This window comes from Streptomyces sp. CA-210063 (assembly GCF_024612015.1).
Classification (GTDB): Bacteria; Actinomycetota; Actinomycetes; order Streptomycetales; family Streptomycetaceae; genus Streptomyces.
The window spans coordinates 7,871,799-8,102,484 of the sequence record NZ_CP102512.1 but is presented as its reverse complement, the minus strand read 5'-3'; the positions used below and the strand labels follow the sequence as shown (position 1 = coordinate 8,102,484).

Below are 230,686 nucleotides of genomic sequence, written 5' to 3'. Positions count from 1 at the left end.
CGTACCTGGGCGCGCACGGCCTCCAGTTCGCCGCGCGCGGCCGGTGTGTGGAACCACATCGTGATCTGCGCGGGGGCGTCGATCCGCCCGTCGCAGGTCGCGTCGGAGCTGCGCCGGGTGTCCTCGCCGCCGTTGCCGCCCGCTTCGCAGCCCGCCAGGAGCAGGGCCATGCACAGCAGAAACGCCGACAGGGCACGGCCCGGTGTCCTCGAAGCGCCGGGCCGGCCGGTCGGAGTGCTTGGCCGGGGGCCGGCGGCGTGGGTCATGGTCCGCTCTTCGGGTAGCCGTCGTGGGCGGCGAGGTCCTGGTCGATGGCCTCGACCGCCTCGTCGAGCGTCTTCTCGGCGGGCGCTCCCGCGAAGACGATGTCGGCGACCGCACGCGAGAAGGCGACGGTGACCGCCGGGTACGCCGGTGTCTGCGGCCTGGGCCGGGCGACCCCGCTGCGCAGCTGCTCGATGAACAGCCGCTCCGCGCCGTCCTCGTCGTACAGCGGGGAGAGCTTCACCGCTCGCTCCGTGGCCGGAATCGCGCCGTTGGCCTCGCTCATCCTGACCACCTGCTCCGGCTGCAACAGATACTCCAGGAAACGCCACACCGCGTCGCCGTCGGCGCCCCCGGAGGGGATGCCCCACTGCCAGGAACCCATGCCGGTGACGGTACCCGTGCCGAAGTCGGGCAGCGGCACGATCGCCACGTCACCCGGGTGCGCCTCGCTGAACTCGCCGTACTTCCAGTGCCCCATCCAGGAGATGGGGCTGCGGCCCTTCACGAACGCGCTCTTGTCCTTGTCCCTGTCCTTGTCGACGTATCCCTCCTCGACCCACTTCTGCAGGGTGGTGAGCGCCCCGACGGACTCCGGACCGTTGAGGAACCCGTCGGCCGTGCGGAACTCCTCGGGGTCGATGAGATCGCCCCCGGCCGACCACACGGCCGGCGCGAAGGCGTAGGTGTTCCACTCGTCGGCGAGCTTGGAGTCGGTGATGTTCAGGTCCAGCGGCGCCTCGTAGCCCGCCGCGCGCAGCTCGCGCAGGATCTCCGTCAGCTCGTCGGCGGTCCAGGCGTCGTCGACGCCCTTCGGGATGCGCACCCCCGCCTCCTTGAGCACCGACGGCCGTACGTACAGACCGAGTCCGGAATCGAACGTGCCCACGCCCCACAGCCTCCCGTCGTACGTGCCCTGCCGGCGGATGGAGGGCAGCAGATCGCCGCGGGTCTTCGCGGGCACGCAGGAGTCGATCGGCTTGAGGGTGCCGGACCAGGCGTAGCTGTAGAGGTTCGGGCCGTCGAAGTCGAGCAGGTCGGGCAGGTCGCCGCTGGCCGCCGCGGACAGGACGAGTTCGGTGTACGGGCGCTGCTCGGGCAGGGTGACCAGTTCGACCCGCACCTGCCGCTGGGACTTGTTGAACTCCTTGACCTGGCTGCGCAGCGTGGTCAGCTCACCGCTCTGCCCGGCGTGGAACCACATCGTGATGTGGGCGGTGCCGTCGATCTTCCCGTCGCAGGTCGTGTCGCCCGCCGTCCTGTCCCCCTCGCCCGCCCGGCTGTCTCCGCCGCCACTGCATCCGGACAGCAGCAGCGCGGCCACCGCCACGCCCGACAGCAGGGCACGGCGGACACGGCTTCTTCCGAGGTCCCGGCGCGGCATCTTCATCGCACACCCCCACTCGACCGGACGACACGGCCCCCAGGGCAGCGACATGCTACTCGTCGTGTTGCGTTCGATTCCCTGGGTGAGAGAGAACCCGTTGATTCGGCAAAGGACTTCAGCACATTCCCGCTAACCGGAATCCGGCGGCGCCGACACTTACCCGCTAGCCGGAATGTGTGCCCATGACCACCTTGGGAGGCTGTGACCATGTCCATGCGCTGTCTCATCGTCGATGACAGTGCCCGGTTCCTGGAGACTGCCCGCACGCTGCTGGAGCGCGACGGGATCCGCGTCGTCGGCGTGGCGTCCACGGGCGCGGAGGCGCTGGCACGGGCCGCGGAACTGTCCCCTGATCTCGTCCTGTTGGACATCGACCTCAACGGCGAGAGCGGACTGGAGCTCGCGGCGAGGCTCGCGCGCACCGCCTCGTCCGTCATCATCCTCACCTCCACGCATCCCCTGGACGACATCCAGGAACTCGTCGCCGCCAGTCCCGCCCGGGGTTTTCTTCACAAGTCGAAGCTCTCGGGACAGGCGCTGCGGGACCTGCTGGGGCCGAATCCCGGGTGCCCGGCGCATTGAGGATCTTGGCGGTGGTGTCCGGCCATGTCACGCACCAGGTGTTGTCGGGACTTGGTCAACACGCTTCAATGCGGGGGAACTCAGGACGAGGAACGCCGTCGTACGGATGTGAAGACGGACGGCCGTCTCCGAGCGTCCTCCGGGCGCCCCATCGGCCCGCGCGGTCCGACCAGCCGTCGCGTACTCCTCTACAGAAAGGCCCCCTGCATGCGGCACGCCACAGAGCACGCGGACGTCGCGACGGTCACGGGCGACGCCACGGACGTCGTCGCGGACGTCGCCACGGACGTCGTCGCGGCGGAGCTGGAGTCGGTCCTGCGGGGCGGCCCCTTCCATGTCGCGCTGCGCGCCGCGATCGCCGCCCGCGGACTGCCGCTGCAGCGCGTGCAGCACCATCTGTCGCGGTACGGGGTCAAGGTCGGTGTCACCAGCCTCAGTTACTGGCAGCAGGGCGCCCGGCGTCCGCAGCGCCCCGAGTCGCTGCGGGCCGTGCGGGCCCTGGAGGAGATCCTCCAGCTCCCGGACGAGTCGCTGATCCGGCTGCTCGCGCAGGCCGACGAGCACTCCGTCCCGGAGCGCCCCTCCGGCCGCTCCTACCGCTCCGTCGTGGAGGCCTCCGGCGTCCTGGAACGGCTCCTCACCGACCTGGAGGTGCCGCTCGACGGCGGCGTGCACACCGTCGGCCATCACGAGCGGGTCCGCGTCGGCGCCTGCCGGGAGCTGCTGGGCCGCGAGTCCCAGCACATCGTGCGCGCCCACAAGGACGGCGTGGACCGCTATGTGGCCGTCCACCACGGCGACCCGGGCTGTGCCCCGGAGCGGATGGGCGTCCGTGCGCTGGAGAACTGCCGCAGCGGGCGGGTGCGTTGGGACCGCGACACCGGTGTCCTCGTCGCCGAACTCCTCTTCGACACCCGGCTGCGCAGTGGCGACACGTTCCTCTTCCGCTACGGCTTCGACGACGGCACGGCCGGTGTCTGCACCGAGTACGTCCGCGGTTTCCGCGCCGCGGGCGGTCAGTACGCCCTCCAGGTGCGCTTCGACGAACGCGCCCTGCCCGTGCGCTGCCACCGCTTCAGCCAGCACTCGGCGGCCGCCCCCCGCAGCGGCAGGCAGTCCCTCCCGCTGAGCGGCCTGCACCGCTCGGTCCACCTCGTGGAACCACGGGTGCGGACGGGGATCGTCGGGATCGGGTGGGACTGGGAGTGAGCGGCCGGGGGCACGGCAGCGGTTGAGGGGCTGCCTTCGGCCGCGACAGCGCCGTCGCAGCGAGTCGGCGGAAGGTGAGCGGGCGGGCAGGGCGCGGTCGCCATCGAGGTGGCCGCCCGTCGCGGTACGCGAGCCTTTGACACTCGGCCGCCTCGGCTCCCCACCGCCTGTCGAACGCGGGGCCAGGGCGGCCGATGAGGGAACGTACGGCGGCCCGCGGGGAATTCCCGCGGGCCGCCGTATTTTGCTGGACTTGCCACGACCTGTCGCGCTGGTGACTCAGGCCTTGCGTGCCCGCGTGGTCTTCGTCGCGGGTGTCGCCTTCTTCGTGGCCACGGCCGCCTTCTTGGCGGCTGTGGTCTTGGCGGCCGTGGTCTTGGCGGCCGTGGTCGTCCGGGCCGTCGCCGTCTTCTTCGTCGGCGACTTGGCGGCGACCGTCTTCCTGACCGCGGTCTTGCGCGGGGCCTTCACCGAGGTGGCGTCGCTGATCCGGTCGGCGCCGAGGATCTCGCGCAGGAACTTGCCCGTGTGGCTGGCCGGAACCCCGGCGACCTCCTCGGGTGTGCCCTCCGCGATGACGAGGCCACCGCCGGCGCCGCCCTCGGGGCCCATGTCGACGACCCAGTCGGCGGTCTTGACGACGTCGAGGTTGTGCTCGATGACGATGACCGTGTTGCCCTTGTCGACCAGGCCGGACAGCACGGTGAGCAGCTTGCTGATGTCCTCGAAGTGCAGACCGGTGGTCGGCTCGTCGAGGACGTACACCGTGCGCCCTGTGGAGCGCTTCTGGAGCTCGCTGGCAAGCTTCACCCGCTGGGCCTCACCACCGGACAGGGTGGTCGCCGACTGGCCGAGGCGGACGTAGCCGAGACCCACGTCGTTCAGCGTCTTGAGGTGGCGGGAGATCGCCGGGACGGCCTCGAAGAAGTGCATGCCTTCCTCGATCGGCATGTTCAGGACGTCGGCGATGGACTTGCCCTTGTAGTGGACGTCCAGCGTTTCCCGGTTGTACCGGGCACCGTGGCAGACCTCGCACGGGACGTAGACGTCCGGGAGGAAGTTCATCTCGATCTTGATGGTGCCGTCGCCCGCGCAGTTCTCGCAGCGGCCGCCCTTGACGTTGAAGGAGAAGCGGCCGGGCAGATAGCCGCGGACCTTCGCCTCGGTGGTCTCGGCGAACAGCTTGCGGACGTGGTCGAAGACGCCGGTGTACGTCGCCGGGTTGGACCGGGGGGTGCGGCCGATGGGCGACTGGTCGACGTGCACGACCTTGTCGACGAGGTCGTCGCCGTCCACGCGCGTGTGTCGCCCCGGTACGCTCCTCGCGCCGTTCAGCTCGCGGGCCAGGTGCGTGTAGAGGATGTCGTTGACCAGCGTGGACTTGCCGGAGCCGGAGACGCCGGTGACGGCCGTGAAGACGCCCAGCGGGAAGGACACGTCGATGTCCTGGAGGTTGTTCTCCCGGGCACCGTGCACGGTGAGCTGCCGGGTCGGGTCGAGGGGGCGGCGGATGTCGGGGAGGGGGATGGCCTTCTTGCCCGACAGGTACTGCCCGGTCTGCGACTCCGCGTTGTCGAGCAGCTCCTTCAGGGAGCCGCTGTGCACGACCTTGCCACCGTGCTCGCCGGCGCCGGGGCCGATGTCGACGATCCAGTCGGCCATCTTGATGGTGTCCTCGTCGTGCTCGACGACGATGAGCGTGTTGCCCATGTCGCGCAGCCGGACCAGGGTCTCGATGAGCCGGTGGTTGTCCCGCTGGTGCAGACCGATGGAGGGCTCGTCGAGGACGTAGAGCACGCCGACGAGGCCGGAGCCGATCTGGGTGGCCAGGCGGATGCGCTGGGCCTCGCCGCCGGAGAGCGTGCCGGCCGCGCGGTTCAGCGAGAGGTAGTCGAGGCCGACGTCGACCAGGAACCGCAGCCGTTCGTTGACCTCCTTCAGCACCCGCTCGGCGATCTTCTTGTCGCGGGCGTTGAGCTTCAGCTCGCCCAGGAAGTCCGCGCAGTCACTGATGGACATGGCGGAGACCTCGGCGATCGACTTCTCCATGATCGTGACCGCGAGGACGATCGGCTTCAGGCGGGTGCCCTCACAGGTGGGGCAGGGCACCTCGCGCATATAGCCCTCGAAGCGCTCACGGCTGGCGTCGCTCTCGGCCTCGCTGTGCCGCCGCTTCACGAAGGGGACGGCGCCTTCGAAGGCCGTGGTGTACACACGCTCACGCCCGTACCGATTGCGGTAGCGGACCTCGATCTGTGTCTTGTGGCCGTACAGCAGGGCCTTCTTCGCGCGCTGCGGGAGACCGGCGAAGGGGATGTCGGTCCGGAATCCCAACGCGTCCGCCAGGGCTCCGATGAGGCGGCCGAAGTAGTCCTTGGTGTGTCCGTGCGACCACGGGTGGATGGCGCCCTCGTCGAGCGACTTGTCCTCGTCCGGGACGATCAGCTCGGGGTCGACCTCCATGCGCGTACCGATGCCGGTGCATTCGGGGCAGGCGCCGAAGGGCGAGTTGAAGGAGAAGGAGCGGGGCTCCAGCTCCTCGAAGGACAGGTCGTCGTACGGGCAGTACAGGTGCTCCGAGAACATGCGCTCGCGCTCGGGGTCGTCCTCGGGGAGGTCGACGAAGTCGAGCACGACCATGCCGCCGGAGAGGCCGAGGGCGGTCTCCACGGAGTCGGTGAGGCGGCGCTTGGCGGAGTCCTTCACCGTGAGGCGGTCGACGACCACCTCGATGGTGTGCTTCTCCTGCTTCTTCAGGGTGGGCGGGTTGGAAAGCTGGACGGTCTCGCCGTCCACCCGGGCGCGGCTGTAACCCTTGGTCTGGAGGTCCGCGAAGAGGTCGACGAACTCGCCCTTGCGCTCACGCACCAGCGGCGAGAGAACCTGGAAGCGGCTCCCCTCCGGCAGCTCCAGGACCCGGTCGACGATGGCCTGCGGCGACTGGCGGGAGATCGGGCGGCTGCACTCAGGGCAGTGCGGCTTGCCGATGCGCGCGAAGAGCAGCCGCAGGTAGTCGTAGACCTCGGTGATGGTGCCGACCGTGGAGCGCGGGTTGCGCGAGGTCGACTTCTGGTCGATGGAGACCGCCGGGGACAGACCCTCGATGAAGTCGACGTCCGGCTTGTCCATCTGCCCGAGGAACTGGCGGGCGTAGGAGGAGAGCGACTCGACGTACCGGCGCTGCCCTTCGGCGAAGATCGTGTCGAAGGCCAGCGAGGACTTGCCCGACCCCGACAGGCCCGTGAAGACGATGAGCGAGTCGCGTGGCAGATCGAGCGAGACGTTCTTCAGGTTGTGCTCGCGCGCGCCACGGACGATGAGACGGTCGGCCACGCCGGTCCGCACCTTTCTTGAGTGGAGTGACAGGGGCCGGAGCCCCCGTCTTCCACAGACTAGGGGGAGCCACTGACAGCGCCGGTCCTGTTTCCCCGTTCCACAACAATCCCGGGCCCTCCAGCATGCCCGACGCCGCACCCGACCATATAGCACGTGCATTCGATTTGCGGGCGCAGCCGGACTCCTTCACCCGAAGGGGTGGCGGGGCTAGGGTCGGCGTCATGATGGATCACGCGCGTGACCTGGCATCTGTACGTGAAGCGACGGACCGGCTCCTCACCGCAGCGGCCGCGCTGGACAACGCCGGTGTGACCCAGCCGTCACGGCTGCCCGGCTGGACCCGCGGCCATGTCCTCGCCCACCTCGCCCGCAACGCGGACGCGCTCGTGAACGTCCTCGAAGGGCGCCCCATGTACGTCTCGGGGGAGGCCCGGGACGCCGACATCGAGCGGGACGCTCCCCGGCCTCTGGAGGTGCAGCTCGCCGACGTACGGGAGAGCGCGAACCGTTTCCAGGACGCCGCCTCGGTCTCCGCGGACTGGTCCCGCACGGTGGAGCTCCGCAACGGGGTCACGGACTCCGCGTCCCGGGTGCCGTTCCGGCGCTGGATCGAGGTGGAGATCCATCACGTGGACCTGGGGGTCGGGTACGAGCTGGAGGATCTGCCGAAGGAGTTCACGCAGCGGGAGATCAACTTCCTGACCGAGCGGTTCCGTAACCATCCGGGCGTCCCCGCACTGATGATCGAGCAGGACGACGGACGCATGATCCCCACCGGGGTCGTCGAGAGGGTCACCGGAGTGCAGCTCGACAGCGGCTACCGGCCGCCTCACCCCGATCTCACGGTCAGTGGCAGCCAGGCCGACCTCCTCGGCTGGCTCGCGGGCCGGCGCGACGGCAGCGCCCTGCACGTCGAGGGTGGCTCCCTTCCGGCACTTCCCCCGCTGTAGCGGCCGTGCGGCCGTGTGTTCCCCCGCGTCCTAGACTGACGGCCATGACGTACAGCGGAGCGGTGAAGGTCGGCGGTCCTGCGGATGTGCACGAGCTGCGGGATCTGATGATCTCCAAGGTCGCGGTCGGACCGATGGACAACAACGCGTATCTGCTGCGCTGCCGGGCCACCGACGAGCAGCTGCTGATCGACGCCGCGAACGACGCCGGCACGCTGCTCACCCTGATCGGCGACGACGGGATCGCGTCCGTCGTCACCACGCATCAGCACGGCGACCACTGGCAGGCGCTCGCCGAGGTCGTGGCGGCCACCGGCGCCCGTACGTACGCGGGCCGGGACGACGCCGAGGGCATCCCCGTGGCGACCGACGTACCCGTCGACGACGGAGACACGATCCGGGTGGGGCGCGTGGAGCTGACCGCGCGCCATCTGGTGGGCCACACGCCGGGTTCGATCGCCCTGGTCTACGACGACCCGCACGGGCATCCGCATGTGTTCACCGGCGACTGCCTCTTCCCCGGCGGTGTGGGCAACACCCGCAAGGACCCGAAGGCGTTCGCCAGTCTGATCCACGATGTGGAGACGAAGATCTTCGACGTGCTGCCCGACGAGACCTGGGTCTACCCGGGCCACGGCAACGACACGACGCTCGGCGCGGAGCGCCCGCACCTGCCGGAGTGGCGCGCCCGGGGCTGGTGAACCCCCCCAGCGCCGTACGGCAGTTGGTGAGGCGTCCGGCAGGGCTCGCGGCCGCACCCGCACGCGCCCCGTGTGAATCGAACGCACGCGCCGGTGCCACGCGCGCGCTCCCGGCGTACGCCGTGGCGTAGTCCACTGGTGGCAGGTCCGCACAGGATGACGGCTCCTGTACGGATGGGCCGCCGGCCTTCCCAATCCCCGCCCTCGGCCGGCGGCCCCGCCCGGCGTTCACAGCAATGCAACGTTCGTTCCCAGTATGCGGACAATTGCCCAGGTGACCTCGACAAACAGGATGCCGCGCTGTCAATCTCACGCCATGCGTCCTGTCCTGCGAGCCCCGCGCTCCCCGCGCCGTGCCGCTTTTGCCGCCATAGCCGCCCTGCTCGCCGCCGTCGCGGTGGGCTGTGCCCCGCAGCCGGAGGAGGACGCCTCCGGCTCGGCGTCCGCCTCGGCGTCCGGAGCGTCCTGCGCCAAGGGCGAGTTGAGCACGGAGGCCGCCGGCAAGCTGACCATCGCCACGGACTCCCCCGCGTACGAGCCCTGGTTCAAGGACGACGCCCCGAAGAACGGTGAGGGCTTCGAGTCGGCGGTCGCGTACGCCGTGGCGAAGGAACTGGGCTACGACAAGGCGGACGTCGTCTGGCAGAGCGTGCCCTTCAACAAGGCCTTCGCACCGGGTGAGAAGACCTTCGACTTCGACATCAACCAGGTGTCGATCAGCGACGAGCGCAAGAAGGCCGTGGACTTCTCGTCCGGCTACTACGACGTGCGCCAGGCCGTCATCGCCCTGAAGGACTCCGAGGCCGCGAAGGCCACCGGCATCGCGGACCTCAAGAAGCTGCACCTCGGCGCCCAGGTCGGCACCACCAGCCTGAACTACGTCAATGACGTGGTGAAGCCGGCCCAGGAACCCGCCGCCTACTCGAAGAACGACCAGGCCAAGTCCGCGCTGAAGAACGGCCAGATCGACGCGATCGTGGTCGACCTGCCGACCGCGTTCTACATCACGTCGGCCGAGGTGACGGACGCGACGATCGTCGGCCAGTTCGAGAACCAGGGCGGCACGCCCGAGCAGTTCGGACTCGTCCTCGACAAGGGCAGCGCCCTCACGTCGTGTGTGACGACCGCCGTGGACGCCCTGCGCGAGGACGGCACGCTGGCGAAGATCGAGCAGGAGTGGCTCTCCGACGCCGTCGACGCCCCGGTGCTCAAGTGACGGTCGTGAAGGAGGAGTCCGGCCAGGAAGACGCGGACGACAACGGCGACGTGCCCGGCGAGGACGACGGCTACGTCCCCTCGCAGCGGCGGCTCGACCGGGAGCAGTACAAGCGCACCCGGGCCCGCCGCGCCACGGGCATCGCCGCGCTGTCGACGCTGGTCACAGGTGTCGTCCTCTATCTCGTCGTCGTCAACGCGCCCGGCTGGCCGCGCACCAAGGAGACGTTCTTCAGCGCGGAGTACGCGCGCGAGGCGTTCCCCAAGGTCCTCGAGGGACTCTGGCTCAACGTGCGGCTGCTGCTGGTCTGCGGTGTCGCCGTGCTCGTCCTCGGCATGCTCATCGCCGTCGCGCGGACCCTGCGCGGCCCGGTGTTCTTCCCGCTGCGGGCGCTGGCCGCCGCGTACACCGACTTCTTCCGCGGTCTGCCGCTGATCATCAACCTGATGATCGTGGTCCTGGGCGTCCCGGCGCTCAGGCTTCAGGGCGTGACCGTCGACCCGGTACTGCTCGGCGGCACCGCGCTGACGCTGACGTACTCGGCGTACGTCGCCGAGGTGTTCCGCGCCGGCATCGAGTCCGTGCACCCCTCGCAGCGCGCGGCGGCGCGCTCGCTGGGCCTCACCAACCGGCAGGCGCTGCGGCACGTGGTGCTCCCCCAGGCGGTACGCCGTCAGGTGCCGCCCCTCCTCAACGACCTGGTGTCGCTGCAGAAGGACACCGGCCTGGTCTCGATCGGCGGTGCGATCGACGCGGTGCGCGCCGCGGACATCATCGCGGGCCGCAGCCTCAACTACACGCCGTACATCGTCGCGGGACTGGTCTTCGTGGCCCTGACCATCCCGATGACCCGCTTCACCGACTGGGTCACGGCCCGGATGGACCGGCAGCGGGCGCAGGGAGGCACGACATGAGCGACACCCAGGACACGGCGGAGGCCCCCGACGGCTCCCCCGTGCTGCGGATGGAGTCCGTCCGCAAGACCTTCGGCGGCTCGGTCGTGCTGCGGGACGTCGACCTGGAGGTCGCCCCGCACACCGTGACCGCCCTGATCGGCGCCTCCGGGTCCGGCAAGTCGACGCTGCTGCGCTGCGCCAACCTCCTGGAGGACATCGACGACGGGGCGATCTGGCTGGACGGCGAGGAGATCACCGATCCGCGCGCCGACCAGGACGCGGTGCGCCGCCGTATCGGCGTGGTCTTCCAGGCGTACAACCTGTTCCCGCACATGACGGTCCTGGACAACATCACTCTCGCCCCGCGCCGTGTGCACGGCGTCGCCCGCGCGGAGGCCGAGGAACGGGCCCATGAACTCCTGGACCGCCTCGGACTGAACGGGAAGGCGGGCGCGTACCCCGACCGGCTCAGCGGCGGTCAGCAGCAGCGCGTGGCGATCGTGCGCGCCCTGGCCGTACGGCCCCGGCTGCTGCTGCTCGACGAGATCACCGCGGCCCTCGACCCGGAGTTGGTCGGCGAAGTCCTCAACGTCGTCCGTGACCTGAAGGCGGACGGCATGACGATGGTGCTGGCCACGCACGAGATGGGCTTCGCCCGCGACGTCGCCGACCAGGTTTGTTTTCTGGACGGAGGGGTGGTGCTGGAGCGCGGCACCGCGGAGCAGGTCTTCGGCGATCCGCGGCAGGAACGCACGCGGCAGTTCCTGCGACGGATCGTGGAGGCGGGCCGCCTGTAAGGGGCGCGGTCCTGGAGACCGGGCATTACGCCTCGGCCTTCCCCGTCCCCGCCAGCGCGGCGACCCGTTCGACGCCGAACACATAGCCCTGCACCCCGCAACCGGCGATGACCCCGTCGGCGCGCAGGGAGACGTAGGAGTGGTGCCGGAAGGTCTCGCGCTTGTGGATGTTGGAGATGTGGACCTCCAGCACCGGCAACCCGTCGCAGGTGTTGAGGGCGTCCAGGATGGCGACGGAGGTGTGCGAGTAGGCGCCGGGGTTGATGACGATCCCGCTGTGGTCGAGCCGTGCCTCATGGATCCAGTCGACCAGTTCGCCCTCGTGGTTGGACTGCCGGAAGTCCACCGTGCCGCCATGCGCGGCCGCCGCCTTGGCGCACATCGCCTCGACGTCGGCGAGCGTGTCGGAGCCGTAGATCTCGGGCTGACGCTGCCCCAGGAGGTTCAGGTTGGGGCCGTTGAGGATCATGATCGGGGCGTTGGCCAGGGTGCGGGGCACGGTTCCTCCGGTCCGTTCGGTGGGCGGCCCGTCGGGACCGCTGCTCGACCCCGGTTTATCACGGTGCGACCGCGGGACAGGAGCCCGTACCCTCCCCGCATGACGACGCCCTCGTACCCGCCCAAGCCCTCCCCCGGCGACCGCGTCGCCGTCATCTCGCCCGCCGCCGGCCTGCCCGAACTCTTCCCGCGCCCCTACGAACTGGGCCTGGAACGGCTGCGCGAGGAGTACGGCCTCGTACCGGTCGAGTACCCGACGACCCGGAGGATGGGCACGACGCCACGGGAGCGGGCGGACGACATCCATGCGGCCTTCGCCGACCCGGACATCAAGGCGGTCTTCACGTCGATCGGCGGCGACGACCAGATCACCGTGCTGCCGCTGCTCGACCGGGAGTTGCTGAGGGCCAGTCCCAAGCCGTTCTTCGGCGTGAGCGACAACACCAACCTGTTGGTGTTCCTGTACAACGCCGGCGTCGTCGGCTACCACGGCGGCACCGTGATGACGTCGTTGGGCAGGTCCGGCGCCATGGACCCGCTGACCGCCGACTCCCTGCGCGCGGCTCTGTTCACCTCGGGGCCGTACGAACTGCGGCCCGCGGAGCGCTTCAACGACATCGACCGCGACTGGGCCGACCCGGCGACCTTCGACGCGGAGCCGGAGAGCGTGCCCGGCACCGGATGGACCTGGGTGAATCCCGACCGCGTGGTGGAGGGCCGCGGTTGGGGCGGCTGTCTGGAGATCCTGGGCTGGCTGCTGATGGCCGACCGCGAGGTGCCGCGCGACCTGTCCGTCTTCGACGGCGGTGTGCTCTTCCTGGAGACCTCGGAGGAACTGCCGAGCGGCGAGGAGGTCTTCCGCACCCTGCGGAACATGGGCGAGCGCGGTCTGCTCCGGCGCTTCTCCGCGCTCCTGATGGGCCGCCCCAAGGCCTGGTCCTTCGAGCGGCCCAACACCCCGGAGGAAGCGGCTCGTTACACGACCGGCCAGCGCGAGGCCGTACTGCGCGCCATGGGGGCGTACGCCCCCGACACCACGATCGTCTTCGACGTGGACCTCGGACACACCGATCCGCAACTCGTCATCCCCTACGGGGGCGTGATCCGGGTGGATGGGCCCGCCCGGCGCATCACAGTGACCTACTGATGCACTTGGACGCCTCCTGAGACACATTGACGTCGAACGGGCCTCCGCACGCCCCCCGTAACCGCCGATCACCGTGGGTAGTTGACGCGGCATGCAACCTGCACGCACCGTGAAACCGCCCTCCATGCTGCGCCTCGCGACCGCCTCGCTCGCCGGAACGGCCATCGAGTTCTACGACTTCTTCGTCTACGGGACGGCGGCGGCCCTCGTCCTGGGGCCGCTGTTCTTCCCGACGTTCTCGCCGCTGGCCGGGACCCTCGCCGCCTTCGCGACCTTCGGCGTCGGGTTCGTGGCACGGCCGCTCGGCTCGGTGCTGTTCGGGCACATCGGGGACCGGCACGGGCGGCGGCCGGTCCTCGTCGCCTCGCTGCTGCTGACCGGGGGCGCGACCGTGGCCGTCGGCTGCGTCCCCACGTTCGACTCGATCGGCGTGGCCGCCCCCTTCCTCCTCCTCGTGCTGCGCTTCCTGCAAGGGCTCGGGCTCGGCGGAGAGTGGGGCGGGGCGGTGCTGCTGACGGCGGAGCACGCGCCGGCCGATCGGCGCGGGCTGTGGTCGAGTTTCCCCCAGGTCGGGCCCGCGGTGGGGTTCCTGCTGGCCAACGGGGTGATGCTGGCGCTGTCGGCGAGCCTGACGGAGGCCCAGTTCGCCGCCTGGGGGTGGCGGGTGCCGTTCTGGGCGGCGGGTGTACTGGCCGTCGCGGGGCTGTGGCTGCGGTCGTCGCTCACGGAGAGCCCGCAGTTCCTGCAGATCGACGAGCCCGCGCGCGTGCCGCTCGCCGAGGTGGTGCGCGACCACTGGCGGCTCGTCCTGCTGACGGCCGGGGCGCTCGCGATCGGGTACGCGGTGTTCTACTCGGTGACGACCTGGTCCCTCGCGTACGGGACCGAACGGCTCGGGGTGAGCCGTACCGTCATGCTGACCTGCATCATGGGCGCCGTGGTGGTGAAGGGCGCCCTGACACCGCTGGCAGCGGTGCTCGGGGACCGGTACGGGCGGCGCCCGATGTGTCTCGTGGGCTGTTCCGCGACCGTGCTGTGGATGTTCCCCATGATCGCTCTGCTGTCGACCGGTGAACCCCTGCTGATCTTCTTCGGCTTCCTGGTGGCGATGCTCGCGTTCGTCACGATGTTCGCCGTCATCGCCGCGTATCTGCCGGAGCTGTACGAGCCCCGGGTGCGCTGCACGGGGGCCGCGGTGGGCTACAACCTGGGCGGGGTGGTCGGCGGCGCCCTGACACCGATCGTGGCCACCGCCGTGGCCCAGGGCGGACGGGTGCCCTGGGGCGTGGGCGCGTACCTGACCGGGATCGCCCTGCTGAGCCTGGGCTGCTTCGCGCTGCTGCCCGAGACGAGGCCGGTACCCCTGGCGACGGCGGCGGAGGCGGAGGCCACCGCGGGGTGAGCACCGGTGCCTGGGCCGTCCTCGTTCCCCCCGCCGCTAGGGGTTCACCGCCAGCTCCAGGTACGCGGCGAACAGCACCAGATGGACGCCGCCCTGGAGCGGTGTCGCGCGCCCGGGGACCACGGTCAGCGAGGCCACCACGACGGTCAGGGCGAGCAGCACCATATGGGTGGCGCCCAGGCCGAGGACGAGCGGTCCGGAGAGCCAGACGGAGGCCAGGGCGACAGCCGGAATGGTCAGGCCGATGCTGGCCATCGCGGAGCCCAGGGCGAGGTTGAGGCTGGTCTGGACGCGGTCGCGGCGGGCCGCGCGCAGTGCGGCGATGGTCTCGGGCAGCAGCACGAGCAGCGCGATGATCACACCGACGACGGCGTGCGGGAGTCCGGCCGCCTCGACGCCGGACTCGATGGTGGGTGAGACGCCCTTGGCGAGGCCGACCACACCGACGAGCGCCATGCCGAGCAGTCCGAGGCTGATCCGGGCGGTGCGGGCCGTCGGCGCCTCGGCGTGGTCGGCCGCGGTGATCACCTCGCCGTGGCGGGTGATCGGCAGGAAGTAGTCCCGGTGGCGCACGGTCTGGGTCGCCACGAACAGGCCGTACAGCATCAGTGAGGCGAGTGCCGCGAAGGTGAGCTGGGCCGTGGAGAACTCCGGGCCCGGCTTGCTGGTGGTGAAGGTGGGGAGCACCAGGCTGAGCGTGGCCAGCGTCGCGACCGTGGCGAGGGCGGCGCCGGTGCCCTCCGGATTGAAGACCGCGAGCCCGTGACGCAGTGAGGCGACGAGCAGACACACGCCGACTATGCCGTTGCAGGTGATCATCACCGCGGCGAAGACCGTGTCGCGGGCGAGGGTCGAGCTCTTGTCGCCTCCGTCGGCCATCAGCGTGACGATCAGCGCGACCTCGATGATCGTCACAGCGACGGCGAGGACCAGGGAGCCGAACGGTTCGCCGACCCGGTGTGCGACGATCTCGGCGTGATGGACGGCGGCCAGTACGGCTCCCGCGAGCACCAGCGTCACCAGGGCCACGCCCGCCGCGGGCAGATCACGTCCCCAGGTGAGAGCGAGCAGGACGATCGCGGCCACCGGGACGACAGCGGTCCAACGCGTCGTGAGCGACCGGAGCCGAGCGAGCATGCGGTGTTCCTTCCAGACGTGAAAGGGCCCCGCACTCGGATGGACGCCGTGTATCTGCGTCCTTCGTCGTGCGGGGCCCCATCAGTGATCGCTGTGCGGTGTTCGGGCTCCGTCAGGCCTCGATGCTGTCCTTCTCGGCGCCTTCGGCCTTCTTCTGCTCGGCCTCGGCCTGCGCCTGCTTCTTGGAGGCGATCAGGCTGGTGATCGTGGTGACGACCAGGACCGCGCAGATCACACCGAGCGAGACCGGGATGGAGATCTCGGGTACGTGGACGCCGGACTCGTGCAGGGCGTGCAGCACCAGCTTCACACCGATGAAGCCGAGGATGACCGACAGACCGTAGGACAGGTGGACCAGCTTCCTCAGCAGGCCGCCGATGAGGAAGTACAGCTGTCGCAGGCCCATGAGCGCGAACGCGTTGGCCGTGAACACGATGTACGGGTCCTGGGTCAGGCCGAAGATCGCCGGGATCGAGTCCAGCGCGAAGAGGACGTCCGTGGTGCCGATCGCGAGCATCACGACCAGCATCGGCGTCATGACGCGCTTGCCGTTCTGCTCGATCCACAGCTTGGTGCCGTGGTACCGGTCGGCGACACCGAAGCGCTTCTCTGCGGCCTTGAGGAGCTTGTTCTCCTCCCACTCCTCGTCCGACTCATCGGCCCTGGCCTCCTGGATCAGCTTCCAGGCGGTGTAGATCAGGAACGCGCCGAAGATGTAGAACACCCAGGCGAAGCTGGCGAGGATGGCCGCGCCCGCGGCGATGAATATCGCGCGGAGCACCAGGGCTATCAGCACACCGACCAGCAGCACCCGCTGCTGGTACTGCGAGGGCACGGAGAACTTCGCCATGATCAGGACGAAGACGAAGAGGTTGTCGACGCTCAGGGACTTCTCGGTGATGAAGCCCGCGAAGAACTCTCCGGCCGGCTGGCCGCCGGCGAAGACGAGCAGCCCGAGCCCGAAGAGGGCGGCCAGGACGATCCAGACGACCGTCCAGATTCCGGCTTCCTTGATGGACACGTCATGGGGCTTGCGGCCGATGAAGAAGTCGACCGCGATGAGGGCGGCAAGGCCCAGGACAGTCAGGACCCATAGGGTCGTGGAAACATCCACTGCGCCTCCGGCAGTACGTAACGGCAAATTTTCAGCGTCGTCGCTACCGGAGGTCTCTTCCACCCGGTCCTCCAGGGCGTTCCACAACGCCTGGTGCCGCCGGGCCGACGCCCCGGGATCTGGATTGATCCGTATTGACGGGGACGCCGCAGCATGTAGGGAGTACTCCCCTCCGCACCAAGAGAGTACCCAATCACCAAGAGTAGGTAAAGGGTCAGGCAAAGGAAGCATCAAAAGAGCTGGTCAGGCGGCTTTGCCAGGGCTTGGTACGGGGTGGTCCTCACCGGTTCCAGGAGCGGCGGGCGTCCGCGACCCGGGCGAGCACCTCGTGCATGACCCGGCTGCCGGGCGGAAGGCTCAACGGCTCGTACGTCCACGCGTGCCCGACCCAGGGATCGGCCAGGTGGTCGTCGGGGGTGGGCGTGAGTCGCATCAGCGAACGCCACAGCGGGTCGAGCAACGGCCCGTAGGCGGTGGCGTCCTGCCGGTCGGCGACCATCATCAGGTGGACGCCGACGGCCGGGCCCTCGTCCGCGAGATAGCGGAGCTGGGTCACCGCTCGGTCGTCGAAGCCGTGCGGGAAGTCGTTGACGATGAGCAGTTGCTCCGCCGTGTCGAAGCCGGGGGGCAGTGCGTCGGGCGCGCCACCGCGCACCGCCATCTGTACGAGGTCGACCCGCTGGGTGAGCCGCCCCAGGACGTCCGAGACGCCGGCTGCTCCGGCGGCTGGCGGTCCGGCGAGCACACCGGCCCCCACCAGCGGCGCGAGCGCGGACGAGCCGGCTCCGGCCGGGTCGACGACGTGCACCGCGAACTCGCCCGGCGGGTAGACCGCGAGCAGGCGGGCGGCGAGCGCCACCGCCGTGTCCAGCGCGAGGCGGCGCAGCTCGTCGGAGTCGACGAGCGCGTCACGGGAGCCGGAGCGGCCGCTGTCGATCCACAGGCCGCGTTCCAGCGGCAGCCGGACCAGCATCGGTATGCGCACGTCCTCGCTCTCCGGCAGATGCAGGTCCCCCAGGCGCAGGGCCATCGGGATCTCCATCGGCACCCGGTAGCCGTGCCAGACCGGGTTGTCCCAGCTCGCGTACGCCGGGGGCAGCGCGGGCTCGACGACGTCGGCCTCGGCCCGGAGCTGGGCGAGGTCGCGGTCGAGGGCGGCCCTGGCCTGGTCGACGAGCTGGGCGTGCTTGGCGCGGGCGGCGTCGCGCGCGGCGTCGCCCTGGCCGCTGACGCGGCTGCGCGGGTCGGACAGGACCTTGTCCAGCTCCTGCTCCATGCGCGACTCGGCGAAGTCGACGGCGCTGCGGTACGCGGCGGTGGTGCGGGCGAGGTCCTCGAACATGCCCCACACCTGGTTGTAGAGCCGCTCCTCCATGGACCAGCCGGTCGCGTCACCGGCGACGGGCTGTGCGGGCTGCCCCGGCTGGGCGGGAGGCGCGGTCGGCGGGGGTGGGGGCGGCGCGGTGGTCTGCCGGCCGGGATGGGTGTAGTCGACCGGGCCGCCGGCCGCGGGTGCGGCGGGCTGGGTGCCGGTGGACGGGTCGGCCGGGGTAGGACCGCCGTGCTGCGCCGACGCGTGATCGGGCGGTGTGGCGTCGTGGGGAGAGCCGTACGGGGGTGTGGTGCCGTACGGGGAGGTGGGCTGGTGTCCTTGCTGCGGCGATGTGTTCCCGGAGAGGCCCTGGGGTGTCGTGCCGCCGTGGGTCTGGTCGGGGCCCTGCGCGGGTGCGGCCGTCTGGCGGGGGCGGTCCGCGTCCGGCAGGCGGGGCGGGGGTGCGGCCACCGAGCGGGCGAGGCCCTGGGCCACGGCCTCGTGGATACCGCCGGCGAGCTGCTGCGCCTGGGGCAGGCCCTGGTCGGTGAACAGCTCCGCGAGGCCGCCCGCGTATCCCTGGCCGACCGCGCGGACCTTCCAGACGCCCTGCCGGCGGTACAGCTCCAGGGCGATGACGGCGGACTCCGCCTCCAGATCGGTGAGGGTGTAGCTGGCGACCTCGGTGCCGTCGAGGCCGGTGACCGCGACGAAGGGGGCGGCGACAGCGCCGAACCGTGCCGGGCCGCCGGACCCGGACGGCAGGGCCAGCAGCACGGTCACCCGGTGCACGGACGGTGCCAGGGCGTCGAGGTCCACGGCGAGGCGGTGGTCCGCCGCCGCCTGTTGGGAGACCTCGATGCCCGGCAGGGTGGGCGCGCCCGGGTGGGCGACCCACTCCACGCCGTGCACCCGGCCGTGCTCGTCACCGAGGGTGGCCCCGGCCACGATCGGCGTGCCGGCCGAGACGCGGATCTCCAGTCGGACCTCGGGCAGCGGATGGTTCTGCCCCCGGGCCAGCTCGGCCGTCATCGACTTCTTCCCCCTGTGTCGCGTACTGCGTGGTGCCTCTGCTGCCTACAGGACCGGCAGGATCGCCGGCATCAGGTCCTGGAAGGTACGGCCGTTGGCGGGCGTACCGATGGCGGTCATCTGCCAGCCCGTGCCCGCGCGGTGCACCTTGGCCATGATCTGGGCCGTGTACTGGCCGCCGCCCGCGAGGGTGTAGCGCGCGAGCTCCTGGCCGTTGGTCTCGTCGACCAGACGGCAGAACGCGTTCTGCACTTCCTGGAACGTCTGGCCCGTGAAGGAGTTCACCGTGAAGATGATCTGGTCGATGTGGACCGGCACCCGGGCCAGGTCGACGAGGATCGCCTCGTCGTCCCCGCCCTGGCCGACACCGCCGACGAGGTTGTCGCCGGTGTGGCGGACGGAGCCGTCGTCGCTCACCAGGTGGCGGAAGAAGACGACGTCGACGGGCTGCTTGTCGGCGAACAGCACGGCGGAGGCGTCGAGGTCGATCTCACGGGTGCGGGATCCGAACAGGCCGCGGCGGGGGGCAGCCTGCCATCCGAGGCCCATGCGCACCGAGGTCAGACTGCCTCCGTCGTTCTTCTGCAGACTGATGGCCTGACCCTTGGTCATGTTGACGGTCACGCGCTGATTCCCCTCTCGAACCTGTCCCCTGTTGCCGCGGAGTCCGCGGATGTGCAGCACCTTACGCAGCGGCACTGACATTGCCGCAGCCTGTGTCGCACTTTGTGTCGGTCTTGCAACACAGCGCGCGCATACCCGGGGGCACGGCCCTCCCCCGGCGCCTGCCAGGGCCGTCAGGCCAGGCCGGCCTCCTTCATCTGCCGCAGTTCCTTCTTCATCTCGGAGACCTCGTCGCGCAGCCGGGCCGCGATCTCGAACTGCAGATCGGCGGCGGCCGCGCGCATGCGCTCCGTCATCTCCTCGATCTGCTGGGCGAGGTCGGCCGCGGGGCGGTCGGTCGGGACGGTCTCCTTGGCCTTGCCCTTGGCGGTCTTGGCCGCCTTGCCGCCGAGGGAGGGCACGGGGGCCTTGGCGCCCTTGCCGTCCTTCCCCTTGCGGTAGCCCGTGCCGAGCAATTGCTCGGTGTCGACGTCCTCGCGGGCGATCTGCGCGACGATGTCGTTGATCTTCTTGCGGAGCGGCTGGGGGTCGACGCCGTGCGCCTTGTTGTACGCGACCTGCTTCTCCCGGCGCCGGTTGGTCTCGTCGATGGCCTTCGCCATCGCCGGGGTGATCTTGTCGGCGTACATATGGACCTGACCCGAGACGTTGCGCGCCGCGCGGCCGATGGTCTGGATCAGCGAGGTCCCGGAGCGCAGGAAGCCTTCCTTGTCGGCGTCCAGGATCGCCACCAGGGAGACCTCGGGGAGGTCGAGACCCTCTCTGAGGAGGTTGATGCCGACCAGGACGTCGTACTCACCGGCGCGCAGCTCGCGCAGCAGTTCGACACGGCGCAGGGTGTCGACGTCGCTGTGGAGGTAGCGGACCTGGATGCCGAGTTCGAGGAAGTAGTCGGTGAGGTCCTCGGCCATCTTCTTGGTGAGGGTGGTGACGAGGACGCGCTCGTCCTTCTCGGTGCGCTGCCGGATCTCGTGCACCAGGTCGTCGATCTGGCCCTCGGTCGGCTTGACGACGACCTCGGGGTCGACCAGGCCGGTGGGGCGGATGATCTGCTCGACATGGCCGTCCCCCCGGGACAGCTCGTACTGTCCGGGGGTCGCCGAGAGGTAGACCGTCTGCCCGACGCGCTCCTGGAACTCCTCCCACTTCAGGGGGCGGTTGTCCAGGGCGGACGGCAGCCGGAAGCCGTGGTCGACGAGGGTGCGCTTGCGGGAGGCGTCGCCCTCGTACATCGCGCCGATCTGGGGCACGGTGACGTGGGACTCGTCGATGACGAGGAGGAAGTCGTCCGGGAAGTAGTCCAGCAGCGTGTTCGGCGGGGAGCCGGGCTCGCGGCCGTCGAAGTGCATCGAGTAGTTCTCCACGCCGGAGCAGGAGCCGATCTGGCGGAGCATCTCCAAGTCGTACGTCGTGCGCATGCGCAGCCGCTGGGCCTCCAGGAGCTTGCCCTGCTTCTCCAGCTCGGCGAGGCGCTCCCCCAGCTCCTTCTCGATGTCGTTGGCGGCGCGCTCCAGGCGCTCGGGGCCGGCGACGTAGTGGGAGGCGGGGAAGACGTACAGCTGCTCGTCGTCGCTGATGATCTCGCCGGTGAGCGGGTGGAGGGTGGAGAGGGCCTCGATCTCGTCGCCGAACATCTCGATACGGACGGCGAGCTCCTCGTAGACCGGGAAGATCTCGATGGTGTCGCCGCGGACGCGGAAGGTGCCGCGCGCGAACGCCAGGTCGTTGCGCGTGTACTGGATGTCCACGAAGCGGCGCAGCAGTTCGTCCCGGTCGAACTCGTCGCCGACCCTCAGGGGGACCATGCGGTCCACGTACTCCTGTGGCGTGCCGAGGCCGTAGATGCAGGAGACCGAGGCGACCACGACGACGTCGCGGCGGGTGAGCAGCGAGTTCGTCGCGGAGTGGCGCAGGCGTTCGACCTCCTCGTTGACCGAGGAGTCCTTCTCGATGTAGGTGTCCGACTGCGGGACGTAGGCCTCCGGCTGGTAGTAGTCGTAGTACGAGACGAAGTACTCGACCGCGTTGTTCGGCAACAGCTCGCGGAACTCGTTGGCCAGTTGGGCGGCCAACGTCTTGTTCGGCGCCATCACCAGGGTGGGGCGCTGGAGCTTCTCGATCATCCACGCGGTGGTGGCGGACTTGCCGGTGCCGGTCGCGCCGAGCAGGACGACGTCCTTCTCACCTGCTCCGACGCGCTGGGCGAGCTCGGCGATGGCCGTGGGCTGGTCGCCGCTCGGCTGGTAGGGGCTGACGACCTCGAAGGGCGCCACCGTGCGTTCGATCTGGGAAACGGGCCGCATGGAATCAACCGTACGACCCCGCACTGACAACGGGCTCCGATCAGCGGTTCTGCGGGGTGCGGGAACTCCGCTCGTGGTGCTCCGGGCCGGTATGTGACTCCTGGCGCCGGCAGATGTGCGCGGTGGCCTGGGCCGGGATGCCGGGCCGCCGCTCGACCGGGTTCCCGTGGAACCTGCCCATGATCATGAACGGGTCGAACATCACGACGACGCCCGCGAGGAGCAGGAAGACCAGCGGGCCGATCATCAGCGGGGCGAGCAGTGCGGCGGACGAGGAGCCGCCGTCCGTGGCGGGGGCGGCGGCGCTGTGCAGATGGACTCTGAGGGCGGCCATGCCGGTGTAGTGCATGCCGCTGACCGCGATCCCCATGACGAGGCTGGCGCCCACGCTCCACAGGAAACCGCGGACCTGTCCGGCGGCCCACAGGGCGGCGATCGCGGCCACGACGGCGATGACGACCGAGGCGGCCACGGTGAAGGTGTTGTATCCGAGCGTGCCGTTGAGGCGCATTCCGGCCATGCCGAGGTAGTGCATGGAGGCGATGCCGAGGCCGGTGATGGTGCCGCCGGTGAAGAGCGCGGCGCCGGTGGCCCCCTTGGAGGCCACCATGAAGATCCCGATGCCGACCATGACGACGGCGACGGCGAGGCTCGCGAACGTGGTCAGCGGGTCGTACTGGATGGGGGTCTGCAGGACCTTGAAGCCCATCATCGCGACGAAGTGCATCGTCCAGATGCCGGAGCCGATCGCCGCCGATCCCAGCACGAGCCAGCCGATCCGCCAGCGGCCGTCGACGAGCATCGATCTGGTGGTGCAACGCAGGCCGAGCGCACCACCGAGGCAGGCCATGAGATAGGCCACCACCGGTGTGACGAGTCCGTAGCTGAAGCCGTCGACCGTGCCCTGCATTCGCGGCTGCCTTTCCCGCCCTGTCGCGTCCCTGGATTCCCTGCGACACCCCCGCCCCCGGGACCGCCTCAACGGTCAGGGTTGTCGCAGAGAGTATGACCCCCACCGGAATGGTCGAACGATTTTCCGGCAAAGAAACACGCCCTTGCCCCACTTGTGCGGTGCCCGTGAGCGGACTTGGGCAACTCCATTCAATTCGTGGCCATCCTGCACCCTCCTGCCGTTGACCCCCTGCTGTCACCCTTGAGCTGACCGTGATCGATCGACGCGAGGAGTACGCATGCACGTGCGCGCAGTCGCCGCCGCGACCACCGCGTTCATGGGGGCCACCGTCCTCCTGCTCCCCACTTCCGCCGCCCACGCGGCCGCCGACGCCGAGAATCCGCTGGTCGTCGCGCATCGTGGAGCTTCCGCCTACGCGCCCGAGAACACCCTGGCCGCCGTCGACAAGGCCGACGAGATGGGCTTCGCCTGGGTCGAGAACGACGTCCAGCGCACCAAGGACGGCCGGCTCGTCGTCCTGCACGACGCGACACTCGCGCGGACGACCGACGTCGAAGAGCTCTATCCGGACCGCGCGCCCTGGAATGTGGGGGACTTCACCGCCGCGGAGATCGCGCGCCTGGACGCGGGCAGCTGGTTCAGCACCAGCTACGCGGGCGCGCGCGTGCCGACGTTGGAGCAGTACATGAGGCGTGTGTCACGCAACCATCAGAAGCTCGTCCTGGAGATCAAGAACCCCCAGCTCTACCCGGGCATCGAACAGCAGACCCTGAAGGTGCTCAGCAACGAGGGCTGGCTCGGCCCGGCGCACCTGCGGAAGCTGGTGATCCAGAGCTTCAGCGCCGACACCGTACGGCGTGTCCACGAGCTGCGCCCGGCCGTGAAGACCGGCTTCCTCGGCACCCCGGACATCGCCGACCTGCCCGAGTACGCGACCTTCGCCGACCAGATCAACTCCTCGTACACGACCATCTCCAGGTCCTACGTCTCCGCGATCCACGCGCTGGAGGGTCCGCACGGGAAGCCGTTGGAGATCCTCACCTGGACCGTGAACGACGCGGACAACGCCCGCCTGGTGGCCGGCTACGGCGTGGACGGCATCATCACCAACAAGCCGGACGTGGTCAGAGAGGCCACGCTGAGCTGACGACGACTCCTTGAGTCCGTGGCGTGCGTTCCGGTGCTGAGCGCACGCCACCGGCGTTGTCAGTGGCGGGCCGTACGGTGGTCGCATGAACAGCCATGCGCAGGACGAGCAGCAGGTCGCGTGGGCCGTCGTCGGCACGGACATCGGCCCGCTGCTGCTGGCCGCGACGGACGACGGCCTGGTGAACGTCGTGTTCCACGCGACGGACGCGGTGCGCGACAAGGCGCTCGACCGGCTCGCCTCCCGCCTCGGCACCACACCCGTCGAAGCGTCCAACGCCCCTCAGCTGGCCGAGGCGATACGCCAGGTCGAGGCGTACTTCGCGGGCGAGCGGCACACCTTCGAGCTGCCGCTGGACTGGTCGCTGATCTCCGGGTTCAACCGCCAGGTGCTGCGCGAGCTGGCCTCCGGCGTCCCGTACGGCTCGGTCGTGGGGTACGGCGACCTGGCCCGGCGGGTGGGGCAGCCCGGCGCGGCCCAGGCGGTCGGTGTGGCGATGGGGTCGAATCCGCTGCCGGTGGTGGTGCCGTGCCATCGGGTGGTCGAGAGCGACGGCGGCATCGGCGGGTTCGGCGGCGGGCTGGAGACCAAGCGGAGGCTGCTGGCGCTGGAAGGGGTCCTTCCGGAGCCCTTGTTCTGAGGTGCCCCTGTTCCGGTCTGCCGAGGCCCCCCTCCTCTGAGGCACCCATGGACGGTCTTTGTGTGCCCATGCGTGACCTTTGCGGATGAGGTGCGGGAGGCGAGCGCCGCGCCGCGAATCGGTCATCGGTCGTCGTTCCGGTACGCGGAGGCTGTCCGGAAACCGCTCGCGGTAGCAGACTCAGCCGTACGGACAGGCGGTGCGCACGCGCTCGTGGGCACCACCGGTCCACAGGTCACCGCGCTACTCGTAGTGCCGAGCCTCGAACACGTTGCCGTCCGGGTCCCGGAAGTAGAAGCTGCGCCGGGCCATCCCGCGTGCCCCGAAGGAGTCGTACGAGAAGTCCGAGACGGGGACCGCCCGTTCCTCCAGACGGGCGCGCAGTTCGTCGAAGGCATGGCCCGGCATGGCGAGGCAGACGTGGTTGACGGGGTGCCCGGCGCTGTCGGCGGCGCCGGGCACCATCTTCATGTTCTCGGCCACGGTGAGCGGCATGAGGTCGAGGATGGTCTCGTCGTTGAGGCGTACCGAGGGGAAGGGTGCCTGTCCCGCGGCGTATTCGGTGACCCTCACGGGTTCCAGGCCGACGGCCTTCTCGTAGAAGTCGGCCGCGGCGATCGGCTCCCGCACCCAGAGGACGACGTGGTCGAGACGTGTGGTGTTGTCCGTCATGCACCTCAGGCTGGTGTCCTGCACCACAACGCGCAAGGGTTTGGCCGGGCACGCCGTCCGCCAGGGATGAGGGAAGAACGACAGACAGGAGGCAAGCGCGTGCTGGTGGTGTCCGAAGAGGTGCGGGAAGCGGTCGACGCGCGTCGACCCGTGGTGGCGCTGGAATCCACGATCATCGCGCACGGGCTGCCCCGCCCGCGCAATCTGCGGGTCGCGCTGGAGCTGGAGGACGTCGTACGGCAGGAGGGCGCCGTACCGGCGACGATCGCCGTGCTCGACGGGCGGCCCCACATCGGCCTCGACAAGGAGCAGGTGGAGCGGGTCGCGAACGAGGACGGCATCCGCAAGCTCGGGCACCGGGACCTGCCGCTCGCGGTGGCCTCGGGGGTGAGCGGCGCGACCACCGTGTCGGCCACCGCCCAGCTGGCCGCCCTGGCAGGCGTACGGGTGTTCGCGACAGGCGGGCTGGGAGGCGTGCACCGGGAGTGGACGGTGACCCAGGACGAGTCCGCCGACCTGGGGCTGTTGGCACGCACCCGGATCACCGTGGTGTGCGCGGGCGTGAAGTCGATCCTGGACGTGCCGGCGACCTTGCAGCGGCTGGAGACGCTGGGGGTCGCGGTCGCCGGGTACGGCACGGAGCGCTTCCCCGGCTTCTATCTGTCCGACTCGGGCCACCCGGTGGAGTGGACGCTCCGGTCGCCGGGTGAGGTCGCGGACGTGATGCGGGCGCAGGACGCGCTCGACGGCCCGGAGTCGGCGCTGATCGTCGCCAACCCGGTGCCCGAGGAGGAGCAGCTCGATCCCGACCTGCACGCGCGCGTGCTCGCCGAGGCGCTGCAGGCGTGCGAGGCGGAAGGCATCACGGGGCAGGCGGTCACACCGTTCCTGCTGAGCTATCTGGTACGGCACACCGACGGCGCTTCCCTGAGCGCCAACCTGGCGGCGGTACGGGGCAACGTACGGCTCGCATCGCGGATCGCGGCGGCCTGGGCCGGGGCGTGAGGTGGCGCGACGGAACGTGAACCGGCCAGGCGGTGAAGTGGGCGGATCCGGCGGTGAAGTGGGCGGATCCGGCGGTGAAGTGGGCGGATCCGGCGGTGAAGTGGGCGGATCCGGCCGTGAGGTGGGCGGATCCGGCCGTGAGGTGGGCGGGGCGCTGCTCGTCGTGGGTGACGTCGTCACTGATGTCGTCGCCCGGCACCGGGGGCCGCTCGCGCCGGGCACCGACACGGCCTCCGCGATCCGGACGCTGCCGGGCGGGGCGGGTGCCAACGTGGCCTGCTGGGCTGCCCATCGGGGCTGCGCGGACGTGCGGCTGCTCGGGCGGGTGGGCACGGACGGGGCCGTGTGGCACGAGCGGGAGCTGCGGGCTTCGGGGGTACGGCCCCACCTGGTCGTCGATCCGGAAGCGGCGACGGGGACGGTGATCTGCCTCGTGGACACGGGCGACGCGGCCGAACGCACGTTCCTCACGGACAGCGGTGCCTCGCTGCGGCTGGACCCGGACGACTGGTCGCCGTCCCTGCTCGACGGGGTCGCGCGACTGCATCTGTCGGGCTATCTGTTCTTCTCGGAGCCGAGTCGCGCGCTGGTCTCTGTGGCCCTTGAGTCGGCACGCGCGCGTGGAGTGCCGGTGAGTGTGGATCCCGCGTCGGCCGGGTTCCTCACGCAGTTGGGGGTGGACCGCTTCCTCGCGCTGGCCGAGGGGATCGACGTGCTGCTGCCCAGCCGCGACGAGGCGTATCTGCTGACGGGACTGCCCGATCCGGCCGACGCGGCAGCCAAGTTGAGCCGCCTCGTTCCCCTGGTCGTGGCCAAACAGGGGGCCGACGGTGCGCTGATCGCTCGCGGGGGCAGCGTCGAGTCCCGGATTCCGGCGGCACCCGCCGCGCCCCGCGACACCACCGGCGCGGGTGACGCCTTCACCGGGGCGTTCCTGGCCGCGCTGCTCGCGGGCGCGGAGGCCGAGGAGGCGGCGGCCGAGGGGTGCGGGGCGGGGGCGCTGGCGGTGGAGAAGGTGGGCGGAAGGCCGCCGACGGTCGACTGAGACCCGCGGCGCCAAGCGGCTGACCGAGGCCCGCGGCGTCAGGCGGCCGACCGAGGCCCGCGGCGTCAATGGTGCGGCGGCCCGGTGGTGTCAACCCTGTGGCGGGGCGCCCCACCATGGGGCATGGCATGCCGCTACGCCTTCCGTCCCCACGCCGAGATCAGCGGAGGGGCGGCGATGTCCATCGTGCCGACGGCCACGTTGGCCAGATGCCGGTCGATCTCCTCACTCGTGGCGAGGTTCGCCGCGACGAGCGCTTCGCCGACCCGAAGGATGGTCGCCGACTCCAGGGCGGCGCAGTTGGGGGAGGCGACGGGGAAGTACACGTCGGCCTCGACACCGCGCAGGCCCGCCGCGCGCAGCAGACGCGGGAGTCGGCGGCCGTACGCCGGGTCGACTCCGCGTTCGGCGAGCAGGGCGCGGACGGCCTGGCGGAGCCGGTTGGCCAGCTGGTGCTCGGGGCCGGATTCCTCGAGGCAGGCCAGGGGTTGGAGGTCGGGGTCGGCGTCCTGGATCAGGAGTCGTCCGCCGGGGCGCAGTGCGTTGATCATCGAAAGCAACGCCCGCTCGCGGTCCGGGGCATGGACAAGGGCGAGCCGGGCGTGGACGAGGTCGAAGCCCTCCCCCGGCGGCTGGTCGACGCCCACCTGGTGGACCAGGGCCTCGACCGGAGGTCGGGTGACCGAGGGGACAGCCCATGAGATGTCGGTGTCGGTCGCGATGACCTTGCCGGTCGGTCCGACCTTCTTGGCCAGCCAGGAGACCACGGAGGTGCCGCCCGCGCCGACCTCCCAGCAGCGCCAGCCGGACCCGAGGCCGAAGCCCTCCATGTGCCGGAACGTCGCGCGGTCGAAAAGCGTGGCAAAGGCGTCGGAGCGCTGCCCCTTCTCGGTCTGCTGGTGGTCGAGGAGATATCCGTCGGTTCGCATCATGCCGTGATCATCCCATTTAACCGACTTATCACTAATAGCGACGCTCCCGCAGTCCGTCATGTCCGCCCCGACAGCGGCCGACTGGGCCCGACCGGAACGGCTGGTGCAGTTGGAACGTCTGGAAGTGGAGCGGAAGGCTCCATTCCCACAGCCTTACCCGGCACTCATTCGGTCCTGGCAAACTGGCGCGACAAGGCACGAAGTGCGGTGCGAGGAGATCCACGCAAGGAGAGCCAGATGTCCATGGCAGGGAATCTGCGGAAGGTCACCGGCCTCGACAAGGTCGGCGGCCTCCGCAAGATGGCACGGCTGGCCCGGCGTCGCCCACGCGTCGACCTCAGTCACCCGGCCCGCTCCCCGCTGGGCACCTCGGTGGTGAACTGCGTGACGTACCACAAGGGCGTCCGCTCCCCCGGCGGCCGCGATGTCATCGAGGCCGTCAAGCAGGTCCGCAGGCACGACCACGGCTTCGTCTGGCTCGGGCTGCACGAGCCGACACAGAGGGAGTTCGCCGGCATCGCCGAGCTCTTCGACCTGCACCCACTGGCGGTCGAGGACGCGGTCGAGGCCCATCAGCGCCCGAAGCTGGAGCGATACGGCGACACCCTGTTCGCAGTGTTCAAGACCGTCTGCTATGTCGAGCACACCGAACTGACCGCGACCAGCGAGGTGGTGCACACCGGCGAGATCATGGTCTTCGTCGGCGCCGACTTCGTGATCACGGTACGGCACGGGCGGCACGGCTCACTCGGCCCGCTGCGCGAGGAACTGGAGACGAATCCGGAACAACTGGCCAAGGGTCCGGCCGCGGTGCTGCACGCGATCGCGGACCACGTGGTGGACGACTATCTGAACGTCACGGACTCCGTGCAGACAGACATCGACCAGGTCGAGACCGATGTGTTCGCCGCGAACGGCTCGCGCGTCGACCCCGGCCGCATCTACCAGCTCAAGCGCGAACTGCTCGAACTGAAGCGGGCGGTGGCCCCACTCGCCCGCCCTCTCCAGGAGCTCACCTCACGGCCGATCCGGGTGGTCGACCCGGAGACACAGGCCTACTTCCGGGACGTCTCCGACCACTTGCTGCGGGCCACCGAGCAGATAGCCGCGTTCGACGAACTGCTGAACTCGATCCTGCAGGCACATCTCGCGCAGGTCAGCGTGGCGCAGAACGAGGATATGCGGAAGATCACGGCGTGGGCGGCGCTCATCGCCGTGCCGACCATGGTGTGCGGGGTGTACGGCATGAACTTCGAGCACATGCCCGAGCTGCACTGGAAGTTCGGCTACCCGCTGGTCCTCGGAGTCATAGCCACCGCTTGTGTCACCCTCTACCGAGGCTTCAAGCGCAACGGCTGGCTGTGACTCCAGGACCGGCGGCAGCGGGAGCGGGGGATCGGCCGGTCAGTGCGTCGCGCTCTTCGCGTAGACGCTTTCGGCCCAGGAGGCGATCTGGTCGTCCGACAGATGGTGGGCCAGGTCGGCTTCGCTGATCATGCCGACGAGACGCTTGTTCTCGATCACCGGGAGCCGGCGGATCTGGTGCCCCTTCATCTCCTCGAGCACCTCGCTGATGTCGGCGTTCGCGTCGATCCAGCGCGGTGTGCCCTTGGCCAGCTCGCCCGCCGTGATCGTGGACGGGTCATGGCCCAGAGCGACACAGCCGACGACGATGTCCCGGTCCGTGACGATGCCGCAGAGCCGTTCGTTCTCGTCGCTGATGGGGAGCGCTCCGACGTTCAGCTGGCGCATCAGCTGGGCGGCCCGGTCCAGGGTCTCGTGGGCGGGGATCCACTGGGCGCCGCGGTGCATGATGTCTCCGGCGGTGGTCATGTAGTACCTCCCGATGCCGGACGGCCGGCGCGGCGCAGGACGCACCGCTAAGTCCCGGCGCCCTACATTCTTGCCGCGACCGGGGTGAAGCGCACTCGGAGGGGATCGCCCACTCCGCCGCCCAGCCCGTGACTCTCGCCCGTCAGCCGTTCCAGGCCGGGTGTCGTGGGTCGTCGGCGCGTACCAGGACGTCGGCGGTGGTGGCCGGGTCGGTTTCGGTCTCGTAGCGCTCGAAGGCGGGGAGGGTCCAGTAGTCGCGCTCGGGGGTACGGCGGCGCAGTGCGCCCGGGGAGAGGAGGACGTGGACGGTCAGATCGAAAGGGAACCAGTGCTTCAGGAGGAGGGGGCCGTGCGTCAACAGGATGGCACCGGGCGGGAGTTGAACGTAGGGGCTGCGGGTCGCGCGGTCCGTGGTGGGGTCCCAGAGGTCGGGCAGGACCCGGCCCGTGCCGCCCGCATCGAGCGGACCGAAGACCTCGCGCCACAGGGCAGCGGTGTCGAACCAGCCGTCGTAGTACGCCTCCACGTCCTCGTGGCCGTACTCGAACCGGAGCGACGCCGGCCGAAGGAAGCCCTCGGTGCCCACCACGAGCGAAGGACGGCCGCGTATGCGCAGCGCCTCCGACACAAGGGCGGCGAGATCGCCCGGGCCGGCGGCCGGGGCGCCGTCGAACGCGATACGGGGCCAGGGGGAGCCGTCGTCCGGTTTCAGGTCGAGGAGGCGGTCGGCGAGAAGGTCGCCAAGCCTTTCCCAGGTGATCGCTTCGAATCGCACACGGCCCATGATGCCGCGCACGGCGAACCGTGCCCGAGCTGGTCGGGAGGCGGGCCCGACCGCCGCGTGACCATGCGGCCACCAGGGGGAATGAACCGCGTATGGCAGCGCTCACTACTCCCCCGCCCCGCACCGGACTTGTCGTCGTACAGGCACTCAGGAAGAAGCACTGCGCCGAGTGCCGGAGCGGCCCGGTCGCGCTGCTCGTACTGGAGGAGGGAGCGCCGCGGTGCCTCGACTGCGCGGACCTCGGGCACCTGGTGTTCCTGCCCCGGGGCGACACCGCGCTCACGCGGAGAGCCAGGGAGGAGAGTTCGCTGTCGGCCGTGGTCGTACGGTTCAACCGGCGCCGGAGCCGGTACGAGCGACAGGGCGTCCTGGTCGAGGAGGCCGCGCTCGCCCGGGCCGAGGAGCGATGCCTGGCGGACGCGGAGGCACGGCGCCGGCGCCGGGTGCGGGACGCCCGACGGCGGGCGGCGGAGGACGTGCGCTTCACGGACGCGTTCGCCACGGAGATACGGCGGCTGTTCCCCGCCTGCCCTGCCGAGCGAGCCCGGGAGATCGCCGCCCACGCCTCGGTGCGCGGCAGCGGCCGGGTCGGCCGGAGCGCGGCCGGCCGCGCCCTGTCGGAAGTGGCGGTGACCTCGGCGGTCATCGCGTCCATACGGCACGTGGACACGTCGTACGACCAGCTGCTCATGGCCGACGTGTCACGGTACGAGGCACGGCGACGGATCGCGGGGGTGGTGGAGGGGAGGCTGCGGGAGTGGCGGGGGGCTGGGTGAAGGGGGCGGGGCGGGAGGGGGAGGGGAGGGGAGGGGGAGGCCCCCCGGGAGAGGAAGGGAAAGGTCACTGGGCAGCAGCTGACCGATTCCCTCGACGCTCACGCATGGAGTCGCGCATCTCGGCCACGGTGACTGTGGTCGTGCGGATGTTCACTTGTGGTCACGGTGGGTGGCGGGCAGGATCTTTGGGTTCGGGGGATCGAGGTGGGAGCGGACATGATCGATGGGCCGTACTTCGTACTGACGGTGCTGGGGTTGCTCGGGACGGGGATCGTGGCGGGCGTGTTCTGCGGGTTCTCGACGTTCGTGATGAAGGGGCTGGCGTCGTTGCCGCCGGCGCAGGGCGTGGCGGCGATGCAGGCGATCAATGTCAGTGCTCTGACCCCGGCGTTCATGCTCGTGTTCGCAGGTACGGCGGTGCTGTGCGCCGTGCTGGCCGTCGTGACGTTCGTGCTGTGGCCGGACGAGGGCAGGGTGGAGTTGCTGCTGGGCAGTGCGCTGTACCTGTTCGGCTGCTTCGGGGTCACGATGATGGCGAACGTGCCGCGCAACGAGACGCTCGCCAAGCTGGACGCGGGGACGCCGGAGGCCGCCGCGTACTGGCGCGCGTACATGAGTGAGTGGACGACGTGGAACCACGTCCGGATGGCCGCCTCGGCTGCCGCGGCCCTGTCGTATCTGCTGGCGCTGGCCTGAGGCAGGCGCGGCGGGCGCGTCGTATCGTGGCGGGGAGAGAATGCCGCCCGAAGGCGTACAGCCCTGCGCCATGTGCTCGTGCTTGTGCCTTGTGCTTGTGCCCTGCGCTTGTGCCCTGTGCTGTGCGCCGCACGTCGATCCGAAGTCCGCCGGTGTACGGCCGTGCCCGTACGCGTACGCAATACGTGAGGGAGACGGCCATGGCCGATCCCAAGGGTTTTCTGACCACCCCACGCGAGGAGTGGCCCCGTCGGCCCGTGGAGGAGCGGGTGCGGGACTGGGACGAGGTGTATGTTCCCGGGGCGCTCCTGCCGATCATCAGTAGGCAGGCCGACCGCTGCATGGACTGCGGGATCCCGTTCTGCCACGACGCCTGTCCGCTGGGGAACCTGATCCCCGAGTGGAACGACCTCGTGTCGCGGGAGGACTGGCGGGCGGCGAGCGACCGGCTGCACGCCACGAACAACTTCCCGGAGTTCACCGGGCGGTTGTGTCCCGCGCCGTGCGAGGCGGGGTGTGTGCTGGCGATCAATCAGCCCGCGGTGACCATCAAGAACGTCGAGGTGGCCATCGCCGACCGGGCTTGGGAGGACGGTCTCACGCCGCCGCGCCCGCCCGACCGACTGTCCGGGATGACGGTCGCCGTCATCGGCTCCGGGCCCACCGGGCTGGCGGCGGCGCAGCAGTTGACGCGGGCCGGGCATACGGTCGCGGTGTATGAACGGGCCGACCGGATCGGGGGGTTGCTGCGGTACGGGATCCCCGCGTTCAAGATGGAGAAGCGGCATCTGGACCGGCGGTTGGAGCAGATGCGGGCGGAGGGTACGAAGTTCCGTACGTCGACGGCCATAGGGAAGGACATCGGAGCGGCCGAGCTGCGGGCCCGGTACGACGCCGTGGTCATCGCGACCGGTGCCACGGCCTGGCGGGAACTGGACGTACCTGGGCGGGAGTTGGGCGGTATTCATCAGGCGATGGAGTATCTGCCGCTGGCGGACCGGGTGTGCGAGGGGGATCTGGAGGTGTCGCCGCTGTCGGCGGCCGGGAAACATGTCGTGATCGTCGGGGGTGGTGACACGGGGGCTGACTGTCTGGGGACGGCGGTGCGGGAAGGGGCCGCGTCCGTGACCCAGTTGGACATCTATCCGCTGCCGGTGGCGGAGCGGGACGAGGATGTCGATCCCTGGCCGACGTATCCGAAGGTCTACCGGCTCTCGGCGGCGCACGAGGAGGCGCGCGACCTTCGGACGGCGCCGGCGGCCAGCGCTGACGCGCGGCTCTTCGCGGCGTCCACGCTCCGCTTCAGCGGGGACGAGGCGGGGCACGTACGGGCGTTGCATCTGGTCGAGGTGGACGAGCGGCGACAGCCCCGGCCCGGCACCGGGCGGACGCTTCCCGCCGATCTTGTCCTGCTCGCCCTCGGGTTCTCCGGGCCGGACCGCCATGACGGGCTCGTCGACCAGCTCGGGCTGGCCCTCGATCCGCGCGGAACGATCACGCGGGGGCCGGATTTCGCGACCAATGTGCCTGGCGTGTACGCCGCCGGGGACGCCGCCCGGGGGCAGTCCCTCATCGTCTGGGCGATCGCCGAGGGGCGGGCGGTGGCCGCCGCGGTCGACCACCGGCTGACCGGGGCGGAGCGGCTGCCGGCGCCGATCGGACCGTACGACCGGCCGATGACGGCGTAGCCGCTGCCCGGCAGTGCCGAACCGGCTTGCCGCGTTCGGCCACGGCCGGTTCGGCCCGGCCCCGGCCACACCCGTGGAGGTCACCGGGATGGCGGCGGGGCGGCATGCCGTGCTGCGGCTGCCGCCGGGACCGAGGTGTCCGCGGTGAAGGCGGCTGCGTGGCGGGGCATCGCGCTCGACGGGCTGGTCGCGTTTCGGCATCCCGAGGCGACGGGGGCGCCCCGGACGGGCTCGTCGTGGGGAACGCGACGTGTCCGGCACGCGTACGGGGCGGCGGTGGAGGCGCTGTGCGGGGTGCTGCCGGCCGGGTGAGCGGCTGTACGACGACACGGGTCTGCCGGTGACCGGCGACCAGGTGGCCGACCGTACGGCGACGGGCGACTCAGGTGGCAGGCCAGGAGATGTCCAGGAGATTGCTGGCAGATGTCTCCAGGTCGACAGGAAATCGACGGCGGTGGGATCATTGATGCCAGGAGGTGAGTCATCGCTGCTGCCCTGGGTCCAGACGATCCGGCGGTGATCCGCCCCCATCCTTCGTTCCGTCGTCAGGCGTAGGGTCTTCCTTCGCGTCCCCCCTGTTGACGGCCGGTCCTGGAGGGCGCTCGATGACGACGCTCGACGAACGTCACGGAGAACACGGGGAGGGTGCTCACGACGGGGCGCCGTCCCTGTGCGGCGACACACTCCGTTCTCACGTCGTCCCCCTGAGTCAGCCGACGGCCTCACTCCCCCTTCTCGCCGGTTCCAAGGCGGCCCATCTCGCGCGGGCGGCTCGCGCGGGGCTGCCTGTGCTGCCCGGCTTCGTGATCCCGTACCGCTCACTCGACGCGCACAGGGAGGAGCGCGCGGGCGGTACCTCCACCCTGTCGCATGCCTGGGACGAGCTGTCCGAGCACGGTGCGCGCCCCCTCGTCGTACGGTCCTCCTCGCCGCAGGAGGACACGCGGGAGTCCTCTCTGGCGGGACGGTTCGACTCGGTGCTCGATGTGCGGGGGTGGGAGGAGTTCCGGGCGGCGGTGCGCACGGTGCTCGGCTCGGCGCGGCAGCCCGACGGCGACAGCGCGCCCATGGCGGTGCTCGTCCAGCCGATGCTCCGGGCCCGGGTCGGAGGTGTGCTGTTCGGGGCGGACCCCGTGTCCGGGCGGACCGATCGGATGCTGGTCAGCGCGGTGCGGGGCGGGCCCGACACGCTGGTCAGCGGTGAACAGCCGGGGACGAGTTACTGGTTGAGCCGGTGGGGGCGGCTGCTGCGGACGGAGTCGACGGAGCGGACGGAGCCGGGGGAATCGGCGGAGCCGAAGGAGTCACCACAGTCACCACAGTCGGCGGCGCCGGCGGAGCCGTGGGAGCCGACGAAAACGGGCGAGTCGGCGGCGCCGAGGAGGGCGGCAGGTCCGAGCGAGTCGGCGGCCCGGACGGAGGCGGCCGGGGTGCGGCAGTCGGCCGGGGTGCGGCAGTCGGCCGGCAACGGCCGGCCGCTGCTCACCGCCTCCGAACTGCGTCGTCTCGCCCGTCTCGCTCGCCGGGCCGCCCGGGTGTTCGGTGAGCCGCAGGACATCGAGTTCGGCTTCGACGAGGAGGGGCGGCTGTGGCTGTTCCAGAGCCGGCCGATCACGGCGATGGGGGCGCGGCCGCCGCGTGGTGCCCGGCTGCTCGGTCCCGGGCCGGTGGCGGAGACCCTGCCGGGTCAGTTGGAGCCGTTGGAGGAGGACCTGTGGGTGGCGCCGATGGCCCGTGGGCTCGCTTTCGCGCTCGACATCGGCGGCAGTGCGCCACGCCGGCATCTGCGGACGGCACCGGCCGTCAGGACGGTCGGCGGGCGGGCCGCGGCTGATCTGCGGCTGCTGGGCGCCGTCCCGCCGAGGCATCCCCGGCTCGCGTGGCTCAACCCGGCGCCGGGTGCCCGGCTGCTGGGGGCCGCCTGGCGGGTGGGGCGGCTGAAGAGGACGTTGCCGGGGCTGGCGCTGGACCTGGTGGCCGACGTGGACCGGCGGCTCGCCGAGACCCCGCCGCCCGGGGAACTGCCGACCGCCGAGCTGATCTCGGCCCTCCGCTGGACGCGCGCCACCCTGGTCTCGCTCCACGCCCAGGAAGCTCTCGCGGGCGCCCTGCTCCCGGAGCCTCATGTCACGGCCGCGGGCATGGCCCTCGCCACCCTCGCGGAGACGCGGCACCGGGACCTGCCGGACCGCCAGGTGGTGGCCGCCGAGCCCGTGGTTCTGGCGCTGACCGCCCCCAGCCTGTGGGGCGACCTGCGGCTGCCCCGCCCCGAGGGCACGATCCGAGACGGCTCGCCGACGGTCACCACCGACGCCCCCACCACCCCGGGCGCGGCTTCGGAATACGCCACGCCCGCAACGGCTTCCGCCTCCACCACCCCCGCGGCAGTTTCCCCATCCGCCCCCTCCATTCCCCCCACGCACACAGTCACCCTCCCCGCCCGCCACCGCACTGCCTCCGCCGCCGCCTCCGCCCGCCGCCGCGCGGCTTCCCCTTCCGCCTCCCACCGCACGGCCTCCGTCTCCGTAGGCGCTCTCCCACCCCGTGAGGCCCTGCGGCTGCGTGTCCGTTGGGTGCAGGAGTTGCAGGTCAGGATGGTGCGGGAGGCGGTTCGCAGACTGCTCGTGCGGGGTGTGGTGGGCGATGCCCGGCGGGCGGGGCTGTTGCGGTGGAAGGAGTTCGTCACCGTGCTGGAGGCGGGGGGACTGCCGCGTGACTTCGAGGAGCGGCTGCCCCGGGCCGCGTCCGCGCCGCTCCCCGACATGTTCCGGCTCGCGGAGGGTGGTGTGGTCGTCGCGGAGCGCACCGCCCTGCGGTCCGGGGACGGAGTACGGGGTGTGTCGGGCGGGCGGGCGATCGGCACCGCGTGGGACGGCGAGGGGACCGGGCCGTCGGATGCCGTGCTGGTGGTCCGCACCCTCGATCCGGCGCTCGCCCCGCTGCTGCCCCGGCTCTCGGGGCTGGTCGCGCAGACGGGCAGCCCGTTGTCCCATCTCGCGGTCCTTGCCCGGGAGTTCGGGGTGCCCGCGGTGGTCGGTGTCGATGACGCGGTGCGCCGTTTCCCGCCGGGGACCCGGCTGACGGTCGACGGCACGTCCGGCGACGTACGGGCGGAGGTGCCGTGATGAGGCGCCTCGCCTACCTCTTCGGGGGCGCGGCGGCGGTCGGTGCGGGCGTCTACTTCGTCGTCTACCTCTACCGATGGCAGTGGCAGCGGGCCATTCTCAGTGGGGTGCTGCTGTTGATCGTCGGGGTGCTGTTGCTGGGGATCGTGCTGCTGGGGCGTCTGGCGCGGATCGAGGAACGGATCCGGGAGAGCGACCGGCGGCAGCAGGACGCGCTCGCCCGGCTGCGGCAGGCGCACACGCGCGAGCAGGACGGCCGGTTCCGTTGGCTGGAGGACCCGGCGAGCCGTACGTATGTGTTCGTGCCGGTGCTGATGGTGACCGGTGTGGTGCTGTCCGGGATCGCCTGGCTGGTGCAGCGGATCGCGTCGGTCACGGCCCGGCCCACGGCCGAGCGGCGTCTCGCGGGGCAGCTGTCCGTGCTGACCGCGCCCGATCCGGCCCCGGACACCGATCTGGAGGACACGCGTCCGCTCGGCGGCGGGAGACGGGGCCGGGCGGCCCGGCTGATCACCGTGGGTGTCGGCGCCGCGCTGCTGGTCCCGCTGGTCGTCGGGCTCGCCGACCTCACCCAGACGCGGAAGGAGGAGCGGAACGGGGCCGAGGCTACCTCCGTGCTGGTCAGGGTGGACATGCGTGGTGTGCCCGTGACCGCCGAGCGGCAGTCCATGGCCGCGTCCCAGGCCTGGGAGCGCTGCCGGAACTCCACGTCGGTGCCTCTGCGGCGGACGACGCTGGGCGAACTCGGCGACGGCCTGTTCGCCGGGGTCGTGCGCCCCGCCCTCACCGACCACGACCGCCTGCGGCTGCGCGGCTGCCTGGAGGACGCGGACGTGGACCGCGCCTTCCTGACGGTGGTGGGCATCGGCGACGCGGACAAGGAGTGAAACCCCGGAACCTTATAGTCCGCCTCATCGCCCCACAGCCCAGAGCTCACAGCCCCCGGGAATCGCCGGAGCACCGCGCGCCGGACTTCCCGGACCCCAAAGATCGACAAAGCATGCAAGGTCATCACATACCGAAGCTAATGCCGTGAGGTCGGACACAAACAGACAGAACCCTTACCGCGTGCGGGCTACGATGCGGAGCAGACCCCCCGTCCCCAACCCTCGGGTCATCCATGTCTGTAACCCTCCCGCCCGCCCCTCTACGCCCCGGTCCGCTCCCCACCGCTCCCGCCCGCCCTCGCTCACTCCGCCAGAAGGTGGTGCGTGTGTTCGTCGGAGTACTGCTCGGCTATCTCGCGCTGTGGGCCACGGGTTCGCTCGGCATCCTGGCGGCGTCGTACGTGGCGCATGAGACGACCTCGGCGCCCGAGGGGACCCGCTCGGTGCGGGGCATCCACAACTTCCAGCCCGTCGGCACGGACGGCAAGCTGTGGCGCGGCGCGGTGCCCTCCCCCGCCGGCTACCAGGCGCTCGCCGACCTCGGTTTCACCACGGTCGTCGACCTGCGCGCCGAGAAGCTGAGCGCCGCGCAGCTCGCCCTGCCGCGCGAGGCGGGCCTCGATGTCGTACGGGTGCAGATGCGCGACGGGCAGACCCCGACGCCCGAGCAGGTGCAGCGTCTGCTGGACACCGTCTCCGAAAACTCCGGGCCGGTGTTCGTGCACTGCGGTGCCGGCGTCGGCCGTACGGGGACGATGGCCGCGGCCTACCTCGTACGGACCGGGCAGGAGGAGTCGTCCGGAGCGGTCTGGCGCAATCTGTCGGTCGGGCCGCCGTCGGTCGAGCAGATCTACTACGGGCTGATGCTGGAGCAGGAGCGGGAGACCGCGCGGCCGCCGTTCCCGGTGGTCGCGGTGAGCCGCCTCGTCGACGCGCCGCGCCGCATCTGGTCGTACGTGTAGGCACCGGCGCGCACGGCGCCCGCGTCTGGTCGTACACGTAAGCGCCAGGCGCGCACCACGGCGCACGAGCCCCGGCGACACCACGGCGCACCAGCGCCGACGAACACTACGACGCATGAGCGCGGGCAAACACCACGCGCACGAACACGCGGCGCGGGCAACACCGCGCGCACGAAGACGCGGCGCGGGCCTCCTGGCCCGCGCCGCGTCTTCGTGTGGCCGTCGTCGGCGAAGCCCTTACGGCTTGCGCGCCACCGCCCCGTACCCCGGGATGACCCCGTCGTCCTGGCCGGCGACGGGCTCGCCGAGTTCGGGGTGCCAGTGGTGGGGCACCTCGACGCCGGGGTCGACCAGTTCGAGGCCGTCGAAGAAGCGGCTGAACTCCTCGCGGGAGCGCAGGGCCAGGGTGACGCCCGCGGCCTTGAGCTTCTCCGTCGCCGCCTTCGACTCCTCCGGGGTGAAATCGGCGGTGGCATGGGTGATGACGAGGTGGCTGCCGGAGGGCAGCTCGGACATCAGCCGCTCGACCAGGGCGTGCGCGCCGTCCTCGTCGGAGACGAAGTGCAGCAGCGCGATCAGGGAGAGCGCCACGGGTCGGCCGAGGTCCAGCACCTGCTTGGCGCCCTCGATGACGGCGTCCGGGTCGCGCACGTCGGCCTGCAGATACTCGGTCCGCCCCTCGGGCGTACCGCGCAGCAGGGCCCCCGCGTGGGCCAGCACGATGGGATCGTTGTCGCAGTAGACGACGCTCGCGTCGGGGGCGACCCGCTGGGCGATCCGGTGCAGGTTCGGCTCGGTCGGGATGCCGGTGCCGATGTCGAGGAACTGCCGTACGCCGTGCTCCGCCAGCCAGCGCGTGGAGCGGTGCATGAAGGCACGGTTGACCCGTGCCATCACCGGCACCCGGGGGTCGAGGGCGAGCATCTGCTTGCCCATCGCCTCGTCGACGGGGTAGTTGTCCTTGCCGCCGAGGTACCAGTCGTACATCCGCGCGGGATGGGGTCTGCTCGTGTCGATCTCGACGGGGGAAAGCCCGCTCATGACGAACTCCATAAGGTTCTGCCGCAGTAGGTGATCAACTCAGTGCCAAGATTAGGGAGATGACTGAACAACAGGGAGGGCGCAACAAGCCTCAGGACAGCAGGAAGTCGGCCACCCCCGCCTTCGCGCCCTGGATGAACGCGTTCATCTCGTCGGGTGTGTAGATCAGCGCGGGTCCGTCGGGGTCGGTGGACTGCCGTACGGCGATCCGGCCGTCGGCGAGCTTCATGGCCTCCAGGCAGTTGCCGCCGTTGCCGCCGCTCCAGGGCTTGTGCCAGCCTTCGCTGCCCAGCTCCCGCGCGGGCATGCCGTTGTATACGCGTATGTGCGCCTGGGTGTTGGTGCGCGTGCGCGACTGCGACTTGATGCGATCCATTCGGTGTCTTCAGAGCTCCTTGCGGAGATCCCGGAGGATCTCCTTCGTGCGTTGTGCCGTGGCGGCCTGCGCCGCCATGCGGTCCATGACCTCGAGGTGGGTCGCCACCTGGGAGCGGTCGTCCAGGTAGACGGCGCCGGTCAGGTACTCGCTGTAGACCATGTCCGGAAGTTCGGGCATGGCGAAACGGAACAGGACGAACGGCCCGTACGTGCCGGGATGCGGTCCTGTGTCGAACGTGGCGACCTGCAGCGTCACATGGGACAGCTCCATGGCCTCCAGCAGTCGGTCGAGCTGGGCGCGCATGACCGCCGGTCCGCCGACGGGGCGGCGCAGGGCGGTCTCGTCCATCACGAACCACAGCCGGGGCGCGTCCTTACGGGTGAGCAGTTCCTGTCGTTGCATGCGCAGGGCTACATGGCGCTCGATGTCCTCGGGTTTGGTCTGGCCGATGGCGCCCGAGGTCATGACGGCGCGCGCGTAGTCCTCGGTCTGCAGCAGTCCGGGGACGAAGTGGGGGTCGTAGCCGCGGATCAGGGCGGCCGCACCCTCCAGGCTGACGTACATGGAGAACCAGCCCGGGAGGATGTCGTGGTAGCGCTGCCACCAGCCGGGTTTGTTGGCCTCCTCGGCGAGCCGGACGAAGGTCTCGGCCTCCTCGTCGCCGACCCCGTACGCCTTCAGCAGGAGCTGGAGATAGGGGATCTTGAGGGCGACCTCGGCGGTCTCCATACGGCGGACCGTGGCGGCGGTGACATGCAGGACGCGCCCGGCGTCCTCACGTCTGATGCCGGCGCGCTCGCGCAGTTCCAGCAGACGTCGGCCCAGCACGACCTGGCCGACCGTCGGCGCGGACCGCGGCTCGCTCATCTCGCCCCTCTCTCATCTGCCCCTGAACCGTCCCGACAGGCCTGCGGCGCCGTTCGGAAGCCCTGCCTGCCGCACAGGTCCGTGTACACAAACGGACACTGTGCGTACATACGAACGTTCTGCGAGGGATTTCCAACTGGCGCCGCTACACGTGCTGTTGCGTGCAGTGTGCCACGGCCGTTCAGAGAGTCACACGGCACTCTGCAATTTTCAGAGTGACACTTGCCAAGTGTTCACGGCGAGGCGATAGTGGCAAGCGTGATTCCGCCCCCTGCGCCGTTAGGAACAGACGCCGCCGGAGACCGTGTCGGTCCCGGTCCGGCCGCCGGGGCGCGCCCCGAGACAATCGCCGAGCGCCGGTTTCGATTCGAGCTGGCCGCGCACCCGGGTGCCGTGGCCCAGGCCCGGCGCGTGACCCGTACCCAGCTCACCGGCTGGGCCCTCTGCGAGGACACCTGCGACACGGCCGCCCTGGTCGTGTCCGAGCTGGTGACCAACGCGATCGTGCACACCGCGAGCGCCCAGATCGTCTGCGAGCTGCACGACGGCGACGATCTCGTGCGCATAGCGGTACGGGACGAGGGATGCGCTCCGGGTGAGCCGCATCCCTCGCCGCAGCGGCCCGAGGAGGAACACGGGAGAGGGCTGCTCCTCATAGAGTCCCTCTGCCGCTCCTGGGGGGCGCAGCCGGTCGGCTTGGGGCTCCTGGTGTGGGCGGACGTACCTCGCGCGCTGGTCGCGGGCGCCGTCCACGCCGACGCGGGCACGGGCACGGGAATGACCACGAGCGCGGACACCGCGGTCCGGTCCGACTTGGGCTGGGGCGCGAAGAAGCCGCCGGCCGAGGACCGGGGCGACGAGGCGGAGGCGTTCCGCCGGGCGGGTGCCGATGGCCGTAAGGCTGTCGACGGCCGTACGGGTGCGGACGGCTATAAGGCTGTCGACGGCCGTACGGGTGCGGACGGCTATAAGGGTGTCGATGGCCGTAACAGTGCTGATGGCCGTACGGCGGCCGAGCGCCGCTTCGGTGCCGAGTGTCGTAGGGAAGTCGACGTCCGGCCGGAAGTCGGACGTCGGACGGGGGCCGAATGGGTGTGAGCGCGTCGATCGGTCCCGCTCGGCCCCCTGGTGGGGGCAGAGTGGCCCGCGTGGTGAGCCTTGACACCCTGACGCGCCTGCGCCGCGCCCAGCGTCCCGCAGCGGCGCCCCGCCCGCTTCCCCTGCCCGAGGGCATGACCGCGCCCATGGGGTGCGACGCGGTTGCCGTCCCGGCCCGCTTCGGACCGCAGGTCCTGCCCCGGCTGCCCCGTGTGGGCTGTGTCTACGCCGACCGGGCGCACTGGTGGTGGCTCGTGCCGGCCGACTCCGACTACGCGCTGGAGTGGCCGGCGCCGGTGCGCTACACCACCGGGGCTCTGGTCTCCGACGGTTCGGCGGCTCCCGGGCTGATCCTCAGGCCGGAGGGCACGATTCCCTATACGCCGCCGATACCGCTGTACCTGGCGTTGTGCCGGGTTACGGGGACTACGCCGACCTGGTCTCAGCTGACTGCGTAGGGCTCCGCGCAGGGCTCCGCCGGTCGGGCCGACTTCGAGTGCGGGTGGGTGGGGGCTGGTCGCGCCCACGCGGCGGAGCCGCAAATCGATACAGCCCCGCGCCCCTGAAGGCGCCTGCGGCCCTTCACAACAGGACTGCGGCGCACTCCTCCCTGCCTCCGAGCGCCCCGCGTGCTCCGGGTGAGAGGCGGTGTCGCCGGTGTGCGCCCTGGTCGGGAGCGGAGTGTGCCGGGATAGTGGCCGTCGGTGACGACTCGGGGGAGGCCACGGGTGGCGAAGGCGCGTGACAGGGGCAAACCGGAGACGTCGGAGTCGGAGCTGCTGCTGTTCGGGGGCCCGCTGCGGTACGACATGGGCTGGTCGCAGCATGCCAACGCGTTTCTGGAGCTGAACTTCCGCGCGATGGTGCGGCGGCTGCCCTCGCTGCTGGCGTCGAGTTTCCGGCTGGCCTGGCAGGCGGACCGGCGGGCGGCCCGGACGGTGCTGGCCGCCGAGACGGGCCGCGGCCTCGCCCAGGCGGTGAACCTGCTCGCGGTGAACACCATCCTGGCCCGGCTGATGTCGGACGGCACGGTCGAGGAACGGTTACGGGGAGCCGTCCCCGCGCTCGTCACCATCGCCGCCGTGATGTTCGTGGCCACGCTGCTGCGGGCCGCGTCGACGTATGCCACGGGCCGGCTCGAACCCAAGGTGGAGCGGGTCGCGACCGAGCTGTATCTGGAGCGTGCGGCGGCCGTGGAGCTGTCCGCGATCGAGGACGACGGCTTCCACAAGCTGCTGGACACCGCGAAGTACGGCGCCCAGTCGGCCCGCCGCATGATCAGCTACTCCGCGCGCGTGGTGAACGCGCTGATCTCGCTGATCGCGGCGGCCGGCGTGCTGACCGTCCTGCACCCGGCTCTGCTGCCGCTGCTCGTCACGATGACGTTGCCGAGCGCCTGGAGCGCCCTGACGATCGCCCGCCGCCGCTACGAGTCCTTCCACGCCTGGGTGCAGCACGCGCGCGCGGGATATCTGCTCAGCTCCCTGCTGATCGAGCCGGAGGCGGCCCCGGAGATCCGGGTGCACGGCGTCGGCCCGTTCCTGCTGCGCCACTTCCGCTCCATGTCGGAGACGGCGGAGGCCGAGCAGGCGCGCCTGGCCCGGCTGGCGGCCCGTACGGGCCTGTACGCGGCCGTGTGGACCGGCCTGGCCACCGTGGCGACGTACGCGACGCTGGGCGGTCTGCTGCTCGCCGGCGCCATGGCACTGTCCGTGGCGGGTACGGCGGTCATCGCGATCCGCACCGGCTCCGCCAGCCTGGACACGCTGGTCCTGGAGGTGAACTCCCTCCACGAGGAGGCCCTCTTCGTGGGCGACATGGAGCGCCTGTACGTGGAGGCCGCCAAGCGCGCGATCCCGGAGGGCGGCGACCCGCTGCCCGAGGATCCGCGCGAGATCCGGGTGGAGAACGTGACGTTCACCTATCCGGGCAAGGCCACCCGGCCCGCACTGAGCGATGTCACGCTGACCGTGCCGCTGGGCAAGATCGTGGCGCTCGTCGGCGAGAACGGCTCGGGCAAGACGACCCTGGTCAAGCTGCTCGCCGGGCTGTACACGCCCGACCAGGGCAAGATCATGTGGGACGGCGTGGACGCGGCGACCGCCGACCGGCACCGGCTCGCCGAGCGCATCGCGATGGTCGCGCAGGACTTCAAGCGGTGGCCCTTCACGGCCCGCGTCAACATGGCGATCGGCCGCCCCTCGGCGCCGCTGACCGACGAGCGCCTCGCCGCGTCCGTCGCCGAGGCCGGGGCCCAGGATGTGGTGGAGGATCTGCCGCGCGGCCTCGACACGCTCCTGGCCAGGGGTTTCAGCGGCGGGCACGAGCTGTCGGGCGGGCAGTGGCAGCGGCTGGGGATCGCGCGGGCCGCGTACCGGCGCGGGCGCATCCTGATCGTGGACGAGCCGACGGCGGCCCTCGACGCCCGTGCCGAGCTGGAGGTCTTCGAGAAGATCCGCGCCCTGGCGGGCACCGGTCAGACGGTCGTCCTGATCACCCACCGGCTGGCGTCGGTCCGCCACGCCGACCTCGTGCACGTCCTCGACCAGGGCCGCCTCGTGGAGTCCGGCACCCCGGACGAGCTGCTGGCCACGGGCGGGGTGTACGCGGAGCTGTACTCACTCCAGGCGGAGCAGTTCGCGGCCAAGGTGCCCGCGCCGAAGGCGGGCTGACCGGCCGACCTCAGGCCGCGGCGCCCGCCGCGGCGTCGGCGCCGCGCACGATGACCAGGAACATGTCCGTGGCGATGTCCATCACGACCTCGGCCTGCTGGCCCTCCAGACGTGCCGCGTGCGCGAACTCCTCCGCCGGCCACGAGCCGCGCGGCCCACCGGCGGGAAAGCGCCCCAGCACCATTCGCCCGTTCACCCTGCACCTCCATGTCGCGCCGTACCCGTAACCCGTAACCCGTAGCTGCGTAGCTTGTAGATTTAAACGCCAATCATGGGGTGAACGGCTCGCCGAATGACGTTACTGAGACGTAGTTGACACTTGGTCAACGACGGACCGTGAGGTACCTCTCAGAAATCACACATTCCGGTGACTCTATGTGCCAAACCTCGCACTCTTCGTCACTTGGTGTACTCGTCGTGGTAGGCGGGTCCGCTCACTCGGGCGGCTTGTCGTAGTCCTGGATGCGGCCGCCGTGGCTGCGGTCGGTGAGTGCGGCCAGGCGGTGCTCCAGCTCCCGTACGGTCGCCGGCACGTCGACGGTGAGCAGCGCGCGGTCGCGCATGAGGACGCGGCCGTCGACGATCGTGGTGCGGACGTCGGCGGAGCGGGCGCTGTGCACGAGGGTGGCGGCGAGGTCGTGCACCGGCTGGGTGTGCGGGCCGCTGAGGTCGACGAGGACGATGTCGGCGCGCAGGCCGGGGGCGAGGCAGCCGACCCGCTCCTCCAGTCCGACGGCCCGGGCGCTCTGCAGCGTGGCGTGGTGCAGGGCCTGACGGGAGGTCAGCCAGCGCGGGTCGCCCTCGGTGGACTTCTGGACGAGCGCGGTGAGGGCCATGGCCTCCCACACGTCGAGGGAGTTGTTGGAGGCGGCCCCGTCCGTGGCCAGCCCGACGGGGACACCGATACGGCGCAGGGCCCGGACCGGGGTCGTGGGCCAGGCGAACTTCAGATAGCCGCGGGGCGCGGTCGCGACGGCCACCGGCCCGGTCGCCCGCTCCAGCACCGGCAGGTCGCGCTCGACGATCCCGGTGCCGTGCGCGATGAGCAGGCCCGCGTCGACGCCGAGCAGCCCGGTGCGCTCCAGGACCTCGATGGGGGTGACACCGTGCCGGGCGAGGCTGTTGTCGGTCTGGTCGCGGCTCTCCGAGGCGTGCAGATGCACGGGGAGGCCGTGCTCGCGGGCGAGTTCGGCGGTCGCGGCGAGATCGGCGTCCTCGACGGTGTAGGGGGCGTGCGGGGCGAGCGCGGTGGTGATACGACCGCCGGCCGCGCCCCGGTGCCGTAGCGCGAACTCCAGGGACCTCTCCCGGCCTTCGGGCCCCTGCGAGGAGAAGAAGGCCTCCCCCAGATGCGCCCGCATCCCGGTCTCCTCGACCACGGCGGCGACCGTGTCCATGGAGAAGTAGTGGTCGGCGAAGCACGTCACCCCGCCCCGGATCATCTCCGCGCAGGCCAGCCGGGCCCCCAATTCCACGTCCTTCGCCGTCAGGTTGGACTCGACGGGCCAGATGACGTCGTTGAACCACTCCTCCGCCGGCATGTCCTCCGCGATGCCGCGCAGCGCCACCATCGGCGCGTGCGTATGGCAGTTGATCAGCCCCGGCATCGCGACCTGGCCGCGCGCGTCGATACGTTCCGCCGTGGCCACCGGAGCGGTCTCCTCCGCCGGGCCGATGCTTGCGATCACCCCGTCCCGTACGACGATCGCCGCGTCCTCGACGAAGGCGATCCCCTCGTGCTCGTCGTGGACGAGGGCGGTGCAGCCGGTGATGACGAGATCGGCGGGAGACGAGGAGGGAGACGGAGTCGTGGGCCTCATGCCGTCACGGTACGACGCTGACGTGCTCGGGAGGGGTGCGAACCGGGCATCCGGCGGCTGGGGAGGCGGTGGAATCCGGCCGCGCCCGCCGCCGCGACGGACCGGGTCGTGCTCAGGCCGTGCGGCCCGGCCTCGGCAGTACGTCGGACGCGTGCGGTGCGTCGGGGAGGCTGATGCGCGCGTGCTTCTGGTGACGCGCGAGTTCGTCGAGGAGTGCGGTGAGCCGTTCGGTGTGGTGGCGGGTGAGGCGTCCGGTGTCGTCGAGGTGCACGGCGCAGGCGGTGGTGGTGTCGACGAGCCGTTCGAGGACGGCGGCGACCTCGTCGGTGCCCTCGGTGTGCCGGGCCAGGGCGGGCAGTTCGGCCCCGGAGAGGGCGATCGCGCTGCGGGCCTGCGCGAGTGTGCGGTACGCCTCGCGGCGCAGGGTCCAGCGGGCGGCGCGGTCGTCGGACTCACCGGGCAGTGCGGCCCCGACGGACACGGACACGCCGTTGGGCGTGGATACGCCCTTGGGCGTGGAGGCGCCGCTCGGCGTGGACACACCGTTGGGCGTGGAGGCGCCGCCCGGCGTGGACACACCGTTGGGCGTGGACGCGCCGCCCGGCGTGGACGGCCGGCGCGACCGGGAGGTCCCGCTCGGCCCGGAGGTCCGGCTCGGCCCGGCGGCTCCGCTCGCCCCGGAGGTGTCCCTCGGCCCGGAAATCCCGCTGGGCTCGGCGGCCCCGCTGGCCCCGGAGACCCCCCTCGACCCGGAAATCCCGCCGGGCTCGGCGGCCCCGCTGGCCCCGGAGACCCCCCTGGGCCCGGAGGTCTGGCTCGGCCCGGCATCCCCGCAGGTCTCTGCTGGCTCGGTCCTGCTTGCCCCGGAGGCCTTCCTCGGCCCGGAAAACCCGCTGGGCTCCCCGGCCCCGCTTGCCTCAGAAGTCCCTCTCGACCCGAAAATCCCATTGAGCGCCGCAGCTCCGCTAGCCCCGGAAGTCGCCCCAGGCCCAGAAAACCCGCCGGGCTCGGTGACCCCGCCTGCCCCAAAAGTCCCCCTCACCCCCGTCGTCCCACTCGCCCACGAAGTCCCCCTCGGCCCGCGCGACTCGTTCAGGACGTACGCGAGGTACGCGTGCGCGGCCGTCCCCGCTTCGGTGAGCCGGGCGCGTACGCCCCCGCCGCGCTGTCCCTTCGGCATCGGCAGGTGGCCGACGATGAGGACGATGGCGCAGGCCAGCAGCGTTTCGGCGATGCGGCTCCAGGAGGCGAGGGGATCGCCGCCGACCATGACGAGGGCGAGGACGAGGACGGTGACGACGGCGGTCTGGGCGGCGAAGTGCCGGGTGGCGACGGGGATGAGCGCCCCACTGACCGCGACCAGCGCGATGAGCCCTTCCGGGTGGGGCAGCACGGCCGCGAACCCGGCGAAGAGCACGGCACCGAGCACGGTCCCCGCGGCCCGGCACAGCACCCGGGACACGAGCGGCCCGAGGTCGGGCTTGACCAGGAAGACGGCGGTCGCGGGCAGCCAGTACCAGTGCTCGTGGTGCAGCACCTGCGCCACGGCCGCGCTGGCCCCGAAGGACAGGGCGACCCGCAGCCCGTACTCGCGTCCACCGGACCCGAGTGCGAGCCGCACGAGCGACCCGACGGTACGGCGCCGTGTGTGCAGGTCGTGGGTGTCGCCACCCCGGTCGAAGGCCTCGGCGGCGCGCAGGAGCGCGTCGTCGAGGGCGCGCAGCGCGGGCGCGGAGCGGGAGGGCGCGGGCAGTGGCCCGGTGGCGGTGTTGCCGCGTACGGCGGCGGCCAGCCGCCGGGGCCCTTCGGAGGCACGGCCGACGACGGCGTCCCCGACCCAGGCCAGCGCGGTCGCCGCCTCGGCGAGCGGCAGCGCGGCGCTGTACTGCGCGTGCAGCCGCCGCTCGGCCGACGAACTGGCGTACCGCCGTAGCCGGGGCCCGGCGAGCGCGTCCTGGGCGTGGTCGAGGGCGGCGGTCAGCGCGGCCCGCCGGGCGGTCGCGTCCGGGGTGCCGACGGCGTCCAGCAGCCCGGCGATCGCGTCGTACACCGCGGCGACGGCGTCCCGCTCCCCGTCGAACCGGTAGTCACCGGCGGTGAGGACAGCGGGCGTGGGCAGGGCGAGGCGCAGGAGGAGCAGCCATCCGGCCCCGGCGAGATAGCCGAGCGCCCGCTGCCACCCCGACTCCGGCAGGGGCATCCCGGCCCCGATGGCGGCGGCGACCAGCAGTTGTGTCCCCGCTCCGGACGCCACGGGCCCGACCGCGCTCATTCCGCCGGCGAGCAGCCCGAGCGCGGTGAGGAGCAGGGTGAGGACGACGGCCCCGACATACTGTCCGGCGTACGTCCCGACGAGCAGCCCCACGGCCCCCGCGAGCGCGGGCACCCCGAGCCGCTGCACCGCGACGCGCCGGCTGCCGGGCCGGTCGTTGATCCCGGCGAGCATGGCCCCGAGCGCGGCGACGACCCCTAGGGAGGGCCGCCCCACCAGCACGGCCACGAGCAGCAGCGGCCCACCGGCCAGGGCCCCCCGCACCACCGCGTTCCAGGGCACCGGCCCCCTTTGCGCACGCAGAGCATGGGCGAGCCAGGGCGGCAGAGCTGGGACAGCGGGGCGGGACACGGGGCTCCTGTCGTCAAGTGAGGGCGGGGTGTGCCTTCGGGCGACGGCGGCCGGGGCTTTGGCGGTGCCGGTGACGCCAGTTCATGGCATCTCCTGCTTGTGGTCTCCACCGTAGAACCCGGACCTGGAGGAAGGGGAACGCTCGTATTACCGCGATGTGACGATACTTGGAAAGGCCATGTTCTTTATGAACGCAACCCGGAAACGGACGGGTCCGGGGGCGTGGCCGAGAAACGGGTGGATCAGAGGGAGCGTCCGAGAAAAAGGTGGGCCCGAGGGCGTAGCCGGCCCCCGGGCCCTGAGATGCCGCCCATATGGGCACGCCGCCACGGTTGAGAACCCAGGTCAGTCGTCATGTCGCCGCGTCCTGCCTTTGGACCACCGCGCATCGAGCTGCGCGGGCCGGACTTGAACCGGCACTTCGACGTCCCGGGGCCTGGGCCCGGTCGTTGCGACGATCGGCGGCGAATACTGAGTCTGGAGCAATAGTCTGAGATTGATCACGGCCCGTCCCTGAATTCTTCGGCGGGTACGGGCCGCTCCGTCACGACAAGCCTCAGCTTCAGCTTGCGCTCCTCGCGCACCCCGCCCGGCACAGAGGCCGGCCGGGGAGTCTGTGAGACTACCCGAGCTATCCGAACAGGTAGCCGAACACGGCGTCACCGACCCGCTGGTCGACGACCTCCACGCCGTTCGCCTCCTCCCGCGCGAACTTCACGGCCTGCTGCAACTTCTCGACGCGGCCGAGGATCTCGTTCACGCGCCGGGCGGGCAGGGCGCCCGAGAACTTCACGGTGGTCCAGTAACCCACCGGAATGTCCTCGTAGTACACCTCCACCTGAGCGGGGTGCTTGTCGGTCGCCTCGGCCTTCACATGGTTGCGCGGCACCTTCTTCGTCCGCACCGTCCGCACGGCCTCGGTCTTCCAGGCATCGGAGGACGGATCCTGTGCCCACGCCTCGGAGGCGTCGAGCACGGGCAGCTTCCGCACCAGCGTGTTGATCTCCCCGAGTTGCTTCTCGAGGAAGAGCAGATAGGCGACAGGCACGTCGGCGACCAGCACCCGTCCCTCCACCTTCACATCCGCCCGCGCCGTGCAGTTGGCCCAGTCCTTGGTGGCGGTCACATCGAACAGCCGCGTGAGAATCCCCGCCGTCTCCCGCAACACGTCCTCCGCCCGCACCTGCACCCGAGTCGACTCGGGCGGCAACTGCTCACCCTCCTCGTCCTTCGGCTGATACGTACGCGCGATACCGGCCAGCAACGCCGGCTTCTGCAGCCCGTGATGAGCAGCCGTCAGGTCCTGATGGGACTTGGCCTTGACGCCTTTCTCGACTGCGATGATCTGATTGAGTTTCGCCACGTGGGAGACGGTAACAGCGGAAGTGCGATCTTCTCGAAGGATTATTCGTAAGGAACGTATGCCCGGCTCGCCGTGGGGAATTGCTCCACAACCGAATCGGGGAGCCCCGCGTCGCCGGTCGTGCTCATCGCCGGGATTCGCCGTTCGACAGCCGCCCGATCGAGCCTGCCTGGATGACCGTGCCTTGGTGTACGCTGCCGTTGATGGTGTTGTAGACCGATCCCCTGCCCTGCTCGTCCTTCTCGGGCACCAACTCGTCGAGCAGTGCCCGGAGTTCCGCGGCGGCGTTCGGGTCCGCCCGGAGCGTGCGCCGCAGACGGTTGCGCCACTCCGCCTGCACGTCGGCGACAGCCTCCTCGTCACCGGCGTCCTGCGCGGCGACCAGTTCGGCCCGCGACTCCTCCAGGTCGTCCTGGACGTCCTGCTCGCTCCTCCCTCGCGAGAAGAAGGAGGCCACCCGATCGCGCAGCCCCGCCCACCCGTCACCCACCATCGACTGAACCAGCGTCGTGGCTCCCGCCGCCGCCAGTGCGGCCAACTCCGCGTCCACCGGGCCCCCTTGCTCTACGTCGCCGTATCGGACCCCCAACCGTACCGTCAGACCGCGCACCGACCGGGTGACCAGCGCGAAGGATTCGGACCCGGCTCGATGGAGGAACAGTCCCTCGCATCGTTCCGCAGGGTCCTCGACGTCAATCTCCAGGGCCCTTGGCCGGGTATGCGCGCGGTGGCTCCCTCGCTGCGCCGGGCCGGCGGCGGGGTGATCGTGAACATCTCCTCCCTCGCGGGACCGACCTCCTACGTCTCGGGCCTCGCAGGCCAGCCCACCGTCGTGACCTCGGACGACTGACGACCGACTCACGGTTCGGTCGATTGTCAGTGGCCTGCGCTTCAATGAATGCACGGTCACACAGAGTGACGACGCATGAGCGGGGGAGGTAGCGCGATGGGTGGCCATGAGGAGGACGGGCAGCGGTATGTGTCGTTGGCCGGGCTGCGGGTGCGCGGGTGGACCGAAGGGATGGTGCGTCGACTGCTCGGGGCGGCGGACCGGCTCCGTGTGAACCCTCGGTTCAGGGACGCGCCGAGAGCGCGGCTGCACCGGCTGGATCGGGTCGAGACGGCCGAGCGGAGTGACGAGTTCCGGGCGGTGGCGGAGTCCTCGGGGCAGCGGTCGGAAGCGGTACGGGCCGCGATGCGGCGGCGGAGGGAGGAGGTCCTGGAGCGGATCAGGAACGAGCCGATCGACGTGCCCCGCCCGGATCCGGGCAAGTTGGCGCTACGGGCGATGGAGCACCGGGCCCGGCGAGAAGCGGAGTGGAGGCGGGCGGGAGGCGGCGGGAGGATCGTGAAGGGCCCCGTCGGCCGTGCCTCGCTCGACCCATGGAAGGTCGACTCCTTGCGCCATCGTCTCCGCCACTACGACCGGCTCCTGGACACGCTGCCCGGCCACGGGCGGAGTTCCGGACGGCCGGAGGCCGCGACGCTGCTGCGGGAGCGGATCTGCGCGACCATCGCGGAGGCGTACCCGCCCCTTGCACAGGAGTGCGTGCCCGTGGCGGCGCGGCGACAGCGTCGGCCCGGAATTCGGATGCGTTCACTGCGCAGGTTGCGCATGATCGACAGGTTGTCCTCTACCGGGAGCCGTCATGATCGAGCGCGTCACCGTACCCAGCCTCTTTCCGCCGCCCGTCTACTCGCACGCGTCCGTCGTCGAGGCGGGGACGAAGCTGGCGTTCCTCGCCGGTTCCGTTCCGCTGGACACCGAGGGGAAGCTGGTCGGAGAGAGGGATCCGGTACGGCAGGCCGAACAGGTGCTGGCGAACCTCGGGGAGCAACTGCGGGCGGTGGGCAGCGACTTCGCACACGTCGTGTCGACCGACGTGTACGTCGTGAGCGGCGAGCCCGCGGTCCTCTCCGCGGTCTGGGACGTCGTCGAGGCGTCCGGCCTCAGTACCGGCCCCCACTCGTCGACCCTGCTCGGCGTGGCCTGCCTCGGCTACCCGGGCCAACTGGTGGAGATCACGGCGACGGCGGTGGTCCCGGAGTCGTAGTGCGACAAGGGACGCGGAGAAGCCCACGCCCCCCTACCGCGCCCCGGTCTCCCCGTTCCCCCAGCTCCTCCTCTTGGGCAACGGCTTCGCATAGCCCCCCACCCGGCTGGTCGTCAGCCCCAGCGACACCAGTGACTCGGCGAGTTTCACGGCCGCGCCCACCCCGTCGACGACCGGCACCCCGAGCTTCTCCCCCACCGTCCGCTGCAGCCCGGTCATCCCGGCGCACCCCAGGACCAGGACCTCGGCCCCGGCGTCCCGGGCCCGCTGCCCGGCGGTGAGGAAGGCGCGGGTGGTGCGGTCGGAGTCGGCGAGGTCGAGGACGCCGAGCCCGGTGCCGACGATCGCGGCGCAGTTGCGGCCCACCCCGGCGGCCTCCAGGCTGTCCTCGATCTGCCCGCAGGAGCGTTCGAGCGTGGTGACGACGCCGTAGCGCCGCCCGAGCAGACAGGCGAGGTGGGCGGCGGCCTCGGTGATGTCGACGACGGGGACGTCCACCAGTTCGCGCGCGCCCTCGCGCCCGTGCTCGCCGAACCCGGCCATGACGACGGCGTCGTACGGCTCCTCGTAGGTCCGCAGGGTGTCGAGGACGGCGGCGGCCGAGAGGTAGCTGTCGAGCCAGCCCTCCGCGGACTCGGGACCCCAGGCGGGGGTCAGTCCGGTCACGGTGGTGCCCGGGCCTGCGGCGGCCCGGGCACCTCGCACGATCTCCTCGGTCATCTCCTGCGTGGTGTTGCAGTTGGTGACGACGATGCGCACGCTCAGCCCTCTACCGCGGTGGGCTCGACGACCGTGCTCTCCGTGCTCTCCGTGCTCCCCGCCGCGGCCCGCTCGTCCCGGCACAGCACCGCGTACAGCCCGGCGGCCAGCGCCGTTCCGATGAACCAGGAGTAAGGGGCGACCGCGCTGAAGGCCGTCACCAGGGCGAGGACCGCCGAGACCGCCGCGGCCGGCAGGAACGCCCACAGGGCCTTGGGGTTGACGCCCTTGCGGTAGTAGTAGCGGGAGCCGGGCTCGGCGTTGAAGAGTTCGTCGACGTCGATACGGCCACGCTTGACCCAGAAGTAGTCGAGCATGATCACGCCGAACAGTGGGCCGAGGAAGGCGCCCAGGCCGCCGAGGAAGTACTGGACGACGGTGGGGTTGGAGAAGAGGTTCCACGGGGTCACGACCAGCGCCGCGACCGTGCTGATCAGGCCGCCGACCTTGAAGGTGATCTTCTGCGGCCAGACGTTGGCGAGGTCGTACGCCGGTGAGACGAAGTTGGCGACGATGTTGACGCCCATGGTGGCGATGGCGAAGGTCAGGGCGCCCAGGACGAGGATCCAGGTGTTGCCGATCTCGGCGACGAGGTGGGCCGGGTCGGTGATCGCCTTGCCGAAGACCTCGATCGAGCCCGCCGTGACGATGACCGAGACGACGACGAAGGCGGTCGAGTTGATCGGCAGGCCCCAGAAGTTGCCCCGCTTGACCGTCCGGTAGTCCGGTGCGAAGCGGGAGAAGTCGCAGAAGTTGAGCATCAGCGTGCCGTAGGTGGCGAGGACCAGCCCGATCGCGCCGAACCACTGCCGCCACTGCTCTCCGACGGAGACCGGGTTGGGGGTCGAGGTGAGGGAGATGGTCCAGTCGGCCTCGGCGAGGATCCACACGGCCAGCGCGATCATGACCAGCCAGATCGCCGGGCCGCAGAAGTCCTGGAACTTGCGGACCGACTCCATGCCCTGGCTGATGATCAGCGCCTGGATGAGCCAGAGGGCGACGAAGGTGACCCAGCCGAGGTGGTGCAGGCCGAGGAAGGAGTTGTGGGTCCAGGACTCCAGACCCGGCCAGGCGGCCAGCAGCATGATGTTGACCGCGACGGACGCGAGGTAGGTCTGGATGCCGTACCACATGATGGCGATCACGGCCCGGATGAGGGCCGGGATGTTGGCGCCCCAGACGCCGAAGCTGATGCGGCTGACGACGGGGAAGGGCACGCCGTGGCGCTGCCCGATCTTCCCCATCCAGTTCATCCCGATGTAGATGATCACGAAGCCGACGAGCAGCGACGTGAAGACCTGCCAGACGTTCATGCCGAGGACGAGCAGGCCCGCGGCGAACGTGTAGTTGCCGAGGTTGTGGACGTCGGACATCCACAGGGCGAAGAGGTCGAAGACCTTCCAGTTCCGCTTGTCGGCGGGTGCGAGGTCTTCGTTGGTGAGGCGAGGGTCGGGGACGAACGCGGTGGTGCCGGTGGCTTCGGCACTGTCGGCGAGGGACATGGGGCCTCCAGGAGCGAGAGGAGACAGGGGTAGGTGGTGGGGACTGGTGCGGCGACGACGGGCGTGGGGACCGGTGTGGGGGACCAGGGGACCACTCCGAGTTGTTTGGTATACCAAACTGCCGACATGCTCCTCCGGTCAACCGTTCCGACCGATGTCGCTGTGGTTAACGCCGCGTAAAACACCCTCCGAGTCGGCGAAGATTGCCCCATGAGCTCCCTGGCTCCGGAAGGAGCGAAGATCGAACCCCTGGGCGCGGTGCGCGAGCGCGTGCTGGGCACCCTGCGGCAGGACATCATCGCGGGGCGCCTCCGCCCGGGCGACCGGCTCGTGGAGCGCGAGCTGGCCGACCGTTTCGGGGTCTCCCGGGTCCCGGTCCGCGAGGCGATCCGCGCCCTGGTCGCCGAGGGCTTCGTCCTCTTCGAGACCCCGCGCCGCACGGTCGTCCGCCGCCTCACCCCGGCCGACGTGACGGAACTCTTCGAACTGCGCGAGGCACTGGAGGTGTACGCCGCCGGGCTCGCCGCCTCCCGCGCCACCCCGAAGGCCCTGGCGGAGCTGTCCGCCCTGCTCGACCGGGCGGCGGAGGCGACCCTCGCCGGAGACGCCGAGACGATCACCGACATCAACACCCGTTTCCACGACCGCGTCCTCGCCATGGCGGGCAACAGCCTGCTCATCTCCGTCATGGAGCCGGTCGACGGCCGCCTGCGCTGGCTCACCCGACGCAACACCGAGTGGTCCCAACTCCTCACCGAGCACCGCGAGTTGTACGAGGCCATCGCCTCCGGCGACCCGGACCGCGCCCGCGCCCACGCGCTCACCCACGTCCGGACCAACTACCGGTCGACGGTGCGGCACCTGTTCGGCGAGGACGGCGACGACATCGCCTGAGCGGCTGAGCACCTGAACGCCTGAGACGACATCGCCTAAACCCCGGTGAACCATGAGCACCGCTCTGCCTAGACTCGGCCGACCGTCAACTCAGGCAGAAATCCAGGCAGTTCAGGGAGCGAGCATGGTCAGCAGACGTGGGCTGTTGAGCGGAGCGGCGATCGTGGGCGTGGGGGCGTTCACAGGAGTGGCGGGGAGCGCGGGCACCGCCGTGGCCGACGCACCGCTCAACACTCCGTTCACCCCCGTCACGGCACCGCATCTGGCGGAGGCCGAGCGGATGGTGCACTACCAGCGTCTCCTGGCGTCCGGCTATCTGCCGGGCGGCCTCATCGGGCACTGGCCCCTGGACGGCACGGGCACCGACCGCTCCGGCCGCGACCGGCCCGTCACCCTCGGCTCCGGCGCGTCCTGGTCGGCCCTGCGCGCCGGCGGCGACCTGAGCTTCGACGGCACGTCGAACGCCTACGCCGCGACGACCTCCGTCCTCGACACGACGGCCCCGTTCACGGTCTCCGCGTGGGTGCGCCTGTCGAACGACGCCGACTCCCCGGCCAAGCCGGACACCATGTACACCGCGGTCAGCCAGGACGGCACGTCCGCCAGCCGCTTCCTGCTCCAGTACGACCCGGCGTTCGGCACCTGGGCGTTCAAGGTGCGCAGCGAGGACCAGAGCGCCAAGGTCTCGGCTGTCGCCACGACCGCCGCCACGACCGGGGTGTGGACACATCTGACCGGAGTGTGGGACGGCACTCAGGTCCACCTGTACGTCAACGGCCGACTGGAGGGCAGCGCCGCCACCACCCTGTCCTGGGCTGCCACGCAGGGCTTCAACATAGGCCGCGCCAAGTGGGACGGCGCCCCGGTGAACCGCTTCAAGGGCGCCGTCGACGACGTACGGGCCTACGACCGCGCGCTCTCCCCCGACGAGATCTCGATCGTCAGCGGTCTCACGGCCCGGGAGAACAACGTCTACCTCGTGGGCGCCTCGTCGACCGTCACCTGGGGCACCCCCGACGACCTGACCAGCTGGATCGCCCGCGCCCGCTGCTCCTCCTTCATCACCTGGGTGCTCCGGCACACCTACGGCTGGGCCACCACCGACTACTTCAGGCAGTACTTCCAGGACGGCATCCCCGAGGCCGCCGACTACCGCAAGGCCTTCACCGACGGCACCGGCGGCCCGCACTTCCAGCGCATCCGCAAGGTCGCCGACCTGCAGCCGGGCGACCTCGTCGCGGTCGACTACAACGACAGCGACCCCGACAACACCGGGCACATCGTGCTGGTCCGGCAGGTCAAGGGCGTGTACACCGGGACGGGCGTGCGGAGCGGGGAGACGCAGTACGCCGTCGAGGTCGTCGACATGACCTCCGCCCCGCACGGCGTGTACGGGCAGCCCAGCGCCACCACGCACCCGGACACCCGCATGGTCGGCAACGTCGACGGGGAGGACTTCGCCGGCGTGGGCATCGGCCACATGATGTTCTACGCCTCGAACGCCACGGGCGAGTTCTCCCGCTACCGCTGGAGCTCCTACGGCGCGTCGACGGACCACGACGTCACCGCGCGCCCCATCTCGGCGGCCCGCGTCGTCTGACGCCCGGCCCCGGGCACGCATCCGGCACCCCTCACGCCGCTCATCTCTTGGCGTACTTGTCCGTCGCCTCCACCAGCGCCTGCGCCATGTCCGGCGCGCCCGCGTTGTGTCCCACGTCGTCGACGAGGACCACCTCGCTGCCGGGCCAGGCGTGGTGGAGGCGCCAGACGATGCCGAGGAGGTTGCCGGGGTCGAGGCTGCCCTGGACGAGGGTGCCCGGGATGCCCTTGAGCCGGGGCGCGTCGCGCAGGACGACGCCGTCGCCGTCGTGTCCCCCCGCCCATGCCCATGCCCTCGCCCTCGCCCTCGCCCTCGCCGAGGAAGTGGCCGTTGCCCCAGTAGTGGGTGACGGTGCGGGCGAAGGCGTAGCGGAAGACCGGGTCCTCGTAGCGCGGCACGGAGCGGGGCGGCTGCGCCGCGATGGCCGTCTCCCAGTCGGTCCAGGCCCGCGCGGCCCGCACCCGCACCGCCTCGTCGGGCGACTCGAGCAGCCGGTTGTACGCGGCCGCCGGGTTCCCGTCCCGCTCCTCCTCGGGCAGCTCGGCGAGGAACCGCTCGAAGGCCTCGGGCCAGAACTGTCCAAGCCCCCTGGTCAGCAGGGCGACTTCGGCCTCGGACCCGGTGGCGACCCCGGTGAGGACCAGCTCGGTCACGGCCTCCGGATGCGTCTGCGCGTACCGCAGGCCGAGCGCCGACCCCCACGACACGCCCCACACCAGCCACCGCCCGATCCCGAGGTGCCGCCGCAGCAGCTCCAGATCGGCGATCAGATGATCCGTCGTATTGACGCTCATGTCGGTCCCGTACGCGCTCGCCGGAGGCGTCGAACGCCCGCAGCCACGCTGGTCGAACAGCACGATCCGGTACGCCCCGGGGTCGAAGAGCCGCCGGAACCACGCGTTGGCCCTGGACCCCGGCCCCCCGTGCAGCACGACCGCGGGCTTGCCCCGCGGGTTCCCGCAGACCTCCCAGTACACGTGGTTGCCGTCCCCGACGTCGAGCATGCCGTGGTCGTACGGTTCGATCTCCGGGTAGATGGGCATTGCGCGACCCTAACCGGCGTGCGACGGCATCGGCAGCCGCTTTTCCGTCGGACCCCGAGCCCCGCCTACGAGGTGACGCTCAGCCCCGCGGACTTCGCCGCCGTACGCAGGACCTCGCGCAGCATGACGGGGGTCAGCCGGCCGGTGAAGGTGTTGCGCTGGCTCACATGGAAGCAACCGAAGAGGTCGAGCCCGTCGAGCGATACGCGGGTGCCGTGGCCGAAGGCGGGCCGCGGCCGGGGCACGTCCCAGCCGGCCTCGGCGAGCGCGGGCAGCGCGGCCTGCCAGCCGAAGGCGCCGAGTACGACGACCGCCCGCAGCGTCGGCCGCAGCAGCTCCAGCTCCCGGACCAGCCACGGCCGGCAGGTGTTCCGTTCCTCGGGGGTCGGCTTGTTGGCGGGCGGCGCGCAGTGCACGGGCGAGGTGATCCGTACGCCGTGCAGCTCCAGTCCGTCGTCGATGGCGACGGCCGTGCCGCGCGAGGCGAGGCCCACGTCGTGCAGCGCCGCGTAGAGCACGTCGCCCGATCGGTCGCCGGTGAACATCCGCCCGGTCCGGTTCCCGCCGTGCGCGGCGGGGGCGAGCCCGACGATCAGCAGCGCCGCGTCGGGAGGCCCGAACCCGGGCACCGGCCGCCCCCAGTACTCCTGGTCGGCGAACGCGGCCCGCCTGGTGCGCGCCACCTCTTCCCGCCACTCGACCAGCCGCGGACAGGCCCGGCACCCGGTGATCCGCGCGTCGAGCGCGGCCAGCCCCGTGTCCCCGCCTCTGCCATTCCCGCTGTCACCGCCTCTGCCGCTGCCCATGCCTCCACGGTACGTCCGGTGATCGCCTCCCCGGGACGGCCTGCTGGAGAGCTAAGGTCGAGACATGGCTTCTGAAGGTACGGAAGGTAGGGAAGGTATGGAGGAGCGGGCGAGCGGTCCGGGCACCACGGACCGGGCTTCCGACCCGGCGGCGGCAGCCGCCGAGGCCGCCCGCCCCACGAGCGGCGAGACCGTCCGCATCGACAGCTGGATCTGGTCCGTCCGTCTGGTCAAGACCCGCTCGATGGGCGCCACCGCCTGCCGGGGCGGCCACGTCCGCGTCAACGGCGAACGCGTCAAGCCCGCGTACGCGGTGCGCGTCGGCGACGAGGTACGGCTCCGCCAGGCCGGGGGCCACGAGCGGATCGTCGTCGTCAGGCGTCTGATCCGCAAGCGGGTCGGCGCGCCCGTCGCCGCCGAGTGCTACGTCGACAACTCCCCGCCGCCCCCGCCCCGCGAGGCCACCGCCCCTGCCGGCATCCGCGACCGAGGCGCCGGCCGCCCCACCAAACGCGACCGCCGAGACCTGGAACGCCTCCGGGGCCTGGCCGAAGCCGCGAACGCCGAGCGCCACCGCCACGCCACGTAGTCCCGCGACGGGCCCCATGTCAGCAGTGGGCATCGCCGAGGCGCTTCCCGACGACCACCGGGAAGCGCCTCGGCGATGCCCGCCGCACAGGCACAGCCGCAGCGGTCACGCCTCCCGTCGCACCAGCCGCACCAGTCCGGCCACGTCCTGGCGTCGCACCCAGGCGATCAGGGCGAGCGGAACGATCAGGATGAGCGGTGTGGCCGCGTACTCCCCGTCGAAGGCGGTGATCTGTGTGATGAACGCCCCCACCATCAGCGCGCTCAGCGACACCGCCGCGACCGAGGCCAGCGCGGGGATCAACAGCCCGATGGCACCCGCGAGTTCGAGCGCTCCGATGGTGTACATCCCCGCGCTGCCCCAGCCGAGCGTCTCGAAGGACTCGGCGGCCGACGGGTGCGCGATCAGCTTGGGCAGGGCGCTCGCGAACGCGTAGAACAGCGCGAGCACGATCTGCAGCGCGCGCAGCGAGATCCGTGCGCCCTTGCTGCGAGCGGTGCCTGTCATGACGACGCCGGAAGTGGTGGTCTCGGACATGGGGTCTCCTGTGTGAAGCAGTTCCGTATTGCTGTCACAGAGGTAGACCGGGCCACTTCCCCGAACTCATCGCTGCCGACCGGAAATCGGCGCCGACATTCCTGACTCCCCCTCACCTCACCGGCAGCACCTTGACCCAGATCCGGTCGTCCGTCAGATACCGGTCCACCCTGAGCCCCGCCTCCCCCAGCGCCTCCTCGAACTGCTCCTCGGTCAGCGGCCGTGCCCGGAACGTCTGGGTCCACTCGCCGTCCGGGAAGACGTACTCCGCGCGCACCGAGTCGACACCATCGCCTACCGGCTCGGCCGAGACGATGCGGATGGTGAAGCCTCGGGGGGGCGACCCGCTCCCGGGGCACGTTCGTGTGGTAGTCCTCCCCCTCGCGCTGGATCAGCACGAAGCCGTCGTCCGCGACATGCCGCAGACAGGTCGCGAGCATGCCGCGCCGCACCTCGGGATCCCCGGTATGGACGAGGAACGACGCGAGCAGCACCACGTCGAACTTCTCGCCCAGGTCGAGTCCCTCGATCGGGCCGCATATCGTGCGGGCCCCACGCACCCGCTCCAGCATCTCCGCCGACTCGTCGACGGCCGTCACGGTGAAGCCCCGCTCGATCAGGGGGTGGGTCATGCGGCCCACCCCACTGCCCAGTTCGAGAATGCGCGCACCCGCGGGCGCGACGCCCGCGATCACCTCCGGCTCGTCCCCCACCGGCAGCCTCGAGTACAGCTCGACCGCGCAGCCGTCCGGGGTGATCGCGCCGGGTCCGGTCCCCTCGTATCCCTCACGCATCTGAATGCTCATATCCGTCCAACGGCCGGGCGGACGTGGGCCGTTCCTCTCAAGGCTCACCCGATGGAGTGAACCTGCGTGTCCTCGAGTCAGTCGCGTCGGTCGTGTCGGTCGCACCTCACCACGCGAACCACCCGTGCCCGCTGTACCAGTGCCCACCGGCCCGCAGATGGTCGACCACGGTCCGCTCGAGACTCGTCCGGCGCGGCAGCGTCTCCACCGGCAGGTCCGGGTCCCCGAAGACGAAGCGAATCGGCAGCTCGTCCGCGGGTTCGCCGGTGCCGCAGGCAATCCGGAACCGCTCCTGGAACCGGACGATGTTGGAGTCCGCCGGCAGATACCGCTTCAGCTGCGGGTCGAGGAGCCAGGAGTGGCAGCAGCCCGCCATGTAGTGCTCCTCCGGGAAGTGACGCGCGAAGAAGTCGCGGGCCAGCCCCAGCGACCGGTCGCACGCCTTCGGGGTCAGGGGCCCCGCGTAGTCGGGTATGTGCAGGTCGAGGCAGGGATCTCCGGGCCGTAGCTCCAGACCCGCCGCCGCCAGCGCGACTCCCTCCCGTCCGCCCACCCGTGACCGCTGGTACTGCAGCCGGCCGAGTTGGAACAACTCCCCGTGGAAGTGCAGTGAGAACCAGGTCGGCGCCACCAGCCCGCCCACGCCGTACCGCCGACGGTGCAGCACCAGCCCGCGGCCGAGGTCCGCGAGGGCGCGCCGGGAGATGTCGTCGGGGATACCGCGCTCGCGGTGGTACGCGCGCACGGACGGCAGGGCCGCGACGAAGACGTACACATGGAAGTAGCGGCCGAGCGGGCCCGCCTCCAGAGGGAGCGGCAGGAGTCTCAGCCCTTTGCCGATCTTCCCCATGTCCCGGACGAGGCCGTCGACGCACCGCCCGAGCAGCCAGGTCGCGCTCTCGTCGTCCGCCAGTGTGCGGCGCAGGGCGATCAGGTCGTTGATGTCCTCGTACGGCACGGCGAGGTCCACCAGCACGTCGGGCAGGTCGTCGGCGTCCGGCAGCCGCGCCTCCGCCCCCGGGGCGTCCTCGCCCTCTTCCAGGCCCTTCAGCCAGTCGGTGAGTTTCTCGTCCGCTCGCACCGCGTCCAGCAGCACCGTCGCCTCCCCCGCACACCACATCGGTCTTCTGGAGAACGTACGGGCCGGAGAGTACGTTTCCGAGTAGGACGAGTAGGACGAGTACGACGAACAGGACAGGCAGGACGAACAGGAGCGGCGATCCCCATGCGTACCGGCAGCGAACCGAGGACAGCGCGCAGTGCCCTGCGGATGCGATTCTGGCTGAGCGTCTGGGGTCTGATCTGGGCGATCGCCGGGACAGCGGCCTTCGCTCTCGCCGGCCGCTCCGGCTGGGCCATCGCCTGCGGTGTGCTGTGCCTGATCGTCATGGTCGACCTGGCGGTGATCCTGCGCCACATCCGCCAGGGCCCGCACTACCAGCCGGGCCGCGACATCCCGCCGTACCAGCCGCCGTACCCGCCGCAGAGGCACCGCCACCCATAGGGGCGGCGAAGGCACCCGGGGCCGTCAGGAGTCGAAGCGTGCGGCTTCCAGGTACTGCGGGTTCGGGTCGAGGGCCGCAGCGAGCCGGAAGTGGCGTTTGGCCTGGTCGTCGCGGGCCTGGCGCTGATAGGTGCGGGCCAGGGCGAAGTGCGCGAACGCGTTGTCCGGCTCGCGCTCCAGGACGATCGTGAACTCCAGCTCGGCAGGCCGCAGTTGGGCCGCCGCGAAGAAGGCGCGGGCACGCAGCAGCCGGGCCGCCGTGTTCTCGGGGTGCTCGGCTATGACTCGGTCGAGCAACTTGACCGCGCCCCGCGGATCGCGCGCGGCGAGCAGCTGCTCGGCGGCGCGGAAGTCGATGACATGCGTCTCCGGGGTACGTCCGGTGGAACCGCTGGTCTCGGGCACGGCTGAGTCCTTCCCTTGCTGCGACGGTTCAACGCGCCCTGAGAGCCCGCTATTCCTGCGAGTGTTCGGATCGCTCCCGTGACGCGTGTGCCCGGTGCGTGAGGTCCGCCCAGACGTCCCGCACCCGTCGCCGCAGGTCTTCCAGGGGTACGTCGTTGTCGATGACGATGTCCGCGATCTCCAGGCGCTTTTCGCGGGTCGCCTGGGCGGCCATGCGCGCGCGAGCGTCCTCCTCCGTCATGCCGCGCAGGCGGACGAGACGGTCGAGCTGGGTCTCGGGGGCCGCGTCCACGACGACCACCAGGTCGTACAGCGGGGCGAGGCCGTTCTCGGTGAGCAGGGGGACGTCATGGATGACGACGGCGTCCTCGGCGGCGGAGTTCTCCAGCTCTCTGGAGCGGGCCCCCACCAGGGGGTGCACGATCGCGTTCAACGCGGCGAGCTTGGCCGGGTCCGCGAACACTATGGAGCCCAGCTTGGGGCGGTCCAGGCCGCCGTCCGGCGCGAGCACGTCCTCGCCGAAGGTCTCGACGACCGCCGCGAGGCCGGGGGTGCCGGGGGCGACGACCTCGCGGGCGATCCGGTCCGCGTCGATCAGCACGGCGCCGTGCTCCACGAGCAGCCGCGACACCTCACTCTTGCCGGCGCCGATACCGCCGGTGAGACCCACTTTCAGCATGCCCGGCAGCTTAGGCCCTGCCACTGACACAGCTGTGGGAGGCCCCGATGCCCGGGGCCTCCCACAGCTCTGAGATCAGGGCCTCCCCCAGCTGCGGAGGCGGGCTCGGCGGAGGTTCAGCCCTCGCCCTCCCGCTCCGCCAGGAACTTCTCGAACTCACGCCCGATCTCGTCCGCGGACGGGATCTCGACGGGCTCGGCGAGCATGTTGCCCCGCGTCTCGGCGCCCGCCGCGGCGTCGTACTGGTGCTCGAGGCCCTGTACGAGGGCGACCAGTTCCTCGTCGCCCTCCCGGATCTGCCGGTCGATCTCGGTCTGCGTGCGGTGCGCCTCCGTGCGCAGGGCGTGCGCGACGGACGGCAGCACCAGACCGGTGGCGGCCGTGACAGCCTCCAGGACGGTCAGGGCGGCGTCCGGGTAGGGGGAGCGGGCGATGTAGTGCGGCACGTGCGCGGCGACGCCCAGCACGTCGTGCCCCGCCTCCATGAGGCGGTACTCCAGGAGCGACTCGGCGCTTCCGGGCACCTGGGCCTCCTCGAAGGGGCTGCGGTGTCCGGGCACCAGCTCGGCCCGGTTGCCGTGCGGGGTGAGGCCGACCGGGCGGGTGTGCGGGACGCCCATGGGGATGCCGTGGAAGTTCACCGAGAGGCGCACGCCGAGCCGCTCCACGATCTGCTGGACGGCGACCGCGAAGCGCTCCCACTCCACGTCCGGCTCGGGGCCCGACAGCAGCAGGAAGGGTGCTCCGGTGGCGTCCTGGACGAGCCGGACGTCCAGCGTCGGCTCCTCGTAGTCGGTCCAGCGGTCGCGCTTGAACGTCAGTAGCGGGCGCCGCGCCCGGTAGTCCACGAGCCGGTCGTGGTCGAAGCGGGCCACGACCTGGTGGGGCAGTGAGCCGAGGAGCCGGTCGACGATCTGGTCGCCCGTCTCACCCGCGTCGATGTATCCGTCGAAGTGGTAGAGCATGACAAGTCCCGCCGACTCCTGGGCGAGCGCCATGTCGACGACGGCCAGGCCCTTCGGCTCCCATGCGTACAAACCCTGCGGATCAAGCACTGTGACCGCTCCTCCTCGTGTTCGTACTCCCCAACGCGGGACGGGGGCCCGGCATTCCCGGAAACCCTTCCACGACTGCGGTTCGCGGACTCGAACGCGCCGTGCTGCCAGGCGACGGTGCAGCTGAGCCAGTCGCCGGCGAAGTGGACGCGCCCGGTGGGCTCGTTGAATGAACGCACTGTGGGCCCGCACCCCGGAAGGGGTGCGGGCCCACAACAGCTATCGGCTAACCCTCAGCCGTGAGCGTTCAGCTCTGGCCACCCGCCAGCTTCTCGCGAAGCGCGGCGAGCGCCTCGTCCGAGGCCAGGGCACCAGAGGTGTCCGCGCCCTCGGAGGAGTACGAGCCACCGCCGCCCGCGGCCGGAGCCGCACCCGCGGTGTCGCCGCCCTCGGCCGCGGCAGCGGCGTCGGCCTCGCGGGACTTGATGACCTGCTGCTGGTGCTGCTCGAAGCGGGTCTGCGCCTCGGCGTACTGGCGCTCCCACTCCTCGCGCTGCTTCTCGTAGCCCTCGAGCCAGTCGTTGGTCTCGGGGTCGAAGCCCTCGGGGTAGATGTAGTTGCCCTGGTCGTCGTACGACGCGGCCATGCCGTACAGCGTCGGGTCGAACTCCACCGAGGCCGGGTCGGCACCGAAGGACTCGTTGGCCTGCTTCAGCGAGAGGCTGATGCGACGACGCTCGAGGTCGATGTCGATGACCTTGACGAAGATCTCGTCGTTGACCTGGACGACCTGCTCCGGGATCTCCACGTGGCGCTCGGCCAGCTCGGAGATGTGGACCAGACCCTCGATGCCCTCGTCCACGCGGACGAACGCACCGAACGGAACCAGCTTGGTGACCTTACCCGGGACGACCTGACCGATCTGGTGGGTCCGGGCGAACTGCTGCCACGGGTCTTCCTGGGTCGCCTTCAGCGACAGGGAGACACGCTCGCGGTCCATGTCGACGTCGAGGACCTCGACGGTGACTTCCTGGCCGACCTCGACGACCTCGGAGGGGTGGTCGATGTGCTTCCAGGACAGCTCGGAGACGTGGACCAGACCGTCGACGCCACCCAGGTCCACGAAGGCACCGAAGTTGACGATCGAGGAGACGACGCCGGAACGGACCTGACCCTTCTGGAGGGTCGTGAGGAACGTCTGGCGGACCTCGGACTGGGTCTGCTCCAGCCAGGCACGGCGGGACAGGACCACGTTGTTGCGGTTCTTGTCCAGCTCGATGATCTTGGCCTCGAGCTCCTTGCCCACGTAGGGCTGGAGGTCGCGGACACGGCGCATCTCGACGAGGGAGGCCGGCAGGAAGCCACGGAGGCCGATGTCGAGGATGAGACCACCCTTGACGACCTCGATGACGGTACCGGTGACGATGCCGTCCTCTTCCTTGATCTTCTCGATGGTGCCCCAGGCGCGCTCGTACTGGGCGCGCTTCTTCGAGAGGATCAGGCGGCCTTCCTTGTCCTCCTTCTGGAGAACAAGGGCTTCGATCTCGTCACCGACGGCGACGACCTCGTTGGGGTCGACGTCGTGCTTGATCGAGAGCTCGCGGCTCGGGATGACACCTTCGGTCTTGTAACCGATGTCGAGGAGAACCTCGTCCCGGTCAACCTTGACGATGACGCCGTCGACGATGTCGCCATCGTTGAAGTACTTGATCGTCTCGTCGATAGCGGCGAGGAATGCTTCCTCGTTACCGATGTCGTTGACCGCAACCTGCGGGGTGGTGGCGGTGGTCTCGGTGCTGCTCGTCATGTGGGAAAGGGCTCCGGTACGGACATTGAAGTCGTAGGTACTGCTACGCCGGGAGCCCGTATCGCTCTGAAGAAGCCGGACAGCCAAGGAAGCGCCACACCAGCGAAAAGCCGGTGGCGCCTCGAAAACCGAGGGGACATACGACAGATGCGAGCGCAGCCTGCTACGTCTGAGGTGCGCAGGCCCGCAGCGCAACTTGTAGCATACGGGGGCAGCCAGGCAGGGTCAATGCGCGAAGGCGCACACCCGGGGCGGATCGCCTCATACCCGGCACAAAACCTGTCCCAGGAGGCCACGCGGGCCTGAGACACCCCATGCGTGTCACCGCCGGAGCGGGTCTCGCCACGCAGGTTACGGAAGAGTACGACGAGGGAGCCGATCATCCAAGAGCCCGATGTCCACGAAGCCGCCGAGGCCCGAGGGGCCACCGGTTCCGTCGAGGCCGCCGAAGCGGAGGCCACCCGGCGCGAGGCCGGGATGACGGAGAGTTCCCGGGCCAACCGGGGCTGGTGGGACCGCAACGCGGACGAGTACCAGATCGAGCACGGCACGTTTCTCGGCGACGACCGTTTCGTGTGGGGCCCCGAGGGGCTCGACGAGGTCGAGGCGGAGCTGCTGGGGCCGCCGGAGGAGCTGAAGGGCAAGGATGTCCTGGAGATCGGCGCCGGCGCCGCGCAGTGCGCGCGCTGGCTGGCCGCCCAGGGGGCCCGCCCGGTCGCCCTGGACCTCTCCCACCGCCAGCTCCAGCACGCCCTGCGGATCGGCGGATCGTTCCCTCTGGTGTGCGCCGACGCCGGCGACCTGCCCTTCGCGGACGCCTCCTTCGACCTGGCGTGCTCGGCGTACGGGGCGCTGCCCTTCGTCGCCGATCCCGTGCGGGTGCTGCGGGAGGTCCGCCGGGTCCTGCGCCCCGGCGGCCGTTTCGTCTTCTCGGTGACCCATCCGATCCGCTGGGCCTTCCCCGACGAGCCCGGCCCGGAGGGCCTGTCCGTCTCCGGTTCCTACTTCGACCGCACGCCGTACGTCGAGCAGGACGAGAAAGGGCGAGCCGTGTACGTCGAGCACCACCGGACGGTCGGCGACCGCGTCCGGGACATCGTCGCGGCGGACCTGAGGCTGGTCGACCTGGTCGAGCCGGAGTGGCCCGCCTGGAACACCTCCGAGTGGGGCGGCTGGTCGCCGCTGCGCGGGAACCTGATCCCGGGGACGGCGATCTTCGTGTGCGAGCGGGGCTGAGGCGGGAACGGGACCGAGCCGGGCGACAAGAGGGCGACGAGAAAGAGGCACGCGCGCGTAGAGGGCGTTTTCGGGGGCGTACGACACTAGGGGCGTGATCCGTTACGACGCCCTGGACGCGCTGCCCGTACGCGCCGCCCTGCCCGGTCTGGACGATGCCCTGGAGGGGCATGGCACCGCCGTCCTCGTCGCGCCGCCCGGGACCGGGAAGACGACGCTGGTGCCGTTGGCCCTGGCGGGGCTGCTGGGCGGCGGGCCCGCACGGCGGGTGGTCGTCGCCGAGCCGCGGCGGATCGCGGCGCGGGCGGCGGCGCGGCGGATGGCGTGGCTGCTGGGCGAGAAGGTCGGCGGGAGCGTCGGCTACACCGTGCGCGGCGAGCGGGTCGTCGGACGGCACGCGCGCGTGGAGGTCGTCACGACCGGTGTACTGCTGCAACGGTTGCAGCGGGACCAGGAGCTGCCCGGCATCGATGTCGTCGTGCTCGACGAGTGCCATGAGCGGCATCTGGACGCGGACACGGTGGCGGCGTTCCTGCTCGATGTGCGTGAGGCGCTGCGGCCCGAGCTGCGGCTGCTGGCGGCGTCGGCGACGACGGACGCGGAGGGCTGGGCGCGGCTGCTGGGCGGGGCGCCCGTGGTCGCGGCGGAGGGGGTGTCGTACCCCGTCGAGGTGGTGTGGGCGCCGCCGGTCCGTCCGGTACGGCCGCCGCACGGGATGCGGGTGGACCCGGCGCTGCTGACGCATGTGGCGTCGGTGGTGCGGCGGGCGCTGGCCGAGCGGCAGGGGGACGTTCTCTGTTTCCTGCCGGGCGTGGGCGAGATCGCGCGCGTGGCCGGGCAGCTGGGCGGTCTCGGTGACGTGGAGGTGCTCCAGGTGCACGGGCGGGCGCCGGCCGCCGTGCAGGATGCGGTGCTGGCGGGCGGGGAACGGCGCCGGGTGATCCTCGCGACCTCGGTGGCCGAGTCCTCGCTGACGGTGCCCGGGGTGCGGGTGGTCGTCGACTCCGGGCTCGCGCGGGAGCCGCGTGTCGACCACGCGCGCGGGCTGAGCGCGCTGACGACGGTACGGGCGTCGCAGGCGGCCGGGCGGCAACGGGCCGGGCGGGCCGGGCGCGAGGCCCCCGGGGCGGTCTACCGGTGCTGGGCGGAGGCCGAGGACGCCCGTCTGCCGCGCTTTCCCGCGCCGGAGATCAAGGTGGCCGACCTGACCGCGTTCGCCCTCCAGGCGGCCTGCTGGGGCGACCCGGACGCCTCCGGACTCGCCCTCCTGGACCCACCGCCGGGCGGGGCGATGGCGGCGGCCCGGACCGTCCTCTCCGCGATCGGCGCGATCGGCTCCGCCGGGCACGCCACGGAACGCGGTGTACGCATGTCCCGCCTCGGCCTGCACCCTCGCCTGGCCCGCGCCCTCCTCGACGCGACACCCCTCGTAGGACCCGAGCGCGCGGCGGAGGTCGTCGCACTGCTGAGCGAGGAGCCCCCACGCGAGTACGGCGACGACCTCACCGCCGCGCTACGAGCCGCCCGGCGCGGCGGCGACGCCTACGCGAGCCGCTGGCGCACCGAGGTCCGGCGCCTGCGAGCCGCATCGCCGCCCGCACCTGCGGCGCGTCCCCTCGACTCCCTACCGGGCGGACCGAGCGCCGATGCTCCGGGGAGCGGCGGGGAAACCGACGAGCAGGACGAAACAGGGCGCGCCGCCACCAGCCGCGTCGGCTCGGATCACCGCGCTGCCGCCGGAGACGACCGGGTTGTCGGGGTTGTGGTGGCGCTTGCGTTTCCTGAGCGGGTGGCCAAGAGGAGCGGGGGGTCGTATCTCATGGTTTCCGGGACTCGGGCCGAGGTGGGGAAAGGGTCCGGGCTGGGGGGTGCCGAGTGGGTGGCCGTGGCTGTGGCTGATCGGGGTGTGGGGGCCGGGCATGCGCGGGTGCGGCTGGGGGTCGCGATCGACGAGGGGGTTGCTCGGGAGGCGGCCGGGGCGCTGTACAGCCGGGGGGAGGAAGTCGGCTGGCGGGAGGGGGATGTCGTCGCTCGGCGGGTGGAGCGGTTGGGGGCCGTGGAGTTGGCGGTGCGGCCGTTGAGGCAAGCGGCGCCCGGGCTCGTACGGGAGGCGCTTGTCGAAGGGCTGCGGGTCGAGGGGCTCGGGCTGTTGCGGTGGTCGAAGGATGCGGAGGGGTTGCGGGAGCGGATCGCGTTCCTGCGGGAGCGGGTCGGGGAGCCCTGGCCCGATGTTTCCGACGACGCGCTCCACGCGCGCGTGGAGGAGTGGTTGGAGCCCGAGTTGAGCCGGGCCCGGCGGCGGGCGGATCTGGGGCGGATCGACGCCGGGGAGGCGCTCAAGAGGTTGTTGCCGTGGGCCACGGGGGACGCCGTACGGCTGGACGAGCTCGCGCCGGAGCGGATCGAGGTGCCGAGCGGGTCCCGGATCCGGGTGGACTACGCGCGGCCCGAGCAGCCGGTGCTGGCGGTGAAGTTGCAGGAGATGTTCGGGTTGCGGGAGTCGCCCGTGCTGGCCGGTGTGCCCGTGTTGGTGCATCTGCTGTCCCCCGCCGGGCGGCCCGCCGCCGTGACCGCCGATCTCGCCTCGTTCTGGCGGGACGGGTACAAGGCCGTACGGGCGGAGTTGCGGGGGCGGTATCCCAAGCATCCGTGGCCGGAGGACCCGGCGACGGCCGAGCCGACCCGGTACACGAACGCGCGGCTCAGGCGGTGACCGGCTCGGGCGCCGGGGGTTTGCTGGACTCCGGTTCGCCGGGCCTGCGGCCACGGGCCTCGACGTACAGGGAGAAGGCGAGGAGCAGGAGTCCCAGACCCAGGAAACCCCAGGGCAGGTAGGAGGTCAGCAGGAGGACGAGGACACGCTGGGACTTGACGAGGTCGACGGTGTGTTCGATGTAGTCCTCGCGCATCTTCACGTGGCCGGCGAACGCGGTCACCTTCTCCCGGTCGCCCAGGAGCGTGCCGCCGCGGAGTTCCTCCTTGTGGATCTCCTCGCCGTAGACGGGCGCGCCGGTGACGGGTTCGACCCAGAACCTGCGGACCGTGGTGTACCAGCGGGTCGTGCCCGTCTCGGCGACCGTCTCCCGGGTGATGCCCTCGACGGGCATGGTCCGGGGGAAGGGGACCTTGGTCCAGGGGATGGTCTGTTCGAAGTAGTGGACCTCCACGCCCCGGAAGTCCTGGGTGCCCTTGTAGTGGATGGGGGCCGTGATCCGGGCCTGGGCGTCGAAGTACTCGTAGTCCCTCTTCTCCGTGAGGAAGGGCCACTTGAATTCCAGACCCTCCCGCTTCACGGGGTCGCCGTCGACCATCTCGCCCTTGGCGTGGACGGGTTCCTGCGTGTGGGCGTCGAAGATGTACCGCTCGGGGATCCTGGAGACCATCTCGCCGTCCGGGCCCTGGACGTACGACAGGCCGTCCCAGACGACGACGTCCCGGTCGGTGTTCTTCTCGATCTCCTCGGAGGCCTCCACGTTGCCCTTGAGGGTCTGCACGATGGTGACCTTCGGGACCGTCCGCTCGGTCATCGTGCCGTAGTCGAGGAGGGTGGCGTCCTTCGCCTCCAGGACCATGTCCTGGTACTGGTTCGCCGGGATCTTGGCCAGGTTCGGGAAGACGTACCAGCGCAGCAGTGGGGACAGCGCCGTGCAGAACACGGCGAGCGTGAGCAGGATCAGGCCGGCCCTACGGCGCATCGCGGCCTCCCTCCCGGGCGGTTACGGGTGTGCGGGCACCGTCGTCAGCAACGGTTTGGGTGAGGTCTCACCCGTGGGTGAGCCCCACGTCGTGATCGTGAACGCCAGGACGAAGGCGAGGGCCAGACCGGTCGCGGCGGCGATCAGGGCGCGCATACGGACCTCCCTACCGACGGAGACACAAACTGATACTTCGTCAGGTCCGGCACCGTAGCAACGGTCGGGCGAGATGAGAACAGGTCGCGCACACAGCTGCGGCGCCCCTCCCGGAAGAGGGGCGCCGCAGGTGTCGCACGAAGGGCTACGCGCTGGGGCTCGGCGTCGCCGGCTCGGTCGTCGTCTGGGCCGCCGCCTCCACCTTCAGTTCGACCGTGAGCGTCGCGCCGCCCTCGGTCTCGATGCGGAGCAGGAACGTGCCGGTGGTGTCGTCCGAGTAGAGCTTCGGCAGCTTGAGCAGGCCGTTCTCGTCCGTCTCCAGGGCCGTCAGGGTGCGTACGGGCTTGCCCTCGGCGTCCTTGAAGTAGGGGCCCTTGTCGTTCTCGGTGACGTCGAGGAGCGACTTGATGAGGGTCGCCTCGACCGCCACCTTGTCCGCGACCTCGCCCCGGTAGGTGGCCTTGACCTCGACCTGCTCGGCGAACTCGCCGTTCGGGACGCAGGTCAGCGCGGTGGTGCTCGTCCGGGCGAGGGCGTCGGCCTGGCGGGCGGTGACGGTCGCCTTGTAGTCGAGGGCGGTCACGGAACGGCCCACGACGGTGGCACGGACCGTGATGTCGCCGGTCTTCTCGCCGGCCACGAGCGCGGGCGCGGTGGCCTTGCCGGTGCTGTCGGTGACGATCGTCGCGACGTTCTCGCCGCCGGTGAAGGTGGTGTCCGTGTCGCCGACGATGGTGAAGCGGACCCGGACCTTCGCCACGGCCTGGCCCGCCTTGGTCTCGGTGCGGGCGACGAGCTTGTCGGCGAAGGTGTCGCCGGCCATGGCCGTGAAGGTCGACGCGCCCGCGTTCTCCACGTGGTGCACCGTGTCGGTGGGCGTCTCGGGCGGCGTGGTGGTGGGCGGCGCCGGGGTGTTCGTACCGTCGCCGTCCGGCTCGCCGGGGTCCGGCTTATCCGGGTTCTCCGGCTTGTCCGTCTTCGGCGGCTTCGGGCTCGGCGTGGAGTCGTCGGCGCCGCCGCTGCCGCTGCCGCTGCCCGTGCTGTCGCCGTTGCCGTTGCCGTTGCCGCTGGGCGTCTCGGGCAGGGAGCCGGTGCCGTCCGGGATCTCGTGGGCACCCTTGCGGTAGTACTCCAGCCACGACATGACGGTGTTGTAGTACGCCGTCGAGTTGTTGTAGCTGAGGATCGCGCTGCGCAGGTTCCCGTCGTTGGACAGGTCCCAGTCGAAGCGGCACAGGTAGTGGCCGGCGGCGAGTGCGGCGTCGTAGATGTTGTTGGGGTCCTTGGCGCCGTCGTCGTTGCCGTCGCGGCCCGCCCACTCCCAGGTGGAGGGGATGAACTGCATGGGGCCGACCGCCCGGTCGTGCGTGCTGTCGCCGTCGTACGCGCCGTTGTCGGTGTCGCTGATGTTCGCGAAGCCGTTGCCGTTGAGCTGGGGGCCGAGGATCTTGCCGATCGTCGTGCCGCCGGCGTCGACGCGGCCGCCGCGGGCCTGACCGGACTCCACCTTGCCGATGGCGGCGAGGAGTTGCCAGGGCAGATTGCAGCCGGGCTTGGAGTCGCGCAGGGACGCCTCGGCCTTCTTGTAGGCGTCGAGGACGGTCGCGGGTATGCCGGCGGTCGTGCCCGAGGTGTCGCCCGTGCCCGGCGTCGGGGTGGGGCTGTCGAGGGGCGGAAGGTCCGTGTAGTACTGCGAGTTGCCCGACGCCGTGTCATCGGCCTGGGGGGTCGCGTCCGGCGAGGGCGCACCGGCCGTCTGTCTGCCCGCGCTGTCGGTGGTCACTCCCGGGGCCTGGGACGCGGCCAGTGCCGCCACCGTGGCCGCGGCCAGAGCGGTGGTCGCCGCTCCCTTGCGGAGCCTCAAACCGAACTGCGCCGCCATTGAGTGAACCCCTCCCCGGTGGTCGATCGCCTTGGCGTTCTTCCCGTTTACTGCTGTCTCGGGTTACCGCTGTCCCCGGCATTTGCCGGTACTGCCGGACCGGCTTCCCCGCTCGGGTACACCGACTCCGGAGTTCCGGTTTTGGTTGCCCGGTTCCGGCATTCCGTTTCCCGGATTCCCGGTGACCACCACGCGCACCGGCGCGGCGACCCAGGCGACCCTACGACAACTTCCGTCGCCCGGACACCCGTTCGTGCCCGATTTTCACCGATTGGCCTTCTCGGTTTCCCTGTCGGTCGGGCGGCGGTGGGGTGCTTGTGTACAAGTCGCGCATACTGACGACCAGTCCTCGCCGGGCCCGACCCGCCCGGCCAAAGTCCGTCACAGGGGGACGACTTGCCCTTCACGCTCAGCCATGCGGCCGCCGTACTGCCCGCCCTGCGGGGGAACGGGACCGCGCGCGGGCCGCTGGTGCCCTCGGTGCTCGTCGCCGGTTCGTTCGCGCCCGACATGACCTACTACCTGGCGAGTGTGCTGCCCGAGGCCATGGAGTTCGGCGATGTCACGCACTCCTTCGCCGGGGTCTTCACCGTCGATGTCCTCGTCACCTGGGCGCTGGTGGGGTTGTGGCTGGTGCTCCGTGAACCGCTGGTCGCGTTGGTGCCGCCGGGGCGGCAGGGGCGGGTGGCCGCGCTGGTGCGCTGCGGGGCGGGAACACGGCGGTTCGGTCCCTCGCTCGCCCTGTGGTGGTACGTCTCCGCCGCCCTCGGCTCGCTGACCCATGTCGTCTGGGACGCGTTCACGCATCTTGACCGGTGGGGGATGCGGCTGTTCCCCGTCCTCGGCGAGGAGATCGCGGGCTCACCGCTCTACTGGTACTTCCAGTACGTCGGCTCCGCGGTCGCGGCGGTCGTGATCGCCGTCTTCGTCACGCTGGCCCTGCGCCGGCAGCCGGCGGCCCCGCCCGTGGGCGTGCCGGTGCTCTCCTCGGCCGACCGGTGGGTGGCGGGCGCCGTCATCGGGGGCTGCGCGCTGGTCGCGGCGGTGCAGCGGGTGGCCCTCTGGTGGGCGCACCGGGGATCGGTCGCCAAGCCGTACGAGGTGATCCCGACCGTGTGCTTCGGGGCGGGCGCCGGGCTTGTGCTCGGTGTGGTCCTCTACGGCGTGGGTGTCAGGGTGTGGCGCCCGGCTCCTTCCGCTTCGGAGCCCACCGTCGACGCGGCGGCGGACAGCTCGGTCCCCCGCTGAGTACGGGGCGCCGCGTGGGTACTCCGCTGGGGATGCGGGGCCTGGCGGCGCGGGACGCGTACGGCGGTACGTGTCCCAGGAGGGCCGAAACGGGGTGGGTCAGCGCCCAGGGGTAGAGGCTGTGCGGCCGTCGGACGCGGGTGCGCCCCCAGGGGAGGCGGGGATGCGCCCGGGTGAGCCGGGTTCGCACCCCTGACAGGCGGGTGGCAGCTGTCGCGGTACGGCGGCGGAGCGTGCGTATGCCCATGCGGGCATCCTTACGGCTGCGCTTCGCCGGGGGCGCGCTGGTGAGGGCCATGTGGGTGACGGAGGGGAGACGGGGTTGCGGCGGGATAGCTGGGGGTGACCGTGGGCTCGGCACCGCCGGAAACCGACGTAATGGTTGCTCGCCGTCGCGGGGGATTTTTGTGAGCGGCGGGGAAAAATCAGCGCCCAACCTGGTGGGCGGGGCCCAGCCGGTGGGAAAGGCCCGGCCGGTGGGGCCCGGCGCAGCTGAGGGGCCTGCCCAGTGGGAGGAGCCCGGCGCCACGACGCCGGACCCCTCCCCCGGTCGTCTAGTGGGCCGCCGACTCCCAGTCCGGGCCGTACCCGACGGAGACGTCCAACGGGGCCCTCAGGTGTACGGCGTTGGCCATTTCGTGGCGGAGGAGTTGTTCGGTGCGGTCGCGTTCGCCGGGGGCGATTTCGAGGACGATTTCGTCGTGGACCTGGAGGAGCATGCGGGAGGCGAGGCCGGCCTCTTCGAGGGCGCGTCCCACGTTCAACATGGCGATCTTGACGATGTCCGCGGCGGTGCCCTGGATGGGGGCGTTGAGGGCCATCCGCTCGGCCGCCTCGCGGCGCTGGCGGTTGTCGCTGTTGAGGTCGGGGAGGTAGCGGCGGCGGCCGAAGAGCGTGGCCGTGTAGCCCGTCGCGCGCGCCTCGTCGACCGCCCGGCGCAGATAGTCCCGGACGCCGCCGAAACGCTCGAAGTACGCGTCCATCAGGGCGCGGGCCTCACCCGCGTCGATGTTCAGCTGCTGGGAGAGGCCGAACGCGGACAGGCCGTAGGCCAGGCCGTACGACATCGCCTTGATCTTGCGGCGCATCTCCGCGTCCACCGCTGAGGGCTCGACCCCGAAGACCTGAGCGGCCGCCGTGGTGTGCAGGTCCTCGCCGGAGGTGAACGCCTCGATCAGGCCCGCGTCCTCGGAGAGGTGGGCCATCACGCGGAGCTCGATCTGGCTGTAGTCCGCCGTCATCAGGGACTCGAAGCCCTCGCCGACGACGAAGCCGCGACGGATGGCACGGCCCTCGTCGGTACGGACCGGGATGTTCTGGAGGTTCGGGTCCACCGAGGAGAGGCGGCCCGTGGCGGCGACCGTCTGGTTGAAGGTGGTGTGGATGCGGCCGTCCCCGGCGATCGTCTTGATCAGGCCCTCGACGGTGACGCGGAGCTTCGCCTGCTCGCGGTGGCGGAGCATGATGACCGGCAGTTCGTTGTCCGTCTGGCCGGCGAGCCAGGCGAGGGCGTCCGCGTCCGTGGTGTAGCCCGTCTTGGTGCGCTTGGTCTTGGGCAGACCCAGCTCGCCGAAGAGGACTTCCTGGAGCTGCTTGGGCGAGCCCAGGTTGAACTCGTGCCCGGCCGCCGCGTGCGCCTCCTTCACCGCCTGCTGCACGGCGCCCGCGAACATCTGCTCCATGGCCTCCAGATGGGCCCGGTCCGCCGCGATGCCGTGGCGCTCCATACGGGCAAGGAGCGCGGAGGTGGGCAGCTCCACGTCACGGAGGAGTTCGGCGGCACCCACTTCCTTCAGACGCTCCCCGAAGGCCTCGCCGAGGTCGAGGATCGCGCGGGCCTGCACCATCAGCGCGTCGGCCTCGGCACCCTCGTCCGCGCCGAACGCCAGCTGGCCGTCGGCCGTGGCGGCGGGGGCCAGCTCCCGGCCCAGGTACTCCAGGGACAGCGCGTCCAGGTCGAAGGAGCGGCGGCCCGGCTTCACCAGGTAGGCGGCGAGCGCGGTGTCCATGTCGACGCCCTCGACGGTCCAGCCGTGCTCGGCGAAGACCCGCATGGCGCCCTTGGCGTTGTGGAACACCTTCGGCTTGGCGGCGTCGGCGAGCCAGGCCGCCCACGCGGTCTCGTCCGCCTCGTCCAGCTGCGTCGGGTCGAACCAGGCGGCCGCTCCGCCGGCCGCGGCGAGCGCGATCTCGGCGACCGAGCCCGTGCCGAGCGCCCATGCGTCGACCGTGGCGACGCCGAGGACCTCCGTGCCGTGCTCGGTGAGCCAGGGGGCCAGCTCGCCGGAGCCGAGCACCGTGCCGTCCACCGCGACACCCGGGGCGGCCGGCTGACCGGCGTCGGACTCCTCGGCGCCCGGGTCGACGGCCAGCAGGCGCTCGCGCAGCGACGGGTTGCGGATCTCCAGGGTGTCCAGGACCATCGCGACGGCCGTGCGGTCGTACGCGGCGCGCTCCAAGTCGGCGACGACCTTGGGCAGTTCGACCGTGCGCACCATTTCGGTGAGGCGGCGGTTGAGCTTGACGGCCTCCAGGTGGTCACGGAGGTTCTGTCCGGCCTTGCCCTTGACCTCCTCGACGCGCTCGACGAGATCCGCGAACGAACCGAACTGGTTGATCCACTTCGCGGCGGTCTTCTCGCCGACACCGGGGATGCCGGGCAGGTTGTCGGACGGGTCGCCGCGCAGGGCCGCGAAGTCCGGGTACTGGGCGGGGGTGAGGCCGTACTTCTCGATCACCTTCTCCGGGGTGAACCGGGTCAGCTCCGAGACGCCCTTCGTCGGGTAGAGCACGGTGGTGTGCTCGCTGACGAGCTGGAAGGAGTCGCGGTCGCCGGTGACGATGAGGACCTCGAAGCCCTCGGCCTCGGCCTGGGTGGCGAGTGTGGCGATGATGTCGTCGGCCTCGAAGCCGTCGACCGCGAAGCGCACGGCGTGCATCGCGTCGAGCAGCTCGCCGATCAGCTCGACCTGGCCCTTGAACTCGTCCGGGGTCTTCGAGCGGTTCGCCTTGTACTCGGTGAACTCCTCGGAGCGCCAGGTCTTGCGGGAGACGTCGAACGCGACCGCGAAGTGGGTGGGCGCCTCGTCGCGCAGCGTGTTCGCCAGCATCGACGCGAAGCCGTAGATCGCGTTGGTCGGCTGGCCCGTCGCCGTCGTGAAGTTCTCCGCGGGCAGCGCGAAGAACGCGCGGTAGGCCAGCGAGTGCCCGTCCATGAGCATGAGCCGGGGACGGCTGCCGCCGGGGGTGCTGTCGGTCTTCTTCGATCCTGTCTCTGCCACGAACCCGATCCTGCCACGTGCCACTGACAGTCGGACCCCAGGGACGGGTCGAGGCCGGCCGGGCACCGCCCGACACCGGCGGCGGCCGGTCCGGCACGGTCGCCGCTCCGCCGTCAGCCTCGAAGCCGCCGCCGAGCCCTGGAGCAGTGCGGCGAGCGTGACGCCGAGGCCGCCGCGAGCGAAGGCCGGTTCGGCACCGCCGGGCAGCGCCGTCGCGGCGGAGGGAGGGGAGCGGGCGGGGAGAGAAAGGGAGGGGAAGGTGAGCGGTGGAGAAGTCGAGCCCTCGGCTGGCAGGCGGAACCGGCCTTGGCCACCCCTGCCCTCTGGCCACCCCTGTCTCTCCGGCGGACCGGCCTCGGCGACCCCTGCTCTCATGCGGACCGGCCTCAGCCGGACCGACCTCGGCCACCCCTGCCCTCGGCCCCTGCCCTCGGCCCCCTCCCCTCGGGCGGACCAGCGGACCAGCCTCGGGTGGACCAGCGGACCGGCGGACCGGCCTCGGCCGTCGACCGACCTCGTTCGGTGTCGGTGACACGTGCGAGGATCGGAGACGTAACCTCACGCCCGAGAGCACACGTACGCGAATGGGGAGCAGCGATGGCCGGCAAGGCGCCGAAGAGTGATCCGGTTCAGGACGCGCCGCAGGTCGCGGAGCCGAAGCATGCGGCGGCGGGCCTGCCGGCGATCGGGCACACCCTGCGGATCGCGCAGCAGCAGATGGGTGTGAAGCGGACCGCTCTGACGCTGCTGCGGGTCAATCAGAAGGACGGCTTCGACTGCCCGGGCTGCGCCTGGCCTGAGCCGGACCACCGGCACGCGGCGGAGTTCTGCGAGAACGGCGCGAAGGCGGTCGCCGAGGAGGCCACGCTGCGCCGGGTCACCCCGGAGTTCTTCGCCACCCACTCCGTCGCCGACCTCGCCACCCGCAGTGGCTACTGGCTGGGCCAGCAGGGCCGGCTCACGCACCCCATGTATCTCCCCGAAGGGGGCGACCGGTACGAGCCGGTGTCCTGGGAGCGTGCCTTCGACATCGTCGCCGAGGAGCTGAAGGCCCTCGCCTCCCCCGACGAGGCGCTCTTCTACACCTCCGGCCGGACGAGCAACGAGGCCGCGTTCCTGTACCAGCTGTTCGCCCGCGAGTTCGGTACGAACAACCTGCCGGACTGCTCCAACATGTGCCACGAGTCGTCGGGCTCGGCGCTCACCGAGACGATCGGCATCGGCAAGGGCAGCGTCCTGCTGGAGGACCTCTACAAGGCCGATCTGATCGTCGTCGCCGGGCAGAATCCGGGGACGAATCATCCTCGTATGCTCTCCGCGCTGGAGAAGGCCAAGGCGAACGGCGCGAAGATCATCACCGTCAATCCGCTGCCCGAGGCCGGCCTGGAGCGGTTCAAGAACCCGCAGACCCCGCAGGGCATGCTCAAGGGCGCCGCCCTCACCGACCTGTTCCTCCAGATCCGCATCGGCGGCGACCAGGCCCTCTTCCGCCTCCTCAACAAGCTGATCCTGGAGACGGAGGGCGCGGTCGACGAGGGGTTCGTCGGCGAACACACGCACGGCTTCGAGGAGTTCGCCGCGGCCGCCCGCGCCGCCGACTGGGACGAGACGCTCACGGCGACCGGCCTCGACCGGGAACAGATCCAAGAGGCCCTGCGCATGGTCCTCGCCTCCGAGCGCACCATCGTCTGCTGGGCCATGGGCCTCACCCAGCACAAGCACGCGGTACCGACCATCCGCGAGGTGGTCAACTTCCTTCTCCTGCGCGGCAACATCGGCCGCCCGGGCGCGGGTGTGTGCCCGGTGCGCGGTCACTCGAACGTGCAGGGCGACCGCACGATGGGCATCTTCGAGCGGCCCGCCCCGGCGTTCCTGGACGCCCTGGAGAAGGAGTTCGGCTTCGCGCCGCCCCGGGAGCACGGTTACGACGTCGTACGGGCCATCAAGGCCATGCGCGACGACAAGGCGAAGGTGTTCTTCGCGATGGGCGGCAACTTCGTGTCGGCGTCCCCCGACACGGAGGTGACGGAGGCGGCGATGCGCCGGGCCCGGCTGACCGTGCACGTGTCGACGAAGCTGAACCGCTCGCACGCGGTCACGGGCGCGCGGGCGCTGATCCTGCCCACCCTGGGCCGCACCGAGCGTGATCTCCAGGGCGGCGGCGAGCAGTTCGTGACCGTCGAGGACTCGATGGGCATGGTGCACGCCTCACGCGGCCGTCTGGAGCCCGCGAGCGGCCAGCTGCTGTCCGAGCCGGCGATCGTGTGCCGGCTCGCCCGGCGGGTGCTCGGCGAGGACAGCCGTACGCCGTGGGAGGAGTTCGAGAAGGACTACGCGACGATCCGCGACCGCATCGCGCGCGTGGTGCCCGGTTTCCAGGACTTCAACGCGCGCGTGGCCGACCCGAGCGGCTTCGCCCTCCCGCACGCCCCGCGCGACGAGCGCCGCTTCCCCACGGCCACCGGCAAGGCCAACTTCACGGCCGCCCCGGTCGAGTACCCGGAGCTGCCCCAGGGCCGCCTGCTGCTGCAGACGCTGCGCTCGCACGACCAGTACAACACCACGATCTACGGCCTGGACGACCGCTACCGCGGCATCAAGAACGGCCGCCGGGTCGTCCTGGTCAACCCCGAGGACGCCCGGGAGCTGAAGGTCGCCGACGGCTCGTACGTCGACCTGGTGAGCGAGTGGAAGGACGGAATCGAGCGCCGCGCGCCCGGCTTCCGGGTGGTGCACTACCCGACGGCCCGTGGCTGCGCCGCCGCGTACTACCCCGAGACCAACGTCCTGGTGCCGCTGGACGCCACCGCGGACACCAGCAACACCCCGGCCAGCAAGTCCGTCGTGGTCCGTCTGGAACAATCGTCCACCGACTGAGCGTTTGCTCAGCCAAGGCCGGCGTATCACCGCCGGCGGCGCATCGGACCGACGACGAACGGAGCCCCATGGGCGAGCAGCACCACGTGCAGTTCCCGCAAGAGGTCATCGACGAGTACGCGACCCTCGGCATCGACCTGGTCGCGATGTTCTCCGCAGGGCACCTGGGCACCCGCATGGGCGTGCAGATCGTGGAGGCCTCGGCGGACCGGGTCGTCGGCACCATGCCGGTGGAGGGCAACACCCAGCCGTACGGGCTGCTGCACGGCGGCGCGTCCGCCGTGCTGGCGGAGACGCTGGGGTCGGTCGGCTCCATGCTGCACGCGGGCAGCTCCAAGATCGCCGTGGGCGTGGACCTGAACTGCACGCACCACCGTGGCGCCCGGTCCGGGCTGGTGACCGGTGTCGCCACGCCCTTGCACCGGGGGCGCTCGACGGCGACGTACGAGATCGTCATCAGCGACGAGGCAGGCAAGCGGGTGTGCACGGCCCGGCTGACGTGTCTGCTGCAGGACGCACCCGCCAAGGGATGAGCGGGTGCGGACGGCGGGTTGATGCGTACGGACAGGGAGTCGGCGGAGGCGAAGGCCGGTCCGCCTCTGGTCCCCCATGGCGGACAGGCCCTAGCGTCGGGGCATGGCAACGGCAGGAGCCCCCTGGCCGGGGGCGGTGCTCGGGCTGGCGCTGCTGACCGGCGTCCTGGTCACCGGGTGCGCGGAGTCGGGCACGACGGGCGGACCGGCGGGCGGGCGGAACAGTTCCTCGCCGTCGGCCACCCCGCCCGAGGAACTGTGCGCGAAGGTCGTCGCGTACTGGTCGCGGGAGACGCTGGACGGCGACACCTACGGGGACTACCAGTCCATGGGCCTGTCGAACGGCCAGTACGAGATCCTGCGGGAGGTCGTGGACGCCGCCCGGGCCGAGAACAAGCGCCGAGGCGCGGACGCGGCGGAGCGGCTGATCGACCGACGGGCGCGTGCGGGCTGCGCGGAGTGGTACCGCGCGGGCGGTCCGGGCGAGGGGCCCTGGCAGTGAGCGGGGTCGGCCCGGTGGAGCCGGGCGAGGGCACGCGCGCGTGGGACATGCCCCAAGCGGACGCCGCACCCGTGCCGCATGCTCCTCACGGGCGGTGCGCGCAGGTGTACGTCCGCCACCGCCGGGCCGTGTACGCGGTGGCGGCGGCCGTCGTCGTCCTCGCGGGCGGCGGCTATCTGTACGCCACCCGGCCGGAGCCGGCCCCGCCGCCCGAGGCGCCGTACCCCTCCCAGACGGTCGGCGTCAGCTATCTCGGCCCGCTGACCGGCGGGGCACCGCGCGGGAGCTTCGCCTTCGAGGTGGAGCTGAGCGTGCGGTCGGGTCCCCCGGTCACGGTCGAGCGGATGACCCAGCCCTACGTGGGACTCTCCCTCACCACCGATCCACGCATTCCGGTACGGATCGCGACCGACGTGTCCCGGAAGCTGGCCATCACCATGCGCGTCACAGAATGCGCGAAAGTGCCGGGGAACGCCGGACTGCCTTTCCTGGATGTAACTCTACGTAATACGCGCGCAATAGAAGCGCACAGTTTCATCTTGGGTGAGCGCTACGCGCAGGACCTCTCCGACGCCCTTCAAGTCGCCTGTAGCAACAAAGTGGCATCATCACCAAAAAGCTGAACACTCCTGAACCTACCCGCGTCGACCCTGCACGTTCTCACCATGCGGACAGGGCGAATCAGCCCGAATTCCGCACATCCACCCACTGAGTACCGCTCTGCATTACCTCGTGTCATAACAAGAGCGTCACAGCCTTGGCCAGACTCTCCTCCACGTTCCCCACACACGCTTAGAGTCACGCCCAGTCACCGCGCCACCGGAATCGAAGTCGTCTTCGGCCCAGCGCTCGACTCGGCCGCTTCCAAACAGGAAGGGCCGTGCCAGGGAAAGGACTGATTCGTGCGTCAACGTTCACTCATCGCCATCACCGCCGCGCTGGCGGCGGGAGCACTCACACTCACCGCCTGCGGCTCGCGCGACGAGGGAAACGGCGGCTCGGAAGCCGACAGCGGCACCACTGTCGTCATCGGCGTCGACGCCCCGCTGACCGGTGACCTCTCCGCCATGGGCCTCGGCATCAAGAACTCCGCCGACCTCGCGGCCAAAACGGCCAACAAGGAGAAGTACGTCGAGGGCATAACCTTCAAGACCGAAGCCCTCGACGACCAGGCGCAGCCCTCCTCCGGCCAGCAGAACGCGGTCACCTTCGTCGCCAACAAGGACATCCTCGGCGTCGTCGGCCCCCTGAACTCCGGCGTCGCCGAGTCCATGCAGAAGGTCTTCGACGACGCCAAGCTCGTCCAGGTCTCCCCCGCCAACACCGGCCCGACCCTGACCCAGGGCGCCGACTGGCAGACCAAGAAGGTCCGCCCGTACAAGTCGTACTTCCGCACCGCGACCACGGACGCCGTCCAGGGCCCGTTCGCCGCGCAGTACCTGTACAACGACGCAAAGAAGAAGAAGGTCTTCGTCATCGACGACAAGAAGACCTACGGCGCCGGCCTGGCCGCCACCTTCACCGGCGAGTTCGAGAAGCTCGGCGGCGAGGTCGTCGGCACCGAGCACATCAACCCCGAGACCAAGGACTTCTCCGCGGTCGCCACCAAGGTCAAGAACTCCGGCGCCGACGTCGTCTACTACGGCGGCGAGTACCCGCAGTCCGGCCCCCTGACCAAGCAGATCAAGGCGACCGGCGCCAAGGTCCCCGTCGTCGGCGGCGACGGCATGTACGACCCCGAGTACATCAAGCTCGGCGGCGCCGCCAGCACCGGCGACCTCGCCACCTCCGTCGGCGCCCCTGTCGAGGAACTGCCCTCCGCCAAGGACTTCGTCGCCGACTACAAGGCCGAGGGCTACAAGGACAGCTACTCCGCCTACGGCGGCTACTCCTACGACTCCACCTGGGCCATCATCGAGGCCGTGAAGAAGGTCGTCGAGGACAACGACGGCAAGCTCCCGGACGACGCCCGCGCGCAGATCACCACCGCGATGCAGAACATCTCCTTCGACGGCGTGACCGGCAAGGTCGCCTTCGACGAATACGGTGACACGACCAACAAGCAGCTCACCGTCTACCAGGTCGAAGGCGGGGCGTGGAAGGCGGTCAAGTCCGGCACCTACTCCGGCTGACCCCACCCGCACACTCATGAGCCGCGCGGGGCGCTGCACCACAGCGCCCCGCGCGCACTCACATCCGGTCACATTCCTCGACATCCGAATCTCGGAGGACATGCGGTGAACGAACTGCCGCAGCAGCTGGTCAACGGCCTGCTACTGGGATCCATGTACGGGCTGGTCGCCATCGGCTACACGATGGTCTATGGCATCGTCCAGCTCATCAACTTCGCCCACGGTGAAATCTTCATGCTGGGCGGCTTTGGCGCCATCACGGTCTACCTGTACGTACTGCCCGACGGCACAACCATGTGGGTGGCACTACCCCTCATGCTCATCGGCGGCATCATCGTCGCCGTACTCGCCGCAGTCGGAGCGGAACGGCTCGCCTACCGCCCCCTGCGCACCGCACCACGCCTGGCGCCCCTCATCACCGCCATCGGCCTCTCCCTGGCCCTCCAGCAGGCCGTATGGGCCTGGTACCCGGACGCCAAGGAGTCCATCAACTTCCCGCAGATCGACGGCGGCCCCTTCGAGATCGGCAACGTCACCATCCAGACCGGTGACATCTTCCTGCTCATCGCCGCCCCGATCAGCATGGCGATCCTCGCCTACTTCGTCATGAAGACCCGCACCGGACGCGGCATGCAGGCCACCGCCCAGGACCCCGACACCGCCAAGCTCATGGGCATCAACACCGACCGCATCATCGTGGTCGCCTTCGCCCTCGGCGCCGCCTTCGCCGCCGTCGGAGCCTTCGCCTACGGCCTCAAGTACGGCCAGGTCCAGTTCCGCATGGGCTTCATCCTCGGCCTCAAGGCCTTCACCGCAGCCGTCCTCGGCGGCATCGGCAACATCTACGGCGCCATGCTCGGCGGCGTCGTCCTCGGCCTCGCCGAAGCGCTGTCCACGGCCTACGTCGCCGACATCCCCGGCATGGCACAGTTCGGCAGCCAGTCCTGGGCCGACGTCTGGGCGTTCGTACTCCTCATCCTCGTCCTCCTGTTCAGGCCACAGGGCCTGCTCGGTGAGCGCGTGGCGGACAGGGCGTGACACCGATGACCACACAGACCACCGCATCCCCGGCTCCCACCGCCAAGCACGACACCACTCCGAGGGGTCTCGTGGGCCTCCCGGAGAACATCGGCCGTGCCCTCGCCACCGGCGGCGGCGTCCTCGCCGTGATCTCCACCTTCCTCTCCTGGACCTGGACCAGCGCCTTCCCCGGCAACCTCACCGTCTACGGCTACCCCGGCGGCCTCCAGATCCTCGTCCTCATCGGCGGCGCCCTCACCGCCCTCTTCGGCCTCGCCTCCTACGGCATCAAGGGCCTGAGCTGGCTCGTCCCCGCCGGCGCCGACAGCTCCATCAAGCTCGCCGCACTCGGCACCTTCACCACCGCCTGGTACACGATCCTCGCGATCAGCATCCAACTCGGCGGCATCGTCAACCTCGAACCCGGCGGCTACGTGGCGGCCCTCGCCACCCTCGCCGCCCTCCTCGGCGCACTCGCCCTGCCCTTCGAACGGCAGGCACCCGAGATCGCCGACCCCGAGGACACCCCCTGGGAACAGTTCCTGCTCGGCGCACGCAACGCACGCTCCGTCATCAAGTCCTGCCTCGCCACCGGCACCTCGACCCCGGCCCGCACCCTGCCCGCCTACGCCGAGATCCTCGTCATCGTCGCCGCGATGACCCTGGGCCTCATCGTCTTCACGTACGGCATCGGCACCGAGTACGACGAACTCTTCGTCGGCTTCCTGATCACCGCCGGCTTCGGCTTCGCCGCCGTCGCCAAGGCAGGCCTCGTCGGCCGCGTCTCCGCCATCACCGCGAAGCACCGCACCGTCACCATGATCGGCGCGTTCACCGCGGCCGCCGCATTCCCCTTCACCCAGTCCGACGACCGCTACGCGACCATCGGCGTCTACATCCTGATCTTCGCCACCGTCGCCCTCGGCCTCAACATCGTCGTCGGCCTCGCCGGCCTCCTCGACCTCGGATACGTCGCCTTCCTCGGCGTCGGCGCCTACACCGCGGCCATGGTCTCCGGCTCCCCCTCCTCACCCTTCGACCTCCACCTGCCGTTCTGGGCCTCCGCCCTCCTCGGCGGCGTCGTCGCCATGATCTTCGGCGTCATCATCGGCGCCCCGACCCTGCGACTGCGCGGCGACTACCTCGCGATCGTGACCCTCGGCTTCGGTGAGATCTTCCGACTCGCCGTCCTCAACATGGACGGCACCTCCGGACCCGACATCACCAACGGCTCCAACGGCATCTCCTCGATCCCGAACCTCAACATCTTCGGCTTCGACTTCGGCCAGGAACACACCATCGCCGGGTTCACCATCGCCCGATTCGCCAACTACTTCTTCCTGATGCTCCTCATCACGCTCGTCGTCGTGGTGGTCTTCCGACGCAGCAGCGACTCCCGCATCGGCCGCGCCTGGATCGCCATCCGCGAGGACGAGACGGCCGCACTCGCCATGGGCATCAACGGCTTCCGCGTCAAGCTCATCGCGTTCGCACTGGGCGCCGCCCTCGCCGGCCTCGCCGGCACCGTCCAGGCCCACGTGACCTACACGGTGACACCCGAGCAGTACCAGTTCGCCGCAGTCGTCCCGCCCAACTCGGCCTTCCTCCTCGCAGCGGTCGTCCTCGGCGGCATGGGCACCATCAGCGGCCCCCTCGTCGGCGCCGCACTGCTCTACCTCATCCCGACCAAGCTCCAGTTCCTCGGCAACTACCAGCTCTTCGCCTTCGGCGTCGCCCTCGTCCTCCTCATGCGCTTCCGCCCCGAGGGCCTCATCCCCAACCGGCGCCGCCAACTCGAATTCCACGAAGACGCCGAAGCACCCACAGTCCTCAGCAAGACAGGGGCCTGACCCATGACCACCGACACCACCACCAAGGACGCCACACCCGGCGCCAACGCCCCCGGCGAAACCGTCCTCGACGCCCGCGGCGTCACCATGCGCTTCGGCGGCCTCACCGCCGTACGCAACGTCAACCTCACCGTCAACAGCGGCGAGATCGTCGGACTCATCGGCCCCAACGGCGCCGGCAAAACCACCTTCTTCAACTGCCTCACCGGCCTCTACATCCCCACCGAAGGCGAAGTCCGCTACAAGGGCCAGGTCCTGCCGCCCCAGTCCTTCAAGGTCACCGCGGCCGGCATCGCCCGCACCTTCCAGAACATCCGTCTCTTCTCCAACATGACGGTCCTGGAAAACGTCCTCGTCGGCCGCCACACCCGCACCAAAGAAGGCCTCTGGTCCGCCCTCCTGCGCGGCCCCGGCTTCCACAAAGCCGAAGCCGCCAGCCGCGAACGCGCCATGGAACTCCTCGAGTTCGTCGGCCTCGCCAACAAGGCCGAACACCTCGCCCGCAACCTGCCCTACGGCGAACAGCGCAAGCTGGAAATCGCCCGCGCGCTGGCGAGCGAGCCCGGCCTGCTCCTCCTCGACGAGCCCACCGCAGGCATGAACCCCCAGGAGACGCGCACCACCGAAGAACTCGTCTTCGCCATCCGCGACCAGGGCATCGCCGTCCTCGTCATCGAGCACGACATGCGGTTCATCTTCAACCTCTGCGACCGCGTCGCCGTCCTCGTCCAAGGCGAAAAACTCGTCGAAGGCGACAGCGCCACCGTCCAGGGAGACGAACGCGTCGTCGCCGCCTACCTCGGCGAACCCTTCGAAGACGCACCCGGCAAGGACGAGGTCGCCGAAGTCGAAGCCGCCGAAGCACACGCCGAGCCCACGAAGGACGCCGCGCCCGGCAAGGAGAACGACCGATGACCGCACTGCTCGAAGTAGAGGACCTCCGGGTCGCCTACGGCAAGATCGAAGCCGTCAAGGGCATCTCCTTCAAGGTCGACGCCGGCGAGGTCGTCACCCTCATCGGCACCAACGGCGCCGGCAAGACCACCACCCTGCGCACCCTCTCCGGCCTCCTCAAGCCCGCCGGAGGCCAGATCAAGTTCAACGGCAAGTCGCTCAAGAAGATCCCCGCACACAACATCGTCTCGCTGGGACTCGCCCACTCCCCCGAGGGGCGGCACATCTTCCCGCGCATGACCATCGAGGACAACCTCCGCCTCGGCGCCTTCCTGCGCAGCGACAAACCCGGCATCGAGAAAGACATCCAGCGCGCCTACGACCTCTTCCCCATCCTCGGGGAACGCAGGAAGCAGGCCGCGGGAACCCTCTCAGGTGGTGAGCAGCAGATGCTCGCGATGGGCCGAGCCCTGATGTCCCAGCCGAAGCTGCTCATGCTGGACGAGCCCTCCATGGGCCTCTCCCCCATCATGATGCAGAAGATCATGGCGACCATCTCCGAGCTCAAGTCCCAGGGCACCACCATCCTGCTCGTCGAACAGAACGCCCAAGCGGCGCTCTCCCTCGCCGACCAGGGCCACGTCATGGAGATCGGCAAGATCGTCCTCTCCGGCACGGGCTCCGACCTGCTCACCGACGAATCGGTCCGCAAGGCGTACCTCGGCGAGGACTGAGGTCCCGCCCGGATACGACAAGGCCCGCGCCCCCTGCGAAAGGGGGTGCGGGCCTCGTCGTACGAATGCGTATGGGGGGGGTGGGGTCAGCCCTTGGCCGCCTTCTTCTCGTCCGCGTCCAGAATGACCGCCTCCGCCACCTGCTGCATCGACATCCGACGGTCCATCGACGTCTTCTGAATCCACCGGAACGCGGCCGGCTCCGTCAGCCCGTACTCCGTCTGCAGAATCGACTTCGCCCGGTCCACCAGCTTGCGCGTCTCCAGGCGCAGAGTGAGGTCAGCGACCTCCTTCTCCAACTCCTTCAGCTCCGTGAACCGAGAGACGGCCATCTCGATGGCCGGGACCACATCACTCTTGCTGAACGGCTTCACGAGATACGCCATCGCACCGGCGTCCCGGGCCCGCTCCACGAGATCGCGCTGCGAGAAGGCGGTCAGCATCAGCACCGGGGCGATACCCTCCTCGGCGATCTTCTCGGCGGCGGAGATCCCGTCCAGCTTCGGCATCTTCACATCGAGGATCACGAGGTCGGGCTGGTGCTCCCGGGCCAGCTCGATGGCCTGCTCACCGTCACCGGCCTCGCCCACGACGGAGTAGCCCTCCTCTTCGAGCATCTCCTTCAGATCGAGGCGGATCAACGCCTCGTCCTCGGCGATGACGACACGGGTCGTCAGCGGAGGCACGTGCGACTTGTCGTCGTCGGGCGCGTCTACGGGCTGGGGCGACTCGGGGGCGGTCACGGGGGCTCCTTGTGCTGGGGCAGGTTACTGCTTTCCAAGAGCCTACCTAGCTGCGGTATGGTGGTGACACGGCGGGAGACTGCTGACCTTCGTTCCGAAGGGGCCCCGGTAGCCCAGCGGTAGAGGCCATGGATTCAAAACCCATACAGCGTCGGTTCGAATCCGACTCGGGGCACTTTTCCTTGGATTACAAGGTCACCGAAAAGCGGATGTCCACGTTCTCGTGAACATCCGCTCTTTTCTGCCCGTGGCAACGATCAGTGACTCAGAGTTGCCATAGCGTCCGCCCACGCCTCAAGACCGGCTGTGTCGAAGTGAAGTCGTACACGAAGCACTGGGTCTGCATGTTTCCCCAGCACGGCCCCGGCAAGAAGCACGAGCGCCGCATCGCCCTGGAACCCTGGCAGCAGGAAATCGTCGACGCTCACCCCTGGGAGTTCATCCGAGGCCTTATCCACTCCGACGGCTGCCGCATCACCAACTGGACGACTCGCCTCGTCGGCGGTGAGCGCAAGCGCTACGAATACCCCCGCTACTTCTTCACCAACGTCTCCGACGACATCCGACAGCTCTACACGGACACCCTCGACAAGCTCGGTGTCGAGTGGACGCACTGCACCCGCAACGGCAACCCATTCAACATCTCCGTCGCCCGCAGGGACTCCGTCGCCCTCCTCGACACCCACGTAGGCCCGAAATACTGACCCCCCCTACTTCGGGCTGTCGTCCTCCCCGATGTGATGCACACGCACCATGTTCGTGAAGCCCGCGACCCCCGGCGGCGAGCCCGCCGTGATGACCACGACGTCGCCCTTCTTGCAGCGGCCGTACTTCAGCAGCAGCTCATCCACCTGGTCGACCATCGCGTCCGTCGAGTCCACGCGCGGCCCGAGGAACGTCTCCACACCCCACGTCAGGCTCAGCTGCGAGCGCGTCGCCGGGTCGGGAGTGAAGGCCAGCAGCGGGATCGGTGAGCGGTAGCGGGAGAGGCGGCGGGCCGTGTCGCCGGACTGACTGAAGGCGACGAGGAACTTGGCGTCGAGGAAGTCGCCGATCTCGGCTGCGGCGCGGGCGACGGCGCCGCCCTGGGTGCGGGGTTTGTTGTGCTCGGTGAGGGGCGGGAGGCCCTTCGCGAGCAGGTCTTCCTCCGCTGCCGCCACGATGCGGCCCATCGTGCGGACCGTCTCCACCGGGTACTTGCCGACGCTTGTCTCGCCGGACAGCATCACCGCGTCCGTGCCGTCGAGGACCGCGTTGGCGACGTCGCTGACCTCGGCCCTGGTCGGGCGGGAGTTGTTGATCATCGAGTCGAGCATCTGGGTGGCGACGATGACCGGCTTGGCGTTGCGCTTCGCGAGTTTGACCGTGCGTTTCTGGACGAGGGGGACCTGTTCGAGGGGCATTTCCACGCCCAGGTCGCCTCGCGCGACCATGACGCCGTCGAAGGCGGCGACGATCTCCTCGATGTTGTCGACCGCCTGCGGTTTCTCGATCTTGGCGATGACGGGGAGTCGGCGGCCTTCCTCGTCCATGATGCGGTGGACGTCCTCGATGTCCCGGGCGGAGCGGACGAACGACAGGGCGATCACATCGAAGCCCGTGCGGAGGGCCCAGCGGAGGTCGTCTTCGTCCTTCTCCGAGAGGGCGGGGACAGAGACGGCCACCCCGGGCAGGTTCAGGCCCTTGTTGTCGGAGACCATCCCGCCTTCGACGACTCTCGTGTGGACGCGGGGGCCGTCGACCGCCGTGACTTCGAGGGTGACCTTGCCGTCGTCGACGAGGATGCGTTCGCCGGTGGTGACGTCGGTGGCGAGGCCGTTGTGGGTGGTGCCGCAGATGTCGCCGTTGCCTTCGACGCCCTGCTCGACGGTGATGGTGAAGGTGTCGTCGCGTTCAAGGAGTACGGGGCCTTCGGTGAAGCGGCCGAGGCGGATCTTCGGGCCTTGAAGGTCGGCGAGGGTGCCGACGCTGCGGCCGGTCTCGTCGGCGGCCTTGCGGACGTGCTGGTAGCGCTCGTCGTGTTCGGCGTGGCCGCCGTGGCTGAGGTTGAAGCGGGCGATGTCCATGCCGGCCTCGACCAGTGCCTTGATCTGGTCGTACGAGTCGGTGGCGGGCCCGAGGGTGCAGACGATCTTTGCTCGGCGCATGGTTCGAGCCTATGGCTTACCCGTCGGTAGGGATTTGGTGGCGCATGACTACTCAACGGCCGTTGGGTGAAGGGTAATTGACAAGTATTGAAGTGTGCGTGGGCGTGCTCCGATGAGCACATCGGAGCACGCCGTGGTGGGGGGTCAGAGCTGGGGCGGTCGCATGGTGAAGCGGGCGTTGACCTGTGCGTAGACGCGTTGGCGTTGGGGTTCGAGGTCGAGGGGGGCGGCGTCGGTGGCTTCGGCGCCCTTGGCTCTGGCGGAGCGCATGGGGCCGCCGGGGGCTGCGGGGCCGAAGGGCTGGGCTGGGGCCTCGGCGCCGATGTCGGCGAGTTCGACGAGGGCGGCGAGTGTGGTGTCGAGGGCGTCGGCGTATTCGCGTGCGCGCTGTACGGCTTCTTTGACGGCCTGCTGTCGGGCTTGTTTGTGGGCGGGTGAGTTGGGGCGGAGGGACCACCAGGGGCCGTCGACCCTCGTCAGGTCCAGGTCGGCGAGGCGGGTGGTGAGTTCGCCCAGGGCCGTGAAGTCGGTGAGTTCGGCGGTGATGTGGACGCGGCCGTGGTAGGCGTTGATGCGTTCGCCGCGGCCTTTCTCCTTGAGCTCAGGGGTGATGGAGAAGGCGCCGGTTTCCAGTCGTTCCACCGCTGCGCCGTAGGTTTTGACGAGGTCGAGGACGGTGGTGTTGCGGCGGGTGAGGTCGTCGAGTGCGGCGCGGCGGTCTTTGCCGCGGGCGAGGACGGTGACTCGGATGCGGGCTATTTCGGGGTCGACTTCGAGGCGGGCTTCGCCGCGGACGGCGATGCGGGGCGCGTCGGGGGTGCCGTAGGGGGCGGCGGTGGGTTGGGCTTCCTCTGAGCTGGTGGTCATACGCCCCACTCTGTCACCGGTGGCCTGGGTGGGGGTGGGGGCTGGTCATCAGATCGAAACCTGTGGGGTCTGTTGCTGTTGGGAATGTACGGGTCAGAATCTACGCGCGTTGTCGTGTGGGTTCCGTCGTTGCGTGCCGCTGGTTGCGTTTCGCTTGTTGTGCCCTGTTGTCTACGCGCGTTGACATCAACCGTTCCCCCGAGGAGTGCCCCGATATGCCCTTGAACCGCCGGAAGTTTCTGAAGAAGTCGGCCGTGACCGGTGCGGGAGTGGCCGTGGCCGGTACGGCCATGGCTCCGAGCGCGCAGGCGGCCGGGGTGACGGGTGGCGGGAAGAAGGCCCCGAAGCGGTACAGCTTCACCGTGATGGGGACGACGGATCTGCACGGCAATGTCTTCAACTGGGACTACTTCACGGACAAGGAGTTCGACGACAGGGCGCACAACGACGTCGGTCTCGCGAAGATCTCGACGCTGGTGAACCGGATCCGTGAGGAGAAGGGGCGTCACAACACGCTGCTCATCGACGCCGGTGACACCATTCAGGGCACGCAGTTGTCGTACTACTACGCGAAGGTGGACCCGATCACCGCCAAGGGTGGTCCGGTGCACCCGATGGCGCAGGCGATGAACGCGATCGACTATGACGCGGCGGCGCTGGGCAATCACGAGTTCAACTACGGCATTCCGGTGCTGCGGAAGTTCCAGGAGCAGTGTCGTTTCCCGCTGCTCGGAGCCAATGCGCTGGATGCCAAGACCCTTCGTCCCGCCTTCCCGCCGTACAGCATGCACCGGCTGCGCACGCCGCACGGGCGGGATGTGAAGGTGGCGGTCCTCGGTCTGACGAACCCGGGTATCGCGATCTGGGACAAGGCGAATGTGCAGGGGAAGATGACGTTCCCGGGTCTTGAGGAGCAGGCGGCGAAGTGGGTGCCGAAGCTGCGCTCCATGGGCGCGGATGTCGTGATCGTGTCGGCACACAGTGGTTCGTCCGGCACGTCCTCGTACGGTGATCAGTTGCCGTACATCGAGAACGCGGCGGGGCTGGTGGCCGAGCAGGTGCCGGGGATCGACGCGATTCTGGTGGGGCACGCGCACACGGAGATCCCGGAGTACTTCGTCACGAACAAGGAGACCGGCAAGCAGGTGGTGCTGTCGGAGCCGCTGAAGTGGGGGCAGCGGCTGACGCTGTTCGACTTCGAGCTGGTCTGGAACAAGGGTTGCTGGAAGGTCGAGAAGGTCGCCGCGCAGGTTCTCAACTCCAACACGGTGGAGGAGGACCCGAAGATCGTGAAGATGCTGGGTGACGAGCACGAGAAGGTCGTGGCGTACGTCAACCAGATCATCGGTACGAACGCGGCCGAGATGACGTCGGTGGAGGCGCCGTACAAGGATGTGGCGATCATCGATCTGATCAATCACATCCAGGCGGACACGGTGAAGCAGGCTCTCTCCGCCACGGAGTACGCGTCGCTGCCGGTGCTGTCGCAGGCGGCGGCGTTCTCGCGGAGTGCGGTGATCCCGGCGGGGAACGTGACGATTCGGGACGTGGCCGGTCTGTACGTCTTCGAGAACACGCTGGAGGCGCGGCTGATGACGGGTGCGCAGATGAAGGCGTATCTGGAGTACTCGGCGAACTACTTCGTGCAGACGGCGGCGGACGCGGAGGTCGATCCGGCGAAGCTGACGAACGCGAACGGTACGCCGGACTACAACTATGACGCGGTGAGCGGTCTGACGTACGAGATCGACATCGCGAAGCCGGCCGGGTCGCGGGTGACGAACGTCCGGTTCGAAGGTGCGGCGCTGGCGGACGACAAGCAGTTCGTGTTCGCGGTGAACAACTACCGGGCCAACGGCGGTGGCAACTTCCCGTATGTGGCCGCGGCCCAGTTGCTGTGGTCGAACTCGGACGAGATCCGTAACACGATGATCGCCTGGGTGACGGCGAAGGGGTCGATCGATCCGGCGGAGTTCGCGTCGGTGGACTGGAAGTTGACGCGGAACGGTACGCCGGTCTTCTAGAGTTCCAGGTTTCTAGAGTTCCAGGAGTGACAGGTCGACGGCGTCGGCGATGGCTTTCGCGCCGGCGTCGTTGACGTGGAGGCCGTCGCCGCTGTTGTAGTCGTCGTGGATCCTGGTGGGTCGGTCGGGGTCCGCGACGGCGGCGGCGATGTCGATGACGGCGTCGAAGGGGTGGCTGTCGCCGAGGAGCCAGGTGTTGACCTCGGCGCGGGTGTGCTGGCCTTCTTCGGTGTCGTAGCCGGGGTAGACGGTGCCGGCGTAGGGGCCGATGGTGGAGCCGATGACGGTGAGGCCGGCGGTGTGGAGGCGGTCGGCGAGGGTGGTCAGTGCGGTGATCAGGTCGGCGGCGGTGGGGAGTTTGGCGGGTTCGGGGAAGGCGATGGCGCCGGGCAGGCCGAGGTCGTTGAGGCCGGTGTGGATGATGACGTGGCTGGCGCCGGGCACGCTGAGGACGTCCCGCTCGACCCTGGCGAGCAGGTGGGCGCCGATCTCGTCGGTGAGGAGTCGGTTGCCGGAGATGCCGGTGGCGACGATCCAGCCGGTGGTGAGGCGGCGGTCGAGTTGGGTGGGGAAGCTGCCGCCGGTGCCGGGGGTGGTGGCCATGCCCTCGATCCAGGAGTCCCCGAAGGCGACGGCGATGCGGGTGTTCTCGGGGGCGAGGACGTCGATGCCGGTGATGAAGTGCCCGGTGATGAGTTCGTCGGTTTCGTCGAGGGATTCGGCGGTGAGCTGGTCGCCTGGGACGGCGTGGCCGACGTCGTAGGGGATCGCGGAGTGTGTGGTGAGGCCGGTGTCGCCGGGGAGGTAGAGGCTGAGGGCGAGTTCTTCGCCGGCGGTGACGGTGCTTTCGACGGGGTCGCTGGTGATCTCTTCGCCGGCCGGGATGGTGACGGTTTCGGCGCCGGTGAAGAGGAGGGTGACGTCGGTGGTGGGGTCGATGGTGCTGCCTTCGGTGCGGCGGGCGAGGTGGGCGCCGCCGATTTCGAGGGGGGTTCTGCCGTAGCGGTTGCTGAGGTGGACGCGTAGGGCCTCGCCGGTGCCGGCGGGGCGCAGGGTCTGGCGTACGGTCTGGTCGGTGAAGCTTCGGACCTCGAAGAGTTTGAAGGCTTCGTGGGGGTCGATGACGGCGGAGCGGTGGGCGGCGATCCAGGTCTTGCCTGCGCGGGTGCTGTCCATGCCCCGAAAGGTAGGCAGCTTTGTTGCAGCCGTCACCACTCCTGCCCTACTTCTTTGCGTTTCGATTACCTTGCGTCGGCGAGGGGCGTGAGCGGGGTGAGGGTCTTCTCCTGCCGGGCGGACGGGATCCGTGGCCGGGGTTCGAGGCCGAAGGTGGTGAAGGCCGTGCGTCCCGGGAGGGGGTAGGGCTCCTTGTCGGTGAGGGTGTTGAGGATGGTGGCGCTGCGCCAGGCGGCGAGGCCGAGGTCGGGGGCGCCGACGCCGTGGGTGTGCAGTTCGGCGTTCTGGACGTAGACGTGGCAGCCGGAGGCGGTGATCGACGGGTCGAGGATCATGCGGAACCTCTCGTCGACGCGGGGCCGCTCGCGGCTGTCGCGCCGCATGTACGGGTCGAGGCCGGCGAGGACGCGGTCCAGGGGGCGCTCGCGGTAGCCGGTGGCGAGGACGACGGCGTCGGTGGTGAGGCGGGAGCGGGTGCCCTGCTCGATGTGTTCGAGGTGGAGTTCGACCTTGGTGGTGGCGAGCCGGCCTGCGGTGCGGACGTGGACGCCGGGGGTGAGGGTCGCGTCGGGCCAGCCGCCGTCGAGGGTGCGGCGGTACAGCTCGTCGTGGATCGCGGCGATCGTGTCGGCGCCGATGCCCTTGTGGAGCTGCCACTGGGCGGCGACCAGCCGGTCCCGGGTCGGTTCGGCGAGGGCGTGGAAGTAGCGGGTGTAGTCCGGTGTGAAGTGTTCAAGGCCGAGCTTGGAGTACTCCATGGGCGCGAACGCCTCCGTCCGCCCCAGCCAGTGCAGCCGCTCCTGCCCGGTGGGCCGGTGCCGCAGCAGGTCGAGGAAGACCTCGGCGCCGGACTGTCCGGCGCCGATGACGGTGACGTGCCCGGCCGCCAGGAGCCGGTCGCGCTCGCCGAGGTAGTCCGTGGCGTGGATGACGGGCACGCCGGCCGCTTCGACGAGCGGCTTGAGGGGCTCGGGCACATAGGGTTCGGTGCCGACCCCGAGAACGATGTTCCGTGCGTAGGTACGTCCGAGTGCCGCGACCTCCCCGTCGCCGTCGAGTTCGCTGACGTCGACCTCGAACAGGTCCCGTTCGGGGTTCCAGCGCACCGAGTCGACCTGGTGTCCGAAGCGCAGCCCGGGCAGGTTCTCGGCGACCCAGCGGCAGTAGGCGTCGTACTCGGCGCGCTGGATGTGGAACCGCTCGGCGAAGTAGAACGGGAAGAGCCGGTCGCGGGTCCTGAGGTAGTTCAGGAACGACCAGGGGCTGACCGGGTCGGCGAGTGACACCAGGTCCGCCAGGAACGGTACTTGGACCGTGGCGCCGTCGATGAGCAGCCCCGGGTGCCAGTCGAATCCGGGGCGCTGCTCGTAGAACACGGCGTCGAGTTCGGCGAGGGGGTGGGCGAGGGCGGCGAGGGAGAGGTTGGCGGGTCCGATGCCGACGCCGACGAGGTCGCGGGGGGCGTCGCCTTCGTGCTCTTCGTGCTGTGGGGGCGTGCTCATGTGGGGGTGTTTCCTTCTGCGAGTTCTACGAGTTTCAGCAGGGCGGCGAGGTCGCCCGGCCGGGCGTGGGGGTTGAGCAGGGTGGCCTTGAGCCACAGGCGGCCGTCGAGTACGGCGCGGCCTATGACGGCCCGGCCGTGGTGCAGCAGGTGGCGGCGTACGGCGGCCACGGTGTCGTCGGGCGCTCCGGCGGGCCGGAACAGGACCGTGCTGATGGTGGGCCGGTCGTGGAGTTCGAAGCCGGGGTGTGCCTCGATGGTCGCGGCGAATTGCTGGGCGAGGTCGCAGACCTGGTCGACGAGTGCGCCGAGTCCGCTGCGGCCGAGGGTCTTGAGGGTGACGGCGATCTTGAGGATGTCGGGCCGTCGGGTCGTGCGCAGTGACCGGCCGAGCAGGTCGGGCAGGCCGGCCTCGGTGTCGTCGTCCGCGTTGAGGTAGTCGGCCATGGGGGTCCCCCCGCTCGAGCGAAGCCGAGAGTGGGGGAGGGCCAGTACGGCGAGGTCCGGCGTGTCGCGTACGGCGAGGAGTCCGGCGGCGACCGGCTGCCAGCCGAGTTTGTGCAGGTCCAGGGTGACGGTGTGGGCGCGGGCGAGGCCGTCGAGCAGGGGCCGGTGCCGGTCGCTGAAGAGGAGGCCGCCGCCGTAGGCCGCGTCGATGTGCAGCCGGGCGCCGTGGGCCTCGCAGAGGTCGGCGATCTGGGGCAGCGGGTCGATGAGGCCGGCGTCGGTGGTGCCGGCGGTGGCGGCGACGAGGAGGGGCCCTTGGAGGTGGGTGAGGGCGTCGTCCAGGGCGGCGGGGTCCAGGGTGCCGGCCGGGGTGGGGATCGTGACGGGCTCGGGGAGGCCGAGGAGCCAGGTGGCGCGGAGGAGGGAGTGGTGGGCGTTGGCCCCGTGGACCAGTCGTACTCCGGCGTGCGCCTCCCGGGCGAGCAGGACGGCGAGTTGGTTGGACTCCGTGCCGCCGGTGGTGACCAGCGCGTCGGCGGCGCCGACCTCCTCGGCCAACGCCCGGGTGACCAGCGCTTCGAGTGCGGAGGCCGCCGGGGCCTGGTCCCAGGAGTCGAGGGACGGGTTCAGCACGGAGGCGGCGAGGTCGGCGGCGGCGGCCACGGCCAGGGGTGGGGTGTGGAGGTGGGCCGCGCACAGGGGGTCGGCGGGGTCGGCGGTGCCTGCCGCGAGGGCGCGGACCAGCCGCCGTAGGGCCTGCGGGTCGCCTGCGGCGGGCAGCGGCTCACCGAGCGCGTCCCGCACGTGCGCCGCGACCGCTTCCGGGCCACCGGCGGGGAGGGGCCCGCCCCGAGCATCGGCCCCCTCCCGCAGCGCGACGAGCACCGTGTCGAGCAACGGCCGGAGCGCGCCTGGGCCTTGGGGTCCTGAGGCGAGGGGCGGGGTGGGCATGGGTTCCTCCGGGGCACGGGGAATCCCATCTTGTACGCCAATTGGGTGCTGAGCCCGAAAAGACGGCTAATTACAACCAAAAGAGGGTACAGCGCTCCGCTGGGGAGGGCCGTACAACACCGCGGGCCGTCTGTGGCTGGTCGCGCGGTTCCCCGCGCCCCTTTGGGGCGCTACACCTCCCTTACCTTCAAAGCCCGGCCCAAGTCGTCCAGTTGATCCACCAGCTTCCGCCGAAGCGCCGGAATCGGCTCGTCGTCCTGAAGGCACCGCTCCCCCAGCGCGAGCGTCTCCGAGTCCACGGCGTACACGGGGAACGCCCACCGCCCGGCGGCCTCCGCCATGGCCGGTCCTCGCCGAGCGGCCAGCGACACCGCGTCGGCCCAGTACCGCTCGACGTACTCCCCGAGGACCTCTGCCTGTTCCGGCTGCCAGAACCCCTGGGCCGTGGCGGTGAAGAGGTAGTTGGAGAGGTCGTCGGAGGCGAACATCGCCTCCCAGGCGGCCCGCTTGGCGTCGGGGTCGGGCAGCGCGGCGCGGCAGCGGGCGGCGCCTTCCCGCCCGGCGGCGCTCGGGTCCCGCTCCAGCTCTTCGGCGATCGCGTCGGCGTCGACCGCGCCGAGGACGGCGAGGCGGCTGAGGACGCGCCAGCGCAGTTCGGGGTCGAGTTCGGGCCCGCCCGGAACCGTGCCGTCGGCGAGCCACGCGGCGATGGTCTCGGGGTGGGCGGCGACGTCGATGAAGTGGCGTACGGCGGTGAGGCGCAGGCCGGGGTTGTCGCCGTCCTCGGTGCGGCGGATGAGGTCGCGGCACAGGGAGCTGAGGGTGGACAGGCCGGCGGGGCGCTGCTCGGGGGCGAGGAAGCGGTCGGCGACCTGGGTGGCGGCGAAGGTGAGGACGCCCTGGACGACGGCGAGGTCGGTCTCGCGGGGGAGGTGGGCGCGGGCGGCGTCGAGGTAGGCGGCGGGCGGGAGTTCGGCGTCGCGTACGGCGTCGCGCAGGGCGTTCCAGACGACGGCGCGGGTGAGCGGGTCGGGGAGGCCGGAGAGGTGGCTGGTGACGGCGGCGAAGGAGTCGGGGTCGAAGCGGACCTTGGCGTAGGTGAGGTCGCCGTCGTTGAGGAGGAGCAGTGCGGGCCGCTTGCCGATGGGCTGGTCGGCGGTCTGGGGGATGTCGAGTTCGACGCGGTCGCGGAGGGTGAGGTGGCCCTGGTCGTCGCCGAGGTCCTGGTCGTAGATGCCGACGGCGATGTGGTGGGGGCGGCTGCCGGTGTGGTCGACGGTGAGGGTGTGGGTGCCGTCGGTGGCGCGGGTGACCTTGGGGGTGAGGGTGTCGACGCCGGTGGTGCGCAGCCAGGCGTCGGCCCAGGCGTGGACGTCGCGTTCGGTGGCGCCGGCGAGGTTGTCGATGAAGTCGGCGAGGGTGGCGTTGCCGAAGCGGTGGCGGGTGAAGTGGGCGTTGATGCCGGCGAGGAAGTCCTTCTCGCCGAGCCAGGCGACGAGTTGGCGTAGGGCGGAGGCGCCCTTGGCGTAGGAGATGCCGTCGAAGTTGAGGAGGGCGGCGGCGGTGTCGTCGACGGCTTCGGGGGCGACGGGGTGGGTGGAGGGGCGCTGGTCGGCGTCGTAGCCCCAGGCCTTGCGGGCGATGCCGAAGTCGACCCAGGTGTCGGTGAAGCGGGTGGCTTCGGTGAGGGTCTGGTAGCCCATGTACTCGGCGAAGGACTCGTTCAGCCAGATGTCGTCCCACCACCTGAGGGTGACGAGGTCGCCGAACCACATGTGGGCCATCTCGTGGGCGATGACCATGGCGCGGGTCTGGCGTTCGGTGTCGGTGACGGCGGAGCGGTAGACGAATTCGTCGCGGAAGGTGACGAGTCCGGGGTTCTCCATGGCGCCGGCGTTGAACTCGGGGACGAAGGCCTGGTCGTAGGAGTCGAAGGGGTAGGGCTCCTCGAACTTCTCGTGGTAGCGGTCGAAGCAGGCGCGGGTGACGTCGAGGATCTCGTCGGCGTCGGTGTCCAGGTAGGGGGCGAGGGAGCGGCGGCAGTGGAGGCCGAAGGGCAGGCCGCGGTGTTCGGTGCGGACCGAGTGCCAGGGGCCGGCGGCGACGGCGACGAGGTAGGTGGAGATCAGGGGGGTGGCGGCGGCGCGCCAAGTGCCGTCGTCCTGCTGTTCGGTGGTGCCGTTGGCGAGGACGGTCCAGGCCTCGGGGGCGGTGACGGTGAGGTCGAAGACGGCCTTGAGGTCGGGTTGGTCGAAGGCGGCGAAGACGCGCTGGACGTCCTCCATGAAGAGCTGGGTGTAGACGTAGGTTTCGCCGTCGGTGGGGTCGGTGAAGCGGTGCATGCCCTCGCCGGTGCGGGAGTAGCGCATGGCGGCGTCGACGCGCAGTTCGTGCTCGCCCGCGGTGAGGCCCTTGAGGGTGAGGCGGTTCCCGTCGAGGGTTCCCGGGTCGAGGGGCTCTCCGTCGAGGGTGACGGAGCGCAGTTCGGCGGGCTTGAGCTCGACGAAGGTGTCCGCGGCCTTCTTCTTCCCCCGTACGGTGAAGTGGATGACGGTACGGGAGTCGAAGGTCTCGTCGCCGCGCGTGAGGTCGAGTGCGATCTCGTAGCGGTGGACGTCGAGGAGCCGGGCACGGGCTTGCGCTTCGTCGCGCGTCAGTACGGACATGAGGGACATGCTGCCTGATGCCTGTGGCACGGGACAGGGGCGGGCCTGGTCTGCGGCCTATGTCCGGTCCTTCGCGCCGTCGGCCTGCGCGGGTACGCGCCGGGTGCGCGGGTGTTCCGCTCGGTCGTGGGCCTTGTCGGCCTCGTGCTCCTTGTGGTCCTCGCGCTCCTTGTGGTCCTTGAGGCGGGCGCGGAGGTCGCGGACCTCGCGTTCCAGGGCGTGGGAGCGTGCGTGGGCGTCGTACAGGTAGCGGACCTTGGTGCGCAGGGCCCAGGGGTCGACGGGTTTCATGACGAGGTCGGCGACGCCGAGGTGGAAGGCGGCGGAGGTGAGTTCGGCGTCGGGGCCGAAGCCGGTGAGGAGGATGACGGGGATGTGCTGGGTCTGTTCGACACCGCGCATGTAGCGGACGACGTCGAGGCCGCTGACGCCGGGCATGCGGACGTCGAGGAGGAGCAGGCCGACCTGGCCGCGGAGGACTTCCTTGAGGGCCGCGTCGCCGCTGGTGGCGCGGGTCAGCCGGTGGCCCAGGGAGGCGAGGGCGCTCTCCAGGGCGTACAGCGTGTCCTCATGGTCGTCGACGATGAGGATCTTGGCTTCCGACGGCATGGCTTCTCACCGCGTGTGGTCGTGTCCTGACAAGGAGTGCTCACGCAGGATGCCCGCTGGAGGACTTGATGTCACTCCCCTGCGTCTGCCGCTGTGCCTGCCGTGCCGGTGGTGCGTGCTGTGTATGCCGTGCCTGTTGTGCCTGCCGTGCCTGTTGTGCCGTTCAGGGCGTCGTCCGCGATGCGCTCGTGGTGCCGGATGACTTCGGCGATGATGAAGTTGAGCAGTTTCTCCGCGAACGCCGGGTCCAGCTTGGCACTTTCGGCGAGTCCGCGCAGCCGGTTGATCTGTTGCGCCTCGCGGTTCGGGTCGGCGGCGGGCAGTTGGTGCGCGGCCTTGAGGTGGCCGACCCGCTGGGTGCACTTGAATCGCTCGGCGAGCATGTGGACGACGGCGGCGTCGATGTTGTCGATGCTGTCGCGCAGCCGTGTGAGCTCCGCCCGTACGTCCGCGTCGACCGCGCCGGAGTTCGCCTCGTCGGTGTTGCTGGTGGTCATGGTCGTCACCCTACGTCGCAGGCGATGCGACGCCCACGTCGGCTTAGAGTGGAACGTATCGAGGCGTCTTTGGGGGTACGGACGTGGCGAACGGCGGACCTGTCGAGCACGGATACCCGCATCTGGAGACCGTGCGGGCGTCGATCACCGCGCTGTACAAACGGCTCTCGTACGACACGATCCAGGCCTTCGCCACCAGTGTGGCCCCCGTCGACGTGGCGTTCTGCGACACCGACGACCTGCATCTCGGCGCCCAGCGGGTGGCCCGTGAGCTGGTGCGGCACTATCGGCTGCCGGAGGCCCGGATGATCGTCGGGTTCCGGGAGATGACCCAGGCGGCGAACGTCGAGCTGGCCGCGGGGCCCGAGTACTTCATCGAACTCAACGACCGCTTCCGCACCCACCGCCGGGACATCGGCGCGGCCCTCGCCCATGAGGTCATGCATGTCTATCTGCACCGGCTCGGGCTGTCCTTTCCCGGCACCCGCGACAACGAGATCCTCACGGACACGGCGGCGACGTATCTGGGGGCGGGGTGGCTGCTGCTGGACGCGTTCCGGGAGGATGCCGCGTCGTCGCAGAAGCTGGGGTATCTGACGCCGGAGGAGTTCGGGTATGTGCTGGCGAAGCGGGCGCAGGTGTTCGGGGAGGATCCTTCGGTGTGGTTCACCAGTCCTCAGGCGTATGCCGCGTACGCGGAGGGGCGGGTGCGGGCTCGCGGGGACGAGCGGCAGCCGCCGCTGACGGCGGCGGGGTGGGCGGGGCGGCGGCGGTACGCGCGGGATCGGCGCCATGCGCAGGACCTGCGGTCGGTGTCGCCGGTGTCGGGGGTGCCGTATGTGTTCACGCCTGGGGGGCGGGAGCCGCTGCGGGTGTCGTTTCCCTGTCCGACGTGTCATCAGAGGATTCGGGTGCCGGTTCGGGGGCGGGTTCGGGCTCGGTGTGGGTTGTGTCGGACGGTTTTGGAGTGTGACACGTAGGGGTTTGGGGGGCGTGAGGGGGTGATGGGTTCGGTGCGTTGGCGGGTGCGGGTGTGTGGGGGCTGGTCGCGCCCACGCGGCGGAGCCGCAAATCGACACAGCCCCGCGCCCCTGAAAGAACCGGGGCGCGGCCCTTGTCGGAAGGGTGCTCGTGGCTCAGCCCGACCCGTACACCCGGCCCGGTGTCTCCGCCTCCGCCAGTAGTTTCCGTACGGTCTCCCCTGCCTCCGCCGGATTCCAGCGTGCCCCCTTGTCCGTCGTGGGGCCCGGGTGCCAGCCCTCCATGACGGTGATGCGGCCGCCCTCTGTTTCGAAGACTCGGCCGGTGACGCCCTCGCTCGCGGTGGAGCCCAGCCAGACGACCAGGGGCGACACGTTCTCCGGGGCCATCGCGTCGAAGCCGGTGCCGGGGGCGGCCATGGCCTCGGTGAAGACGCCTTCGGTCATCCTCGTGCGCGCCGCGGGGGCGATGGCGTTGACCTGGACGCCGTAGCGGGCCAGTTCGGCGGCGGCGACCAGGGTGAGGCCGACGATGCCGGCCTTGGCGGCGCTGTAGTTGGCTTGGCCGAGTGAGCCGAGGAGGCCCGCGCCGCTGCTGGTGTTGATGACCCTCGCTGTCGGGGGGCGGCCGGCCTTGGTCTCGGCGCGCCAGTGGGCGGCGGCGTGCTTGAGGGGGAGGAAGTGGCCCTTGAGGTGGACGCGGAGGACGGCGTCCCAGTCGTCCTCGTCGAGGTTGACGAGCATGCGGTCGCGGAGGAAGCCGGCGTTGTTGACGAGGGTGTCGAGTCGGCCGTAGGTGTCCAGGGCGGTGCGTACGAGGGAGGCGGCGCCGTCGGTCGTGGCGATGTCCCCGCCGTGGGCGATCGCGTCCCCGCCCCCGGCGCGGATCTCCTCGACGACCCGGGCGGCCGGGCTGTCGGGGGCCGGGGTGCCGTCGAGTCCGACGCCGAGGTCGTTGACGACGACGCGGGCGCCCTCGGCGGCGTACGCGAGCGCGTGGGCGCGGCCGAGGCCGCGGCCCGCGCCGGTCACGATCACGACGCGCCCCTCGCAGAGCTGGTGTGTGCCACTCGTCGTGGTGCTCGACGTGGTGCTCAACGTCCTTCTCCTTCGTCGGTGTTCGCCGTCGCCGCGTCCAGGAAGGCCGGGCGTTCGCCGCCGCCGTGGACGAGGAGGGAGGCGCCGGTGATGTACGCCGCCGCGTCGGAGGCGAGGAAGACCGCCGCCTCGCCGACGTCGGAGGGGTCGGCGAGGCGGCCCATGGGGACCGTGCGGGCGACGGCCGCGATGCCGTGGTCGTCGCCGTAGTGGAGGTGGGAGAGTTCCGTGCGGACCATGCCGAGGACGAGGGTGTTGACGCGTATCTCGGGGGCCCATTCCACGGCCATCGTGCGGGCCAGGTGCTCCAGGCCGGCCTTGGCCGCGCCGTACGCCGCCGAGCCGGGCGACGGGCGGCTGCCGCTCACGCTGCCGATCATCACGATCGCGCCCCTGGCCCGCCGGAGGTGTGCGTGGGCGGCGAGGGAGACGGTCAGCGGGGCGGTGAGGTTGAGTTCGATGACGCGGGCGTGGCGGCGGGCGTCGGCGTCGGTGAGTGGCCGGTAGGGGGTGCCGCCCACGTTGTTGACGAGGACGTCGAGTCGGGGCAGGTCGTCGAAGAACGCTTGGACGGCATCCGGGTCCCGTACGTCCAGGGGCGCGAACTCGGTTCCTTTGAGGGGTACTTCGGGTGGGCGGCGGGCGCAGGTCACGACCTCCGCGCCGGCTTCGGTGAAGGCTCGGGCGATGCCGGCGCCGATGCCGCGTGTGCCGCCGGTGATGACGGCGAGCTTCCCGTTGAGCCGCATCCGCTGCTACCTTCCGCACATAGACGTACCTAACAAACGTTAGGTGGAAGGTAGCTGATGCTCCGATGGGTGTCTCCACCTCGTCCCCGGAAAAGGGGATTTCCGTTGTCACCGTCGATTTCCCGCCCGTCAACGCGCTGCCGGTGCGCGGGTGGTTCGAGCTGGCCGGCGCCGTGCGCGAGGCGGGCCGTGATCCCGAGGCCCGGTGTGTGGTGCTGGCGGCGGAGGGGCGCGGGTTCAACGCCGGGGTGGACATCAAGGAGATCCAGGCGGCGGGGCGCGGCGCGCTGATCGGCGCCAACCACGGCTGCGCGGAGGCCTTCGCGGCGGTGTACGAGTGCGAGGTACCGGTGGTCGCCGCCGTGCAGGGGTTCTGTCTGGGCGGCGGGATTGGGCTGGTGGGCAACGCGGACGCGATCGTGGCGAGCGAGGACGCGACCTTCGGGCTGCCGGAGCTGGACCGGGGCGCGCTGGGTGCGGCGACGCATCTGGCGCGGCTGGTGCCGCAGCATCTGATGCGCGCGCTGTACTACACCTCGCGTACGGCGACCGCGGCCGAGCTGCGGGCGCACGGCTCGGTGTGGCGGGTCGTACCGCGTGCCGAACTGGCCGTCGGCGCCCTGGAGTTGGCGCGGGAGATCGCCGCGAAGGACGGCCGGCTGCTCCGGCTGGCCAAGGCCGCCATCAACGGCATCGACCCCGTCGACGTCCGTCGCAGCTACCGCTTCGAGCAGGGCTTCACCTTCGAGGCGAACCTCAGCGGGGTGGCCGACGAGGTCCGGGACACCTTCGGGAAGACGGGGAAGGACGGCGCGGGTGAGTGACAAGACGATGACCGCCGACGAGGCCGTCTCGCGGCTGGCGAGCGGGATGACCCTCGGCATCGGCGGCTGGGGCTCGCGCCGCAAGCCGATGGCGCTGGTGAGAGCACTGCTCCGGTCCGAGATCACCGATCTCACCGTTGTCTCGTACGGCGGCCCGGACGTCGGCATGCTCGCCGCCGCCGGACGTATCCGGAAACTGGTCGCCGCCTTCGCCACCCTCGACTCCATCCCCCTCGAACCCCACTTCCGCGCGGCACGCGAGCGCGGCGCCTTCGACATGATGGAGATCGACGAGGCGATGTTCATGTGGGGGCTGCGGGCCGCCGCGAACCGGCTGCCCTTCCTGCCACTGCGGGCGGGGATCGGCTCGGACGTGATGCGGGTCAACCCGGGCCTGCGGACCGTGACGTCGCCGTACGACGACGGGGAGACCCTCGTCGCCATGCCCGCCCTGCGTCTGGACGCCGCGTTCGTGCACGTCAACCGGGCAGACCGGCAGGGCAACGGCCAGTATCTGGGCCCGGATCCGTACTTCGACGACCTCTTCTGCGAGGCGGCCGACACGGCGTACCTGTCCTGCGAGCGGCTCGTCGACGATTTCGCCACGGCCGAGCCGACGAAGGAGGTCACGGCCCAGACGCTGCTGGTCGGCCGCCAGGTGGTGACGGGTGTGGTCGAGGCCCCGAACGGCGCGCACTTCACCTCCTGCGCCCCCGATCACGGGCGGGACGAGGCGTTCCAGAAGCACTACGCGACCACCCCCTGGGGGGAGTTCGCCGAGCGGTTCCTCGCGGGCGACGAGCACGCCTATCAGTCGGCCGTACGGGCCTGGCACAAGGAGGGCTCATGAGCGGAGCGACCCGCGCCGAGTACTGCGTGCTCGCGTGCGCCGAGGCCTGGCGCGGGGCCGGGGAGGTCCTCGCTAGCCCCATGGGTCTCATCCCGTCCCTGGGCGCACGTCTCGCCAAGTGGACGTTCTCGCCGGACCTGTTGCTGACCGACGGCGAGGCCACGCTCGTGGGCCTGGACGGGACACCGGAGGGCTGGCTGCCGTACCGCAGGCATCTCGCCCTCGTCACGGGCGGCAGGCGGCACGTGATGATGGGCGCGAGCCAGATCGACCGGTACGGCAACCAGAACATCAGTTGCGTCGGTGACTGGGCGAAGCCGAGGCGACAGTTGCTCGGCGTACGGGGGGCACCCGTCAACACCCTGAACAATCCGACCAGTTACTGGATCCCCCGGCACTCCCGGCGGGTCTTCGTCGAGAAGGTCGACATGGTGTGCGGGGTGGGGTACGACCGCGCGGCCGAGCACCCTGTGACCGCCCGCTTCCATCACCTTCCCCGGGTCGTGTCCGACCTCGGGGTGTTCGACTTCGCGACCCCCGACCACTCGATGCGGCTGGCCTCCCTGCACCCGGGCGTCACGGTCGAGCAGGTCGGGGAGGCGACCGGGTTCGCGCTCGCCGTCCCGGACGACGTGCCGTACACCCGTGAACCGACGGCGGAGGAACTGCGGCTGATCCGCGAGGTGATCGACCCGGCTCAGACCCGCGCACGTGAGGTCCAGGGCTGATGGACAAGCTGATGGACACGGCCCTCACCCGGCTGGTCGGCGTCCGCCATCCCATCGTGCAGACCGGTATGGGCTGGGTGGCCGGCCCCCGGCTGGTCTCCGCCACGGCGAACGCGGGCGCGCTCGGCATCCTGGCCTCCGCGACGATGACGCCCGACCGGCTCCGGGACGCCGTACGGGAGGTGAGGTCCCGTACGGACGGCGCGCCCTTCGGGGTGAATCTGCGGGCGGACGCGGGGGACGCGCGGGAACGGGTGCGGATCATCGTCGAGGAGGGCGTCCGGGTGGCGTCCTTCGCGCTCGCGCCGTCCAGGGAGCTGATCGCCGAGCTCAAGGACGCGGGGGTGATCGTGATCCCGTCCGTCGGTGCCCGGCGGCATGCCGAGAAGGTCGCCGCGTGGGGTGCGGACGCGGTGGTGGTGCAGGGCGGTGAGGGCGGCGGGCACACCGGGGAGGTGGCGACGACCGTCCTGCTGCCGCAGGTCGCGGACGCCGTCGACATCCCCGTCGTCGCCGCGGGCGGCTTCCACGACGGGCGCGGTCTGGTGGCCGCGCTGGCGTTCGGGGCGGCCGGGGTGGCGATGGGCACGCGGTTCCTGCTCACCTCGGACTCGACGGTGCCGGACGCGGTGAAGGCCCGCTATCTGGCGGCGACGGTCAAGGACGTCACCGTCACCACGGCCGTGGACGGGCTGCCGCACCGCATGCTCCGCACGGAGTTCGTGAGCGCCCTGGAGGCGTCCGGCCGTACGAGGGCCCTGGTGCGGGCCGTGCGGAGGGCGGCGGGCTTGCGGAAGCTGTCGGGCATGAGCTGGGCCCGGATGATCCGGGACGGACGAGCGATGAGACACACGAAGGGCCTCACCTGGAGCCAGGTCCTGCTCGCCGCCAACACCCCGATGCTGCTCAGGTCGGCGATGGTGGACGGACGTACGGACCTGGGGGTGATGGCCTCCGGGCAGGTCGCCGGGGTGATCGACGACCTGCCGTCGTGCGCGGAGCTGGTGGAGCGGATCATGAAGGAGGCTGACGAGGTACGGGAGCGCCTCGGAGCCGCCTGACGACCGTCACGTCCGCCCGATGACCGTCACGTCCGCCTGACGACCGTCACGTCCGCCCGATGACCGTCACAGCCGCTCGATGATCGTCACGTTGGCCTGCCCGCCCCCCTCGCACATGGTCTGGAGCCCGTACCGGCCGCCCGTGCGCTCCAGTTCGTGCAGCAGCGTCGTCATGAGCTTGGCGCCCGTCGCGCCCAGAGGATGCCCGAGGGCGATCGCGCCCCCGTTGACGTTGACCTTCTCCGGATCGGCGCCCGTCTCCTTCAGCCACGCCAGCACGACCGGCGCGAAGGCCTCGTTGATCTCGACGAGGTCGATGGCGTCGAGGGAGAGGCCGGTCTTCTTCAGGGCGTACGCGGTCGCCGGTATTGGGGCGGTGAGCATACGGATGGGGTCCTCACCGCGTACGGAGAGGTGGTGCACGCGGGCGCGCGGGGTCAGCCCGTGCTCCCGTACGGCGCGTTCGGAGGCGAGGAGCAGCGCGGCGGCGCCGTCGGAGACCTGGGAGGAGCAGGCGGCGGTGACGGTGCCGCCGTCGATGACCGGCTTCAGCCCGGCCATCTTCTCCAGCGAGGTGTCCCGGCGCGGCCCCTCGTCGACGGTCACGTCGCCGTAGGGCACGGTCTCGCGCGTGAAGCGCCCCTCGTCGACGGCCCGTACCGCCCGCTGATGGGACCGCAGCGCGTACTCCTCCTGGTCGCGGCGGCTGATGCCCCACTTCGCGGCGATCATCTCGGCGCCGGCGAACTGGTTCACCGGCCGGTCCCCGTACCGCGCCCGCCACCCCTCGCTGCCCGCGAAGGGACCTTCGGTGAGGCCGAGCGGTACGGCGGCCTGGCGGGAGGCGAAGGCGATGGGGATCATCGTCATGTTCTGGACGCCGCCCGCGACCACCAGGTCCTGGGTGCCGGAGAGCACGGCCTGCGCGGCGAAGTGCACCGCCTGCTGCGAGGAGCCGCACTGCCGGTCGACGGTCGTACCCGGCACCTCCTCGGGCAGCCCGGCCGCCAGCCAGCTGGTCCGCGCGATGTCACCGGCCTGCGGTCCGACGGTGTCCAGGCAGCCGAAGACGACGTCCTCCACGGCTGCCGGGTCCACGCCCGCGCGCGTGATCAGCGCCTTGAGCGCATGGGCGCCCAGGTCGGCCGGATGGACTCCGCCGAGCCCTCCCCCGCGCCGCCCGACGGGCGTCCGGACCGCTTCGACGATATAGGCCTCGGCCATGGCAACTCCCCTGACGTCAACGGTTATTCACGTACGGCGATCCCGTCCAGGACCATCGACAGGTACTGCCGGGCGATCTCCTCCGGGCCGAGCTGTCCGCCGGGCCGGTACCAGGACGCGGCGACCCACACGGTGTCGCGCACGAACCGGTAGGTGAGCCTTGTGTCGAGGTCGGTCCGGAACTCCTTGGCGGCGACCCCGCGCTCCAGCGTGGACAGCCACGCCTTCTCGAACTTGCGCTGCGACTGGTCGAGGAACGAGAACCGTTCCTGCGACATCAGCTGTTTCGCTTCGCTCTGGTAGATCGCGACGGCGGCGCGGTGCCGGTCGATCGCCCGGAACGACTCGGTGACCAGGGCCTCGAAGGTTTCCCGGGGGCCCAGTTCGGCGTCCAGGACGGCGTCGTACCCGTCCCAGAGTTCATCGAGGAAGGTCCGCAGGATCTCCTCCAGCATCGCGTCCTTGGACTCGAAGTAGTAGTAGAGGCTGCCGGCGAGCATGCCCACGTCGTCCGCGATCCTGCGGACGGTGGTGGCGTTGGAGCCCAGCTCGGCGAAGACGTCGGCGGCCTTGTCGAGGAGTTCACGACGACGGGCGGGCGCCGCGGCGGTCGCCTGGGGCTTCTTCTTGGTCGGCTTGGTCGGCACGCTGTTCATCGTCCTTAGGGGTGCTGGTTGCTGACGGACACAATCTCGCCCGTCATGTACGAGGAGTAGCCGGACGCCAGGAACACGATCACGTTGGCCACCTCCCACGGTTCGGCGTACCGCCCGAAGGCCTCCCGCGCGGTCAGCTCCGCCAGCAGTTCGGGCGTCGTGACCTTGACGAGGTGCGGATGCATGGCGAGGCTCGGCGACACAGCGTTGATCCGGACCCCGTACTCGGCCGCCTCGATCGCCGCGCATCTGGTCAGGGCCATCACGCCCGCCTTCGCCGCCGCGTAGTGCGCCTGCCCGGCCTGGGCGCGCCAGCCGACGACGGAGGCGTTGTTGACGATCACGCCGCCACCGCTCTCCCGCATCAGCCGCAGAGCGGCCCGGGTGCACCGGAACGTGCCGTTCAGCGTCACGTCCAGCACCTTCGACCACTGTACGTCGGTCATGTCGACGAGGTCCGAGGTGCCGCCGAGCCCCGCGTTGTTGACGACGATGTCGAGCCGTCCGTGCGCTCGTACGGCCGTCTCGAAGAGTGCGAGGACCTGGGTCTCGTCGGTGACGTCGCACGGCACCGCCGTGACGGGCTCCTCGCCGAACTCACCGGCCAGCTCGGCCTCGTACTCCTTCAGCCGGCGCGCGTGCGCGTCGCTGATGAGGACGCGTGCGCCCTCCTCCAGGAAGCGTCGCGCGGTCGCCCCGCCGATGCCGGCGCCGGCCGCCGCGGTGATCACGGCGGTGCGTCCGCGGAGCAGGCCGTGCCCGGGGACGTACGCCGGAGCCTCGACGTTCTTCATGACCGCACGGTAACCTACCAAACACTTGTTAGGGAAGGCCGGACGTCCGTTGGACAGGCCGAACGCTTGCCAGGCCAAGAGGGGTGACCCGTGGACCTCGCCCATTCCCCCGCCGACGAGGCCTTCCGCGCCGAGGCGCGCGCATGGCTGCGCGACCACGTCCCGCCCGGGCCGCTGCCCTCCCTGGAGACCGAGGAGGGTTTCGCCGCCCACCGCGTCTGGGAGGCCGAACTGTTCGCGGACCGCTGGTCGGTGGTGAACTGGCCGGCCGCGTACGGCGGCCGCGACGCGGGCCTGCTGCGATGGCTGATCTTCGAGGAGGAGTACTACGCGGCGGGCGCCCCGGGGCGTGTCGGCCAGAACGGCGTCAACCTCCTCGCCCCGACCCTCTTCGACCACGGCACCGAGGAGCAACGGGCCCGCGTGCTGCCGCCGATGGCCTCCGGCGAGGTGGTCTGGGCCCAGGCGTGGTCGGAGCCCGAGGCCGGGTCGGATCTCGCCTCGCTCACGTCCAGGGCCGTGCGCACGGACGGGGGCTGGCTGTTGAGCGGCCAGAAGACCTGGTCGTCGCGCGCCGCCTTCGCGGACCGCGCGTTCGGCCTGTTCCGCAGCGAGCCGGGCACGCCGAAACCCCACCAGGGGCTGACCTACCTGATGTTCGACCTGCGCGCACCCGGCGTGACGGTCCGCCCGATCGGCCGCCTCGACGGCAAGCCGGCCTTCGCCGAGCTCTTCCTCGACGACGTGTTCGTACCGGACGAGGACGTCATCGGCGAGCCCGGCCAGGGCTGGCGCATCGCGATGTCGACCGCCGGCAACGAACGCGGCCTGATGCTCCGCTCCCCCGGCCGCTTCCTGGCCTCCGCGAACCGGCTGTCGGACCTCTGGCACGCCCAGGGAGGGCCGGCCTCGGCACATGACCGCGTGGCCGACGCGCTGATCGGCGCCCGCGCCTACCAGCTGTTCACGTACGCGGCCGCGTCCCGCTTCCTGGAGGGCACGCCGGTCGGCCCCGAGTCCAGCCTGAACAAGGTCTTCTGGTCCGAGTACGACATCGCCCTGCACGAGACGGCACTCGACCTGCTCGGCGAGGAGGGCGAGTCGGCGGACACCGACTGGTCCGAGGGGTACGTCTTCTCCCTGGCCGGTCCGATCTACGCCGGCACCAACGAGATCCAGCGCGACATCATCGCCGAGCGCCTGCTCGGGCTACCGAAGGGCCGCCGCTGATGTGTGGCCTCATCCCGAAGGGCCGCCGCTGATGCGCTTCCTCCTGGACACCGAGCAGCGGGCGTTCGCCGAGTCGCTGGACGCCATGCTGCGGGCCGCCGACACACCCTCCGTCGTACGGGCCTGGGGGCGCGGGGAGCACGGGGCGGGGCGTGCGCTGTGGTCCCGCCTCGCGCGGGCCGGTGTCTTCGCGCTGGCGGCGCCGGAGGCGTACGAGGGGATGGGCCCCCTGCCCGTCGAACTGGCGGTCGCCTTCGTGGAGCTGGGCCGCCACGCGGTGCCCGGCCCGCTGGTGGAGACGGTGACGGCGGCGGTCCTCCTGGCCGGCCTGGACGAACCGGGCCCGGCCGAGCGGCTGCTCCCGGCGCTGGTCTCCGGGGAGGCCGTCGCGACGGTCGCGCCGGCGGGGTCGTACGCGTTGGACGGGGACGCGGCGACGACCCGCCTGTCCCTGAGCCACACCGAACTGCGGCTGTCGTCCGGACACGGTCCGGTCCGGCCCTCCTTGGACCCGGCCCGCCGCCTGACCCCGCTTCTCCCCGGCGGCGAACTCCTCGCGCCGCACCCGCCCCTCCCCCGAGCCCTCACCTGGGCCCGTCTCGCGGTCGCCGCCCAGGCCCTCGGCGTCGGACTGGCACTCCTGGACCGGACGGTGGCGTACGTCAGGCAGCGCACCCAGTTCGGTGTCGCCATAGGCTCGTTCCAGGCGGTGAAGCACCGGCTGGCCGACGCGAAGGTGGCCCTGGAGTTCGCGCGGCCGCTGGTCTTCGGCGCGGCGGTCACCCTCGACCCGGCGGACGTGGCCGCCGCCAAGCTGACGGCCTGCGAGGCGGCGTACACGACCGCCCGCACCGCGCTCCAGCTGCACGGCGCGATCGCCTACACGGCGGAGTACGACCTGTCGCTGTGGCTGACCAAGGCTCGTGCGCTGCGGACGGCGTGGGGCGGGCCCACTGAATGCCGAGGCGTGGTCCTCAGTGGTGGTGGTCGCCGCTGGTGAGCTCGCGGTACTCCTCGACCGTCGGCTTGGGGATCCTGGTCCCGGGGCCGAACATGGCGCGGGCGAGGCGGGCGCGCAGCCGGTCGACGGGCCCGACCCGGCGCCGCACGCCGTTCGCGTCGACGAGCGGCCCGACCTCGTACGGCGGGTCCTGCTCGTGCTGCGTGAGCGCGAACAACCGCTCCTGGGAGAGCGGCTCGTGGACCTCGACGTACTCGCCGTGCGGAAGCCGCTTGATGATGCCGGTCTCGCGGCCGTGCAGCACTGTGTCACGGTCCCGGCGCTGGAGCCCCAGACAGATCCGTTTGGTCACGACGAAGGCGACGACCGGCACCACGAAGAAGCCGATGCGCACGAACCACGTGATCGCGTTGATGGAGAGATGGAGATGGGTGGCGACGATGTCGTTGCCGCCGCCGATCAGCAGGACGCCGTACAGACTCAGCCAGGCCACGCCCAGTGCGGTGCGGACGGGTACGTTGCGGGGCCGGTCGAGGAGGTGGTGTTCGCGTGTGTCGCCGGTGATCCACGCCTCGACGAACGGGTAGACGCCGATGGCCAGCATGATCAGCGGGAAGAGGGAGAAGGGGATGAAGACGCCGAGGGCGAGCGTGTGTCCGAAGGCGTTGATCTCCCATCCCGGCATCACCCGGATCAGGCCTTCGGAGAAGCCCAGATACCAGTCGGGCTGGGCGCCGGTGGTGACCAGATCGGCGCGGTAGGGGCCGAACGCCCACACGGGGTTGATCGTCGCGATCGCGCCCATGAAGGTCAGCACGCCGAACACGAGGAAGAAGAAGCCGCCCGCCTTGGCCATGTACACCGGCATGAACGGCATGCCGACCACCGACTTCTGGTCCCGTCCGGGCCCGGGGTACTGCGTGTGCTTGTGGTAGAAGACCAGGATCAGATGGGCGACGACCAGCGCCAGCATGATCCCCGGCAGCACCAGCACATGGATCGGGAAGAGCCGCGAGATGATGTCATGCCCGGGGAACTCCCCTCCGAAGAGGAAGAAGGAGAGATACGTCCCCACGATCGGGACGGACAGGATGGCGCCCTGGGCGAAGCGGAGGCCGGTGCCGGAGAGCAGGTCGTCCGGGAGCGAGTAGCCGGTCAGGCCGGTGATGATGCCGAGGAACAGCAGCGTCCAGCCGAACAGCCAGTTCATCTCGCGCGGCTTGCGGAACGCGCCCGTGAAGAACACCCGCATCATGTGGACGAGCATCCCGGCGACGAAGACGAGCGCCGCCCAGTGGTGGATCTGCCGGATCAGCAGTCCGCCGCGCACATCGAAGCTGATCTCCAGCGTGGACTCGTACGCCCTGGTCATCAGGACGCCGTTGAGCTGCTCGTACGTGCCGTGGTACTCGACCTCGACACCGCTCGGCTCGAAGAACAGGGTCAGCCAGACGCCGGTGAGGATCAGGATGAGGAAGCTGTAGAGGCAGATCTCGCCGAGCATGAAGGACCAGTGGTCCGGAAACACCTTGCGCAGATTGGCCTTGGCGATCCCGTACAGCCCGAGCCGCCCGTCGGCCCAGTCCGCGACCCGCTCCCCCTTGCCGACTCCGCCCCGCCGCTCCCGACCGCCCGCCGCGGCGCCCCTTTCCCCGCCGCTCCCCGCCCCGACCGCTCGCACGCCGTCCATGCGTCGCCCTCCCGTTGGCTCGCCCCAGAGTGGCACGCACACCCGCCCATGTAAATGGGGCCCACTCCCCACTTAGGCCACTCCGCTTCCCCTCCCTACTCGACGAGCCCGAGCCCGCGGATGTGACATCCCGCCGGGCCGCCTACGCGACGATCCTCCGGGCCTTCGCCTCCACCAGCCACTTGGGGAACTCCCCCACCAGCCGGTCGTACAACTCCCCGTCGGACACGGCCCTCGGATCCGACCCGGCGTGGAAGAACCCGGCGTTGTCCACGACCCGCTTCCCCGGCACGGCCAGCTCGTCGAGCCTGCGCAGGAAGTCGAACTGCCTGCTGTCCGGATCACCGAAGCCGATGAACTGCCAGAAGAGGGGGAGGCGGGCGGCCTTGCAGACGTATCGTTCGGCGGCCAGCTTGTTGATGGGCCCGCCGTCGGTCTGGAAGACGACGAGGGCGGGGGCCGTGGAGCCACTGTCGAGGTAGTGGTCGATGACGGCGTCCATGGCCAGGTGATAACTGGTCTTCCCCATGTGCCCGAGGCCGGCCGCGATCCGCTCGATCCGCCCGCGATGGTCGGCGAGGGCGATGTCGGTCACGGCGTCGATGTCCGTCGAGAAGAAGACGACGGGCACGCGTCCGTCGTCGTCGAGATGAGCCGACAGCCCGAGCACCCGATCGGCCAGCGCCTGCACGCTGCCGTCCTTGTAGTAGGGCTTCATGGAACCGCTGTGGTCGACGACGAGGTACACGGCGGCCCGCACCCCGTCGAGCCCGTGCTTCGTGAGGGAGACACCGGCGGTCTTGTAGAGGTCGACGAGCGCGGGGGCGGCCTCCTCGACCTTGGTGAGACTGATCGCGGACATGCGGGGGCTCCTGGCATCGAGGCTGTGTGGGAAACCCGAGGTTATGGCACCCCAAAGGCCACCCCCTCCCCACTCATCCCAGCCCGTTCGCTATTTTGTTCGCCGCCGTCCTCACCGGCTCGTCATCAGTCCCGCACCCACAAGGAGCCGGTCGTGGAACCCGAATCCCCGTCGCCGTCCGAGCCCGCCGTCACCACCTGCTACCGCCACCCGAAAGTGGAGTCGTACGTCCGCTGCACCCGCTGCGAGCGGTTCATCTGCCCGGACTGCATGCGGGACGCGGCCGTGGGCCACCAGTGCCCGGAGTGCGTGAAGGAGGGCGCGCGAACGGTCCGCCAGGCCCGCACGGCCTTCGGCGGCCGGATCTCGACGGTCCCGCTGGTCACGTACGTCCTGATCGGCCTGAACATCGTGGCCTACGTCGCCGAGCTGCTCCGCCCCGAGATCGTGGACGACTTCGCGATGCTGGGCCGGGGCCTGGCCGGCCCGGACGGCCTCCACTACGTCTGGCAGAGCGCCTACCCGGCCGACTTCCAGCTCGAAGGCGTGATCGACGGCGAGTGGTACCGCCTCCTCACCGGCGCCTTCCTCCACCTCCCGCCCACCGAGGGCACCTTCGGCATCCTCCACATCGTGATGAACATGGTCACGCTGTGGAACGTCGGCCGGATGGTCGAGTCCCAACTGGGCCGCACCCGCTACCTGGCCCTGTACCTGCTCTCGGCCCTGGGCGGCTCGGTCCTCGTCCTGCTGCTGGCCCCCGACGCCAGCACGGTCGGCGCCTCCGGCGCGATCTTCGGCGTCTGCACCGCGTACTACGTCCTCGCCCGCCGCCTGGGAGCCGACCCGGCGGGGATCAACCGCTTCATGGCGGGCCTGCTGGTGTGGCTGATCATCTCGGCGGTCGTCACGTCCTGGCAGGGGCACCTCGGAGGGCTGCTGACCGGCGGCCTCATCGCCCTCGCGTTCGCTTACGCGCCTCGGGACCGACGGAGGGTGCTCGTGCAGGCGGGGGCATGTGTCGTGATGCCGGCGCTGTTGGTGGTGTCGGCCGTCGCGAAGGTTTCGGGGATGACGGGCTGAGCGAGCCGCGCCCGCCGGCAGCGGAGATTCCGCCGCCGGCGGGCGCGCCCGGACATGCAACGACGCCTGCCCAGTCGTCCGGTCGGGGACTGGCGGGCAGGCGCCGTCTGTGTTCCGTACGCCTTTGTACGGGACGTATGTGGGGTGACCGTCAGGTCACCGTCTTGTGGTGGGCCGTCAGACCATCAGCGAGCGGTCCGTGGGCCGGATCGGCGCCGGCAGTTCGCTCGCCCCCGTCAGGAAGCGGTCGCAGCCCTGGGCCGCCGAGCGGCCCTCGGCGATCGCCCACACGATGAGCGACTGACCACGACCCGCGTCACCGGCGACGAAGACACCCGGCACGTTGGTCTGGAAGTCGGCGTCGCGGGCGATGTTGCCGCGCTCGTCGAGGTCCAGGCCGAACTGGTCCACGAGACCGTTCTCGCGGTCCGTCCCCGTGAAGCCCATCGCCAGCGTCACCAGCTGGGCGGGGATCTTGCGCTCCGTGCCCGGCTTCGGGGTCAGCTTGCCGTCGATGAACTCGACCTCGGTGAGGTGCAGGAACTGGACGTTGCCGTCCTCGTCGCCCTCGAAGTGGGTGGTGGAGACGGAGTAGACCCGCTCGCCGCCCTCCTCGTGCGCGGAGGTGACCTTGTAGAGCATCGGGAAGGTCGGCCACGGCTGCGAGACCGGGTTACGGTCGTCGCCGGGCCTGGGCATGATCTCCAGCTGCGTCACGGAGGCCGCGCCCTGGCGGTGGGCCGTGCCCACGCAGTCCGCGCCCGTGTCACCGCCGCCGATGACGACGACGTGCTTGCCCTCGGCCGTGATGGGGGGCGCCACGAAGTCGCCCTCCTGCACCTTGTTGGCCAGGGGCAGGTACTCCATGGCCTGGTGGATGCCGGTCAGCTCGCGGCCGGGCACCGGAAGGTCACGGGCGGTGGTGGCGCCCGCCGCGATCACGACGGCGTCGTACCGCTTCTTCAGGTCCGTCGCCTTGAGGTCGCGGCCGATCTCGATGCCCGTACGGAAGCGGGTGCCCTCCGCGCGCATCTGCTCGATACGGCGGTTGATGTGCCGCTTCTCCATCTTGAACTCGGGGATGCCGTAGCGCAGGAGGCCACCGATACGGTCCGCGCGCTCGTAGACCGCCACGGTGTGGCCGGCGCGCGTCAGCTGCTGAGCCGCCGCCAGGCCCGCCGGGCCCGAGCCGATGACCGCGACCGTCTTGCCGGACAGGCGCTCCGGGATCTGCGGCGCGACATCACCGCTGTCCCACGCCTTGTCGATGATCGAGACCTCGACGTTCTTGATGGTGACGGCCGGCTGGTTGATGCCGAGGACGCAGGCCGACTCGCACGGGGCCGGGCACAGGCGGCCCGTGAACTCCGGGAAGTTGTTCGTCGCGTGCAGGCGCTCCGACGCCGCCGCCCAGTCCTCGCGGTAGGCGTAGTCGTTCCACTCGGGGATCAGGTTTCCGAGCGGACAGCCGTTGTGGCAGAACGGGATGCCGCAGTCCATGCAGCGGCTGGCCTGCTTGCTGATGATCGGCAGCAGGGAGCCGGGGACGTAGACCTCGTTCCAGTCCTTCAGGCGTACGTCGACGGGGCGGGACTTGGCGGCCTCGCGCCCGTGGTTGAGGAAGCCCTTCGGGTCAGCCATTGATCGCCGCCTCCATCATCTTCTCGGTGATCTCGGTCTCGGAGAGACCGGCCTGCTCGGCGGCGGCCTTGGCGGCGAGCACTGCCTTGTACGTGCTGGGGATGATCTTGCTGAAGCGCTCCACGGCCACGGGCCACTCGGCGAGCAGCTTCTCGGCGACCGTCGAGCCGGTCTCCTCGGCGTGGCGGCGCACCACGTCGTGCAGCCACTGCTTGTCGTCGTCGGACAGGGCCTCGACGGCGTCCACGTTGCCGACGTTGACGTTGTCGCGGTTCAGGTCGATGACGTACGCGATGCCGCCCGACATACCGGCCGCGAAGTTGCGGCCCGTCTCGCCGAGGACGACCGCGTGACCACCGGTCATGTACTCACAGCCGTGGTCGCCCACGCCCTCGGACACCACCAGGGCACCGGAGTTACGGACACAGAACCGCTCACCCGTACGCCCGCGGAGGAACAGCTCGCCGCCGGTCGCGCCGTAGGCGATGGTGTTGCCCGCGATCGTCGAGAACTCGGCGAGGTGGTCGGCGCCCCGGTCCGGGCGGACGATGACGCGACCGCCGGAGAGGCCCTTGCCGACGTAGTCGTTGGCGTCGCCCTCCAGGCGCAGCGTGACACCGCGCGGCAGGAAGGCACCGAACGACTGCCCCGCCGAGCCGGTGAAGGTGATGTCGATGGTGTCGTCGGGCAGACCGGCCCCGCCGAACTTCTTCGTCACCTCGTGGCCGAGCATCGTGCCGACCGTGCGGTTGATGTTGCGGACCTTGACCTGGGCGCGCACCGGCTGGGCGTCGGTCGCGTCCGAGGCGGCGAGCGCGTCGGCGGCGAGCTTGATCAGCTCGTTGTCGAGCGCCTTCTCCAGACCGTGGTCCTGCTCGATGAGCTGGTGGCGCACCGCGCCCTCGGGCAGCTCGGGCACGTGGAACAGCGGCTCCAGGTCCAGGCCCTGCGCCTTCCAGTGGTCGATCGCGCGGGTCACGTCGAGCGTCTCGGCGTGGCCGACGGCCTCCTCGATGGTGCGGAAGCCCAGCTCGGCGAGGATCTCGCGGACCTCCTCGGCGATGAACTCGAAGAAGTTCACGACGTACTCGGCCTTGCCGGTGAACCGGTCGCGGAGCGTCGGGTTCTGCGTGGCGATGCCGACCGGGCAGGTGTCGAGGTGGCAGACGCGCATCATGACGCAGCCGGAGACGACCAGCGGCGCGGTCGCGAAGCCGAACTCCTCGGCGCCGAGGAGCGCGGCGATGACCACGTCGCGGCCGGTCTTCAGCTGGCCGTCCGTCTGGACGACGATCCGGTCCCGCAGACCGTTCAGGAGAAGAGTCTGCTGGGTCTCGGCCAGGCCCAGCTCCCAGGGACCGCCGGCGTGCTTCAGCGACGTCAGCGGCGACGCACCCGTACCACCGTCGTGGCCGGAGATGAGGACGACGTCCGCGTGCGCCTTGGAGACACCCGCGGCCACGGTCCCGACGCCGACCTCCGACACCAGCTTCACGTGGATCCGCGCCTGCGGGTTCGCGTTCTTCAGGTCGTGGATCAGCTGGGCCAGGTCCTCGATGGAGTAGATGTCGTGGTGCGGCGGCGGGGAGATGAGGCCCACGCCCGGCGTCGAGTGACGCGTCTTCGCGACCCACGGGTACACCTTGTGGCCGGGCAGCTGACCGCCCTCACCGGGCTTGGCGCCCTGGGCCATCTTGATCTGGATGTCGTCCGCGTTGACGAGGTACTCACTCGTCACACCGAAGCGGCCGGAAGCGACCTGCTTGATGCTGGACCGGCGCGCCGGGTCGTACAGGCGGTCGGCGTCCTCGCCGCCCTCACCGGTGTTGGACTTGCCGCCCAGCTGGTTCATGGCGATGGCGAGCGTCTCGTGCGCCTCGCGCGAGATGGAGCCGTACGACATGGCGCCGGTCGAGAAGCGCTTGACGATCTCGGAGACCGACTCGACCTCGTCGAGCGGAATGGGCTGCCGGTCGGACTTGAAGCCGAACATGCCACGCAGCGTCATCAGGCGCTCGGACTGCTCGTTCACACGGTCCGTGTACTTCTTGAAGATGTCGTAGCGGCGCGTACGGGTCGAGTGCTGGAGGCGGAAGACCGTCTCCGGGTCGAACAGGTGCGGCTCGCCCTCGCGGCGCCACTGGTACTCGCCGCCTATCTCCAGGGCACGGTGGGCCGGCGCGATGCCGCTGGCCGGGTACGCCTTGGCGTGGCGGGCGGCGACCTCCTTGGCGATGACGTCGATGCCGACGCCGCCGATCTTGGTGGCCGTGCCGTTGAAGTACTTCTCGACGAACTCGTCCGCGAGGCCGACGGCCTCGAAGACCTGGGCGCCGCGGTAGGAGGCGACCGTGGAGATGCCCATCTTGGACATGACCTTCAGAACGCCCTTGCCGAGGGCGTAGATCAGGTTGCGGATGGCCTGCTCGGCCTCGACGCCCTGGAGGAACGTCCCTGCGCGGACGAGGTCCTCGACGGACTCCATCGCCAGGTACGGGTTCACGGCAGCGGCGCCGAAGCCGATGAGCAGGGCGACGTGGTGGACCTCGCGGACGTCACCGGCCTCGACCAGCAGGCCCACCTGGGTGCGCTGCTTGGTGCGGATGAGGTGGTGGTGGACGGCCGCGGTGAGCAGCAGCGACGGGATCGGCGCGTGCTCGGCGTCCGAGTGGCGGTCGGAGAGGACGACCAGCCGGGCGCCGTTGTCGATGGCGGCGTCGGCCTCGGCGCATATCTCCTCGATGCGCGCGGCGAGGGCGTCACCGCCGCCGGAGACCCGGTAGAGGCCGGAGAGCGTGGCGGCCTTCATGCCGGGCATGTCGCCGTCGGCGTTGATGTGGATGAGCTTGGCCAGCTCGTCGTTGTCGATCACCGGGAAGGGCAGGGTGACGCTACGGCAGGAGGCGGCCGTCGGCTCGAGCAGGTTGCCCTGCGGACCGAGCGAGCTGCGGAGCGACGTGACGAGTTCTTCACGGATCGCGTCCAGCGGAGGGTTGGTGACCTGCGCGAACAGCTGGGTGAAGTAGTCGAAGAGCAGGCGCGGGCGCGAGGACAGCGCGGCGATCGGCGAGTCCGTGCCCATCGAGCCGATGGGCTCGGCGCCGGCCTTGGCCATCGGGGCGAGGATGACGCGCAGCTCCTCCTCGGTGTAACCGAAGGTCTGCTGGCGGCGGGTGACCGAGGCGTGCGTGTGCACGATGTGCTCACGCTCGGGCAGGTCGGAGAGCTCGATCTCCCCGGCCTCCAGCCACTCGGCGTACGGCTGCTCGGCGGCGAGGCCGGCCTTGATCTCGTCGTCCTCGATGATGCGGTGCTCGACGGTGTCGACGAGGAACATCCGGCCGGGCTGCAGGCGGCCCTTGCGGACGACCTTGGCGGGGTCGATGTCGAGGACGCCGACCTCGGAGCCGAGGACGACGAGGCCGTCGTCGGTGACCCAGTAGCGGCCGGGGCGCAGGCCGTTGCGGTCGAGGACCGCGCCGACCTGCTTGCCGTCGGTGAAGGTGACACAGGCCGGGCCGTCCCAGGGCTCCATCATCGTGGAGTGGAACTGGTAGAAGGCGCGGCGGGTCGGGTCCATGGAGTCGTGGTTCTCCCACGCCTCCGGGATCATCATCAGCACGGAGTGCGGCAGGGAGCGGCCACCGAGGTGGAGCAGCTCCAGGACCTCGTCGAAGGACGCGGAGTCGGAGGCGTCCGGCGTGCAGATCGGGAAGATCCGGTCCAGCTTCTCGGCGGGGCCGAACAGGTCGGAGACCAGCTGGGACTCGCGGGCGACCATCCAGTTGCGGTTGCCCTTGACCGTGTTGATCTCGCCGTTGTGCGCGACGAAGCGGTACGGGTGGGCGAGCGGCCACGACGGGAAGGTGTTCGTGGAGAACCGGGAGTGCACGAGCGCGATCGCGGAGGCGAAGCGGCGGTCGGACAGGTCCGGGAAGAAGGGCTCCAGCTGGCCGGTGGTCAGCATGCCCTTGTAGACGATGGTCCGCGCGGAGAGCGAGGGGAAGTAGACGTCGACCTCGCGTTCGGCGCGCTTGCGCAGCACGAAGCTCTTGCGGTCGAGGTCGATGTCCGTGGCGGGCGCGGCCGAGCCGTCGGCGACGAAGAGCTGGCGGAAGACCGGCATCGTCGAGCGGGCCGTGGCGCCGAGCAGCTCGGGGGCGACGGGCACCTCGCGCCAGCCGAGGACGGTCAGGCCCTCGTCGGCCGCGATCGCGTCGATACGGGCGACGGCGTCGTCGGCGCCCTCCTCGGGCAGGAAGCCGATACCGACGGCGTACGAGCCGGCCTCGGGCAGCTCGAATCCGGCCACTTCACGGAAGAACGCGTCGGGAACCTGCGAGAGAATGCCGGCGCCGTCACCGGAGTCGGGCTCGGAGCCGGTGGCACCGCGGTGCTCCAGGTTGCGGAGAACCGTGAGCGCCTGCTCGACCAGCGCATGGCTCGCCTCGCCGGTGAGGTTGGCCACGAAGCCGACGCCACAGGCGTCGCGCTCGTTGCGGGGGTCGTACATACCCTGCGCAGCAGGGCGAGCATCCATGAAGGACCACTTCTGGCCATTCGCGGAGTGCTGGGACGGCTGGCGCGGCGTACGCATCGGCTCTCCCGTCGTCGTCATCTGGCATATGCGATTGCCGAGGGACGACGCTGGCCCTCTGCGTAAAGTGCAAAATTTCGTGCAGGTTACATGATGGAACGATTCTCGGGAACCGGATACTTCGTCCCAACATGCGGACGCCACGGCGCGGAGGGTGTGCTGCGCACGGTGGCGTGATCAAGGGGGCCGACCGGACAGATCAGTGTCGGTCGACCGGGGGCGCAGGAGGCGTCGTCGCCCACTACTTCAGGTGCTGTGCAGGCGTCTTTGCCTGCGGCGCTTACGGCTCATGCCCAGCGGTTAAGCATTCGAAACCGCCTGGTAACGACTACTTATACGGTCCCGCGCATACGTAGCCATCCGATCCATCATACGGCCGCTCCGAACAGACTGCCCAGGGCGTACGTCACACCCGCTGCGGCACCCCCGAGGGCCAGCTGCCGCAGCCCGCTGAACCACCAGGTTCTGGCCGTCACCCTGGCCACCACCGCACCGCATCCGAAGAGCCCGGCGAGCGCCACCAGCACGGCCGGCCACAGCGCGCCCGCGCCGAGCAGATACGGCAGTACGGGCAGCAGGGCGCCCAGCGCGAAGGAGCCGAAGCTCGACACGGCGGCGACGGTGGGCGAGGGAAGGTCGCCGGGGTCGATGCCCAGCTCCTCGCGCGCGTGGATCTCCAGGGCCTGCTCGGGATCGCGCGACAGCTGTCTCGCGACCTGCCGGGCGAGCCCCGGATCGACCCCACGACTCTCGTAGAGCGCGGCCAGCTCCTGCTCCTCGTCCTTGGGGTGCTTGCGCAACTCCCGCCGCTCGACGTCGAGTTCGGCCTCGACGAGTTCGCGCTGCGAGGCGACCGAGGTGTACTCGCCGGCCGCCATGGAGAAGGCCCCGGCGGCGAGTCCCGCGAGCCCGGCGACGACGACCGCCTCCCGGCCGGCCGCCCCGCCCGCGACGCCGGTCATCAGCGCCAGATTGGACACGAGCCCGTCCATCGCACCGAAGACGGCCGGCCGCAGCCAACCGCCGTTCACGTCCCGGTGGGTGTGGTTGTCACGGTGCGCCGCATGCAGTGCGGCTTCGGTGTCGATGATCGCCATGCCTCGAACGTACGCTCGGAAAATCGCTTCTGCCAGCAAGGAAGGCCGTACTTACCCGGGCTGGCAGTTGTTCGAGAAACCGTTGCCGCTCATTCGTACAGGACTCTGCACAGATGTCGACCGGGTGATACGGGAGCGTTCCACGCGCCAGTGAGGCACCCGATGTGGGAGAGATCTTCACAGAGAAATCTTCAGAGCGGATCAACTGCCCATAGGGCCAGAGAGGCGACCGTATGCCTTCCATCGCCTGCATTCCCTCGGTCCCGGCGCCGGGGGATGCCACCGATCTGCGCGAACGAGCGCGCGGCGCCATGCTCGGGCTCGCCGTCGGGGACGCGCTGGGGGCGCCCGCCGAGAACTTGAAGCCCTCCGAGATCCGCGCACGCTGGGGGCGCATCACGGGGTACGTGGCCGAGAACCCCTCGGGCACGGACGACACCGAGTACGCCATCTTCTCCGGGCTGCTGCTGGCCCGGCACGGCTCGGCACTCACCGTCGCCCATGTGGAGACGGCCTGGCACCAGTGGATCGCCGACCTGGACGAGGGCCCGTTCCGGGGCGCCGGCTTCAGCGAACGCGGCACCCTGGAGAACCTCCGCCGGGGGCTGGCCGCCCCGATCTCCGCCCAGCACCGGCACGCCTGGAGCGACGGCCTGGCCATGCGCGCCGCGCCCTTCGGCGTGTTCGCGGCCGGCCGCCCGGCGGAGGCCGCCCGCCTGGTCGCCATCGACGGCTCGGTGAGCCACGACGGCGAGGGCATCTACGGCGGCCAGGCGGTCGCCGCCGGCGTGGCGGCGGCGATGGCGGGCGCCCCCACGATCGCGGTCGTGGCCTCCGCCCTGGCCGTCGTCCCCGACGACTCCTGGACCGCCCGCTCCCTGCGCCGCGCGGTGGCCGTCGCCCACCGCGGTGAACGCGCGGTCCGCTCCGCGGTCGTCATCGGCGGCTACCCCTGGACCGATCTCGCCCCCGAAGCCGTGGCCCTCGCCTTCGGTGCCTACGCGGCGGCCGACGGCGACTTCACCGAGTCCGTCCTCACGGCCGTCAACATGGGCCGCGACGCCGACACCACCGCCGCCGTCGCCGGCGCCCTGGCCGGCGCGACCCGGGGCGCGTCCTCGATCCCACCCGAGTGGACCGCCGCGATCGGCCCGGCGAGAGGCAGCTGCCTGCCGTCGATGGCGGGCCACCACGTCCTGGACGTGGCAGAGCTCCTCGTACCGGGCGAGGGCGGCAAATGGGGCACCAACACGGATCCCCTGCACCGCGAAGAGTGGCCCCCACCGGATCCGAGCGCCTTCACCCTGGCCGCGGACAACAAAACGGAGACCCCCTCATGACCCCACCCCCACCGTGGGACGAGACGACACCTGCCGCACCACGGACGCCGTTCGACGAGAGCCGGGTCGCCACACCACCCACCTCGTACGACGAGACGACGCCCGGCGCCACACCCACGTCGCTCACCGGGAGCACGGCCGCCACAACACCCACCTCGCTCGAGGAGAGCCGGGTCGCCACACCACCCGCCCCGTACGACGAGACGACGCCCGGCGCCACACCCACTCCGTGCGACGAGACGAGGCCCCGTACGACCCCCACGCCGGGCAACAAGACCACGCCCCACACCACAGCCACCTCGTGGGCGGCGAACGCACCCGGCGGGACCGCACCCAGCGGGACCGGACTCGCGGTCGTAGCCGAGCCGGTCGTGGCGGAGCCGGTCGTGGCCGAGCCGGTCGTCGCCGAGCCGGTCGTCGCCGAGCCGGTCGTGGCGGAGCCGGTCGTCGCCGAGCCGGTCGTGGCGGAGCCGGTCGTCGCCGAGCCGGTCGAAGCCGGACCCGCGGTCGCCGACGGTGAGGACGCCCCACAGGGGCCACCCGCACCCGACGATGAAAGTCGCACGGGCGGTGCGGGTGGGAAGACGAAGGCCGAAGGCGAAGCCGAGGCCACGGCCCGCACCCCCCGCCGTATCGAAGGCCTCCTCCTCGGCCTCGCCGCAGGCGACGCCGCCGGCTGGCCGGCCGCCCGCCACCGAGCCGCCCGTATGCCGGAGTGGACACGACGGCTCACCCGCGAGCTGGACACCTTCGCCGAGCAGAACGCGACGACCACGCTCCCGGTCCCCATCGCACTCAACCAGCCCCCCGAGCCCCTCCGCCTGGGCCCCTCCGACGACGCGGAATGGGCGGCCTTCGCAGCGGAAGCCGTCCTGCGCGCCGGAGACGCCGGCGCCCTCGGCGACCTGAGCCTGGAGCGCCGCACCCGCGCCTCGATCGACCTCTCCTGGAACGCCGTGGCCAGCGAGATCGCCGCCGCCGCCGAACGCGCCCCCGAGGTCGAGTCCGCCGTACTCCCCCTGCGCGCCCGCATCTCCGTACGCGCCGGCCTCGGCAACCTCGCCACCGGCCTGCGCCCACCCGCCACCGGCCACGACAACCCGCACTACTTCGACGACGCGGCCTGCGTACGCGCCTGCGTACTGGCCGTCGCCCACCCGGGCGACCCCCAACGCGCCGCCGACCTCGCCGAGTTCGACGCCCGCTACACCCAGGACGGCGACGGCGTACACGGCGCCCGCGCGATGGCCGCCGCGCTCGCGCTGGCGCTCGTCGGCGCGGACGTCGACGACTGCACGGCGGCCGCCCTCGCCGAACTCCCCGCGGAGACGGAGATCGGCCGCAACGCCCGCCACGCCCTGGACCTCGCCCACCGGCACAGAAAAGAAGGAACATTCGCTCTGGTCCCGCTCCTGGAGCACCAGATCGTCGACCACGTCTACAGCTACGGCATCGCCGCCGCCGAGACCGTCCCCGTGGCCCTCGCCCTCGCCACCGCCGCCCGCGGCCGGATCGCCGAGGCCGTCCCCGCCGCGGCCTGCCTCTCCCGCGTCGCCGACTCCGCCCCGGCCCTCGCCGGCGCCCTGACCGGCGCGATCGGCGGCGGCACCGCCATCCCCGACGCCTGGCGGGACGCCTGCCGCACTCTCTCCGGCTGTGCCCTCCCCCGCCTCACCGGCACCGATCTCGTACACCTCGCCGAACTTCTCGCAGCCACGGAACTCGCCGTCCCAGGAGGATGATTCGGGCATGACGCCCTCAAACGAACCCCCCACCGCAGCGACCCTCGAAGAGCGCATCACCGGCGCCCTGGTCGGCGCCGCCGTCGGTGACGCCCTCGGCGGCCCCGTCGAGGGCTACACGCCGGAGCAGATCCTCGAACGCCACGGCGGCCGCGTCCACGGCATCGTCGGCCCCTGGAACGGCGACGCCTGGCGCACCGCCCGCCCCATCGCCCCGTACCACAAGGGCGACGGCCACGTCACCGACGACACCTTGATGACGCACGCGCTGGTCCGGGTGTACGACCGCGTCCGCGACCACCTGGACGCCTACGCCGTCGCCGAACACCTGGTGCCGGACATGATGACGACCCCGCGCTGGATCCCCGAACTGGAGGCGGAGGCCCTCCCCCTCCAACGGGTCTTCCTCGCCGAGAAGTGGCTCGTCGCCCGCATCCACTACGGCCACATCGACCCCCGCGAGGCCGGCACCGGCAACATCGTCAACTGCGGCGCCGCGATGTACATGGCCCCAGTCGGCCTGGTGAACGCGGCCAACCCGCCCGGCGCGTACGCCGAGGCCCTCGACATCGCGGGCGCCCACCAGTCGTCGTACGGCAGGGAGGCGGCGGGCGTGTTCGCGGCGGCCGTCGCGGCGGCGTGCACACCGGGCGCGACCGCCGAGTCGGTGATCGAGACCTGCCTCGCCCTGGCGAAGGACGGCACACGCGCGGCGATCGAGTCGGTGTGCGAAGTGGCCGACCGGTACACGGACTTCGAGTCGGCGCTACGGCCGCTCCGCGAGGCGGTCACCCCGTTCGACACGGTCGGCCCCGACTATCGCGCCCCCTCCCTCGGCGCCCGCCGCCCCTCCCGCCTCCACGCGATCGAGGAACTCCCCATCGCCCTGGGCATGTTGCTCGTGGCCCGCGGTGACTACCGCCACGCGGTACTGGGTTCGGTGAACTACGGCCGCGACTGCGACTCGATCGCCACGATGTCCGGCGCCCTGGCCGGCGCGCTGGGCTCGGAGATCCCGTCCGACTGGGCCAAGACGGTGTCGGAGGCCAGCCGCCTGGACCTGTACGCCCCGGCCACAACCCTGACGGAGGTCACCCTCCAGATCCACGACCAGGACGTACGCCGCCGCCGCGCCCACGAGTCCGCCTTCACCACCCTGGCGCCCCTCCGGTGACCCCCCTCCGCCTCACCTGGGTCCAACCGGAGGACCTTCTCGGCCACGAACTCCACCAGGCACGACAGGACGGCCGCGAGCCCTCCGCCGTCGCCGCCCGCTGGCGAGCCGCGGGCGGCCCCCCGGCCCCGACCCGCGCCGGCGCCTCCCCGAGCCGGGCCTCCCGCTACCTGCGCCAACTCGCCGAGGATCTGCTCGACGAACTGGCTGACCTGCCCAGCGGGTTGGCGGACAGCGAGCCGACGGAACTGAGCGAGATCAAGGCATTGTGTCCGAGCTGGCCGGCGCGTCCCACTGAGTCAGCTCACCCCACCCACCCCGCCCGGCCTGCGGGCAGTCGTGCCGCTGGGGCGGCACGGGTGGGCGCAGGCGGCACCCTGTCAGCGCCGGTAAGCGCGACGCCCGGGGGCCCGGGGGCGGAGCCCCCGGCTTCGGGAAGGGGCGGGCTCGGGGAAGAAACCCCTCCCACCCCAGCCACATACCTCCCCCGCGTCGCAGCCGCCTGGCTCGGCCGCGCCGCCGGCTGCCTCCTGGGCAAACCCGTGGAGAAACTCCCCCTCACCGCCATCCGCCAACTCGCCGCCGCCACCGGCAACTGGCCCCTCACCACCTGGTTCACCGCCCGAGGCGTCCCCACGGAGCTCCTCACCACCCACCCCTGGAACCGCCGCTCCGCTCCCACCTCCCTCGCCGAGAACATCGACGGCATGCCCGAGGACGACGACCTCAACTACCCCCTCCTCAACCTCCTCCTGCTCGCCCGCCACGGCCGGCACTTCACCACCACCGACGTGGCGACGCTCTGGCTCGACGAACTCCCCGCAGGCCGCACCTTCACCGCCGAACGCATCGCCTACCGCAACCTCCTCACCGGTATCGACCCCCCGCTCACCGCCCGCCACCGCAACCCGTTCCGCGAATGGATCGGCGCCCTGATCCGCGCCGACGTCCACGGCTGGACCAACCCGGGCGACCCGGCCGCCGCGGCCGAACAGGCCCACCGCGACGCCACCCTCACCCACACCGCGAACGGCGTCTACGCGGCGATGTTCGTCGCGGCCACCATCGCGGAGGCAGCCACCGGCACCCACGACGTACACCACTGCCTGCGCACCGGCCTCAAGGTCGTCCCCCCGAACTCCCGCCTGGCACAAGCCATCAGCCACGCCCTCCAACTCACCGCCGAGACCCGCGACTTCGACACGATCGTCGACGAACTCCACACCACCTACGCCGACCACCACTGGGTCCACGCCATCCCCAACACCGCCCTTCTCACCGCCGCCCTCACCCACGCGGACGGCGACTTCACCGCCTCCATCTGCCGCGCGGTGTCGGGCGGTTGGGACACCGACTCCAACGGCGCGACGGCGGGCAGCATCGCGGGCCTCCTCGCCGGCTCCCCGGGCGCCCTCCCCGACCGCTGGACGGCCCCCCTCAAGAACCGCCTGACCACGTCGATCGCCGACTTCAACGGCGTCGGCTTCGACACCCTGGCCCACCTCACCCTCCGGGAGACCCGCCACCCATGATCCAGGCGTACGACCCCCCGCTCACCCACCTCCGAGTCCTGGACCTCGCCACCCTCTTCGCCGGACCCCTCGCCGCCACGATGCTCGGCGACTTCGGCGCGGAGGTCATCAAGGTCGAGCACCCCACGAAGCCGGACCCGTCCCGCGGCCACGGCCCCTCGAAGGACGGCGTGGGCCTGTGGTGGAAGCTGCTGGGCCGCAACAAGCGCACCCTGACGCTGAACCTCTCCAAGCCCGGCGGCCGGGACACCCTCCTGCGCCTCGCCGCCGGCTCCGACGTGATCATCGAGAACTTCCGCCCCGGCACCCTGGAGAAGTGGGGCCTCGGCTGGAAGGAGCTGTCGGCGGCGAACCCGCGCCTGGTCCTCGCCCGCGTCACCGGCTTCGGCCAGTTCGGCCCGTACGCGCACCGCCCCGGTTTCGGCACGCTCGCCGAGGCGATGAGCGGTTTCGCCGCGATCACCGGCGAGCCGGACGCCCCACCGGTCCTGCCGCCCTTCGGCCTCGCCGACTCGATCGCGGGCCTGGCGACGGCGTACGCGGTGATGACGGCGCTCGCCGCGCGTGACCGTACGGGCGAGGGGCAGGTGGTCGACATGGCGATCATCGAGCCGATCCTCACCGTCCTCGGCCCCCAGCCCCTCTGGTACGACCAGCTCGGCCACGTCCAGCCGCGCACCGGCAACCGCTCCGCCAACAACGCGCCCCGCAACACCTACCGCACGGCGGACGGTTCCTGGGTGGCGGTCTCCACCTCCGCCCAGTCCGTCGCGGAACGGGTGATGCGCCTGGTCGGCCGCCCCGAGCTGGTCGACGAGCCCTGGTTCGGCTCGGGCGCCGAGCGGGCCCGCCACACGGATGTCCTGGACGAGGCGGTCGGCGCGTGGATCGCCCGCCACACCCGCGAGGAGGTCATCGAGGTGTTCGAGAAGGCGGAGGCGGCGGTCGCCCCCATCCAGGACGTACGGGAGGTGATGGCCGACCCCCAGTACCGCGCCCTGGACACCATCACGACCGTCGACGACCCCGATCTCGGCCCGCTGCGCATGCAGAACGTCCTCTTCCGGCTCTCCGCCACCCCCGGCGCCATCCGCTGGGCGGGCCGCGCGCACGGCGCCGACACGGACTCGATCCTCACCGAACTGGGCCTGTCGGAACCGGACATCGAGACCCTCCGCCAGGAGGGCGCCCTGTGACCCCCCAGCCGGCGACGCCCTTCCCCCTGACCTGGCTGTACGTCCCCGGCGACCGCCCGGAGACGGTCGCCAAGGCCCTGACCTCCGGCGCGGACGTGGTGATCGTGGACCTGGAGGACGCGGTCGCCCCCGACCGCAAGGACTACGCCCGCGCGGCCACCACCGAACTCCTCTCGGCCGCTCCCCCCGTCCCGGTCCACGTCCGCGTGAACGCCCTGCACACCCCACTCGCCGAAGAGGACCTGAAAACCCTCGCCCCCCTCCCCGGCCTGGCGGCCCTCCGCCTCCCGAAGATCACGTCCCCCACCGAGGTCGTGAGCGTCGCGGAACGAACCGCCCCCGCCGAAGGAGGCGCGATCCCCCTCTACGCCCTCCTCGAATCGGCCCTGGGCGTGGAACGGGCCTACGACATCGCCGCCTCCCACGCCGCCCTCCACGGCATCACCCTCGGCGAGGCGGACCTCCGCGCCGACCTGTCCGTCCACCACGACCCGGCCCTCGACTGGCCCCGCTCCCGAGTGATCCTCGCCGCCCGCGCCGCCGGCCTGCCCTCCCCCGCCCAGTCGATCTACCCGGACACGAAAGACCTCGAAGGCCTGGCGGCGTCCTCCGCCCATGGCCGCGCCCTGGGCTTCCTCGGCCGCGCCGCCATCCACCCCCGCCAGCTCCCCGTCATCGAACGCGCCTACGCCCCCACCCCGCAGGAAATCGAGTCAGCCGAACAGATCCTCGAAGCCGCGACCACAACCCCCGGCGCCCAAGCCCTCCCCAGCGGCCGCTTCATCGACCCGGCGGTAGTGGCGGGCGCCCACAGAACCCTGGCCCTGGCCCACCGCGCCCCCAGACACTGACCCCCGAACCCAAAAACCCACCCGCCGGGAGAAGGCGGGTGGGTGGGGGACATCCGTCGCGAAGCGGCGGATCACAGCGACGGAAGCGGTGCGTCAGCTCTTCTCGGCGGACTCGGTCTTCTTCTCGGCGACGGAGTCGGGCTTCTTCTCGGCCACGGCGTCGGACTTCTTCTCGGCCACGGCGTCGGACTTCTTCTCAGCCACGGCGTCGGACGCCTCCGCGTCCTTCTCTTCCTTCGCATCGGCCTTGCCCGAGGGCTCAGCCGACTCCGAGTCCTCGTCCTTCTCCAGATCCACCGCGGCAGCGCCCTCGTCCCCGTCACCGTCGGAGACACCCGGCTCGACGACTTCCTCCCGCCCGGGCCGCTTACGGGCCGACAGGACGATGTAGATCACGGCGAGGATGAAGACGAACAGCGCCGTCCAGTTGTTGAGGCGCAGCCCGAGGATGTGGTGGGCTTCGTCGACCCGCATGTACTCGATCCAGAACCGCCCCGCGCAGTACGAGGCGACGTACAGCGCGAACGCCCGCCCGTGCCCGAGCTTGAATCGACGGTCGGCCCAGATGACGAGGACCGCGACACCGATGCACCACAGCGACTCGTAGAGGAAGGTCGGGTGGTACGTGCCCGGCACCCGCCCGTCCGTGGAGGAGGTGATCTCCACGGCCCACGGCAGATCCGTCGGCTTCCCGTACAGCTCCTGGTTGAACCAGTTGCCCCACCGCCCGATCGCCTGCGCCAGCGCGATACCGGGCGCGACGGCGTCGGCGTACGCGGGAAGCGGGATGCCACGGAGCCGGCACCCGATCCACGCGCCCACCGCGCCGAGGGCGATCGCGCCCCAGATGCCGAGCCCGCCCTCCCAGACCTTGAAGGCGTCCACCCAGTCACGGCCCTCGCTGAAATACAGCTCGTAGTCCGTGATCACGTGGTAGAGCCGTCCGCCGATCAGGCCGAAGGGCACGGCCCAGACGGCGATGTCGGCGACCGTGCCGGCGCGCCCGCCCCGGGCTACCCAGCGTTTGTTGCCGAGCCAGACGGCTACGAAGACACCGATGATGATGCAGAAGGCGTAGCCGCGCAGCGGGACGGGACCGAGGTACAGCACCCCGCGCGACGGGCTGGGAATGTAGGCAAGTTCCATGGCAGGGTCGACGCTACCTTGCCGGGCCCGGCCGACGGCGGGCAGCCCGGCAACGGGTCCATAACGCCGTACCACGACTCCCTTGACGCCCTACGGGCCCCGCAGGACGCACCCTTCGGGCCCCACGGCCCGCTCGGCTCCCCCGAGCCTCACTCCTTGGCCTTCTCCTCCACCATCTGCTTCAGCTTGGCGGGGGTCATGGTCTGGTCCGGGTAGATGCTGGCGCCGTTGAGGAAGACGCTCGGTGTGCCTCCGAAGCCGCCCTTCTGGAAGGCCTCGTTCGACTTCACGACCCAGCTGTCGTGCGTGCCGTCCTTGACGCAGGTGCGGAAGGCGGAGGTGTCCAGGCCGTCCACCTTCCGCGCCAGGTCGAGCAGCTTGGCGTCACTGGCGAAGTCGTCGTTCGTCTCGGCGGGCTGGTTCTCGAACAGCACGTCGTGGTAGGCGGGGAACCTGCCCTCGTTCTGCGCGCACGCGGCGGCGTTGGCGGCCTTGCGGGAGCCGCTGCCGCCCATGTTCCCGTCGATCAGGGTGGCGAGGTGGTACTCGACCTTCAGCTTTCCGGCCTCGGTCAGCTCGTGGATCGTCGAGCGGTACGCGTCCTCGAAGGACTTGCAGGCCGGGCAGCGGAAGTCCTCCCACACCGTGAGGGTCGGCTTGGCGCCGACGTCCCCGACGGGGATCACGAGGCTGTCCTCGCCCTTGGCCCCCGAGGGCGCCACGACCGGGCCCGCGGTGTCGGCATCGTCCTTGCCCGCGTTCGCCGCCGCGACGCCGATCACGGCGGCCAGTCCCAGCACGCCCAGCACCGAGGCGCTCACGATCAGCGCCCGACGGCGCTTCTCGGCGGCCTTCTGCTTCTGTCGCTCCTCCGCCAGCCGGTCACGGGCGGTGCGCTTTCCCTCACGGTTCTTCTCGCTCACATCCCGCAGAACGAACCGGGGAGGCGCACCGCGCCTCCCCGGTCCCACTTCCACCCGTTCGGGTGAGCGGTTGACTCGTTACGTCCAGCGATCCCCGTACGACAAACGGGTGAACGTCACCAGCCCCCTCGACGCGCCGGGGCCCACACCGGTCACGCGCTCCGGCGTACGCCCTTCGCGAGGTCGCCCGCCAGTTCGCGTACGGCGTCCAGGCCGGCCGCCTCGTCCGGCGCGTCCAGCATCCGCTTCACGAAGGCGGACCCGACGATCACACCGTCGGCGAACCCGGCGACCTCGGCGGCCTGCTCGGCGTTGGAGACACCGAGCCCGACGCAGACCGGCAGCCCGCTGCCCGTGGCCCGGGTGCGCTGGACCAGGTCGTGGGCCTGCGCGCCCACCGACTCCCGGGTGCCCGTGACGCCCATCAGCGAGGCGGCGTAGACGAAGCCGCTGCCCGCCGCGGTGATCTCGGCGAGCCGGGCGTCCTTGCTGCTGGGCGCGACCACGAAGACCGTGCCGAGCCCGTGCTTCTCGGCGTGCTCCCTCCACAGCGCCGACTCCTGGACGGGCAGGTCGGGCAGGATGCAGCCCGCGCCGCCCGCGTCCGCGAGCTCGGCCGTGAAGCGCTCGACGCCGTAGCGGTCGATCGGGTTCCAGTACGTCATGACGAGTACGGGCTTCCCGGTGGCCTCGAAGGCCTCCCGCACCGTGCGCATCACATCCGCGATCTTGACGCCGCCGCGCAGGGCGATGTCGTCGGCGGTCTGGATGACGGGACCGTCGAGGACCGGGTCGCTGTGCGGCAGGCCGACCTCCACGACGTCGGCGCCGCCCTCGAAGACCGCCTTGATCGCGGCGATACCGCCGTCGACGGTCGGGAACCCGGCCGGGAGGTAGGCGATGAGCGCGGACCGCCCCTCCGCCTTCGCCGAGGCGAGGGTGTCACTCAACAGCTGGATGTTGCCGCTCACTTGGCGTCCCCCTCGATCTCGGCGGTGTCGGCCGCGTTGGCGGCGACCTCGGCGTCGGCTCCGGTGTCGTACAGGCCGAAGTAGCGCGCGGCCGTGTCCATGTCCTTGTCGCCGCGCCCGGACAGGTTGACGACGATCAGCCCGTCCTTGCCCAGCTCCTTGCCGACCTCCAGGGCACCGGCGAGCGCGTGGGCGCTCTCGATGGCCGGGATGATGCCCTCGGTGCGCGACAGCAGACGCAGTGCCTGCATGGCAGCGTCGTCGGTGACCGCGCGGTACTCGCCGCGGCCGCTGTCCTTGAGGTACGAGTGTTCGGGGCCGATGCCCGGGTAGTCGAGGCCCGCCGAGATCGAGTAGGGCTCGGTGATCTGCCCTTCCTCGTCCTGCAGAACGTACGACCGCGAGCCGTGCAGGATGCCCGGCTCACCGGCGGTCAGGGTCGCCGCGTGCTCACCGGTCTCGATGCCGTGACCGGCCGGTTCGCAGCCGATGAGGCGTACGCCGGCGTCCGGGATGAAGGCGTGGAAGAGCCCGATGGCGTTGGACCCGCCGCCCACGCAGGCGACGGCGGCGTCGGGAAGCCGTCCGGCGCGTTCGAGGATCTGCCGCCGGGCCTCGACCCCGATCACCCGGTGGAAGTCGCGGACCATGGCGGGGAAGGGGTGGGGCCCGGCCACGGTGCCGAACAGGTAGTGCGTGCGGTCGACGTTGGCGACCCAGTCCCGGAACGCCTCGTTGATGGCGTCCTTGAGGGTCCGGGAGCCGGACTTCACGGCGACGACCTCGGCCCCGAGCATGCGCATCCGCGCGACGTTGAGGGCCTGGCGCCGGGTGTCGATCTCGCCCATGTAGATCGTGCAGTCGAGGCCGAAGAGCGCGCAGGCGGTGGCGGTGGCGACGCCGTGCTGGCCCGCTCCCGTCTCGGCGATGACCCGGGTCTTGCCCATGCGCCTGGTGAGCAGGGCCTGGCCGAGCACGTTGTTGATCTTGTGCGACCCGGTGTGGTTCAGGTCCTCGCGCTTGAGGAACACCCGCGCACCACCGGCGTGCTCGGCGAACCTCGGCACCTCGGTGAGCGAACTGGGCCGCCCGGTGTAGTGCACGAGCAGATCGTCGAGCTCACGCGCGAACTCGGGGTCGTGCTTCGCCTTGTCGTACTCCACGGCGACCTCGTCCACGGCGGCGACCAGCGCCTCCGGGATGAACTTGCCGCCGAACACGCCGAAGTACCCCTCGGCGCTGGGGACCTGACCCTCCGGGTCGGGAATGAAGAACTCACTGGACATGCGGTCACCTCGCAGGGGCGTGGCCCCGGGTTGGTCGGACGATGGGTTCACAGTGATCGCGCACGCTGCACTGGGAGCCGCTGTCAAGGCTCACCGTCGCGGACGGTCGTCGGACCTCGCTCCGGTGACAATGATTCCGCCGCAACGGTGAACGCCCGTACGGCGCATACCGGCGGTGCCGTACGACCCGAACCCTTGCACGGGTCGGGCAACGGCACATCGCTGTGCGTTCAGCGGAAGACGCGGCTCAGCTCACCGCAGGTGACGCGCGTCCGGGGCCATCGCATGCCGTTCACCTGACCCGGCTCGTCACCGATGACGTAACGGACCCGGCGCCCGTGCACCCGCCGGGCGGGCGCCCGGCAGCCACGGGGACGGCACCCGCGCGCGAGGCGGGCGTAGGGGTCCCTGGGAGTCATCGTGATCGAGAACATCGGGGCACAGCCTACCGGCCCCGGATCACCCATGTGGGCGACCTCGACAGCCGACCCCGCGCACCTCGCCGCCCCGGCCGGGGCGGACCCGAGCCGGTCGGCGGCGAAGGTGCGGTCGGTCATGGCCGGGTCAGCTCCGCCCGTGCCGCAGCGCCGGGTGTTCGCCCGCCGCGACGAGGTCGGCGACCGCCGTCTTGGGGTCCTTGCCGGTGACGAGGGACTCGCCCACGAGGACCGCGTCGGCGCCCGCGTTGGCGTAGGCGATGAGGTCGTGCGGGCCCCGCACGCCGGACTCGGCGATCTTGATGATGGAGTCGGGGATCTCGGGGGCGACGCGCTCGAACGTGGTGCGGTCGACCTCAAGGGTCTTGAGGTTGCGCGCGTTGACGCCGATCAGCCGGGCGCCGGCGTCGACCGCCCGCTCGACCTCGTCCTCGTCGTGGACCTCGACGAGCGGGGTGAGCCCGATGGACTGGGCGCGCTCGATCAGCGACTCCAGCGCCGGCTGGTCGAGGGCCGCGACGATCAGCAGGACCACATCGGCGCCGTACGCCCGGGCCTCCCACAGCTGGTACGAGGTGACGATGAAGTCCTTGCGCAGGACGGGGATGTCCACGCGCGCGCGGACGGCCTCCAGGTCGGCCAGCGAGCCGCCGAAGCGGCGCTGTTCGGTGAGGACGGAGATGACCGCCGCGCCGCCCGCCTCGTAGTCGGCGGCGAGGCCGGCCGGGTCGGCGATCGCGGCGAGCGCGCCCTTGGAGGGGCTGGACCGCTTGACCTCGCAGATCACCTTGACGCCGTCGCCGCGCAGGGCGGCCACGCCGTCCTTGGCCGCCGGAGCCTTCGCCGCGCGCTCCTTGAGCTCGTCGAGGCTGACGCGCGCCTGCCGCTCCGCGAGGTCGGCACGGACTCCGTCGATGATCTCGTCGAGCACACTCACGCGAGCGGCCCCCTTTCAGACGGTGGAAAATCGGTGACAACGTTTGACGGTCTTGTATTGACAGTCGAGCGGTTCTCATGGGTCTGGCAGTTCACTGCGATGGTATCCGGAGGAGGGCGTAGGCCTCGCATCCGGTTGACGGCGGTCCCTCCCCCACCCTCGAACCAGCTTCGCTTGGCTCGGGCGGGAGGTGCCCCCATCCTGGACGTTCGCCGTTTGATCAAGGATGGAGCCAGCCACCGAACGGCAGGTTCCGGACGACCGTGAAGACCAGCGCCACGGCGCCGAGTGTCCACAGTTGAACGGGGCCTAGTGCGAACCGCAACGGTCGTCCCCGCGCCACACGGACCACCCAAACGGTCCACAGCACCGCGAAGGCCAGGAAACCCGCCACGGCGAGCGCGTTGTCGGTGAGGGCGGTCGCGAGGTCCCCGCGCGCGAAGGCGTGCGCGCTGCGCAGACCGCCGCAGCCGGGGCAGTAGAGGCCGGTGAAGCGCCACAGCGGGCAGACCGGGTAGTGGCCGGGCTCGTTGGGGTCCACGGCCGCGACGTAGGCGAAGGCCCCGCCGACGGCCGTGAGCACTCCGGCGGGCACCAGAAGCTGGCGCAGCACGCGGCTCGTGGCACGACCGGCGGTCGCGTCGGCCGCGTCGGCCGTATCGGCGCGCGGCGGCGGCCCGGCGGGCTGGGTCTCGGCGTTCACACACCGCATTCTGCCCCGCGCGGGCCGTACGCGCGCCCGAGGGGCGGCCCGGCGGCCGATGCCGCCGGGCCGCCCCTCGGGCGGAGGTTCAGCCCTTGGCGCCGGCCGGCTCGGGAGTCGTCGCGGTCTTGCTGCGCGCCGCCTCCGTCTCGTACACGGCGTGCGCGTCCTTCGGCTGGCCCATGCCCATGGCGCGCATGATCATGCCGACGACGCCGCCGAGGACGACGATGACCATGCCGGCCCAGAATCCCAGCGGCTGGGCCATCACCATGTAGGCGCCCGAGACGCAGAAACCGATGAAGGCGATGGTGACGCCGGTCCAGGCGGCCGGGGTGTGACCGTGGCTGCTGCCCGCCATGTCTTGCTCCTCGTTGCTCAATGCGTGGTGCTCGATGCGTGTCGCTCGATGCCTTGGTGGTGAGTCGGACGCTCGTCGTCCATTGTCCCGTACGCGCCGGAGTGCCTTCAGCGGGGGTCTTCCCCCGCGCGCCCGCCGCGCTCCGGCAGCGCCCTGAGGGGGCGTGAGCCGCACATCGGCACAGCTGGCGGGGCGCTCAGGCCGGGTCCGGTCCCGTGGGGTCCTCGCCGCGGTCCAGGGCCTTCCAGATGTCCTCGGGCCGGTCGGGGTCGACCGGTTCGGCCTTGCGGGGCCGAGGGGTGCCGTCGCGTTCGTAGCGGCCGGACATCGCGGGCCACAGCCGTCCGTAGCGGAGCGCGAGCAGCCCGGCGAGCAGGATGAGCGCGCCGCCTGCTGCCGCGACATACGGCCAGCCGGTGTGGCTGAGGGCGTCGACGGTCGCGGTGTTGTCGCCGGAGACCTCGGCGGCCTTGTCGTCGAGCGCCGAGCTGTCGTACGCGCCGAGCAGTGCGGCGGCGATCGTGCCCGCGCCGGAGAGGGCGAGCAGGACGGCGACCAGGACGCGCCCGGACCGGCGTACGGCGAAGACGGCGACGAGCGCGGCGAGGCCCACCACGGCGAGGGACGCGGGCACGCCCGTGACGTCGCCGCCCCTGGCGGTCAGCGGGAAGGCGCCGCCGGCCACCGAGGCGGTGCCCTCCGACCAGCGCTGGCGGCTGGCGAGCAGCGCGACGGCCGCGCCGAGCGCACCGCTGAGCAGTGCCAGGGCGAGGCTGCGCCGGCCGGCACGGACGAACGCGGGTTCGGAACGGGGGTGAGGAACTGCGGTCACGTACTCCACTATCGCGTGCGCCCCGGGTGGGTTGTCACCCGGGGTTCGCGTGAGAAGCGCCCTATTTTCCGAGTCTGTTCGCCGTGTGGACCGCGCGCAGGACCGCCGCCGCCTTGTTGCGGCACTCGGTGTCCTCGGCGACGGGGTCCGAGTCGGCGACGATGCCGGCGCCGGCCTGGACGTAGGCCGTGCCGTCGCGCAGCAGGGCCGTGCGGATGGCGATGGCGGTGTCGGAGTCGCCCGCGAAGTCCAGATAGCCGACGCAGCCGCCGTACAGGCCCCGGCGGGACGGCTCCAGCTCGTCGATGATCTGCATGGCGCGCGGCTTCGGGGCGCCGGAGAGGGTGCCGGCGGGGAAGCAGGCGGTCAGCACGTCGAAGGCCGTGCGGCCCGCCGCGACCCGGCCGGTGACGGTGGACACGATGTGCATGACGTGGGAGTACCGCTCGATGGACATGAAGTCGACCACCTCGACCGAGCCCGGTTCGCAGACCCGGCCCAGGTCGTTGCGGCCCAGGTCGACGAGCATGAGGTGCTCGGCGCGCTCCTTGGGGTCGGCGAGCAGTTCGTCGGCGAGGGCCTGGTCCTCCTGCGGGGTCGCGCCCCGGTGCCGGGTGCCGGCGATGGGATGGACCATGGCCTGCCCGTCCTCGACCTTGACCAGGGCCTCGGGGGAGGAACCGACGACGTCGAAGCCGTCGAAGCGGAACAGGTACATGTACGGGGACGGGTTGGTCGCCCTGAGGACCCGGTAGACGTCCAACGCGCCGGCCGTGCAGGGCGTTTCGAAGCGCTGGGAGGGGACGACCTGGAAGGCCTCGCCGGCCCGGATGCGCTCCTTGATGTCCTCGACGGCCTCCTGGAAGTCGGGGCCGCCCCAGAGCGCGGTGTACTCGGGCAGCTCGGAGGGCGGGAGGGCCGCCGGGGGCTGGGCGACGGGCCGGGCGAGGTCGGCCTGCATGGCGTCGAGGCGGGCGACCGCGTCGGCGTAGGCCTCGTCGACGCCCGTGTCCAGGTCGTTGTGGTTGATGGCGTTGGCGATCAGCAGGACCGAGCCCTCCCAGTGGTCCATGACCGCCAGGTCGCTCGTCAGCAGCATGGTCAGCTCGGGCAGCCCGAGGTCGTCGCGCTCGCCGGGGCCGATCTTCTCCAGACGGCGCACGATGTCGTAGCCGAGGTAGCCGACCATGCCGCCGGTGAAGGGCGGCATGCCCTCCTGGTGGGGGGTGTGGAGGGCCTCGATGGTGGCGCGCAGGGAGGCGAGGGGGTCGCCGTCGACGGGGACGCCGACGGGTGGGGTGCCGAGCCAGTGGGTCCGGCCGTCGCGGGCGGTGAGGGTGGCGTGGCTGCGGACGCCTACGAAGGAGTAGCGGGACCAGGATCGGCCGTTCTCGGCGGACTCCAGCAGGAACGTGCCGGTGCGCTCGGCGGCGAGCTTGCGGTAGAGGCCGACCGGGGTGTCGCCGTCGGCGAGGAGCTTGCGGCTGACGGGGATGACCCGGCGGTCGGAGGCCAGCTTGCGGAACGTCTCGAGGTCCATGGCGGCTGACCTTACTGATCCAGTGACGGTACGTCGGAATCGGCGCCGCCCTCGGCGGCCTTGAGGATGTCCTCGTCGAAGCAGGTGCGGGCGCCGGTGTGGCAGGCGGCGCCCACCTGGTCGACCTTGACGAGGACGGTGTCGGCGTCGCAGTCCAGGGCGACGGACTTCACCCACTGGAAGTGGCCGGAGGTGTCGCCCTTCACCCAGTACTCCCGGCGGCTGCGTGACCAGTAGGTGCAGCGCCCGGTGGTGAGGGTGCGGTGCAGTGCCTCGTCGTCCATCCAGCCGAGCATGAGCACCTCACCGGTGTCGTACTGCTGGGCGATGGCGGGCAGGAGTCCGTCGGCGCTGCGCTTGAGGCGCGCGGCGATCTCGGGGTCCAGCGCGCTGGGAGCGCCGGGGCCCGCGGGGGCTCCGGGACTGGTGGGGCTGCTGGAGGACGGCGTGCTGGTCATGCGTGCCATTGTGCCGCGCCGGGACGACCTGCCTCGTCCGTTGTCCACAGGCCGGACCCTCTTGTCATACGAACGGCGACCCCGGTCCCGTATCCCCGGTCCGCATCCCCTGCCCGCCTCCCCGCGACGCCTCGTCCGGGGCCTGCGCTGGGCGGAGCGGTGGCCCGGTCGTAGGCTGGCTGCCATGTCGACCCATGCCAAGCGTGAACGGCTTCTCTTCGCCGAACTGTTGGAGACCGCGGGCCCCGAGGCTCCCACCCTGTGCGAGGGCTGGAAGACCCGTGACCTCGCCGCGCACGTGGTGGTGCGCGAGCGCCGCCCCGACGCCGCCGGGGGCATCCTCATCAAGCAGCTCGCGTCGCGCCTGGACCGGGTGATGGAGGAGTTCGCCGCGAAGCCGTACGCGGAGCTGATCCAGCTCGTGCGGACCGGCCCGCCGCGTTTCTCGCCCTTCTCCCTCAAGCAGATCGACGAGGCGTCGAACACGATCGAGTTCTATGTCCACGCCGAGGACATCCGCCGCGCCCAGCCCGACTGGTCCCCCCGCGAGCTGGACCACGTCTTCCAGGACGCCCTCTGGTCCCGCCTCGAACGCACGGCCCGTCTGATGGGCCGTGGCTCCCCGACCGGCCTGGTCCTGCGCCGCCCCGACGGCCGGACCGCGGTGGCCCACCGGGGCGCGCCCGTCGTCACCGTCACCGGCGAGCCCTCGGAGCTCCTGCTGTTCCTGTACGGCCGGCAGAAGGTGGCCGATGTGGAGCTGGAGGGCGAGAAGGAAGCGATCACGAAGCTGCACGAGACGAAGCAGCTGGGGATCTGAGCCTGGCCCGTACACGAAGATGTGAGCCCCGGCCACCAGGTGACCGGGGCTTGCACCGCAGGGCGTACGGCCTCACCGCACGGGGTGTCCCGACTCCCGCAGCGCGTCCTTGACCTCGCCGATGCGCAGGTCGCCGAAGTGGAAGACGGAGGCGGCGAGGACGGCGTCGGCGCCGGCCTCGATCGCCGGGGAGAAGTCGGCGAGCTTGCCGGCGCCGCCGGAGGCGATGACGGGGACGGTGACGTGCTTGCGGACGGCGGTGATCATCTCCAGGTCGTAGCCGTCCTTGGTGCCGTCCGCGTCCATGGAGTTGAGCAGGATCTCGCCGGCCCCCAGTTCGGCGGCCCGGTGGGCCCACTCGACGGCGTCGATACCGGTGCCCTTGCGGCCGCCGTGGGTGGTGACCTCGAAGGAGCCGGATTCCGTACGGCGGGCGTCGACAGACAGCACCAGCACCTGGCGGCCGAAACGCTCGGCGATCTCACGGATCAGGTCGGGGCGGGCGATCGCCGCCGTGTTGACGCCGACCTTGTCCGCGCCCGCCCGCAGCAGCTTGTCCACGTCCTCGGCCGTGCGGACGCCGCCGCCGACCGTCAGGGGGATGAAGACCTGCTCGGCGGTGCGGCGCACCACGTCGTACGTCGTCTCGCGGTTGCCCGACGAGGCGGTGATGTCCAGGAACGTCAGCTCGTCGGCACCCTCGGTGTCGTACACCTTGGCCATCTCGACGGGGTCGCCCGCGTCGCGCAGGTTCTGGAAGTTGACACCCTTGACGACCCGGCCGTTGTCCACGTCCAGGCAGGGGATGACTCGGACCGCCAGGGTCATGAATCCACGGCTCCTTAAAAGGCCTAGCCTCTGAATGCTTCGACTTCTACTTCGACAAGGATGCGGGAGTCGACGAAACCCTCCACGACCAGCAGGGTCGCGGCCGGACGCACCGGGTCGAAGAGCTCCTTGTGGGCCCGCCCCACGGCCTCCACGTCCCGCATGTGTGTCAGGTACATCCGCGTACGGATCACGGACTCGGCGCCGAGCCCGAACTCGCCGAGCGCCTCGATCGCGCTGGCGAAGGCCACCCTGGCCTGTTCGTACGGGTCGCCCTCCCCGTACAGCACATCGCCCTTGAAGGCCGTGGTGCCCGACACCAGGACGCGATCGCCCGCCTCGACGGCGCGCGCGAAACCGAAGGCCTCCTCCCAGGGACTCCCGCTCTGTACACGCCGCACGGCTTCGGACGTCATGACACCGCATCCATCGTCGGGACAGTCACGACACAGCCTCCAGGGCCTCTTCCAGGGTGAACGCCTTCGCGTACAGGGCCTTCCCGACGATGGAGCCCTCGACACCGAGGGGCACCAACTCGGCGATGGCCCGCAGGTCGTCGAGGGACGACACGCCGCCGGACGCCACGACCGGGCGGTCGGTGGCCGCGCAGACGTTCCTCAGCAGCTCCAGGTTCGGGCCCTGGAGGGTGCCGTCCTTGGCGATGTCCGTGACGACGTAGCGGGCGCAGCCCTCCTTGTCGAGGCGCTCCAGCGTCTCGTAGAGGTCGCCGCCGTCGCGGGTCCAGCCACGGCCGCGCAGGGTGGTGCCCTTCACGTCGAGGCCGACCGCGATCTTGTCGCCGTGTTCGGCGATGACCTTGGCGACCCACTCGGGGGTCTCCAGGGCGGCGGTGCCGAGGTTGACCCGGGTGCAGCCGGTGGCCAGGGCCTTCGCCAGGGAGGCGTCGTCCCGGATGCCGCCGGACAGCTCGACCTTGATGTCCATGGCCCGGGTGACCTCGGCGACCAGGTCACGGTTGTCACCCGTGCCGAACGCGGCGTCCAGGTCGACCAGGTGCAGCCACTCGGCGCCCGCGCGCTGCCAGGCGAGGGCGGCCTCCAGAGGCGATCCGTAGGAGGTCTCCGTGCCGGACTCGCCGTGGACGAGCCGGACCGCCTGGCCGTCACGGACGTCGACGGCGGGGAGGAGTTCGAGCTTTGCCATGGCTACAGGGTTCCGATCCAGTTGGTCAGCAGCTGCGCTCCGGCGTCGCCGGACTTCTCGGGGTGGAACTGCGTGGCCCACAGGGCGCCGTTCTCCACGGCCGCCACGAAGGGCTTGCCGTGCGTCGACCAGGTGACCTTGGGCGCGGTCAGGGCGGGGTTGTGCGTCTCCAGGGCCCAGTCGTGGACGGCGTAGGAGTGCACGAAGTAGAAACGGGCGTCGGCGTCGAGGCCGGCGAACAGTTCCGTGCCGGCCGGGGCCTCGACGGTGTTCCAGCCCATGTGCGGCACGATCTCGGCCTGGAGCGGCTCGACGGCGCCGGGCCATTCGTCGAGGCCCTCGGTCTCCACGCCGTGCTCGATGCCGCGTGCGAAGAGGATCTGCATACCGACACAGATGCCCATCACCGGGCGGCCGCCGGCGAGCCGGCGGTCGATGATCCAGTCGCCGCGCGCCTCCTTCAGCCCCTTCATACAGGCGGCGAAGGCGCCGACGCCGGGCACCAGCAGCCCGTCGGCGTTCATGGCCTTGTCGAAGTCACGCGTTATCTCGACCTCGGCTCCCGTACGCGCGAGGGCACGCTCGGCGGACCTCACGTTCCCGAAGCCGTAGTCGAAGACGACGACCTTCTTGGACACGGTGCTCAATTCCACACCTCCAGCCTCATGATGCCCGCGACGAGACACATCGCGGCGGCGATCGACAGCAGCGTGATGAGGCTCTTCGGCATCTGCTGCTTGGCGAACGAGATGATCCCGCCGACCAGGAAGAGGCCGACGACGATCAGGACGGTGGAGAGCCCGTTCACAGCGCGCCCTTCGTCGAGGGCAGGATGCCGACCGCGCGCGGGTCGCGCTCGGACGCGTAGCGCAGGGCCCGGGCCAGCGCCTTGAACTGGCATTCGACGATGTGGTGCGCGTTGCGCCCGTACGGCACGTGCACGTGCAGCGCGATCTGGGCCTGGGCGACGAAGGACTCCAGGATGTGCCGGGTCATCGTGGTGTCGTACTCGCCGATCATCGGCGCCATCTTCTCGGGCTCGGTGTGCACGAGGTAGGGGCGGCCGGAGAGGTCGACGGTGACCTGGGCGAGGGACTCGTCCAGCGGGACCGTGCAGTTGCCGAAGCGGTAGATGCCCACCTTGTCGCCGAGGGCCTGCTTGAAGGCGGCGCCCAGCGCGAGGGCGGTGTCCTCGATGGTGTGGTGGGAGTCGATGTGCAGGTCGCCGTCGGTCTTCACGGTCAGGTCGAACAGACCGTGCCGGCCGAGCTGGTCGAGCATGTGGTCGTAGAAGCCGACCCCGGTGGAGATCTCCGTCCTGCCGGTGCCGTCGAGATTGATCTCGACGAGGACCGACGTCTCCTTGGTCGTCCGCTCCACGCGTCCAACACGGCTCATGCGCTCTGCTCCTTCGGGGGCGTGGGGGTGTCCCCCACAAGGCTCACTAGTTCACGTACCGCGTCGAGGAACGCGTCGTTCTCGGCGGGAGTTCCGGCGGTGACGCGCAGCCATCCCGGTACGCCGTTGTCCCGGACCAGGACGCCCCGGTCGAGGATCTTCCGCCACACCTCGTGCGCGTCCTCGAACCTGCCGAACTGCACGAAGTTCGCGTCGGACTCGGTCACCTCGTAGCCGATCGCGCGCAGTTCCTCGACCAGCCGGTCCCGCTCCGTCTTCAACTGCTCGACATAGCCGAGGAGCGTGTCGGTGTGCTCCAGGGCGGCCAGCGCGGTCGCCTGGGTGACGGCGGAGAGGTGGTACGGCAGCCGTACGAGCTGGACCGCGTCCACGACCGCCGGGTGCGCGGCGAGGTAGCCGAGGCGCAGACCTGCCGCGCCGAAGGCCTTGGACATCGTCCGGGAGACGACGAGATTCGGCCGTCCGTCGAGCAGGGGCAGCAGCGAGTCACCGTGGCTGAACTCGATGTACGCCTCGTCGACGACCACCATCGACGGCTTGGCCGCCTGCGCCGCCTCGTACAGCGCGAGGACGGTCTCCGGCGGGACCGCGTTGCCCGTGGGGTTGTTGGGGGTGGTGATGAAGACGACGTCCGGCTGGTGCTCGGCGATGGCCTTCTCGGCGGCGGGGAGGTCGATCGTGAAGTCGTCGCCCCGGGGACCGGAGATCCAGCCCGTGCCCGTGCCGCGCGAGATCAGCCCGTGCATCGAGTACGACGGCTCGAAGCCGATGGCCGTACGGCCGGGTCCGCCGAAGGTCTGCAGGAGCTGCTGGATGACCTCGTTGGAGCCGTTGGCCGCCCAGACGTTCGCCAGGCCGACCTGGTGCCCCGACGTGTTCGTCAGGTACTCGGCGAGCCGCGTGCGCAGTTCCACCGCGTCCCGGTCCGGGTAACGGTTGAGGTGCCGGGCCGCCTCCCGCACCCGCTCGGTGATCCGCTCGACCAGCGGGTCGGGCAGCGGGTACGGGTTCTCGTTGGTGTTCAGCCGTACGGGGACGTCGAGTTGGGGCGCGCCGTAGGGGGACTTGCCGCGCAGCTCGTCGCGTACGGGGAGATCGTCGATACGTACGTCGCTCACTTGCCCTCAGGTACCTTCCAGCCGAACCTTGCCTTGATCGCCGCGCCGTGCGCGGGCAGGTCCTCCGCCTCCGCCAGCGTCACCACGTGGTGCGCGACCTCGGCCAGCGCGTCCTTCGTGTAGTCGACGATGTGGATGCCGCGCAGGAAGGACTGGACGGACAGACCGGAGGAGTGGCAGGCGCAGCCGCCGGTCGGGAGCACGTGGTTGGAGCCGGCCGCGTAGTCGCCCAGCGAGACCGGCGCCCAGGGGCCGATGAAGATCGCGCCCGCGTTGACGACGCGCTCGGCGACCTCCTGAGGACGGGCCGTCTGGATCTCCAGGTGCTCGGCGCCGTACGCGTTGACGACCCGCAGGCCCTCGTCGACGCCGTCGACCAGGACGATCGCGGACTGCCGACCCGCGAGCGAGGGCCGGATGCGGTCCTCGATGTGCTTGCTGGCCTCGACCTGCGGCTGAAGCTCCTTCTCGACGGCGTCGGCGAGGGCGACGGAGTCGGTGACGAGCACGGCGGCCGCGAGCGGGTCGTGCTCGGCCTGGCTGATCAGGTCGGCGGCGACGTGCACCGGGTCGGCGGTGTCGTCCGCGAGAACCGCGATCTCGGTCGGGCCCGCCTCGGAGTCGATGCCGATGACACCGGTGAAGTACCGCTTGGCGGCGGCCACCCAGATGTTGCCCGGCCCGGTGACCATGTTGGCGGGCGGGCAGGACTCGGTGCCGTACGCGAACATCGCGACGGCGGTGGCGCCACCGGCCGCGTACACCTCGTCGACGCCGAGCAGCGCGCAGGCGGCGAGGATCGTGGGGTGCGGGAGCCCGTCGAACTCGGACTGCGCCGGGGAGGCGAGAGCGATCGACGGGACTCCGGCCTCCTGTGCCGGGACCACGTTCATGATCACGGACGAGGGGTACACCGACCGGCCGCCCGGGGCGTACAGACCGACGCGCTCGACCGGGACCCACTTCTCGGTGACCGTGCCGCCGGGGACGACCTGGGTGGTGTGCGTGGTGCGGCGCTGCTCGCGGTGGACGATGCGGGCGCGGCGGATCGACTCCTCCAGGGCCGCGCGGACGGCCGGGTCGAGCTGCTCCAGGGCCTGCGTGAGGGCCTCGGCCGGAACCCGTACCGACTTCAGCCGTACGCCGTCGAACTTCTCCGCGAAGTCGATCAGCGCCGCGTCGCCCCGATGATGAACGGCCTCGCAGATCGGACGCACCTTCTCCAGGGCGGCCGAGACGTCGAAGTCGGCTCGGGGCAGCAGGTCGCGCAGGGCGGGTCCCTCCGGGAGGGCGTCGCCGCGCAGATCGATTCGGGAGATCACGGGCCCAATTCTCTCAGACCTCCGTCGGCCGTCGTCCGCGCGTATCAATGGCTGATACAGACCGGCGCGGGAACCCGGAAGATCACCTTCACGTCTAGCGTTCAGGGCGTCACTCAGCGGGCATCACCAGCATGAACAGTTGTGCGATACATGCGATGTGCGCGCTGTACGCGATCCATGCGCCGCAGGCGTACGAGCCGACGCGTGCGTGGCCGAGGACGGAGGAAGGAAGAGCTGTGAGCGAGGGTGCCGGCGTCCGGGACGGGGACCTGCCGGAGGACCTGTCCGCCGCCGAGGCCGGTATGTGGCAGGCGTTCCGCAACGGCAGCGTGTACGACCTGCGTGACGGGGACGTCGCCGTGGACGATCCGCACGGCGGCCACCCCTGGGGGCCCGAGCGCAGCGTTCGCGCCCGGATCGTGGCCTGGCTGCTGCTGGACGGGCCGCCCGCGCTGGCCGGCCGGGTGTCCGCGCTGAAGCTGGTCGGCGTCCAGATCAAGGATGTCCTGGAGCTCGCTGGCGGCCAGGTGGTGCCGTACGTGGAGATGAAGGGCTGCCGGTTCGAGAAGGAGATCCTGCTGCCGGAGGCTCGGTTCACGACCGTACGGCTCGTGGACTGCTCGGTGCCGCGCCTGGAGGCGGCCCGGCTGCACACGGAGGGCGATCTGCATCTGCCGCGCTGCCGGTTCCACAACGGGGTACGGCTCGCGGACGCCCAGATCGGCACCGATCTGCTGCTCAACCAGGCGGTCGTCTACCGCGACCGGCACGGCCGCTCGCTCTCCGCCGACGGGCTGACCGTCGCCCAGGACGTACAGGCCGAGATGCTGGAGTCGCACGGCGAGCTGAGCCTGCGCGGCGCGACCGTCGGCGCCTCGCTCAGCCTGCGCGGCAGCCGGCTCGCCAACCCGTACGGCCGCCTCGCCCTCAACGCGCCCCAGCTGACCGTCGAACGCACCCTCTATCTGACCCCGGCAGGCATCGGCAATCCGCTGCTCACCAGCGGCAGCACGCCCGCGCGCGGCACCCGGGTCCAGCGGTTCGAGTGCCAGGGCGGGATCCGGCTGGACGACGGGCGGTTCGGCGACTCCGTCGACCTGGAGCGGGCCCGGTTCACCTTCACGGACGAACAGGAGCTGTCCCTGCGCCGCGTCCAGGTGCCCGAGCTGCGCTTCCTCGGCGAGAAGCCGGAGCGCGGCAAGGTCGTCCTGTCCGGCGCCCGCGTCGGCGTCCTGATCGACAAGTCGGAGAGCTGGCCCGGCCCCGGCAACCTCCACATGGGCGGCTTCCAGTACGAGACGCTCGTACCGCGCGGCCAGTTTCCGCTGGCCGAACGGCTGGAGTGGGTGGCGGCGGCGACCGCCGAGTACAGCCCGGAGCCGTACGAGCGGCTGGCGACCGTGCTGCGGGCCGGCGGAGACGACGAGGGCGCCCGCGAGGTGCTCCTCGCCAAGCAGCGCCACCGGCGGGAGAACCTGCCGCTCGCCGCCAAGTTCTGGGGTTACGTGCAGGACTGGACGGTCGCGTACGGGTACCGGCCGGGTCGGGCCGCGGTGTGGATGGCGGTGCTGTGGGCGCTGACCTCGTACGCCTTCTCGCACGCGCACCATCCGCCGATGAAGAGCGGCGAGCATCCGAACTGGAGTCCGTCCCTGTTCGCGCTGGATCTGCTGCTGCCGGTCATCGATCTCGGCCAGGTCGGCTACTGGCAGCTGCGGGGCGGCTGGCAGTGGCTGGCCGCGGTGGTGATCATCCTGGGGTGGATCCTCGCGACGACGGTGGCGGCGGGGGCCACGCGGCTCCTGAGCAGAAACTGATCAGCTCCGGGCAGGAACTGAGCACCTCCTGATCAGCGATCCGGACCGTGACCTGGCAGCACACAACCTGACCCGCCCTCCCGCCGTCTTCGTACCGAAACCATCAACTGCGAAACCACGACGGTGAACACCGGTCCGCGAGAGCGGACCGGGTCAGGCGCGAAGGGGTGTCATGGGTCCGCTGCGTGCGCTCGTCCGTACCGCCCGGATGGCACGCCACACGTCACGGCTCGCCGCCGGTCTGCCCGCCGACGACGAGGTCCTGCTCGACGCCCCCGACGAGCGCCTCGGCCCCGCGCTGGTGGCGGCCGGCCGTGGTGAGTACGAGCCCGCGGCGAAGCTGCTGGCGACCACCCGGGAGGCTGCCGAGTGGGAGAACCGCGACCGATACGCGCTGCGGCTCGCCGCCTTCGCCCACGCGCGCGACGAGTGGCTGCGGGCCTGGCAGGCGGCCACCCCGCACGACCCGGACCTCCTGCTGATCAAGGCCGAGCTGGCGGTGGCCCGCGGCTGGCACTCCCCCGCCCGGGTCGAACTGCTGCGCGAGGTGGGCCCGCTGATCGCCGCGGCCGCCGAGGGCGAACCACGCGACCCGGTGCCCTGGCGGATCGCCCTCGACCACGCCCGGGGTACGGGCCTCGGCCACACCGGTTTCGAACAGCTGTGGGCGGAGGCGGTCCGCCGCTCCCCGCACCACTACGGCTGCCATGTCTCGGCCCTGAAGTACCTCGCGGCCGCCTGCTGTGCCCGGTGGGGGAACACCCCCCACACCACCCGGTGCTCGCACCGCGAGTGCTTCGACTTCGCCGAGCGGGCCGCCGAGGACGCGCTCCCCGGCTCCCTCGTCCGGGCCCTGCCGGTCCGGGCGGCCTTCGCGTACCTCACCGAGGGCGGCGGGGCCGTGGCTCCCCGTGCCCGCCTGGACGCGGCGGCGGACGGCGCGATCGCGCTCTCCGCCGAGTACGAGCCCGGCGACCCCTGGCCGGCCGAGGTCCGCAACCTCCTGACGTACGTCCTGGTCCGCCTGGAGCGCTGGCCGGACGCCCTGGCCCAACTGCGCATGATCGGCCCGTACGCCACGTCGTTCCCCTGGGACCGGGTCTCGGACGATCCGCTGGGCCAATTCCTCGAGCTGCGGGACGGCGTACGGCTGGAAGTGGCGTGCTCGATCCCGCTGCGCGCACGGCCGGAGAAGCCCAGGAGGCCTCCGCGGACCGAAGGATAGGTCTGCGCGGGCCGAAGGACAGGTCTCCTCGGAGGTCACCAAACGAGTACGGACGAACGCGCGCGCCCCGGCGACCATTAGGCTCTGGCCTCGTGACCACCGTCCGGCTGCCGCTCTTCCCCCTGAACTCGGTGTTGTACCCGGGGCTCGTGCTTCCTCTGAACATCTTCGAGGAGCGCTATCGCGCCATGATGCGCGAATTGCTGAAGACCCCCGAGGACCAACCCCGCCGCTTCGCCGTCGTCGCCATCCGGGACGGCCACGAGGTCGCGCCGAGCGCACCCGGCATGCCGGATCCGACCGCTCTGCCGGACCGTGGCCCGACCGCCGGCTTCGGCGACGAGCCGACCAAGGCGTTCCACTCCGTGGGCTGCATCGCGGACGCGGCGACCATCCGGGAGCGCGACAACGGCACGTACGAGGTCCTCGCGACCGGTACCACCCGTGTGCGCCTGCTCTCTGTGGACACCTCGGGCCCGTTCCTCGTGGCGGATCTGGAGGAGCTGCCGGAGGAGGCCGGTGACGAGGCGGGCGCGCTCGCGGAGGGTGTGCTGCGGGCGTTCCGCCAGTACCAGAAGCGACTCGCGGGTGCCCGGGAACGCTCGCTGTCGACGGGCTCGGACCTCCCGGACGAGCCGGCCGTCGTCTCGTACCTGGTCGCCGCGGCGATGATGCTCGACCTGCCCGCCAAGCAGCGGCTTCTCCAGGCTCCCGACACCGCGTCCCGGCTGCGCGACGAGCTGAAACTCCTGCGCGCCGAGAGCGCCATCATCCGTAGTCTGCCGTCGTTGCCCGCGGCGGAACTGACGCGGGGACCGACGAGCCTCAACTGACGTACACGAGAAGGCCGATGGCGAAGAAGTCGAAGAAGCAGCAGGCAGGCGGCACGCCGGCGACGGTGGCCCTGACGGCGGCGGGCGTGGAGTTCACCGTCCACGCATACGAGCACGATCCCGCCCACCCGTCCTACGGCGAGGAGGCGGCCGAGGCGATGGGTGTCTCCCCCGAGCGGGTCTTCAAGACACTGGTGGCGGACGTGGACGGCGCGCTCGTGGTCGCGGTCGTACCCGTGGCGGGTTCGCTGGACCTGAAGTCCCTGGCGACGGCGGTCGGCGGCAAGCGCGCGGCGATGGCCGACCCCACGCTCGCGGAGCGTACGACGGGCTATGTCCGGGGCGGCATCTCCCCGCTCGGCCAACGCAAGAAGCTCCGCACGGTGCTGGACGCGTCGGCCGACTCCCACGACACGATCTGTGTCTCGGCCGGCCGCCGCGGCCTGGAGGTCGAGCTGTCCCCCCAGGACCTCCTGAAGCTCACGGAAGCGGTCTCCGCGCCCATCGCCCGCGTGTGACGCCGGCGCATCAGAGCTCGGGGACCGGGGTTGTTCGGCGGGTGCGGGTGGGTGAGGGCTTGTCGCGCAGTTCCCCGCGCCCCTAAAGGGGCGCGGGGAACTGCGCGATCAACCACATACCACCCGCACCCGAACAACTCACCTGAGGGGGGTCGAAGGGGCGCAGCCCCTGGGGGATGGGACGGGTAGGGGCGGCGGGGGCGAAAAGAACGTCAAACGACAGGCGAGCCGTACCCGTCCTTCGGCTGCTCATGCTCGAAGTGCTCGGGATCCCGCGGCCCGAACAACGCCGTCAGCCCGAGATGGACCAGCAGCCCCGCCAACGGCCACGCCAGCAACGCCCCCTTCGCACCGAGCTTCAGCGGCGCCGAGAACGTCACCCCTTCCCCCACTTCCTTCGCCCGCGCCGCGACATCCGTCTCGGGCCCGAGCCACACCCCGAGCCGCCACGCCAGCACGGCCCCCAGCAGCCCACCGACGGTCAGCGCCACCACGAGGGGCACACCGCCACGCCGGCGCACCAGGAAGACGACGAGCGCGCTCAGCGCGCCCGCCCCCAGCGCCAGCAGTGTGAACGTTCCGTCGACACCGACGGCCTGCTCTCCCTCGGTGTCCCTGAAGTAGACCGCCGACCCGTCGGAGACGAGCGGCACCTGCGGCGCGAGCCACCACCACAGCACGCCGAGCAACGCGCCCCCGAGCAACGCCATGACCACGGTGACGACGGCCGCCTCGATCAGCTCGGTCTTCATTCCGGGCCCGGACGGCTTCTCCGGCTCGTACCCGAGATGCCCCACGCCCCCACCGCTGGTGGGCGGCGGAGCCCAGGGGTCGTTCGGCGGCTGGTGGTGCGGCGGCGGAGGGGGAGTCAACGGTGCGGTCACTCTGACATCGTGCCAGGCGCGGCTGTGCGGCGCGTCACCGGACGGCGGCCCGACGGTACGCCCAGGTGGCGACCGCGAGCGAGACGACCCCGACCCCCGCGCACACGGCGAGGTCGCCGAGCACGAACGCCCAGTCGGGGTTCGGCCCGAACGTCCGCGCGAACGCCTCCACGCCGTACGTGGAGGGGAGCAGATCCCGTGCGAACTGGATGAAGCCCGGCATCCGGTCGGCCGGCAGCACACCCAGCAGCAGCGCCGCCGACATGCCCAGCTGCCCGAGCACGGTGGCGAGCTCCGGGCGCGGGGCGAGCAGGCCCAGGGCGGCGCCCAGCCCGGCGAGCGCGGCCCCGGCGAGCGGGATCACGGCGGCGAGCACCCAGAGGTGCGTCAGCGGGAGCCCGAAGAGCACACAGCCGAACACGGCGGTCACCACGGTGCCGGGAACGGTGAAGGAGGCGTACGCGCCGGCGGCGCCCAGCACCACGGCCGCGGGCGGCACAGGCAGGGTCGCGTAATGATCCAGGCCACCACTCGACCGCAGCTGCCCGAAGTACTGGGCCAGCAGGTTCAGCGCGACGAAGGCGACGACGAGCACCGCCGAACCGGCGACCACCGCGCGGGCCTCGGCCCCGCCGTCCACCACACCGCGCATCAGGATCATGATCCCGATCGACTGGAAGGTGGCCACGAACAGCAGCGGGATCCGCGCGACCCGCGCCCGGGAGAGCTGCGCCCGGTACACCGCGCAGAGCGAGGGCCACAGGCGCGCGCGGGGCCCGAGCTCGGCGGCTCCGCGCTCCACGCGCTCCTCTACGGCCAGGGCGCTGCCCGGCAGGATCTCGGCGGGTACGACACTCACGTCGAGCTGCTCCTCTTCGCTTCGGCTGTCGCCCATTGTCGTACGGCTGCGGCAGCCCTGCCGTTCACACCCGCACCGACTGTTCTCCGGCTCACGCCCGCGTCCCTCACCCCTTGACCAGTCCCTGTGCGCTGCCCGCGCTGCCGCCGAGCGCCAGGTAGACGTCCTCCAGGCTGGGCGTCGCGAGCGTGAAGTCGTCGAGCGCCACGAAGGCGGCGCCCCCGGTCACCGTGGCCACCACCGCGCGCGCCTCCTCCGGTGCGAGCCGGAGCGTCCAGCGGCGGCCGGACTCCACGGCACGCGGGCGCAGCGCGGCGACCTCGGGCACGTCCAGCGGGGCCTTCTCGCGCCACACCAGCTCGACGCGCACCTCGCCCGCGACCTGCTCCTTCAGGCCGGCCGGGGTGTCGCAGGCGATGACGCGCCCTTTGTCGAGGACGGCGACCCGGTCGAGCACGGTCTCGGCCTCGATGACGTTGTGGGTGACCAGCAGGACCGTGGTGCCGGACTCGGCCCGCCGCCGGTCGACGGCGGCCCACACGGCCCGCCGGGCCACCGGGTCCATGCCGCTGGTCGGCTCGTCGAGCACGAGCAGCGGCCGCTCCCCGACGAGCGCCGTGGCGAAACAGGCGAGCCTCCGCTGCCCGCCGGAGAGCTTCTTCAGCGGCCGCGAGGCGAGCGCGGTCAGCCCCAACTCCTCCAGCACGGCGTCCCGCTCGGCCCGCGCCCGCCGTACCTCCAGGCCGCGCAGCCGCCCGGTGGTCTCCGCGGCGAGCGCGACGGTCAGTTCGTCGAGAGCGGTCGACTCCTGGCCCAGATAGGCCAGGATCCGCGACGCCCGCTCCGGGTGCCGCACGATGTCATGGCCCAGAATCTCGACGGTGCCGTCATCGGGCCGCATCAGCCCGGTCAGCTGCCGTACGAGCGTGGTCTTGCCCGCCCCGTTGGGTCCGAGCAGCCCGAAGATCTCCCCGCGCCGGACCTCCAGCGCGACCGCGTCATTGGCCCGCACCTCGGGAGTCGCCGGCGTGCCCCGCCGCCCCCGCGTCGCCGGATACGTCTTGGTGAGCCCCCGCACAGCACACACGACATCCCGACGGTGCCGGATCGCCTGTGCCGTACGCGTACTCACGAGGGTTGAGCCTACGGGGTCCCGGGCACCCAATTACCCCCGGGTCGCCCCTTCAGGGGCGCGGGGCTGTTACATGTGCGGCTCCGCCGCGTGGGCGCGACCAGCCACATTCGGCCGACACTCGCACAAACAGGCAGGCCCGAGCTATCAGGCGCCTACCGCTCCCCCGCCGGTACATGCTCGGCCCCCGTACGCACATCGATCTCCCGCCAGAACCCGGCCCTGATCGCGTACCGATCATGCTCATCGATCTGATCATCCTTGTGCGCCAGCAACCCGAACCGAGCCGCATACCGCAACAACTCACCGTCCACCCGATGCGGCACCCTCGGATACATCCCCGACAGCTTCTGCAAGTGGGACTGATCGGTCAGCCGGGCCATCCACCGCCGAGCGAACACCTGCCCGACCTCAAAGGGATCACCCCCCACCGTCGTGATGTCCTCCTCCCGATCGGCCCACCGCTGCTCCGCCGTCGTCAGCTGTGCCAGCGTCGGCATCGCCGCCGCCTCCGGCGGCTCCGCCGCACCTCCGGGCCGGTCCACCCACCCCTTGTCGGAGGACCACCGCAGCGTCGCGGTCGCCGGATGCTGCACCGCGGGCGCCCCGGGCGCCCGCATGGCGGCGAGATCCTTAGGTGTCGGTACGCCCTTGCCCGCCGCCGGTACCCGCTCCTCGGTCCCGTTGCGCCCCGCAGGCGCCGGCTCGGGCTCCTGGGCAGGCCGCTCGGCGGCGGCCGCGAGGGCGGACTCGGGCAGCGGCGCCGACAGGATCGCGGCGATCTCCGGCCGCGGCACCGGCTGCGGCGCGCAGATCCCGCCGATCTCCTTGGCCCGTACGGCCTTGGTGATCCACATCCGGTCGAGCACGCGCCGCTCGTCGGCCTCGGCGACCAGGTCCTCGGACTGGTTGTAGTCACCGTCGGCCGCCTGCACGGCCCACAGATGTACGGCGACGCCGTGCTCCTTGGCGGCCATCATGCCCGGCAGCAGATCCCCGTCGCCGGTCACCAGGACCACGTCGGAGCAGGCGCGGTTGCGGGCCAGCTCGGTCAGCTCGGCGTGCATGGCGGCGTCCACGCCCTTCTGCGCCCACCGCCCGTCGCTCCGGGTCAGCGCGCCCAGCCGTACGGTCACCCGGGGCATCACCCGCAGCCTGCGGTGCTCGGGCTGCGGGACGCGGTCGGGGGCGCCGTCGAACCAGTAGATGCGCAGCAACGGCCGCTCGGTGTCGGCCTCGGCGCGCTCGCGCAGTCCCTGGATGAGGGCGGAGTGATCGACGGTGATCCGGGATCGGGACGGTTCCCCGGCGAGGAGGCTGGCGGCCGCGCCGAGCAGATACCCGGCGTCCACCAGGACGATGCAGCGGTCCACTCGATCCACCCTCTTTCCGGGAGGTTTGCTTGGGGCTTCCTTCGAGTCTGCCCGACTGCGCGGAGGTTAACGGCCGGAACTCGATCTTCGGCGTGGCGTATGCGCCGTAAGCGGCCTTCGACGCGGTGCACACTCCGACAACTCTCGTCACGGACGGTGATTTTCCGAAATGCGCGCCTTCTCGCGCTATGTGAGTCTGGTCGCGGCCCTGGCCCCCAGATCCCCCACAGGAGGCGAGCACCATGGCCAAGAACAAGAAGCAGGACCGCAAGCAGCCGCAGTCCGAGCATGGTCAGCAGGAGACCCAGCGGGCCTCGTTGGAGTCGCAGACCGAGCAGCGCGCGTCCCACGTGACACCCGGCGACATGGCCCACAAGAGCCGGCAGAAGCGCTTCGGTCACAACTGACATCCGCACAACGGGCTGTTGCAGCCCACGTACACCGAGGGGCGCACCCGGAACACCGGATGCGCCCCTCGCGCGTTCACGCCCGTCGGCCCGGCCCGGGCCTGTCGGGGGGTCTGCTCAGCCCGCCAGGCAGGACGGGCCGAGCAGCACCTTCAGGTCGCCGAACAGGGCCGGGTCCGGCTTCACCCGGTGCCGGTCGAGGCGGAGCACGGTCGTCTTGGTCGGGCCCTGGAGCCTGATCCGGACCTCGCTGTCGCCCTTGTGGTGGCTGAGGATCTCACCGAGCCGGCTGACCATGGGCGGGGTGACCCGGGTGGCCGGGATGGTGAGGATCACCGGTGCGTTGGTGCCCGCGTTCGACAGGTCGGGGACCTGCATCTCCATCGCGACCAGCCGCGGCACCTCCTCGCGCTTGTCGAGGCGGCCCTTCACGAACACGACCGCGTCCTCGACGAGTTGGGTCGAGACGAGCTGGTAGGTCGCCGGGAAGAACATGCACTCGATGGAACCGGCGAGGTCCTCCACGGTGGCGATGGCCCAGGCGTTGCCCTGCTTGGTCATCTTGCGCTGGAGACCGGAGATGATGCCGCCGATGGTGACGACCGCGCCGTCCGCGTGCTCACCGCCGGTGAGCTGGGCGATGCCCGCGTCGGCCTTGTCGGACAGCACGTGCTCCAGGCCGAAGAGCGGGTGGTCGGAGACGTAGAGACCGAGCATCTCCCGCTCCTGGGCGAGCAGATAGGTCTTCTCCCACTCCTCGGTGGTGAACTCCACGTCGAGGCCGAAGCCCGGCTCGTCGCTCTGCTCCTCGCCCATGCCGCCGAAGAGGTCGAACTGCCCCTCGGCCTCCTTGCGCTTGACCGCGACCACGTTGTCGATCATCGAGTCGAAGTGCGCGGTGAGGCCCTTGCGGGTGTGCCCCATCGTGTCGAACGCGCCCGCCTTGATCAGCGACTCCGTGGTGCGCTTGTTGCAGGCGACCGCCTCGACCTTGTCGAGGTAGTCCGGGAAGGAGGCGTACTTCCCCTTGGCCTTGCGGCTGCGGATGATCGACTCGACCACGTTCGTACCGACGTTGCGCACGGCTTCGAGGCCGAAGAGGATGACGTCGTCGCCCTGCGCGGCGAAGTTGTGCTCCGACTCGTTGACGTTCGGCGGGAGCACCTTGATGCGCATGCGCCGGCACTCGTTGAGGTAGACCGCCGACTTGTCCTTGTCGTCCTTGACCGAGGTGAGCAGCGCGGCCATGTACTCGGCCGGGTAGTTGGCCTTGAGGTAAGCCGTCCAGTACGAGACCAGTCCGTACGCGGCGGAGTGGGCCTTGTTGAAGGCGTAGCCGGCGAAGGGGACCAGTACGTCCCACAGGGCCTGGATGGCCTCGTCGCTGTAGCCGTTCTTCTGGGCGCCGGCCTGGAAGATGGTGAAGTTCTTCGCCAGTTCGTCGGGCTTCTTCTTACCCATCACCCGGCGGAGGATGTCGGCCTCGCCGAGCGAGTACCCGGCGATGATCTGGGCGGCCTTCTGCACCTGCTCCTGGTAGACGATCAGGCCGTAGGTGACCGCGAGGACCTCCTGGAGCGGCTCCTCCAGCTCCTTGTGGATCGGTGTGATCTCCTGGCGGCCGTTCTTGCGCTCGGCGTAGTTGATGTGCGAGTTCATGCCCATCGGACCCGGCCGGTAGAGGGCCGAGACGGCGGAGATGTCCTCGAAGTTGTCGGGCTGCATCTGGCGGAGCAGCGAGCGCATGGGGCCGCCGTCGAACTGGAAGACGCCGAGGGTGTCACCGCGGCAGAGCAGTTCGAAGGTCTTGGGGTCGTCCAGCGGGAGGGCGAGCATCTCCAGGTCGATGCCCTTGTTGGCCTTCACCATCTTGATGGCGTCGTCCATGATCGTGAGGTTGCGCAGGCCCAGGAAGTCCATCTTCAGCAGGCCGAGCGACTCGCACTGGGGATAGTCCCACTGGGTGATGGTCACGCCGTCGGTGTGCCGCACCCAGATCGGTGCGTGGTCGACGATGGGCTCGCTGGACATGATCACGCCGGCCGCGTGCACACCCATCTGCCGGACCAGGCCCTCGACGCCCTTGGCGGTGTCGATGACCTTCTTCACATCCGGTTCGTTCTCGTACATCGACCGGATCTCGCCGGCCTCGCTGTAGCGCGGGTGGGAGGGGTCCGTGATGCCGTTCAGGTCGATGCCCTTGCCGAGGACGTCGGCGGGCATGGCCTTGGTGAGCCGGTCGCCCATCGCGTACGGGTAGCCCAGCACGCGCGCGGAGTCCTTGATGGCGTTCTTCGCCTTGATCTTGCCGTAGGTGCCGATCATGGCGACCTTGTCGGCGCCGTACTTCTCCGTCACGTACCTGATCACCTCGACGCGCCGGCGCTCGTCGAAGTCGATGTCGACATCGGGCATGGAGACGCGCTCGGGGTTGAGGAACCGCTCGAAGATCAGACCGTGCGGGATCGGGTCGAGGTCGGTGATGCCCATGGCGTACGCCACGATCGAACCGGCGGCGGAACCACGGCCGGGACCGACCGCGATGCCCTGGCTCTTGGCCCACATGATGAAGTCGGCGACCACGAGGAAGTACCCCGGGAACCCCATCTGGATGATGACGTCCATCTCGTACTCGGCCTGCTTCTGGCGGTCCTCGGGGACGCCGCCGGGGAAGCGGCGGGCCATGCCGCGGCGGACCTCCTCCTGGAACCAGGTGACCTCGGTGTAGCCGTCGGGGATGTCGAACTTCGGCATGAGGTTCCTGGCCTCGAACATGCCGGTGGTGTCGATCTGCTCGGCGACCAGCAGGGTGTTGGCGCAGCCCTCCTGCCAGGCGTCCGAGGAGTCGATGGCGTACATCTCGTCGGTGGACTTCAGGTAGTAGCCGGTGCCGTCGAACTTGAAGCGGTCCGGGTCGGAGATGTTCTTGCCGGTCTGGATGCACAGCAGGGCGTCGTGGGCGTTCGCCTCGTGCGCGTACGTGTAGTGCGAGTCGTTCGTGACCAGCGGCGGGATGCCGAGCTTCTTGCCGACCCGGAGCAGGTCCTCACGGACCCGGTGCTCGATGTCGATGCCGTGGTCCATCAGCTCCAGGAAGTAGCGGTCCTTGCCGAAGATGTCCTGGTACTCGGCGGCCGCCTTCACCGCCTCGTCGAACTGGCCGAGGCGCAGCCGGGTCTGCAACTCGCCGGACGGGCAGCCCGTGGAGGCGATGAGCCCCTCGGACCACTGGGAGATGGTCTCCTTGTCCATCCGGGGCCACTTCTGCAGCCAGCCCTCGGCGTACGCGTCCGAGGAGAGCTTGAAGAGGTTGTGCAGGCCCGTCCTGTTGTACGCCCAGATGGTCTTGTGCGTGTAACCACCCGAACCGGACACGTCGTCCCGCTTCTGGTGCGGCTGGCCCCATTGGATCTTGCGCTTGTTGCGCCGGGACTCGGGGGCGACGTACGCCTCGATGCCGATGATCGGGGTGACGCCGGCCTTCTTCGCGGAGTGGAAGAAGTCGTACGCCCCGTGGAGGTTGCCGTGGTCGGACATGGCGATATGGGTCATGCCCATCTCGTTGCACGCGTTGAACATGTCCTTGAGCCGCGCGGCACCGTCCAGCAGCGAGTACTGGGTGTGGACGTGCAGGTGCGTGAACGGCGGCTTTGACACGGCTTCGGCCTCCAAGGGAAACAGACGTGAACGACTGCCCCACGGGCTGCGGACAGTCTGGGGGACAGCGTCGAAGTCTATGCCTCGGGACTGACACCGTGAGGGCGCTCCCCCGTACCTTTCAGGGAGGAGTCGCGGGCACTCCCGCGTACCTTCGGACGTTGAAAAGCCGACCCACCCGTGATCCAGCAGGAGGCACCCAGCGATGTCGGTTCCGCAGCTCGACGACGAGCGACGCGGCGAGGAGATCCTCGCCGTCTTCGACACCGCGTTCGGCCGGCTCCTGGCCGCCGACCCGGCCGCGTTCCGCGTGAAGTTCCGGAAGATGGCGGCCTCGGCCTTCGCGTTCTACCGGGGCACGGCGTGCCTCTTCTACCACGACCTCGACGAGGAGAAGGCGCCCGGCCCGTACCTCGACGAGCGCACCTCGCGCGTGTGGATCCACGGCGACCTGCACGCGGAGAACTTCGGCACGTACATGGACTCCACGGGCCGCCTGATCTTCAACGTGAACGACTTCGACGAGGCGTACGTCGCCCCCTTCACCTGGGACCTGAAGCGCTTCGCCGCCTCCGTGGCGCTCATCGGGTACGCGAAGGCGCTCAGCGACGAGCAGATCACCGAACTGGTGGAGACCTACGCGGCCGCCTACCGCGAGCGGATCCACGCCATAGCGGCCGGCGCCAAGCGGGACGAGGTGCCTCCCTTCACGCTGGACACCGCCCAGGGCCCCCTCCTGGACGCGCTGCGCGACGCCCGCTCGCTGACCCGCTTCGGGCTGCTGGACTCGATGACGGAGATCCGGGAGTTCGAGCGCCGCTTCGCGCCGGGCGGCGGCTCCATCGAGCTGGACGCGGCGACCCGCTACAAGGTGCTGGCCGCCTTCGACGGCTATCTGGAGACGCTCCCGGAGTCCTCGCTGACCCGCCCCGACTCATATCGCGTGAAGGACGTCGTCGGCCGCCGGGGCATCGGCATCGGCTCGGCGGGGCTGCCGTCGTACAACATCCTGCTGGAGGGGCAGAGCGACGCCCTGGAGAACGACGTCGTGATCTACATCAAGCAGGCCCAGACCCCGGCCGTCTCCCGCCACATCACCGACCAGCGGATCCGTGACTACTTCGAGCACGAGGGCCACCGCACGGTGATCTCCCAGCGCGCCCTCCAGGCGCACGCCGACCCGTGGCTGGGCTGGACCGAGCTGGACGGCGCGGGCCAGCTAGTCGCCGAGGTGTCGCCGTACGCGGTGGACCTGGACTGGAGCGACATCGACGACCCGGAGGAGATCGCGGCGGTCGTCGCCGACCTCGGCCGGGCCACGGCCACGATGCACGCGGCGGCGGACGACCTGACCGGGCAGTCCCTGGTGCCGTTCTCCACGGAGCGGGCCATCGACGCGGCGATCGCGGCCGACGAGGACGGCTTCGCCCCGCTCCTGGTGGACTTCGCGCACGCGTACGGCGCACGCGCGCGTGCGGACCACCAGATCTTCGTCGACCTGTTCCGCAACGGCCGGATCCCCGGCCTGTAGAGGTAGGTATCGCCCACTCACAGGGACCTTTTAGCGGTCCCTTACGGGCGTACGTGGGAGACTCTCCAACGCCATGGACATATCCGGGACCCACTTCAGAGCCGTACGCGCGGCGCTGTTCACGGCGGTCGTCGTGACGCTCGGCACCGCGTCGCACGTGCTGCTGTCCGGGGTCCCGCTGCCGCTGACCACCGTCGCCGCGATCACCGCCGCCGTCTTCGTCGTCTCGTACGCGCTGGCCGGCCGTGAGCGCGGCTTCGGCCGGATCGCCGGTGTGCTGATCCCGCTGGAGCTGGCCGCCGACACGGTGTTCACGGCGGGCCAGCACGCCTGTTACGGCGAGGCGGGCGGCCCGGTCACGGGTCCGCTGCGCCAGGTCGGGCTGGACATGCTGTGCGGCGGCGGCAGTGTGGGCGCCCCGCTGGCGCGGGTCACCGGCGACTCCGAGCGGACGGCCACCCTGCTGGCGGGCGCCGGCCCGGCCGCCGTTTGGCTGCTGCTCGCCGCGCACATCGGCGTGGGCCTGATGGCCGCCGCCTGGCTGCGGCGCGGCGAGCGGGCTCTGGCCCGGCTGCTGGACGCCGCGGTCGCCGCCGGCTTCCGCCCGCTGCTGATCGCGGTCGCCGCGGTCATGGTGCGGCCCGCCCCGGCGGAGCACCGGCCGACGCGCACCGCGCACCGTACGGCCACCGCCCGAACCCTCCTCCACTCGCACTCCCTCGGACGGCGTGGACCGCCGTGCTCGGTCACCTTCGCGTGACCCCTTCCTGAGCACGAGCAAGTCCCCACCACACGTATCCCGCGCACGGCGTGTGCGCGTCCCCGAGGGAGTCCACCCGCATGAGCAAGCGGAACAGCAAGGAAGCGAAGTCGGCGGCCCGTGAGCGGCTGCGCCTGGAGCGCGAGCGTCAGGCCAGGCGCGCCAAGGTCAGGCGGCAGGCGATCGTGGCGTCCTCGATCGTCGCGGTCCTCGCGATAGCCGGCGGCATCGGCTACGCCGTCGTCCAGAACAACAAGCCCACCAAGTGGGAGGAGGCCGCCGCCGCCACGGTGGTCGCCCCGGCCAACACCTCGGGCAAGAACGGCACCACCGTGCTGATCGGCGATTCCAAGACCGACAACGTCGTTCACCTGTACGAGGACCCGCGCTGCCCGGCCTGCGCCAGCTTCGAGCAGACCGTCGGCGAGACCGTCGACAAGGGCATGGAGGACGGCGACTACAAGCTCTCCTTCACGATCGGCACCTTCCTCGACGGCAACCTCGGCGGCGAGGGCTCGAAGAACGCGCTGAGCGCGCTCGGCGCCGCCCTGAACGTCAGCCCCGAGGCCTTCCTCGACTACAAGACCGCGCTGTACTCGACGAAGTACCACCCGGCGGAGTCGACCGACGAGTTCGCCGAGGACAGCTACCTGATCAAGGTCGCGGACACGGTCGACGCGCTCAAGAACAACAAGAAGTTCCAGGACGCCGTCAAGAAGGGCACCTACGACGCCTGGGCGATGAAGATGAGCAAGTCCTTCGAGGACGCCGACGGCGTCAAGTCGACCCCGACCATCAAGATCAACGACAAGGCGATCACCAACCCGTCCACGGTCGCGGAGTGGGAGACGGCGCTGAAGGACGCGGGCGTCACCAAGTAACGCTGGGCCGAAGTGCGGGCGAACTCTGCGGAGTTCGCCCGCACTGCGCGTCCTCTCCCTTACGGGAAGCCCTTACCGATCAGTAATCTCAGCGGCTGTGACCAGTCGCAGATCTCACTCCAGCCCCAACTCCCCCACCCAGCCCAGCTCTGGGTCCCCCGCGCCCAGCCGCCGTACGGTCGTCAAGGCGGCCGCGGCCGGAGCCGTCCTCGCGGGCCCGCTGGCCGCCGCGATCCCGGCGAACGCCGCCGAGGCACCGGCGTTCCTGCACGGCGTCGCCTCCGGCGATCCGCTGCCCGACGGTGTCCTGCTGTGGACCCGGGTGACGCCCACCGCCGCCGCGATACCCGGCTCCGGGCTCGGCCCGGACATCGAGGTCGGCTGGACCGTCTCCCTGGACAAGGCGTTCACGAACATCGTCGCCAAGGGCGCGACCACCGCGACCGCCACCTCCGACCACACCGTCAAGGCGGACGTACGCGGCCTCGCGCCCGCCACGGACTACTGGTTCCGTTTCTCCGCGGGCGGCACCGACTCGCCCGCCGCCCGCACCCGCACCGCCCCGGCCGCCGACGCCGCCACGACCGGCCTGCGCTTCGGCGTGGTCTCGTGCGCCAACTGGGAGGGCGGCCACTTCGCCGCCTACCGTCATCTCGCCGCGCGCGGCGACCTGGACGCGTGGCTGCATCTCGGCGACTACATCTACGAGTACGGCACCGGCGAGTACGGCACCCGCGACAAGGTCGTACGGCCGCACGCGCCGACCCACGAGATCGTCTCCCTCGCCGACTACCGCGTCCGGCACGCCCGTTACAAGACCGACCCGGACCTTCAAGCCCTGCACGCGGCCGCGCCGTGCGTCGCCATCTGGGACGACCACGAGATCGCCAACGACGCGTGGTCGGGCGGCGCCGAGAACCACACCGAGGGCACGGAGGGCACCTGGGCGGCCCGTCAGTCGGCGGCCAAGCAGGCGTACTTCGAGTGGATGCCGGTGCGCCCGGCGATCGCGGGCACCACCTACCGCCGGCTGCGTTTCGGCAAGCTCGTCGACCTCTCGCTGCTGGACCTGCGCTCCTTCCGCTCGCAGCAGGTGGGGATCGGCGACGGCGAGGTCGACGACCCGGACCGCACTCTGACCGGCCGGGCCCAGATCGACTGGCTGAAGGCCGGGTTGAAGTCCTCCGACACGACCTGGCGGCTGGTCGGCAACTCGGTGATGATCGCCCCGTTCGCCCTCGGCAACCTCACCGCCGACCTGTTCGAGCCCCTGGCCGAGCTGCTCGGACTGCCGACGGAGGGCCTCGCCCTCAACCCCGACCAGTGGGACGGCTACACCGACGACCGCCGCGAACTCCTCGCCCATCTGCGGGCGAACGCGATCGGCAACACGGTCTTCCTCACCGGCGACATCCACATGGCCTGGGCCAACGACGTGCCGGTCAACGCCGGTACGTACCCGCTGTCGGCCTCGGCCGCCACGGAGTTCGTCGTGACCTCGGTCACCTCCGACAACCTCGACGACCTCGTCAAGGTCCCGGAAGGCACCGTCTCCGCGGTGGCGTCCCCGCTGATCCGCGCCGCCAACCGGCACGTCCACTGGGTCGACACCGACCGGCACGGCTACGGCGTCCTGGACATCACCGCCGCGCGGGCGCAGATGGACTTCTACGTCCTCTCCGACCGCACGAAGGCCGACGCGACGTCGTCCTGGGCGCGCTCGTACCGGACGCGCAGCGGGACGCAGAAAGTGGAGCGCACGTACGACCCCGTGTAGCGCCCAGGAGTCACAGGGTTTCGAGGAAGCCGAGGGCCACCCGCCAGGTGGCCTCGGCGGCCTCCTCGTCGTAGTCGGGCAGGTCGGGGTCGGTGTAGAGGTGCCCGGCGCCCGCATATCTGTAGACCTCGACGTCGGCGCCGGCCTTGCGCATCTGGAGGTACCAGGCGCTCAGCCAGTCGTCCGGCTCGAAGGGGTCGGGCTCGGCGACATGCAGTTGGACCGGCAGGTCGTCCACGGACGCGGCGGCGGCGATGTCCGACGTGCCGTGCAGGAGCAGCAGCCCGCGGGCCTGCTTGTCGCCCAGGGCCAGGGTCTGCGCGGTCGCGGCGCCCAGCGAGAACCCGGCGTAGACGAGCCCTCGCTCCGAGTAGGGCGCGGCGGCCAGGACCGCCCGTCTGAGCAACTCCTCCCGGCCCAGCTCCGTGTTGAAGGCCATGCCCTCCTCGACCGTGTCGAACGTCCGGCCGTCGAAGAGGTCGGGGGTCCACACCTCGTGTCCGGCGGCGCGCAACCGGTCCGCGGCCGCGCGCACCGCGGGCCTCAGGCCGTAGGTCGAATGGAAGAGCATGATGTTCATGAGGCCATCGTGCCAGCCGGGTACGACAACGGGGCGCGGCGCCCGTACCCCGAGGGCGGCCGAAGTCACATGTTCATCACCCCGTGCGGCCGGTTACGTTCGAAGGCATGGAGAATCTACTCCGCCCATTGATCGTCATCGGTGGCTCGGTCGTCCTCACGCTGCTCATCGGCTGGACGACCGATCTGCTGCTGCGCAAGGCGGACCAGCGGCACCACGAGACACCTCTGTGGGGCCTGCTGCGCCGCGGCCGCATCCCCTACCAACTGGTCCTGTGCGCGGCCTTCCTCAGAGCGTCGTACGACGAGGCGCAACTGCTGGAGCAGCACCGGACCGCCATCGGCCGGGCACTGACCCTCGTACTGATCGGCGCGACGGCCTGGTTGGTGATCCGGATCGCGGCGGCGATAGTGGAGACGACGTACAGCCGCTACGCCCGCGCCCACCGCGATCCGGCCCGGGTACGCCGGGTGCGGACCCAGGTGACGCTGATCACACGGGTGGTCGCGGCGATCGTCGGTGTGGTGGCCGTGGCCTCGATGCTGCTGACCTTCCCGGCGATGCGCGCGGCCGGCACCTCACTGCTGGCCTCGGCCGGACTCCTGGGCATCGTCGCCGGTATCGCCGCGCAGTCCACGCTGAGCAACCTCTTCGCCGGGCTCCAGATCGCCTTCGGCGACATGGTGCGCCTCGGTGACGTGGTCGTGGTGGAGGGCGAGTGGGGCACGGTCGACGAGATCACCCTCACCTTCCTGACGGTCCGCACCTGGGACGAACGCCGCATCACCATGCCGGTCTCCTACTTCACCTCGAAGCCCTTCGAGAACTGGTCTCGCGGCGGCGCTCAGATGACCGGCACGGTCTTCCTCCACGTCGACCACGCCGCGCCGCTGCCCGAGATGCGCGAGCGGCTCCGGGACATCCTGCGCGGCTGCCCCGCCTGGGACGGCCGCTTTTACGACCTGACCGTCACCGACTCGACCCCCTCGACCATGGAGGTCCGCGCCCTCGTCACGGCCAAGGACCCGGACGACCTGTGGACCGTCCGCGTCACCGTCCGCGAACAACTCATCCACTGGCTCACCGAGTCCCACCCCTACGCCCTCCCCCGCGTCAACACCGCCGACGCGGTCCTCCCCCCGACCCACCCCCACGCCCACACGGACGGCATGGCCCCCCGCGCCACACGAGGCCGCATCCACGAGCCACCGAGGTCGACGGACCGGGGCTGACCAGCGGCCACGACAGGAGCGTTGGGCCGCGGTGAACACAGGGGCCACATGGGCAGGGGGCCGGGGGTGCGCACGGGGACCGACATGGACAGTGGGCCCAGAGCGCGCACGGGAACCGATGGGCACAGGCCAGGGGACGCACGGAGCCGACATCGCCACGGGCCAGGAGCGCGCACGGGAACCGAGATGGCCACAAGCCAGGAGTGCGCACGGGAGCCGAGACGGGCGCGGACCAGGGGGCGCACAGGGAGCCGACTTGGGCGCGGACCAGGGGCACACGGGAACCGGCCAACCGGCCAACCGGCCAACCGGCCAAGGATCCCCTCAGCGCCCCCGCTCCGCGCCCCCGTTGACCTGAACGATCTGCGCGGTGACGTGGCCCGCGCCGGGCGACGCGAGCCAGTGCAGCGTGTCGGCCACATCGGCTGGCGTGCCGGCCCGGCCCGTCGAGGTCTCCGCGACGAGCCGGGCCCGCCGCGCCTCCTCGATCGAACCGCCGAAGAACTCGGTGTCCTCGACATAACCGGGCGCCACGACATTCACCGTGATCCCGCGGGGCCCGAACCCCCGCGCCAGATCGAACGCGTACGGATGCAGCGCCGCCTTGGACGCCGCGTACGCCCCGCTCCCCGACCCCCGGTACGCCGCGATCGACGACAAGAAGAGCACCCGCCCGCCCGGCGAGGCCAACCGCTCCCCCAACGCCTCGGTGAGCAGCACGGCGGTCAGGGTGTTCTGCCGGAAGTTGACCCTCCAGTTGTGCGCCACGACATCGAGCGGATCATCCCCCTCCGCCCCGGGCTCCAGCCCACCGTTCCCCCCGGCGCTGTGGATCAGCACATCCACGGTCCCCAACTCCGCCGCCACGAAATCGGCGACCCCCCGAACACTCCCCGTGTCGCCGAGATCGGCCGCATACGTGAGCGCCCCGGGCACCCCCACCTGCTCCAACACCTCCGCCCGCCGCCCGCCGCCCGACCAGCAACACCCGATCCCCGCCCGCCGCGAACACCTCAGCCGCCGCGCGCCCGATCCCCGTACCCCCACCACTGATCACCACATTGCGTGCCATACGCCCGACCCTACAAACCCCAACTCCCCCACCCCTGCCCCTTGCCCGCTCCAGTCAGCAGTCAGCAGTCAGCAGTCAGCCGCCAACGGCGCTCAACCCCCACAGGAGACCCGCACTTCTCCACCAAGCAGCAACGGGCGGTGCGTGGGTGGGCAACCCACCCCCCTCACCGAAGGCTGCGCACATCCAGATGCCGCAACACCCGATCCACCACCTCAGGATCCGCCCCGGCCTCACTCCGCGCAGCCAACACCTCATGCCGAGCCGCGCTCAACATCTCCCCCTGGATCCGCCGCATCCTCCGAAGCCGCCGCACCCGCTGCTCATGCCCCTCCCGCCGCTCCTCCTCCCCCACCTCCGGGCTGATCCGCACCCCGATCTCGAAGGCCCGCCGCAACAACCGTTCGGACAACTCCTCCGGCAGCTCCTCCACCTCCTCGATCTCCTTCAGCCGCCGCTTCGCCGCCTTGGCCGCCCGCACAGCCAGCTCCTTCTCGAACTCCTTCTCGACCCCCTCATCCGCCCGCACCCCCAACCTCCGCACGAGCCACGGCAGGGTGAGCCCCTGGAGCACCAGCGTCCCCATGATCACCCCGAACGCAATGAACACGATCTCGTCCCGGTCGGGAAACGGCACCCCACTGTCCGTCTCCAACGGAATCGCCAGCGCCAGCGCCACGGACGCCACCCCCCGCATCCCGGCCCACCACATCACCACGGTCTCGCGCCACGACATCGGGATCTCCTCGTCGTAGTCCCGCTTCGCGTGCAGCCGCCGCGCGAGCCACGTGGCCGGCAGCAACCACACGAGCCGTACGAGGACGACGACGGCCACGACCGCCCCCGCCCAGCCGAGCATCTCGCCCCACCGCCCGGACGCCGTCCGGATCGCGTTGTGGAGTTCCAGCCCGATCAGCCCGAAGGCGACGCCGGTGACCAGCGTGTCCACGACGTCCCAGACGGTGTGCCCGGCGAGCCGCGTCAGGACGTCGTCCGCCCCGAGCGCGTACTCCGCGAGGAACAACGCGGTGGTGAGCACCGCGAGCACCCCGGACCCGTGCAGTTCCTCGGCCATCACGTACGACGCGTACGGCACGAGCAGGGTCAGCCCGATCTGCAGCGTGGCGTCCTCGAGGAAGTCCATCAGCTTGTTGGCGGCCCAGCCGAGCGCGAGCCCCACGGCGACGGCGACCACCGCCGACAGCACGAGCTGGAGCGCGGCACGGGACAGCGAGAAGGATCCGCCGACGGCGGCCGCGATGGCCACGTGGTAGAGCACGATGGCCGTGACGTCGTTGAAGAGGCCCTCGCCCTCCAGGATCGACACCAGGCGACGCGGCAGCCCGAGCTGTCCCGCCACGGCCGTCGCCGCCACCGGGTCGGGCGGCGCGACGAGGGCGCCGAGCGCCACGGCCGCGGCGACGGGAAGCCCGGGCACGATCGCGTTCGCCACGGCGGCCACGGCGGCGGTGGTCACGAACACCAGCGCCACCGCGAGCAGGAAGATCGGCCGCCGGTTCGCCGCGAACTGCCGCCAGGACGTCCGCCGCACCGCCGCGTACAGCAGCGGCGGCAACAGCAGCGGCAGGATGAACTCCGGCGGGATCTCCACATTGGGCACGAACCCCGGCACGGCCAGCGCGATGCCCAGCAACGTCATCAGGACCGGCGCCGGCAGCTTCAGCCGCTCCCCCACCGGCACACTGATCACGGCCCCGAGCAGCAACACGAAAAACAGGGCCAACTGATCCACGCGCAGCACTCCGACGAGATCTAGACGTTCAGCTCCACAGCCCCCGCCTGCCCCGCCCCACCCATCTCACCCATTCCGCCCGCGAAACGCAGTTCAAAGAGCCCCCGCACCCGCACCCGCCCCCGCAGGCCTACAGACTCCGCCGCATCGCCCGATGAGGTATCCCCGCGTCCAGGAACTCCGCCCCGTACGCCACATACCCCAACCGCTCGTAGAACCCCAGCGCATGCGTCTGCGCCCCCAGATCCACCGCGGTCAGCCCCCGCCCACGCGCCGCCTCCTCGACGGCCCGCACCAGCGCGACCCCGACGCCCAGCCCACGAGCCTCCCGGACGACCGCCAGCCGCCCCAGCGAACCCACACCAGCCGCCCCACCGGTCTTGCCGGCGGCAGCCTCCCCGTACAGCAGCCGCCCGGCCCCGAGGGGCAGCCCGTCGTCCCGTACGGCGAGCACATGCACGGCCCCGGCGTCGTACGCGTCGTACTCCAGGTCCTCCGGCACACCCTGCTCGACGACGAAGACCTCCTTGCGCACCGCGAAGCACGCCTCGCGGTCGCCGGGACCCTCGGCGACGCGCACCGCGTAGGACACCGGCTCCGCACTCACGCGTACGTCTCCTCCCGGACCTTGTCCAGGGCCTTCTGCAGATCCGCCGGGTAGTCGCTCCCGAACTCGACCCAGCTCCCGTCCCCGGGGTGCTCGAACCCGAGCCGTACGGCGTGCAGCCACTGGCGGGTGAGGCCGAGCCGCTTGGCGAGCGTCGGGTCGGCGCCGTACGTCAGGTCGCCCACGCACGGGTGCCGGTGCGCGGCCATGTGGACGCGGATCTGGTGGGTACGCCCGGTCTCGAGCTTGACGTCGAGCAGGGAGGCGGACCGGAACGCCTCGACCAGGTCGTAGTGCGTGACGGACGCCTTGCCCTCGGCGATGACCGCCCACTTGTAGTCGTGGTTCGGGTGCCGTCCGATGGGCGCGTCGATGGTGCCGCTCGTGGGGTCGGGGTGGCCCTGGACCAGCGTGTGGTACCGCTTGTCGACGGTCCGCTCCTTGAACTGGCGCTTGAGGGACGTGTACGCGTACTCCGACTTGGCGACCACCATCAGACCGGAGGTGCCCACATCGAGCCGGTGCACGATGCCCTGGCGCTCGGCGGCGCCGGACGTCGAGATCCGGTACCCGGCGGCGGCGAGCCCGCCGATGACGGTCGGCCCGGACCAGCCGGGGCTGGGATGCGCGGCCACGCCGACCGGCTTGACGATCACGACCACGTCATCGTCGTCGTGCACGATCTCCATGCCCTCGACCGGCTCGGCGACGACCTGTACCGGCGCGGGCGCCTGGGGCATCTCGACCTCCATCCAGGCCCCGCCGTGCACCCGCTCCGACTTGCCGACCACCGATCCGTCGACCGTGACCTTCCCCGTGGCGGCGAGCTCGGCCGCCTTGGTACGGGAGAAGCCGAACATGCGGGAGATGGCGGCGTCGACACGCTCGCCCTCCAGGCCGTCGGGCACGGGCAGGGTACGGATCTCGGGAATCGGGCTCACCCGTCGAGTATGCCGGACGGGTGACACACCCCCGACCGGCACCTGTGGATAACTCCGGGGCCTCAACCCTCGCGAACGGCTCCCGGTCCTCGCGAACGACCCTCAGTCCTTGTGGACGGTCCCGTCCGGGTCGAGCCCCCGGAACGACAGCAGCACGATCAGGATGCCGCCGCACACGATGGCCGAATCCGCCAGGTTGAACACCGCGAAGCCCTTGGGCGCGATGAAGTCGACGACCGCGCCCTCGAAGACGCCCGGCGAACGGAAGATCCGGTCGGTGAGGTTGCCCAGCGCACCGCCGAGCAGCAGGCCGAGCGCGATCGCCCAGGGCAGGCTGTACAGCTTGCGGGCGAGCCGGGCGATCACCACGATCACGATCGTCGCGATCACCGTGAAGATGATCGTGAAGGCCTCGCCGAAGCCGAAGGCCGCGCCCGCGTTGCGGATCGCCTCGAACTTCAGCCAGTCCCCGATGACCTCGATCGGCTCGTGGTGCTCCAGCTTCGCGACCACGATCATCTTGCTGATCAGGTCGAGCGCGTACGCCAGCGCGGCGACCCCGAACAGCACGGCGATCCGGCGCTTGCCGCGCGGCCGCGCGGCAGCGTCGGCCTCCGCCGCGGCGGCGCCGTTCTCGCCGTCGGACTGCTCCGGGTCGGCCCCCGCCGCGTCTGGAATGTCCGGCGTACCGATGATGCGCTCCGCCTCTGCCACGTGAGTCCCTCAACCTAGGTTCCTGACTGAGGACAAAGGTACGACACGACCTCCGCGGACCAGGGGCTCAGACGCCGATCGCTAACGGCGTTCCTGCTTCTGCTTGCACTCCACGCACAGCGTGGCCCGGGGGAAGGCCTGCATCCGTGCCTTTCCGATCGGATTGCCACAGTTCTCGCAGAGCCCGTACGTGCCCGAGGCGAGCCGTTCCAGAGCGCGCTCGGTCTGATCGAGCATCTCGCGCGCGTTGTGGGCGAGCGACAGCTCGTGCTCCCGCGTGATGTTCTTCGCCCCGGTGTCGGCCTGGTCGTCGCCCGCCCCGTCCCCGGAGTCCCGCATCAGGCCCGTGAGCGCCCGCTCGGAGGCCTCCAGCTCGGCCCGCAGCCGCATCGCCTCGGACTGCAGCTCCGTCCGTGCCTCGGCGACCTCGGCCGGGCTCCACGGGTCCTCACCGGGGCGTACCGCGAGCTCGCCGGGCTCCACCGCGGCGGGCCGTGCCTTGGGGACGGCGGTGGGCTTCTTCGCCGCCGTAGCCGTACCAGGAGTGTTCTTCGCAACCACCGTCGTGGCTCCCGTCGTCTCGGCGGCCTGGGCCGCGCCCGCCTTCTTGACCATGCTCTTCTTCACAGAGGCGCTCTTCGTGGTGATCTTCGCGGTGCTCTTGGTGGCGCTCTTCTTGACCGCGCTTTTCCCGGAGGCCGCCTTCACGGAGGTGCTCTTCTCGGCGGCCTTCTTGGCCACCGTCTTCCTGACCGAGCCCTTCTCGGCCACCGTCTTCTTGACCGCGACCTTCTTCGCCGCCGCCTTCTTGACCACGGACTTCTCAGCAACCGCCTTCTCGACCGCGGACTTCTTGGCCGCCGCCTTCTCGGTCACCGCTTCCTTGGCCACCGCTTCCTTGGCCACCGCGTCCTTGGCCATCGCCTTCTTGGCCACCGTCTTCTTTCCTGCCGCCTTCACCCGCGCGGCCTTCCCGCCCGCGCCCCCACTGCCGGAGGCCACCGTGGATCTGCCGGACGCCGACTGCTGTACGGCGGTCTTCTTCGCCACCATGGCCGCGGCCCCTTCACATATTGTGATCTTGCACGCGAATCGTGCTGGGACGATAAATCGACCCGAGTCCCGCGGCAACGGGGCAGACCACCCATTCCCCCCGCCCCACGACCGTCGCGCGACGAGCCTGCAAGCGTTGTGCCCAGCTCCCCGCCGGGTATTCCGCCGCGCCGGACGTCCCAGGATCCGGACGCCCTCACCCGCTCCATTCGGGTCACCCCGCAGGTCATCGCGCCCCCGGCCGCCAAGCCCGCCGAAAGCCCCGCCGCGCCCTTCTCCCGGCCGCCGGAAAACCGGTCGGCCGCTGTCCGTGCGGCGCCGTACACTGGGCGGAGCGAAAAGCGTGGATGGGGACGAGTAGCGTCGTACGCAGCCCAGAGCGACCCGGGGACGGTGGAAGCCCGGGGGCGAGCCCGACGTGAAGATCACCCCGGAGCCACCGGAAGAAAGCCGCAGCCCGTCAGGCGAGGCGAGTAGACCCGGTATCGCGACCTCAATGAGGGGGCTCACCGGCGCGTACGGCGCACAGGAGAGCCAAGGAGGGTGGTACCGCGGGAGCGCGCCGCACATGGCGTACGAAGGATCGAAGCTCTCGTCCCTCCGACGGAAGGCAGCAAGTCCGTTGGAGGAAGCCCGCTCATGACAGAGCCGACGTACCGCCAGGTGCCCGCCCAGGTCGATCTGCCCGCGCTCGAGCACGCGGTGCTCGACTTCTGGCGCGAGCAGAAGATCTTCGCCAAGAGCCTGGAGCAGTCCGAGGGCCGCCCCGAGTGGGTGTTCTACGAGGGCCCGCCCACGGCCAACGGCATGCCGGGTGCCCACCACATCGAGGCGCGCGTCTTCAAGGACGTCTTCCCCCGCTTCCGCACGATGCGCGGCTACCACGTGGCCCGCAAGGCCGGCTGGGACTGCCACGGCCTCCCCGTGGAGCTGGCGGTCGAGAAGGAGCTCGGCTTCAACGGCAAGAAGGACATCGAGGCGTACGGCATCGCCGAGTTCAACGCCAGGTGCCGCGACTCCGTGACCCGGCACACCGACGCCTTCACCGAGCTGACGACCCGCATGGGCTACTGGGTCGACCTCGACGACGCCTACCGGACCATGGACCCCGAGTACGTGGAGTCCGTCTGGTGGTCGCTCAAGGAGATCTTCAACAAGGGCCTGCTCGTCCAGGACCACCGCGTCGCCCCCTGGTGCCCCCGCTGCGGCACCGGCCTGTCGGACCACGAGCTGGCACAGGGCTACGAGACGGTCGTCGACCCCTCGGTGTACGTCCGTTTCCCGCTCACCTCCGGTCCGCTCGCCGGTGAGGCCGCGCTCCTGGTGTGGACGACCACGCCGTGGACGCTGGTGTCCAACACCGCGGTCGCCGCCCACCCCGAGGTCACCTACGTGGTCGCCACGGACGGCGAGGAGAAGCTCGTCGTCGCCGAGCCGCTCGTCGCCAAGGCGCTCGGCGAGGGCTGGGAGACCACCGGCCAGACCTTCACCGGCGCCGAAATGGAGCGCTGGACGTATCAACGTCCGTTCGAGCTCGTAGAGTTCCCCGAGCCCGCCCATTTCGTGGTGAACGCCGAATACGTGACGACCGAGGACGGTACGGGCCTGGTCCACCAGTCCCCCGCCTTCGGTGAGGACGACCTCAAGGTCTGCCGCGCGTACGGCCTGCCCGTCGTGAACCCCGTGCGCCCGGACGGCACCTTCGAGGAGGACGTCCCCCTCGTCGGCGGCGTCTTCTTCAAGAAGGCGGACGAAAAGCTCACCGAGGACCTCCAGCAGCGCGGCCTGCTCTTCAAGCACATCCCGTACGAGCACAGCTACCCCCACTGCTGGCGCTGCCACACCGCGCTCCTCTACTACGCGCAGCCGTCCTGGTACATCCGCACCACCGCCGTCAAGGACCGTCTCCTCCAGGAGAACGAGAAGACCAACTGGTTCCCGGACTCGGTCAAGCACGGCCGCTTCGGCGACTGGCTGAACAACAACATCGACTGGGCGCTCTCCCGCAGCCGTTACTGGGGCACCCCGCTGCCGATCTGGCGCTGCGAGGAGGGGCACCTCACCTGCGTCGGCTCCCGCGAGGAGCTGACCCAGCTCTCCGGCACCGACCAGTCGGAGCTCGACCCGCACCGCCCGTTCATCGACGCGGTCACCTTCACCTGCCCCCAGGACGGCTGCGCCGGCACCGCCACACGCGTCCCGGAGGTCATCGACGCCTGGTACGACTCGGGCTCGATGCCGTTCGCGCAGTGGGGCTACCCGTACAAGAACAAGGACCTCTTCGAGTCCCGCTACCCGGCCCAGTTCATCAGCGAGGCCATCGACCAGACCCGCGGCTGGTTCTACACCCTGATGGCCGTGGGCACCCTGGTCTTCGACAAGTCGTCGTACGAGAACGTCGTCTGCCTCGGCCACATCCTCGCCGAGGACGGCCGCAAGATGTCCAAGCACCTCGGCAACATCCTGCAGCCGATCCCGCTGATGGACCAGCACGGCGCCGACGCGGTCCGCTGGTTCATGGCGGCCGGCGGCTCCCCCTGGGCGGCCCGCCGCGTCGGCCACGGCACCATCCAGGAGGTCGTCCGCAAGACGCTCCTCACGTACTGGAACACGGTCGCCTTCCAGGCCCTGTACGCCCGTACGTCGAACTGGGCACCCAGCGCGGCGGACCCCGCCCCGGCCGACCGCCCGGTCCTGGACCGCTGGCTGCTGAGCGAGCTGCACGCCCTGGTCGACCAGGTGACCCAGTCCCTGGAGGCCTACGACACCCAGCGCGCCGGCAAGCTCCTCTCGGCGTTCGTCGACGACCTGTCCAACTGGTACGTCCGCCGGTCGCGCCGCCGCTTCTGGCAGGGCGACAAGGCCGCGCTGCGCACCCTGCACGAGGTCGTCGAGACGGTCACCAGGCTGATGGCCCCGCTGACCCCGTTCATCACCGAGCGGGTCTGGCAGGACCTGATCGTGCCGGTCTCCCCTGGCGCCCCCGAGTCGGTGCACCTGGCCTCCTGGCCGGAGGCGGACCTCTCCGCGATCAACCCCGAGCTGTCGAAGCAGATGGTCCTGGTCCGCCGCCTGGTGGAGCTGGGCCGCGCCACCCGCGCGGAGTCGGGCGTCAAGACCCGCCAGCCCCTCTCGCGCGCCCTGGTGGCGGCGACGGGCTTCGAGTCCCTCGACCCCGAACTGCACGCGCAGATCACGGAGGAGCTGAACGTCAGCTCGCTGGCGTCGCTGAGCGAGGTCGGCGGCAGCCTGGTGGACACCACCGCCAAGGCCAACTTCCGCGCCTTGGGCAAGCGGTTCGGCAAGCGGGTCCAGGACGTGGCCAAGGCCGTCGCCGGCGCCGACGCGGCCGCCCTGTCGCTGGCCCTCCGCGAGGGCACGGCCTCGGTCGAGGTCGACGGCGAGACCATCACCCTCGCCCCCGACGAGGTCATCATCACGGAGACCCCGCGCGAGGGCTGGTCGGTGGCCTCCGACTCGGGCGCGACGGTCGCCCTCGACCTGGAGATCACGGAGGAACTCCGTCGGGCAGGCCTCGCCCGCGACGCCATCCGCCTGATCCAGGAGGCCCGCAAGAACAGCGGCCTGGACGTGGCCGACCGCATCGCCCTCCGCTGGACGGCAACGGACCCGGCGGTGACCGCCGCCCTGACCGAACACTCGGCCCTGATCGCGGACGAGGTCCTCGCGACGGACTTCGCCTCCGGCGAGGCCGACGACACGTACGGCACGCCCTTCACCGACGAGGCCCTCACGCTGACCTTCCGTCTGCGCAAGGTCTGACCGACAGCGTCTGGCCCCGGGAGCGGCCGTCCCGGGGCTTCAGGCAGCACGTGGTTGATCGCGCAGTTCCCCGCGCCCCTGATGGGGCCGGGGCACAGCTCGCCGACACAGCCGACATAGCTGCGGGCAATCGTGCCGCTGGGGCGGCACGGGTGGGCGCAGCGGCACCCGGCGAGCGCCGGTGAGCGAACCGACCCCCGCCCAGCCACACCACCGGGCACCCAAAAGGCCTGGGGCACCGAAAAGAATCGGCGCCCCAGGCCTTCGGCGTTGCGTACGCCACACATCCGCACCCCTCTCCGAACAAGCACCCCACAACCCCGAACGCTCGCAGCAAAAGGGCGGGGCCCCGGATGAAAAATCCGGGGCCCCGCCCTGAACGCTGCCGACGCCTACGGCGTACCAGTAATCGTCAGTTGTCGTCCTCGTCGATCAGGAACCCACGCATCGGCGAGGGAGCCTGCCCCATCGGTGAGGGACCCTGCGGCCGGACCGGAGCCATCGGCTGGGTCATGGCCGGCGACATCTGCTGCTGTCCGCCGTAGGAGGGCGCGGCCGGAGCCGGGGCGCCGCCCATGCCTCCACCCATGCCGCCGGGGTTGCCGCCGTACGACGGGGCGCTCGCGCCGGCCGGAGCCATGGAGGGCGCCGGGGACGGCGGCAGCGACGCGGTCGCCGGAGTGCGCGGCGGGGCCAGCGAGTCGTCCGCCTGGGTCTCCAGCTGACGCAGCTGCGACTCCAGGTAGGACTTCAGACGCGTGCGGTACTCGCGCTCGAAGCCACGCAGATCCTCGACCTTGCGCTCCAGCGTGGCGCGGGCGGACTCCAGGGAGCCCATCGCGACGCGGTGCTTCTCCTGCGCGTCCCGCTCCAGCGCGTCGGCCTTGGCACGGGCGTCCCGCTCCAGACCCTCGGCGCGGCTACGGGCCTCACCGACGATCTTGTTGGCCTCGGAACGGGCCTCGGCGATCGCCTGGTCGGCGGTCTGCTGGGCCAGCGAGAGCACACGCGCGGCGCTGTCGCCGCCGGGACCCTGACCGGGGCCGCCCATCGGACCACCCATGGGGCCGCCCATCGGGCCACCCATCTGCTGCTGCATGGGAGGCTGGCCGCCCATGGGACCCTGGCCCATCTGGCCCTGACCCATCTGCGGCTGCATCTGGCCCTGACCCATCGGGCCCTGGCCCATCGGTCCCTGACCCATGGGGCCGGGACCCTGCTGTCCGCCCTGGCCACCAGGGCCGGCGGGCAGCTGCGGAGCACCGCTCGGCAGCTGGGGCGGGCCACCCATGGGCCCCCCCATCTGCTGCGGCGGGCCCGATATCCCAGCGGGTACGGGTCCACCGGGACCGCGCATACCCTGCTGCTGCATACCGCCCTGTTGCTGCATGCCACCCTGCTGCATGCCGCCTTGCTGCATGCCGCCCTGCTGCTGCATGCCACCCTGCTGCATGCCGCCCTGCTGCTGGTCCTGAGGCTCCGGAGGCTTGCGCATGTTCTGCTGGTTCTGGGCAGCAGCGCGCGTGGCCGCGGCCAGTTTGGCGCGCAGGTCCTCGTTCTCACGGAGCAGTCGCGTCAGTTCGGCTTCGACCTCATCGAGGAAGGCATCGACCTCGTCCTCGTCATAGCCTTCTCGGAGGCGGACGGTCGTGAACTGCTTGTTCCGCACGTCCTCGGGGGTCAACGGCATCTCTTCACCTCAACGTAGTCATCGGCAGTCGGCAAGACCGGATCGTCCACAATCACCCCGCGAGTCCGCCCACGACGGAGATCAGGATGTAGACGATGATCATCAGTACGAAGAAGGACAGGTCGAGCGCCACGCCCCCGAGACGCAGCGGCGGAATGAACCGCCGCAGAAGCTTGAGCGGTGGATCAGTGACAGTGTAGGTGGCCTCCAGAACGACCACCATCGCCTTGCCGGGTTGCCACGAGCGGGCGAACTGGAACACATAGTCCATGACCAACCGGAAGATCAGCACGATGAGGAAACACATCAGAGCGACCCAGAGCACTTGCCAAACCACGCTCATGATCCGTGCTTCCCTCTCCCCTGTTTCATGCCTAGTTCCGGTCGTGCGTCTCAGCTCTGGTTGAAGAACCCGCCCTCTGCGATACGGGCCTTGTCCTCCGCCGTGACATCGACGTTAGCAGGCGACAACAGGAACACCTTCTGCGTCACCCGCTCGATGCTGCCGTGAAGACCAAACACCAAACCGGCCGCAAAGTCGACAAGTCGCTTCGCGTCTGTGTCGTCCATCTCAGTCAGATTCATGATCACCGGGGTGCCCTCACGGAAGTGTTCCCCGATGGTACGGGCCTCGTTGTAGGTCCGCGGGTGCAACGTGGTGATCCGGTAAGGCTCTCGTTCGGACACGACCTTGGGCATGATCACCGGCGCGTTCTTCTCCAGACTCGAACGTTCTTGTGTGATGGATGCCACGGGCGCGATCCGGGCGGGTCGCACCGATTCCGCGGGGAGCGAAGTGGCGTGCGACACCGGTTCGCGTTGCACCGGAGGCTGCACCACTCGTACCGATTCGTCCCTTTGGGACTGATGTGGCTGGTGCGCCTGATGTACCGGCTCGTGCCGGCGGTGGTCCCGCTCGGGCTCCGGGTCGAGCTCGGGCTCGAAGTCGTCATCGGGGTCGAAACCCCTGCCGTCGTACCCATCGTCCTCCACGAGGCCGAGGTAGACCGCCATCTTGCGCATCGCGCCGGCCATGCTCTGAGTCCTCCGCTCTGTGGTGGATCGACTGACGACTTCCCAATTGCCCGCGATCCACGAGGTCGTTGCGCCCGCCTCTCGACGGAATGACCATATTTTCTGCTGTGGTCCGACTTCTTGGCGACGTTACCCGAGCCTGGGACGGACTCCGAGTACCGCAGTGCCGACGCGCACATGTGTCGCTCCGGCCGCAACGGCCTCCTCGAGGTCCGCACTCATCCCTGCCGAGACCATGGTGGCAGCCGGATGGGCCCGGCGCAGGTCGGTCGACAAATCCATCAACCGCTCGAACGCGGCCCGTTGGCGTCCGGCGTACTCCCCGGTGAGCGGCGCAACGGTCATCAGACCATCGACCCGCAGCCCCGGCGACCGAGCCAGGAGATCGGCCAACTCTTCGATTCCGCCCGGCCCGACGCCTCCTCGCTCTCCCCGGCCGCTCTCATCGGCGTCGAGCGCGACCTGGATGAGACATCCCACCTCACGCCCGGCCCGAACGGCCTCTTTCGACAGAGTCGTGACAAGCCTGGAACGATCGACGGACTGCACGACATCCGCGTAACGCACCACGGAACGGACTTTGTTGGTCTGCAATTGCCCCACGAAGTGCCACACAAGGGGCAGATCCGAGCATTCGGCCGCCTTCGGCGCCGCGTCCTGGTCCTTGTTCTCGGCGACATGACGCACACCGAGTTCCGACAGGATCCGCACATCGCTCGCGGGATAGGTCTTGGTGACCACGATCAGTGTCACCTCGTCGCGCTTGCGCCCCGCGGCCACGCAGGCCGCCGCGATGCGGTCCTCCACCTTCGCCAGGTTTCCGGCGAGTTGTGCCCTACGGTCCGTCATGCCCATCAGTCCAGCCAGACATATCCCGCGAGTCGCCCCGTGGCGCGGTCGCGGCGGTACGAGAAGTGGTCGCGCGACTCCAGCGTGCACACCGGTGACTGCTCCCGGTCGTGCACCCCGAGGCGCTCCAGCTGTGCGTGCACTCCGGCGCACACATCCACCGAGGGCGTGCCCCAACTGGTCTCGGCGTACGCCGCCGGCTCGACGGAGGCCACGTCGGAGCGCATCGCGTCGGGCACTTCGTAACACCGGCCGCAGACGGCGGGTCCGGTGCGGGCGACGATCCGGGCGGGGTCGGCGCCGAGTTCGGTCATGGTCCGTACGGCAGCGGGAACGACCCCGGCGACCATGCCGGGCCGGCCCGCGTGGGCGGCGGCCGCGACCCCGGCGACCGGGTCGGTCAGCAGGACGGGCACACAGTCGGCGGTGAGGACGGCGAGCGCGAGACCACGCCGGGTGGTGACGATCGCGTCGACGGACGGGATGTCGTCCGAGCCCCACGGCCCCTCGACCACGGCCACGTCCGCGCCGTGCACCTGGTTCATCCAGACGACCCGGTCCGGCTCCAGGCCCAGCGACTTGGCCGCCAGCTCCCGGTTCGTCGTCACGGCGTCGGCGTCGTCCCCGACCGCCCCGCCGAGATTGAGCTCCTCATACGGAGCGGCGCTCACCCCGCCCCACCGGTCGGTGAAGGCGAAGTGCGCGCCGCTCACGTTCTCGCGCTGTCCTATCACTTGAGGAAGTCCGGCACGTCCAGTTCCTCCGCCGCGCTGTCCGTGTAGGACCGGGACGGCGGGACCGGCGGGGCGACCGGGACCTCGTTCACCGGCTCCGGGGCGGGCGCCGGCTCTTCCTTCGGCTTGACGCTGCCGAGCGAGCCGAAGGACGGGCGGGTCTCGGCGGGCCGCACCGGCGTGGGCTCCTCGCGCTTGGCCGCGGCCGAGCCGAGGATGTTGTCCCGCTTGGCCGGGGGCTGGCCGCCGTCGAACCCGGCGGCGATCACGGTCACCCGGACCTCGTCGCCGAGCGCGTCGTCGATGACCGCGCCGAAGATGATGTTGGCCTCGGGGTGGGCGGCCTCGCTGACCAGCTGGGCGGCCTCGTTGATCTCGAACAGACCGAGGTCGGAGCCGCCGGAGATGGAGAGCAGCACGCCCCGGGCGCCGTCGATGGACGCCTCCAGGAGAGGCGAGGAGATCGCCATCTCGGCGGCGGCCACCGCGCGGTCGTCGCCGCGGGCCGAGCCGATGCCCATGAGGGCCGAACCGGCCTCGGACATCACGGACTTGACGTCGGCGAAGTCGAGGTTGATCAGACCGGGCGTGGTGATGAGGTCGGTGATGCCCTGGACACCGGAGAGCAGGACCTGGTCGGCCGACTTGAACGCGTCCAGCACGGAGACCTGGCGGTCCGAGATGGAGAGCAGCCGGTCGTTCGGGATGACGATGAGGGTGTCGACCTCTTCACGGAGCTCGGCGATGCCGTCCTCGGCCTGGTTGGCGCGACGGCGGCCCTCGAAGGTGAAGGGGCGGGTGACCACGCCGATGGTGAGGGCACCGAGGGAGCGGGCGATGTTGGCCACGACGGGTGCGCCGCCGGTACCGGTGCCGCCGCCCTCACCGGCCGTCACGAAGACCATGTCGGCCCCCTTGAGGACCTCCTCGATCTCCTCACGGTGATCCTCGGCGGCCTTGCGTCCGACGGCCGGGTTGGCGCCGGCGCCGAGTCCGCGGGTGAGTTCACGGCCGACGTCGAGCTTGACGTCGGCGTCGCTCATCAACAGAGCTTGCGCGTCGGTGTTGATGGCGATGAACTCGACGCCCTTGAGACCGACCTCGATCATCCGGTTGATGGCATTGACACCACCGCCGCCGACACCGATGACTTTGATGACTGCGAGGTAGTTCTGCGGTGCTGCCACGTCGAAGGCCTCTCGCCTCGAGTTACGTGTCGCCGCCTCGCGAGGGACCCGCGATCCGACGACTGATGCCGAAGTGGGACGGTCCGAACGCCGACCCGAACCCTAACGCTGAAGTTTAGGGTTACCAGTGTGACTGTTCCTTGGACTCTTCCGAACAGGACACTAAGTCGACAAGTGGCGCACGTTCAACGAACACGCCGAACCTCCCGTTTTTCTTTTCACCCTATGTGATCAGCCATAGCGGTGCCCAACCAGGGTGCTGGCCTGCGCGGATGTGCGTCAACTCCCTGATGACGCGGGCGCGGTGGGGACGCTCACGTCGAAGTGCCCCGCGTCCGGGGCGGCTTTCATCAGGGCAGTGAGCGCACGGCCCTTCGCACGCCCCTTCTCCGCACTCCCCCAGGCGACCGTACGGTCTCCGCTCAACTCCAGCGAGAGGGAGTCGAAGGAACGGACCTTGACGACGAGGGTCTCGCGGGCGATCGCGTCCGGAATCGCTCCGGCGACCCGCACGGCCTCCCGTACGAGCCGGTCCTCGCCGAATCGCCGCAGACTGGCGGCGGACGAACCCGACCGGGAGACCGTCAATTCCAGCAGGGGAACGCCCGCCGGGGCCTGCGAAACCGTGGCAAAACGCACACCTTTCGCGTCCACTTCGACGTACTTGCCCGAATTTCCGGCCGCTTCGACAATCAGAACCGGAGTACGTTCGCTCACTTTCAGCCCGATTCCATGGGGCCAGGAACGAATGACCTCAACCGAGTCAATTCGGGGCAATTTCCGGAGCAATCGCGACTCGATCGCCTCCGTGTCGATGGAAATGAGCGGCTCGCCGAGGGGCACGTCGGCCGCGTCGCGCACCTGGGTCTCGGTCAGCACCCGGATACCCGACACGGAGACCCGCTCGGCGCGCAGCCACGAGGAGCCGTACAGGGCCCAGACCGAGGCGCCGGCGATCAGCACCAGGGCGATCGCGGCGACGAGCAGCACCCGGGGGCCGGGGAGCCGCCGCCGCGACGGCGGGCCTGAGTCCAGATCCTCGTCTGCACCGCGTTCGGCGGTGGTCGGTCCGGCCACGCTCCCCTGCCTTCTGCCGCGCTCTTAACGGCGCGACGCGATCGCCTCGTACACCATGCCGACGAGCAGGTCGTCGGCGTCCCGGCGGCCGAACTCGCTGGCGGCGCGGGACATCTCGTACAGCCGGTGCGGGTCGGCGAGGACGGGCAGGACGTTCTGCTGCACCCACTGGGGTGTCAGTTCCGCGTCGTCGACCAGCAGCCCGCCGCCGGCCTTGACCACCGGCTGGGCGTTCAGCCGCTGTTCGCCGTTGCCGATGGGCAGCGGGACATAGGCGGCGGGGAGCCCGACGGCGGAGAGTTCGGCGACGGTCATCGCGCCCGCGCGGCAGAGCATCATGTCGGCCGCGGCGTACGCGAGGTCCATCCGGTCCACGTACGGTACCGGGATGTACGGGGGCATTCCCGGCATCTGGTGTACCTGCGGCAGTTCGTTCTTCGGGCCGACCGCGTGCAGGATCTGGATCCCGGCCTGCTGGAGGTAGGGGGCGACCTGCTGGACGACCTCGTTGAGACGGCGGGCGCCCTGGGAGCCGCCGGAGACCAGCAGGGTCGGCAGGTTGGGGTCGAGGCCGAACATCGCGCGGGCCTCGGGGCGCGCGGCGGCCCGGTCGAGGGTGGCGATGGCGCGGCGCAGCGGGATGCCGATGTAGCGGGCGTCGCGGAGCTTGCTGTCGGGGGTGGAGACGGCGACCTTGGCCGCGTACCGGGAGCCGATCTTGTTGGCGAGGCCGGGTCGGGCGTTGGCCTCGTGGACGATGATCGGCACACCGAGGCGCTTGGCGGCGAGATAACCGGGCAGGGCGACGTAGCCGCCGAAGCCGACGACGGCGTCCGCCTTGGTGCGCTCCAGGATCTGCTCGGTCGCCTTGATCGTGCCGCGCAGCCGGCCGGGCACGGTGATCAGCTCAGGGGTGGGCTTGCGCGGCAGGGGCACGGCGGGGATCAGCGCGAGTTCGTAGCCGCGCTCGGGGACGAGGCGTGTCTCCAGGCCGCGCTCCGTGCCCAGGGCCGTGATGCCCACGGTCGGGTCCTGCCTCCGCAGGGCGTCCGCGAGGGCGAGCGCGGGCTCGATGTGACCGGCGGTTCCGCCACCGGCGAGTACGACATGCACCGAAATTCACCGCTCTCCGGACGAACGTGCCGAGACACGCCGTCGCATCGTGTTCCATCTCCCGGGCCCCGAAGGGCCGCCGCCACGCTTTCTACCAAAGCGGGGTTGCCGCATGGCAAGCGCCGCCCGTGCGGCGGGCTCGTCGCGCGCGAACGCGATCAGCAACCCGATGGCGAACATGGTCGGCAGCAGGGCGGAACCTCCGTAGGAGAACAGCGGGAGCGGGACTCCGGCGATCGGCAGCAGACCGAGCACCGCACCCATGTTGATCACTGCCTGAGCGGTGATCCAGGTGGTCACGCCTCCCGCGGCATACCTGACGAAGGGGTCCTCCGTGCGTCCGGCCACGCGGATACCCGCATAGCCTAGAGCCGCGAAGAGGGCGAGCACCGACAGCGTCCCCGCGAGACCCAGTTCCTCACCGGTGACGGCGAAGATGAAGTCGGTGTGCGCTTCCGGGAGTTGGCCCCATTTTTCCACACTCGCACCGAGGCCGGAACCGAAGATTCCGCCCGAGGCGAGGGCGTAGATACCGTGCACGGCCTGCCAGCAGTCGGCGCCGTCCGTACGGGGCTCCGTGGCCCCGATGCAGGCGAGGCGGGCCATGCGGTTCTCGCTGGTCCTGATCAGGATGAACCCGATGAGCCCGGCGATGGACAGCACGCCCACGAACAGCCGGGTCGGCGCCCCGGCCAGCCACAGCAGGCCGAACAGGATCGCCGTGAGAATGATCGCGGTGCCCATGTCGCCGCCGAGCATGATCAGCCCGAGCAACAGGAACGCCACCGGAACGAGCGGCACCAGCATGTGCTTCCACTGCGCGAGGAGCTGCTTGTCCTCCTTGCGGGCCAGCAGATCCGCGCCCCAGAGCACGAGGGCGAGCTTGCCGAACTCGCTGGGCTGGATCTGGAACGAGCCGCCGATGGCGATCCAGTTCTGGTTGCCGTTGATCGACTGCCCTATCCCCGGCACCTGGACCAGGGCCATCAGAAACACACAGCCCGCGAGGATCGGGTACGCCAGCGCCCGGTGCAGCTTCACCGGCATCCGCGAGGCCAGGAGCAGCAGCACGGTGCCGATCGTGGCCGCGAGGAACTGTTTGCGGAAGAAGAAGGTCCCCGGCAGCGACTTCTGCAGCGCCGTGATCTGCGAGGCCGAATAGACCATCACCAGGCCCAGCGCGGTGATCAGCAGACTGCCGCCGAGGATCAGGTAGTACGCGGTCAGCGGCCGGTCCCAGGCCTTGCGGGCCCGGGTGTGGAACCGCCGCACGGGGTTCTCGCGCGGGGGGCGTGGGACGGGCGGCCGCCGGGTGAGGCGCTGGACGGGAGGACGCCCGGTACGGCTACTGGGCATCGAGGGCGCCTTCCCCGCTGCGCACCGACCACATCCGTGTCACGCGTTCCCTCCCGAGTTCACCCGGCACGGCCGCCAGGCAGGGGCGGGCCGGGTCAGCCGTCCGCGGCGGCGAGTTCACGAACGGCGTCCGCGAACGCGTCCCCGCGCTTGTTGTAGTTGACGAACATGTCCATCGACGCACAGGCCGGCGCCAGCAGCACCGTGTCGCCCGCTCGCGCCAGTGTCCGCGCCTCGCGGACAGCCGCGAGCATCGCCCCAGTGTCGGTCCGGTCGAGGTCGACGACGGGCACTTCGGGCGCGTGTCGCGCGAGCGCTTCGCGGATCAGCGCGCGATCCGCGCCGATCAGCACGACACCCCGCAGCCGCTTGGCCGAGCTGGCCACCAGCTCGTCGAAGGTCGCGCCCTTGGCGAGGCCGCCCGCGATCCACACGATCGACTCGTACGCGGCCAAAGAGGCCTGCGCCGCATGCGTGTTGGTGGCCTTGGAGTCGTCGATGTAGGCGACGCCGTCCACATCGGCCACGTGCGCGATGCGGTGCGCGTCCGGTGTGAAGGCCCGCAGCCCGTCCCGTACGGCCGCGGCGGGCACCCCGAAGGCCCGTGCGAGGGCGGCCGCCGCGAGGGCGTTGGCGATGTTGTGCGGGGCGGGCGGATGGACGTCGGAGACCTCGGCGAGTTCCTGGGCGTTCTTCTGCCGGTTCTCGACGAAGGCGCGGTCGACCAGGATGCCGTCCACGACGCCGAGTTGGGACGGTCCGGGCGTGCCGAGCGTGAATCCGACGGCCCGGCAGCCCTCTTCGACGTCCGCCTCGCGCACCAGGTCCTCGGTGGCCTTGTCGGCCACGTTGTAGACGCAGGCGACCCGATTGCCCTGGTAGATACGGCCCTTGTCAGCGGCGTACGCCTCCATCGAGCCGTGCCAGTCGAGGTGGTCGGGGGCGAGGTTGAGGACGACGGCCGAATGCGCCTTCAGGGAGGGCGCCCAGTGGAGCTGGTAGCTGGACAACTCGACCGCCAGCACGTCGTACTGCTCGTCGCCCAGGACCACGTCCAGCAGCGAGACCCCGATGTTGCCGACGGCGGCCGTCCGCAGGCCCGCCGCCGCCAGGATGGAGGCGAGCATCTGGACGGTCGTGGTCTTGCCGTTGGTGCCCGTGACGGCCAGCCAGGGGGCGGCGTCCGGGCCGCGCAGGCGCCAGGCGAGTTCGACGTCGCCCCAGATCTCCAGGCCGGCCTCACGAGCCGCGGCGAAAAGCGGCTTGTCGGGTTTCCAGCCCGGGGTGGTGACGACGAGTTCGGTGCCCTCGGGCAGGGTGGCGCCGTCGCCGAGGCGCACGGTGATGCCGAGCGCCTCCAGGTCGGCGGCCTGCGCCCTGGCGCGTTCGTCGTCGCCGTCGTTGACGACCGTGACGACAGCGCCGAGGCCGTGCAGGACCTTGGCCGCCGGGATGCCGGAGACGCCGAGTCCGGCGACGGTGACGCGCTTACCCTGCCAGTCGGTCACTTCTCGGCCGCCCATCCCGCGTAGAAGATGCCCAGTCCGACGATCACGCAGATGCCCTGGATGATCCAGAAGCGGACCACGACAAGGACCTCGGACCACCCCTTGAGTTCGAAGTGGTGCTGGAGGGGTGCCATGCGGAAGACGCGCTTGCCGGTCAGGCGGAACGAGCCGACCTGGATGACGACCGACATGGTGATGAGGACGAACAGACCGCCGAGGAGCGCGAGGAGCAGCTCGGTGCGGGAGCAGATCGCGAGACCGGCGAGCGCGCCGCCGAGGGCCAGCGAACCGGTGTCACCCATGAAGATCTTGGCCGGCGAGGTGTTCCACCACAGGAAGCCGAGGCAGGCGCCCATCAGCGCGGAGGCCACGATCGCCAGGTCGAGTGGATCTCGTACCTCGTAACAGGCGGCCGGGTTGGTCAGGGTCAGCGTGTTGGCGCAGGACTCCTGGAACTGCCAGACGCCGATGAAGGTGTAGGCGCCGAAGACGAGGACGGAGGCACCGGTGGCGAGACCGTCCAGACCGTCGGTCAGGTTCACACCGTTCGACATGGCGAGGATCATGAACAGTGCCCAGATGACGAACAGCACCGGGCCGATGGTCCAGCCGAAGTCCTGGACGAAGGAGATCTTGGTGGAGGCCGGCGTCTGGTCGCGGGCGTCCGGGAACTGCAGCGCGAGGACCGCGAATCCGATGCCGACGATCAGCTGGCCGGCCATCTTCGCCTTGGCCCGCAGACCGAGCGAACGACGCTTGACGATCTTGATGTAGTCGTCGAGGAAGCCGACGAGGCCCATGCCGCCCATCAGGCCGAGCACCAGCAGACCGGAGAAGGTCGGCGTGTAGCCCGTGATCAGCTTGGACAGGAAGTACGCGGCGATCGTCGCCAGGATGAAGGCGATACCGCCCATCGTCGGCGTACCGCGCTTGCTGCCGTGCGTGCGCGGGCCGTCGTCACGGATGTACTGGCCGTAGCCCTTGCGGGCGAGCAGCTTGATCAGCAGCGGGGTGCCGACCAGGGTCAGGAAGAGGCCAATGACTCCCGCGAACAGGATCTGCTTCATCATCGGGCGGCAACCTCACCCTCGTTGCCGCTGTCGAGCAGCGCCTGCGCCACGCTCTCGAGCCCGACCGACCGGGACGCCTTCACGAGTACGACGTCTCCCGGGCGCAACTGACTGCGCAACAGGTCGATCGCCGCCTGTGCGTCGGACACGTGCACCGACTCCTCACCCCACGAACCCTCGTTATATGCGCCCAGTTGCAGCCAGGACGCTTCCCTGCCCCCGACCGCGACGAGCTTGCCGACATTGAGCCGGACGGCGAGCCGTCCGACCGCGTCGTGCTCGGCGAGCGATTCGTCCCCGAGCTCGGCCATCTTGCCGAGCACCGCCCACGTACGACCCCCTTGTGCCTGTGCGGCCTTGCCCATCGCCGCGAGCGCGCGCAGAGCGGCTCGCATGGACTCGGGGTTCGCGTTGTAGGCGTCGTTGACGACCGTCACGCCGTCCGGGCGCTCGGTGACCTCCATGCGCCAGCGGGAGAGGGAGCCCGCCTCGGAGAGCGCGGTGGCGATCTCGTCTGCGGACATGCCCAGCTCATGGGCGACGGCGGCCGCGGCGAGCGCGTTCGACACGTGGTGCTCACCGTACAGGCGCATGGTCACATCGCTTGCACCGGAGGGTGTGTGAAGCCTGAACACGGGCTGTCCGGCGTCCGTGAGCGTCACGTTCTCGGCGCGTACGTCCGCTTCGCCGGACTCGCCGAAGAGGATCACCTTCGCCTTCGTACGGGACGCCATGGCTCGGACCAGGGGGTCGTCGGCGTTGAGGATCGCGGCGCCGCCCTCCTCCGCGGGCGGCAGGGCCTCCACCAACTCGCCCTTGGCCTGCGCGATCTGCTCGCGGCCGCCGAACTCGCCGATGTGGGCGGTGCCGACGTTGAGGACGAGGCCGATCTTCGGCGGCGTCAGATCGGTGAGGTACCGGATGTGGCCGATGCCGCGGGCGCCCATCTCCAGGACGAGGAAACGGGTTTCCTCGGTGGCGCTGAGCGCGGTGAGGGGCAGCCCGATCTCGTTGTTGAGGGAGCCGGGCGTGAACACCGTCGGTGCCTTGCGCCGGAGCACCTGCGCGATCAGGTCCTTGGTGCTGGTCTTGCCCGCGGAGCCGGTGAGGGCGACGAGGGTGGTACCGAGCTTCCGCACGACGTGCCGGGCGAGGGCGCCGAGGGCCGTCTGGACGTCGGCCACGACGATCGCGGGCACGCCGACGGGGCGGGACGCCAGCACCGCTGCCGCGCCCGCCTCGACGACCGCGGCCGCGAAGTCGTGTCCGTCCACGCGTTCGCCGGCGAAGGCGACGAAGAGGCTGCCGGGCTCCACTTCACGGGAGTCCCGGACGACCGGTCCGGTGACCTGCGCCGACGGATCCGGTATGTCGTGCGTCTGCCCGCCGACGACTTCTGCGATCTCGGCGAGAGAGAGGGCGATCACAAGTTCATCCCTGGGTCTGCTGGATAGCTTCGCGAAGCACCTGGCGGTCGTCGAAGGGACGGACCACGCCGGCGATGTCCTGGCCCTGCTCGTGGCCCTTGCCCGCGACCAGCACGGTGTCGCCCGGCTGTGCGCGGGCCACCGCCGCGGCGATCGCGGCGGCCCGGTCCTCGAAGAGGAGGACCTCGCCGCGCTCGTGCACCGGCACGGACGCCGCGCCCTGGAGCATGGTCGCGAGGATCGCGAGGGGGTCTTCGGAGCGGGGGTTGTCGGAGGTCAGTACGGCGGTGTCGGAGAGCCGGGCCATGGCGGCGCCCATCGGCGCGCGTTTGGTCCTGTCCCGGTCGCCGCCGCAGCCGAGGACGACGTGCAGCCGGCCCTCGGTGACCTTGCGCAGTGCCTTGAGGACCGACTCGACGGCATCCGTCTTGTGGGCGTAGTCGACGACCGCGAGATACGGCTGTCCGGCGTCCACGCGCTCCAGCCGGCCCGGCACGCCCGGGACGGCGGCGATGCCGTCGGCGGCGGTCTGCGGGTCGAGCCCGGCCGTGGCCAGCGCGGCGACGGCCGCCAGGGTGTTGGCGACGTTGAAGGTGCCCGGCAGCGGCGACCTGGCGGCGATTCGCTCACCCTTGGGCCCGACCACCGTGAACGTCGAGTCCACCGGCCCGACCTGGGCCTCCTCGGCACGCCAGTCGGCGTCGGGGTGTCCCTCGGCGGAGAAGGTGACGACCGGGACCGTGGCCTCCTTGACGAGCCGACGGCCGTACTCGTCGTCGAGGTTGACGACGCCGAGCCTGCTGCGCTCCGGTGTGAACAGCTGCGCCTTGGCCTGGAAGTAGTCCTCCATGCCGGAGTGGAACTCCATGTGTTCCGGGCTGAGGTTGTTGAAGACGGCGACGTCGAAGACGCAGCCGTCGACCCGGCCGAGGACCAGCGCGTGGCTGGACACCTCCATGACGACCGAGTCGACACCGCGTTCACGCATGACCGCGAAGAGGGCCTGGAGGTCGGTCGCCTCCGGGGTGGTCCGCTCGGACTTGATGCGCTCGTCGCCGATGCGCGTCTCGACCGTGCCGATGAGGCCGGTGGAGCGGGCCGTCTTCAGGCCGCCCTCGACGAGATAGGCGGTGGTGGTCTTGCCGGAGGTGCCCGTGATGCCGATCTGGAGCAGGTCACCGCCCGGGCGGCCGTAGATCGTGGCCGCCAGCTCGCCCATCCGCGCGCGCGGGTTCTCGACGACGAGGGCGGGGAGCCCGGTGGCGGTGGCGCGCTCGGCGCCGCTCGGGTCGGTGAGCACGGCGACGGCGCCGAGGCCGGCCGCCTGGTCCACGAAGTCGGCGCCGTGCAGACGGGCACCGGGCAGGGCGGCGTACAGGTCGCCGGGGCGGACGGCACGCGAGTCGTGGGTGATGCCCGTGACCTCGACGGTGTCCGCGCTCGCCGACTGCTCGGCTCCCAGCTGACCGGCGAGTTCCGCGAGGGGTGTGGCGGAGACGTGGGCCGGCCGGGGCGGTCCCGGATATGTCACGGGAACGTCCTTCTGGGTGGTTTGGGACTGATCAGCGTGTGGCACGGCGGTGAGCGTACCGGGCGCACCCCCGCCGGAGCGAAGCGAGGGTTTGTGCGAGCGGGGCTGCGGTGCGTGGTTCCCGGGGTCGGGAGTGATCATGGTCACGAGTCGGTTCCTGGCTGGTTGCGCTGATCAGCGGGTGGATCAGGATGTGGTCAGGAGGCGGTTTCAGGGGGTGAAGGCGACGGGCAGGTTCGCGGGCTTCGCCCCGGTGGGCGGGACCTGGAGGGTCTTCAGGGCGAACTCCATGACCTCCTTGTAGATGGGCCCGCAGATCTGGCCGCCGAAGTAGTTGCCCTTGGTGGCGTTCTGGATCGCGCAGTAGACGGTGATCCGCGGGTTGTCGGCGGGCGCGAACCCGGCGAACGACGAGGTGTAGCCGCTGTATCTGCCGGTGGCCGGATCCACACGGTTCGCCGTGCCCGTCTTGCCCGCGACCCGGTAGCCGGGGATGCGCGCCTTGGTGCCCGTGCCCTCCTCGTCGTCCACGACGGACTCCAGCATCCGGGCGAGGGTCTTCGCCGTCTTCTCGCTCACGACCCGGGTCTTCCCGGACTTCGGAGCGGGGGTGAAGCGGCCGTCCGGTCCCTTGGTGCCTCGTACGAGGGTCGGTTCGACGCGTACGCCGCCATTGGCGATCGTCGAGTAGACGGAGGCCGCCTGCATGGCGTTTATCGACACGCCCTGGCCGAAAGGGATCGTGTACTGCTGCGAGGTCGACCAGTCGCCGGGCGCGGCGAGGATGCCCTTGGTCTCGCCGGGGAAGTCGAGGCCCGTCCGACTGCCGATGCCGAACTTCCGCAGGTACGAGTAGAGGATCTCGTTGGACTCCCGCTGGTTCCTGCCGAGTTCTCCGGTGGCGAGGATGGTGCCGATGTTGCTGGACTTGGCGAGCACTCCGTTGAGCGTCAGATACCAGGTCGGGTGGTCGATGTCGTCCTTGAAGAGCCGGTCGCCGCGGTGCAGCCGGTTGGGCACGGTGACGTGCGTGCCCGGCGTGGCGACGTTCTCCTCCAGTACGGCGGCCATCGACATGACCTTGGCGGTGGAGCCCGGCTCGTAGGCGTCTTCGAGGGCCCAATTGTGCAAGGAGTTCGGGTTCGCCCGGGACAGGTCGTTGGGGTCGAAGCCGGGCGAGTTGGCCATCGCCAGGATCTCGCCGGTGCGGGTGTCCTGCACTATCACGTAGCCGCGGTCCGCCTCGGACTTCTTCACCTGCTCGGTGATGGCGTTCTGCGCGGCCCACTGGATGTCGCGGTCGATGGTCAGCTCGACGTCGGAGCCGGCCACGGCGGGGGTCTCGGTGGAGCCCGCGGTGGGCACCAGACGACCGCCGGACTGGGCGTAGCGGATCTTGCCGTCCTTGCCGGCCAGCTGCTGGTTCAGCTGCTGCTCGACGCCGCCGCCGCCCTTGCCTTCGGCGTTGACCCAGCCCAGTATCCCGGCGGCGAGGTCGCCGTTGGGGTACACGCGCTTGCTGCTGGGCTCCTGGAAGACGCCGGCCAGCACGTTGACCGTGGCCTTGTCCTCTCTGGCCTTCTTGGCGAGCGCGGTCTTCAGGTCGCTGATCTGGTTCCAGACCTGGGGGGTCTGGCGGCGGGCGAGCAGCACATAGCGGGTGTTCTTGGTGCGCAGCTTCTCCGTGAGCGTCTCCTGGTCCGCGCCGATGATCGGCGCGAGGAGCGCGGCGGCCTGCTCGGGTCCGTCGTCGACCTTGAGCTGTTCGCGGCTGAACATCGTCGGGTCGGCCGTGATGTCGTTGGCGTCCGTGCTGATGGCCAGGTCGACGCCGTTGCGGTCGGTGATCCCGCCGCGCTCGGCGGCCAGCACCCGGCCGACGTACCGGTTCTGGTCGGCCTTGGCCGCGTACTCGCTCGCGTCGACGGCCTGCACCTGGAGCAGCCGTACGACGAAGGCGATCATCACCAGCGTCAGCGCGAGGCTCACCATGCGCAGCCGGGGGCGGGGGCTGCCCAGGCGGATGGTGCGCGCGGCCGGCTGCCGGGGCGTGCTCGGGCGGCGCTGAGCGGCGGGGCGGGCACCGGGGCCCGGGCGGCGCTGCTGACCGCCGGGGCGCACGGGCCGGGCGGGTCCGGGTACACGGCGGCGGGGGGGCTGCCTGCCTGAATCGGCCACTTCCGTCACCTGCCGGGGGTCGTCGGGAGCTGGGTGGACTGTACGGACGGGCTGGCGGGGGTGAACGTGGGGCTGGGGGTGGGGGTGGGGGTGACCGAGGGTGCCGGCGTCTGCGGCCGCGTCGGGGAGACCGAGGGTGTGGGGCTCGGGGTGGGGATCGGGCTCTCGGGGGGTCCCGGGTCGAGCGCCTCGGGTGCGAGGACGAGCGGCATACGGAGCACGGACTGCTGGGCGGCGCTCGGTACGCCCTTGACGGTGCCGTCGGGGTTCAGGAAGGCCGGGTCGCCGCCGGGGACCATACCCAGCTCGCGGGCGCGGCGCTGGAGGGCGTCGGGCGCGGAGTAGGCGTCCACGTCCCGTTGGAGCGCCTGTTCCTCGTCGGTGTAGCTCTTCACGTCGTCCTGGAGGTCGTCCAGCTTGAACGACCCTTCGCTGAGCGCGGAGTTCAGCACGAGGAGGCCGATGAGGCCGCCGCCCAGGAGCAGGACGACAAGGAGGACGAACGGGGTGCGGGCGGCCCCTCCTTTGGGCCCCGCGGGCAGGAGCCGCGCCAGACGGGCGGCCCGGCCCCTCAGTTCGGGTTTCCTACTCACGCACCCTCCCTGCGAGTTCGTTTTCCGGACTCACTCACCGTCCCCGCGAGTTCGCTTTTCGGACTCACTCACCGACCCCTTCACGCACCGTGTGCGGCCGCCTCGTACGCCTCATGCGCCTCATGCGCCTCATTGGAGGTTCTCCCGGATACGTTCCGCCCCGCGCAGACGTGCGGGGGCGGCGCGCCGGTTCTCGGCGACCTCTTCCTCGGTGGGAAGTTCGGCACCACGGGTGAGGAGCTTGAGCCGCGGCTGGTAGCGCTCGGGGACGACGGGCAGTCCGGGGGGCGCGGTCGTGGCGGCGCCCGCCGCGAACACCTGCTTGACGAGGCGGTCCTCGAGCGAGTGGTACGACAGCACGGCGATCCGGCCGCCGACCGCGAGGGCCTTCACGGCGGCGGGGATGGCCCGCTCCAGGACGGTGAGTTCGCCGTTGACCTCGATGCGCAGCGCCTGGAAGGTGCGCTTGGCGGGGTTGCCGCCGGTGCGCTTGGCCGCCTGTGGCAGGGAGTCGCGGATCAGTTCGACGAGGCGCGCGCTGTTGGTGAAGGGCTCCTTGTCGCGCTCGCGCACGATCGCGGAGACGATCCGCTTGGCCTGCTTCTCCTCGCCGTACGCCCTGAGGATCCGGACGAGTTCGCCCGCCGGGTAGGTGTTGAGGACCTCGGCGGCGCTGATGCCGCTCGTCTGGTCCATGCGCATGTCGAGGGGGGCGTCCTGGGCGTACGCGAAGCCCCGGTCGGCCTCGTCGAGTTGCATGGAGGAGACGCCGAGGTCGAACAGGACGCCCTGGACGCGCGGGAGGCCCAGGCGGTCGAGTACGTCGGGGAGTTCGTCGTAGACGGCGTGCACGAGCGTGGCACGGTCACCGAAGGGGGCGAGTCGTTCGCCGGAGAGGCGCAGCGCCTCCTTGTCGCGGTCGAGGGCGACGAGCCGCGCCTCGGGGAACCGGGTGAGCAGGGCCTCGCTGTGGCCGCCGAGTCCGAGTGTGCAGTCGACCACGACGGCGCCGGGCTCCGTGAGGGCCGGGGCCAGCATGTCCAGGCACCGCTGGAGCATGACGGGGACGTGGCGGCTGTTGCTCAAGGGGCCCTCTCAGGTCCGGCGCGAGCCGCACGTACGCGCCGCGCACGCGGGGAGATGCCGGGCTGTCACCGGTTCTCCAGGGTTTTCGGTCCGGCGGGGGGCCTCGCCTCCCGCTCCGCGTCACTTTAGTCCACGGCCCTTCGCGGTCAATCAACCGGCCTGCGCGTCGCGACGCCTTCCACGGGCGAAGCCCCGAAAGGGGATAAGTCACCCGCATGGGCGTGATCCAGCCACTCCTGTGGGTTACCTCACAACAAGCCTCAATGACGTTCTTTGTCCTCTCTCACAGAGCGCCCTCCGCGGCCGTGACCAGTACCGTCTTGGCTATGACGACCTCCGCAGCAGTTCCCCCCGGACCCGAAGGCGCCATATCCGACGGCACCGTCACCGACCGTCTCGTCGAGGCCAACGAGCGGTACGCCGCCGCGTTCTCCGACCCCGGGATGGACGCCCGTCCCGTTCTCCGTGTCGCGGTCGTGGCCTGCATGGACGCCCGCCTCGACCTGCACGACGCGCTCGGCCTGGAGCTGGGCGACTGCCACACCATCCGCAACGCGGGCGGCGTGGTCACGGACGATGTGATCCGCTCCCTCACCATCAGCCAGCGCAAGCTCGGCACCCGCAGCGTCGTCCTGATCCACCACACCGGCTGCGGCCTGGAGTCCCTCACCGAGGACTTCCGCACCGAGCTGGAGGCGGAGGTCGGCCAGCGCCCGGCCTGGGCGGTGGAGTCCTTCCGGGACGTCGACCAGGACGTACGGCAGTCCATGCAGCGGGTGCGCACCAATCCGTTCCTGCTGCATTCCGACGACGTACGCGGCTTCGTCTTCGATGTGAAGACGGGGCTGCTCCGGGAGATCGACCCGGCCTGACCGCATCGAACCGGGCCGCCCGCACCGCCCGTCCACAACCCGCGGGCGGTCCCGCGCAGCCCCGGTTTCCTGTCAATCTCCTGGCATTTTGGCGTTCAAAGGGCCGCAAGCCCGACATATCGCGGACTGTTATCCACAGGCGAGTGACACGGATTGGTAACGGCAGCAAGAATGCGGGTGTGGCGTCGCGCTGAGCAGTTCACGCGTGGTGTCCGTGTTTCGGGGTGGGCCGGTCCGCATCGCAGAGCGTCGGCCCGGAGAAAGAACGGGCCTAGGAGGGCCGTGTGACGACCTATGACGATCGAGCGAGCCTCACTGATCTGACCAGCACTGTGGAGCGAGTCCGCAGTTCGGTCGAAGGAGTGATCGAGGGCAAGCCTGAGGTCGTACGGCTTTCGCTGACAGTGCTGCTCGCCGAGGGACATCTTCTGATCGAAGACGTACCCGGCGTCGGCAAGACCATGCTGGCCAAGGCCCTGGCGAGGTCCATCGACTGTTCCGTGCGGCGTATCCAGTTCACGCCGGACCTGCTGCCCTCGGACATCACGGGTGTGTCCATCTGGGATCAGCAGCGCAAGGAGTTCGAGTTCAAGCCGGGCGCGATCTTCTCGCAGATCGTGATCGGCGACGAGATCAACCGCGCCTCGCCGAAGACGCAGTCCGCGCTCCTGGAGTCCCTGGAGGAGCGCCAGGTCACGATCGACGGCACGACGTACGAGCTGCCGAGCCCCTTCATGGTGGTGGCCACGCAGAACCCGGTCGAGATGGAGGGCACCTATCCGCTGCCGGAGGCACAGCGCGACCGCTTCATGGCCCGCGTCTCCGTCGGCTATCCCAGCCCGGAGGCCGAACTGCAGATGCTCGACGTCCACGGTGGGGTCTCGCCGCTGGAGGACATGCAGCCGGTGGCGCACGCGCACGAGATCGTGAAGCTGATCGAGGCCGTCCGCAATGTGCACGTCGCGGAAACGGTCCGGCGCTACGCGGTGGACCTGGTCGGTGCCACCCGCACCCACCCGGACCTCAGACTCGGCGCCTCGCCGCGTGCCACGCTGCATCTGCTGCGCGCGGCAAGGGCGACCGCCGCCCTGAGCGGCCGGGAGTACGCCCTGCCGGACGACATCCAGTCGCTCGCCGTGGCCATCCTCGCCCACCGGCTGCTGCCCACCGCCCAGGCCCAGCTCAACCGCCGTACGCCGGAGCAGGTCGTCCAGGAGATCCTGCAGCGCACGCCCGTGCCGCAGGCCCCTCCGCCGCAGAGCGGGTTCGGCTCGGTCCACACCACGCCCGCGTACCCGCAGCAGCCGCCGCGGAGGCTTGGATGACCACCGCCGGGCCGGCGCCCACCCCTGAGCAGGACAAGGGCGGGCTGCGCACGGCCCTCGCCGGCCTCACCACCCGCGGGCGTTCCTTCCTGGCCGCCGGCATAGCCGCCGCGATATGCGCGTACGTCCTCGGGCAGAGCGATCTGCTCCGGGTCGGCCTGCTGCTCGCCGTGCTGCCGCTGGTCTGCGCGACCGTGCTGTACCGCACCCGCTACCGGGTCGCGGGCAGTCGCCGCCTCTCCCCCGCGCGCGTGCCCGCCGGCAGTGAGGCCCGCGTCCATCTGCGGATGGACAACGTCTCGCGGCTGCCCACCGGGCTGCTGATGCTCCAGGACCGGGTGCCGTACGTGCTCGGTCCGCGCCCCCGGTTCGTCCTGGACCGGGTGGAGGCGGGCGGTCGCCGCGAGGTGTCGTACCGCGTCCGTTCGGATCTGCGCGGCCGCTATCCGCTGGGCCCGCTCCAGCTGCGCCTGACCGACCCGTTCGGCATGTGCGAGCTGACCCGGTCCTTCTCGACGTACGACACGCTGACGGTGATCCCGCGCGTGGAGGCGCTGTCACCGGTACGGCTGAACGGGGAGGCGAAGGGGTACGGCGACGGTCGGCAGCGCTCGCTGGCGCTGGCCGGCGAGGACGACGTGATCCCGCGCGGCTACCGGCATGGCGACGACCTGCGCCGGGTGCACTGGCGTTCGACCGCACGCTACGGCGAGCTGATGGTGCGCCGCGAGGAGCAGCCACAGCGCGCCCGCTGCACGGTACTGCTGGACACCCGGGCCGAGGCGTATCTCGGCGCGGGTCCGGACTCGGCCTTCGAGTGGGCCGTCTCCGGCGCCGCGTCCATGCTGGTGCACATGCTCGAACGGGGCTTCTCCGTACGACTGTTGACGGACACGGGCAACTCGGTGCCCGGCGAGGGCGCCGACGGGTTCGCGGGCGCGAGCCAGGAGTCCGCCGACGCGGCCGGACTGATGATGGACACCCTCGCGGTGATCGACCACTCGGACGGCACGGGCCTGTCACCCGCGTACGACGTGGTGCGCGGCGGCAACGAGGGGCTGCTGGTCGCCTTCCTCGGCGACCTCGACGAGGAGCAGGCGACGGTGATCGGCAAGATGCGTCAGCGCAGCGGCGGGGCGGTCGCCTTCCTCCTGGACAGCGAGGCGTGGACGACCGAACCGGGCGAGGTGCCGGGGGCCGGGGGCGCGAGCGAGGAGTCGGTGCGCCTGCTGCACGAGGCGGGCTGGACGGCGCTGACCGTGCCGCGCGGCGCCTCGCTGACGGACCTGTGGCGCCAGGCGGACCGGCAGCGCACCGGCGTGATGTCCGGGATCGGTAGGGAGGGGCGGTCATGAGCGGTCGGGCGAGGCTGGCGCTGTGCGCCTGGGCTGCCACGATCATGGCGGCGTGCGCGCTGCTGCCGCTGGTCGACCCGGCGACCTGGATCTTCCAGGCGGCCCTCATGCTGGGTGTGCAGAGCGGCGTGGGCGCGCTCACCCGGCGGGTCCCGCTGGCGCGGCCGCTGACCGTGGCCGCGCAGGCGCTGGTGGCGCTGATGATGCTGACCCTGGTCTTCGCCCGGGAGCAGGCGGTGGCCGGGATCGTCCCCGGGCCGGAGGCGTTCCAGCACTTCGCGACGCTGCTGCAGACCGGCACCGAGGACATCGGGCGGTATGCGATCCCGGCGCCGTTGAGCGACGGCATCCAGCTGATGATCATCGGCGGGGTCCTGGTGATCGGCCTCATGGTCGACGCGCTCGCGGTGACGTTCCGAAGCGCGGCTCCGGCCGGTCTGCCGCTGCTCGCGCTGTACTCGGTCGCCGCGGGACTCTCCGACGGCGCCGCCTGGCTGTGGTTCGTGCTGGCGTCCGGCGGCTATCTGCTGCTGCTCCTGACCGAGAGCCGCGACCGGCTCTCGCAGTGGGGCCGGGTCTTCGGCGGCGCACCGCACGGCCCGCGCGCGGAGTCCGCGAGCGGCGCCGTCGCCCCGGTGCGCACCGGGCGGCGCATCGGCGCGGTCGCGCTGGGCATCGCCCTGGTGGTGCCGCTCGGGCTGCCCGCCCTCGACGGCGGGCTGCTGGACGGCGCGGGCACCGGCATCGGCTCAGGCTCCGGTGGCGGCGGCACGATCTCCGCGGTGAACCCCGTGGTGTCGCTGCGCGACAGCCTGAACGTGGACGAGGACCGCCAGGTCCTGTCCTATCGCACCAACACGGACAACGTGCAGGAGATGTATCTGCGGATCGTCTCCCTGGACGACTTCGACGGCACCTCCTGGAAGCCGACCGAGCGCTCCATCACCGAGGTGCCGGACGACTTCGGCACCCCGACCGGCCTCGCCTCCGACGTCAAGCGGACCTCGATCGAGACCCGGATCGTCGCGGCGGAGGACTACGAGCAGAACTGGCTGCCGATGCCGTATCCGGTGACCGGCGTGGACATCGACGGCGACTGGCGGTACGAGCCCGTGGGCCGCACCCTCGTCGGTGACCACGGCCAGGACACCAAGGGCGCGCAGTACCAGATCGAGAGCCTGATCGTGCAGCCCACCGCGGAGCAGCTCTCCTCGGCGCCGGAGCCGCCGCCGTCCCTGCGGCGGGAGTACACCAAGGTGCCCGCCTCGCTGCCATCGGTGGTGGCGCGGACCGCGCTGGAGGTCACCAAGGGCGCGACGAACAACTACGAGCGGGCCGTCAAGCTGCAGGACTGGTTCGCGTTCAGCGGCGAGTTCACCTACGACACCGAGGTGCGGGCCGGCACGGGCGCGCGGGCGATAGCCCGGTTCCTGGAGGAGAAGGAGGGCTTCTGCGTCCACTTCTCCTTCTCGATGGCGGCGATGGCCCGCACCCTGGGCATACCGGCCCGGGTGGCCGTGGGCTTCACTCCCGGTACCCCGCAGGCGAACGGCACGATGTCGGTGGGGCTGCGCGACGCGCACGCCTGGCCCGAGCTGTACTTCGAGGGTGTGGGCTGGACCCGCTTCGAGCCGACCCCCAACCGGGGCACGACTCCTCCGTACACGGTGCCGGAGGACTCCGGCACCAGCGGCCTGCCCGATGTGCCCCGTCCCTCGCAGTCGGCGTCCACGGTGCCGTCGGCCGAGCCGTCGGCGAGCGAGAGCTGCACTCCGCAGGAGGCGAAGCTGGGGGCCTGCGCGAGCGAGTCCGCGGCGGCCGTGGCGGGGTCCGACGACGACGAGGACTCGCTCTGGGGTCTGCTGTTCTTCTCGCCCTGGACCCTGTTGACCCTTCCGGGGGCGCTGGTGGTGGTGGCGATCCCGTTGCTGCCGATGTTGTGGCGGCTGCGGGTCAGGTCCGTACGGCTCGGCGCGCACGACGGTGCGGTCCCGGCCCATGGGCCGGCCGCTTCGCGGCATGTGACCGACGAAGGGGGCTCTTCGGACGGATCCCCGTCGTCGCCGGTCAGGGCCACCGCGTACGGCCGTACGGAGGCCGCGGCGGCCCATGCGCTGGCCGCCTGGCAGGAGGTGACCGACACGGCGTGGGACTACGGGATCGCGCCGGACGAGTCGCAGACGCCCCGTAAGGCGGCGGCGCGGATCGTGCGGCTCGGGCAGCTCGAACCGCCGACCGCGGAGGCGGTGCATCGGGTGGCGGCGGCGGTGGAGCAGGTCCTCTTCGCTCCGCGTCCGCAGATCCCTTCGGGCCTCGCCCGGGACGCGCACCAGGTCGGGCTCGGACTGCGGGCGCACGCCGGCCGCCGGACGAAGCTCCGGGCACTGCTGCTGCCGCGTTCGACCATCCGGGTTGCCTGGGCCCTCTCCGCCCGCTGGGCGGACACCAGGGACGACCTGCTGTCCCGCGTCCCGACGCTACGGCTGCCCTGGCGACGGCCCTCGCCAAGCCAGAACAGCTGAGGCTCCCCGCTCACGCCTCTGCCCCCGCCGGGATCGCCCGGCGGGGGCAGAGGCGTGTAAAGGGGCGGGACTGCTACCGCAGACAGCGGGGTGGGACTGGCACCGCGCGTAGGGAGACGGGGCAGACACCGCAGGGATCAGGGTGGGTGGCAGACACCGCAGGGAGCGGGGTGGGTGGCAGACACCCGGGGAGCGCGGCAGGGGGAGCTGCATGCGCCCGACTCCGCGTCCAGCGGCCTCCTCGTACAGTCGCCGCTACGAGATCCCCGGGCGGCCGGGGTCCCCGGACAGCCGTCGCATGGAGGGCCGCGGTTGTTCGATTTTCGGGCGCACGTGAAGGGTGACCGCCCCTTGGGTGGTCACCCTTCGTCCGTCTTCAGCTGTGGCTGGCGAATCGGCGATCCGGCGGGCTCAGTGGCCCCCCTGCTCGTCACGACGGCGCTGCCAGCGCTGTTCGATTCGGTCCATCATGGAGCGGCGCTGTCGTGTCTGTCGACGCGCACCGGCGGAGCCTGCGGCACCGGTGGGCTGCTCACCCGGCTTGGGGGCCTTGCGCCAACCGGTGACGGCGAGCACCGCGCAGCCCAGCATGACGAGGAACCCCACCACGCTGACCCAGATCTGCTGTGCGACCATTCCGGCCATGAGGAGCGCGATACCCACTAGAAAGCCCGCGACCGCCTGGTAGACCCGCCGCCGGGTGTACGTACGCAGCCCGCTTCCCTCAAGCGCTGACGCGAACTTGGGATCTTCGGCGTACAGCGCTCGCTCCATCTGCTCGAGCATGCGCTGCTCGTGCTCTGAGAGCGGCACGGAGTCCTCCTCATCGTGCGGTCGCCGGAGCGACCCGGGGGGTCCTCTTCAGGATAGGCAGGGAATCGCCCCCTTGAAACCCGCCCCTCTACGCCAATTCGCCAACCGGGACCCGCCATGGCACCCCGACTCGCTGAGGTGTGAATTCCCCAGCGGACGGCCCGTCATGCCGGAACGGTCTCCCTCGATCATACGGCTCCGAGCGCCCGATCGGGGGGCCTGTGGCGTACTCCATCCGCCGCCGACTCCCTGATCAGCGGGTCACCCTCGTTCGCCGCGGCGGACGGCTCAGGACTCGGCGGCCCCTCGCGTCTCACCCAGCACATGAAGTTGCGTGGCGACGGAGTGGAAGGCGGGCAGTTCGGCGGCCGCGGCCTCCAGCTTGAGCAGGGCGTCGAGGGCGCCGGGTTCGGTGTCGACGAGGACACCGGGGACCAGGTCGGCGAAGACCCGAACACCGTGCACCGCGGCGACCTCCAGGCCCGCTCCCTCGACGAGCGCGGTGAGCTGCTCGGCGGTGAAGCGGTGAGGCACCGGATCGCCCTCGCCCCAGCGTCCGTTCGGGTCGTCGAGCGCCTGCCGGGCCTCCTTGAAGTGCCCGGCGAGGGCCCGCGCGAGCACCGCGCCGCCAAGGCCCGCGGCGAGCAGGCTGAGCACGCCCTCCCGGCGCAGCGCGGCGACCGCGTTGCCGATGCCCTCGGCGGGGTCGTCCACGTACTCCAGGACGCCGTGGCAGAGCACGGCGTCGTATCCGCCGCGCTCGACGACGTCGAAGAGGCCGTGCGCATCGCCCTGGACGCCCCGCACGCGGTCGGCGACACCGGCCTCGGCGGCCCGGCGCTCCAGCGCGAACAGCGCGTTCGGGCTGGGGTCGACGACGGTGACGCGGTGGCCGAGGCGGGCCACGGGCACCGCGAACTTGCCGCTGCCGCCCCCGGTGTCCAGCACGTCCAGAGACTCCCGTCCGGTGGCCTTCACCCGGCGGTCGAGGGCGTCCTGGAGGACCTCCCAGACCACGGCGGTACGCAGGGAGGCGCGGGGTCGGGAAGGATCGGAGCGCAGCGACGTCGGCTGAGGGTGCTGGTGGGACACGGGCGGGCGCATCGGGTCCGACACGGCAGTTGACTCCTCGGCGGGGCACCGCCTGGCGTGCGGCGGAGCGATGGGCTTGCGTCTCCGCCGGGCCGGTGGCCGCGGCGGAGGATACGGATGCCCCCAACCCTAATGGGCGGCGCCGGGGCTGCCGGTCAGCCCGCGTCCGGGACTCCCGGGGCGTCGTCCTGCCGGGGCTGCGGCAGCACCGGCTGGAGGACCAGCATCCGCTCGACGAGGCGCAGGAACATCGCCACGTCGCGTATGAGGTCGTCGGCGTCACGCGCGCTCGCCGCGCCCTGTATGCCGGCCTCGGCACGGGCCCGGCGGGCGGCGCCGGAGGCGAACAGGGCGCTCCACTCGGCGAGTTCGGGCGCTATCTCGGGGAGCACTTCCCAAGCGCTCCGTATCTTGGCGCGGCGCTTCGGGGTGGGCTCCGGGCGGCCCCGGGCGGCGAGCACCGCGGCGGCGGTGCGCAGGGCGGCCAGGTGGGCGGTGGCGTACCGCTCGTTGGGCGTCTGGAGCCCCGACGCCTCGTCGAGTCCGGAGCGCGCCTGGGCGAGCAGGTCGAGGGCGGCGGGTGGGGCCGTCGCCCGGCGCAGCACGGGGTGCACGTCGCTCGCCGGGCCGGTCAGTGAGGGGGCAGGGCCGGTGGCGCGGCGCCGGTTGGCGGCTGCTGCGGGGTGGCTGGCCATGACGAACCTCCTGTCGTCTTCGTGACGGCACGCCCTGACACGAGGTGCCGTATGTGCTCATCGTGCGGTATGCCACTGACAATCCGTTGTGACCTGCGCTTTTGCTTCGATCAGAGGTTCGGAGTAGTTTTTGCACTGACCAGTCAGTTCAAAAACTCGAAGAGGGGTCCGGGGGACATGGAAGAGCCACGGGTGGCGGACGACGCCGGGCCGGAGACGGTCGACGGTGTGGCTGTCGATGCCGAGGACTTCGGGCTCAAGGGGCCGCGGGGCTGGGCGTTCCGGGGAGTCGGGTTCGGCGCGGAGGCCGGCTCGCTGGTGGCGGTCGAGGGGCCGTCCGGATCGGGCCGGACCTGTCTGCTGCTCGCGCTCACCGGGCGGATGAAGCCGAGCGAGGGCCACGCCACGGTCGGCTCCCTCCGGCTGCCGAAGCGGATGGCGGCCGTCCGCCGGATCAGCGCCCTCGCCCATGTCCCCGGTGTGACCGACCTCGACCCGGCCCTGACCGTCGGGGAGCACCTGCGTGAACGGGCGCTGCTGCAGCGGCGGTTCGACGGCTCCCTGCGCGGGCTGCTGCGCCCTGGGGCCGAGCGGGCCGCCGAGGCGAAGCTCCGCGTCGAGGCCGCCCTGGCCGCCGCCGGGCTCGACCGCGAGAGCCTGCCCAAGGGCTCCCGGACCGCCGTACGCGACCTGGACCGGCTGGAGGCCCTGCGGCTGTCCATCGCCCTCGCCCTCATCGGGCGGCCCCGGCTGCTCGGCGTCGACGACACCGACCTGAAGCTCTCCGACGCCGAACGGGCCGAGGTGTGGGCCCTGTTGAGGTCCCTCACGGCGTCCGGGATCACGGTGGTGGCGGTGTGCAGCGAGGCCCCGGAAGGTGCGGTCGTCGTGTCGACGGCGCCGGAGAAAGGCACACGCGCGCGTGAGAACGCCCGCGAAGCCCCCTCCCCTGAGCCCGCACCCGCCCCCGCCCCCGCCGGCAGCGACCAGACCGACAGCGACCACCACGACGACGACAAGGAGACGACCGATGCGCTCGCCGAAACTCGCCGCGCTTGAGCTCAGGCGGTTCGGCCGGGGGAAGCTGCCGCGGGCCGCGCTGGTCTCGCTCCTGCTGCTGCCGTTGCTGTACGGCGCCCTGTACCTGTGGTCCTTCTGGGACCCGTACGGCCGTCTCGACCGTATCCCCGTGGCGTTGGTGAACGACGACAAGGGGGCGTCGGTCGGCAAGCAGAAGCTGACGGCCGGGGACGACATCGCGCAGGGGCTGCGGGACAGCGACACCTTCGAGTGGCACCGGGTGAGCGCCGCCGAGGCGCGTGAAGGCGTCGAGGACGGCACGTACTACTTGTCGCTGACCATGCCGAAGGACTTCAGCCGGCGGATCGCGTCGAGTTCCGGGGACTCCCCGGAGACGGGCGCCCTCCAGGTGCGCACGAACGACGCGAACAACTACATCGTCGGGCAGATCTCGCGGACGGTGTTCTCGGAGGTGCGGACGGCGGCTTCGACGAAGGCGTCACGGTCGTTCCTGGACCGGATCTTCATCTCCTTCTCGGACATCCACGAGGAGACCGAGAAGGCGGCGGACGGCGCCGACGATCTCAAGGGCGGCATCGACAAGGCGGAGAAGGGCTCCAAGGACCTCGCGGACGGGCTGAAGGAGGCCAAGGAGGGCAGCGGGGAACTGTCCGGCGGCCTGAAGGACCTGGACGAGGGCGCGGGCGATCTGGAGGACGGGGCCCAGCAGGTCGCGGACGGCACCCGGAAGCTCGCCGACAAGGTCGGCGGCGTGGCGGACCGCGTGCGGCCCTTCCTCGACGAGAACGGCGACACGATCGCCGACACCGCCACCCTGGTCGCCGACTCGGCGGCCACGATCCGGGGCCACCTCGACGCGTTCGTCAAGACGGCGCCGGCCGCCGAGACGGGCACCCGTGCCGCCTCCGACACCCTGGACGACGTCTACGAGCGGCGCTGCGAGGAGGCCGTACTGCCCGACGCGGCCTGCGCGGACCTGAAGAAGGCGAAGGACGCCGCGGCTCAGGCGGCGGTGCTCGCCAAGGACGTCAACACGGTGGTGAAGAACTACGACGGTGACATGAAGGCCTTCGACAAGGACCTGGAGACCCTGGAGAAGCAGGCCCGCGCCCTCGCGAAGGCGGCGCCCACCCTCTCCGAGGACCTCGACAACGCCGTCACCAAAGTGAACGCGCTCAACAAGGGCGCCGCCGAGGTCGCCAAGGGGGCCAAGACGCTGCACACGGGCCTCGGCACCGCCAAGACCGGCGCGGAGGACCTCGACACGGGCGTCGGCGATCTGAAGTCGGGCGCGGTGGACCTCAAGGGCGGCATGTACAAGCTGGCCGACGGCTCCGGGAAGCTCGCGGGCGGTCTGCACGACGGGGCCGAGCAGATCCCGGACTACGACGAGCAGGACCGCGACCGGCGCACCGAAGTGATGGCCGATCCGGTGCAGTTGGCCACCAGGGATCTGCACAAGGCGCCGAACTACGGCACCGGGTTCGCCCCGTACTTCATCCCGCTGTCCCTGTGGGTGGGCGCGATGGTGGCGTACATGCTGATCCAGCCGCTCAACCGGCGGGCTCTCGCGGCGGGTGCCTCGGCGTGGCGGATCACGCTGGCGGGCTGGCTGCCGGTGGCCGCGCTGGGTGTGCTGCAGACGGTCGCGCTGATGGCGGTGCTCCACTGGGCGGTCGGCCTGGAGATGGTGCGGGCGGCCGGGACGGTGGGCTTCCTGTTCCTGGTGACGGCGTGCTTCGCGGCGATCGTGCAGTGGCTCAACGCGCGCTTCGGGGCGGCGGGCCGGATCCTCGTCCTCGCCTTCCTGATGCTCCAGTTGACGTCCGCGGGCGGCACGTATCCCGTGCAGACCAGCCCGGACTTCTTCAACGCGGTCCACCCCTTCCTGCCGATGAGCCATGTCGTCGACGCCCTCAGGAGGCTCATCACGGGCGGCGGTCTGGGCCCCGTCCGGCAGGCGTGCGCGGTGCTGGTCGCCTTCACCGTCGGCGCCCTCGCGCTGACCGCCCTGTCCGCCCGTCGCAAGCAGGTGTGGACCCTGGACCGGCTGCACCCGGAGTTGAGTCTGTGACCGCGCACGGAACGGTTCCTGTGACAATCAGGGCCATGGAAAGCAGCAACGCCCCCGGCGGCGCAGGCGGGGGCCGCCGCGAGGCGACCCGGCAGAAACTCTACGAAGCGGCCGTCACCCTCATCGCGGAGCAGGGGTTCTCCGCCACCACGGTGGACGAGATCGCCGAGCGCGCCGGCGTCGCCAAGGGCACGGTCTACTACAACTTCGCGAGCAAGTCGGTTCTCTTCGAGGAGCTGCTGCGGCACGGCGTGGGACTCCTCACCGCCTCGCTCCGGGAGGCGGCCGAGCGGACCGAGAAGGAGGGCGGCACCAAGGTCGACTCCCTGGACGCGATGATCCGGGCCGGGCTCGTCTTCATCGACCGCTACCCGTCCTTCACCCAGCTCTACGTGGCCGAACTGTGGCGCACCAACCGGGCCTGGCAGTCCACGCTGATGGTCGTCCGGCAGGAGGCGGTCGCGGTCGTCGAGGACGTGCTCCGCGCGGCTGTCGAGGGGGGCGAGCTGAGCGACGAGATCGATGTCGGACTGACGGCGTCGGCCCTGGTCGGCATGGTCCTGGTGGCCGCCCTGGACTGGCAGGCGTTCCAGCCGGAGCGCTCCCTGGACGACGTCCACGCGGCGCTGTCCCGGCTGCTCCAGGGCCGGGTGAGCGGGAACCGCTAGCCGGATCGGGGCACGAACGAGAGCGCCGGTCCGCTCTGGCCGCGTCCCCCGCGGGCCACCTCGAACCGGCGCTTCCCCGTTCCCCCGTCTCCCCCGTGCCTCGCTCCCGCCGACTCACGTCGACGGAAGGAGCGGTAGAGAGCGCGAGAACCGTTCCGCCGCCCCGTGTCGGCGGTACCGGAGCCGCGCCCCTTCCCGTGCCTCCACTCTCTCGTTTCCGCAGGTGGCGGCCCATCCGCGCGCGTACTCATCTCACCGGCTAGGTACGCGTACTCAACACTGCGCACTCACCCCCAGAACCACCTGTTGCCGACTGGTGACGATCGCGTCCGCGTTCGTACTCCCCCGAATGGCGGCGCAGCCGCCTTCCAGGGGTCGCGGGGAACTGCGCGACAAGCCACGACGAACCCGCGGCCGCCCACGCGACCGCACCCCCGAGCCCGACCGCGAACACAGACTGTCAGCGGCGGCCGATAAAGTCCCTGACATGGCAAGGATTGCGGTGATCGGCGCCGGGCTCGGCGCCATGGCGGCCGCCGCCCGGCTGGCCGTCGCGGGCCACCGGGTGGTGGTGTACGAGCGCACGTCGACCTACGGCGGCGCGCTGGGCCGGTTCGAGCGCGACGGCTTCGCGTTCGACACCGGACCCGGACTGCTGCCGCTGCCCGCCGTCCACCGCGATCTGTTCCTCAAGACCGGCAAGGAGCCGCTGGAGAAGTGCGTCGACCTGGTCCAGGTGGACCCGGCGGCCCGGCACGTCTTCGCGGACGGCACGGCCCTGTCGCTGCCGAACGCCTCACGCGCGGGCGTCGTCGCCGCCCTGAACACCGCGCTCGGGCCGGGGACCGGCGACCGCTGGGGCGACTTCCTGGTGCGGGCCCGGGAGGCCTGGGACCGCACACGGCGGCCCCTCCTGGAGGAGCCGCTGCGGCCCGACTGGCGGGTCCTCGCCGAGCGCGAGCCGTACCCCTCCGTGCCCCACAAGCGGCTGCTGCGCACCCGCCGTGCCCGCACCCTCGCCGAGATCGGGGAGTGGGAGCTGCGCGACCCCCGGCTGACAGCTCTGCTGGAGAGCCACGCCCTCGCGTACGGCCTGGACCCCCGGAACATCCCGGCGAGCGCGGCGGTCCTGCCGTACATGGAGCACGCCTTCGGGAGCTGGTACGTCCGGGGCGGCATACGGGAGTTGGCGCGGGCGCTGTACGAGCGGTGCCTGGCCCGCAAGGTCGAGTTCGTCTTCGACGCCGAAGTCACCGGGATCGTGGAGAAGGACGGCAGGGCGGCCGGTGTGGAGCTGGCGGCCGAGGTGGACACCGGGGACCGGGCGGTGACGGAGGCGGACCACGTCGTCGCGGGCATCGATCCGGTACGGCTCGGCGGCCTGACGGAGCGTGACCTCCAGGGCGACGGCGACGTACGGCCGGACCTGGAGTCGCCGCGGCCCGGCCGGCTGACCGTGCTGCTGGCCCTGCGCGGGACCCGTGAGGCCGGCGCGGCACACCGCACGGTCGTGCACGCGCCCGACCGGACCGCCGAGTTGGACTTTCTGAGCGGTCTGAGCGACACCGACGACCCGGTGCCGCTCACGGTGACCGTGCTGCGGCCGGACGACCCCGCGCTGCGCCCGGACGAGGAGCACGAGTCCGTGGTCGTGTCGGCGGCGGTGCCGACCGACATCGACTGGGCGGCGGGCGATGTCGCCGAGCGGTGCGCGGAGTTGCTCGTCACCGCCGCCGAGGCCGCCGTGCCCGGCCTGCGGGAGCGGCTCCTCTGGCGCGAGGTGCGCACCCCGGCCGACACGGCCCGGGAGACGGGTGCCGAGGGGGGCGCCATCCCCGCACCGGCGCTCGCCGCGGCCGACGGCCGTTTCCTGCACCCGTCCAACGCGGCCCGTTTCCCGGGGCTGTACCTGGTCGGTGGCTGGTCCCACCCCGGCGGCGGCCTCCCGCACGCCGGGATGTCGGGCGCGCTCGTGGCCGGACTGATCGTGGAGGGACCGGACTTCCGCGGCTCCCAGTGAGACACGAGGGCCCGTACGGACGTCTGCGGCTCCCGTCCGAAGGACCGGGGAAGGCCCTGGAGGACCGGGGAAAGCCGTGGAGGACCGGGGGCTCACATGAGCCCCGGCGGCCCTTCAGAAACGGTACTGCTGCTCGTCGTGCCCGTTCCCGCCGTTGCCGTTCCCCTGGTACGGATACGACTGCTCCGGCGGGAGTTCGTTGCCGAACGCGTCGAACGAGTCGTCGGTGCTGCGCTGTTGCGGGACCCAGACACCGCCGGGCGGGGTCTCGCCGCCGTAGCCGCTGTTGCCGTACTGGTCCTGGCCGTAGCCCTGTTGACCGTATCCCTGCTGGCCGTAGGACGGGTCGTAGGAGGCGGCGGCGTCGTAGGTCTGCGTGCCGATGTACGGGTCGGAGTAGGCGGCGTACTGCTGCTGGGCCTGGTCGTAGCCGTAACTCTGCTGGTCGTAGCCGTAGTAGGCGAAGGCTTCGTCCTGGGTGGACTGCGTGGACTGGTCGGCGTTCGCGTAGGGCTGCTCGGGGACGGCCGCGTAGGCGTTGTTGTCGCCGTAGATGCCGTACGAGCTGGTGTCGTCGGGCAGGGGCTCCGGGGAGTAGACGGTGGTCGTCTCGGCCGCGGAGGGGCCGGCGCCGGGGCGGACGAAGACGTCGTCGTCGTGGTCGAAGGCGTCGTCGGCCTGGCGGTACGTTCCGGCAGCCGGGGCCTCCAGGTCGGTGACCTCCAGGGTCGGGTCCTGGCGGTCCGGTTCGCCGCGGCGCCGCTTCTTGCCGGCCTTGGCGATCCTGCCGCCGTCCTCACCCTCACCCTCACCGGGACGCGGGCGGACGGCCCAGCCGGCCTCGAAGCCGCGGCGGAACGACAGCGTCACATAGGTCTGTCCGACCGCGAACCCGATCGCGCCCAGGGCGATGACGATCACCGAGGGGATCAGGACACCGAGGACCACACCGAGGAAGCCGACGAAGGCGAGCAGCCGCCAGCGCAGGCGCGCCTTGTACTGCAGCAGCACCTCGCCCAGCAGCCACAACGCGACGATGCCGAACGCGATGTAGAGGACCGTCCAGCCCATGTACGCCCCTCTCCCTGTGGCCGCCTACGCAGTGTGTCGTACGCGAGTGCGACCGGTCTAGGCCCGTGGTGGATGGTGCGGGCCCAGGTTCTCGTAGATTTCCAGAGTCGCGGTGGAGTTGTTCAGGGTGATGAAGTGAAGTCCGGGGACTCCCTCGTCCAGCAGCCTGGCGCAGAACTCCGTGGCGAACTCGATGCCAATGGAGCGTACAGCGGCCGGATCTGCTTTGGCTGTGACGATCCGCTCTTTCAGGGCGTTCGGGATGGCGGCGTTGCTGAGTTGGGGCAACCGTTCCAGCATCTTCACGCTGGTGACGGGCATGACCTCGGGAATGACAGGAGTCTCACAGCCCGCCTTCGCGACGGCGTCCCTCAGACGCAGGTACGAGTCCGGGTGGAAGAACATCTGCGTGATCGCGTAGTCGGCGCCCGCTCGGCACTTGTCGACGAAGCGCGCCACGTCGCTGTCCCAGTCGGGGGAGCGCGGGTGCATCTCCGGGAAGGCCGCGACGCCTACGCAGAAGTCGCCCGATTCCTTGATGAGTTGGACGAGTTCGGCGGCGTACGTCAGGCCCTGCGGATGCGGGACCCACTCGCCCATGGGGTCGCCGGGCGGGTCGCCGCGGACCGCGAGCATGTTGCGGATCCCGGCGTCCGCGTACTGGCCGATGATGTTGCGCAGCTCGGCGATGGAGTGGCTGACCGCGGTGAGGTGGGCGACCGGGGTGAGGGTGGTGTCGGCGGCGATCCGCTCGGTCGCCTTCACCGTGCCGGCCCGGGTGGAGCCGCCCGCGCCGTACGTCACGGAGACGAAGCTGGGGGCGACCGCCTCGATCCTGCGGAGGGCGTTCCACAGGTTCCGCTCGCCCTTCTCCGTCTTGGGCGCCCAGAACTCGAAGGAGTACGTGGTTTTGCCCGTGGCGAGCATGTCGCGCACGGTCCGTGCGCGATCAGTCCTGGTGGAAGCGGTTCCTAGGGCCATATCGGCAGGTTAGTCAGGTCGGAGCCGTCCCCCAACCAGAGCAAGGTTTTTTATCCCGTTTTGCCGCCCTTTTGTCCACGCCTTGGACATGGGGAGCGCGCGGGAGCTAGAGGGCGCGCAGGCGCTTGGCGAACTCCGCCGCCGCGGCTGCGGGGTCGTCGGCCTCCGTGATCGCCCGGACGACGACGGCCCGGCGGGCTCCCGCCTCGACGACCTCGTCGAGATTGCCGAGGTCGATGCCGCCGATGGCGAACCAGGGGCGGTCGGTGCCGAGGGCGGCGGTGTACCGGACGAGATCCAGGCCGGGCGCGTGGCGGCCGGGCTTGGTGGGGGTGGGCCAGCAGGGGCCCGTGCAGAAGTAGTCCACGCCCTCCTGGACGGCCGCGGCGGCGGCCTCCGCCTCGGAGTGTGTGGAGCGGCCGATGAGGATGCCCTCGCCGAGGATCGCGCGGGCGGCGGGGACCGGGAGGTCGCCCTGGCCGAGGTGCAGGACGTGGGCGCCGGACGGGTGCGCGGCCCGGGAGGCGTGCGCCACGTCGGCCCGGTCGTTCACCGCGAGCAGTGTGCCGTGCTGCCGGCACCTGTCGGCGAACACCTCCAGGTACTCGAGCTCCGCGGCCGCCTCCATGCCCTTGTCGCGCAGCTGCACGATGTCCACGCCGCTGCTCAGGACCGCGTCCAGGAACTCCGGGAGGTCGCCCTGGCGCGTGCGGGCGTCCGTGCAGAGGTAGAGCCGGGCGTCGGCGAGCTGGGCGGCGGCGTCAGGCATGGAGAGGTCCCCCCGTTGTCGGTGCGTCTCGGTGCGGCGTACGGACCGCGGCCCCTTACGGGGGTGCGGGCCCGTACGCCGTACAGGCGGCTGTTCCAGTTCCTCAGGTACTCGGATGCTGCTCAGGCGTTCCGGTGTGTCGGTTCAGACGGCGAGCGCCTGGGCGCGGCGCTTCACCTCCGTGCCGCGATTCTCGCTCAGGGCCTGGGCCGGGGTGCCGGGCAGGCTCGGGTCCGGAGTGAAGAGCCACTCCAGCATCTCTTCGTCGGTGAAGCCGTCGTCCCGCAGCAGGGTCAGGGTGCCGGACAGGCCCTTGACGACCTTGTCCCCGTCGATGAAGGCGGCGGGGACGTGCAGTGCGCGGTTCTCACCACGGCGTACGGCGATGAGCTGGCCTTCCTTCACCAGCTGCCGCACGCGCGTCACCTCGACGTCGAGCATCTCTGCGATGTCGGGGAGGGTCAGCCACGCGGGGACGAGAGCATCGATCTTTGCGTCAATCTCGGTCACGTCTCCAAGACTGCCATCTGGGACTGACAGTGGGTAGCCGAGCCGCCTCCGGCGGGGGCCGACAGAGGGTTTCCTACGCCGTCGCCGCCTTCAGGGGCCTCGCCGGGTCCTCCAGCAGTTCGGGGTTCATCGGGGTGCCCGCCTCGATCAGGCGGCGGCCCTGGGCCAGGTCGCGGGGGCGGCCCACGGCCAGCAGGGCGACCAGGCGGCTTTCGCGGAGCCAGCAGACCGACCAGGCGGCGCCGGTGGGGTCGCCGCGCCAGACCATGGTGTCGGCGGACGGGTGGTGGCCGGCGTACTGGACGAAGCGGCCGAACTGCTCGGACCAGAAGTACGGCACGGGGTCGTAGGGCTCCGGGGTCTCGCCGACGATGTTCGCGGCGACCGTGCGGGGGCCCTGGAGGGCGTTGTCCCAGTGGTGGACGAGGAGGCGCCGGCCGTACCTGCCCGACGGGAAGGAGGCGCAGTCGCCGACCGCGTAGACGTCGGGCGCGGAGGTACGCAGATGGTCGTCGGCGACCACCTCTCCGTGTGCGCCGAGCGCGATGCCCGAGCCCTGGAGCCAGGCCGTGGCGGGGCGCGCGCCGATGCCCACGACGACCGCGCCGGCGGACACCCGGGTGCCGTCGTCCAGGACGACCGTCCCGGGCTCGACGCGCTCCACGCGCGCGTGGGTGCGCAGGGTGGTGCCGCTGTCGGCGTACCAGGCGGTCATCGGCGCGGCCACCTCGGCGGGCAGCGCGCCCGCGAGGGGGCGGTCGGCGGCCTCGACGACCGTCACCGCGCACCCCGCCTCCCGCGCGGCCGTGGCGAACTCCGCGCCGATCCAGCCCGCACCCACGACCACGATGTCGTGCTGCTGGGCCAGCACGGGCCGCAGCCGCTCGGCGTCGTCCAGGGTGCGCAGCAGATGCACCCCGGGCACGCCCTCGGCGCCCGGCAGCCGGATCGGTTCCGCGCCGGTGGCGAGGACGAGGACGTCGTACGGGACGGGCCCGGCGGCCGTGTCGAGTGCGTGGTCGGCGGGGCGCAGGCCCGACACCTCGCGGCCCAGCCGCAGTTCGATGCCTAGCGCCTCGAAGTCGACGTCGAAGGCGGAGCCCTCGGCCTTGCCGAGCAGCACGGCCTTGGACAGCGGCGGCCGGTCGTACGGCTGGTGCGGCTCGGCGCCGATCAGCGTCACGTCGCCGGAGAAGCCCTGTTCACGCAGGGCGACCGCGGTCTGCACCCCGGCCATGCCCGCGCCCACGACGACCACGCGCCGCGCCGCCGACCCGCCCCTTTGCTGCGTCTGCTCGCTCACCCGATCACCATAGACAACTGACAATCAGTCAGTCAGCCGGTGCGGCGACGGTCGCCTTCTGTGAGTCGGCCCACAGCCTCGTCGACCTGCTCCACCACGCTCGTCCCGCTGCCCGGCTGCGACTCCCACTCCCAGGTCTCCTCCAGGCGGACCCGCCCGTCGGGCAGCTCGACCACCAGGGACACGCAGTGGCCGGACGCGGTGGTCCCGTCGGTCTTCAGCTGTACGTACCGGAAGTCCAGCCGGTCGCCCGCGCGCGTGCCCACGAGATGGCCGCGTACGACGTCCCCGCCCGCGTACTCCGCCCAGATCTCGCCGTCCTTCTCGTGGTACGCGAACCGGGTGCGGGTGCCCACCTGACCTGGGGCTTGATCCGCGACGGGGGCGAGGACGAGGCCGTCGAGCGAGCGTGGCACGAGCGGAGGCTCCCTTACTGGGACGAGCGGCGAGGGCTAGGGTGGGCCACCGTAGAGCACTCGCGGGAGTCCGGACGCACCGGGCTGAGAGGGAGGCTGGCGGCCTCCGACCGTACGAACCTGATCCGGGTCATGCCGGCGAAGGGAGGGGCTGGACGCCCATGTCGCGTACGCACACATCCGACGTCCTCGTCGTGGGGGGCGGAATCATCGGGCTGGTCACGGCGTGGCGGGCCGCGCAGCGCGGATTCGCCACGGCCGTGGTCGATCCCGAGCCCGGCGGCGGGGCCGCACGGGTGGCGGCCGGGATGCTCGCCGCGGTCACCGAGCTGCACTACGGCGAGCAGACGCTGCTGGGGCTCAACCTGGAGTCCGCGCGCCGCTACCCGGACTTCGCGGCCGAGCTGACGGAGGCGACCGGCCTCGACCTCGGCTACCGCCGCTCCGGCACGCTCGCCGTGGCGCTCGACGCCGACGACCGCGCCCATCTGCGCGAACTGCACGCCCTGCAGCGACGGTCGGGTCTGGCGTCGGAGTGGCTGAACGGCCGCGACTGCCGTCGGCTGGAGCCGATGCTCGCGCCGGGCGTACGCGGCGGACTCCGCGTCGACGGGGACCACCAGATCGACCCGAGGCGGCTCTCCAGGGCCCTCGTCGCGGCCTGCGAGCGCGCCGGGGTGGTGTTCCACCGGACCTGGGCCGAGGAGTTGTCGGTGGTCCGGCAGCGGGCCGCCGGAGTCCGGACCGGCGACGGTGACCACGTGGCGGCCGGGCAGGTCGTCCTCGCCGCGGGCAGCCTCAGCGGGCGGCTCGCCGGGGTCCCGGACGATGTGCTGCCGCCGGTGCGGCCCGTGAAGGGGCAGGTGCTGCGGCTGACCGTGCCGAAGCGGTACGCGCCCTTCCTGAGCCGGACCGTGCGGGCCGTGGTCCGCGGCAGCCATGTCTACCTGGTGCCGCGCGAGAACGGCGAACTCGTCGTCGGCGCGACCAGCGAGGAGCTGGGCTGGGACACGACGGTGACGGCGGGCGGGGTCTACGAGCTGCTGCGCGACGCCCATGAACTCGTCCCCGGGATCACCGAGCTCCCGCTCACCGAGACCCGCGCGGGCCTGCGCCCCGCCTCCCCCGACAACGCGCCGCTGCTCGGCCCCACCGAGCTCGACGGCCTGCTCCTCGCGACGGGCCACTACCGCAACGGGGTGCTGCTCACCCCGGTCACCGGCGACGTCATGGCGCATGTGCTGACCACCGGTGAACTGCCGGAGGAGGCCCGCGACTTCACGCCGTCGCGGTTCCGCGCCGGCGCGGCCCGCGCACTCATGGAGCAGCCCGCGTGAGCGCCACCGAGACACTGAGCGTCCTCGTCAACGGGGAGCGGCGGCAGATCGCTCCCGGCACCGCCCTCGACACGGTCGTGCGGACACTCACCGCGTCCCCCTCCGGGGTCGCCGCCGCGCTCAACGAAACCGTCGTCCCGCGCGCGCGGTGGACGACCACCGCCCTCGCCGACGGGGATCGCGTCGAGGTCCTCACCGCCGTCCAAGGAGGCTGATCCCATGGCAGACGACCCCTTCGTCCTCGGCGGTACGACGTACTCGTCCCGCCTGATCATGGGCACGGGCGGCGCGGCCGGCCTCGACGTCCTGGAGCGCGCGCTGGTGGCCTCCGGTACGGAGCTGACGACGGTCGCGATGCGCCGCGTCGACGCGTCCGTGCACGGCTCGGTCCTGTCCGTGCTCGACAGGCTGGGCATCCGGGTGCTGCCCAACACGGCCGGTTGCTTCACGGCGGGCGAGGCCGTGCTGACCGCCCGCCTCGCGCGCGAGGCGCTCGGCACGTCCCTGGTGAAGCTGGAGGTCATCGCCGACGAGCGCACGCTGCTGCCCGACCCGATCGAGCTGCTCGACGCCGCCGAGACGCTCGTCGACGACGGCTTCACCGTGCTGCCGTACACGAACGACGACCCCGTCCTCGCGCGGAAGCTTCAGGACGTGGGCTGTGCCGCGATCATGCCGCTCGGGTCGCCGATCGGGTCCGGGCTCGGGATCCGCAACCCGCACAACTTCCAGCTGATCGTGGAGCACGCGCGCGTGCCGGTGATCCTGGACGCGGGGGCCGGTACGGCGTCGGACGTCGCGCTCGCGATGGAGCTGGGCTGCGCCGGTGTGATGCTCGCCTCCGCCGTGACCCGCGCCCAGGAGCCGGTCCTCATGGCCGAGGCCATGCGCCACGCGGTGGAGGCGGGGCGGCTGGCGCACCGGGCGGGACGGATCCCCCGGCGGCATTTCGCGGAGGCGTCGTCGCCGGGTGAGGGGTTGGCGTGGCTGGATCCGGAGCGGCCGGCGTTCTGAGTTGGTTCGGGTTGTGTGGCGACTGCGGGTGCGTGGGGGCTTGTCGCGCAGTTCCCCGCGCCCCTTGAAGGCCCCGGGCGCGCCCCACGCCGTCAGGGGCGCGGGGAACTGCGCGAGCAACCACGACCCACCCGCACCCGCCTGCGCACGGACATCCCCGGGCTCCTGGGCGAACCGGCACGCCCGTGGAACGTCCGTCACAGCTCAGCTGCAGTCCGGCTCGGTCGCCACGGAAGTTGTCGGCGTGTCAGCGGCGGCTCGTACACTCACCTGCGTGGACACGACCCTTCAGGACCCGCTTGTCGGCCGGGTGCTCGACGGCCGGTATCGAGTCGAGGCGCGGATCGCGGTCGGCGGGATGGCCACGGTCTACCGGACCGTGGACACCCGCCTGGACCGCGTGCTCGCGCTCAAGGTGATGCATCCGACGCTGGCCGCGGACCGGACGTTCGTCGAGCGGTTCATCCGTGAGGCCAAGTCGGTGGCGCGGCTGTCGCACCCGAACGTGGTGGGGGTCTACGACCAGGGCACCGACGGGTCGTACGTCTACCTCGCGATGGAGTACGTCGCCGGCTGCACCCTCCGTGATGTGCTGCGTGAGCGCGGGGCGCTGCAGCCCCGGGCGGCGCTGGACATCCTGGAGCCGGTGCTCGCCGCGCTCGGCGCCGCGCATCGTGCCGGGTTCGTGCACCGGGACATGAAGCCGGAGAACGTGCTGATAGGGGACGACGGCCGCGTCAAGGTCGCCGACTTCGGCCTCGTACGGGCCGTGGACACGGTCACCAGCACCACCGGCGCCGTCCTCGGCACCGTCTCCTACCTCGCCCCCGAGCAGTTGGAGCACGGCACGACCGACACCCGCGTCGACGTGTACGCGTGCGGCGTGATGCTCTACGAGATGCTCACCGGCGGCAAGCCGCACTCCGGGGACTCCCCCGCGCAGGTGCTCTACCACGCGCTGCATGACGACGTGCCGCCGCCGTCGGCCGCGGTGCCGGGGCTGCCGTACGCGCTGGACGTGCTGGTTGCCTCGGCGACCGCCCGCAATCCCGAGCTGCGGCCGTACGACGCGGTCGCGCTGCTCGCTCAGACGCTTGAGGCGCGGGCCGGGCTGAGCGGCGAGCAGCTGGACGCGGTGCCGCCGCAGGCGACAGCCGGCGGCCACGACAACGCGGAGGACCGGACGAGCGTGATCCCGCGCTCGCTGTCCGTGTCGCGTTCGGCACCGGTGGACGCGGACCAGCAGCTGAACCGTACGAGCCGGTTCGAGTCGCCTCCGCCGCCGCCCCGGCGCACCCGGAACGCCCCGGCTCCCCGGCGTGGGCTGCTCGCGATCGTCGTGGCCGTGCTGCTCGTGCTCGGGGTGGGCGGGGGCGTCTGGTACATCAATTCGGGCCAGTTCACCGAAGTCCCGGCGGTGTTGCGGCAGAGCCAGGCGGACGCGGAGAAGCGGCTGGCGGCGGCCGGGCTGGACGTCGATGTCCAGCGCGCGTTCAGCGACACCGTCAAGCGCGGCAAGGTGATCAGCACGGACCCGGCGCCCGGGGAGCGGATCCGGGACAACGACATCGTGACGGTGACGATCTCCAAGGGCCCCGAGACCGTGAAGGTGCCGGACCTGAAGGGCTACCGGCTGGACCTCGCGAAGACCCGGCTGAAGGACGACGGGCTCGAACCGGGCGTGGTGACGCGTGAGTTCAGCGACGAGGTCATCAGAGGCCAGGTGATCAGCACCGAGCCGGGCTCCGGCATCGAGGTGTCCTCGGGTTCGGCCGTCAGGCTCGTGGTCAGCCGGGGCGCCCCGGTGGAGATGCCCGAGCTGTCCGGTGCCTCGGTCGAGGACGCCACCGCCGAGCTGGAGGAGGCGGGCCTCAAGGTGAAGATCGCCTCGAAGCAGGTCAACTCCGAGTTCGAGAAGGGGCTCGTGGCCGAGCAGTCGCCGGTCGCGGGCAAGCAGGTCGGCACGGGCGACACCGTCACGCTGACGATCTCCAAGGGGCCCGTGATGGTCGAGGTCCCGGACGTCGTGGGTGACAGCGTCGACGAGGCGACCCAGAAGCTCAAGGCCGCGGGCTTCGAGGTCGAGGAGGACCGAGGGCTGCTCGGACTCTTCGGCGACGAGGTCAAGGGCCAGTCGGTGGACGGCGGCGACACGGCGGCCAAGGGGTCCACGATCACGATCGAGATCGGCTGACCGAAGCCGGCCATTCGGGACGGGCCGACCGGGGACGCCCCGGGGACTCGCCGAGGGGGGGTGGCCGACCATGGGGACCGGGCGCGGGAGGTCGGCCGGGCGGGAGCCGTCAGAGGCGGAGGCATCCGGCCGGCAGCCGTCAGAGGCAGAAGCGCCCGGCCGGCAGCCGTCAGAGGCGGAAGCCCGGCCGGGCGGGAGCCGTCGAAGCCGCCGGTCGGGCGTCTCGGGCCGCGTGACACCCTTGTCCGGTGAGCACTCAGCAGTCCCCCAGCCTCTCCGGCCCGTCCCGCAACCCGGTCGGCGGTCATGTCCCCGTCGCCGGTGGCCTCAACTCCGTCGGGCTGACGTACGCCCGTGATCTGAAGGCCGAGACAGTCCAGGTCTTCGTCGCCAATCCGCGTGGCTGGGCGACGCCCGTCGGGAATCCGCGGCAGGACGAGGAGTTCCGTGCGGCGTGTGCGACCGAGTCGATCCCCGCGTACGTACACGCGCCGTACCTGATCAACTTCGGGTCGCACACCGAGGCGACGGTGGAGAAGTCCGTGGAGTCGCTGCGGCACTCGCTGCGCCGGGGCCGGGAGATCGGCGCGCTCGGAGTGGTCGTGCACACGGGAAGCGCGACCGGCGGGCGGGACCGGTCGGTGGCGCTGAAGCAGGTGCGGGAGTATCTGCTGCCGCTGCTGGACGAGCTGACCCACGACGACGACCCGTATCTGCTCCTGGAGTCGACGGCGGGCCAGGGGGCCTCGCTGTGCTCACGCACGTGGGACTTCGGCCCCTACTTCGAGGCGCTGGACGCGCACCCCAAGCTGGGCGTCTGCCTGGACACCTGCCACATCTTCGCGGCCGGGCACGACCTGACCGGCCCGAGCGGCATGCACCAGACCCTCGACCTGCTGGTGGACACCGTCGGCGAGGGCCGACTGAAGCTGATCCACGCCAACGACTCCAAGGACGTGGTCGGCGCCCACAAGGACCGCCACGAGAACATCGGCTCCGGCCACATCGGCGAGGACCCCTTCCGCGCGTTGATGACCCACCCCGCCACGGCAGGCGTCCCGCTGATCATCGAGACGCCGGGAGGCAAGGAGGGGCACGCGGCGGACGTGGAGCGGCTGAAGAAACTCCGGGACGGCTGACCCCGCAGACGCCGGATCGGGAGCACGGTCAGCGAACCGTGGCCGACCAGGATCAGAGCTCGGGCCCCTCCCCCGGCTCCTCCTGGTACGAGTACCGCTGTTCCTGCCACGGGTCGCCGATGTTGTGGTAGCCGCGTTCCTCCCAGAAGCCGCGGCGGTCGGCGGTCATGTACTCGATGCCGCGGACCCATTTGGGGCCCTTCCAGGCGTACAGGTGGGGGACGACGAGGCGGAGGGGGAAGCCGTGCTCGGCGGTGAGGAGTTCGCCGTCCTTGTGGGTGGCGAAGATGGTGCGCTCGGAGGCGAAGTCGGCGATCCGGAGGTTGGAGCTGAAGCCGTACTCGGCCCACACCATCACATGGGTGACCTCGGGGGCGGGCGGCGCGATCTCCAGGATCGTACGAGCCGGGATGCCGCCCCATTCGGCGCCGATCATGCTGAACTTCGTCACGCAGTGCAGATCGGCCACGACCGAGTCGTACGGCAGAGCGGTGAACTCGTCATGGGTCCAGCTGTGCTTCTCGCCGTCGGCGGTGGCGCCGAAGACCCGGAAGTCCCAGCGCTCGGGACGGAACTTGGGAACGGGCCCGTAGTGCGTGACCGGCCAGCCGCGCTGGAGCCGCTGTCCCGGCGGAAGCTGCGGCGATACCGCGTTCTCAGATGCGCGATCTCCTGATTCGCGTTCCACCGGCTGACCCATGCCTCCATCCTGACAGACCCCGACCGGTGCACATGACCAGCCCCCACCCGAGCAGGGCATTTCGGACTAAGGCTGCACTTACTTACTAAGCTTGCACTTACTGGACGATCTTCTACGGCGGTGCAATCATCGCGGCGCAACCTCCCAGTCCCCCGCTTGGAAGGAGCCTCTGCGATGCAGGGCGACCCCGAGGTCATCGAATTCCTCAACGAGCAGCTGACCGCTGAGCTGACCGCGATCAACCAGTACTTCCTGCACGCGAAGATGCAGGAGAACTTCGGCTGGACGAAGCTCGCGAAGTACACGCGTCACGAGTCGTTCGACGAGATGAAGCACGCGGAGGTGCTCACGGACCGGATCCTCTTCCTGGAGGGGCTGCCGAACTACCAGCGGCTGTTCCACGTCCGGGTCGGTCAGACGGTCAGGGAGATGTTCGAGGCCGACCGGCAGATCGAGGTCGAGGCGATCGACCGCCTCAAGCGCGGCATCGAGGTGATGCGCAACAAGGGCGACATCACGTCCGCGAACATCTTCGAGTCGATCCTCGAGGACGAGGAGCACCACATCGACTACCTCGACACCCAGCTGGAACTGCTGGAGAAGCTCGGCGAGGCGCTGTACATCGCGCAGCTGATCGAGCAGCCGGAGAGCTGAGCTACGCCGCTTCCTCGAGCTCGGCGAGGACCGGCTCACCCTGGTCCGCCAGCTCACGGCGCGGGCACGCGCCCCTGCCCAGGATCGCCTGGATCCGACGGACGCACGAGCCGCAGTCCGTGCCCGCCTTGCAGGCGGACGCGATCTGACGAGGGGTGCAGGCGCCGTCCGCCGCATGCTTCCTGACCTGCTGCTCGGTGACGCCGAAGCAACTGCAGACGAACACGCGGTTCACCTCCCGCCGGGATCGATAAGAGCGCCGCCCCGATGATCGGTGAGGCTAACCTAACCTTACCCGCCGCATAAGAACCGCAAAAGTGGAGTGGGGCGCGGATCGTATGTGATCCGCGCCCCACTCCACTCTGCTGAGACAGCTGTCACTAGTCCCGGTACAGCTCCGCGACGAGGAACGCCAGGTCCAGGGACTGGCTGCGGTTGAGCCGCGGGTCGCAGGCCGTCTCGTAGCGCTGGTGCAGGTCGTCGACGAAGATCTCGTCGCCGCCGCCCACGCACTCGGTGACGTCGTCGCCGGTGAGCTCCACGTGGATGCCGCCCGGGTGGGTGCCCAGGCCCTTGTGGACCTCGAAGAAGCCCTTGACCTCGTCGAGCACGTCGTCGAAGCGGCGGGTCTTGTGGCCGGAGGCCGCCTCGAAGGTGTTGCCGTGCATCGGGTCGCTCACCCAGGCCACGGTCGCGCCGGAGGCGGTGACCTTCTCGACCAGCTCGGGCAGCTTGTCGCGGACCTTGTCCGCGCCCATGCGCACGATGAAGGTGAGGCGGCCGGGCTCGCGGTCCGGGTCGAGGCGCTCGATGTACTGCAGCGCGTCCTCGGCCGTGGTCGTCGGGCCGAGCTTGATCCCGATCGGGTTGCGGATCTGCGAGGCGAACTCGATGTGCGCGTGGTCCAGCTGGCGGGTGCGCTCACCGATCCACACCATGTGCGCGGAGACGTCGTACAGCTGCCCCGTGCGCGAGTCGACGCGGGTCAGCGCCGACTCGTAGTCGAGCAGCAGCGCCTCGTGCGAGGAGAAGAACTCGACGGTGCGGAACTCCTCCGGGTCGGCCCCGCAGGCGTGCATGAAGTTCAGCGCGTTGTCGATCTCGCGGGCGAGCTGCTCGTAGCGCTGGCCGGACGGGGACGACTTCACGAAGTCCTGGTTCCAGGCGTGCACCTGGCGCAGGTCGGCGTAACCGCCGGTGGTGAAGGCGCGGACCAGGTTGAGCGTGGAGGCGGAGGCGTTGTACATCCGCTTCAGGCGCTCGGGGTCCGGGATGCGGGCGGCCTCGTTGAAGTCGAAGCCGTTGACCGAGTCGCCGCGGTACGTCGGCAGGGTCACGCCGTCGCGGGTCTCGGTGCCCTTGGAGCGCGGCTTGGAGTACTGGCCGGCGATGCGGCCGACCTTCACGACCGGCACGGAGGCCGCATAGGTGAGGACCGCGCCCATCTGGAGGAGCGTCTTCAGCTTGTTGCGGATGTGGTCGGCCGAGACGGCGTCGAAGGCCTCGGCGCAGTCGCCGCCCTGGAGGAGGAACGCCTCTCCCTTGGCGACGGACGCCATCCGGGCGCGCAGCTGGTCGCACTCGCCCGCGAAGACGAGCGGCGGATACGACTCGAGCTCCGCAACGACTGCGCGCAGAGCCTCGGTGTCGGGGTACTCGGGCTGCTGCGCCGCGGGCAGGTCTCGCCAGGTGTTGCCAGCGCTCGCGCTGGACTTAGCGTTCACGGTCACGACGTCCACATTACGGGGTCGTGTCGGGCGTCCATCCCCTTGCTCATCAAGTGAGACGAACCCCGCTCGATCGAAGCACACACGGCGGCGCCGCCGCTGCCCATGCCCCGGGATTGTCCGGTAGGGTGCGGCGCATGTTCGCGCACTCGATCCAGAACTGGTGGTGGACCGCTCATCCGGCGGCCCACTGACTGCGCGTACGCAAGACTTCGCGAAGGCCGCCCGAGGGGCGGCCTTCGGTGTTTCCAGGGCCCGGCCGTTCCTCCCCGATCACCGCGATGACCGTGATCCCCCAGGGAAGAGGAACCCATGGATCTGACCCGGCTCCTGTCCGACGACCGCCCGTTCGCCCTGCTGCGCCGCCGCACGCCCGGCCTCCACGACCACGACACGGTGGAGGTGCTGATCGGCCCGGTGACGACGTACGAGCGGCTCGCCGACATCCCCGACGAGGGGCTGGCGCTCGTCCCCTTCCGGCAGATCCGCGAACGCGGCTTCGACGTCCGCGACGACGGGACGCCCCTGTCGGTGCTGACGCCCGAGGAGTCGTACGAGCTACCGCTGGACCGGGCCCTCGCGGAGTTGCCCGCGCACGACGTCCGGGTCGAGGGCGACGGCTTCGACGTCGGCGACGAGGAGTACGCGGAGATCGTCGACCGGGTGCTGCGCGAGGAGATCGGGCGGGGCGAGGGCGCGAACTTCGTGATCCGGCGGACGTACGAGGGCTCGATCCCGGGCTTCGGCAGAGCCGACGCGCTGGCGCTGTTCCGGCGGCTGCTGGAGGGCGAGCGGGGCGCGTACTGGACGTTCGTGGTCCACACGGGCGAGCGCACGCTGGTCGGTGCCAGCCCCGAGGTGCACGTCCGGATGTCCGGCGGGACGGTCGTGATGAACCCGATCAGCGGGACGTACCGCTACCCGGCCGGGGGTCCGACGCCGGAGGATCTGCTGGCCTTCCTCGCCGACGGCAAGGAGATCGAGGAGCTGTCGATGGTCGTCGACGAGGAGCTCAAGATGATGTGCACGGTCGGCGACATGGGCGGGGTCGTGGTCGGGCCCCGGCTGAAGGAGATGGCGCATCTCGCGCACACCGAGTACGAGCTGCGGGGGCGGTCGTCGCTCGATGTGCGGGAGGTGCTGAAGGAGACGATGTTCGCCGCGACGGTCACCGGGTCGCCGGTGCAGAACGCGTGCCGGGTGATCGAGCGGCACGAAGTGGGCGGGCGCGGGTACTACGCGGGGGCGCTGGCGCTGGTCGGGCGGGATTCCGGGGGAGCGCAGACCCTCGACTCACCGATTCTGATCCGTACCGCCGACATCGCGGCGGACGGGCGGCTGAGGGTGCCGGTGGGGGCCACGCTCGTCCGGGGGTCGGATCCGGCGAGTGAGGTCGCCGAGACGCACACCAAGGCGGCGGGGGTGCTGACGGCGCTGGGGGTGCGGCCCGGGCGGCCGGGGCGGGAGCGGGTGCGGCCGGTGCTGGCGGAGGATCCGCGGGTGCGGGCGGCGCTGGACGGGCGGCGGGGCTCATTGGCGCCGTTCTGGCTGCGGATGCAGGAGCGGACGGCCGAGTTGTCGGGGCATGCGCTCGTCGTGGACGCGGAGGACACGTTCACCGCGATGCTCGCGCATCTGCTGCGGTCGTCGGGGCTGGAGGTGACGGTACGGCCGTACGACGAGCCCGGGCTGCGGGAGGGTGTGCTCGGGCATGCGGGGGTGGTCGTGCTGGGGCCCGGGCCCGGGGATCCGGGCGATGCGGGGGATCCCAAGATGCGGTTCCTGCGGTCGCTGACCGCCGAGGTGGTGCGGGGGCATCGGTACGGGGTGCTCGGGGTGTGTCTCGGGCATGAGTTGATCGCGGCGGAGTTGGGGCTGGGGACGGTGCGGAAGGAGGTGCCGTATCAGGGGGCGCAGACGGAGATCGATCTGTTCGGGCGGGGGGAGACCGTCGGCTTCTACAACAGCTTCGTGGCCCACTGCGACGACGTGGCGGCGGCCGCGTTGGCGGCGCAGGGGGTCGAGGTCAGTCGTAGTGCGAGTGGTGAGGTGCATGCGCTGCGAGGGCCCGGGTTCGCGGGGGTGCAGTTCCATCCGGAGTCTGTGCTGACGTTGGATGGGGTGGCTGTGGTGCGGGAGTTGGTGGCGGGGGTTCAGTCGCTGCGGGCGCTCTAGGTTTCCTCGCCCCCGCCGCCCCTACCCGTCCCATCCCCAGGGGCTCCGCCCCTTCGACCCCGAGGGGTTCGTTGTCGGGTGCGGGTGGGTGAGGGCTTGTCGCGCGGTTCCCCGCGCCCCTGAAGACGAAAAGCACGGGGCGCAGCCCCTGCTTTTCAGGGGCGCGGGGAACCGCGCGAGCAACCACACACCACCCGCACCCGCCGCACAACCGAACCCCCCGAGCTCTCCCGCGCGTCTCAGCCGAAGAACACGCCGACCTCCTCGTAGAGCTTCGGGTCGACGGTCTTCAGCCTGGCCGTCGCGTCGGCGATGGGGACGCGGATGATGTCGGTGCCTCGGAGGGCGACCATCTTGCCGAAGTCGCGGTCGTGGACGGCGTCGATGGCGTGGAGGCCGAAGCGGGTGGCGAGCCAGCGGTCGAAGGCGCTGGGGGTGCCGCCTCGTTGGACATGGCCGAGGACCGTCGTACGGGCCTCCTTGCCCGTACGCTTCTCGATCTCCTTGGCCAGCCATTCGCCGACACCCGAGAGGCGGACATGGCCGAAGGAATCCAGGGACCCGTCCTTCAGGACCATCTCGCCGTCCTTCGGCATGGCCCCCTCCGCCACAACCACGATCGGCGCGTACGACGCCTTGAAGCGGGACGTCACCCAGGCGCACACCTTGTCGACGTCGAAGCGCTGCTCGGGGATGAGGATGACGTTCGCGCCGCCGGCCAGGCCGGAGTGGATGGCGATCCAGCCGGCGTGACGGCCCATCACCTCCACGACCAGGACGCGCATGTGCGACTCGGCGGTGGTGTGGAGGCGGTCGATGGCCTCCGTCGCGATGCCCACCGCCGTGTCGAAGCCGAAGGTGTAGTCCGTGGCCGAGAGGTCGTTGTCGATGGTCTTCGGGACGCCCACGCAGGGGACGCCGTACTCGTCCGACAGGCGCGCGGCCACACCGAGCGTGTCCTCGCCGCCGATGGCGATGAGCGCCTCGACCTCCTGCTTGGCGAGGTTGTCCTTGATGCGGCGGATGCCGTTCTCCTGCTTGAGGGGGTTGGTGCGCGAGGAGCCGAGGATGGTGCCGCCCCGGGGCAGGATGCCGCGCACGGCGGGGATGTCGAGGCGGACGGTGTCGTTCTCCAGTGGTCCCCGCCAGCCGTCCCGGAAGCCGACGAAGTCGTAGCCGTACTCCTGCACGCCCTTGCGGACGACGCCCCGGATGACGGCGTTGAGCCCGGGGCAGTCGCCGCCTCCGGTCAGTACTCCGACGCGCATGGAAAAGTCCCTTCGCCGAGGTTGCCTGGTGAGGGTCACGCTAATAGTGATCCAGGTCACTTCGGCATGCACGGGAGGCCAATTCCGGCGAATTACGGCTGAATGCAGAGGAGTTGATCAAACCTCATTCACTCTATGGGGTGATTCGGGTTGTTTACTCGTCGTCGAGCCCGCGCTCTATGGCATAGCGGACCAGCTCCACCCGGTTGTGGAGCTGGAGCTTGCCGAGGGTGTTCTGGACGTGGTTCTGGACCGTGCGGTGCGAGATCACCAGGCGTTCGGCGATCTGCTTGTAGCTCAGCCCCTTGGCGACGAGGCGCAACACCTCGGTCTCGCGGTCGGTGAGCTGCGGGGCCTTGGGCTCGTCGGCGCCCGACGCGGGGGCGGGCTCGGAGGCGAGGCGGCGGTACTCACCGAGGACCAGGCCGGCGAGGCCGGGGGTGAAGACGGGGTCTCCGACCGCGGTGCGGCGGACCGCGTCGATCAGTTCCTCCGTCGACGCCGACTTCAGCAGATAGCCCGTCGCGCCGGACTTCACCGCCTCCAGGACGTCCGCGTGTTCGCCGCTCGCCGACAGCACGAGGACACGCAGGGCGGGGTTGGCGCCGACCAGTTCCTTGCAGACCTGGACGCCGGGCTTCGCGGGCAGGTTCAGGTCCAGTACGAGGACGTCCGGCGCGGCGGCCCGGGCGCGGCGCACCGCCTGCTCGCCGTCGCCCGCCGTGGCGACCACGTCAAAGCCGGACTCGGCCAGGTCGCGGGCGACGGCGTCGCGCCACATGGGATGGTCGTCGACCACCATGACCTTGATCGGGCCGCTCCCGCCGGGCTGTGCCCGCCCGTCCACCGGCCCGCCGTCGCGCACGTTCTCCACGCTTTCCGTCACCGCTTCTCCGCCTTCCCCCGTACGTCCTTCGGCCCTTCGGAGGCCTTGGACACCTTCAGTTCGACTTCTGTGCCCTGTCCCGGCACCGAGATCAGTTCGGCCGTGCCGCCGATGTCGCGCAGACGCCCCCGGATGGAGAGGGCCACCCCGAGCCGGCCCTCCCCCTCGGCCTGGGCGAGCCGTCCCTCGGGGATGCCGGGGCCGTCGTCCCGTACGGTCACGACGACCTCGTCCGACCAGTCCTCGACCAGGATCCAGGCCCGGGCCTCGGCTCCCGCGTGCGCGCGCACATTGTCCAGCGCGGCGCCGACGGCGGCGGCCAGTTCGCGTGCGGCCCGCGGGGCGAGCGGCACCGGGCCGCCGGGCTCGGAGAAGGTGACCTTCGCGCCGGCGTACGGGGCGAGGAGGGCGCGCAGGTCCACCGGGCCCGTCGCGTCGTCGTCGGCGTCCGGTTCCTCGACCGCGCGGACGAGCGCTCCCTGGGCCGCGTCCTCCGAGACGCGGGAGACGGGGACCAGGCCGCCCGAGACCAGGGTGCGCAGGGCCACCTCCTGCTCGCCCGCCATCCGGCCCAGCTCCGCGGCCTCGCCGCCGAGGGCGGTGCCGCGCCGCTGGACCATGGCGAGGACCTGGAGGACGCTGTCGTGGATGTCCCGGGCGAGGCGTTCCCGTTCACGGGTGGCGGCCTCGATCTCCAGGGCGCGGGCGAGGGTGCGCTCGGAGGCGCGGGCGACCTCGACGACGTATCCGATGGCGATGGAGGCGACCCAGACCAGCAGCACGTTGTGGATGGTGTCGCGGGTGGGGGCGCCGCGGTGGATCAGGTTGGCGACGGCCACGAGCGTGGAGGCGAAGGCGGCCCAGCGCCAACCGCCCTTGATGGCGAAGGCCAGGACGGCCCCGGCGGTCCATATCGATGGCAGGGTGGGGCCCCCGGCCTCCACGCGCGCGGTCGAGTCGGCGAACCGGGTGAGCAGGATGCCGACGATCGCGATGGTGAGGTCGGCCGTGAGGAACCGCTTGGTGCAGTTGGCCGCGTTCGCGACCTTGGGCAGGGTCACCAGGGTCCAGCCGGCCAGGACCGCGAAGTAGGCGACGGCCAGCCAGGGGCGCTCGAACTCGTCGTACGCGCTGGCGAAGAGGCCGACCGCGTAGACCATCGTCAGCACCCGGTAGCCGGTGAGCGCGCGCCACAGCGGCTGCTCGACCGACATCGTCATGACTCGCTCACGCTTCGGCATGTCCCCCCCACCCCACCCACGACGCTCCCGTCCGGGAACGCGACCGTACCCGGGAACGCGGCCGTCACGAACCCGGCTGGTCCTTCTCCGTCCGGGCCCGGTCCGCCTGCTCCTGGGCCGCCTGCTCCTTCTCGGCCTTGGCGAGGGCGGCCTTGGCCGCCTTGTCGGCCTCCTTCTCCGCCTTGGCCGCGTCCGTGATCTGCCGCTTGGCGGCGGTCGCGTAGATGTCGACGTACTCCTGGCCGGAGAGCTT

Annotated in this window: 200 protein-coding genes, 1 tRNA gene, 5 pseudogenes and 1 riboswitch (2 of these 207 only partly in view); of the genes and pseudogenes, 87 read left to right on the top strand and 119 right to left on the bottom strand. The window is 70.8% G+C overall.

Going from position 1 to position 230,686, the window contains the following annotated elements:
- Positions 1-266 carry the start of an ABC transporter substrate-binding protein gene (locus tag JIX56_RS35380; RefSeq protein ID WP_257546652.1) on the bottom strand. It extends 1,132 nt beyond the left edge of the window, so 266 of the gene's 1,398 nt are visible here — the first part of the coding sequence; its start codon is at positions 264-266; the stop codon falls past the left edge of the window.
- Positions 263-1,654: a sugar ABC transporter substrate-binding protein gene (locus tag JIX56_RS35375; protein ID WP_257546650.1), complete on the bottom strand. Its 1,392-nt coding sequence runs from the start codon at positions 1,652-1,654 to the stop codon at positions 263-265. The genes JIX56_RS35380 and JIX56_RS35375 overlap by 4 nt, the downstream gene beginning before the upstream one ends.
- Positions 1,655-1,858: 204 nt before the next feature.
- Between JIX56_RS35375 and JIX56_RS35370 the strand changes: the two genes are divergently transcribed.
- Complete coding sequence (locus tag JIX56_RS35370) at positions 1,859-2,233, top strand: response regulator (RefSeq protein WP_257546648.1); 375 nt, start codon at positions 1,859-1,861, stop codon at positions 2,231-2,233.
- A 207-nt stretch (positions 2,234-2,440) separates the two neighbouring features.
- Complete coding sequence (locus tag JIX56_RS35365; RefSeq protein ID WP_257546646.1) at positions 2,441-3,442, top strand: hypothetical protein; 1,002 nt, start codon at positions 2,441-2,443, stop codon at positions 3,440-3,442.
- A gap of 279 nt (positions 3,443-3,721) precedes the next feature.
- On the opposite strand, the gene uvrA is transcribed toward JIX56_RS35365, so the two are convergent.
- Positions 3,722-6,775: an excinuclease ABC subunit UvrA gene (gene uvrA, locus JIX56_RS35360; RefSeq protein WP_257546644.1), complete on the bottom strand. Its 3,054-nt coding sequence runs from the start codon at positions 6,773-6,775 to the stop codon at positions 3,722-3,724.
- A gap of 224 nt (positions 6,776-6,999) precedes the next feature.
- On the opposite strand from uvrA, the gene JIX56_RS35355 reads away from it, so the two are divergent.
- From JIX56_RS35355 to JIX56_RS35335, 5 genes are all read left to right on the top strand, one after another.
- A complete protein-coding gene (locus JIX56_RS35355) occupies positions 7,000-7,728 on the top strand; it encodes a maleylpyruvate isomerase family mycothiol-dependent enzyme (protein ID WP_257546642.1) in 729 nt (242 codons plus the stop codon).
- A 44-nt stretch (positions 7,729-7,772) separates the two neighbouring features.
- On the top strand, positions 7,773-8,429 hold the full coding sequence (locus JIX56_RS35350; RefSeq protein WP_257546641.1) for an MBL fold metallo-hydrolase: 657 nt from the start codon (positions 7,773-7,775) through the stop codon (positions 8,427-8,429).
- A gap of 316 nt (positions 8,430-8,745) precedes the next feature.
- Entirely contained in the window at positions 8,746-9,645 is a 900-nt protein-coding gene (locus JIX56_RS35345; protein WP_257546639.1) for an ABC transporter substrate-binding protein, read from the top strand.
- Positions 9,642-10,559, top strand: coding sequence for an amino acid ABC transporter permease (locus JIX56_RS35340; protein ID WP_257546637.1), 918 nt, complete (start codon positions 9,642-9,644; stop codon positions 10,557-10,559). Before JIX56_RS35345 ends, JIX56_RS35340 begins: the two co-directional genes overlap by 4 nt.
- Entirely contained in the window at positions 10,556-11,338 is a 783-nt protein-coding gene (locus JIX56_RS35335) for an amino acid ABC transporter ATP-binding protein (protein WP_257546635.1), read from the top strand. Before JIX56_RS35340 ends, JIX56_RS35335 begins: the two co-directional genes overlap by 4 nt.
- 25 nt (positions 11,339-11,363) lie before the next feature.
- Here the strand turns inward: JIX56_RS35335 and aroQ are convergent, their stop codons facing one another.
- Positions 11,364-11,837, bottom strand: coding sequence for a type II 3-dehydroquinate dehydratase (aroQ, locus tag JIX56_RS35330; RefSeq protein ID WP_257546634.1), 474 nt, complete (start codon positions 11,835-11,837; stop codon positions 11,364-11,366).
- A gap of 99 nt (positions 11,838-11,936) precedes the next feature.
- On the opposite strand from aroQ, the gene JIX56_RS35325 reads away from it, so the two are divergent.
- The gene (locus JIX56_RS35325) at positions 11,937-12,983 is read left to right on the top strand and encodes a S66 family peptidase (RefSeq protein WP_257546632.1); all 1,047 of its coding nucleotides are present in this window, start codon (positions 11,937-11,939) and stop codon (positions 12,981-12,983) included.
- Between the two features lie 124 nt (positions 12,984-13,107).
- Positions 13,108-14,385: an MFS transporter gene (locus JIX56_RS35320; RefSeq protein WP_257551300.1), complete on the top strand. Its 1,278-nt coding sequence runs from the start codon at positions 13,108-13,110 to the stop codon at positions 14,383-14,385.
- A gap of 36 nt (positions 14,386-14,421) precedes the next feature.
- On the opposite strand, the gene JIX56_RS35315 is transcribed toward JIX56_RS35320, so the two are convergent.
- From JIX56_RS35315 to JIX56_RS35290, 6 genes are all read right to left on the bottom strand, one after another.
- Positions 14,422-15,522 carry a calcium:proton antiporter gene (locus tag JIX56_RS35315; protein WP_257546630.1) on the bottom strand — a complete coding sequence of 367 codons (1,101 nt, stop codon included), beginning with the start codon at positions 15,520-15,522 and terminating at the stop codon, positions 14,422-14,424.
- A gap of 112 nt (positions 15,523-15,634) precedes the next feature.
- Positions 15,635-16,636, bottom strand: coding sequence for a TerC family protein (locus JIX56_RS35310; RefSeq protein ID WP_257546628.1), 1,002 nt, complete (start codon positions 16,634-16,636; stop codon positions 15,635-15,637).
- 280 nt (positions 16,637-16,916) lie between these two features.
- A complete protein-coding gene (locus JIX56_RS35305) occupies positions 16,917-18,980 on the bottom strand; it encodes a TerD family protein (protein ID WP_257546627.1) in 2,064 nt (687 codons plus the stop codon).
- Between the two features lie 45 nt (positions 18,981-19,025).
- On the bottom strand, positions 19,026-19,604 hold the full coding sequence (locus JIX56_RS35300) for a TerD family protein (protein WP_257546625.1): 579 nt from the start codon (positions 19,602-19,604) through the stop codon (positions 19,026-19,028).
- 173 nt (positions 19,605-19,777) lie between these two features.
- Complete coding sequence (gene uvrB / locus JIX56_RS35295) at positions 19,778-21,907, bottom strand: excinuclease ABC subunit UvrB (RefSeq protein ID WP_257546623.1); 2,130 nt, start codon at positions 21,905-21,907, stop codon at positions 19,778-19,780.
- 40 nt (positions 21,908-21,947) lie between these two features.
- A complete protein-coding gene (locus JIX56_RS35290; protein ID WP_257546621.1) occupies positions 21,948-22,817 on the bottom strand; it encodes an MHYT domain-containing protein in 870 nt (289 codons plus the stop codon).
- Positions 22,818-23,097: 280 nt separating this feature from the next.
- On the opposite strand from JIX56_RS35290, the gene JIX56_RS35285 reads away from it, so the two are divergent.
- A complete protein-coding gene (locus JIX56_RS35285; RefSeq protein WP_257546619.1) occupies positions 23,098-23,967 on the top strand; it encodes a glycerophosphodiester phosphodiesterase in 870 nt (289 codons plus the stop codon).
- 85 nt (positions 23,968-24,052) lie between these two features.
- A complete protein-coding gene (locus JIX56_RS35280) occupies positions 24,053-24,607 on the top strand; it encodes a methylated-DNA--[protein]-cysteine S-methyltransferase (protein WP_257546617.1) in 555 nt (184 codons plus the stop codon).
- Positions 24,608-24,850: 243 nt separating this feature from the next.
- Here the strand turns inward: JIX56_RS35280 and JIX56_RS35275 are convergent, their stop codons facing one another.
- Complete coding sequence (locus JIX56_RS35275) at positions 24,851-25,279, bottom strand: VOC family protein (protein ID WP_257546615.1); 429 nt, start codon at positions 25,277-25,279, stop codon at positions 24,851-24,853.
- A 99-nt stretch (positions 25,280-25,378) separates the two neighbouring features.
- On the opposite strand from JIX56_RS35275, the gene JIX56_RS35270 reads away from it, so the two are divergent.
- Entirely contained in the window at positions 25,379-26,284 is a 906-nt protein-coding gene (locus JIX56_RS35270; RefSeq protein WP_257546613.1) for a pseudouridine-5'-phosphate glycosidase, read from the top strand.
- A gap of 142 nt (positions 26,285-26,426) precedes the next feature.
- Positions 26,427-27,329: a carbohydrate kinase family protein gene (locus JIX56_RS35265; protein WP_257551298.1), complete on the top strand. Its 903-nt coding sequence runs from the start codon at positions 26,427-26,429 to the stop codon at positions 27,327-27,329.
- A 134-nt stretch (positions 27,330-27,463) separates the two neighbouring features.
- On the opposite strand, the gene JIX56_RS35260 is transcribed toward JIX56_RS35265, so the two are convergent.
- On the bottom strand, positions 27,464-28,261 hold the full coding sequence (locus JIX56_RS35260; protein ID WP_257546611.1) for a methyltransferase domain-containing protein: 798 nt from the start codon (positions 28,259-28,261) through the stop codon (positions 27,464-27,466).
- A gap of 237 nt (positions 28,262-28,498) precedes the next feature.
- On the opposite strand from JIX56_RS35260, the gene corA reads away from it, so the two are divergent.
- The gene (gene corA, locus JIX56_RS35255) at positions 28,499-29,626 is read left to right on the top strand and encodes a magnesium/cobalt transporter CorA (RefSeq protein ID WP_257546609.1); all 1,128 of its coding nucleotides are present in this window, start codon (positions 28,499-28,501) and stop codon (positions 29,624-29,626) included.
- A gap of 39 nt (positions 29,627-29,665) precedes the next feature.
- Here the strand turns inward: corA and JIX56_RS35250 are convergent, their stop codons facing one another.
- On the bottom strand, positions 29,666-30,094 hold the full coding sequence (locus tag JIX56_RS35250) for a CBS domain-containing protein (protein WP_257546607.1): 429 nt from the start codon (positions 30,092-30,094) through the stop codon (positions 29,666-29,668).
- Positions 30,095-30,236: 142 nt separating this feature from the next.
- Positions 30,237-30,878: a uridine kinase gene (locus JIX56_RS35245; protein WP_257546605.1), complete on the bottom strand. Its 642-nt coding sequence runs from the start codon at positions 30,876-30,878 to the stop codon at positions 30,237-30,239.
- 92 nt (positions 30,879-30,970) lie between these two features.
- Between JIX56_RS35245 and JIX56_RS35240 the strand changes: the two genes are divergently transcribed.
- The 7 genes and pseudogenes from JIX56_RS35240 to JIX56_RS35210 all read left to right on the top strand — a co-directional run bounded on the left by JIX56_RS35240 (position 30,971) and on the right by JIX56_RS35210 (position 39,012).
- Positions 30,971-31,654, top strand: a complete 684-nt coding sequence (locus tag JIX56_RS35240; RefSeq protein WP_257546603.1) for a DUF2293 domain-containing protein — start codon at positions 30,971-30,973, stop codon at positions 31,652-31,654.
- A 216-nt stretch (positions 31,655-31,870) separates the two neighbouring features.
- Complete coding sequence (locus JIX56_RS35235) at positions 31,871-32,350, top strand: anthrone oxygenase family protein (RefSeq protein WP_257546601.1); 480 nt, start codon at positions 31,871-31,873, stop codon at positions 32,348-32,350.
- Between the two features lie 200 nt (positions 32,351-32,550).
- Positions 32,551-34,038, top strand: coding sequence for a glutamate synthase subunit beta (locus tag JIX56_RS35230; RefSeq protein ID WP_257546599.1), 1,488 nt, complete (start codon positions 32,551-32,553; stop codon positions 34,036-34,038).
- A gap of 58 nt (positions 34,039-34,096) precedes the next feature.
- A pseudogene (locus tag JIX56_RS35225) lies at positions 34,097-34,350 on the top strand (PLP-dependent aminotransferase family protein); the annotation flags it as partial.
- A 293-nt stretch (positions 34,351-34,643) separates the two neighbouring features.
- A complete protein-coding gene (locus JIX56_RS35220; protein WP_257546597.1) occupies positions 34,644-37,163 on the top strand; it encodes a PEP/pyruvate-binding domain-containing protein in 2,520 nt (839 codons plus the stop codon).
- On the top strand, positions 37,163-38,050 hold the full coding sequence (locus JIX56_RS35215) for a hypothetical protein (RefSeq protein WP_257546595.1): 888 nt from the start codon (positions 37,163-37,165) through the stop codon (positions 38,048-38,050). The genes JIX56_RS35220 and JIX56_RS35215 overlap by 1 nt, the downstream gene beginning before the upstream one ends.
- A 326-nt stretch (positions 38,051-38,376) precedes the next feature.
- The gene (locus JIX56_RS35210) at positions 38,377-39,012 is read left to right on the top strand and encodes a phosphatase domain-containing putative toxin (RefSeq protein WP_257546594.1); all 636 of its coding nucleotides are present in this window, start codon (positions 38,377-38,379) and stop codon (positions 39,010-39,012) included.
- A gap of 237 nt (positions 39,013-39,249) precedes the next feature.
- On the opposite strand, the gene JIX56_RS35205 is transcribed toward JIX56_RS35210, so the two are convergent.
- The 3 genes from JIX56_RS35205 to JIX56_RS35195 all read right to left on the bottom strand — a co-directional run bounded on the left by JIX56_RS35205 (position 39,250) and on the right by JIX56_RS35195 (position 41,299).
- Positions 39,250-40,065, bottom strand: coding sequence for an SAM-dependent methyltransferase (locus tag JIX56_RS35205; protein WP_443031930.1), 816 nt, complete (start codon positions 40,063-40,065; stop codon positions 39,250-39,252).
- Between the two features lie 79 nt (positions 40,066-40,144).
- Positions 40,145-40,429 (bottom strand): DUF397 domain-containing protein, encoded by a 285-nt coding sequence (locus tag JIX56_RS35200; RefSeq protein ID WP_257546590.1) that lies wholly within the window; start codon positions 40,427-40,429, stop codon positions 40,145-40,147.
- A 9-nt stretch (positions 40,430-40,438) separates the two neighbouring features.
- Entirely contained in the window at positions 40,439-41,299 is an 861-nt protein-coding gene (locus tag JIX56_RS35195) for a helix-turn-helix domain-containing protein (RefSeq protein WP_257546588.1), read from the bottom strand.
- Positions 41,300-41,548: 249 nt separating this feature from the next.
- Between JIX56_RS35195 and JIX56_RS47730 the strand changes: the two genes are divergently transcribed.
- The 3 genes from JIX56_RS47730 (at position 41,549) to JIX56_RS35180 (ending at position 45,069) form a co-directional block, all read left to right on the top strand.
- A complete protein-coding gene (locus JIX56_RS47730) occupies positions 41,549-42,397 on the top strand; it encodes an ATP-binding protein (protein WP_306819898.1) in 849 nt (282 codons plus the stop codon).
- Positions 42,388-42,855 carry a hypothetical protein gene (locus JIX56_RS35185; RefSeq protein WP_257546586.1) on the top strand — a complete coding sequence of 156 codons (468 nt, stop codon included), beginning with the start codon at positions 42,388-42,390 and terminating at the stop codon, positions 42,853-42,855. The genes JIX56_RS47730 and JIX56_RS35185 overlap by 10 nt, the downstream gene beginning before the upstream one ends.
- Before the next feature lie 270 nt (positions 42,856-43,125).
- Entirely contained in the window at positions 43,126-45,069 is a 1,944-nt protein-coding gene (locus JIX56_RS35180) for an ABC transporter ATP-binding protein (RefSeq protein ID WP_257546584.1), read from the top strand.
- A 10-nt stretch (positions 45,070-45,079) separates the two neighbouring features.
- On the opposite strand, the gene JIX56_RS35175 is transcribed toward JIX56_RS35180, so the two are convergent.
- From JIX56_RS35175 to JIX56_RS35155, 5 genes are all read right to left on the bottom strand, one after another.
- The gene (locus JIX56_RS35175; protein ID WP_257546582.1) at positions 45,080-45,265 is read right to left on the bottom strand and encodes a hypothetical protein; all 186 of its coding nucleotides are present in this window, start codon (positions 45,263-45,265) and stop codon (positions 45,080-45,082) included.
- Positions 45,266-45,503: 238 nt separating this feature from the next.
- Positions 45,504-46,889: an amidohydrolase gene (locus tag JIX56_RS35170; RefSeq protein WP_257546580.1), complete on the bottom strand. Its 1,386-nt coding sequence runs from the start codon at positions 46,887-46,889 to the stop codon at positions 45,504-45,506.
- 112 nt (positions 46,890-47,001) lie between these two features.
- Entirely contained in the window at positions 47,002-49,512 is a 2,511-nt protein-coding gene (locus tag JIX56_RS35165) for an FUSC family protein (RefSeq protein ID WP_257546579.1), read from the bottom strand.
- A 631-nt stretch (positions 49,513-50,143) separates the two neighbouring features.
- Positions 50,144-50,875 (bottom strand): DUF7873 family protein, encoded by a 732-nt coding sequence (locus tag JIX56_RS35160; protein ID WP_257546577.1) that lies wholly within the window; start codon positions 50,873-50,875, stop codon positions 50,144-50,146.
- 124 nt (positions 50,876-50,999) lie between these two features.
- A complete protein-coding gene (locus tag JIX56_RS35155) occupies positions 51,000-51,425 on the bottom strand; it encodes a hypothetical protein (RefSeq protein WP_257546575.1) in 426 nt (141 codons plus the stop codon).
- 99 nt (positions 51,426-51,524) lie between these two features.
- Here JIX56_RS35155 and JIX56_RS35150 point away from each other — a divergent pair, with 99 nt between their 5' ends.
- Positions 51,525-51,725 carry an SDR family NAD(P)-dependent oxidoreductase gene (locus JIX56_RS35150; RefSeq protein WP_257546573.1) on the top strand — a complete coding sequence of 67 codons (201 nt, stop codon included), beginning with the start codon at positions 51,525-51,527 and terminating at the stop codon, positions 51,723-51,725.
- 799 nt (positions 51,726-52,524) lie between these two features.
- Entirely contained in the window at positions 52,525-52,929 is a 405-nt protein-coding gene (locus JIX56_RS35145; RefSeq protein WP_257546571.1) for a RidA family protein, read from the top strand.
- A 33-nt stretch (positions 52,930-52,962) separates the two neighbouring features.
- Here the strand turns inward: JIX56_RS35145 and JIX56_RS35140 are convergent, their stop codons facing one another.
- Both JIX56_RS35140 and JIX56_RS35135 read right to left on the bottom strand, forming a co-directional pair.
- Positions 52,963-53,688, bottom strand: a complete 726-nt coding sequence (locus JIX56_RS35140; RefSeq protein WP_257546569.1) for an aspartate/glutamate racemase family protein — start codon at positions 53,686-53,688, stop codon at positions 52,963-52,965.
- 2 nt (positions 53,689-53,690) lie between these two features.
- On the bottom strand, positions 53,691-55,190 hold the full coding sequence (locus JIX56_RS35135; RefSeq protein WP_257546567.1) for an NCS1 family nucleobase:cation symporter-1: 1,500 nt from the start codon (positions 55,188-55,190) through the stop codon (positions 53,691-53,693).
- 210 nt (positions 55,191-55,400) lie between these two features.
- Here JIX56_RS35135 and JIX56_RS35130 point away from each other — a divergent pair, with 210 nt between their 5' ends.
- Positions 55,401-56,084: a GntR family transcriptional regulator gene (locus tag JIX56_RS35130; protein WP_257546565.1), complete on the top strand. Its 684-nt coding sequence runs from the start codon at positions 55,401-55,403 to the stop codon at positions 56,082-56,084.
- A gap of 124 nt (positions 56,085-56,208) precedes the next feature.
- The gene (locus JIX56_RS35125; RefSeq protein WP_257546563.1) at positions 56,209-57,684 is read left to right on the top strand and encodes a LamG domain-containing protein; all 1,476 of its coding nucleotides are present in this window, start codon (positions 56,209-56,211) and stop codon (positions 57,682-57,684) included.
- Between the two features lie 40 nt (positions 57,685-57,724).
- Here the strand turns inward: JIX56_RS35125 and pip are convergent.
- Both pip and JIX56_RS35115 read right to left on the bottom strand, forming a co-directional pair.
- Positions 57,725-58,727: pseudogene (gene pip, locus JIX56_RS35120) on the bottom strand (prolyl aminopeptidase).
- Between the two features lie 65 nt (positions 58,728-58,792).
- The gene (locus JIX56_RS35115) at positions 58,793-59,533 is read right to left on the bottom strand and encodes a uracil-DNA glycosylase (protein WP_257546562.1); all 741 of its coding nucleotides are present in this window, start codon (positions 59,531-59,533) and stop codon (positions 58,793-58,795) included.
- 64 nt (positions 59,534-59,597) lie between these two features.
- Between JIX56_RS35115 and JIX56_RS35110 the strand changes: the two genes are divergently transcribed.
- Entirely contained in the window at positions 59,598-60,122 is a 525-nt protein-coding gene (locus JIX56_RS35110; RefSeq protein ID WP_257546561.1) for an RNA-binding S4 domain-containing protein, read from the top strand.
- A 105-nt stretch (positions 60,123-60,227) separates the two neighbouring features.
- Here JIX56_RS35110 and JIX56_RS35105 read toward each other — a convergent pair whose 3' ends face one another.
- The 3 genes and pseudogenes from JIX56_RS35105 to JIX56_RS35095 all read right to left on the bottom strand — a co-directional run bounded on the left by JIX56_RS35105 (position 60,228) and on the right by JIX56_RS35095 (position 62,561).
- The gene (locus tag JIX56_RS35105) at positions 60,228-60,659 is read right to left on the bottom strand and encodes a DoxX family protein (protein ID WP_257546560.1); all 432 of its coding nucleotides are present in this window, start codon (positions 60,657-60,659) and stop codon (positions 60,228-60,230) included.
- 112 nt (positions 60,660-60,771) lie between these two features.
- A pseudogene (locus JIX56_RS35100) lies at positions 60,772-61,453 on the bottom strand (class I SAM-dependent methyltransferase).
- A gap of 118 nt (positions 61,454-61,571) precedes the next feature.
- Positions 61,572-62,561 carry an acyltransferase domain-containing protein gene (locus JIX56_RS35095; protein ID WP_257546559.1) on the bottom strand — a complete coding sequence of 330 codons (990 nt, stop codon included), beginning with the start codon at positions 62,559-62,561 and terminating at the stop codon, positions 61,572-61,574.
- 129 nt (positions 62,562-62,690) lie between these two features.
- Here JIX56_RS35095 and JIX56_RS35090 point away from each other — a divergent pair, with 129 nt between their 5' ends.
- Entirely contained in the window at positions 62,691-62,969 is a 279-nt protein-coding gene (locus JIX56_RS35090; protein ID WP_257546557.1) for a DUF6343 family protein, read from the top strand.
- A 24-nt stretch (positions 62,970-62,993) separates the two neighbouring features.
- Here JIX56_RS35090 and JIX56_RS35085 read toward each other — a convergent pair whose 3' ends face one another.
- The 4 genes from JIX56_RS35085 to rpsA all read right to left on the bottom strand — a co-directional run bounded on the left by JIX56_RS35085 (position 62,994) and on the right by rpsA (position 66,855).
- Complete coding sequence (locus tag JIX56_RS35085; protein WP_086747400.1) at positions 62,994-63,374, bottom strand: tetratricopeptide repeat protein; 381 nt, start codon at positions 63,372-63,374, stop codon at positions 62,994-62,996.
- A 49-nt stretch (positions 63,375-63,423) separates the two neighbouring features.
- Positions 63,424-64,053, bottom strand: coding sequence for a dephospho-CoA kinase (gene coaE / locus JIX56_RS35080; RefSeq protein ID WP_257546555.1), 630 nt, complete (start codon positions 64,051-64,053; stop codon positions 63,424-63,426).
- A 116-nt stretch (positions 64,054-64,169) separates the two neighbouring features.
- A complete protein-coding gene (locus JIX56_RS35075) occupies positions 64,170-65,108 on the bottom strand; it encodes a PAC2 family protein (protein ID WP_257546553.1) in 939 nt (312 codons plus the stop codon).
- A gap of 247 nt (positions 65,109-65,355) precedes the next feature.
- A complete protein-coding gene (gene rpsA / locus JIX56_RS35070; protein WP_257546551.1) occupies positions 65,356-66,855 on the bottom strand; it encodes a 30S ribosomal protein S1 in 1,500 nt (499 codons plus the stop codon).
- Positions 66,856-67,173: 318 nt separating this feature from the next.
- On the opposite strand from rpsA, the gene JIX56_RS35065 reads away from it, so the two are divergent.
- Entirely contained in the window at positions 67,174-68,091 is a 918-nt protein-coding gene (locus JIX56_RS35065) for a class I SAM-dependent methyltransferase (protein ID WP_257546549.1), read from the top strand.
- Positions 68,092-68,185: 94 nt separating this feature from the next.
- Positions 68,186-70,804, top strand: a complete 2,619-nt coding sequence (locus JIX56_RS35060) for an ATP-dependent RNA helicase (protein WP_257546547.1) — start codon at positions 68,186-68,188, stop codon at positions 70,802-70,804.
- On the opposite strand, the gene JIX56_RS35055 is transcribed toward JIX56_RS35060, so the two are convergent.
- From JIX56_RS35055 to JIX56_RS35045, 3 genes are all read right to left on the bottom strand, one after another.
- Positions 70,794-71,786 (bottom strand): DUF3068 domain-containing protein, encoded by a 993-nt coding sequence (locus JIX56_RS35055; protein WP_257546546.1) that lies wholly within the window; start codon positions 71,784-71,786, stop codon positions 70,794-70,796. The genes JIX56_RS35060 and JIX56_RS35055 overlap by 11 nt on opposite strands.
- Before the next feature lie 21 nt (positions 71,787-71,807).
- Complete coding sequence (locus tag JIX56_RS35050) at positions 71,808-71,942, bottom strand: SPW_0924 family protein (protein WP_257546544.1); 135 nt, start codon at positions 71,940-71,942, stop codon at positions 71,808-71,810.
- Positions 71,943-72,087: 145 nt separating this feature from the next.
- Entirely contained in the window at positions 72,088-73,824 is a 1,737-nt protein-coding gene (locus JIX56_RS35045; protein WP_257546542.1) for a lytic transglycosylase domain-containing protein, read from the bottom strand.
- A gap of 396 nt (positions 73,825-74,220) precedes the next feature.
- On the opposite strand from JIX56_RS35045, the gene JIX56_RS35040 reads away from it, so the two are divergent.
- Positions 74,221-75,072: a DUF4184 family protein gene (locus JIX56_RS35040; RefSeq protein ID WP_257546540.1), complete on the top strand. Its 852-nt coding sequence runs from the start codon at positions 74,221-74,223 to the stop codon at positions 75,070-75,072.
- A 554-nt stretch (positions 75,073-75,626) separates the two neighbouring features.
- On the opposite strand, the gene polA is transcribed toward JIX56_RS35040, so the two are convergent.
- The gene (gene polA / locus JIX56_RS35035; protein ID WP_257546538.1) at positions 75,627-78,353 is read right to left on the bottom strand and encodes a DNA polymerase I; all 2,727 of its coding nucleotides are present in this window, start codon (positions 78,351-78,353) and stop codon (positions 75,627-75,629) included.
- A 597-nt stretch (positions 78,354-78,950) separates the two neighbouring features.
- Here polA and JIX56_RS35030 point away from each other — a divergent pair.
- From JIX56_RS35030 to JIX56_RS34990, 9 genes are all read left to right on the top strand, one after another.
- The gene (locus JIX56_RS35030) at positions 78,951-81,230 is read left to right on the top strand and encodes an FdhF/YdeP family oxidoreductase (protein ID WP_257546536.1); all 2,280 of its coding nucleotides are present in this window, start codon (positions 78,951-78,953) and stop codon (positions 81,228-81,230) included.
- Positions 81,231-81,298: 68 nt separating this feature from the next.
- On the top strand, positions 81,299-81,763 hold the full coding sequence (locus JIX56_RS35025; RefSeq protein ID WP_257546534.1) for a PaaI family thioesterase: 465 nt from the start codon (positions 81,299-81,301) through the stop codon (positions 81,761-81,763).
- A gap of 103 nt (positions 81,764-81,866) precedes the next feature.
- Positions 81,867-82,265, top strand: a complete 399-nt coding sequence (locus tag JIX56_RS35020; RefSeq protein ID WP_257546533.1) for a hypothetical protein — start codon at positions 81,867-81,869, stop codon at positions 82,263-82,265.
- Positions 82,262-82,888 carry a Tat pathway signal sequence domain protein gene (locus JIX56_RS35015; RefSeq protein WP_257546531.1) on the top strand — a complete coding sequence of 209 codons (627 nt, stop codon included), beginning with the start codon at positions 82,262-82,264 and terminating at the stop codon, positions 82,886-82,888. The genes JIX56_RS35020 and JIX56_RS35015 overlap by 4 nt, the downstream gene beginning before the upstream one ends.
- Before the next feature lie 279 nt (positions 82,889-83,167).
- A complete protein-coding gene (locus JIX56_RS35010) occupies positions 83,168-84,397 on the top strand; it encodes a branched-chain amino acid ABC transporter substrate-binding protein (protein WP_257546529.1) in 1,230 nt (409 codons plus the stop codon).
- Positions 84,398-84,502: 105 nt separating this feature from the next.
- Positions 84,503-85,435 (top strand): branched-chain amino acid ABC transporter permease, encoded by a 933-nt coding sequence (locus tag JIX56_RS35005; protein ID WP_257546527.1) that lies wholly within the window; start codon positions 84,503-84,505, stop codon positions 85,433-85,435.
- Between the two features lie 5 nt (positions 85,436-85,440).
- Positions 85,441-87,267 (top strand): branched-chain amino acid ABC transporter permease, encoded by a 1,827-nt coding sequence (locus JIX56_RS35000; RefSeq protein ID WP_257546525.1) that lies wholly within the window; start codon positions 85,441-85,443, stop codon positions 87,265-87,267.
- Between the two features lie 3 nt (positions 87,268-87,270).
- A complete protein-coding gene (locus tag JIX56_RS34995; RefSeq protein WP_257546523.1) occupies positions 87,271-88,182 on the top strand; it encodes an ABC transporter ATP-binding protein in 912 nt (303 codons plus the stop codon).
- Positions 88,179-88,895 carry an ABC transporter ATP-binding protein gene (locus JIX56_RS34990; protein WP_257546522.1) on the top strand — a complete coding sequence of 239 codons (717 nt, stop codon included), beginning with the start codon at positions 88,179-88,181 and terminating at the stop codon, positions 88,893-88,895. The genes JIX56_RS34995 and JIX56_RS34990 overlap by 4 nt, the downstream gene beginning before the upstream one ends.
- A gap of 86 nt (positions 88,896-88,981) precedes the next feature.
- Here the strand turns inward: JIX56_RS34990 and JIX56_RS34985 are convergent, their stop codons facing one another.
- Positions 88,982-89,638, bottom strand: coding sequence for an ANTAR domain-containing response regulator (locus JIX56_RS34985; RefSeq protein ID WP_257546520.1), 657 nt, complete (start codon positions 89,636-89,638; stop codon positions 88,982-88,984).
- 102 nt (positions 89,639-89,740) lie between these two features.
- Here JIX56_RS34985 and JIX56_RS34980 point away from each other — a divergent pair.
- Positions 89,741-89,813: transfer RNA gene (locus JIX56_RS34980), tRNA-Leu, on the top strand.
- A gap of 121 nt (positions 89,814-89,934) precedes the next feature.
- Positions 89,935-90,342 (top strand): annotated as a pseudogene (locus JIX56_RS34975) (helix-turn-helix domain-containing protein); the annotation flags it as partial.
- 6 nt (positions 90,343-90,348) lie between these two features.
- Here the strand turns inward: JIX56_RS34975 and pyk are convergent.
- Both pyk and JIX56_RS34965 read right to left on the bottom strand, forming a co-directional pair.
- Entirely contained in the window at positions 90,349-91,785 is a 1,437-nt protein-coding gene (gene pyk, locus JIX56_RS34970) for a pyruvate kinase (RefSeq protein ID WP_257546518.1), read from the bottom strand.
- 144 nt (positions 91,786-91,929) lie between these two features.
- Entirely contained in the window at positions 91,930-92,652 is a 723-nt protein-coding gene (locus JIX56_RS34965; protein WP_257546516.1) for an SIMPL domain-containing protein, read from the bottom strand.
- A 215-nt stretch (positions 92,653-92,867) separates the two neighbouring features.
- On the opposite strand from JIX56_RS34965, the gene JIX56_RS34960 reads away from it, so the two are divergent.
- The gene (locus tag JIX56_RS34960; protein WP_257546514.1) at positions 92,868-94,676 is read left to right on the top strand and encodes a 5'-nucleotidase C-terminal domain-containing protein; all 1,809 of its coding nucleotides are present in this window, start codon (positions 92,868-92,870) and stop codon (positions 94,674-94,676) included.
- 12 nt (positions 94,677-94,688) lie between these two features.
- Here JIX56_RS34960 and JIX56_RS34955 read toward each other — a convergent pair whose 3' ends face one another.
- The 6 genes from JIX56_RS34955 to JIX56_RS34930 all read right to left on the bottom strand — a co-directional run bounded on the left by JIX56_RS34955 (position 94,689) and on the right by JIX56_RS34930 (position 102,523).
- Positions 94,689-95,852 carry a GDSL-type esterase/lipase family protein gene (locus JIX56_RS34955; protein WP_257546512.1) on the bottom strand — a complete coding sequence of 388 codons (1,164 nt, stop codon included), beginning with the start codon at positions 95,850-95,852 and terminating at the stop codon, positions 94,689-94,691.
- 65 nt (positions 95,853-95,917) lie between these two features.
- Positions 95,918-97,354, bottom strand: coding sequence for a lysine N(6)-hydroxylase/L-ornithine N(5)-oxygenase family protein (locus JIX56_RS34950; RefSeq protein ID WP_257546510.1), 1,437 nt, complete (start codon positions 97,352-97,354; stop codon positions 95,918-95,920).
- Positions 97,351-98,751 (bottom strand): pyridoxal phosphate-dependent decarboxylase family protein, encoded by a 1,401-nt coding sequence (locus JIX56_RS34945; protein WP_257546508.1) that lies wholly within the window; start codon positions 98,749-98,751, stop codon positions 97,351-97,353. The genes JIX56_RS34950 and JIX56_RS34945 overlap by 4 nt, the downstream gene beginning before the upstream one ends.
- Before the next feature lie 170 nt (positions 98,752-98,921).
- On the bottom strand, positions 98,922-101,426 hold the full coding sequence (gene pepN, locus JIX56_RS34940) for an aminopeptidase N (protein ID WP_257546506.1): 2,505 nt from the start codon (positions 101,424-101,426) through the stop codon (positions 98,922-98,924).
- Positions 101,427-101,474: 48 nt separating this feature from the next.
- On the bottom strand, positions 101,475-102,026 hold the full coding sequence (locus JIX56_RS34935; RefSeq protein WP_257546504.1) for a response regulator: 552 nt from the start codon (positions 102,024-102,026) through the stop codon (positions 101,475-101,477).
- Positions 102,027-102,097: 71 nt separating this feature from the next.
- Positions 102,098-102,523 (bottom strand): chorismate mutase, encoded by a 426-nt coding sequence (locus JIX56_RS34930; RefSeq protein ID WP_257546502.1) that lies wholly within the window; start codon positions 102,521-102,523, stop codon positions 102,098-102,100.
- 83 nt (positions 102,524-102,606) lie between these two features.
- Between JIX56_RS34930 and JIX56_RS34925 the strand changes: the two genes are divergently transcribed.
- Positions 102,607-103,503, top strand: coding sequence for a hypothetical protein (locus JIX56_RS34925; protein ID WP_257546500.1), 897 nt, complete (start codon positions 102,607-102,609; stop codon positions 103,501-103,503).
- 156 nt (positions 103,504-103,659) lie between these two features.
- Here the strand turns inward: JIX56_RS34925 and JIX56_RS34920 are convergent, their stop codons facing one another.
- Positions 103,660-104,601 (bottom strand): SDR family oxidoreductase, encoded by a 942-nt coding sequence (locus JIX56_RS34920; protein ID WP_257546498.1) that lies wholly within the window; start codon positions 104,599-104,601, stop codon positions 103,660-103,662.
- The gene (locus tag JIX56_RS34915; RefSeq protein WP_257546496.1) at positions 104,598-105,350 is read right to left on the bottom strand and encodes an SDR family oxidoreductase; all 753 of its coding nucleotides are present in this window, start codon (positions 105,348-105,350) and stop codon (positions 104,598-104,600) included. The genes JIX56_RS34920 and JIX56_RS34915 overlap by 4 nt, the downstream gene beginning before the upstream one ends.
- A 65-nt stretch (positions 105,351-105,415) precedes the next feature.
- On the opposite strand from JIX56_RS34915, the gene JIX56_RS34910 reads away from it, so the two are divergent.
- From JIX56_RS34910 to JIX56_RS34895, 4 genes are read left to right on the top strand one after another with little or no spacing between them, the layout of a single operon-like run.
- Complete coding sequence (locus JIX56_RS34910) at positions 105,416-106,174, top strand: enoyl-CoA hydratase family protein (protein WP_257546494.1); 759 nt, start codon at positions 105,416-105,418, stop codon at positions 106,172-106,174.
- Positions 106,167-107,024 (top strand): CoA transferase subunit A, encoded by an 858-nt coding sequence (locus tag JIX56_RS34905; protein WP_257546492.1) that lies wholly within the window; start codon positions 106,167-106,169, stop codon positions 107,022-107,024. The genes JIX56_RS34910 and JIX56_RS34905 overlap by 8 nt, the downstream gene beginning before the upstream one ends.
- Positions 107,021-107,752 carry a CoA-transferase subunit beta gene (locus JIX56_RS34900; protein ID WP_257546490.1) on the top strand — a complete coding sequence of 244 codons (732 nt, stop codon included), beginning with the start codon at positions 107,021-107,023 and terminating at the stop codon, positions 107,750-107,752. The genes JIX56_RS34905 and JIX56_RS34900 overlap by 4 nt, the downstream gene beginning before the upstream one ends.
- A gap of 11 nt (positions 107,753-107,763) precedes the next feature.
- Complete coding sequence (locus tag JIX56_RS34895; RefSeq protein ID WP_257551296.1) at positions 107,764-108,813, top strand: NAD(P)H-dependent flavin oxidoreductase; 1,050 nt, start codon at positions 107,764-107,766, stop codon at positions 108,811-108,813.
- A gap of 66 nt (positions 108,814-108,879) precedes the next feature.
- On the opposite strand, the gene JIX56_RS34890 is transcribed toward JIX56_RS34895, so the two are convergent.
- The 3 genes from JIX56_RS34890 to JIX56_RS34880 are packed head-to-tail and all read right to left on the bottom strand — an operon-like array spanning position 108,880 to position 111,487.
- Complete coding sequence (locus tag JIX56_RS34890; RefSeq protein ID WP_257546488.1) at positions 108,880-110,037, bottom strand: acetyl-CoA C-acetyltransferase; 1,158 nt, start codon at positions 110,035-110,037, stop codon at positions 108,880-108,882.
- A 23-nt stretch (positions 110,038-110,060) separates the two neighbouring features.
- Positions 110,061-110,693 carry a TetR/AcrR family transcriptional regulator gene (locus JIX56_RS34885; protein WP_257546486.1) on the bottom strand — a complete coding sequence of 211 codons (633 nt, stop codon included), beginning with the start codon at positions 110,691-110,693 and terminating at the stop codon, positions 110,061-110,063.
- A 5-nt stretch (positions 110,694-110,698) separates the two neighbouring features.
- On the bottom strand, positions 110,699-111,487 hold the full coding sequence (locus JIX56_RS34880; protein WP_257546484.1) for an SDR family oxidoreductase: 789 nt from the start codon (positions 111,485-111,487) through the stop codon (positions 110,699-110,701).
- Between the two features lie 90 nt (positions 111,488-111,577).
- Between JIX56_RS34880 and JIX56_RS34875 the strand changes: the two genes are divergently transcribed.
- Together JIX56_RS34875 and JIX56_RS34870 are read left to right on the top strand one after the other, a co-directional pair.
- Positions 111,578-112,717, top strand: coding sequence for an acyl-CoA dehydrogenase family protein (locus JIX56_RS34875; RefSeq protein ID WP_257546482.1), 1,140 nt, complete (start codon positions 111,578-111,580; stop codon positions 112,715-112,717).
- A 31-nt stretch (positions 112,718-112,748) separates the two neighbouring features.
- Positions 112,749-113,717 (top strand): acyl-CoA dehydrogenase family protein, encoded by a 969-nt coding sequence (locus JIX56_RS34870; RefSeq protein WP_257546480.1) that lies wholly within the window; start codon positions 112,749-112,751, stop codon positions 113,715-113,717.
- On the opposite strand, the gene qcrB is transcribed toward JIX56_RS34870, so the two are convergent.
- Together qcrB and JIX56_RS34860 are read right to left on the bottom strand one after the other, a co-directional pair.
- Complete coding sequence (gene qcrB / locus JIX56_RS34865) at positions 113,692-115,368, bottom strand: cytochrome bc1 complex cytochrome b subunit (protein WP_257546478.1); 1,677 nt, start codon at positions 115,366-115,368, stop codon at positions 113,692-113,694. The genes JIX56_RS34870 and qcrB overlap by 26 nt on opposite strands.
- A gap of 142 nt (positions 115,369-115,510) precedes the next feature.
- Positions 115,511-116,230 carry a vWA domain-containing protein gene (locus tag JIX56_RS34860; RefSeq protein WP_257546476.1) on the bottom strand — a complete coding sequence of 240 codons (720 nt, stop codon included), beginning with the start codon at positions 116,228-116,230 and terminating at the stop codon, positions 115,511-115,513.
- A 153-nt stretch (positions 116,231-116,383) separates the two neighbouring features.
- Here JIX56_RS34860 and JIX56_RS34855 point away from each other — a divergent pair, with 153 nt between their 5' ends.
- Positions 116,384-117,313: a rhomboid family intramembrane serine protease gene (locus JIX56_RS34855; RefSeq protein ID WP_257546474.1), complete on the top strand. Its 930-nt coding sequence runs from the start codon at positions 116,384-116,386 to the stop codon at positions 117,311-117,313.
- Between the two features lie 177 nt (positions 117,314-117,490).
- Here JIX56_RS34855 and JIX56_RS34850 read toward each other — a convergent pair whose 3' ends face one another.
- The 3 genes from JIX56_RS34850 to JIX56_RS34840 form a co-directional block, all read right to left on the bottom strand.
- The gene (locus JIX56_RS34850; protein WP_257546473.1) at positions 117,491-118,954 is read right to left on the bottom strand and encodes a glutamate synthase subunit beta; all 1,464 of its coding nucleotides are present in this window, start codon (positions 118,952-118,954) and stop codon (positions 117,491-117,493) included.
- Positions 118,947-123,551 carry a glutamate synthase large subunit gene (gltB, locus tag JIX56_RS34845; RefSeq protein WP_257551294.1) on the bottom strand — a complete coding sequence of 1,535 codons (4,605 nt, stop codon included), beginning with the start codon at positions 123,549-123,551 and terminating at the stop codon, positions 118,947-118,949. Before gltB ends, JIX56_RS34850 begins: the two co-directional genes overlap by 8 nt.
- A 368-nt stretch (positions 123,552-123,919) precedes the next feature.
- Positions 123,920-124,648, bottom strand: coding sequence for a VIT1/CCC1 transporter family protein (locus tag JIX56_RS34840; RefSeq protein WP_257546472.1), 729 nt, complete (start codon positions 124,646-124,648; stop codon positions 123,920-123,922).
- A 233-nt stretch (positions 124,649-124,881) separates the two neighbouring features.
- Here JIX56_RS34840 and JIX56_RS34835 point away from each other — a divergent pair, with 233 nt between their 5' ends.
- From JIX56_RS34835 to JIX56_RS34810, 6 genes are all read left to right on the top strand, one after another.
- Positions 124,882-125,988, top strand: a complete 1,107-nt coding sequence (locus tag JIX56_RS34835) for an ADP-ribosylglycohydrolase family protein (RefSeq protein WP_257546471.1) — start codon at positions 124,882-124,884, stop codon at positions 125,986-125,988.
- 461 nt (positions 125,989-126,449) lie between these two features.
- The gene (locus JIX56_RS34830; RefSeq protein ID WP_257551293.1) at positions 126,450-127,730 is read left to right on the top strand and encodes an ADP-ribosylglycohydrolase family protein; all 1,281 of its coding nucleotides are present in this window, start codon (positions 126,450-126,452) and stop codon (positions 127,728-127,730) included.
- A gap of 7 nt (positions 127,731-127,737) precedes the next feature.
- On the top strand, positions 127,738-128,904 hold the full coding sequence (locus tag JIX56_RS34825) for an ADP-ribosylglycohydrolase family protein (protein WP_257546469.1): 1,167 nt from the start codon (positions 127,738-127,740) through the stop codon (positions 128,902-128,904).
- Positions 128,901-130,436 carry an ADP-ribosylglycohydrolase family protein gene (locus tag JIX56_RS34820; protein WP_257546468.1) on the top strand — a complete coding sequence of 512 codons (1,536 nt, stop codon included), beginning with the start codon at positions 128,901-128,903 and terminating at the stop codon, positions 130,434-130,436. The genes JIX56_RS34825 and JIX56_RS34820 overlap by 4 nt, the downstream gene beginning before the upstream one ends.
- The gene (locus JIX56_RS34815; RefSeq protein WP_257546467.1) at positions 130,433-131,632 is read left to right on the top strand and encodes a CaiB/BaiF CoA transferase family protein; all 1,200 of its coding nucleotides are present in this window, start codon (positions 130,433-130,435) and stop codon (positions 131,630-131,632) included. Before JIX56_RS34820 ends, JIX56_RS34815 begins: the two co-directional genes overlap by 4 nt.
- Positions 131,629-132,483: an HpcH/HpaI aldolase/citrate lyase family protein gene (locus tag JIX56_RS34810; protein ID WP_257546466.1), complete on the top strand. Its 855-nt coding sequence runs from the start codon at positions 131,629-131,631 to the stop codon at positions 132,481-132,483. The genes JIX56_RS34815 and JIX56_RS34810 overlap by 4 nt, the downstream gene beginning before the upstream one ends.
- A gap of 93 nt (positions 132,484-132,576) precedes the next feature.
- Here the strand turns inward: JIX56_RS34810 and lgt are convergent, their stop codons facing one another.
- The 11 genes from lgt to hisI form a co-directional block, all read right to left on the bottom strand.
- Positions 132,577-133,629, bottom strand: a complete 1,053-nt coding sequence (lgt, locus tag JIX56_RS34805) for a prolipoprotein diacylglyceryl transferase (protein WP_257546464.1) — start codon at positions 133,627-133,629, stop codon at positions 132,577-132,579.
- Between the two features lie 149 nt (positions 133,630-133,778).
- Positions 133,779-134,552, bottom strand: coding sequence for a DsbA family protein (locus JIX56_RS34800; protein ID WP_257546462.1), 774 nt, complete (start codon positions 134,550-134,552; stop codon positions 133,779-133,781).
- Positions 134,553-134,704: 152 nt separating this feature from the next.
- Positions 134,705-135,523 (bottom strand): tryptophan synthase subunit alpha, encoded by an 819-nt coding sequence (trpA, locus tag JIX56_RS34795; protein ID WP_257546461.1) that lies wholly within the window; start codon positions 135,521-135,523, stop codon positions 134,705-134,707.
- Positions 135,520-136,809, bottom strand: coding sequence for a tryptophan synthase subunit beta (trpB, locus tag JIX56_RS34790; protein WP_257546460.1), 1,290 nt, complete (start codon positions 136,807-136,809; stop codon positions 135,520-135,522). The genes trpA and trpB overlap by 4 nt, the downstream gene beginning before the upstream one ends.
- Positions 136,810-137,039: 230 nt before the next feature.
- Positions 137,040-137,243, bottom strand: coding sequence for a tryptophan biosynthesis modulator TrpM (gene trpM, locus JIX56_RS48150; RefSeq protein WP_443032079.1), 204 nt, complete (start codon positions 137,241-137,243; stop codon positions 137,040-137,042).
- A gap of 130 nt (positions 137,244-137,373) precedes the next feature.
- Positions 137,374-138,183, bottom strand: coding sequence for an indole-3-glycerol phosphate synthase TrpC (gene trpC / locus JIX56_RS34780; RefSeq protein ID WP_257546458.1), 810 nt, complete (start codon positions 138,181-138,183; stop codon positions 137,374-137,376).
- Positions 138,184-138,403: 220 nt separating this feature from the next.
- Positions 138,404-138,895 carry a DUF2752 domain-containing protein gene (locus JIX56_RS34775; protein ID WP_257546457.1) on the bottom strand — a complete coding sequence of 164 codons (492 nt, stop codon included), beginning with the start codon at positions 138,893-138,895 and terminating at the stop codon, positions 138,404-138,406.
- Positions 138,896-138,974: 79 nt separating this feature from the next.
- Positions 138,975-139,247, bottom strand: coding sequence for an HGxxPAAW family protein (locus JIX56_RS34770; RefSeq protein ID WP_257546456.1), 273 nt, complete (start codon positions 139,245-139,247; stop codon positions 138,975-138,977).
- 196 nt (positions 139,248-139,443) lie between these two features.
- Entirely contained in the window at positions 139,444-140,088 is a 645-nt protein-coding gene (locus tag JIX56_RS34765; protein WP_257546455.1) for a TIGR02234 family membrane protein, read from the bottom strand.
- A gap of 52 nt (positions 140,089-140,140) precedes the next feature.
- Positions 140,141-141,619, bottom strand: a complete 1,479-nt coding sequence (locus JIX56_RS34760; protein ID WP_257546454.1) for an anthranilate synthase component I — start codon at positions 141,617-141,619, stop codon at positions 140,141-140,143.
- A gap of 11 nt (positions 141,620-141,630) precedes the next feature.
- Entirely contained in the window at positions 141,631-142,077 is a 447-nt protein-coding gene (gene hisI, locus JIX56_RS34755) for a phosphoribosyl-AMP cyclohydrolase (RefSeq protein WP_257546453.1), read from the bottom strand.
- Positions 142,078-142,261: 184 nt separating this feature from the next.
- Here hisI and JIX56_RS34750 point away from each other — a divergent pair, with 184 nt between their 5' ends.
- A complete protein-coding gene (locus tag JIX56_RS34750) occupies positions 142,262-142,897 on the top strand; it encodes a TIGR03085 family metal-binding protein (RefSeq protein ID WP_257546452.1) in 636 nt (211 codons plus the stop codon).
- 72 nt (positions 142,898-142,969) lie between these two features.
- Here JIX56_RS34750 and hisF read toward each other — a convergent pair whose 3' ends face one another.
- From hisF to hisD, 8 genes are read right to left on the bottom strand one after another with little or no spacing between them, the layout of a single operon-like run.
- Entirely contained in the window at positions 142,970-143,725 is a 756-nt protein-coding gene (gene hisF, locus JIX56_RS34745) for an imidazole glycerol phosphate synthase subunit HisF (RefSeq protein WP_257546451.1), read from the bottom strand.
- 23 nt (positions 143,726-143,748) lie between these two features.
- On the bottom strand, positions 143,749-144,141 hold the full coding sequence (locus JIX56_RS34740; protein ID WP_257546450.1) for a RidA family protein: 393 nt from the start codon (positions 144,139-144,141) through the stop codon (positions 143,749-143,751).
- Positions 144,142-144,166: 25 nt separating this feature from the next.
- Positions 144,167-144,889, bottom strand: coding sequence for a bifunctional 1-(5-phosphoribosyl)-5-((5-phosphoribosylamino)methylideneamino)imidazole-4-carboxamide isomerase/phosphoribosylanthranilate isomerase PriA (gene priA, locus JIX56_RS34735; protein WP_257546449.1), 723 nt, complete (start codon positions 144,887-144,889; stop codon positions 144,167-144,169).
- Positions 144,890-144,891: 2 nt separating this feature from the next.
- Positions 144,892-145,542 (bottom strand): imidazole glycerol phosphate synthase subunit HisH, encoded by a 651-nt coding sequence (hisH, locus tag JIX56_RS34730; protein ID WP_257546448.1) that lies wholly within the window; start codon positions 145,540-145,542, stop codon positions 144,892-144,894.
- Entirely contained in the window at positions 145,533-145,697 is a 165-nt protein-coding gene (locus JIX56_RS34725; protein WP_257546447.1) for a hypothetical protein, read from the bottom strand. The genes hisH and JIX56_RS34725 overlap by 10 nt, the downstream gene beginning before the upstream one ends.
- Positions 145,694-146,287 (bottom strand): imidazoleglycerol-phosphate dehydratase HisB, encoded by a 594-nt coding sequence (gene hisB / locus JIX56_RS34720; protein ID WP_257546446.1) that lies wholly within the window; start codon positions 146,285-146,287, stop codon positions 145,694-145,696. The genes JIX56_RS34725 and hisB overlap by 4 nt, the downstream gene beginning before the upstream one ends.
- Positions 146,284-147,426, bottom strand: a complete 1,143-nt coding sequence (locus JIX56_RS34715) for a histidinol-phosphate transaminase (protein ID WP_257546445.1) — start codon at positions 147,424-147,426, stop codon at positions 146,284-146,286. The genes hisB and JIX56_RS34715 overlap by 4 nt, the downstream gene beginning before the upstream one ends.
- Positions 147,423-148,748 (bottom strand): histidinol dehydrogenase, encoded by a 1,326-nt coding sequence (hisD, locus tag JIX56_RS34710; protein ID WP_257546444.1) that lies wholly within the window; start codon positions 148,746-148,748, stop codon positions 147,423-147,425. Before hisD ends, JIX56_RS34715 begins: the two co-directional genes overlap by 4 nt.
- A 236-nt stretch (positions 148,749-148,984) precedes the next feature.
- Between hisD and JIX56_RS34705 the strand changes: the two genes are divergently transcribed.
- The 4 genes from JIX56_RS34705 (at position 148,985) to ybaK (ending at position 153,141) form a co-directional block, all read left to right on the top strand.
- Positions 148,985-150,565, top strand: a complete 1,581-nt coding sequence (locus JIX56_RS34705) for an oxidoreductase (RefSeq protein WP_257546443.1) — start codon at positions 148,985-148,987, stop codon at positions 150,563-150,565.
- 172 nt (positions 150,566-150,737) lie between these two features.
- Positions 150,738-151,790, top strand: a complete 1,053-nt coding sequence (locus JIX56_RS34700) for a hypothetical protein (RefSeq protein WP_257546442.1) — start codon at positions 150,738-150,740, stop codon at positions 151,788-151,790.
- A gap of 92 nt (positions 151,791-151,882) precedes the next feature.
- Positions 151,883-152,623, top strand: coding sequence for an LON peptidase substrate-binding domain-containing protein (locus tag JIX56_RS34695; protein WP_257546441.1), 741 nt, complete (start codon positions 151,883-151,885; stop codon positions 152,621-152,623).
- 17 nt (positions 152,624-152,640) lie between these two features.
- Positions 152,641-153,141, top strand: a complete 501-nt coding sequence (gene ybaK / locus JIX56_RS34690) for a Cys-tRNA(Pro) deacylase (RefSeq protein ID WP_257546440.1) — start codon at positions 152,641-152,643, stop codon at positions 153,139-153,141.
- 212 nt (positions 153,142-153,353) lie between these two features.
- Here ybaK and JIX56_RS34685 read toward each other — a convergent pair whose 3' ends face one another.
- From JIX56_RS34685 to JIX56_RS34670, 4 genes are all read right to left on the bottom strand, one after another.
- The gene (locus JIX56_RS34685; RefSeq protein ID WP_257546439.1) at positions 153,354-154,025 is read right to left on the bottom strand and encodes a DUF2567 domain-containing protein; all 672 of its coding nucleotides are present in this window, start codon (positions 154,023-154,025) and stop codon (positions 153,354-153,356) included.
- A gap of 34 nt (positions 154,026-154,059) precedes the next feature.
- Positions 154,060-154,884 (bottom strand): ABC transporter permease, encoded by an 825-nt coding sequence (locus JIX56_RS34680; protein WP_257546438.1) that lies wholly within the window; start codon positions 154,882-154,884, stop codon positions 154,060-154,062.
- A gap of 106 nt (positions 154,885-154,990) precedes the next feature.
- On the bottom strand, positions 154,991-156,016 hold the full coding sequence (locus JIX56_RS34675) for an ABC transporter ATP-binding protein (protein WP_257546437.1): 1,026 nt from the start codon (positions 156,014-156,016) through the stop codon (positions 154,991-154,993).
- A 155-nt stretch (positions 156,017-156,171) separates the two neighbouring features.
- Positions 156,172-157,389 (bottom strand): NYN domain-containing protein, encoded by a 1,218-nt coding sequence (locus JIX56_RS34670; protein ID WP_257546436.1) that lies wholly within the window; start codon positions 157,387-157,389, stop codon positions 156,172-156,174.
- 242 nt (positions 157,390-157,631) lie between these two features.
- On the opposite strand from JIX56_RS34670, the gene JIX56_RS34665 reads away from it, so the two are divergent.
- The gene (locus JIX56_RS34665) at positions 157,632-157,796 is read left to right on the top strand and encodes a hypothetical protein (protein ID WP_257546435.1); all 165 of its coding nucleotides are present in this window, start codon (positions 157,632-157,634) and stop codon (positions 157,794-157,796) included.
- 117 nt (positions 157,797-157,913) lie between these two features.
- Here the strand turns inward: JIX56_RS34665 and dnaE are convergent, their stop codons facing one another.
- Positions 157,914-161,453, bottom strand: a complete 3,540-nt coding sequence (gene dnaE, locus JIX56_RS34660) for a DNA polymerase III subunit alpha (protein ID WP_257546434.1) — start codon at positions 161,451-161,453, stop codon at positions 157,914-157,916.
- A 205-nt stretch (positions 161,454-161,658) separates the two neighbouring features.
- Here dnaE and JIX56_RS34655 point away from each other — a divergent pair, with 205 nt between their 5' ends.
- The 4 genes from JIX56_RS34655 to JIX56_RS34640 all read left to right on the top strand — a co-directional run bounded on the left by JIX56_RS34655 (position 161,659) and on the right by JIX56_RS34640 (position 166,402).
- On the top strand, positions 161,659-162,984 hold the full coding sequence (locus JIX56_RS34655; protein ID WP_257546433.1) for a DUF2252 domain-containing protein: 1,326 nt from the start codon (positions 161,659-161,661) through the stop codon (positions 162,982-162,984).
- A gap of 73 nt (positions 162,985-163,057) precedes the next feature.
- Positions 163,058-163,744: a hypothetical protein gene (locus tag JIX56_RS34650; protein WP_257546432.1), complete on the top strand. Its 687-nt coding sequence runs from the start codon at positions 163,058-163,060 to the stop codon at positions 163,742-163,744.
- Positions 163,745-163,824: 80 nt separating this feature from the next.
- Entirely contained in the window at positions 163,825-164,625 is an 801-nt protein-coding gene (locus JIX56_RS34645) for a DsbA family protein (protein WP_257546431.1), read from the top strand.
- Between the two features lie 97 nt (positions 164,626-164,722).
- Positions 164,723-166,402 carry an alkaline phosphatase D family protein gene (locus JIX56_RS34640; protein ID WP_257546430.1) on the top strand — a complete coding sequence of 560 codons (1,680 nt, stop codon included), beginning with the start codon at positions 164,723-164,725 and terminating at the stop codon, positions 166,400-166,402.
- A 10-nt stretch (positions 166,403-166,412) separates the two neighbouring features.
- Here the strand turns inward: JIX56_RS34640 and JIX56_RS34635 are convergent, their stop codons facing one another.
- A complete protein-coding gene (locus JIX56_RS34635; protein WP_257546429.1) occupies positions 166,413-166,982 on the bottom strand; it encodes a dienelactone hydrolase family protein in 570 nt (189 codons plus the stop codon).
- A 107-nt stretch (positions 166,983-167,089) separates the two neighbouring features.
- Between JIX56_RS34635 and JIX56_RS34630 the strand changes: the two genes are divergently transcribed.
- Positions 167,090-168,214 carry a mechanosensitive ion channel family protein gene (locus JIX56_RS34630; RefSeq protein ID WP_257546428.1) on the top strand — a complete coding sequence of 375 codons (1,125 nt, stop codon included), beginning with the start codon at positions 167,090-167,092 and terminating at the stop codon, positions 168,212-168,214.
- Positions 168,215-168,538: 324 nt separating this feature from the next.
- Here the strand turns inward: JIX56_RS34630 and JIX56_RS34625 are convergent.
- The 6 genes and pseudogenes from JIX56_RS34625 to JIX56_RS34600 form a co-directional block, all read right to left on the bottom strand.
- Positions 168,539-169,286 (bottom strand): annotated as a pseudogene (locus tag JIX56_RS34625) (SDR family NAD(P)-dependent oxidoreductase).
- Positions 169,287-169,452: 166 nt separating this feature from the next.
- On the bottom strand, positions 169,453-171,039 hold the full coding sequence (locus tag JIX56_RS34620) for a Na+/H+ antiporter (protein ID WP_257546427.1): 1,587 nt from the start codon (positions 171,037-171,039) through the stop codon (positions 169,453-169,455).
- A gap of 130 nt (positions 171,040-171,169) precedes the next feature.
- Positions 171,170-171,646, bottom strand: a complete 477-nt coding sequence (locus JIX56_RS34615; protein WP_257546426.1) for a GNAT family N-acetyltransferase — start codon at positions 171,644-171,646, stop codon at positions 171,170-171,172.
- The gene (locus JIX56_RS34610) at positions 171,643-172,587 is read right to left on the bottom strand and encodes an RluA family pseudouridine synthase (RefSeq protein ID WP_257546425.1); all 945 of its coding nucleotides are present in this window, start codon (positions 172,585-172,587) and stop codon (positions 171,643-171,645) included. The genes JIX56_RS34615 and JIX56_RS34610 overlap by 4 nt, the downstream gene beginning before the upstream one ends.
- Positions 172,588-172,689: 102 nt before the next feature.
- Complete coding sequence (lspA, locus tag JIX56_RS34605) at positions 172,690-173,301, bottom strand: signal peptidase II (protein WP_257546424.1); 612 nt, start codon at positions 173,299-173,301, stop codon at positions 172,690-172,692.
- Positions 173,302-173,382: 81 nt separating this feature from the next.
- Positions 173,383-174,354 carry a TraR/DksA C4-type zinc finger protein gene (locus JIX56_RS34600; RefSeq protein WP_257546423.1) on the bottom strand — a complete coding sequence of 324 codons (972 nt, stop codon included), beginning with the start codon at positions 174,352-174,354 and terminating at the stop codon, positions 173,383-173,385.
- Between the two features lie 639 nt (positions 174,355-174,993).
- On the opposite strand from JIX56_RS34600, the gene ileS reads away from it, so the two are divergent.
- Positions 174,994-178,137, top strand: a complete 3,144-nt coding sequence (gene ileS / locus JIX56_RS34595; RefSeq protein ID WP_257546422.1) for an isoleucine--tRNA ligase — start codon at positions 174,994-174,996, stop codon at positions 178,135-178,137.
- Between the two features lie 412 nt (positions 178,138-178,549).
- On the opposite strand, the gene JIX56_RS34590 is transcribed toward ileS, so the two are convergent.
- The 16 genes from JIX56_RS34590 to rsmH all read right to left on the bottom strand — a co-directional run bounded on the left by JIX56_RS34590 (position 178,550) and on the right by rsmH (position 196,571).
- Positions 178,550-179,827, bottom strand: a complete 1,278-nt coding sequence (locus JIX56_RS34590) for a DivIVA domain-containing protein (RefSeq protein ID WP_257546421.1) — start codon at positions 179,825-179,827, stop codon at positions 178,550-178,552.
- A 52-nt stretch (positions 179,828-179,879) separates the two neighbouring features.
- Positions 179,880-180,170 carry a YggT family protein gene (locus JIX56_RS34585; protein WP_257546419.1) on the bottom strand — a complete coding sequence of 97 codons (291 nt, stop codon included), beginning with the start codon at positions 180,168-180,170 and terminating at the stop codon, positions 179,880-179,882.
- A 50-nt stretch (positions 180,171-180,220) separates the two neighbouring features.
- Entirely contained in the window at positions 180,221-180,862 is a 642-nt protein-coding gene (locus JIX56_RS34580; protein ID WP_257546418.1) for a cell division protein SepF, read from the bottom strand.
- 129 nt (positions 180,863-180,991) lie between these two features.
- The gene (locus JIX56_RS34575; protein ID WP_257546417.1) at positions 180,992-181,711 is read right to left on the bottom strand and encodes a YggS family pyridoxal phosphate-dependent enzyme; all 720 of its coding nucleotides are present in this window, start codon (positions 181,709-181,711) and stop codon (positions 180,992-180,994) included.
- Between the two features lie 5 nt (positions 181,712-181,716).
- Positions 181,717-182,445 (bottom strand): peptidoglycan editing factor PgeF, encoded by a 729-nt coding sequence (gene pgeF, locus JIX56_RS34570; RefSeq protein ID WP_257546416.1) that lies wholly within the window; start codon positions 182,443-182,445, stop codon positions 181,717-181,719.
- Positions 182,442-183,632: a cell division protein FtsZ gene (gene ftsZ, locus JIX56_RS34565; protein WP_257546415.1), complete on the bottom strand. Its 1,191-nt coding sequence runs from the start codon at positions 183,630-183,632 to the stop codon at positions 182,442-182,444. Before ftsZ ends, pgeF begins: the two co-directional genes overlap by 4 nt.
- 279 nt (positions 183,633-183,911) lie before the next feature.
- Positions 183,912-184,709, bottom strand: a complete 798-nt coding sequence (locus tag JIX56_RS34560; RefSeq protein ID WP_257546414.1) for a cell division protein FtsQ/DivIB — start codon at positions 184,707-184,709, stop codon at positions 183,912-183,914.
- A gap of 24 nt (positions 184,710-184,733) precedes the next feature.
- Positions 184,734-185,822: an undecaprenyldiphospho-muramoylpentapeptide beta-N-acetylglucosaminyltransferase gene (murG, locus tag JIX56_RS34555; protein WP_257546413.1), complete on the bottom strand. Its 1,089-nt coding sequence runs from the start codon at positions 185,820-185,822 to the stop codon at positions 184,734-184,736.
- 6 nt (positions 185,823-185,828) lie between these two features.
- The gene (gene ftsW / locus JIX56_RS34550; RefSeq protein WP_257546412.1) at positions 185,829-187,178 is read right to left on the bottom strand and encodes a putative lipid II flippase FtsW; all 1,350 of its coding nucleotides are present in this window, start codon (positions 187,176-187,178) and stop codon (positions 185,829-185,831) included.
- Positions 187,179-187,273: 95 nt separating this feature from the next.
- Positions 187,274-188,701, bottom strand: a complete 1,428-nt coding sequence (murD, locus tag JIX56_RS34545) for a UDP-N-acetylmuramoyl-L-alanine--D-glutamate ligase (RefSeq protein WP_257546411.1) — start codon at positions 188,699-188,701, stop codon at positions 187,274-187,276.
- Positions 188,683-189,756, bottom strand: a complete 1,074-nt coding sequence (mraY, locus tag JIX56_RS34540) for a phospho-N-acetylmuramoyl-pentapeptide-transferase (RefSeq protein ID WP_257546410.1) — start codon at positions 189,754-189,756, stop codon at positions 188,683-188,685. The genes murD and mraY overlap by 19 nt, the downstream gene beginning before the upstream one ends.
- On the bottom strand, positions 189,753-191,183 hold the full coding sequence (locus tag JIX56_RS34535) for a UDP-N-acetylmuramoyl-tripeptide--D-alanyl-D-alanine ligase (RefSeq protein WP_257546409.1): 1,431 nt from the start codon (positions 191,181-191,183) through the stop codon (positions 189,753-189,755). The genes mraY and JIX56_RS34535 overlap by 4 nt, the downstream gene beginning before the upstream one ends.
- 4 nt (positions 191,184-191,187) lie before the next feature.
- Complete coding sequence (locus JIX56_RS34530; protein ID WP_257546408.1) at positions 191,188-192,861, bottom strand: UDP-N-acetylmuramoyl-L-alanyl-D-glutamate--2,6-diaminopimelate ligase; 1,674 nt, start codon at positions 192,859-192,861, stop codon at positions 191,188-191,190.
- A 63-nt stretch (positions 192,862-192,924) separates the two neighbouring features.
- Positions 192,925-194,706 carry a peptidoglycan D,D-transpeptidase FtsI family protein gene (locus tag JIX56_RS34525; RefSeq protein ID WP_306819953.1) on the bottom strand — a complete coding sequence of 594 codons (1,782 nt, stop codon included), beginning with the start codon at positions 194,704-194,706 and terminating at the stop codon, positions 192,925-192,927.
- A 191-nt stretch (positions 194,707-194,897) separates the two neighbouring features.
- The gene (locus JIX56_RS34520) at positions 194,898-195,485 is read right to left on the bottom strand and encodes a hypothetical protein (protein ID WP_257546406.1); all 588 of its coding nucleotides are present in this window, start codon (positions 195,483-195,485) and stop codon (positions 194,898-194,900) included.
- Between the two features lie 129 nt (positions 195,486-195,614).
- On the bottom strand, positions 195,615-196,571 hold the full coding sequence (rsmH, locus tag JIX56_RS34515; protein WP_257546405.1) for a 16S rRNA (cytosine(1402)-N(4))-methyltransferase RsmH: 957 nt from the start codon (positions 196,569-196,571) through the stop codon (positions 195,615-195,617).
- A 326-nt stretch (positions 196,572-196,897) separates the two neighbouring features.
- Here rsmH and JIX56_RS34510 point away from each other — a divergent pair, with 326 nt between their 5' ends.
- The 4 genes from JIX56_RS34510 (at position 196,898) to JIX56_RS34495 (ending at position 202,645) form a co-directional block, all read left to right on the top strand.
- Positions 196,898-197,443, top strand: coding sequence for a beta-class carbonic anhydrase (locus JIX56_RS34510; RefSeq protein WP_257546404.1), 546 nt, complete (start codon positions 196,898-196,900; stop codon positions 197,441-197,443).
- A 284-nt stretch (positions 197,444-197,727) separates the two neighbouring features.
- Positions 197,728-198,768, top strand: a complete 1,041-nt coding sequence (locus tag JIX56_RS34505; protein WP_257546403.1) for an AAA family ATPase — start codon at positions 197,728-197,730, stop codon at positions 198,766-198,768.
- Positions 198,765-200,123 (top strand): DUF58 domain-containing protein, encoded by a 1,359-nt coding sequence (locus JIX56_RS34500; protein ID WP_257546402.1) that lies wholly within the window; start codon positions 198,765-198,767, stop codon positions 200,121-200,123. Before JIX56_RS34505 ends, JIX56_RS34500 begins: the two co-directional genes overlap by 4 nt.
- The gene (locus tag JIX56_RS34495) at positions 200,120-202,645 is read left to right on the top strand and encodes a transglutaminase TgpA family protein (protein ID WP_257546401.1); all 2,526 of its coding nucleotides are present in this window, start codon (positions 200,120-200,122) and stop codon (positions 202,643-202,645) included. Before JIX56_RS34500 ends, JIX56_RS34495 begins: the two co-directional genes overlap by 4 nt.
- Positions 202,646-203,056: 411 nt before the next feature.
- Here the strand turns inward: JIX56_RS34495 and JIX56_RS34490 are convergent, their stop codons facing one another.
- The 3 genes from JIX56_RS34490 to JIX56_RS34480 all read right to left on the bottom strand — a co-directional run bounded on the left by JIX56_RS34490 (position 203,057) and on the right by JIX56_RS34480 (position 205,245).
- Positions 203,057-203,458, bottom strand: a complete 402-nt coding sequence (locus tag JIX56_RS34490; protein ID WP_086761755.1) for a DUF3040 domain-containing protein — start codon at positions 203,456-203,458, stop codon at positions 203,057-203,059.
- 288 nt (positions 203,459-203,746) lie between these two features.
- Entirely contained in the window at positions 203,747-204,574 is an 828-nt protein-coding gene (locus JIX56_RS34485; protein ID WP_257546400.1) for a methyltransferase, read from the bottom strand.
- A 131-nt stretch (positions 204,575-204,705) separates the two neighbouring features.
- On the bottom strand, positions 204,706-205,245 hold the full coding sequence (locus JIX56_RS34480; protein ID WP_257546399.1) for an SAV_6107 family HEPN domain-containing protein: 540 nt from the start codon (positions 205,243-205,245) through the stop codon (positions 204,706-204,708).
- Positions 205,246-205,422: 177 nt separating this feature from the next.
- On the opposite strand from JIX56_RS34480, the gene JIX56_RS34475 reads away from it, so the two are divergent.
- The 4 genes from JIX56_RS34475 to JIX56_RS34460 all read left to right on the top strand — a co-directional run bounded on the left by JIX56_RS34475 (position 205,423) and on the right by JIX56_RS34460 (position 211,048).
- A complete protein-coding gene (locus tag JIX56_RS34475; RefSeq protein WP_257546398.1) occupies positions 205,423-206,304 on the top strand; it encodes an ATP-binding cassette domain-containing protein in 882 nt (293 codons plus the stop codon).
- Complete coding sequence (locus JIX56_RS34470) at positions 206,276-208,360, top strand: YhgE/Pip domain-containing protein (protein WP_257546397.1); 2,085 nt, start codon at positions 206,276-206,278, stop codon at positions 208,358-208,360. The genes JIX56_RS34475 and JIX56_RS34470 overlap by 29 nt, the downstream gene beginning before the upstream one ends.
- A 35-nt stretch (positions 208,361-208,395) precedes the next feature.
- A complete protein-coding gene (locus JIX56_RS34465) occupies positions 208,396-209,028 on the top strand; it encodes a TetR/AcrR family transcriptional regulator (protein ID WP_257546396.1) in 633 nt (210 codons plus the stop codon).
- Between the two features lie 487 nt (positions 209,029-209,515).
- Positions 209,516-211,048, top strand: a complete 1,533-nt coding sequence (locus tag JIX56_RS34460) for a phytoene desaturase family protein (RefSeq protein WP_257546395.1) — start codon at positions 209,516-209,518, stop codon at positions 211,046-211,048.
- A gap of 114 nt (positions 211,049-211,162) precedes the next feature.
- Here the strand turns inward: JIX56_RS34460 and JIX56_RS34455 are convergent, their stop codons facing one another.
- From JIX56_RS34455 to JIX56_RS34430, 6 genes are all read right to left on the bottom strand, one after another.
- Positions 211,163-212,119, bottom strand: a complete 957-nt coding sequence (locus tag JIX56_RS34455) for an SCO2102 family sporulation regulator (protein WP_257546394.1) — start codon at positions 212,117-212,119, stop codon at positions 211,163-211,165.
- Between the two features lie 57 nt (positions 212,120-212,176).
- Complete coding sequence (gene metF / locus JIX56_RS34450; RefSeq protein WP_257546393.1) at positions 212,177-213,100, bottom strand: methylenetetrahydrofolate reductase [NAD(P)H]; 924 nt, start codon at positions 213,098-213,100, stop codon at positions 212,177-212,179.
- A 106-nt stretch (positions 213,101-213,206) separates the two neighbouring features.
- Positions 213,207-213,869, bottom strand: coding sequence for a thiamine phosphate synthase (thiE, locus tag JIX56_RS34445; protein ID WP_257546392.1), 663 nt, complete (start codon positions 213,867-213,869; stop codon positions 213,207-213,209).
- Positions 213,870-214,013: 144 nt separating this feature from the next.
- Positions 214,014-214,379, bottom strand: coding sequence for a helix-turn-helix domain-containing protein (locus tag JIX56_RS34440; protein ID WP_149822629.1), 366 nt, complete (start codon positions 214,377-214,379; stop codon positions 214,014-214,016).
- Between the two features lie 73 nt (positions 214,380-214,452).
- Positions 214,453-215,682: an NAD(P)/FAD-dependent oxidoreductase gene (locus JIX56_RS34435; protein WP_257546391.1), complete on the bottom strand. Its 1,230-nt coding sequence runs from the start codon at positions 215,680-215,682 to the stop codon at positions 214,453-214,455.
- Positions 215,683-215,714: 32 nt separating this feature from the next.
- Complete coding sequence (locus tag JIX56_RS34430) at positions 215,715-216,098, bottom strand: hypothetical protein (RefSeq protein ID WP_257546390.1); 384 nt, start codon at positions 216,096-216,098, stop codon at positions 215,715-215,717.
- Between the two features lie 52 nt (positions 216,099-216,150).
- Positions 216,151-216,262, top strand: a riboswitch (TPP riboswitch).
- Here JIX56_RS34430 and thiO point away from each other — a divergent pair.
- From thiO to JIX56_RS34405, 5 genes are all read left to right on the top strand, one after another.
- Positions 216,260-217,435 (top strand): glycine oxidase ThiO, encoded by a 1,176-nt coding sequence (gene thiO, locus JIX56_RS34425; protein WP_257546389.1) that lies wholly within the window; start codon positions 216,260-216,262, stop codon positions 217,433-217,435. (Overlaps the previous riboswitch by 3 nt.)
- A gap of 14 nt (positions 217,436-217,449) precedes the next feature.
- Positions 217,450-217,650, top strand: a complete 201-nt coding sequence (gene thiS, locus JIX56_RS34420) for a sulfur carrier protein ThiS (protein ID WP_257551292.1) — start codon at positions 217,450-217,452, stop codon at positions 217,648-217,650.
- A gap of 4 nt (positions 217,651-217,654) precedes the next feature.
- Positions 217,655-218,449, top strand: coding sequence for a thiazole synthase (locus JIX56_RS34415; RefSeq protein ID WP_257546388.1), 795 nt, complete (start codon positions 217,655-217,657; stop codon positions 218,447-218,449).
- Between the two features lie 274 nt (positions 218,450-218,723).
- Complete coding sequence (gene pknB, locus JIX56_RS34410; protein ID WP_257546386.1) at positions 218,724-220,643, top strand: Stk1 family PASTA domain-containing Ser/Thr kinase; 1,920 nt, start codon at positions 218,724-218,726, stop codon at positions 220,641-220,643.
- A 248-nt stretch (positions 220,644-220,891) separates the two neighbouring features.
- Positions 220,892-221,782: a deoxyribonuclease IV gene (locus tag JIX56_RS34405; protein ID WP_257546385.1), complete on the top strand. Its 891-nt coding sequence runs from the start codon at positions 220,892-220,894 to the stop codon at positions 221,780-221,782.
- A gap of 52 nt (positions 221,783-221,834) precedes the next feature.
- Here the strand turns inward: JIX56_RS34405 and JIX56_RS34400 are convergent, their stop codons facing one another.
- Positions 221,835-222,482, bottom strand: coding sequence for a sulfite oxidase-like oxidoreductase (locus JIX56_RS34400; RefSeq protein ID WP_257546384.1), 648 nt, complete (start codon positions 222,480-222,482; stop codon positions 221,835-221,837).
- Positions 222,483-222,656: 174 nt separating this feature from the next.
- On the opposite strand from JIX56_RS34400, the gene bfr reads away from it, so the two are divergent.
- Complete coding sequence (gene bfr, locus JIX56_RS34395) at positions 222,657-223,136, top strand: bacterioferritin (protein WP_257546383.1); 480 nt, start codon at positions 222,657-222,659, stop codon at positions 223,134-223,136.
- Between the two features lies 1 nt (position 223,137).
- On the opposite strand, the gene JIX56_RS34390 is transcribed toward bfr, so the two are convergent.
- Complete coding sequence (locus JIX56_RS34390; protein WP_257546382.1) at positions 223,138-223,371, bottom strand: (2Fe-2S)-binding protein; 234 nt, start codon at positions 223,369-223,371, stop codon at positions 223,138-223,140.
- A 145-nt stretch (positions 223,372-223,516) separates the two neighbouring features.
- A complete protein-coding gene (locus tag JIX56_RS34385) occupies positions 223,517-224,866 on the bottom strand; it encodes a class II 3-deoxy-7-phosphoheptulonate synthase (RefSeq protein ID WP_257546381.1) in 1,350 nt (449 codons plus the stop codon).
- Positions 224,867-225,000: 134 nt separating this feature from the next.
- On the opposite strand from JIX56_RS34385, the gene JIX56_RS48145 reads away from it, so the two are divergent.
- Entirely contained in the window at positions 225,001-225,057 is a 57-nt protein-coding gene (locus tag JIX56_RS48145) for a trp operon leader peptide (protein WP_076973970.1), read from the top strand.
- Positions 225,058-225,175: 118 nt separating this feature from the next.
- Positions 225,176-227,038: an anthranilate synthase family protein gene (locus JIX56_RS34380; RefSeq protein ID WP_257546380.1), complete on the top strand. Its 1,863-nt coding sequence runs from the start codon at positions 225,176-225,178 to the stop codon at positions 227,036-227,038.
- Between the two features lie 239 nt (positions 227,039-227,277).
- Here JIX56_RS34380 and JIX56_RS34375 read toward each other — a convergent pair whose 3' ends face one another.
- The 4 genes from JIX56_RS34375 to JIX56_RS34360 all read right to left on the bottom strand — a co-directional run.
- Positions 227,278-228,306 (bottom strand): 6-phosphofructokinase, encoded by a 1,029-nt coding sequence (locus JIX56_RS34375; protein WP_257546379.1) that lies wholly within the window; start codon positions 228,304-228,306, stop codon positions 227,278-227,280.
- Positions 228,307-228,460: 154 nt separating this feature from the next.
- Positions 228,461-229,108, bottom strand: coding sequence for a response regulator (locus tag JIX56_RS34370; protein WP_257551291.1), 648 nt, complete (start codon positions 229,106-229,108; stop codon positions 228,461-228,463).
- 80 nt (positions 229,109-229,188) lie between these two features.
- Positions 229,189-230,433, bottom strand: coding sequence for a MacS family sensor histidine kinase (macS, locus tag JIX56_RS34365; RefSeq protein ID WP_257546378.1), 1,245 nt, complete (start codon positions 230,431-230,433; stop codon positions 229,189-229,191).
- Between the two features lie 64 nt (positions 230,434-230,497).
- Positions 230,498-230,686, bottom strand: partial view of a lysophospholipid acyltransferase family protein gene (locus JIX56_RS34360; protein ID WP_257546377.1) — the end only. It continues 603 nt past the right edge of the window; 189 of the gene's 792 nt are visible here — the last part of the coding sequence; its start codon lies beyond the right edge, outside the window; it ends in the stop codon at positions 230,498-230,500.

Excerpts from the sequence above, each read along its gene's own strand:
- JIX56_RS35375 (WP_257546650.1), bottom strand. The coding sequence starts at position 1,654 with ATGAAGATGCCGCGCCGGGACCTCGGAAGAAGCCGTGTCCGCCGTGCC.
- JIX56_RS35370 (WP_257546648.1), top strand. The coding sequence starts at position 1,859 with ATGTCCATGCGCTGTCTCATCGTCGATGACAGTGCCCGGTTCCTGGAG.
- JIX56_RS35365 (WP_257546646.1), top strand. The coding sequence starts at position 2,441 with ATGCGGCACGCCACAGAGCACGCGGACGTCGCGACGGTCACGGGCGAC.
- JIX56_RS35355 (WP_257546642.1), top strand. The coding sequence starts at position 7,000 with ATGATGGATCACGCGCGTGACCTGGCATCTGTACGTGAAGCGACGGAC.
- JIX56_RS35350 (WP_257546641.1), top strand. The coding sequence starts at position 7,773 with ATGACGTACAGCGGAGCGGTGAAGGTCGGCGGTCCTGCGGATGTGCAC.
- JIX56_RS35345 (WP_257546639.1), top strand. The coding sequence starts at position 8,746 with ATGCGTCCTGTCCTGCGAGCCCCGCGCTCCCCGCGCCGTGCCGCTTTT.
- JIX56_RS35335 (WP_257546635.1), top strand. The coding sequence starts at position 10,556 with ATGAGCGACACCCAGGACACGGCGGAGGCCCCCGACGGCTCCCCCGTG.
- JIX56_RS35325 (WP_257546632.1), top strand. The coding sequence starts at position 11,937 with ATGACGACGCCCTCGTACCCGCCCAAGCCCTCCCCCGGCGACCGCGTC.
- JIX56_RS35320 (WP_257551300.1), top strand. The coding sequence starts at position 13,108 with ATGCTGCGCCTCGCGACCGCCTCGCTCGCCGGAACGGCCATCGAGTTC.
- JIX56_RS35315 (WP_257546630.1), bottom strand. The coding sequence starts at position 15,522 with ATGCTCGCTCGGCTCCGGTCGCTCACGACGCGTTGGACCGCTGTCGTC.
- JIX56_RS35305 (WP_257546627.1), bottom strand. The coding sequence starts at position 18,980 with ATGACGGCCGAGCTGGCCCGGGGGCAGAACCATCCGCTGCCCGAGGTC.
- uvrB (WP_257546623.1), bottom strand. The coding sequence starts at position 21,907 with ATGCGGCCCGTTTCCCAGATCGAACGCACGGTGGCGCCCTTCGAGGTC.
- JIX56_RS35290 (WP_257546621.1), bottom strand. The coding sequence starts at position 22,817 with ATGCAGGGCACGGTCGACGGCTTCAGCTACGGACTCGTCACACCGGTG.
- JIX56_RS35285 (WP_257546619.1), top strand. The coding sequence starts at position 23,098 with ATGCACGTGCGCGCAGTCGCCGCCGCGACCACCGCGTTCATGGGGGCC.
- JIX56_RS35280 (WP_257546617.1), top strand. The coding sequence starts at position 24,053 with ATGAACAGCCATGCGCAGGACGAGCAGCAGGTCGCGTGGGCCGTCGTC.
- JIX56_RS35275 (WP_257546615.1), bottom strand. The coding sequence starts at position 25,279 with ATGACGGACAACACCACACGTCTCGACCACGTCGTCCTCTGGGTGCGG.
- JIX56_RS35260 (WP_257546611.1), bottom strand. The coding sequence starts at position 28,261 with ATGATGCGAACCGACGGATATCTCCTCGACCACCAGCAGACCGAGAAG.
- corA (WP_257546609.1), top strand. The coding sequence starts at position 28,499 with ATGTCCATGGCAGGGAATCTGCGGAAGGTCACCGGCCTCGACAAGGTC.
- JIX56_RS35250 (WP_257546607.1), bottom strand. The coding sequence starts at position 30,094 with ATGACCACCGCCGGAGACATCATGCACCGCGGCGCCCAGTGGATCCCC.
- JIX56_RS35245 (WP_257546605.1), bottom strand. The coding sequence starts at position 30,878 with ATGGGCCGTGTGCGATTCGAAGCGATCACCTGGGAAAGGCTTGGCGAC.
- JIX56_RS35240 (WP_257546603.1), top strand. The coding sequence starts at position 30,971 with ATGGCAGCGCTCACTACTCCCCCGCCCCGCACCGGACTTGTCGTCGTA.
- JIX56_RS35235 (WP_257546601.1), top strand. The coding sequence starts at position 31,871 with ATGATCGATGGGCCGTACTTCGTACTGACGGTGCTGGGGTTGCTCGGG.
- JIX56_RS35230 (WP_257546599.1), top strand. The coding sequence starts at position 32,551 with ATGGCCGATCCCAAGGGTTTTCTGACCACCCCACGCGAGGAGTGGCCC.
- JIX56_RS35220 (WP_257546597.1), top strand. The coding sequence starts at position 34,644 with ATGACGACGCTCGACGAACGTCACGGAGAACACGGGGAGGGTGCTCAC.
- JIX56_RS35215 (WP_257546595.1), top strand. The coding sequence starts at position 37,163 with ATGAGGCGCCTCGCCTACCTCTTCGGGGGCGCGGCGGCGGTCGGTGCG.
- JIX56_RS35205 (WP_443031930.1), bottom strand. The coding sequence starts at position 40,065 with ATGGAGTTCGTCATGAGCGGGCTTTCCCCCGTCGAGATCGACACGAGC.
- JIX56_RS35200 (WP_257546590.1), bottom strand. The coding sequence starts at position 40,429 with ATGGATCGCATCAAGTCGCAGTCGCGCACGCGCACCAACACCCAGGCG.
- JIX56_RS35195 (WP_257546588.1), bottom strand. The coding sequence starts at position 41,299 with ATGAGCGAGCCGCGGTCCGCGCCGACGGTCGGCCAGGTCGTGCTGGGC.
- JIX56_RS35185 (WP_257546586.1), top strand. The coding sequence starts at position 42,388 with ATGGGTGTGAGCGCGTCGATCGGTCCCGCTCGGCCCCCTGGTGGGGGC.
- JIX56_RS35170 (WP_257546580.1), bottom strand. The coding sequence starts at position 46,889 with ATGAGGCCCACGACTCCGTCTCCCTCCTCGTCTCCCGCCGATCTCGTC.
- JIX56_RS35150 (WP_257546573.1), top strand. The coding sequence starts at position 51,525 with ATGGAGGAACAGTCCCTCGCATCGTTCCGCAGGGTCCTCGACGTCAAT.
- JIX56_RS35145 (WP_257546571.1), top strand. The coding sequence starts at position 52,525 with ATGATCGAGCGCGTCACCGTACCCAGCCTCTTTCCGCCGCCCGTCTAC.
- JIX56_RS35135 (WP_257546567.1), bottom strand. The coding sequence starts at position 55,190 with ATGTCCCTCGCCGACAGTGCCGAAGCCACCGGCACCACCGCGTTCGTC.
- JIX56_RS35130 (WP_257546565.1), top strand. The coding sequence starts at position 55,401 with ATGAGCTCCCTGGCTCCGGAAGGAGCGAAGATCGAACCCCTGGGCGCG.
- JIX56_RS35125 (WP_257546563.1), top strand. The coding sequence starts at position 56,209 with ATGGTCAGCAGACGTGGGCTGTTGAGCGGAGCGGCGATCGTGGGCGTG.
- JIX56_RS35115 (WP_257546562.1), bottom strand. The coding sequence starts at position 59,533 with ATGGGCAGCGGCAGAGGCGGTGACAGCGGGAATGGCAGAGGCGGGGAC.
- JIX56_RS35110 (WP_257546561.1), top strand. The coding sequence starts at position 59,598 with ATGGCTTCTGAAGGTACGGAAGGTAGGGAAGGTATGGAGGAGCGGGCG.
- JIX56_RS35105 (WP_257546560.1), bottom strand. The coding sequence starts at position 60,659 with ATGTCCGAGACCACCACTTCCGGCGTCGTCATGACAGGCACCGCTCGC.
- JIX56_RS35090 (WP_257546557.1), top strand. The coding sequence starts at position 62,691 with ATGCGTACCGGCAGCGAACCGAGGACAGCGCGCAGTGCCCTGCGGATG.
- coaE (WP_257546555.1), bottom strand. The coding sequence starts at position 64,053 with ATGCTGAAAGTGGGTCTCACCGGCGGTATCGGCGCCGGCAAGAGTGAG.
- rpsA (WP_257546551.1), bottom strand. The coding sequence starts at position 66,855 with ATGACGAGCAGCACCGAGACCACCGCCACCACCCCGCAGGTTGCGGTC.
- JIX56_RS35055 (WP_257546546.1), bottom strand. The coding sequence starts at position 71,786 with ATGCGCCGTAGGGCCGGCCTGATCCTGCTCACGCTCGCCGTGTTCTGC.
- JIX56_RS35050 (WP_257546544.1), bottom strand. The coding sequence starts at position 71,942 with ATGCGCGCCCTGATCGCCGCCGCGACCGGTCTGGCCCTCGCCTTCGTC.
- JIX56_RS35045 (WP_257546542.1), bottom strand. The coding sequence starts at position 73,824 with ATGGCGGCGCAGTTCGGTTTGAGGCTCCGCAAGGGAGCGGCGACCACC.
- JIX56_RS35030 (WP_257546536.1), top strand. The coding sequence starts at position 78,951 with ATGGCCGGCAAGGCGCCGAAGAGTGATCCGGTTCAGGACGCGCCGCAG.
- JIX56_RS35025 (WP_257546534.1), top strand. The coding sequence starts at position 81,299 with ATGGGCGAGCAGCACCACGTGCAGTTCCCGCAAGAGGTCATCGACGAG.
- JIX56_RS35020 (WP_257546533.1), top strand. The coding sequence starts at position 81,867 with ATGGCAACGGCAGGAGCCCCCTGGCCGGGGGCGGTGCTCGGGCTGGCG.
- JIX56_RS35000 (WP_257546525.1), top strand. The coding sequence starts at position 85,441 with ATGACCACACAGACCACCGCATCCCCGGCTCCCACCGCCAAGCACGAC.
- JIX56_RS34995 (WP_257546523.1), top strand. The coding sequence starts at position 87,271 with ATGACCACCGACACCACCACCAAGGACGCCACACCCGGCGCCAACGCC.
- JIX56_RS34990 (WP_257546522.1), top strand. The coding sequence starts at position 88,179 with ATGACCGCACTGCTCGAAGTAGAGGACCTCCGGGTCGCCTACGGCAAG.
- pyk (WP_257546518.1), bottom strand. The coding sequence starts at position 91,785 with ATGCGCCGAGCAAAGATCGTCTGCACCCTCGGGCCCGCCACCGACTCG.
- JIX56_RS34965 (WP_257546516.1), bottom strand. The coding sequence starts at position 92,652 with ATGACCACCAGCTCAGAGGAAGCCCAACCCACCGCCGCCCCCTACGGC.
- JIX56_RS34960 (WP_257546514.1), top strand. The coding sequence starts at position 92,868 with ATGCCCTTGAACCGCCGGAAGTTTCTGAAGAAGTCGGCCGTGACCGGT.
- JIX56_RS34955 (WP_257546512.1), bottom strand. The coding sequence starts at position 95,852 with ATGGACAGCACCCGCGCAGGCAAGACCTGGATCGCCGCCCACCGCTCC.
- JIX56_RS34950 (WP_257546510.1), bottom strand. The coding sequence starts at position 97,354 with ATGAGCACGCCCCCACAGCACGAAGAGCACGAAGGCGACGCCCCCCGC.
- JIX56_RS34945 (WP_257546508.1), bottom strand. The coding sequence starts at position 98,751 with ATGCCCACCCCGCCCCTCGCCTCAGGACCCCAAGGCCCAGGCGCGCTC.
- pepN (WP_257546506.1), bottom strand. The coding sequence starts at position 101,426 with ATGTCCCTCATGTCCGTACTGACGCGCGACGAAGCGCAAGCCCGTGCC.
- JIX56_RS34935 (WP_257546504.1), bottom strand. The coding sequence starts at position 102,026 with ATGCCGTCGGAAGCCAAGATCCTCATCGTCGACGACCATGAGGACACG.
- JIX56_RS34930 (WP_257546502.1), bottom strand. The coding sequence starts at position 102,523 with ATGACCACCAGCAACACCGACGAGGCGAACTCCGGCGCGGTCGACGCG.
- JIX56_RS34915 (WP_257546496.1), bottom strand. The coding sequence starts at position 105,350 with ATGCGGCTCAACGGGAAGCTCGCCGTCATCACCGGCGGCACACGCGGC.
- JIX56_RS34910 (WP_257546494.1), top strand. The coding sequence starts at position 105,416 with ATGGGTGTCTCCACCTCGTCCCCGGAAAAGGGGATTTCCGTTGTCACC.
- JIX56_RS34900 (WP_257546490.1), top strand. The coding sequence starts at position 107,021 with ATGAGCGGAGCGACCCGCGCCGAGTACTGCGTGCTCGCGTGCGCCGAG.
- JIX56_RS34895 (WP_257551296.1), top strand. The coding sequence starts at position 107,764 with ATGGACACGGCCCTCACCCGGCTGGTCGGCGTCCGCCATCCCATCGTG.
- JIX56_RS34890 (WP_257546488.1), bottom strand. The coding sequence starts at position 110,037 with ATGGCCGAGGCCTATATCGTCGAAGCGGTCCGGACGCCCGTCGGGCGG.
- JIX56_RS34885 (WP_257546486.1), bottom strand. The coding sequence starts at position 110,693 with ATGAACAGCGTGCCGACCAAGCCGACCAAGAAGAAGCCCCAGGCGACC.
- JIX56_RS34880 (WP_257546484.1), bottom strand. The coding sequence starts at position 111,487 with ATGAAGAACGTCGAGGCTCCGGCGTACGTCCCCGGGCACGGCCTGCTC.
- JIX56_RS34870 (WP_257546480.1), top strand. The coding sequence starts at position 112,749 with ATGCGCTTCCTCCTGGACACCGAGCAGCGGGCGTTCGCCGAGTCGCTG.
- qcrB (WP_257546478.1), bottom strand. The coding sequence starts at position 115,368 with ATGGACGGCGTGCGAGCGGTCGGGGCGGGGAGCGGCGGGGAAAGGGGC.
- JIX56_RS34860 (WP_257546476.1), bottom strand. The coding sequence starts at position 116,230 with ATGTCCGCGATCAGTCTCACCAAGGTCGAGGAGGCCGCCCCCGCGCTC.
- JIX56_RS34850 (WP_257546473.1), bottom strand. The coding sequence starts at position 118,954 with ATGGCTGACCCGAAGGGCTTCCTCAACCACGGGCGCGAGGCCGCCAAG.
- gltB (WP_257551294.1), bottom strand. The coding sequence starts at position 123,551 with ATGCGTACGCCGCGCCAGCCGTCCCAGCACTCCGCGAATGGCCAGAAG.
- JIX56_RS34840 (WP_257546472.1), bottom strand. The coding sequence starts at position 124,648 with ATGGCGATCATCGACACCGAAGCCGCACTGCATGCGGCGCACCGTGAC.
- JIX56_RS34835 (WP_257546471.1), top strand. The coding sequence starts at position 124,882 with ATGCCTTCCATCGCCTGCATTCCCTCGGTCCCGGCGCCGGGGGATGCC.
- JIX56_RS34825 (WP_257546469.1), top strand. The coding sequence starts at position 127,738 with ATGACGCCCTCAAACGAACCCCCCACCGCAGCGACCCTCGAAGAGCGC.
- JIX56_RS34815 (WP_257546467.1), top strand. The coding sequence starts at position 130,433 with ATGATCCAGGCGTACGACCCCCCGCTCACCCACCTCCGAGTCCTGGAC.
- lgt (WP_257546464.1), bottom strand. The coding sequence starts at position 133,629 with ATGGAACTTGCCTACATTCCCAGCCCGTCGCGCGGGGTGCTGTACCTC.
- trpB (WP_257546460.1), bottom strand. The coding sequence starts at position 136,809 with ATGTCCAGTGAGTTCTTCATTCCCGACCCGGAGGGTCAGGTCCCCAGC.
- trpM (WP_443032079.1), bottom strand. The coding sequence starts at position 137,243 with ATGTTCTCGATCACGATGACTCCCAGGGACCCCTACGCCCGCCTCGCG.
- JIX56_RS34775 (WP_257546457.1), bottom strand. The coding sequence starts at position 138,895 with ATGCGGTGTGTGAACGCCGAGACCCAGCCCGCCGGGCCGCCGCCGCGC.
- JIX56_RS34770 (WP_257546456.1), bottom strand. The coding sequence starts at position 139,247 with ATGGCGGGCAGCAGCCACGGTCACACCCCGGCCGCCTGGACCGGCGTC.
- JIX56_RS34760 (WP_257546454.1), bottom strand. The coding sequence starts at position 141,619 with ATGGACCTCGAGACGTTCCGCAAGCTGGCCTCCGACCGCCGGGTCATC.
- hisI (WP_257546453.1), bottom strand. The coding sequence starts at position 142,077 with ATGACCAGCACGCCGTCCTCCAGCAGCCCCACCAGTCCCGGAGCCCCC.
- JIX56_RS34750 (WP_257546452.1), top strand. The coding sequence starts at position 142,262 with ATGTCGACCCATGCCAAGCGTGAACGGCTTCTCTTCGCCGAACTGTTG.
- hisF (WP_257546451.1), bottom strand. The coding sequence starts at position 143,725 with ATGACCCTGGCGGTCCGAGTCATCCCCTGCCTGGACGTGGACAACGGC.
- JIX56_RS34740 (WP_257546450.1), bottom strand. The coding sequence starts at position 144,141 with ATGACGTCCGAAGCCGTGCGGCGTGTACAGAGCGGGAGTCCCTGGGAG.
- priA (WP_257546449.1), bottom strand. The coding sequence starts at position 144,889 with ATGGCAAAGCTCGAACTCCTCCCCGCCGTCGACGTCCGTGACGGCCAG.
- hisB (WP_257546446.1), bottom strand. The coding sequence starts at position 146,287 with ATGAGCCGTGTTGGACGCGTGGAGCGGACGACCAAGGAGACGTCGGTC.
- JIX56_RS34700 (WP_257546442.1), top strand. The coding sequence starts at position 150,738 with ATGGGTCCGCTGCGTGCGCTCGTCCGTACCGCCCGGATGGCACGCCAC.
- ybaK (WP_257546440.1), top strand. The coding sequence starts at position 152,641 with ATGGCGAAGAAGTCGAAGAAGCAGCAGGCAGGCGGCACGCCGGCGACG.
- JIX56_RS34665 (WP_257546435.1), top strand. The coding sequence starts at position 157,632 with ATGGCCAAGAACAAGAAGCAGGACCGCAAGCAGCCGCAGTCCGAGCAT.
- JIX56_RS34655 (WP_257546433.1), top strand. The coding sequence starts at position 161,659 with ATGTCGGTTCCGCAGCTCGACGACGAGCGACGCGGCGAGGAGATCCTC.
- JIX56_RS34650 (WP_257546432.1), top strand. The coding sequence starts at position 163,058 with ATGGACATATCCGGGACCCACTTCAGAGCCGTACGCGCGGCGCTGTTC.
- JIX56_RS34645 (WP_257546431.1), top strand. The coding sequence starts at position 163,825 with ATGAGCAAGCGGAACAGCAAGGAAGCGAAGTCGGCGGCCCGTGAGCGG.
- JIX56_RS34635 (WP_257546429.1), bottom strand. The coding sequence starts at position 166,982 with ATGAACATCATGCTCTTCCATTCGACCTACGGCCTGAGGCCCGCGGTG.
- JIX56_RS34630 (WP_257546428.1), top strand. The coding sequence starts at position 167,090 with ATGGAGAATCTACTCCGCCCATTGATCGTCATCGGTGGCTCGGTCGTC.
- JIX56_RS34600 (WP_257546423.1), bottom strand. The coding sequence starts at position 174,354 with ATGGTGGCGAAGAAGACCGCCGTACAGCAGTCGGCGTCCGGCAGATCC.
- ileS (WP_257546422.1), top strand. The coding sequence starts at position 174,994 with ATGACAGAGCCGACGTACCGCCAGGTGCCCGCCCAGGTCGATCTGCCC.
- JIX56_RS34590 (WP_257546421.1), bottom strand. The coding sequence starts at position 179,827 with ATGCCGTTGACCCCCGAGGACGTGCGGAACAAGCAGTTCACGACCGTC.
- JIX56_RS34585 (WP_257546419.1), bottom strand. The coding sequence starts at position 180,170 with ATGAGCGTGGTTTGGCAAGTGCTCTGGGTCGCTCTGATGTGTTTCCTC.
- JIX56_RS34580 (WP_257546418.1), bottom strand. The coding sequence starts at position 180,862 with ATGGCCGGCGCGATGCGCAAGATGGCGGTCTACCTCGGCCTCGTGGAG.
- JIX56_RS34575 (WP_257546417.1), bottom strand. The coding sequence starts at position 181,711 with ATGACGGACCGTAGGGCACAACTCGCCGGAAACCTGGCGAAGGTGGAG.
- ftsW (WP_257546412.1), bottom strand. The coding sequence starts at position 187,178 with ATGCCCAGTAGCCGTACCGGGCGTCCTCCCGTCCAGCGCCTCACCCGG.
- murD (WP_257546411.1), bottom strand. The coding sequence starts at position 188,701 with ATGGGCGGCCGAGAAGTGACCGACTGGCAGGGTAAGCGCGTCACCGTC.
- mraY (WP_257546410.1), bottom strand. The coding sequence starts at position 189,756 with ATGATGAAGCAGATCCTGTTCGCGGGAGTCATTGGCCTCTTCCTGACC.
- JIX56_RS34525 (WP_306819953.1), bottom strand. The coding sequence starts at position 194,706 with ATGGTGAGCCTCGCGCTGACGCTGGTGATGATCGCCTTCGTCGTACGG.
- JIX56_RS34510 (WP_257546404.1), top strand. The coding sequence starts at position 196,898 with ATGACGACCTCCGCAGCAGTTCCCCCCGGACCCGAAGGCGCCATATCC.
- JIX56_RS34500 (WP_257546402.1), top strand. The coding sequence starts at position 198,765 with ATGACCACCGCCGGGCCGGCGCCCACCCCTGAGCAGGACAAGGGCGGG.
- JIX56_RS34495 (WP_257546401.1), top strand. The coding sequence starts at position 200,120 with ATGAGCGGTCGGGCGAGGCTGGCGCTGTGCGCCTGGGCTGCCACGATC.
- JIX56_RS34480 (WP_257546399.1), bottom strand. The coding sequence starts at position 205,245 with ATGGCCAGCCACCCCGCAGCAGCCGCCAACCGGCGCCGCGCCACCGGC.
- JIX56_RS34475 (WP_257546398.1), top strand. The coding sequence starts at position 205,423 with ATGGAAGAGCCACGGGTGGCGGACGACGCCGGGCCGGAGACGGTCGAC.
- JIX56_RS34470 (WP_257546397.1), top strand. The coding sequence starts at position 206,276 with ATGCGCTCGCCGAAACTCGCCGCGCTTGAGCTCAGGCGGTTCGGCCGG.
- JIX56_RS34465 (WP_257546396.1), top strand. The coding sequence starts at position 208,396 with ATGGAAAGCAGCAACGCCCCCGGCGGCGCAGGCGGGGGCCGCCGCGAG.
- JIX56_RS34460 (WP_257546395.1), top strand. The coding sequence starts at position 209,516 with ATGGCAAGGATTGCGGTGATCGGCGCCGGGCTCGGCGCCATGGCGGCC.
- JIX56_RS34455 (WP_257546394.1), bottom strand. The coding sequence starts at position 212,119 with ATGGGCTGGACGGTCCTCTACATCGCGTTCGGCATCGTCGCGTTGTGG.
- metF (WP_257546393.1), bottom strand. The coding sequence starts at position 213,100 with ATGGCCCTAGGAACCGCTTCCACCAGGACTGATCGCGCACGGACCGTG.
- thiE (WP_257546392.1), bottom strand. The coding sequence starts at position 213,869 with ATGCCTGACGCCGCCGCCCAGCTCGCCGACGCCCGGCTCTACCTCTGC.
- thiO (WP_257546389.1), top strand. The coding sequence starts at position 216,260 with ATGTCGCGTACGCACACATCCGACGTCCTCGTCGTGGGGGGCGGAATC.
- JIX56_RS34415 (WP_257546388.1), top strand. The coding sequence starts at position 217,655 with ATGGCAGACGACCCCTTCGTCCTCGGCGGTACGACGTACTCGTCCCGC.
- JIX56_RS34400 (WP_257546384.1), bottom strand. The coding sequence starts at position 222,482 with ATGGGTCAGCCGGTGGAACGCGAATCAGGAGATCGCGCATCTGAGAAC.
- bfr (WP_257546383.1), top strand. The coding sequence starts at position 222,657 with ATGCAGGGCGACCCCGAGGTCATCGAATTCCTCAACGAGCAGCTGACC.
- JIX56_RS34380 (WP_257546380.1), top strand. The coding sequence starts at position 225,176 with ATGGATCTGACCCGGCTCCTGTCCGACGACCGCCCGTTCGCCCTGCTG.
- JIX56_RS34375 (WP_257546379.1), bottom strand. The coding sequence starts at position 228,306 with ATGCGCGTCGGAGTACTGACCGGAGGCGGCGACTGCCCCGGGCTCAAC.
- JIX56_RS34370 (WP_257551291.1), bottom strand. The coding sequence starts at position 229,108 with ATGGTGGTCGACGACCATCCCATGTGGCGCGACGCCGTCGCCCGCGAC.
- macS (WP_257546378.1), bottom strand. The coding sequence starts at position 230,433 with ATGCCGAAGCGTGAGCGAGTCATGACGATGTCGGTCGAGCAGCCGCTG.